This window comes from Tunturiibacter lichenicola (assembly GCF_051013355.1).
In the GTDB taxonomy this organism is placed as follows: Bacteria; Acidobacteriota; Terriglobia; order Terriglobales; family Acidobacteriaceae; genus Edaphobacter; species Edaphobacter lichenicola_F.
The window spans coordinates 1,614,803-1,845,488 of sequence record NZ_CP132944.1; the positions used below are offsets into that span (position 1 = coordinate 1,614,803).

The 230,686-nt window shown below is 55.7% G+C and carries 188 protein-coding genes, 6 tRNA genes, 2 pseudogenes and 2 riboswitches (2 of these 198 cut by a window edge); of the genes and pseudogenes, 113 read left to right on the forward strand and 83 right to left on the reverse strand.

Annotated features, from left to right (window positions below):
• Nucleotides 1–2,574, reverse strand: partial view of a carboxypeptidase regulatory-like domain-containing protein gene (locus tag RBB82_RS06915; RefSeq protein ID WP_433974389.1) — the 5' portion only. 1,044 nt of this gene lie to the left of the window's left edge; the window shows 2,574 of its 3,618 coding nt (coding positions 1–2,574); the start codon lies at nucleotides 2,572–2,574; the stop codon falls past the left edge of the window.
• Nucleotides 2,575–2,807: 233 nt separating this feature from the next.
• On the opposite strand from RBB82_RS06915, the gene RBB82_RS06920 reads away from it, so the two are divergent.
• The 5 genes from RBB82_RS06920 to RBB82_RS06940 all read left to right on the forward strand — a co-directional run bounded on the left by RBB82_RS06920 (nucleotide 2,808) and on the right by RBB82_RS06940 (nucleotide 10,551).
• On the forward strand, nucleotides 2,808–4,049 hold the full coding sequence (locus RBB82_RS06920; RefSeq protein ID WP_433974390.1) for a tetratricopeptide repeat protein: 1,242 nt from the start codon (nucleotides 2,808–2,810) through the stop codon (nucleotides 4,047–4,049).
• A 141-nt stretch (nucleotides 4,050–4,190) separates the two neighbouring features.
• Nucleotides 4,191–5,270: a LacI family DNA-binding transcriptional regulator gene (locus tag RBB82_RS06925; protein ID WP_433974391.1), complete on the forward strand. Its 1,080-nt coding sequence runs from the start codon at nucleotides 4,191–4,193 to the stop codon at nucleotides 5,268–5,270.
• A gap of 204 nt (nucleotides 5,271–5,474) precedes the next feature.
• Nucleotides 5,475–8,177, forward strand: a complete 2,703-nt coding sequence (locus RBB82_RS06930; protein WP_433974392.1) for a glycosyl hydrolase 2 galactose-binding domain-containing protein — start codon at nucleotides 5,475–5,477, stop codon at nucleotides 8,175–8,177.
• Between the two features lie 30 nt (nucleotides 8,178–8,207).
• A complete protein-coding gene (locus tag RBB82_RS06935; RefSeq protein ID WP_433974393.1) occupies nucleotides 8,208–9,545 on the forward strand; it encodes an APC family permease in 1,338 nt (445 codons plus the stop codon).
• A gap of 52 nt (nucleotides 9,546–9,597) precedes the next feature.
• On the forward strand, nucleotides 9,598–10,551 hold the full coding sequence (locus RBB82_RS06940; protein ID WP_433974394.1) for a carbohydrate kinase family protein: 954 nt from the start codon (nucleotides 9,598–9,600) through the stop codon (nucleotides 10,549–10,551).
• Nucleotides 10,552–10,566: 15 nt separating this feature from the next.
• Here the strand turns inward: RBB82_RS06940 and RBB82_RS06945 are convergent, their stop codons facing one another.
• Entirely contained in the window at nucleotides 10,567–11,343 is a 777-nt protein-coding gene (locus tag RBB82_RS06945) for a hypothetical protein (protein ID WP_433974395.1), read from the reverse strand.
• Between the two features lie 167 nt (nucleotides 11,344–11,510).
• Complete coding sequence (locus RBB82_RS06950; RefSeq protein WP_433974396.1) at nucleotides 11,511–11,948, reverse strand: PqqD family protein; 438 nt, start codon at nucleotides 11,946–11,948, stop codon at nucleotides 11,511–11,513.
• Nucleotides 11,949–12,289: 341 nt separating this feature from the next.
• Between RBB82_RS06950 and RBB82_RS06955 the strand changes: the two genes are divergently transcribed.
• Both RBB82_RS06955 and RBB82_RS06960 read left to right on the forward strand, forming a co-directional pair.
• Nucleotides 12,290–13,435, forward strand: coding sequence for a nucleotidyltransferase domain-containing protein (locus RBB82_RS06955; protein WP_433974397.1), 1,146 nt, complete (start codon nucleotides 12,290–12,292; stop codon nucleotides 13,433–13,435).
• Nucleotides 13,436–13,593: 158 nt separating this feature from the next.
• Entirely contained in the window at nucleotides 13,594–13,902 is a 309-nt protein-coding gene (locus RBB82_RS06960; protein WP_433974398.1) for a hypothetical protein, read from the forward strand.
• Here RBB82_RS06960 and RBB82_RS06965 read toward each other — a convergent pair.
• The 3 genes from RBB82_RS06965 to RBB82_RS06975 all read right to left on the reverse strand — a co-directional run bounded on the left by RBB82_RS06965 (nucleotide 13,840) and on the right by RBB82_RS06975 (nucleotide 19,331).
• Nucleotides 13,840–15,252: a DUF2252 domain-containing protein gene (locus RBB82_RS06965; RefSeq protein ID WP_433974399.1), complete on the reverse strand. Its 1,413-nt coding sequence runs from the start codon at nucleotides 15,250–15,252 to the stop codon at nucleotides 13,840–13,842. The genes RBB82_RS06960 and RBB82_RS06965 overlap by 63 nt on opposite strands.
• A gap of 93 nt (nucleotides 15,253–15,345) precedes the next feature.
• The gene (locus RBB82_RS06970; protein WP_433974400.1) at nucleotides 15,346–15,885 is read right to left on the reverse strand and encodes a hypothetical protein; all 540 of its coding nucleotides are present in this window, start codon (nucleotides 15,883–15,885) and stop codon (nucleotides 15,346–15,348) included.
• Nucleotides 15,886–15,968: 83 nt separating this feature from the next.
• Nucleotides 15,969–19,331 (reverse strand): carboxypeptidase regulatory-like domain-containing protein, encoded by a 3,363-nt coding sequence (locus RBB82_RS06975; RefSeq protein WP_433974401.1) that lies wholly within the window; start codon nucleotides 19,329–19,331, stop codon nucleotides 15,969–15,971.
• Nucleotides 19,332–20,038: 707 nt separating this feature from the next.
• Between RBB82_RS06975 and RBB82_RS06980 the strand changes: the two genes are divergently transcribed.
• Nucleotides 20,039–20,422: a hypothetical protein gene (locus RBB82_RS06980; protein WP_433974402.1), complete on the forward strand. Its 384-nt coding sequence runs from the start codon at nucleotides 20,039–20,041 to the stop codon at nucleotides 20,420–20,422.
• A 198-nt stretch (nucleotides 20,423–20,620) separates the two neighbouring features.
• On the opposite strand, the gene RBB82_RS06985 is transcribed toward RBB82_RS06980, so the two are convergent.
• Both RBB82_RS06985 and RBB82_RS06990 read right to left on the reverse strand, forming a co-directional pair.
• A complete protein-coding gene (locus tag RBB82_RS06985; RefSeq protein WP_433974403.1) occupies nucleotides 20,621–22,744 on the reverse strand; it encodes a hypothetical protein in 2,124 nt (707 codons plus the stop codon).
• Nucleotides 22,741–23,238 carry a hypothetical protein gene (locus RBB82_RS06990; RefSeq protein WP_433974404.1) on the reverse strand — a complete coding sequence of 166 codons (498 nt, stop codon included), beginning with the start codon at nucleotides 23,236–23,238 and terminating at the stop codon, nucleotides 22,741–22,743. Before RBB82_RS06990 ends, RBB82_RS06985 begins: the two co-directional genes overlap by 4 nt.
• Before the next feature lie 388 nt (nucleotides 23,239–23,626).
• On the opposite strand from RBB82_RS06990, the gene RBB82_RS06995 reads away from it, so the two are divergent.
• From RBB82_RS06995 to msrB, 4 genes are all read left to right on the forward strand, one after another.
• Nucleotides 23,627–23,866, forward strand: coding sequence for a GAF domain-containing protein (locus tag RBB82_RS06995; protein WP_433974405.1), 240 nt, complete (start codon nucleotides 23,627–23,629; stop codon nucleotides 23,864–23,866).
• A 19-nt stretch (nucleotides 23,867–23,885) separates the two neighbouring features.
• Entirely contained in the window at nucleotides 23,886–24,017 is a 132-nt protein-coding gene (locus tag RBB82_RS07000; protein WP_433974406.1) for a hypothetical protein, read from the forward strand.
• A gap of 176 nt (nucleotides 24,018–24,193) precedes the next feature.
• Nucleotides 24,194–26,044 (forward strand): cytochrome c biogenesis protein DipZ, encoded by a 1,851-nt coding sequence (locus RBB82_RS07005; protein WP_433974407.1) that lies wholly within the window; start codon nucleotides 24,194–24,196, stop codon nucleotides 26,042–26,044.
• 30 nt (nucleotides 26,045–26,074) lie between these two features.
• On the forward strand, nucleotides 26,075–26,695 hold the full coding sequence (gene msrB, locus RBB82_RS07010; protein WP_433974408.1) for a peptide-methionine (R)-S-oxide reductase MsrB: 621 nt from the start codon (nucleotides 26,075–26,077) through the stop codon (nucleotides 26,693–26,695).
• An 87-nt stretch (nucleotides 26,696–26,782) separates the two neighbouring features.
• Here msrB and RBB82_RS07015 read toward each other — a convergent pair whose 3' ends face one another.
• Together RBB82_RS07015 and RBB82_RS07020 are read right to left on the reverse strand one after the other, a co-directional pair.
• Nucleotides 26,783–28,747: a prolyl oligopeptidase family serine peptidase gene (locus RBB82_RS07015; RefSeq protein ID WP_433974409.1), complete on the reverse strand. Its 1,965-nt coding sequence runs from the start codon at nucleotides 28,745–28,747 to the stop codon at nucleotides 26,783–26,785.
• 26 nt (nucleotides 28,748–28,773) lie between these two features.
• On the reverse strand, nucleotides 28,774–32,247 hold the full coding sequence (locus tag RBB82_RS07020; protein WP_433974410.1) for a carboxypeptidase regulatory-like domain-containing protein: 3,474 nt from the start codon (nucleotides 32,245–32,247) through the stop codon (nucleotides 28,774–28,776).
• An 861-nt stretch (nucleotides 32,248–33,108) separates the two neighbouring features.
• Here RBB82_RS07020 and RBB82_RS07025 point away from each other — a divergent pair.
• The 4 genes from RBB82_RS07025 to RBB82_RS07040 all read left to right on the forward strand — a co-directional run bounded on the left by RBB82_RS07025 (nucleotide 33,109) and on the right by RBB82_RS07040 (nucleotide 37,103).
• On the forward strand, nucleotides 33,109–33,429 hold the full coding sequence (locus RBB82_RS07025; protein ID WP_433974411.1) for a rhodanese-like domain-containing protein: 321 nt from the start codon (nucleotides 33,109–33,111) through the stop codon (nucleotides 33,427–33,429).
• Between the two features lie 129 nt (nucleotides 33,430–33,558).
• The gene (locus tag RBB82_RS07030) at nucleotides 33,559–34,479 is read left to right on the forward strand and encodes a family 2A encapsulin nanocompartment shell protein (RefSeq protein WP_433974412.1); all 921 of its coding nucleotides are present in this window, start codon (nucleotides 33,559–33,561) and stop codon (nucleotides 34,477–34,479) included.
• Nucleotides 34,466–36,628: a family 2A encapsulin nanocompartment cargo protein cysteine desulfurase gene (locus RBB82_RS07035; RefSeq protein WP_433974413.1), complete on the forward strand. Its 2,163-nt coding sequence runs from the start codon at nucleotides 34,466–34,468 to the stop codon at nucleotides 36,626–36,628. Before RBB82_RS07030 ends, RBB82_RS07035 begins: the two co-directional genes overlap by 14 nt.
• A gap of 193 nt (nucleotides 36,629–36,821) precedes the next feature.
• Nucleotides 36,822–37,103: a hypothetical protein gene (locus RBB82_RS07040; protein WP_433974414.1), complete on the forward strand. Its 282-nt coding sequence runs from the start codon at nucleotides 36,822–36,824 to the stop codon at nucleotides 37,101–37,103.
• Between the two features lie 11 nt (nucleotides 37,104–37,114).
• Here the strand turns inward: RBB82_RS07040 and RBB82_RS07045 are convergent, their stop codons facing one another.
• The 11 genes and pseudogenes from RBB82_RS07045 to RBB82_RS07095 form a co-directional block, all read right to left on the reverse strand.
• Nucleotides 37,115–37,969 (reverse strand): hypothetical protein, encoded by an 855-nt coding sequence (locus RBB82_RS07045; RefSeq protein WP_433974415.1) that lies wholly within the window; start codon nucleotides 37,967–37,969, stop codon nucleotides 37,115–37,117.
• Between the two features lie 253 nt (nucleotides 37,970–38,222).
• Nucleotides 38,223–38,834: a hypothetical protein gene (locus tag RBB82_RS07050; RefSeq protein WP_433974416.1), complete on the reverse strand. Its 612-nt coding sequence runs from the start codon at nucleotides 38,832–38,834 to the stop codon at nucleotides 38,223–38,225.
• A gap of 309 nt (nucleotides 38,835–39,143) precedes the next feature.
• On the reverse strand, nucleotides 39,144–39,974 hold the full coding sequence (locus RBB82_RS07055; protein ID WP_433974417.1) for a hypothetical protein: 831 nt from the start codon (nucleotides 39,972–39,974) through the stop codon (nucleotides 39,144–39,146).
• 538 nt (nucleotides 39,975–40,512) lie between these two features.
• Nucleotides 40,513–41,331, reverse strand: a complete 819-nt coding sequence (locus tag RBB82_RS07060) for a DEAD/DEAH box helicase (RefSeq protein ID WP_433975345.1) — start codon at nucleotides 41,329–41,331, stop codon at nucleotides 40,513–40,515.
• Between the two features lie 86 nt (nucleotides 41,332–41,417).
• On the reverse strand, nucleotides 41,418–42,377 hold the full coding sequence (locus RBB82_RS07065) for an ATP-dependent nuclease (protein WP_433974418.1): 960 nt from the start codon (nucleotides 42,375–42,377) through the stop codon (nucleotides 41,418–41,420).
• Nucleotides 42,275–42,982, reverse strand: coding sequence for an AAA family ATPase (locus tag RBB82_RS07070; RefSeq protein WP_433974419.1), 708 nt, complete (start codon nucleotides 42,980–42,982; stop codon nucleotides 42,275–42,277). Before RBB82_RS07070 ends, RBB82_RS07065 begins: the two co-directional genes overlap by 103 nt.
• A 73-nt stretch (nucleotides 42,983–43,055) precedes the next feature.
• Nucleotides 43,056–44,209 (reverse strand): annotated as a pseudogene (locus RBB82_RS07075) (PDDEXK nuclease domain-containing protein).
• 99 nt (nucleotides 44,210–44,308) lie between these two features.
• Nucleotides 44,309–45,223 carry a tyrosine-type recombinase/integrase gene (locus tag RBB82_RS07080; RefSeq protein WP_433975346.1) on the reverse strand — a complete coding sequence of 305 codons (915 nt, stop codon included), beginning with the start codon at nucleotides 45,221–45,223 and terminating at the stop codon, nucleotides 44,309–44,311.
• A 42-nt stretch (nucleotides 45,224–45,265) separates the two neighbouring features.
• Nucleotides 45,266–45,465: pseudogene (locus tag RBB82_RS07085) on the reverse strand (Arm DNA-binding domain-containing protein); the annotation flags it as partial.
• Between the two features lie 183 nt (nucleotides 45,466–45,648).
• Nucleotides 45,649–45,740: transfer RNA gene (locus RBB82_RS07090), tRNA-Ser, on the reverse strand.
• The gene (locus RBB82_RS07095; RefSeq protein ID WP_433974420.1) at nucleotides 45,702–46,109 is read right to left on the reverse strand and encodes a hypothetical protein; all 408 of its coding nucleotides are present in this window, start codon (nucleotides 46,107–46,109) and stop codon (nucleotides 45,702–45,704) included. The genes RBB82_RS07090 and RBB82_RS07095 overlap by 39 nt, the downstream gene beginning before the upstream one ends.
• A gap of 413 nt (nucleotides 46,110–46,522) precedes the next feature.
• On the opposite strand from RBB82_RS07095, the gene RBB82_RS07100 reads away from it, so the two are divergent.
• Nucleotides 46,523–47,884 (forward strand): APC family permease, encoded by a 1,362-nt coding sequence (locus RBB82_RS07100; RefSeq protein ID WP_433974421.1) that lies wholly within the window; start codon nucleotides 46,523–46,525, stop codon nucleotides 47,882–47,884.
• 17 nt (nucleotides 47,885–47,901) lie between these two features.
• Here RBB82_RS07100 and RBB82_RS07105 read toward each other — a convergent pair whose 3' ends face one another.
• Nucleotides 47,902–48,459, reverse strand: coding sequence for an inorganic diphosphatase (locus RBB82_RS07105; protein ID WP_433974422.1), 558 nt, complete (start codon nucleotides 48,457–48,459; stop codon nucleotides 47,902–47,904).
• Nucleotides 48,460–48,596: 137 nt separating this feature from the next.
• Here RBB82_RS07105 and purS point away from each other — a divergent pair, with 137 nt between their 5' ends.
• The 19 genes from purS to RBB82_RS07200 all read left to right on the forward strand — a co-directional run bounded on the left by purS (nucleotide 48,597) and on the right by RBB82_RS07200 (nucleotide 68,539).
• Nucleotides 48,597–48,842 carry a phosphoribosylformylglycinamidine synthase subunit PurS gene (purS, locus tag RBB82_RS07110; RefSeq protein ID WP_433974423.1) on the forward strand — a complete coding sequence of 82 codons (246 nt, stop codon included), beginning with the start codon at nucleotides 48,597–48,599 and terminating at the stop codon, nucleotides 48,840–48,842.
• A 133-nt stretch (nucleotides 48,843–48,975) separates the two neighbouring features.
• Nucleotides 48,976–50,085, forward strand: a complete 1,110-nt coding sequence (hemE, locus tag RBB82_RS07115; protein ID WP_433974424.1) for a uroporphyrinogen decarboxylase — start codon at nucleotides 48,976–48,978, stop codon at nucleotides 50,083–50,085.
• Nucleotides 50,082–51,116 (forward strand): ferrochelatase, encoded by a 1,035-nt coding sequence (gene hemH, locus RBB82_RS07120; protein WP_433974425.1) that lies wholly within the window; start codon nucleotides 50,082–50,084, stop codon nucleotides 51,114–51,116. The genes hemE and hemH overlap by 4 nt, the downstream gene beginning before the upstream one ends.
• 75 nt (nucleotides 51,117–51,191) lie before the next feature.
• Nucleotides 51,192–52,577 carry a protoporphyrinogen oxidase gene (hemG, locus tag RBB82_RS07125; protein ID WP_433974426.1) on the forward strand — a complete coding sequence of 462 codons (1,386 nt, stop codon included), beginning with the start codon at nucleotides 51,192–51,194 and terminating at the stop codon, nucleotides 52,575–52,577.
• A gap of 68 nt (nucleotides 52,578–52,645) precedes the next feature.
• Nucleotides 52,646–52,819, forward strand: a riboswitch (cobalamin riboswitch).
• Between the two features lie 129 nt (nucleotides 52,820–52,948).
• Nucleotides 52,949–53,503 carry a bifunctional adenosylcobinamide kinase/adenosylcobinamide-phosphate guanylyltransferase gene (gene cobU, locus RBB82_RS07130; protein WP_433974427.1) on the forward strand — a complete coding sequence of 185 codons (555 nt, stop codon included), beginning with the start codon at nucleotides 52,949–52,951 and terminating at the stop codon, nucleotides 53,501–53,503.
• A complete protein-coding gene (locus RBB82_RS07135) occupies nucleotides 53,500–54,894 on the forward strand; it encodes a cobyrinate a,c-diamide synthase (protein WP_433974428.1) in 1,395 nt (464 codons plus the stop codon). Before cobU ends, RBB82_RS07135 begins: the two co-directional genes overlap by 4 nt.
• Nucleotides 54,891–55,751 carry an ABC transporter substrate-binding protein gene (locus RBB82_RS07140; RefSeq protein WP_433974429.1) on the forward strand — a complete coding sequence of 287 codons (861 nt, stop codon included), beginning with the start codon at nucleotides 54,891–54,893 and terminating at the stop codon, nucleotides 55,749–55,751. The genes RBB82_RS07135 and RBB82_RS07140 overlap by 4 nt, the downstream gene beginning before the upstream one ends.
• Before the next feature lie 20 nt (nucleotides 55,752–55,771).
• Nucleotides 55,772–55,947: riboswitch (cobalamin riboswitch) on the forward strand.
• Nucleotides 55,948–55,956: 9 nt separating this feature from the next.
• Entirely contained in the window at nucleotides 55,957–58,437 is a 2,481-nt protein-coding gene (locus tag RBB82_RS07145; RefSeq protein ID WP_433974430.1) for a TonB-dependent receptor, read from the forward strand.
• Nucleotides 58,438–58,460: 23 nt separating this feature from the next.
• Nucleotides 58,461–59,558, forward strand: a complete 1,098-nt coding sequence (locus RBB82_RS07150; protein ID WP_433974431.1) for a FecCD family ABC transporter permease — start codon at nucleotides 58,461–58,463, stop codon at nucleotides 59,556–59,558.
• Entirely contained in the window at nucleotides 59,555–60,334 is a 780-nt protein-coding gene (locus RBB82_RS07155; RefSeq protein ID WP_433974432.1) for an ABC transporter ATP-binding protein, read from the forward strand. Before RBB82_RS07150 ends, RBB82_RS07155 begins: the two co-directional genes overlap by 4 nt.
• A complete protein-coding gene (cobT, locus tag RBB82_RS07160; RefSeq protein ID WP_433974433.1) occupies nucleotides 60,331–61,410 on the forward strand; it encodes a nicotinate-nucleotide--dimethylbenzimidazole phosphoribosyltransferase in 1,080 nt (359 codons plus the stop codon). Before RBB82_RS07155 ends, cobT begins: the two co-directional genes overlap by 4 nt.
• A gap of 5 nt (nucleotides 61,411–61,415) precedes the next feature.
• A complete protein-coding gene (cobS, locus tag RBB82_RS07165) occupies nucleotides 61,416–62,171 on the forward strand; it encodes an adenosylcobinamide-GDP ribazoletransferase (RefSeq protein WP_433974434.1) in 756 nt (251 codons plus the stop codon).
• Nucleotides 62,168–62,755, forward strand: a complete 588-nt coding sequence (locus tag RBB82_RS07170) for a histidine phosphatase family protein (RefSeq protein WP_433974435.1) — start codon at nucleotides 62,168–62,170, stop codon at nucleotides 62,753–62,755. The genes cobS and RBB82_RS07170 overlap by 4 nt, the downstream gene beginning before the upstream one ends.
• Nucleotides 62,756–62,919: 164 nt before the next feature.
• Nucleotides 62,920–63,624 carry a hypothetical protein gene (locus RBB82_RS07175; RefSeq protein WP_433974436.1) on the forward strand — a complete coding sequence of 235 codons (705 nt, stop codon included), beginning with the start codon at nucleotides 62,920–62,922 and terminating at the stop codon, nucleotides 63,622–63,624.
• Nucleotides 63,621–64,199, forward strand: coding sequence for a cob(I)yrinic acid a,c-diamide adenosyltransferase (locus tag RBB82_RS07180; RefSeq protein WP_433974437.1), 579 nt, complete (start codon nucleotides 63,621–63,623; stop codon nucleotides 64,197–64,199). Before RBB82_RS07175 ends, RBB82_RS07180 begins: the two co-directional genes overlap by 4 nt.
• Nucleotides 64,190–64,879 carry a 5,6-dimethylbenzimidazole synthase gene (bluB, locus tag RBB82_RS07185; protein WP_433974438.1) on the forward strand — a complete coding sequence of 230 codons (690 nt, stop codon included), beginning with the start codon at nucleotides 64,190–64,192 and terminating at the stop codon, nucleotides 64,877–64,879. The genes RBB82_RS07180 and bluB overlap by 10 nt, the downstream gene beginning before the upstream one ends.
• On the forward strand, nucleotides 64,876–66,474 hold the full coding sequence (locus RBB82_RS07190; protein ID WP_433974439.1) for a cobyric acid synthase: 1,599 nt from the start codon (nucleotides 64,876–64,878) through the stop codon (nucleotides 66,472–66,474). Before bluB ends, RBB82_RS07190 begins: the two co-directional genes overlap by 4 nt.
• Entirely contained in the window at nucleotides 66,471–67,424 is a 954-nt protein-coding gene (cbiB, locus tag RBB82_RS07195) for an adenosylcobinamide-phosphate synthase CbiB (RefSeq protein ID WP_433974440.1), read from the forward strand. Before RBB82_RS07190 ends, cbiB begins: the two co-directional genes overlap by 4 nt.
• On the forward strand, nucleotides 67,421–68,539 hold the full coding sequence (locus RBB82_RS07200) for an aminotransferase class I/II-fold pyridoxal phosphate-dependent enzyme (protein WP_433974441.1): 1,119 nt from the start codon (nucleotides 67,421–67,423) through the stop codon (nucleotides 68,537–68,539). Before cbiB ends, RBB82_RS07200 begins: the two co-directional genes overlap by 4 nt.
• On the opposite strand, the gene RBB82_RS07205 is transcribed toward RBB82_RS07200, so the two are convergent.
• Together RBB82_RS07205 and RBB82_RS07210 are read right to left on the reverse strand one after the other, a co-directional pair.
• Nucleotides 68,540–68,616 (reverse strand) — tRNA-Pro (locus RBB82_RS07205).
• A gap of 37 nt (nucleotides 68,617–68,653) precedes the next feature.
• The gene (locus RBB82_RS07210) at nucleotides 68,654–69,196 is read right to left on the reverse strand and encodes a DUF4112 domain-containing protein (protein ID WP_433974442.1); all 543 of its coding nucleotides are present in this window, start codon (nucleotides 69,194–69,196) and stop codon (nucleotides 68,654–68,656) included.
• A gap of 65 nt (nucleotides 69,197–69,261) precedes the next feature.
• Here RBB82_RS07210 and RBB82_RS07215 point away from each other — a divergent pair.
• The 5 genes from RBB82_RS07215 to RBB82_RS07235 all read left to right on the forward strand — a co-directional run bounded on the left by RBB82_RS07215 (nucleotide 69,262) and on the right by RBB82_RS07235 (nucleotide 71,993).
• Nucleotides 69,262–69,336, forward strand: a tRNA-His gene (locus RBB82_RS07215).
• Entirely contained in the window at nucleotides 69,304–70,170 is an 867-nt protein-coding gene (locus RBB82_RS07220; RefSeq protein WP_433974443.1) for a DUF72 domain-containing protein, read from the forward strand. The genes RBB82_RS07215 and RBB82_RS07220 overlap by 33 nt, the downstream gene beginning before the upstream one ends.
• The gene (locus RBB82_RS07225; protein ID WP_433974444.1) at nucleotides 70,167–71,207 is read left to right on the forward strand and encodes a YheT family hydrolase; all 1,041 of its coding nucleotides are present in this window, start codon (nucleotides 70,167–70,169) and stop codon (nucleotides 71,205–71,207) included. Before RBB82_RS07220 ends, RBB82_RS07225 begins: the two co-directional genes overlap by 4 nt.
• Nucleotides 71,208–71,254: 47 nt before the next feature.
• Complete coding sequence (locus RBB82_RS07230) at nucleotides 71,255–71,854, forward strand: hypothetical protein (RefSeq protein WP_433974445.1); 600 nt, start codon at nucleotides 71,255–71,257, stop codon at nucleotides 71,852–71,854.
• Between the two features lie 62 nt (nucleotides 71,855–71,916).
• Nucleotides 71,917–71,993: transfer RNA gene (locus RBB82_RS07235), tRNA-Arg, on the forward strand.
• A 25-nt stretch (nucleotides 71,994–72,018) separates the two neighbouring features.
• On the opposite strand, the gene RBB82_RS07240 is transcribed toward RBB82_RS07235, so the two are convergent.
• From RBB82_RS07240 to RBB82_RS07250, 3 genes are all read right to left on the reverse strand, one after another.
• Nucleotides 72,019–73,257 carry an MFS transporter gene (locus RBB82_RS07240; RefSeq protein WP_433974446.1) on the reverse strand — a complete coding sequence of 413 codons (1,239 nt, stop codon included), beginning with the start codon at nucleotides 73,255–73,257 and terminating at the stop codon, nucleotides 72,019–72,021.
• Nucleotides 73,258–73,322: 65 nt separating this feature from the next.
• Entirely contained in the window at nucleotides 73,323–74,486 is a 1,164-nt protein-coding gene (locus RBB82_RS07245; RefSeq protein ID WP_433974447.1) for an acyl-CoA dehydrogenase, read from the reverse strand.
• 132 nt (nucleotides 74,487–74,618) lie between these two features.
• Nucleotides 74,619–75,527: a tetratricopeptide repeat protein gene (locus RBB82_RS07250; protein WP_433974448.1), complete on the reverse strand. Its 909-nt coding sequence runs from the start codon at nucleotides 75,525–75,527 to the stop codon at nucleotides 74,619–74,621.
• Nucleotides 75,528–75,879: 352 nt separating this feature from the next.
• Between RBB82_RS07250 and RBB82_RS07255 the strand changes: the two genes are divergently transcribed.
• The 4 genes from RBB82_RS07255 to RBB82_RS07270 all read left to right on the forward strand — a co-directional run bounded on the left by RBB82_RS07255 (nucleotide 75,880) and on the right by RBB82_RS07270 (nucleotide 82,455).
• Nucleotides 75,880–77,499 carry a hypothetical protein gene (locus RBB82_RS07255; protein WP_433974449.1) on the forward strand — a complete coding sequence of 540 codons (1,620 nt, stop codon included), beginning with the start codon at nucleotides 75,880–75,882 and terminating at the stop codon, nucleotides 77,497–77,499.
• A gap of 227 nt (nucleotides 77,500–77,726) precedes the next feature.
• Nucleotides 77,727–78,605: a ThuA domain-containing protein gene (locus tag RBB82_RS07260; RefSeq protein WP_433974450.1), complete on the forward strand. Its 879-nt coding sequence runs from the start codon at nucleotides 77,727–77,729 to the stop codon at nucleotides 78,603–78,605.
• A 596-nt stretch (nucleotides 78,606–79,201) separates the two neighbouring features.
• Nucleotides 79,202–81,340 carry a PAS domain-containing sensor histidine kinase gene (locus tag RBB82_RS07265; protein WP_433974451.1) on the forward strand — a complete coding sequence of 713 codons (2,139 nt, stop codon included), beginning with the start codon at nucleotides 79,202–79,204 and terminating at the stop codon, nucleotides 81,338–81,340.
• A gap of 176 nt (nucleotides 81,341–81,516) precedes the next feature.
• Nucleotides 81,517–82,455, forward strand: coding sequence for a Ku protein (locus tag RBB82_RS07270; RefSeq protein WP_433974452.1), 939 nt, complete (start codon nucleotides 81,517–81,519; stop codon nucleotides 82,453–82,455).
• Between the two features lie 624 nt (nucleotides 82,456–83,079).
• Here RBB82_RS07270 and RBB82_RS07275 read toward each other — a convergent pair.
• Both RBB82_RS07275 and RBB82_RS07280 read right to left on the reverse strand, forming a co-directional pair.
• A tRNA-Thr gene (locus tag RBB82_RS07275) sits at nucleotides 83,080–83,155 on the reverse strand.
• Nucleotides 83,156–83,322: 167 nt separating this feature from the next.
• On the reverse strand, nucleotides 83,323–84,492 hold the full coding sequence (locus RBB82_RS07280) for a Gfo/Idh/MocA family protein (protein WP_433974453.1): 1,170 nt from the start codon (nucleotides 84,490–84,492) through the stop codon (nucleotides 83,323–83,325).
• Between the two features lie 225 nt (nucleotides 84,493–84,717).
• Between RBB82_RS07280 and RBB82_RS07285 the strand changes: the two genes are divergently transcribed.
• The gene (locus tag RBB82_RS07285) at nucleotides 84,718–85,440 is read left to right on the forward strand and encodes a hypothetical protein (RefSeq protein WP_433974454.1); all 723 of its coding nucleotides are present in this window, start codon (nucleotides 84,718–84,720) and stop codon (nucleotides 85,438–85,440) included.
• A gap of 137 nt (nucleotides 85,441–85,577) precedes the next feature.
• Here RBB82_RS07285 and RBB82_RS07290 read toward each other — a convergent pair whose 3' ends face one another.
• Nucleotides 85,578–86,180, reverse strand: coding sequence for a hypothetical protein (locus RBB82_RS07290; protein ID WP_433974455.1), 603 nt, complete (start codon nucleotides 86,178–86,180; stop codon nucleotides 85,578–85,580).
• A 139-nt stretch (nucleotides 86,181–86,319) separates the two neighbouring features.
• On the opposite strand from RBB82_RS07290, the gene RBB82_RS07295 reads away from it, so the two are divergent.
• The 5 genes from RBB82_RS07295 to RBB82_RS07315 all read left to right on the forward strand — a co-directional run bounded on the left by RBB82_RS07295 (nucleotide 86,320) and on the right by RBB82_RS07315 (nucleotide 91,251).
• A complete protein-coding gene (locus RBB82_RS07295; RefSeq protein ID WP_433974456.1) occupies nucleotides 86,320–87,258 on the forward strand; it encodes a ComF family protein in 939 nt (312 codons plus the stop codon).
• A 77-nt stretch (nucleotides 87,259–87,335) separates the two neighbouring features.
• Nucleotides 87,336–88,004 (forward strand): HNH endonuclease, encoded by a 669-nt coding sequence (locus RBB82_RS07300; protein WP_433974457.1) that lies wholly within the window; start codon nucleotides 87,336–87,338, stop codon nucleotides 88,002–88,004.
• Nucleotides 88,005–88,461: 457 nt separating this feature from the next.
• Nucleotides 88,462–88,650, forward strand: a complete 189-nt coding sequence (locus RBB82_RS07305; protein WP_433974458.1) for a hypothetical protein — start codon at nucleotides 88,462–88,464, stop codon at nucleotides 88,648–88,650.
• A gap of 215 nt (nucleotides 88,651–88,865) precedes the next feature.
• Nucleotides 88,866–90,905, forward strand: coding sequence for a prolyl oligopeptidase family serine peptidase (locus tag RBB82_RS07310; protein ID WP_433974459.1), 2,040 nt, complete (start codon nucleotides 88,866–88,868; stop codon nucleotides 90,903–90,905).
• A gap of 79 nt (nucleotides 90,906–90,984) precedes the next feature.
• Nucleotides 90,985–91,251: a hypothetical protein gene (locus tag RBB82_RS07315; RefSeq protein WP_433974460.1), complete on the forward strand. Its 267-nt coding sequence runs from the start codon at nucleotides 90,985–90,987 to the stop codon at nucleotides 91,249–91,251.
• A 72-nt stretch (nucleotides 91,252–91,323) separates the two neighbouring features.
• On the opposite strand, the gene RBB82_RS07320 is transcribed toward RBB82_RS07315, so the two are convergent.
• Nucleotides 91,324–92,256, reverse strand: a complete 933-nt coding sequence (locus RBB82_RS07320) for a hypothetical protein (RefSeq protein WP_433974461.1) — start codon at nucleotides 92,254–92,256, stop codon at nucleotides 91,324–91,326.
• On the opposite strand from RBB82_RS07320, the gene RBB82_RS07325 reads away from it, so the two are divergent.
• The 4 genes from RBB82_RS07325 (at nucleotide 92,255) to RBB82_RS07340 (ending at nucleotide 98,317) form a co-directional block, all read left to right on the forward strand.
• A complete protein-coding gene (locus RBB82_RS07325) occupies nucleotides 92,255–93,796 on the forward strand; it encodes a sensor histidine kinase (protein ID WP_433974462.1) in 1,542 nt (513 codons plus the stop codon). The genes RBB82_RS07320 and RBB82_RS07325 overlap by 2 nt on opposite strands.
• A gap of 219 nt (nucleotides 93,797–94,015) precedes the next feature.
• On the forward strand, nucleotides 94,016–97,072 hold the full coding sequence (locus RBB82_RS07330; RefSeq protein ID WP_433974463.1) for a prolyl oligopeptidase family serine peptidase: 3,057 nt from the start codon (nucleotides 94,016–94,018) through the stop codon (nucleotides 97,070–97,072).
• Between the two features lie 48 nt (nucleotides 97,073–97,120).
• Nucleotides 97,121–97,648, forward strand: a complete 528-nt coding sequence (locus RBB82_RS07335) for a GNAT family N-acetyltransferase (protein WP_433974464.1) — start codon at nucleotides 97,121–97,123, stop codon at nucleotides 97,646–97,648.
• A gap of 45 nt (nucleotides 97,649–97,693) precedes the next feature.
• Nucleotides 97,694–98,317, forward strand: a complete 624-nt coding sequence (locus RBB82_RS07340; protein WP_433974465.1) for a regulatory protein RecX — start codon at nucleotides 97,694–97,696, stop codon at nucleotides 98,315–98,317.
• A 102-nt stretch (nucleotides 98,318–98,419) separates the two neighbouring features.
• On the opposite strand, the gene RBB82_RS07345 is transcribed toward RBB82_RS07340, so the two are convergent.
• Both RBB82_RS07345 and RBB82_RS07350 read right to left on the reverse strand, forming a co-directional pair.
• On the reverse strand, nucleotides 98,420–98,803 hold the full coding sequence (locus RBB82_RS07345) for an RNA-binding S4 domain-containing protein (RefSeq protein ID WP_433974466.1): 384 nt from the start codon (nucleotides 98,801–98,803) through the stop codon (nucleotides 98,420–98,422).
• Nucleotides 98,804–98,841: 38 nt separating this feature from the next.
• On the reverse strand, nucleotides 98,842–99,033 hold the full coding sequence (locus RBB82_RS07350) for a hypothetical protein (RefSeq protein WP_433974467.1): 192 nt from the start codon (nucleotides 99,031–99,033) through the stop codon (nucleotides 98,842–98,844).
• Nucleotides 99,034–99,104: 71 nt separating this feature from the next.
• On the opposite strand from RBB82_RS07350, the gene RBB82_RS07355 reads away from it, so the two are divergent.
• Complete coding sequence (locus tag RBB82_RS07355) at nucleotides 99,105–100,016, forward strand: hypothetical protein (RefSeq protein WP_433974468.1); 912 nt, start codon at nucleotides 99,105–99,107, stop codon at nucleotides 100,014–100,016.
• 173 nt (nucleotides 100,017–100,189) lie between these two features.
• On the opposite strand, the gene RBB82_RS07360 is transcribed toward RBB82_RS07355, so the two are convergent.
• Both RBB82_RS07360 and RBB82_RS07365 read right to left on the reverse strand, forming a co-directional pair.
• On the reverse strand, nucleotides 100,190–101,068 hold the full coding sequence (locus RBB82_RS07360) for an NAD(P)H-binding protein (RefSeq protein ID WP_433974469.1): 879 nt from the start codon (nucleotides 101,066–101,068) through the stop codon (nucleotides 100,190–100,192).
• A gap of 16 nt (nucleotides 101,069–101,084) precedes the next feature.
• Nucleotides 101,085–101,924, reverse strand: coding sequence for an energy transducer TonB (locus RBB82_RS07365; protein ID WP_433974470.1), 840 nt, complete (start codon nucleotides 101,922–101,924; stop codon nucleotides 101,085–101,087).
• Between the two features lie 45 nt (nucleotides 101,925–101,969).
• Here RBB82_RS07365 and alaS point away from each other — a divergent pair, with 45 nt between their 5' ends.
• Complete coding sequence (gene alaS, locus RBB82_RS07370) at nucleotides 101,970–104,993, forward strand: alanine--tRNA ligase (RefSeq protein WP_433974471.1); 3,024 nt, start codon at nucleotides 101,970–101,972, stop codon at nucleotides 104,991–104,993.
• Between the two features lie 244 nt (nucleotides 104,994–105,237).
• On the opposite strand, the gene RBB82_RS07375 is transcribed toward alaS, so the two are convergent.
• The gene (locus tag RBB82_RS07375) at nucleotides 105,238–105,405 is read right to left on the reverse strand and encodes a hypothetical protein (RefSeq protein WP_433974472.1); all 168 of its coding nucleotides are present in this window, start codon (nucleotides 105,403–105,405) and stop codon (nucleotides 105,238–105,240) included.
• 209 nt (nucleotides 105,406–105,614) lie between these two features.
• Here RBB82_RS07375 and RBB82_RS07380 point away from each other — a divergent pair, with 209 nt between their 5' ends.
• The 3 genes from RBB82_RS07380 (at nucleotide 105,615) to RBB82_RS07390 (ending at nucleotide 110,548) form a co-directional block, all read left to right on the forward strand.
• On the forward strand, nucleotides 105,615–107,903 hold the full coding sequence (locus RBB82_RS07380) for an N-acetylmuramoyl-L-alanine amidase (RefSeq protein WP_433974473.1): 2,289 nt from the start codon (nucleotides 105,615–105,617) through the stop codon (nucleotides 107,901–107,903).
• A gap of 151 nt (nucleotides 107,904–108,054) precedes the next feature.
• Nucleotides 108,055–109,317: a flagellin lysine-N-methylase gene (gene fliB, locus RBB82_RS07385; RefSeq protein WP_433974474.1), complete on the forward strand. Its 1,263-nt coding sequence runs from the start codon at nucleotides 108,055–108,057 to the stop codon at nucleotides 109,315–109,317.
• Nucleotides 109,318–109,435: 118 nt separating this feature from the next.
• Nucleotides 109,436–110,548 (forward strand): DUF6599 family protein, encoded by a 1,113-nt coding sequence (locus RBB82_RS07390; protein ID WP_433974475.1) that lies wholly within the window; start codon nucleotides 109,436–109,438, stop codon nucleotides 110,546–110,548.
• A gap of 624 nt (nucleotides 110,549–111,172) precedes the next feature.
• Here RBB82_RS07390 and RBB82_RS07395 read toward each other — a convergent pair.
• Nucleotides 111,173–111,664 carry a GNAT family N-acetyltransferase gene (locus RBB82_RS07395; protein ID WP_433974476.1) on the reverse strand — a complete coding sequence of 164 codons (492 nt, stop codon included), beginning with the start codon at nucleotides 111,662–111,664 and terminating at the stop codon, nucleotides 111,173–111,175.
• A gap of 310 nt (nucleotides 111,665–111,974) precedes the next feature.
• On the opposite strand from RBB82_RS07395, the gene RBB82_RS07400 reads away from it, so the two are divergent.
• From RBB82_RS07400 to RBB82_RS07410, 3 genes are all read left to right on the forward strand, one after another.
• Nucleotides 111,975–114,344, forward strand: a complete 2,370-nt coding sequence (locus RBB82_RS07400; protein WP_433974477.1) for an OPT family oligopeptide transporter — start codon at nucleotides 111,975–111,977, stop codon at nucleotides 114,342–114,344.
• A 297-nt stretch (nucleotides 114,345–114,641) separates the two neighbouring features.
• The gene (locus RBB82_RS07405) at nucleotides 114,642–115,142 is read left to right on the forward strand and encodes a hypothetical protein (protein ID WP_433974478.1); all 501 of its coding nucleotides are present in this window, start codon (nucleotides 114,642–114,644) and stop codon (nucleotides 115,140–115,142) included.
• Between the two features lie 26 nt (nucleotides 115,143–115,168).
• On the forward strand, nucleotides 115,169–115,627 hold the full coding sequence (locus RBB82_RS07410) for a DUF6790 family protein (protein WP_433974479.1): 459 nt from the start codon (nucleotides 115,169–115,171) through the stop codon (nucleotides 115,625–115,627).
• Between the two features lie 90 nt (nucleotides 115,628–115,717).
• Here the strand turns inward: RBB82_RS07410 and RBB82_RS07415 are convergent, their stop codons facing one another.
• Genes RBB82_RS07415 through RBB82_RS07425 form a run of 3 tightly spaced genes read right to left on the reverse strand, consistent with a single transcriptional unit; the run spans nucleotide 115,718 to nucleotide 117,656 of the window.
• The gene (locus RBB82_RS07415; protein WP_433974480.1) at nucleotides 115,718–116,434 is read right to left on the reverse strand and encodes a secretin N-terminal domain-containing protein; all 717 of its coding nucleotides are present in this window, start codon (nucleotides 116,432–116,434) and stop codon (nucleotides 115,718–115,720) included.
• A gap of 32 nt (nucleotides 116,435–116,466) precedes the next feature.
• Nucleotides 116,467–117,105, reverse strand: a complete 639-nt coding sequence (locus RBB82_RS07420) for a hypothetical protein (protein ID WP_433974481.1) — start codon at nucleotides 117,103–117,105, stop codon at nucleotides 116,467–116,469.
• On the reverse strand, nucleotides 117,102–117,656 hold the full coding sequence (locus RBB82_RS07425; RefSeq protein WP_433974482.1) for an RNA polymerase sigma factor: 555 nt from the start codon (nucleotides 117,654–117,656) through the stop codon (nucleotides 117,102–117,104). Before RBB82_RS07425 ends, RBB82_RS07420 begins: the two co-directional genes overlap by 4 nt.
• A 162-nt stretch (nucleotides 117,657–117,818) precedes the next feature.
• Between RBB82_RS07425 and RBB82_RS07430 the strand changes: the two genes are divergently transcribed.
• The 3 genes from RBB82_RS07430 (at nucleotide 117,819) to RBB82_RS07440 (ending at nucleotide 119,756) form a co-directional block, all read left to right on the forward strand.
• Nucleotides 117,819–118,304 (forward strand): MarR family winged helix-turn-helix transcriptional regulator, encoded by a 486-nt coding sequence (locus tag RBB82_RS07430; RefSeq protein WP_433974483.1) that lies wholly within the window; start codon nucleotides 117,819–117,821, stop codon nucleotides 118,302–118,304.
• A 35-nt stretch (nucleotides 118,305–118,339) separates the two neighbouring features.
• Nucleotides 118,340–119,044, forward strand: coding sequence for a pirin family protein (locus RBB82_RS07435; protein ID WP_433974484.1), 705 nt, complete (start codon nucleotides 118,340–118,342; stop codon nucleotides 119,042–119,044).
• A gap of 124 nt (nucleotides 119,045–119,168) precedes the next feature.
• Complete coding sequence (locus RBB82_RS07440) at nucleotides 119,169–119,756, forward strand: YceI family protein (RefSeq protein ID WP_433974485.1); 588 nt, start codon at nucleotides 119,169–119,171, stop codon at nucleotides 119,754–119,756.
• Between the two features lie 66 nt (nucleotides 119,757–119,822).
• Here the strand turns inward: RBB82_RS07440 and RBB82_RS07445 are convergent, their stop codons facing one another.
• A complete protein-coding gene (locus RBB82_RS07445; RefSeq protein ID WP_433974486.1) occupies nucleotides 119,823–120,227 on the reverse strand; it encodes a response regulator in 405 nt (134 codons plus the stop codon).
• A 74-nt stretch (nucleotides 120,228–120,301) separates the two neighbouring features.
• Nucleotides 120,302–121,210 carry a LysR family transcriptional regulator gene (locus RBB82_RS07450; protein WP_433974487.1) on the reverse strand — a complete coding sequence of 303 codons (909 nt, stop codon included), beginning with the start codon at nucleotides 121,208–121,210 and terminating at the stop codon, nucleotides 120,302–120,304.
• A gap of 128 nt (nucleotides 121,211–121,338) precedes the next feature.
• On the opposite strand from RBB82_RS07450, the gene RBB82_RS07455 reads away from it, so the two are divergent.
• The 3 genes from RBB82_RS07455 to RBB82_RS07465 are packed head-to-tail and all read left to right on the forward strand — an operon-like array spanning nucleotide 121,339 to nucleotide 127,275.
• Nucleotides 121,339–124,518: an efflux RND transporter permease subunit gene (locus tag RBB82_RS07455; protein WP_433974488.1), complete on the forward strand. Its 3,180-nt coding sequence runs from the start codon at nucleotides 121,339–121,341 to the stop codon at nucleotides 124,516–124,518.
• Nucleotides 124,519–124,546: 28 nt separating this feature from the next.
• Nucleotides 124,547–125,812 carry an efflux RND transporter periplasmic adaptor subunit gene (locus tag RBB82_RS07460; protein ID WP_433974489.1) on the forward strand — a complete coding sequence of 422 codons (1,266 nt, stop codon included), beginning with the start codon at nucleotides 124,547–124,549 and terminating at the stop codon, nucleotides 125,810–125,812.
• Nucleotides 125,809–127,275: an efflux transporter outer membrane subunit gene (locus RBB82_RS07465; RefSeq protein WP_433974490.1), complete on the forward strand. Its 1,467-nt coding sequence runs from the start codon at nucleotides 125,809–125,811 to the stop codon at nucleotides 127,273–127,275. Before RBB82_RS07460 ends, RBB82_RS07465 begins: the two co-directional genes overlap by 4 nt.
• Here RBB82_RS07465 and RBB82_RS07470 read toward each other — a convergent pair whose 3' ends face one another.
• The gene (locus tag RBB82_RS07470; protein ID WP_433974491.1) at nucleotides 127,276–128,727 is read right to left on the reverse strand and encodes an ATP-binding protein; all 1,452 of its coding nucleotides are present in this window, start codon (nucleotides 128,725–128,727) and stop codon (nucleotides 127,276–127,278) included.
• Nucleotides 128,728–128,744: 17 nt separating this feature from the next.
• Between RBB82_RS07470 and RBB82_RS07475 the strand changes: the two genes are divergently transcribed.
• The 3 genes from RBB82_RS07475 (at nucleotide 128,745) to RBB82_RS07485 (ending at nucleotide 132,340) form a co-directional block, all read left to right on the forward strand.
• Nucleotides 128,745–129,899: a histidine kinase gene (locus tag RBB82_RS07475; protein ID WP_433974492.1), complete on the forward strand. Its 1,155-nt coding sequence runs from the start codon at nucleotides 128,745–128,747 to the stop codon at nucleotides 129,897–129,899.
• Nucleotides 129,896–130,615 (forward strand): response regulator transcription factor, encoded by a 720-nt coding sequence (locus tag RBB82_RS07480; RefSeq protein ID WP_433974493.1) that lies wholly within the window; start codon nucleotides 129,896–129,898, stop codon nucleotides 130,613–130,615. Before RBB82_RS07475 ends, RBB82_RS07480 begins: the two co-directional genes overlap by 4 nt.
• An 84-nt stretch (nucleotides 130,616–130,699) precedes the next feature.
• A complete protein-coding gene (locus tag RBB82_RS07485) occupies nucleotides 130,700–132,340 on the forward strand; it encodes a rhamnogalacturonidase (protein WP_433974494.1) in 1,641 nt (546 codons plus the stop codon).
• A gap of 61 nt (nucleotides 132,341–132,401) precedes the next feature.
• Here the strand turns inward: RBB82_RS07485 and RBB82_RS07490 are convergent, their stop codons facing one another.
• Nucleotides 132,402–133,358, reverse strand: coding sequence for a diacylglycerol/lipid kinase family protein (locus RBB82_RS07490; RefSeq protein WP_433974495.1), 957 nt, complete (start codon nucleotides 133,356–133,358; stop codon nucleotides 132,402–132,404).
• 156 nt (nucleotides 133,359–133,514) lie between these two features.
• On the opposite strand from RBB82_RS07490, the gene RBB82_RS07495 reads away from it, so the two are divergent.
• Together RBB82_RS07495 and RBB82_RS07500 are read left to right on the forward strand one after the other, a co-directional pair.
• On the forward strand, nucleotides 133,515–134,210 hold the full coding sequence (locus RBB82_RS07495) for a DUF4339 domain-containing protein (RefSeq protein ID WP_433974496.1): 696 nt from the start codon (nucleotides 133,515–133,517) through the stop codon (nucleotides 134,208–134,210).
• The gene (locus RBB82_RS07500; RefSeq protein WP_433974497.1) at nucleotides 134,207–134,617 is read left to right on the forward strand and encodes a DUF2752 domain-containing protein; all 411 of its coding nucleotides are present in this window, start codon (nucleotides 134,207–134,209) and stop codon (nucleotides 134,615–134,617) included. The genes RBB82_RS07495 and RBB82_RS07500 overlap by 4 nt, the downstream gene beginning before the upstream one ends.
• A 68-nt stretch (nucleotides 134,618–134,685) precedes the next feature.
• Here RBB82_RS07500 and RBB82_RS07505 read toward each other — a convergent pair whose 3' ends face one another.
• On the reverse strand, nucleotides 134,686–135,216 hold the full coding sequence (locus RBB82_RS07505; RefSeq protein ID WP_433974498.1) for a bactofilin family protein: 531 nt from the start codon (nucleotides 135,214–135,216) through the stop codon (nucleotides 134,686–134,688).
• 331 nt (nucleotides 135,217–135,547) lie between these two features.
• On the opposite strand from RBB82_RS07505, the gene RBB82_RS07510 reads away from it, so the two are divergent.
• The 3 genes from RBB82_RS07510 (at nucleotide 135,548) to RBB82_RS07520 (ending at nucleotide 138,562) form a co-directional block, all read left to right on the forward strand.
• Complete coding sequence (locus tag RBB82_RS07510; protein WP_433974499.1) at nucleotides 135,548–136,294, forward strand: hypothetical protein; 747 nt, start codon at nucleotides 135,548–135,550, stop codon at nucleotides 136,292–136,294.
• A gap of 149 nt (nucleotides 136,295–136,443) precedes the next feature.
• Nucleotides 136,444–136,839 carry an ester cyclase gene (locus RBB82_RS07515; protein WP_433974500.1) on the forward strand — a complete coding sequence of 132 codons (396 nt, stop codon included), beginning with the start codon at nucleotides 136,444–136,446 and terminating at the stop codon, nucleotides 136,837–136,839.
• Nucleotides 136,840–136,858: 19 nt separating this feature from the next.
• Nucleotides 136,859–138,562 carry a SulP family inorganic anion transporter gene (locus tag RBB82_RS07520; protein WP_433974501.1) on the forward strand — a complete coding sequence of 568 codons (1,704 nt, stop codon included), beginning with the start codon at nucleotides 136,859–136,861 and terminating at the stop codon, nucleotides 138,560–138,562.
• Here the strand turns inward: RBB82_RS07520 and RBB82_RS07525 are convergent.
• Entirely contained in the window at nucleotides 138,552–139,001 is a 450-nt protein-coding gene (locus RBB82_RS07525; RefSeq protein WP_433974502.1) for a CBS domain-containing protein, read from the reverse strand. The two genes, RBB82_RS07520 and RBB82_RS07525, sit on opposite strands and share 11 nt — an antisense overlap.
• 174 nt (nucleotides 139,002–139,175) lie before the next feature.
• Here RBB82_RS07525 and RBB82_RS07530 point away from each other — a divergent pair, with 174 nt between their 5' ends.
• Nucleotides 139,176–139,868 (forward strand): FmdE family protein, encoded by a 693-nt coding sequence (locus RBB82_RS07530; RefSeq protein WP_433974503.1) that lies wholly within the window; start codon nucleotides 139,176–139,178, stop codon nucleotides 139,866–139,868.
• Between the two features lie 36 nt (nucleotides 139,869–139,904).
• Here RBB82_RS07530 and RBB82_RS07535 read toward each other — a convergent pair whose 3' ends face one another.
• Nucleotides 139,905–140,162 (reverse strand): hypothetical protein, encoded by a 258-nt coding sequence (locus RBB82_RS07535; protein WP_433974504.1) that lies wholly within the window; start codon nucleotides 140,160–140,162, stop codon nucleotides 139,905–139,907.
• A 130-nt stretch (nucleotides 140,163–140,292) separates the two neighbouring features.
• Here RBB82_RS07535 and RBB82_RS07540 point away from each other — a divergent pair, with 130 nt between their 5' ends.
• The 4 genes from RBB82_RS07540 (at nucleotide 140,293) to RBB82_RS07555 (ending at nucleotide 144,018) form a co-directional block, all read left to right on the forward strand.
• A complete protein-coding gene (locus RBB82_RS07540) occupies nucleotides 140,293–141,111 on the forward strand; it encodes a CHAD domain-containing protein (protein ID WP_433974505.1) in 819 nt (272 codons plus the stop codon).
• Between the two features lie 342 nt (nucleotides 141,112–141,453).
• Nucleotides 141,454–142,617, forward strand: a complete 1,164-nt coding sequence (locus RBB82_RS07545; RefSeq protein ID WP_433974506.1) for a YeiH family protein — start codon at nucleotides 141,454–141,456, stop codon at nucleotides 142,615–142,617.
• A gap of 128 nt (nucleotides 142,618–142,745) precedes the next feature.
• Nucleotides 142,746–143,465 (forward strand): Crp/Fnr family transcriptional regulator, encoded by a 720-nt coding sequence (locus RBB82_RS07550; protein WP_433974507.1) that lies wholly within the window; start codon nucleotides 142,746–142,748, stop codon nucleotides 143,463–143,465.
• A 169-nt stretch (nucleotides 143,466–143,634) separates the two neighbouring features.
• Entirely contained in the window at nucleotides 143,635–144,018 is a 384-nt protein-coding gene (locus tag RBB82_RS07555; protein WP_433975348.1) for a response regulator, read from the forward strand.
• 112 nt (nucleotides 144,019–144,130) lie between these two features.
• On the opposite strand, the gene RBB82_RS07560 is transcribed toward RBB82_RS07555, so the two are convergent.
• From RBB82_RS07560 to RBB82_RS07580, 5 genes are all read right to left on the reverse strand, one after another.
• Nucleotides 144,131–144,718, reverse strand: coding sequence for a DinB family protein (locus tag RBB82_RS07560; RefSeq protein ID WP_433974508.1), 588 nt, complete (start codon nucleotides 144,716–144,718; stop codon nucleotides 144,131–144,133).
• A 140-nt stretch (nucleotides 144,719–144,858) separates the two neighbouring features.
• Nucleotides 144,859–145,548, reverse strand: a complete 690-nt coding sequence (locus RBB82_RS07565) for a VOC family protein (RefSeq protein ID WP_433974509.1) — start codon at nucleotides 145,546–145,548, stop codon at nucleotides 144,859–144,861.
• Between the two features lie 256 nt (nucleotides 145,549–145,804).
• On the reverse strand, nucleotides 145,805–146,236 hold the full coding sequence (locus RBB82_RS07570) for a DUF1801 domain-containing protein (protein ID WP_433974510.1): 432 nt from the start codon (nucleotides 146,234–146,236) through the stop codon (nucleotides 145,805–145,807).
• A 182-nt stretch (nucleotides 146,237–146,418) separates the two neighbouring features.
• On the reverse strand, nucleotides 146,419–148,830 hold the full coding sequence (locus RBB82_RS07575) for a TonB-dependent receptor domain-containing protein (RefSeq protein ID WP_433974511.1): 2,412 nt from the start codon (nucleotides 148,828–148,830) through the stop codon (nucleotides 146,419–146,421).
• Between the two features lie 166 nt (nucleotides 148,831–148,996).
• On the reverse strand, nucleotides 148,997–149,599 hold the full coding sequence (locus RBB82_RS07580) for a hypothetical protein (protein WP_433974512.1): 603 nt from the start codon (nucleotides 149,597–149,599) through the stop codon (nucleotides 148,997–148,999).
• Between the two features lie 257 nt (nucleotides 149,600–149,856).
• Between RBB82_RS07580 and RBB82_RS07585 the strand changes: the two genes are divergently transcribed.
• Nucleotides 149,857–151,704, forward strand: coding sequence for a tetratricopeptide repeat protein (locus RBB82_RS07585; RefSeq protein WP_433974513.1), 1,848 nt, complete (start codon nucleotides 149,857–149,859; stop codon nucleotides 151,702–151,704).
• A gap of 199 nt (nucleotides 151,705–151,903) precedes the next feature.
• The gene (locus RBB82_RS07590) at nucleotides 151,904–152,446 is read left to right on the forward strand and encodes a hypothetical protein (protein WP_433974514.1); all 543 of its coding nucleotides are present in this window, start codon (nucleotides 151,904–151,906) and stop codon (nucleotides 152,444–152,446) included.
• 22 nt (nucleotides 152,447–152,468) lie between these two features.
• On the opposite strand, the gene RBB82_RS07595 is transcribed toward RBB82_RS07590, so the two are convergent.
• Nucleotides 152,469–153,020: a hypothetical protein gene (locus RBB82_RS07595; protein ID WP_433974515.1), complete on the reverse strand. Its 552-nt coding sequence runs from the start codon at nucleotides 153,018–153,020 to the stop codon at nucleotides 152,469–152,471.
• A 246-nt stretch (nucleotides 153,021–153,266) separates the two neighbouring features.
• Between RBB82_RS07595 and RBB82_RS07600 the strand changes: the two genes are divergently transcribed.
• Nucleotides 153,267–155,411: a winged helix-turn-helix domain-containing protein gene (locus RBB82_RS07600; protein ID WP_433974516.1), complete on the forward strand. Its 2,145-nt coding sequence runs from the start codon at nucleotides 153,267–153,269 to the stop codon at nucleotides 155,409–155,411.
• Nucleotides 155,412–155,817: 406 nt separating this feature from the next.
• Here RBB82_RS07600 and gatA read toward each other — a convergent pair whose 3' ends face one another.
• From gatA to RBB82_RS07625, 5 genes are all read right to left on the reverse strand, one after another.
• Nucleotides 155,818–157,263, reverse strand: a complete 1,446-nt coding sequence (gene gatA / locus RBB82_RS07605; RefSeq protein WP_433975349.1) for an Asp-tRNA(Asn)/Glu-tRNA(Gln) amidotransferase subunit GatA — start codon at nucleotides 157,261–157,263, stop codon at nucleotides 155,818–155,820.
• Nucleotides 157,264–157,332: 69 nt separating this feature from the next.
• Nucleotides 157,333–157,659: an Asp-tRNA(Asn)/Glu-tRNA(Gln) amidotransferase subunit GatC gene (gatC, locus tag RBB82_RS07610; RefSeq protein WP_433974517.1), complete on the reverse strand. Its 327-nt coding sequence runs from the start codon at nucleotides 157,657–157,659 to the stop codon at nucleotides 157,333–157,335.
• Nucleotides 157,656–157,937 (reverse strand): DciA family protein, encoded by a 282-nt coding sequence (locus tag RBB82_RS07615; protein WP_433974518.1) that lies wholly within the window; start codon nucleotides 157,935–157,937, stop codon nucleotides 157,656–157,658. The genes gatC and RBB82_RS07615 overlap by 4 nt, the downstream gene beginning before the upstream one ends.
• Before the next feature lie 96 nt (nucleotides 157,938–158,033).
• Nucleotides 158,034–159,200 carry a glycosyltransferase gene (locus RBB82_RS07620; protein WP_433974519.1) on the reverse strand — a complete coding sequence of 389 codons (1,167 nt, stop codon included), beginning with the start codon at nucleotides 159,198–159,200 and terminating at the stop codon, nucleotides 158,034–158,036.
• 9 nt (nucleotides 159,201–159,209) lie between these two features.
• Nucleotides 159,210–159,950 carry a sugar transferase gene (locus tag RBB82_RS07625; protein ID WP_433974520.1) on the reverse strand — a complete coding sequence of 247 codons (741 nt, stop codon included), beginning with the start codon at nucleotides 159,948–159,950 and terminating at the stop codon, nucleotides 159,210–159,212.
• A gap of 366 nt (nucleotides 159,951–160,316) precedes the next feature.
• On the opposite strand from RBB82_RS07625, the gene rfbC reads away from it, so the two are divergent.
• Complete coding sequence (gene rfbC, locus RBB82_RS07630) at nucleotides 160,317–160,901, forward strand: dTDP-4-dehydrorhamnose 3,5-epimerase (protein ID WP_433974521.1); 585 nt, start codon at nucleotides 160,317–160,319, stop codon at nucleotides 160,899–160,901.
• Between the two features lie 221 nt (nucleotides 160,902–161,122).
• Here the strand turns inward: rfbC and RBB82_RS07635 are convergent, their stop codons facing one another.
• The 4 genes from RBB82_RS07635 to RBB82_RS07650 are packed head-to-tail and all read right to left on the reverse strand — an operon-like array spanning nucleotide 161,123 to nucleotide 164,893.
• Nucleotides 161,123–161,671, reverse strand: a complete 549-nt coding sequence (locus tag RBB82_RS07635) for a D-glycero-alpha-D-manno-heptose-1,7-bisphosphate 7-phosphatase (protein ID WP_433974522.1) — start codon at nucleotides 161,669–161,671, stop codon at nucleotides 161,123–161,125.
• Complete coding sequence (locus RBB82_RS07640; RefSeq protein ID WP_433974523.1) at nucleotides 161,668–162,786, reverse strand: glycosyltransferase family 4 protein; 1,119 nt, start codon at nucleotides 162,784–162,786, stop codon at nucleotides 161,668–161,670. Before RBB82_RS07640 ends, RBB82_RS07635 begins: the two co-directional genes overlap by 4 nt.
• 54 nt (nucleotides 162,787–162,840) lie before the next feature.
• Nucleotides 162,841–163,773 (reverse strand): glycosyltransferase family 2 protein, encoded by a 933-nt coding sequence (locus RBB82_RS07645; RefSeq protein WP_433974524.1) that lies wholly within the window; start codon nucleotides 163,771–163,773, stop codon nucleotides 162,841–162,843.
• Nucleotides 163,760–164,893, reverse strand: coding sequence for an NAD-dependent epimerase/dehydratase family protein (locus RBB82_RS07650; protein WP_433974525.1), 1,134 nt, complete (start codon nucleotides 164,891–164,893; stop codon nucleotides 163,760–163,762). Before RBB82_RS07650 ends, RBB82_RS07645 begins: the two co-directional genes overlap by 14 nt.
• 171 nt (nucleotides 164,894–165,064) lie before the next feature.
• Between RBB82_RS07650 and RBB82_RS07655 the strand changes: the two genes are divergently transcribed.
• Both RBB82_RS07655 and RBB82_RS07660 read left to right on the forward strand, forming a co-directional pair.
• Nucleotides 165,065–165,739, forward strand: a complete 675-nt coding sequence (locus tag RBB82_RS07655; protein ID WP_433974526.1) for an acyltransferase — start codon at nucleotides 165,065–165,067, stop codon at nucleotides 165,737–165,739.
• A 52-nt stretch (nucleotides 165,740–165,791) separates the two neighbouring features.
• The gene (locus RBB82_RS07660; protein ID WP_433974527.1) at nucleotides 165,792–166,709 is read left to right on the forward strand and encodes a class I SAM-dependent methyltransferase; all 918 of its coding nucleotides are present in this window, start codon (nucleotides 165,792–165,794) and stop codon (nucleotides 166,707–166,709) included.
• Nucleotides 166,710–167,272: 563 nt separating this feature from the next.
• Here RBB82_RS07660 and RBB82_RS07665 read toward each other — a convergent pair.
• From RBB82_RS07665 to RBB82_RS07700, 8 genes are all read right to left on the reverse strand, one after another.
• Nucleotides 167,273–168,781 (reverse strand): polysaccharide biosynthesis C-terminal domain-containing protein, encoded by a 1,509-nt coding sequence (locus RBB82_RS07665; RefSeq protein ID WP_433974528.1) that lies wholly within the window; start codon nucleotides 168,779–168,781, stop codon nucleotides 167,273–167,275.
• Nucleotides 168,782–168,975: 194 nt separating this feature from the next.
• Complete coding sequence (rfbD, locus tag RBB82_RS07670) at nucleotides 168,976–169,911, reverse strand: dTDP-4-dehydrorhamnose reductase (RefSeq protein ID WP_433974529.1); 936 nt, start codon at nucleotides 169,909–169,911, stop codon at nucleotides 168,976–168,978.
• Nucleotides 169,911–170,786 (reverse strand): glucose-1-phosphate thymidylyltransferase RfbA, encoded by an 876-nt coding sequence (gene rfbA, locus RBB82_RS07675; protein WP_433974530.1) that lies wholly within the window; start codon nucleotides 170,784–170,786, stop codon nucleotides 169,911–169,913. The genes rfbD and rfbA overlap by 1 nt, the downstream gene beginning before the upstream one ends.
• On the reverse strand, nucleotides 170,783–171,946 hold the full coding sequence (gene rfbB / locus RBB82_RS07680) for a dTDP-glucose 4,6-dehydratase (protein WP_433974531.1): 1,164 nt from the start codon (nucleotides 171,944–171,946) through the stop codon (nucleotides 170,783–170,785). Before rfbB ends, rfbA begins: the two co-directional genes overlap by 4 nt.
• 66 nt (nucleotides 171,947–172,012) lie before the next feature.
• A complete protein-coding gene (locus tag RBB82_RS07685; protein ID WP_433974532.1) occupies nucleotides 172,013–173,455 on the reverse strand; it encodes a hypothetical protein in 1,443 nt (480 codons plus the stop codon).
• A gap of 48 nt (nucleotides 173,456–173,503) precedes the next feature.
• The gene (locus tag RBB82_RS07690) at nucleotides 173,504–174,841 is read right to left on the reverse strand and encodes an O-antigen ligase family protein (protein ID WP_433974533.1); all 1,338 of its coding nucleotides are present in this window, start codon (nucleotides 174,839–174,841) and stop codon (nucleotides 173,504–173,506) included.
• Between the two features lie 111 nt (nucleotides 174,842–174,952).
• Nucleotides 174,953–176,173 (reverse strand): GNVR domain-containing protein, encoded by a 1,221-nt coding sequence (locus RBB82_RS07695; RefSeq protein ID WP_433974534.1) that lies wholly within the window; start codon nucleotides 176,171–176,173, stop codon nucleotides 174,953–174,955.
• A 17-nt stretch (nucleotides 176,174–176,190) separates the two neighbouring features.
• Complete coding sequence (locus tag RBB82_RS07700; RefSeq protein WP_433974535.1) at nucleotides 176,191–178,686, reverse strand: SLBB domain-containing protein; 2,496 nt, start codon at nucleotides 178,684–178,686, stop codon at nucleotides 176,191–176,193.
• 550 nt (nucleotides 178,687–179,236) lie between these two features.
• On the opposite strand from RBB82_RS07700, the gene RBB82_RS07705 reads away from it, so the two are divergent.
• The 4 genes from RBB82_RS07705 (at nucleotide 179,237) to RBB82_RS07720 (ending at nucleotide 183,868) form a co-directional block, all read left to right on the forward strand.
• A complete protein-coding gene (locus tag RBB82_RS07705; protein WP_433974536.1) occupies nucleotides 179,237–181,171 on the forward strand; it encodes a capsule assembly Wzi family protein in 1,935 nt (644 codons plus the stop codon).
• Nucleotides 181,172–181,890: 719 nt separating this feature from the next.
• Nucleotides 181,891–183,039: a PP2C family protein-serine/threonine phosphatase gene (locus tag RBB82_RS07710; protein ID WP_433974537.1), complete on the forward strand. Its 1,149-nt coding sequence runs from the start codon at nucleotides 181,891–181,893 to the stop codon at nucleotides 183,037–183,039.
• 8 nt (nucleotides 183,040–183,047) lie between these two features.
• Nucleotides 183,048–183,491 carry an ATP-binding protein gene (locus tag RBB82_RS07715; RefSeq protein ID WP_433974538.1) on the forward strand — a complete coding sequence of 148 codons (444 nt, stop codon included), beginning with the start codon at nucleotides 183,048–183,050 and terminating at the stop codon, nucleotides 183,489–183,491.
• A gap of 11 nt (nucleotides 183,492–183,502) precedes the next feature.
• Nucleotides 183,503–183,868 (forward strand): STAS domain-containing protein, encoded by a 366-nt coding sequence (locus RBB82_RS07720; protein ID WP_433974539.1) that lies wholly within the window; start codon nucleotides 183,503–183,505, stop codon nucleotides 183,866–183,868.
• Between the two features lie 20 nt (nucleotides 183,869–183,888).
• Here the strand turns inward: RBB82_RS07720 and RBB82_RS07725 are convergent, their stop codons facing one another.
• Complete coding sequence (locus RBB82_RS07725) at nucleotides 183,889–185,955, reverse strand: SpoIIE family protein phosphatase (RefSeq protein WP_433974540.1); 2,067 nt, start codon at nucleotides 185,953–185,955, stop codon at nucleotides 183,889–183,891.
• An 812-nt stretch (nucleotides 185,956–186,767) separates the two neighbouring features.
• On the opposite strand from RBB82_RS07725, the gene RBB82_RS07730 reads away from it, so the two are divergent.
• Nucleotides 186,768–187,370 carry a hypothetical protein gene (locus tag RBB82_RS07730; protein ID WP_433974541.1) on the forward strand — a complete coding sequence of 201 codons (603 nt, stop codon included), beginning with the start codon at nucleotides 186,768–186,770 and terminating at the stop codon, nucleotides 187,368–187,370.
• A gap of 98 nt (nucleotides 187,371–187,468) precedes the next feature.
• Here the strand turns inward: RBB82_RS07730 and RBB82_RS07735 are convergent, their stop codons facing one another.
• Complete coding sequence (locus tag RBB82_RS07735; RefSeq protein ID WP_433974542.1) at nucleotides 187,469–190,684, reverse strand: carboxypeptidase regulatory-like domain-containing protein; 3,216 nt, start codon at nucleotides 190,682–190,684, stop codon at nucleotides 187,469–187,471.
• Between the two features lie 242 nt (nucleotides 190,685–190,926).
• Nucleotides 190,927–191,337 carry a TOBE domain-containing protein gene (locus RBB82_RS07740; protein ID WP_433974543.1) on the reverse strand — a complete coding sequence of 137 codons (411 nt, stop codon included), beginning with the start codon at nucleotides 191,335–191,337 and terminating at the stop codon, nucleotides 190,927–190,929.
• 110 nt (nucleotides 191,338–191,447) lie between these two features.
• Here RBB82_RS07740 and htpG point away from each other — a divergent pair, with 110 nt between their 5' ends.
• Together htpG and RBB82_RS07750 are read left to right on the forward strand one after the other, a co-directional pair.
• Nucleotides 191,448–193,313, forward strand: coding sequence for a molecular chaperone HtpG (gene htpG / locus RBB82_RS07745; protein WP_433974544.1), 1,866 nt, complete (start codon nucleotides 191,448–191,450; stop codon nucleotides 193,311–193,313).
• Nucleotides 193,314–193,716: 403 nt separating this feature from the next.
• Nucleotides 193,717–193,792 (forward strand) — tRNA-Ile (locus tag RBB82_RS07750).
• An 828-nt stretch (nucleotides 193,793–194,620) separates the two neighbouring features.
• Here RBB82_RS07750 and RBB82_RS07755 read toward each other — a convergent pair.
• Entirely contained in the window at nucleotides 194,621–195,655 is a 1,035-nt protein-coding gene (locus RBB82_RS07755) for an acyltransferase family protein (protein ID WP_433974545.1), read from the reverse strand.
• Nucleotides 195,656–196,725: 1,070 nt separating this feature from the next.
• A complete protein-coding gene (locus RBB82_RS07760; RefSeq protein ID WP_433974546.1) occupies nucleotides 196,726–197,286 on the reverse strand; it encodes a hypothetical protein in 561 nt (186 codons plus the stop codon).
• 119 nt (nucleotides 197,287–197,405) lie between these two features.
• Between RBB82_RS07760 and RBB82_RS07765 the strand changes: the two genes are divergently transcribed.
• On the forward strand, nucleotides 197,406–198,011 hold the full coding sequence (locus RBB82_RS07765) for a hypothetical protein (protein ID WP_433974547.1): 606 nt from the start codon (nucleotides 197,406–197,408) through the stop codon (nucleotides 198,009–198,011).
• Here the strand turns inward: RBB82_RS07765 and RBB82_RS07770 are convergent.
• Complete coding sequence (locus tag RBB82_RS07770; RefSeq protein WP_433974548.1) at nucleotides 197,999–198,841, reverse strand: hypothetical protein; 843 nt, start codon at nucleotides 198,839–198,841, stop codon at nucleotides 197,999–198,001. The two genes, RBB82_RS07765 and RBB82_RS07770, sit on opposite strands and share 13 nt — an antisense overlap.
• A 78-nt stretch (nucleotides 198,842–198,919) precedes the next feature.
• Here RBB82_RS07770 and RBB82_RS07775 point away from each other — a divergent pair, with 78 nt between their 5' ends.
• The 4 genes from RBB82_RS07775 (at nucleotide 198,920) to RBB82_RS07790 (ending at nucleotide 203,208) form a co-directional block, all read left to right on the forward strand.
• Nucleotides 198,920–199,225: a hypothetical protein gene (locus RBB82_RS07775; RefSeq protein WP_433974549.1), complete on the forward strand. Its 306-nt coding sequence runs from the start codon at nucleotides 198,920–198,922 to the stop codon at nucleotides 199,223–199,225.
• A 630-nt stretch (nucleotides 199,226–199,855) separates the two neighbouring features.
• Complete coding sequence (locus RBB82_RS07780) at nucleotides 199,856–200,641, forward strand: succinate dehydrogenase (RefSeq protein WP_433974550.1); 786 nt, start codon at nucleotides 199,856–199,858, stop codon at nucleotides 200,639–200,641.
• On the forward strand, nucleotides 200,642–202,456 hold the full coding sequence (locus RBB82_RS07785; protein WP_433974551.1) for a fumarate reductase/succinate dehydrogenase flavoprotein subunit: 1,815 nt from the start codon (nucleotides 200,642–200,644) through the stop codon (nucleotides 202,454–202,456).
• Between the two features lie 14 nt (nucleotides 202,457–202,470).
• The gene (locus tag RBB82_RS07790) at nucleotides 202,471–203,208 is read left to right on the forward strand and encodes a succinate dehydrogenase/fumarate reductase iron-sulfur subunit (protein ID WP_433974552.1); all 738 of its coding nucleotides are present in this window, start codon (nucleotides 202,471–202,473) and stop codon (nucleotides 203,206–203,208) included.
• A gap of 35 nt (nucleotides 203,209–203,243) precedes the next feature.
• On the opposite strand, the gene RBB82_RS07795 is transcribed toward RBB82_RS07790, so the two are convergent.
• On the reverse strand, nucleotides 203,244–203,759 hold the full coding sequence (locus RBB82_RS07795) for a hypothetical protein (RefSeq protein WP_433974553.1): 516 nt from the start codon (nucleotides 203,757–203,759) through the stop codon (nucleotides 203,244–203,246).
• Between the two features lie 1,065 nt (nucleotides 203,760–204,824).
• Between RBB82_RS07795 and RBB82_RS07800 the strand changes: the two genes are divergently transcribed.
• Both RBB82_RS07800 and RBB82_RS07805 read left to right on the forward strand, forming a co-directional pair.
• A complete protein-coding gene (locus RBB82_RS07800) occupies nucleotides 204,825–208,256 on the forward strand; it encodes a TonB-dependent receptor domain-containing protein (RefSeq protein ID WP_433974554.1) in 3,432 nt (1,143 codons plus the stop codon).
• A 389-nt stretch (nucleotides 208,257–208,645) separates the two neighbouring features.
• Nucleotides 208,646–209,617, forward strand: coding sequence for an MBL fold metallo-hydrolase (locus RBB82_RS07805; RefSeq protein ID WP_433974555.1), 972 nt, complete (start codon nucleotides 208,646–208,648; stop codon nucleotides 209,615–209,617).
• A 146-nt stretch (nucleotides 209,618–209,763) separates the two neighbouring features.
• Here RBB82_RS07805 and RBB82_RS07810 read toward each other — a convergent pair whose 3' ends face one another.
• Nucleotides 209,764–210,711 (reverse strand): aspartyl protease family protein, encoded by a 948-nt coding sequence (locus RBB82_RS07810; RefSeq protein WP_433974556.1) that lies wholly within the window; start codon nucleotides 210,709–210,711, stop codon nucleotides 209,764–209,766.
• A 110-nt stretch (nucleotides 210,712–210,821) separates the two neighbouring features.
• On the opposite strand from RBB82_RS07810, the gene RBB82_RS07815 reads away from it, so the two are divergent.
• The 6 genes from RBB82_RS07815 (at nucleotide 210,822) to RBB82_RS07840 (ending at nucleotide 221,578) form a co-directional block, all read left to right on the forward strand.
• Nucleotides 210,822–213,272: a winged helix-turn-helix domain-containing protein gene (locus RBB82_RS07815; RefSeq protein ID WP_433974557.1), complete on the forward strand. Its 2,451-nt coding sequence runs from the start codon at nucleotides 210,822–210,824 to the stop codon at nucleotides 213,270–213,272.
• A 96-nt stretch (nucleotides 213,273–213,368) separates the two neighbouring features.
• Nucleotides 213,369–214,493, forward strand: a complete 1,125-nt coding sequence (locus RBB82_RS07820) for an aminotransferase class I/II-fold pyridoxal phosphate-dependent enzyme (protein ID WP_433974558.1) — start codon at nucleotides 213,369–213,371, stop codon at nucleotides 214,491–214,493.
• Between the two features lie 124 nt (nucleotides 214,494–214,617).
• Complete coding sequence (gene hflX, locus RBB82_RS07825) at nucleotides 214,618–216,147, forward strand: GTPase HflX (protein WP_433974559.1); 1,530 nt, start codon at nucleotides 214,618–214,620, stop codon at nucleotides 216,145–216,147.
• 355 nt (nucleotides 216,148–216,502) lie between these two features.
• Nucleotides 216,503–217,849, forward strand: coding sequence for an extracellular solute-binding protein (locus RBB82_RS07830; protein WP_433974560.1), 1,347 nt, complete (start codon nucleotides 216,503–216,505; stop codon nucleotides 217,847–217,849).
• A 336-nt stretch (nucleotides 217,850–218,185) separates the two neighbouring features.
• A complete protein-coding gene (locus tag RBB82_RS07835; RefSeq protein ID WP_433974561.1) occupies nucleotides 218,186–219,523 on the forward strand; it encodes an extracellular solute-binding protein in 1,338 nt (445 codons plus the stop codon).
• Nucleotides 219,524–219,601: 78 nt separating this feature from the next.
• Entirely contained in the window at nucleotides 219,602–221,578 is a 1,977-nt protein-coding gene (locus RBB82_RS07840) for an ATP-binding protein (RefSeq protein WP_433974562.1), read from the forward strand.
• A gap of 99 nt (nucleotides 221,579–221,677) precedes the next feature.
• On the opposite strand, the gene RBB82_RS07845 is transcribed toward RBB82_RS07840, so the two are convergent.
• Together RBB82_RS07845 and RBB82_RS07850 are read right to left on the reverse strand one after the other, a co-directional pair.
• Nucleotides 221,678–222,442 (reverse strand): ThuA domain-containing protein, encoded by a 765-nt coding sequence (locus RBB82_RS07845; protein ID WP_433974563.1) that lies wholly within the window; start codon nucleotides 222,440–222,442, stop codon nucleotides 221,678–221,680.
• A 4-nt stretch (nucleotides 222,443–222,446) separates the two neighbouring features.
• Nucleotides 222,447–223,226 carry a ThuA domain-containing protein gene (locus RBB82_RS07850; protein ID WP_433974564.1) on the reverse strand — a complete coding sequence of 260 codons (780 nt, stop codon included), beginning with the start codon at nucleotides 223,224–223,226 and terminating at the stop codon, nucleotides 222,447–222,449.
• A 108-nt stretch (nucleotides 223,227–223,334) separates the two neighbouring features.
• On the opposite strand from RBB82_RS07850, the gene RBB82_RS07855 reads away from it, so the two are divergent.
• The 3 genes from RBB82_RS07855 (at nucleotide 223,335) to RBB82_RS07865 (ending at nucleotide 226,592) form a co-directional block, all read left to right on the forward strand.
• Nucleotides 223,335–224,447, forward strand: coding sequence for a YncE family protein (locus tag RBB82_RS07855; protein ID WP_433974565.1), 1,113 nt, complete (start codon nucleotides 223,335–223,337; stop codon nucleotides 224,445–224,447).
• Between the two features lie 427 nt (nucleotides 224,448–224,874).
• A complete protein-coding gene (gene galU, locus RBB82_RS07860) occupies nucleotides 224,875–225,753 on the forward strand; it encodes a UTP--glucose-1-phosphate uridylyltransferase GalU (RefSeq protein WP_433974566.1) in 879 nt (292 codons plus the stop codon).
• A 359-nt stretch (nucleotides 225,754–226,112) separates the two neighbouring features.
• Nucleotides 226,113–226,592 carry a ferritin-like domain-containing protein gene (locus tag RBB82_RS07865; protein WP_433974567.1) on the forward strand — a complete coding sequence of 160 codons (480 nt, stop codon included), beginning with the start codon at nucleotides 226,113–226,115 and terminating at the stop codon, nucleotides 226,590–226,592.
• A gap of 145 nt (nucleotides 226,593–226,737) precedes the next feature.
• Here RBB82_RS07865 and RBB82_RS07870 read toward each other — a convergent pair whose 3' ends face one another.
• Together RBB82_RS07870 and RBB82_RS07875 are read right to left on the reverse strand one after the other, a co-directional pair.
• The gene (locus tag RBB82_RS07870) at nucleotides 226,738–227,124 is read right to left on the reverse strand and encodes a carboxypeptidase-like regulatory domain-containing protein (protein ID WP_433974568.1); all 387 of its coding nucleotides are present in this window, start codon (nucleotides 227,122–227,124) and stop codon (nucleotides 226,738–226,740) included.
• Nucleotides 227,125–227,162: 38 nt separating this feature from the next.
• Nucleotides 227,163–227,363 (reverse strand): hypothetical protein, encoded by a 201-nt coding sequence (locus RBB82_RS07875; RefSeq protein ID WP_433974569.1) that lies wholly within the window; start codon nucleotides 227,361–227,363, stop codon nucleotides 227,163–227,165.
• 154 nt (nucleotides 227,364–227,517) lie between these two features.
• Between RBB82_RS07875 and RBB82_RS07880 the strand changes: the two genes are divergently transcribed.
• Nucleotides 227,518–229,077: a M20/M25/M40 family metallo-hydrolase gene (locus RBB82_RS07880; RefSeq protein ID WP_433974570.1), complete on the forward strand. Its 1,560-nt coding sequence runs from the start codon at nucleotides 227,518–227,520 to the stop codon at nucleotides 229,075–229,077.
• A gap of 292 nt (nucleotides 229,078–229,369) precedes the next feature.
• A complete protein-coding gene (locus RBB82_RS07885; RefSeq protein ID WP_433974571.1) occupies nucleotides 229,370–230,197 on the forward strand; it encodes a rhomboid family intramembrane serine protease in 828 nt (275 codons plus the stop codon).
• 196 nt (nucleotides 230,198–230,393) lie between these two features.
• Here RBB82_RS07885 and RBB82_RS07890 read toward each other — a convergent pair whose 3' ends face one another.
• Nucleotides 230,394–230,686 carry the end of an MGH1-like glycoside hydrolase domain-containing protein gene (locus RBB82_RS07890; RefSeq protein WP_433974572.1) on the reverse strand. The gene runs 2,500 nt beyond the window's last position, so the window shows 293 of its 2,793 coding nt (coding positions 2,501–2,793); its start codon lies off the right edge, out of view — the gene reads right to left on this strand; the stop codon is at nucleotides 230,394–230,396.

Genomic DNA, 230,686 nt, shown 5'->3' on the forward strand with positions numbered 1-230,686 from the left:
AACGTAGGCCAGCTGCAGCACAGTATGGCTGGGTAACTCTCCCTGAACCGCCAGATTGAACTGTTGCACATACGGCCAAACAGCGTGGGTTGGAATTGCGAACACGCTCAGCGGGAACTGCACCTGTGTTCCACCGGCGTTGTCGTAGCCGGTGAAGTTGTATTTGAAAGGAGTCTGCACAAGCGGAGAAGAGCCCTCCAACGCCTCGGAGTTGCTTTCGTTCCCGTTCGTGTGTTCGAAGAAGATGCCATAGCCGCCGCGTACAGAGAGTTTTCCGTTGCCGAAGACGTCATACGCGAATCCGACTCGAGGAGCTGGATTGAAGAGATGTCCCGACATACAACCCGGAGGTGCACCATTCACGCCGCATGACACCAAGCCGTTGAAGATGTTGCCCGAACCCGGCACAATTGCTCCTACCTGCTGTTGCGTCAATGGGTTCACGCCATCGACATCGATCAGTGGCGCGTTCGAAGCGCTCCAAACTCCTGGTTCAAAGTTTCCCGACTGTTTGCTGATGTCGCGATAGGTCCCGAAGAGGCTTAGTCGGAGACCAAGATTGAGCGTCAGTCTGTCGTTCACGCGCCAGTTGTCCTGGAAGTAAGGTTCAACGATTTTGTATCGGTTGTAGTACTTCGGCTGAGCCGAGGTCTGCGAGAACGAAGCGATCTGCGCCGTCAACAGGTCGGCAAATGCGTTCCCCGTGGTTACCGCCGTTGCAGAAGTATTGAAGTTGAAGGTTCCCTGATTGTTGCCACTTGAGGGTTCGTTCTTTTGAGCTGCAATCATGCTGACGCCGAAGATCATCGTGTGCCGCTTGAGCGTTTTGGTGAGGTCGTCGCGATAGCTGTAGGTTGGGTTCGAGTTTTTCCAGGGGAAGAAGCCTGTGGTTTCGTTGAATCCTCCGCCGTATGCTGCGTTTCCTGTCACTGTGATCGAGGGCAAAACATTGCCGTAGCCATTGTCAAAGAAGCCGTTTCCGCCGAAGCTGCCACGGTCGATGTTTGGTGTGGTGTTAAGGAGGGTGATGTGGTCGGTGGTGTAGTCGGCAACGAACTCGTTGACGAGGGATGGTGAGGCGGCATAGGTGAGGCTGGCGACCATGTCGATGCCGGGGCCGGCGAAGCTATTCTGAACGGTGGGAAATGAGCCGGATTGAAAAGTTGCAGGTGTGCTCGTCGTGGACCATGAGTCGTAGATGAAGCGATAGAAGCCACGAAGTTTTTCGCTGACGACTTGATCGATACGGAAGAGCTCTTCGCGGTTCGTAGTCAGTTGCGATGGAGACGCCTGGAAGAAGGATGATGTGCCGGAGCCGCTGTTTGCCGCGGGTATGAGTACGAGCAGCGCTTGTCCGTTGGGATCGACCGGGACCTGATTGTTCGCAAAGTATGAGCCGGTTGCTGGATTGACGGGGCAATCCGGAAAATCTGCTATGTCGACAGCGCTGCCGGAGGATGGACAGAGATCAGAGAAGTTGCCGGTGCGCTCCGCATCGGAAGGGACTTGCTGATTGAAGAAGGTGCCTGGCACGTTTTCGTGACGCCACTCCTGTGAGTAGAAGAAGAAGGTCTTTTTGACGGCTGGCGTGTAGAGGTGGGGGATGTAGACCGGGCCACCGATGGTGAATCCGTAATCGTGCTTCTTGTAGGTCGGGACTGTCTGGGCAAAGTAGTTCCGCGCGTTGAATACGTCGTTGCGGAGAAACTCGAATACATCGCCATACAGGCGGTCGGTTCCCGACTTGGTTTGAGCCTGCACTGTACCGGAGGCGTTTCGTCCGTATTGGGCTCCATAGTTCGAGGTGAGCACCTGCGTCTCGGCGATTGCATCAACGTTCGGATAAACGTTGAGCGTGGAGTTGCTTCCGTTGTCCATAATGCTCGCGCCGTCGAGCTCCCAGTTGTTGTACTGTGGACGCCCCCCATTCATGCTGTATTCGACACTGCCGGCAACACCGGTTTCACCCTCATCCTGCTCGGTCTGGTTGACGACACCGGGAGAGAGGGTTACGAGTTGGCTGAAGTTGCGACCGTTCAAGACCAGCTGCGTGATCTGCTTGCCGGTGATGGTGAATGAGATCTCAGGCGACTCCGTCTGGACGACGCCCATGTCGCTGCCGCTTACCTTCACTTCACTGGCCGTAGCTCCAATTGTGAGTTGCGCGTCCACTCTTTCGTTGCGCGCTACGCGAACGATGATGCCGGTAGCCGCGAACTTCTGGAACCCCTGGGCGGAGATCTCAAGGTTGTAGGTACCGGCTTCAAGGCCGGGAATTGAATACTCTCCAGCCGTATTGGTAACAGCGCCGATGTGAGTTCCCTGGCCAGTGTTGGTGAGCGTCACAGTGGCGTTCTGAATTGCGGCGCCGCTTGGGTCTGTGACCGCGCCGTTGATCGCGCTCGACTGTTGCGCAACGAGCAGGCTTGGCACAAGTAGCTGCAATGCCACAACCATGATGCGAATAACACTGCGGATTGATGTGCCGGTGGACTTATAAGTCATGACGGGTTGGGCGTGAGAGAAGGCGAACGACTCGGATTTGGGCGAACAGATAGAACGATGGGAACGCATAAGTTAAATGCCTCCGAGACCACGCAGAGATGAATAAACTGGCAGTTCTAGAACAGCATTGCTAAAGAAGTATCCGGGTGGACCTATGACTCATCTATTCGGTGGGCCTAATATTAGAACGTTTGAATACTATGTCAAGAGAAAGTTTTTATTCCTGTAAGAATTCCTGGCTGAGCAGAGCTATCTCGTGATGGGGTTATCTTTACTGGAATAGGTATGGAGAGAAGAAACATTTGACCTCCCTGGATCGATCTCGATGTTTTCTGCTAGCCGGTCTATGGATCGCCGGTGGCTGCCAGGCTTTTGGAGTTCACACGGGAGCGTTCGGTGGCAATGAACCAGAGACCCTCGTTTCGTTGCAGGAACTCGCCGCTAACAAGTCCGACGCTGCGACGCACTTCTCCGAAGGATTACACGAGATGAAGAGCGGGCAACTGAGCCAAGCAGAAGAGAGCTTTCGACGCGTCATAGCGCTCGATCCGAAGTCGGGAGCGGCGCATATCAATCTGGGCGTGACGTATATGCGGGAACGGCGATGGGATGATGCTCTGACTGAGTTGCGGCGGGCGGAGACACTGTCTCCAACTGTACCGGGTATCCAACTCAACATTGGGCTTGCCTACTATCGCAAGAACGATTTCGACGCGGCGATAGAGCCGTTCTCTGAGACATTGAAGTTACAACCGAATTCTCTTCAGGCAAGTTATTTGCTAGGTCTGTGCTACTTTTTCACGAATAAGTACAAGGCAGCCGCAGATACGTTGACTCCCCTATGGGAGCAGGAGTCGACCAACCTGAACTACCTTTATGTTCTGAGCATTGCAGCCAGCAAATCGTCGAATGCACCACTGCAGAAGCAAGCGTTCGACCAAATGATTGCCATCGGCCAAAATTCAGCGGAGTTTCATTTGTATGTAGGGAAGGCGTGGCTTGCGGGACATGATACCGATCACGCGCTTGAACAATTTCAAGCCGCAGCGGCGTTGAAGCCGGAGCTTCCGCTTGTTCATTATTTCCTGGGACGCACCTATCTCGAACGGTACGCCTACGCAGAAGCTGAGGCGGAGCTGAAGAAGGACGCGGCTATTGAGCCGGATTTCGCCTATAACTACGAAGAGCTTGGGCTTCTCTACGCAAAGCTCAATGAGCCAGAGAAGGCGGAGGCGTCTTTCCGCAAAGCCATTGAACATAATCGGGAGCTAGTGAACTCTTACTTCGGGCTTGCAAAGTTGTACAGGGACGCGGCGCACTACCAGGAGGCACTGGATATGCTGGATCATGCGGAGGCTCTTGCGGCGCAGAGCGCGAGCGTGCATTACATGAGGGGGCAGGTTTTGAATCACCTCGGACAGCGTGCGCAGGCGCGTCAGGAGTTCGATACGGCTTCGAAGTTGCTGAAGTCTTTTAACGACCGTCTCCAACAAGATCCATCGGGGGATCAGTCTGCGGACGCTCAGAATGCGGCGCAACAGTAAGGGCATCTGGTGAGCCGAGGTAGTGTCCTGTGATTACGCCACCCAGACTTGCATGTTTAGCTCTCGCGGTTTGGTCGGCGGTAGCAGAGACGGGACGGTATGCTATAACTTCAGCATCTTAACGTAGCGGCCCATTGGTTTATGCGCAGAACCCAAAACGCTGGAAGAATCACGCTGGCCGACGTAGCGCGCGAGTCCGGATTCTCCTCATCGACCGTGTCGATCGTTCTCAATGAAGCACCACTCTCGCGCTATGTTGCGGCGAAGACGAAGTTGCTCATCAAGGAGACCTCGAAGCGGCTCGGCTATCGTCCGGATGCATTTGCGCGTTCTCTACGCCGTCGTAGAAGCCTGACGATTGGCATCATGGTCTTCGACATCTCGGACCCATTCTGCACTCTGATTCTCAAAGGTATTCAGAAGACGCTGGAGCCAACCGGCTACCTGCCGATCATCATGGATGCGTATAACGAGCCTAAGCAGTTCGAACGCTATCTGGAGATGATGCTGGAGCGCAGACTGGAAGGACTGATCATCGTTGCTAATTGGTTATTTGCCGATATCGAGATGTTTGGCGATCTCGAGCGAGAGCGCATTCCGATGGTCATGGTTGGACGTTCGATGTCGATTGGTTCCATGAGTTCGGTGATGGTCGACAATGAGGCCGGCGGTTATGCCGCTCTCGAACACCTCTACAAATTGGGCCATCGCAAGATTGCGTTCGTTCGCGGCCAGGTTAAGCTTGCGGACAGTAGTGAGCGATACAGCGGCATGATGCGATTTGCGCAGGAGGTGGGACTGAAGATCAATCCTTCACTCGTCGTCGATCTGCCAAATGCTTTGGACCCACTCTCAAGCTTTCATCAGGGCTACCGACTTACCAATGAGTTGCTGGCTATGGGGAAGCCATTTTCCGCGATAGCGGCCTTCGATGATTTGACTGCATTCGGAGTCATGCGGGCGTTACGAGAGCGGGGGGTGAGGGTGCCCGATGAGTGTTCCGTCATTGGCTTCGACGATGTCTCTCATGCAGCGCTCTTCAGCCCCGGACTTACGACGGTGCAGCAACCGATGGAAGAGATGGGTCGCATCGCTGCGGAGCGCGTACTGCGCGGAATCGATGCACTCGCTGAAGAAACACATGTACCCGAGAGCGACGGCCATACGCTGTTGGTGCCGACTGTTCTGGTGCGTGAGTCGACGGCCCGGCGACGCCCATAGCCGTGGTCGTTTGGAAGTTTTTGTTGACATTCAAAGCGAAATACTTTTAGCTACTCCTATTCGATATTCAAACGTTTTAATATTTCTCGTTTCCTGTTCATCTTTGGCGACAAAATCGTTCCACTATCAGGCTTCCCTCGCGGCTGAGATGCGGAGAGTTTAATTCCCTGGTACGGAGAGAGATCACTGGAGGTTTGAAAGGCCATGATTCTGCAGAAACGATCTGTACTATCTCTGTCTCCCGGTGGCGTTCTACTCGTGATCTTTCTATCGTTCGCATGGAGCGTGCCTGGACTTGCAGCAACCGATTCGGCATCGACCATCACACCGCTGAAGTCGGGTTGGACAGTTCAGTCCGATTGTAAGATCCGCGGTGATGGGGCGAAGCTTTCTGCTCCTGACGTGCACACTGAGGGATGGTATACCGCGACTGTTCCTGCGACTGTGCTCGCGGTGCAGGTTGCGGCAGGCGAGTTTAAAGATCTGTTCGTTGGTACAAATCTGCGTTCAATTCCAGGAACCTCGTACCCGCAAGGAGATAACTTTTCTAATCTTGAGATGCCCGGCGACAGCCCCTACCGGTGTGGTTGGTGGTATCGCAAGACGTTTCACGTCGCGGCTACGGAGCGGGGAAAAACTTTCTGGATGCGGTTTAGCGGCATCAACTATCGGGCTGACATCTGGCTCAACGGTCAGAAGATCGCAGACTCGACGCAGGTGCAGGGCGCTTATCGTACTTATGAGTTTGACGTCACGAAGGCTTTGAAGCCCGGTCATGAAAATGTGCTGGCTGTCGAAACATTTGCACCGACTCCGACCGACCTGGGTATCAACTGGGTCGATTGGAATCCATGTCCACCAGATAAAGACATGGGCCTGTGGGGACCGGTCACATTGGTAACGAGCGGTCCTGTTGTCGTTCGATCCCCGATGGCAACGAGTCATTTCTCCGATGCTTCGCTGAAGACGGTGGAGCTTACAGTTCGTGCGGAGGTCAGCAATTCAACAGACCATTCGGCTAAGGGACGCCTTGAGGGCACTGTCGCGGGAGTAGCAATCTCACAACCTGTGACACTTGATGCGGGTGAAACTAAAACTGTTACGTTCGCGCCTGCGGATTTCTCTCAGCTGCGGATCAAGAACCCCCATGTGTGGTGGCCTGCCGACGTGGGCGCACACCCACTCGAGACGCTAACACTTCAATTTGTTCTCGATGGCGCGGTCTCTGACGAAACAAGTGTTCGCTTCGGTATACGGGAGGTCACGTCAGAGCTAACGCCGAAAGGATACCGGCTCTTTCATGTCAACCAGCACCCTATTTTGATACGTGGCGCTGGCTGGACACAGGACATGCTTCTACGCCAACAGCCCGAACGACTGGCTGAAGAGTTCCGTATGGTGCATGACATGCACCTGAATACGATTCGCCTCGAAGGCAAGATGGAGACCGACGAGTTCTTTCGCCTTGCGGATGAGCAAGGTGTGATGGTGATGGCAGGATGGTGCTGCTGTGACCATTGGGAGCATTGGGATAAGTGGGCGCCAGATACTCTCAACGTTGCGACAGCTTCATTGGCGTCTCAACTGTTGCGGATCCGCAGTCATCCGAGCCTCATCGCATGGCTGAACGGAAGCGACAACCCGCCGCCGGCGAATGTGGAGACTGCCTATCTGAAGGTGCTCGCGCAGACAGATTGGCCGAACGTGATTCTTTCGTCCGCCACGGGGACGCCAACGACTGTAAGTGGCCCAAGCGGCGTTAAGATGACTGGGCCTTATGATTTTGTCGCGCCGTCCTACTGGCTGGTCGATTCGCGCTACGGAGGAGCTTACGGCTTCAACACCGAGACCAGTCCTGGGCCTGCTGTTCCTTCGCTGCAGAGCCTGAAGAAGATGTTGCCGGCTGACCATCAGTGGCCGCAAGACGCGGTGTGGGGTTATCACGCGGGCGGCGAAGGCTTTCAGAACATCCACGTCTTCAACGATGCCATGACAGCGACCTATGGTGAGGTCAAGACCGCTGAGAGATATAACCAGATTGCGCAGTCGATGGCCTTCGATGGAGAACGCGCTATGTTCGAGGCGTATGGTCGCAATAAGTACACTTCGACGGGCGTAATCCAATGGATGCTTAATAATGCGTGGCCTTCGAGCATCTGGCATCTCTATGACTATTACCTGGATGCCGGTGGTGGCTACTACGGGACGAAGAAGGCATGTGAGTTGCTGCATGTTCAATATTCGTATGACGACCATAGCGTCTATGTGGTCAATAGCCTCTTTACCGGGGCTTCGGGGCTTACCGCAGTAGCCCACGTGTATGACCTCGATTTGAAGGAGCTCTACACTAAGTCAAACTCTGTCGATGCGGGCCCCGACAGCTCGGTCAAGGCTATCGACATTCCGCAAGAAGTCTTCCAGACTGCGTCCAGCACGTACTTTATTCGGCTTGAATTGAAAGATGTCAAGGGTACGACGGTTAGCAGAAACTTCTACTGGGTCCCCGGTAAGCTGACCGAGTTTGACTGGGCGAAGACGAACTATACGCATACACCGGCCAAGACCTCAGAGGATATGACTGCTCTTGGCAACCTGCCTGCAGCGCACATTACAGCGACCGCTCATACTTTTGGAAATCTGATCCACGTACGTTTGACGAATCCATCGACGAAGCTGGCGTTCCAAATTGCTGCGGAACTGAAGGACGAACACGGAGAGAAGCTTCCGCGAATAATATGGACCGATAACTACATTGAATTGATGCCGGGCGAAGAGCGCGAACTGACCGCATCGATACCATCCGACATGATTGCAAGCGTGGGCTCGAAACGAGTTGAGGAGTGGAAAGTGAAGATCGAAGGATGGAATACCGCGGCTGTTACCGCCTCTTCAAATCCAGGCCAGTAAACATCGGAATGAGAAAAGAGCAGAGACATAATGCCAGCTGAATTGCAGGACGGACAATCAGTTACGCTCAAGCGCAGCTTGCGATATCGCGACCTGATTCTATACGGGATCATTCTGATCCAGCCGACTGCGCCGATGCCGGTGTTCGGGGTTATCTACCAGGAGTCGCGCGGGCACGTTCTGATGGCGATTGTATTTGCGCTCGTCGCCATGCTGTTCACCGCGTACAGCTATGGACGAATGTCGCGCGCTTATCCAAAGGGCGGTTCAGCTTTTACCTATGTGAGTGAAGAGCTGCACCCCAGTATCGGATATATGACCGGCTGGTGCATGGCCATGGATTACATCCTGAATCCACTGATTTGTACTATCTGGTGTAGCAGAGCTGCAATGAATTTTGTGCCTGGAATTCCTTACGTGGCGTGGGTACTTCTGTTCGCGGCATTGTTTACCGCACTCAACCTTCGCGGCGTAGAGACGTCGGCCCGTATCAACGCCGCAGTTGCAGCGGGGCTGGGAGTCGTGATCGTACTCTTCGTTGTTGCCGCCTTACGGTACATCCTTCACTTGCACATGGGATCATCCGCGTTCTATTTAGATCCCGTATACAACAGATCAACGTTCTCCGCGCCCGCCGTGTTTCGCGGAACCTCTATCGCTGTACTTACCTATATCGGTTTTGACGGCATATCAACTTTGACTGATGAGGCTCATGATCCAGCGCGGACGGTTCCGCGGGCGATCATTCTTACCTGCTTGATTACAGGTGTACTAGCCTCGATCGAAGTTTATCTCGCGCAGCTTGTCTGGCCGCGCGGGATGGCCTTCCCTGATCTTGATACAGCCTACGTCGCAGTCGCCCAACGTGTCGGGGGAGTTTTCCTGTTCGCTTTGATGAACGGTGCGCTGTTGATCGCAACCATCGGCTCCGGCATGGCATCGCAGTTGGGCGCGGCGCGGCTGCTGTTTGCGATGGGCCAAGACGGCGCCTTGCCGCGAAAGTTCTTCGGCACGCTCAATCCAACCCGACGCATTCCTCAGAACAACGTCCTGCTGATTGGTGGAATCGTGTTGATCGGCGCTCTTGCTCTGAGCTATCAACTCGGCACGGAGCTGTTGAATTATGGCGCACTACTCGCCTTCATGGGGGTCAACGTTGCTTCTGCTGTACTCGCCTGGCGTACGAAGGAAGCAAACCAGTGGGTTCCGATCCTACTGTCGGGATGTGGTTTTGTGGTGTGCTTCTTCTTATGGCTGAACCTGGGTCCAACCGCACGTTGGGCAGGAACCGCATGGGCAATATTAGGAATAGCGCTGTGGTTGCTCCGTAGAAATCTAATGACCGCAGACAAGCAGCTGGCCGGCTGATTATGCCGCTCGATGTTCTGGACGTTCAAATGACAGTATGCAAGGAGGCAAGTTGGCGCAGTTTGATGTAACGCTGGCGGGTGAAATCACGATGGACCTGCTCCTGTACGGCCTTCCTGAAGAGCTTCCGGTGGAACGTGAACTCGTCGCCGATCACATGGCTTTAACGCTAGGCGGCTCTTCCGCTATCACGGCGCATAACCTCGCTGTGCTGGGCAGCCGGACGGGATTTATTCCGCAGCTTGGCGGTGATCCGTTTACTGAAGTTTGCGTCGATACGCTCCGCCGGGCTGGCGTTGATTTGTCGCATGCTGTCGCGCCAAAGACAGACGTTAGTACAGGAGTCACCGTTCTCTTGCAGCATCAGCGGAGCCGGCGTGCGCTCACTTACTCTGGCACCACATCGAGCTTGCGGTATGAGGATCTCGATCTCACTTACCTTGCCTCAGGAAGACATTTTCATCTGTCTTCCTTCTTTCTTCAAAGCGGGCTGCGCAACGATGTACCGAAACTTCTGGCTGCAATGCATCGTGCGGGGCTCACAACGTCACTGGATACGAATGACGATCCTGAGGACTTGTGGGCTGGCCCGCTCGCAGAGACATTCGCGCATCTTGATATATTGATGCCAAACGAACGGGAGGCATGCAGACTCGCGAATGAATCTTCTTTTGAAGATTCCGTCAGGAAACTGGCCGAAAAGATTCCGTTGCTGGTCGTCAAACGAGGTGCGAAGGGCGCTTTGGCCATGCACCATGGAATACGTTACGAAGCGCCTGGATGCACTACGAACGTGGTGGACGTTATTGGCGCAGGGGATAGCTTCAACGCTGGGTTTCTCCATGCCTTCGTTCATCAAAGCAGCGTCGATGGCTGTCTCGCCTTAGGCAACGCGTGCGGCGCCTACTCCACCACATCGAGCGGCGGAGTTCAGGCATTCTCCGATTCTGCACGCATGCAGCGATTTTTCGAAAGGTGCGGAGTAGCCGAAAAGACTTTCTTGTAATGGTGCAGCGATAACCTAGCTGTTGATGAGCCGCATAATGTGGTCGGCAGCGTCGGTAGCTTCGCTTCGGTGTCCGACGTAACAGGTGGCTCCCCTGACCGCGCGTTCAAAGACCTGAACCATGCCTGGCGATTCCGCCATGATATGAGGTGTATTTCGAAGCAAGATTAATAGCGCTTCGCTTTGAGCCGCCGCCTTCACATTCCAGGCTGACTCAGGCAGATACTGCAACGACAAAATCCAGCCTACTGGAGACGGAGCTTCGCCTACAGCCGCGTTGCACTCTGCGGGAAGCATCGGAACCTGCTCAGGGCGACCGTTCCTGACCAGGAGGACTCTCGGATACGGGTGTACGAGACCCTCCGAGTCAATCACTGCATATTCATCGGATAAATAAGTCGCACCTCGTCGCAGAAGTTCGGTCACTAGAGACGATTTTCCCGCATGCGTACTTCCCGGTAGCAGCAAGGCGCGCTCGCGCCATAGGACGGCACCCGCGTGGACCGCTCGTGCCGTCGTCAGGCGAGGAACTACGGCATCGTCTAATGTTCTTATGAGATCCGGCACCAGCTGGATTGCTTCACGAGCCGATGCCACCACAACATCGTCTGCCAGTAGCTGGAGTTGATCTGCAACTTGAATTACACGAATGGAGATATCGGGCTTACCAACGGCATTTGCCACTCTCGGCAACGACGGGAATATATAGCGTTGCAGGACCGCATGTGCTTCAATGCAATCCGTCTCCACTCGAATGCTGCAGTTGAATACGCGAAGGTCGAAATGATACATACTGGCCATGCAGATTTATCGAGCGCAAAAAATGGCGAGCTTGATCTGAAGCCTCGATGGTATACGAGGATCGATGTTTTAGAGCATCATTTTGTCTTGTGACCAGTGGCCACCTTTCACGGACGAAGGGTCCTTGATAGGTGGCCGGTTCTCAGGACACAAGCGTTCTAGAGGAAGGGTAAAATCGGCTTCGGCTTAGGCTTTGGTGGCGTTGGCTTTGGCGCAGCCGACCGCGCAACCATCGCATGCGCCTTCTGATCCGAGACCGTTAAGGCCACGACGAGAGGCAGGGCGACAGCACTGAGTGATGCAAGGAACTGTCGTCGAGTAGCCGAGGATGATCCTGATGTATTCACCAGTCTCTTATCCTGCAGTTGCAGGAGAGCCTCTTCTGCAATCTCATCGGTTATCGCTGGGTCAAGCGAGCGTCGCATGTCGTCCGCCACGTTCGAAAGCGTCGTCGGAGCACTGCATGCGTCCCACGCTGCACCAGCCGTTGCATTAAGGGCAAAAACAGTCTCATTCTTCGGATCGAGAATAACCCTCGAACCATCGGGAAGTCTGTTTTCTACCAAGGCATTAGATTGAAGGCGTTCAATTTGCATTTTTCACCTCTAAATCGTGGATATCTCTTCCACAAGTGACAATTTCGGAAAGACTACACAACGCGGATCGTTTTTCTACAAATCGTTGGTAACTATCAGGTAATCTTTTGATCGGACGCGTCGGCACGTTTATGAGGCTCACAAAAATGGGTTGCAAACCGCAACCAGATATATACTTACCGGGATTTTAGAACCCCGGATGAGATCCAAAAAGGTGCACAGGCTGGAGGGTTTTATTTTTCGATCTCGCAGTCTGGGCAGTGGGCGCCACGATCAAGCACGGAATATCAGCTCGGCCGTTGGAAGTCGCCTAGATTCGTTTTGATGGAGCAACGACTCTCATGACAGCAGATCGCGACTCCTCTGAACTATTGCGCGTTATTGTCCGGCGGCCGACCAAGGCTGTAGCCGAGCAGATCTATCAGTTCGCGGAACAGATTTGCGATTGGGACTCGCTCCTCGGTCTTGCGGACGAGCATCGTGTCCTGCCTATGCTGTACTTGCGACTTCAGGACGTTAATCCGCCAATTCCTCTCGATATGCAAGAACGTCTGCGAGTCGGATACCACCGCAACATGTTCCATAATCTGGCGAATGCGGCGGAGTTGATCCGCGTTCTCGAATCGTTCCAACACGAGATGATTCCAGCCATGCCGTTCAAAGGTATTGTGCTGGGCGCGTCTGCGTACCAGGACCTTACGAGACGTCCTGCGGGCGATATTGATCTGATCATCCACCACAGGCACCTTGGGAAGGCCACTTCTCTCATTAAGGAGAGGGGCTACGAGCTGAAGACGCAGACGCAGGGAGACGGTACACCCTTTGAAGACTGTTACGAATATCATTTCGAGCGGCAGACAGATGGAATGGTGCTTGAAATTCGTTGGAGGCTTGTGCTGACGCAGCCAAGATTCAGGCGCAATCTTGGTATGGATTGGGTATGGCCGTTGCGTCGAACCGTGATGGTGGCTGGCGCCGAAGTTCCCGACATGAGCCCCGAGATAACTCTTCTAACGTTATGCATGCATGGGAGTAAGCATGTGTGGTGCCGGCTTATCTGGATCTGTGACGTTGCGCAGCTGCTGGCTTCATCACCCGGTCTTGATTGGAACGAGGTCGTTCGAGAAGCCGGTAAGACGGGGCTGTGGCGCTCGCTTGCTTTGGGTGTGCTCCTGGCGCATCGATTCGCGGATGCTGAGGTTCCTCAGGCTGTCCTGCGGCGCTTTGAGTCGGACGCTACGGTTCGCAAACTAACGCAATATATCGTGGAGAATTTATTTGATGCGCCGGGAAGTGCGCCTGAAGGCGGGGTGCCTTATTACGTCAAGCTGCTTGGGTTTCGTGATCGCGTAAGGATGGTGATGTCGTTTGATTATCTGCGTCCGAATGAGCATGATCGAGCTGTTCTCCCTCTTCGGGGGCCGCTTTCACCGCTTTATTACTTGATACGGCCTTTTCGTTTGTTTCGTGATCGAACGCCACGGTGAGACGGCTCGTCCTTTCGATTTACTTCTCGTTCCATTCATCCTGAGCGTCGCTACCTCGCCACAAACCACTGTTTTTTTTGCGAGGGTGAGGCCGGTTTTTTTTGGAGGTGGGTTTTCGTGTTTTTGCTGGGGGTTTTGCAGAAAATCGGTGACAAAACGTGGTGTTTTGGTGGTCAATTTGTGGTGGATTGCGTGGTGAATGTGGTGGTTTGGCGGTCACATTTTCGGGGGTGAAAAATGTGACAGGGATTTGGAGTTTATTTTTTGGTGTTCCTATTTCGGGCAAGATTGAAATCAGGTGGTCCGCCTATCCGGGCGAGACCTTCGTCGGGGTGGTTGTTCAAGAGACGCGGGCTGTCGGGATCGTCAGCGTGTCGCGTCTCTTGAACAGTGATTATTTCAATTCAGCCGGCATCGTCTGCTTGGACGACGGCTTTGATTTTGCCGCTTTGGATGGCGCTGAGTAGCGCTGCGTGGTCGCTCACAGTCTGGTCGCCATAACTCTCCGCCCACGTAGCCAAGGCTTCGGAGAGCACCTTGGAACCGCCGCAGTATCCGGAGATGCGAGCCGGGTCTCCTGTTCGAGCGTGAGAGCGCGCAAGGAGGCTGCCGCACGCCATGGCATAGAAGTTGAATGAGGCGCCGGTTAGCCACTCCACTGGAATCGAGGCTTTCAGGTTCTTCATCTGACGGACGTAGAAGTCGCGGCCGTCGATCGAAGTGTAGCCCAGCATCGGGTCGGAAGAGGCTTGAAGTGCCCGTTGACCCACGACGACACGTTTGCCGTTGTGGCGGAACTCTGCCTCCATCGGGGGCAAATAAGGAGCGTGGGCTGCCTGGACCGATTCTTTGACCTGGAGAAACAGCGGGTCATTTTCTCCATTGCCAAAGAGCAGCACGAGGTAAGCCCTGGTTCCCACTGAACCGACGCCGACGATGCGATGCGCCACGTCAACAACGTGATAGCGGTTCAGCATAATGCGCCGCTCGCGCGGCAGAGTGTCCGCATATTTGTTCAATGCCTCGATGACCTTCTTCTTCGTTGCTGCGGGCACCGTTGTCAGGACCGGCGGATCATCTCGAAATGTCCAGAGTCCGTTGGCATCTTTATCACCAATCTTTGACAGCAAGTTGCGATTGTCGGTGCGCATCGCTTTCGCCATGGTCTTTTCGATGACCGCCTTCGACTTGGCATCTGGCTTTACAATCGCATTTTCGCGCCCCGGGTAGGCGTGCAGATACCAGATGTCTAATACACCCATGTCCTGCAATCGGTCGGCGTTTTCGCAATAACCCTCCACACTGCGCTTTACAGCGGCGGCACGCTCTTTTGCGTTCAGGCCGTTCTGACGACCTGCAATGTTTACGCTGGCAACCAGACGCTTCAGATCCCACTCCCACGGACCGACGACCGCCTCGTCAAAGTCGTTCAGATCAAAGACGACTTCGCGCTGCGGGGTGCCGTAGAAACCGAAGTTGCTGAGGTGCGCGTCACCGTCCATGACTACGGGAAAACCGGTGATGGGTGAGGTTGAAAGATCGGAGGCCATGACGCATGCTGACCCGCGTAAAAACGTAAAGGGCGACGCTGCCATTCGGCCCATACGTAGAGGGATCAGGTGCGCTTGCCTGCCCTTGTTGTTTTCGGCAAGCAACTTCAGTGGGTCGGGGCGATTTCTGGCGGGGCGCCATTCGGCGTGGGATTCAAGCGGAACCTTGAGGCGCATCGCTCTCCCCTGTGCGCGCCGTTCTTCCCACGACGTCATCTTATCTCCCAAGTCAAACTTCTGCAGTGCTTCGAGTTTTGCTATGGCCATGTTTCCTCCGTAAATTTCGCAGTGCGCTCTGCTCTCGGCGGTTCACCAGGATTTCGTATCTATTTCACTGCGCTGAGTAATCCATTCAACACCTCAATGAAGGGGATCTCGGCCAGAACGGTCGGCAACATCGGCAAGGCAATCGAAAAGGATCAGCTCCATGAGCACCTGGCCGAGCAGGACCGGATAGTCGCTGAGCAGGGCCTTTATCGCATGGGGGTTGAGAAGCAGAGTTATAAGAACCAACGGAACCCAGCACACTACGATGGAGAGAGTTATCCTTCGTCCAAGATTCCAGCGATTTGCATCGAGAAGAAAAATTGCCTTTTGCGCTCGATAAAAAGGGCCTCCACGGACGAGCGAGATCCTGCGATCGACCGCGACATACTGCGGCGACTCCGCCTGGCTTTTTGGTGGGGCGAGCTTCTCACTGCCAGTAAACATTCCGTCAGGATAGGCATTTGCAAGAGATGTGTAAACGGGGAATAGTACCAGGATTTCGTCCCAAATCACGTATCGCGCGGCGATCACGTCATTTCGGCAGAGGGTTCCGGTCAATTTGAGATGTAACTCACTGACACGATTTGACGCGACAGAGCAGGTGCATTGGCCACGATCAGCCGAGAAGCCCATGAGTTCACTGCCGCAAACTAAGAGGGCCAACACTTGATCTCAAAAGAGATCCAGTGTTGGCCCCATGCACCGCCGTTGAGAGACTAGAAGCTAATCCGAGCTCCTATCTGGATAAGACGCGGAGTCGCAGCCGACGTGATCTTGCCATCGTTCGTCGAGGACAAGGTTGCTGTTGGAGAGTTGAGGCTGACCATGTTGAACGCGTTGGTGGCATCAGCACGGAACTGTAGACCGATTCCACGTTCGAAGCGGAAGTCACGGGAGATCCCTAGATCGATGTCCCGGTAACCTGGCGCCCGGAGGTAGTCGCGCGGCGTGTTGCCGTCGGCTCCGCCTGGACCGATGCCCCCGACGGCACCAGGGCCGTTGGTGACGAAGGCTGCGGTATTGAACCACGCCTGTGCAGCCGCTATGCGGTTCCTATGAGGGTCGAGAAATGGGCTTACGCCAGCGACAAGATTGGGTCGGTCGTTGTTGTAGCTGTCGTCATTCTTGTCTGACCCTGTCGTGATGTTGAAGGGCTGGCCGCTGTTGAGGCTGACGATGGGTGAGATCGACCATCCATTCGTCAGAACCTTGGCGAAGCGGTTCGGTCCGTTGTAGTAATCGAGCTTCCAGATGCCGGAGATGCTGACCATGTTGCGGCGATCCTGGTCGGATGGTCCCCGTTCCTCATTGAGTGCGCTGAAGTTTTGCGCGGTAGCCAGACCGATTGCGCTGGAGTTGGCGCTCCAGAGTGAGTGGCTCCATACGTAGTAGCCGTTGATCATGAGGTTATGCGTGAGGGGCTTGCGCGCTGAAAACTGCAACGAATGATAGTTCGCAGTCTGGCTCGAATCGATGTAGATGACCTGACCCAGGACGCCAGGGTCATAGGGCCGACGGGCGTTGATGCTGGCCTGCGACGTTGAGGCTCCTGGCGCGTAGACCGGGTTGTTTGCGTCGGGTGCGAAGGGAACATGACGCACGAGATTGCCGACATACGCAGTCTGCATGCTGATGCCAAAAGGCAGCTGCTGCTCGACGGCTACGTTGAACTGATAGGAGACGGGCCATACATACTTTGGATTGATCGCTTCTACGCTCGCTGCGGGAAGAAAGCGCGGGCTCGCGGGATTGTAGATGTAGGGGAATGGATCTCCATTCGGAAAGGAGACCGCGTTTCCATAGACATTGCTGAAGGAAGTAATAGAGCTGAACGTCTGACGGACAGCGAAGGGCTGAGCGTTCGCGGGCTGGTTCCATTCGTTGCCGGAGACGCTGCCGTAGAAGATGCCAGCAGCGGCGCGAACCGCCGTCTTTCCGTCGCCGAATGGGTCGAGAGCCATACCCACACGCGGGGAGAAGTGTGTATTTTGCGTGGCCGCGATGCCTCGCGGGATGCCATGATCTCCTGGAAAGAGAACTCCGGTTGGTGCAGTGGGGATCACTGTCGATTTAACACCGGGTACAAATGCTGCTGTCAGATTCGAAGACTCGACGGGAGACTGCTCGAGGTCGTAGCGCAAACCGAGGCTCGCTGTGAGGCGCGGCGTAATTTTGTAGCTGTCCTGAATGAAGCCCGCGTAGTACCAGGTATTCAGCAGTCCATGGTAAGGGGTGTCCTGCTCCATCGTGGAGACCTGGCCGGTGACGAAGTCTGCCAGTGCATTGCCTGTGGTTGTGGGGGCGGAGGTTTGGAAGTTGAAGATTCCAAAGTTGTCCAGGTTGCCGACGATCGCATCTTTTTCGAGCGAGACTTCGCCGCCAATGTTGAGGGTGTGTCTGCCTTTGGTCAAACTGACTACGTCACGAAGAGAGTAGAAGTCGGTTGTGCTAACCGGTCCGGCCAAGGCTCCGCCGGCGTTGAAGTAGCCCGAGACGGCCAACTGCGGAAGGGCTTTGGGGCCTTGAATTGTGAAGCTCGATCCCAGGTCGCCGAGTGAGACCTCCGGAGTGTTCACGCGGCCGCCAGCCACCCGTGTAAAGGTAAACCAGACCTGATTCGCCGTTGTTCCGCTGAAGGTGTGAATGTCGCTGATGTTGGCATTTTGCTGTTTTGCAAAGGATTGATTCACCGAATACACGATCTGCGAGGTGCTGGAGGAGCCGCCAAAAGCGTTCTGAGTGGTATCGAGGTAGAAGTAGCTTACCGACAGGTGGTCTTTGTCGCCCAAGACTTGATCATATTTTCCTAGATACTCGTCCTGATTCGTGGGGCTGCTAAAGACTCCTACATAACCGCCCGGCGAGGCGGCGGTCGGAGCATTGGGCAACGGGACGTACGTCTTCATGAGGTTTGCCGCTGTCACATCCAGCAAGCCGAGTGGAACGCAACCCACAGTGGCGACAGTGCAATTGACGGATGAGTTTGTGCCTTTGACGGGAGTTTTGGTACCAGGCAGGTTCGGGATAACCTTCGACTGGGTAAAGTCACCGATGCGCTCGAGCGATGTAGGCACAATTGCGCCGGTATACTGCGTTCCAACTGTTTGCCGCAGGCCGCCATAGCTGAAGAAGAAGAAGGCCTTGTCCTTTACGATGGGACCACCCACGGTGCCGCCAAAGTTATTTCTATGGAAAGGCGTCTTCGAGGTTCCTACAGGGGTGCCCCACGGTGTGTCGTTCATATTGGTGTTGCGAAAGAATTCGAACACTGAGCCGTGGAAGCGATTGGTTCCAGAGCGCGTGACAGCGGTTACGACGCCACCCGACATACGGCCATACTGGGCTGCAAAGTTGCTGGTTTCTACGCGGAACTCTTCGAGTGCGTCGGGATTTGGCAGGGGATTGCCATAGTTACGCAATCCGGTCATGTTGATGCCGCCGTCCAGGTAAAAGCTCACCATGGGGACGCCTCCGTCGACTCCTCCATTGATGATGACCTGCGTCGAGGGCACACCGATTACGAAGTTTGGAGTGTTTTGGCTGTTGCTCGCGCTGTTGGATTGCACGCCGGGCGTCAGGGACATCTCTGCATATGCGGTTCTGGTCGTCAATGGCAGGTTGTTGATCTCTGCGGGCGAGACGGTTCGACCCAGTTCTGCGGTACTTGTGTTCACCAGCGGCGGTGCTGTGCTGACTTCTACGGTTTGACTCTCGGCACCGACCGTCAGAACGACGTTTAAGGCCTGTGTCTGGTCTACTGTGATGGTGAGATGCTGCTGCACGAACTTTTCGAATCCGGGCGCATTCACGTTAACGCTGTATTCGCCGACCGGAAGATACTGGATGTTGTATGCGCCGTCGCTATCCGTTTTGGCTGCTCGCATAAGGCCGGTTGCGACATTGGTTGCTTTGACGTCGGCGTTTGTTACCAGGGCGCCCTGCTGGTCTTTCACAGTACCGGCGATGGAGCCGGTAATCTGCTGCGCATTTGACGACGAAACACACGCAATCAACACAGCTACTATGAACAGCCACTTCTGCAGCCCGGGGCAGTTTTTCTTAGGGTTCTTGTTCGTCATTGGCTTCTCCAAAATGTTCTTCGTTCAAAGTGCGTACTTTATCAATCTTTAATTAGTGCGGACATCGAATCTATGGCGCGTCGTATGGGGTCGAAAGCTTCAAACAATATCTGCCCTGTCAGGGTGATGCCGATTTCTCCGCGAGCAAACTTCGCGAATTTGCTGGACTTTTTGCTTTTCGCGGCCAACTTTCGCTGATGTGCAGAACGGGTGCAAAGTTAAACTATTGTTGTGAGTTTGGTCAAGCAAATTGTATAGACTAGTGGTGACGAGTTGGAGGCGGTGCACTCGTCTTTTTGAGGGGGACCGATTTGTGGTGTTTTGCTGGGGATTTTGCTGAAGTTGAGTGTTTGAACATGGTGGCTTGATGGTGAAGCTGTGGTGTTTTGCGTGGTGATTGTGGTGCTGTAACGGGTCGCTTTTGACGGTCGAAAAATGCGACAGAGATTTGGTTTTATTTTTTGATAACGTCCCGTTTTGGGAGTGATGACGTGGTTGTTGACATGGTGGTGCGACCAGAGCCCGAAGACAGTTTCTGTTTTGTGAGGCGTTCCTTTTACCCTTCGACTTCTTGTTTGGGCTATCTGTGAGGTTTACTGTTGCAATTTCCTTGATTTAGCTGAGCCACTGTCGTGGCCCTGCAAGGAGGGTGAAAGGCGCGTCCTCACGTTGAGTGACGCAGTGGACCTACCAATAAAGGAGGACTGATGAATAAGGTCGATGTTGTTAATGCGGTTACGTCTGTTCCAGGGGTGCCGGCAGAACCTTATGGGGAGACGGGGTCACCGGCGATCGCGGTTCCAGCCGGGAAGCATCTGGTCGTAGAGACCCTGAGTCTTCAACTCGACGTGACTCCACCGGGCACCAAACTTGAGGCCTTCGTGAACTACACCTGTGGGGGCAGGAACGTCAGTTTGTTTGTGCCACTGACCTATGCCTACACCGAGCCGTCTACCAGCTTCGATTTTTATGTCGCTCTGCAGGCGGTGCGTCTCTATGCTGATCCAGGCACGACTATCTCCGTCTCAGGGGCTAGCCCTGGCGGCTCCACGGGTACGCTCTTCGTGACCGTGTCTGGTTATTTGATCTGATAGTTGAGAGTTCCCATTTCGGATAACTTTTGCGAGCTATCTATAGGAGTGCAGTTCGCGCGGGGCGCGAATGCCCACATCTCAGAATCGAGATATGGGGCACCCGTTTTTTGTGATTCGAGATGGCCGCCCCGCTGAGTGCCCATATCTTCTATCAAGATATGGGCATTCGCTTTGCGCCGGTTGAAGCTGGTTGTATCAGTTCGCTGGTACGCCCTCGATTTGTAACAGACCGAGCTGGTTTCCATCTACTTCGATCGCAAGGACTCTGGAAGCGTCGATGGGATAGTACCCAAACCCGTCGGTCGAGTTACTTGGATCGAGGCCACCCAGCGTGATTACTCCGTTCGAAGAATCGACTGTTGCGTTCAGCGTGACGTTGGAGACAGGAGCACCACCTTGCAAGTTGTAATCGACGAAGCCAGTGAAGGCGTTTGTGGCCGGCGGGGTCGTCGCGGTTAGAGTGATAGGACCGGCTGCGCTCCAGCCTGCGATTGCAGTGGTTGATACTGGCACGAATCCCTGAGCTAACAACACCGAGTTTCCGGGACCAGGGAAATTACCGGTGGTTTGTAGATACGCCATGCCGCTCGAGACTTGAATATTGTCAACGCCTAGCTCAAGCGCGTTGCCGTTTCCGTCAAGATAGAGTTGGAACTGTAGAGTGAGGGGATTGGTGGTGTTGTTTCCGGACGTTGTCACATTTGTCAGTGTGACTCTTCCTGTGGGATCAACTGCGAACGAGCCTCCGGTAATTGTGTTGCCTCCTGCTAGAGTGAGGTCGTTGATAGCCAGATCGCCTGATAGCGGTGTCGTCGCGTTGAAGATGAACCCGCCTGCGAGTGTGAGTGCACCGTTTGCGTCTGCCCCGAAGCTTGAAAACACATACGCTGTGTTGCTGACGCTGTTTGTATTGAACTGTCCTGCGTGGGTTCCCTGCCCAAGAGCCATACCGCCGAGAGTTCCATTGAAGGTATCCCCCGCGGTTTCGACTAGTTGGATCTGATTCGGCCCAATGATGTATCCGCCAAAGACCATCTGAACCAATGTGCATGCGGAGCTTGGATTCAGAGTGATGGTGACGCGACCGAAAGTGTCAGGGACGGTGACTGAACCTCCGCTAAAGGGTTGAGCAAATGATGGATTCCCTGAATCATTGCAGTCGAATACGCTGTTGGTTGATGTGTCCAGCGACGTCCCGTTAAAACTGAGGATGCCTCCAACTCCCAACGGCTGTTGTGGGTTCTGATTATCTGCTCCCAGGACAGCGAAAGCATAGCCCCCGGATGGAGTCGCAACAATGGTTTGCAGATCGACGGAGCCCCCACCTGCGGCAAAGGTGTCCGATTCGCTGATCAAGAGACGCGATGGAGAGACCGCTGATCCGTTGAACGTTTCTACTCCGTTGACGCCAACACTTGTATCGCCGGTATTGAGAGTTATCTGAATATTGCCGTCGGCCGTAATGGCTAGGCTGGAACCTGCGGCCGACAACTGATCATTTTGTCCGAAGATAGGGTCGAGGAAGTCCTGTTCTCCACCCGTTATTAAGCCACCCTTCACGGTAAAAGCACCCGCAAGGAAATACTGACCGTTTGTATCGTCGCCCGATACGTGGAAGACGTAGGTTCCATCACTGAGTATGTTTGTGATCGTGATCGTCGCCGATGCCGACTTGGTCTTATCGGTGACTGAAGTCGCTATTACTGTGACGGTGTTGTTGGTTGGAATAGCTGCTGGGGCGGTGTAAGTGGTAGCGGCATTGCTTGCGGTTGTGGCGGGGTTGAAGCTGCCACAGGCTGAACTTCCGCAGGTGACGGACCACGTCACTCCGGCGTTCGCGCTGTCGTTGGTTACAACTGCGACCAGGCTCAGTGTTGAAGCTACAATGAGCGTCTTCGGCGGTGCAGGAGTGAGAGCGACTTGAATTGGAGCAGGCGGAGCCGCAGTGATTGTGATTGTGGCTGATACCGACTTTGTCTTATCCGTGACAGAAGTAGCGACTACTGTGACCGTGCCGGCCGCGGTTGGAGCCTGATATGTCGTTGGGGAGCCGCTTGGGGTTGATGCGGCACTGAAAGTGCCACATGGTGCGGTTGCGCAAGTGGCGGTCCAGGTTACGCCTGCGTTTGCCGTGTCGTTGCTGACGGTTGCAGTGAGAGTTGCGGTGGCGGACGCGGCGAGAGTTGTCGGAGCTGGAGACGCGAAGGCTACCGAAATTGCAGGCGGAGTTGGTGGGTTGTTTGAGCTACTGCTGCAGGCTGTGAGGAGAGACGCGAGAGACGTGAGGAAGAGAAGAGTGAGTAGCTGACGGATCTTCAATTGACACCTCCAGCCTGCGCGGGGGCTGCATGCCTGGAGTCGCTCTGAGGAATCTGCGACCGGTAGCGAACGAGGAATCCTTTTTCGTTGCGTATGACGATGGTTTGTCCGTTCAGTACTAACTGCCGCGCCATCAGGTATGTCTTGCCTTTAGCTGTCGTCTGCATGACGCCGGTTACGTGGACTTGAGATCCCTCGGAGATTTTGCTTGAGATGTCAGACGACAGATACGGTCCTACGCTGACATCGACGATTTGCATGGAGCCACGCACGAGCAGATGCGTGCCCTGGGGGCTGCCTGCGGATTGCTTCGTGACCACTTGGGTGATCGGGCCATCGAGAGTTATCTCGGAAGAGGCGATCGTGGCTCCCATGGCTTGCGGATGAACAGGGGATGATGTGGGGGCGACGCTGTCAGACGCCTGCGCTCGGCTCAAATGTGCTGAGCCAGCGAAAACCATGGCAGTAAATAGAAGAAAGGCCGGCGGACGCATATATGTTTCTCCTCGTAGTGACCTGGATGTAGCAATTTACGTTCCTGGTGTTGAGAAGTTCTGATGGGCAAACCAGATGGGATATATGGAAGCAAAGACGACAGAATTCAAAGGATTAGGTTCGACGGGGCAAATTATAGCGAAAGTTCACGAGCGTCAATAGGTGGATTCGGTGATTTTGCAAATCTTAATCGGTCGACCTTGTAAAGCAGATAGTTTCGCTAGAATCGATGAGATGGGTGCCGTGTTCGACTATGAAGCATACACCCCTGGTGCATTCAACTATGTCGTCCGCCACTAGACTCAAAGAAGAGATGATCGCGATTCTCGCCGGACTGCGCCGCGTGGCTTCGGGCGCGCCCTCTCTCGAATCGTTGCGCAGAGCATCGTGAGGGAGATTGCAAAGAACCTCTCTTATTACAACTGGACAGGCTTCTATATGCTCTATCCGGTCGATCCCGGGACGTTGGTGCTCGGGCCGTTTGTGGGCGATCCAACTCCTCATGTACGCATTCCGGTGACCGAGGGCATCTGCGGAGCCGCTGTGGCGACGGGGAAGACAGTAATTGTTGATGATGTGAACTCCGATCCACCGCTATCTCTCCTGCTCGATCAAAACGAGGTCTGAGATTGTTGTTCCTATCGATGTGAGGGGGAGAGTCGTTGGAGAGATCGACATCGACAGCCACGATCTTGCTGCGTTTACGGGCGTCGACCGGGTGTTTCTCGAAGAAGTGGTCGGCATTGTAAGCAGCTATATCGAAGCGCACCCGGATTAGCGCTAATGCCCGAAGAGGAGCGCCGTAACTTTAAGTACTCTTTTGTAGTCTCATAGTGAGGGAATCTGTCCGCGTGTTAATGTCACGTCGGATGCAGTTTCCGAATGCGCTTGGCCGTGAGAGCCTATCACTAGCGGAATGAAGATGATGCAGGATTGAAGGAGTAGGTGAGGTTCATGCTTTTGCTGTTTCTGGCGTATTTCGGTGGCGTACTTACCATTTTGAGTCCGTGTATCCTCCCGGTTCTTCCCTTCGTCTTTGCGCGGGCGGATCAGCCGTTTCGTAAGAGCGGATTGCCGTTGCTGGCGGGCATGGTGGTTACGTTCGCGGTTGTTGCGAGCCTGGCGACTGTCGGTGGAGGCTGGGCGGTTCGGGCGAATCAGTTTGGCCGGGGCGCCGCACTCATTCTTTTTGGCATCTTCGGTCTGACGCTGCTCTTTTCTTCGCTGGCAGAGCGGCTTTCGCGTCCACTGGTTCGACTCGGCAGCAAGCTTCAGAGTTCGGACGCAGGGCCGAGCGTAACCAACTCCTTTCTTCTTGGTGTTGGAACAGGATTGTTGTGGGCTCCTTGCGCTGGGCCGATCCTCGGGCTGATCCTGACCGGCGCGGCGCTTGGTGGCGCCAGCGCACATACTGCGCTGCTTCTTCTTGCCTATGCTGCCGGAGCAGCCACTTCCCTTTCGATTGCTCTGTTTGCGGGAGGGCGCGTCTTTGGCGCTTTGAAACGCTCCCTGGGGGCCGAAGAGTGGGTGCGACGTATTCTCGGTGTGGCTGTTCTCGCTGGCGTGGTCGCTGTTGCGTTTGGCCTTGACCGCGGTGTTCTCACGCGTCTGTCGCTTGCGAGTACCTCGAATCTCGAACAGCGGCTGGTCGACCGACTTCATCCGAAGAGCAATCAGGCTCTGGCGTCAAACGACCAGATGATGATGGCTCCGAATGATCAGATGATGGCGGGCAACGATCAAATGATGGCCGGAAAAGACCAGATGATGGCGGGCAATCAGCAGATGAAGTCTGCTGCAGGTGGTAGCGACAAGGCAAGGTCTGCGTTAACACCGCTGCCTGAAATCTCCGGAGCTACAGCGTGGATTAATTCGCAGGCGCTTACACCTGCGTCGCTTCGCGGCAAGGTGGTGCTCGTCGACTTCTGGACGTACTCCTGTATTAACTGTCTGCGCACTTTGCCTTACATCAAGGCCTGGAACGACAAGTACAAGGACAGCGGCCTTGTTATTATCGGTGTCCACACTCCTGAGTTTCCGTTTGAAAAAGACGAATCTAATGTACGTAAAGCCGTTCGCGACCTTGGGATCTCCTACCCGGTTGCGATGGACAACAACTATGCCATCTGGCGCAACTTCAACAACGAGTATTGGCCCGCGGACTACTTTGTTGACGCGACTGGCCACATTCGCTTCCATCACTTTGGCGAGGGGGGCTACGAGGAGGCCGAGCAGTGGATTCGAACTCTTCTTGAAGAGGCGAATCATCGGCCGCTGCCGGGCAGTACGACGAAGATTGCCGCGAGCGGCACGGAGGCTCCGCCGGATTCGGACGATGTGAAATCACCTGAGACTTATATCGGATATGAGCGCGCACAAAACTTCGCCTCTCCTGGCGGGCTCAATCAGGATGATCCGCAACTCTACACAGCGCCGGACCAGCTTGCCCTGAATCAGTGGGCTCTTGCCGGTCAATGGCAAGACGCCGGTCAGATCGCGACGCTGCTCTCTCCGACGGGGGCTATCGTCTATCGCTTTCACGCACGTGATCTGCATCTCGTCTTAGGTCCGGCTAAGGGCTCAGGTTCGACGAAGGGCGGAAGACCAGTTCGCTTCCGCGTTACGATCGATGGCAAAGCTCCGGGTGCAGATCACGGCATGGACGTTGACTCGGATGGTTATGGCACCGTGACGGACGATCGTTTGTACCAACTGATCCGTCAGCACGGCGGAGTTCAGGATCGTACCTTCCGGATCGAGTTTCTTAGTCCGGGAGTGCAGGCTTATTCGTTCACGTTTGGGTAAAGATATTTCGTTGTCAGAAGGGGAACCATCATGGAAAAAAATTCACAAGAACAGTTGGAAGTAAGCGCGGAGCGCACACGCATCAGCCGCCGTACTTTTGTTGTCTCAGCAGCAGGAGTGTGTGGAGCAGCCGCTCTCTGGTCGCTGCATCGGCACTCACCCGGCACAGTGGAAGCGAGTGGCAGTAACGTCTCAGCCGGCCCTGTGACGATTGTCCAGTTCTCGCCGGACGGCAAGAAAATTGGCAAGGTGACTGTTCCTCGCACGATCAAATCGGAAGAGGAGTGGAAGCAGCAGCTGAGTCCTGTCTCGTTTGAGGTGACTCGTCACGCGGGGACGGAGCGCGCTTACACGGGCAACACATGGAACCTTCATGATCGCGGCCTGTATCGCTGTATTTGCTGCGATACAGCGGTCTTCAGTTCGGACACCAAGTTTGAATCCGGCACTGGATGGCCGAGTTTCTGGCAGCCAATCGCGGCTGAAAACATCGTGGAGATACATGACCAGGCCTTCGGTATGGATCGAACGGCAGTTTCATGCCGGGATTGCAATGCGCACCTTGGTCACGTCTTCAACGATGGTCCTCCACCAACTGGATTGCGTTACTGTATGAATTCGGCAGCGATGCGCTTCGTAAAATTTGCCTAGCTTGCTGACTAGCTTCGGATTGCGCAAAAAAACACGCCACGAAGGCGTGTTTTTTTGTGGGTGGGGAGAAAGACGGAAGGACTCAGTTCATTGGCTTGCCGCTTGATTCTTTAAATACTTATCGAGAAACGCAAGCTGCCTCTCGTAGGAATCTTTTCTGTGATCGCGCTGTTGGAATCCGTGCCGTTCGTTTGGGTACGTGAAATATAGATATGTCTTGCCCGCTTTTTTCAGGGCTTCCACGAACTCTGCCGATTCTTGCGGCGGTACTTGAGGGTCCTTCTCGCCGTGGAGAATCAGCAGCGGAGTTTTAATGGACTCTACATCCGGAAGCACGTTGGCTTTTCGATACACCGCAGGCTTCTCCTCGGGTGTGCCACCCATCTTCGTCTCCCATCGAATTTTTGAGTTGCGATTGGTGTACTGCAGGAAGAGCGCTCGATCGACGACGCCAAACATCTCGATACCTGCGGCGAAGGTATCCGGCAACTTGGCTACTGCGTTGGCGACGACAGTTCCTCCATGACTGCCGCCTCCGATGGCAACTCGCTTTGCATCAGCCAGGCCTGCATCAACCAGATACTTAACACTCGCACCGATGTCGTCGATCTCGCCGCCTCCCGAGTCCTCCACATTCGCATTGCGAAACCGCTCGCCGTAGCCTGTGCTGCCACGAAAGTTTGGTTCTAATACGACGTAACCCTGTTGAGCAAGGAAGAGCGACCACGGATTCAGGCTGAGTACAACTTGCCCTTCCGGACCGCCATGAGCCCAGACAACGGTCGGGTAGCGCTTGCCGGGTTCATAACCAGCGGGCTTGTAGAGAATTCCCGCGAGCGCCAGACCGTCCTTACCTTTGAAGTGCGCTACTTCAGGAGTGACGCCGAGGCTCTCGTATTTTGATGGTTGCAACGGCTCGCGTGGACGTGGGTTGCCCTTTCCGCTTGCATCCGCGACATAGGTGACTCCCGCGGTTAGCGAAGTGGCTCTGAAGAAATAGATAGAGCCACTATCGGGTGACCACTGCGGATTCGTTTCGATCCCTGCAAGCGATGTGAGTCGATGCGGCTTGCCTCCAGTAGCAGGAATTAGCCATAGATGACGCTCTTCTGGTAGATCACGATTTGAACTGAAGACGATCCACCGTCCGTCGGGAGAGTAGACCGGGTTCTCGTCCTCACCGGTTTCTTTGGTTAATTGTTTGGGAGTTCCGCCTGTCGCTGGGATCTGCCACAACTTATCCCATGCAGTCGACTGCAAGACCACGGTTAGTGTGGTGCTGTCGGGTGACCATGTGGCGGTGTTGATCGCCCAGGCACCACCTGGATCGTTCTTTGCAGTGTAGAGGTCAATTGCAGCGCCAGTAACGGAGCCCGTCTTCTGATCGAATGGAATAACTTTCAACTTGCCGGAGAAGAATTGGCGTGAGCGTTCTGTGTAAGAGATTCGTGTGCCATCAGGCGACCACAGGGGCTGAGGGTCGAAGCGGTCGGACGAGACAGCATCCCCGCTATCCGCAGCAGTATTGGCGATCACGTCCGATCCAGTGTAGATCTCTGTTGCGGTGAGCAACTTTTCCTGTGTACCGTCCTCACTTACTACATACAGTTCGTTGAAACCTTTTCTACCTGATTCGAAGAGGATCCAACGCCCGTTAGGATTCCAATGTGGATGATGATCGGTTGCGCCGCGCGGATCGCCTGGCCCAACTGGATCATGTGTGAGGCGTTGTGGCTCTCCGCCTTCACTGGCAATAGTCCATACGTCCCCTTCACTGATGTAAGCAATGTGTTTGCCGTCGTGCGACCATTGCAATTCAGACTTCGGCTTCGGTGATGATGTAATCACTTTTGCAGGTCCGCCATTGACGGGAACAAGCGCAATCTGGCCGCTCTCCTCTCGCGCGAAAAATTTGCCGTCAGGAGAAAGCTGTTCGGAACCACCGCGTCTTGCCCCTGCGGATAATAAGTCGTCGATAGTAAGTCGCTCCGACTGCGCGAGAAGCACTCCCGGAACGAGCAGCATGGAAAAAGCAATCGATAGTTTTTTCATTTTTCCCCTCAATGCCGGTTGTGTAACTAGAACAGGAACTTTCCAAAGACGACAAGCACGCGTCCGGAGACAATCGCGCCTTGACCGGTTCCGTAGATACTGGTGGGCGAACTGACCGTAGAAGTGATCAGGCCAAAGCCGCTTCCTCCTACGTTGCTGTTGGGTACGGCGAGATTTGTATGGTTCAGCAGATTGTATGCATCAGCACCAAGATCGAAGTGAGTATGCTCTGTCACGGGTATCGTCTTACTGAGTTGTGTGGCAATGGAGAAGAAACCCGGCCCTCGGAAGCTGTTCGGAGAAGTGTTACCAAAATCACGTTGCCCGTTTGGATTGGAGACTGTGACGACGGATGCGAACTGGCTGGTCTTGAGGCAAGATGACTTGACTGCAGATTTGCCGCAACCCGTACCGATAGCATTCTTGTCTAGTGTGTCGGCGAGGATCAAAGTACTGCTCGGAAAGCTATTTGTCTGGCCACTCGATACCAGGCTTGATTGAATCAGGCTGTCGGTGACGGAAAATGGGCGCCCGCTGTAGCGGTAGAGTTTGCCTCCTACTGTCCATCCTCCAGCAGTTGCGTTGAGGAGTTTTCCTCGCAGCTTAGGCTCGGTGTAGACGAGGTCTGCTTCCAGATTGTGGCGTGTATCGAAGTTTGTCGGGCCGTAGGATCCTGCGCTTTGCGGCGCGCCTCCCTGGCTAAAAAACGGAGGGTCGAATATCGTACCGAACAGCAAAGCGTGACTCCAGGTGTAACCAATCTGACCTTGAAAGTCATGCGCGAATGCGTGACGCTCTGTGACGGTAACGCCTTCGTAGTTCGAGTAGCCAGCATTGGATATTTGGGTGACTGTCGAGAAGCGTGGGTCGGGTGCAGATGTGGGCAGGCCTCCGAATCCATTTGGATAGAGCGCTGCGTTGGACGAGTAAGCGTTAGCTGCTGCATTGGTGAGCGGTTCGTCGTATCCACGGTTGCCGCTGTAGGAGAAGCTGACTAGATCGTGCGCAGACAAGGGCTGCTCTAACTCTGCACTCCATTCGAGAACCTTGATTGTGTGGAAGAGGTTGGGGTTGACATAGAGCGTAGGCGTGGCAAAGGTTGTGCCAGCGGGAACGGCTGCTCGGAGCTCTGGCAAAGTGGAACCCTGTAAAAAGCCTTCCTGAAAAGCCTGGTTGGAGGCCGTAGCTGCTGCTTGAGAGCTGCCGGGAGTACTTGTAAGACCTACGGTGCCACTGCTGACGGTTGGCGAGAATTTATTTGGAGCATTGCCAAAGACGTTCGCAGTGATACTGCCCTGAATCGTATTTGCGAAGAGGCCAATGCCACCACGGATAACTGTTTTTCCATCGCCCAGAGGCGAGTACGCGAGGGCGAATCTCGGTTCTGTCACGATTCCTTCGAAGTCCTTGAAGTCTTTATGAAGCCCTGTCTGCAGTGTTGCGTTGTATGGAACCGAGAGGCCAGCCTGATAACCCGGCGTGAGGAATGCTGTGTTCGCGCGTGAGAAGCAGTTCTCCTTGCACGAAGGATTCCCTTGTAACTCAAAGCGAACCCCGTAGGTGAGGTTCAGGTTTCTGAGTATCTTCCACTCATCCTGCACATAAAAGCCGAGTGAGTTGAGACGAGTATGAACGGTTTGAAGTAGCGGAAATGACTGTGTATAGGCACTTCCTTTACTTGTGCTGTTGACGATGCCAACTGTAAAGTCCGTCAGGTCGCTAAAGTTATATGTGCCCACAACTGATCCGCTTGCGATACTCGAATCGGAGATGCGGTTGTTGCGATCATTCACACCGGCCTGAAGGGTGTGACGCTTGACGCTCCACGATAAGTCGTCGATGATGCCAAGTTGTTGTCCGCGTCTCCCGACCGGAAGAGACGGACCGATTCCTGCAAAGCCTGGTGAACTATTTACAGCGGTGGTGCTTGTAGGACCTCCATTGGTTGTGTTGCTTCCGTTGGCGCCCCCGTCGGCAAAGCCAAATGCGATCGGAAGGTCTGTCTGTGCCAGCTTGAAGTCAGCAGGCCCCGTAATAGCGGAGTACCAATTGCCGTTGAGGATGAAGTTGTTCACTAGATTAGGTGTTATGGCATAGGTGTAATTCAACTGCGGAATAACCCAGGGCTGAACGCTTTGGCGGTTGTAGACAGGACTGATCGGGCTCGTGAAACTGGCCTGTGTTCCAGCATCGCGACTGATGCGAAAGTAGATCTTCTGTTTGTCGTTAATGCTGTAGTCGAGGCGACCTGAGATGAAGTACTCCGTATTGATGCTCGACGCGGTCGTGCCGAAGGCTACTGCGCAGGGTGTGTCTACACCGAATTGTGGGCCGGAGTTGCCGTTGACATATGTTCCGGTGAACGTCTGTCTGCCGCAGCCAAGATGACCGCTGCTGTCTTGTAGAGGAAGGTTCCCGTTCGTCACTGGAACAGCGCGTCCGACGCCTGGGGCCGCGTTATAGAGCTTGAAGAGACTCTGATAGATCGGCAAAGAGGATGCGGGTACGTGGTTAAGAATGTACTGCTGTAGCGTTGGTGATGGTAGTGAGACGACACCACTCGAAGGCAGGGCGTAGCGCAAGCCTTCCGTGTTCACGAAGAAGGCCAATTTATCTTTAAGAATTGGGCCGCCGATCGAGGCAGCATATTGGTTGGCTACGGATCGAGCACGAGGCGTGTTGTTGAGTTTGTTGAAGTAGTCATTGGCATTGAGGAAGTCACCGTTGTAGTTTTCGACCAGATTGCCGTGGAATTGATTTGTTCCGGACTTACTGATGTAGTTCACCTGAGCACCGGCCTCGCGTCCGTACTGTGCGCTGTAGGCATTGATTACAACCGCAGCTTCAGCGACATCGTTCGCTCCGAGCGTGTTATTACTGGCGCCTGATTTGTTGTTCAGGTTATATGGTTCAGTGATGTCAGCTCCATTCATGGTGAAGAGCACAGAGTTGAACGGCAGTCCGTTCACATTGAAGTTTGCATTTCCACCCCCGACATTGAGACGCAACCCTGGCGTGGTAAATGCGATGTTTGTGATGTCGCCGCCATTGACTGGAGTGTTTTCGATATATTGCTGGCTGTAAGAAGTGACCTGGTTTCCATTCTCCGCTTGTACGAGGGTCGAAGCAGTGGTTACATCGACGGACTGCTGAACGGACTGCACCCCAAGCGTGATATTGACGGACTCCTCTTTGCCGACGAGAAGCTGCACATGAATGGGTATCGAGTTCAACCCTCCGCCTTCGACCGTGACGGTGTAGTCGCCAGGTTTCAGGAAGGGGAAGCGATACTCACCCGCACCATCTGTCGTTGTTGTACGGACTACCTCGGTACCGGTTTGTGTAATCCGAACGTTTGCTTGCGGAACGAAGGCTCCCGAGGAGTCGGAGACCGCTCCGACAATCGTGACGCTTGTGAGAGTCTGAGTGACGGCAGTCTTTATAAACAAAGCGGATAGCATTAACAGGATTAGAGCGCTGGTGAATTTGACACGGATCATATAGGTCCTCACTGTCATGCAGATCTTGGGTCATGCAAATCTGGGAGAGATTTCACGCTGCCGTCGAAGTATTTCTTGCGCATACCGAAGTACTTCGCAGGAGTTCGGTGCACAGGTAGTGGCCTTCAGATAAAGGAACAAAGAAAGGAAGATTTAATCCTTATAGCCTTTGAAAAGGCTGTGGCCGCTTACCACGTACAGTTCCGGCATTGCTCCACGATCACGGTTAAACGGTGGATATGCGGCTCGGTAGGATTAAGTCAGTTGGGGCAGGGATGTTATGCGCGACGACAACAACAGCGAGTACCGGCGCATAAGGATGAGCCGGACATCTCAAGCAGTTGTTTTAGCAAAGGGCGTCGCATTGGAAACAAGATATCACATATCCAATATGTGGAGCTGAAATTATTTGAGACGCTTTATTACCAGAAAGCTCATTTTAAAAGGGCAGGCACAACGACTGGCCAACTTCTGGCGACCCATGAACACGTTAGAACTAACTTTCGAAACAGCAGCCCCACAGCCGCATCCGCTTCAGGCCACTCGACTACGATGAGGACTCATCGCGAATTGAGTAGAGACTTTGCGAATAGTGGCGCGTCGAGATCAGGCCCTGGCGAGCCACCGGTAGCTCCCTTCCGCTGGAGATTTGACGTGTGCTAGACTTTATATATGACTTTCGCTGGCCAGATGACCGGATGTTGTACCGCCTGTATGTGCGGTGTTCCCGTGTCTTCTGGCATGAGGCGATTGCAGAGCTAAATCAAGTTTAGTTTCGCAAGGACTTCAATATGACCCACCGCCAGAAGACCACTGGCAGGTGGGTTTTATTTTTTGGGCCGTCAACAAGGAGAAATCATAGTGAGCGTTCCGGAGATTCAAGCTGAAGAACTTAAGCAACGTCTCGATCAGGGCGAAAATTTGTTCCTGCTGGATGTGCGCGATGAGTACGAGTATGAGATATCCAACATCGGAGGGCACCTGATTCCTCTGGCTCAGCTTTCAAAGCGTTTGAACGAATTGAATGCGGGCGAGGAGATCGTTGCTGTCTGCAAGATGGGACCACGCGGGGTGAAGGCTGTCGAATATCTTCAGAAGCATGGCTTCAGCAAAGTTTCAAATCTGCGCGGAGGAATTCACGCCTGGTCGGACAAGGTCGATCGCAAAGTTCGAAAGTATTAGAGGCGTGTTTGGCATGGCGACAGGCCGAGCCTGACTTGCCAGGTCATGATGCATGTGCGATTCCTTTCCTCCTTTGTCTCAGGTAGAATCTCTGGGCAACCCGCAAGAGTTGCATAAAGGAGCCTTCCTGTGGCTGAAACAACGACTCGTGTGTCTCTCGGCGAACAAGCTGCCTACCAATTAGCCAATGTGACGAAAACAGCCCCAATCTATGGGGCAGTTACGCCAAGATGGCTCGTCCGTCTATTGGACTGGAAACCATTGGAGTCTGGTGTTTTCCGCTTGAACCGTGTCGTTGAGGACAAGCCAATCGAAGTGCTTTGCGGGCATGTGGATGAGTCGGAGATCCCTCAGACCTATGCTCAATACCAAGAAGAGCCACGCGAGTACCTCCTCAGCAGCATCAACGCTCTGGTCAACGTTCACACCCGCGTCAGCGACCTCTTCAGCAATCCTTACGATCAGGTTCGTGAACAGTTGCGGGTCACGATTGAAGGCGTGAAGGAGCGGCAGGAAAATGAGCTCCTGAATAATGCTGACTATGGCCTGCTGAACAACGTGCCTGAATCACAGAAGATCTCGACCCGCAGGGGCTCCCCTACGCCGGACGATCTGGATGAGTTGTTGACGAAGGTGTGGAAAGAACCTTCCTTCTTCCTCGCGCATCCGCGCACGATTGCAGCCTTTGGCCGTGAGTGCACACGGCGCGGCGTTCCTCCGCCCACTGTAACTCTCTTCGGAAATCCCTTCCTCACCTGGCGTGGTATTCCTTTGATTCCAACGGACAAGATTCACGTTACTGGTAAGGTGCCCAAGTCGAAGATCCTCCTCATCCGTGTAGGAGAGCGCAAACAAGGCGTGATCGGTCTCTTTCAGCCTGGCCTGACCGGAGAGCAAAGCCCTGGCCTTTCCGTGCGCTTTACCGGGATCGATAACCGCGGGCTTGCCTCTTATCTGATTTCTCTCTATTGCGCGGCTTCCGTTTTGACGGACGATGCGATTGCAGCACTGGAGAACGTCGAAGTCGGAAACTATCATGAGTACAAGTGATCCAGCCCGACTTTTCGTAGAGCCGGATACAAACCCGCGAGCAGCCGCTCCTCCTAACTACTCTGGAACGCCGCTGCCTGCAGGCGTGCTGGACCCACTAACGCTGGCTCGCATGGCGAACGAATTTTTCTCCGCGCTGCCCGACTCACTGGATGTGCCATCAAGCCCGTTGCCTGCGCACGCGGTGCCAACGGATCTTCGTCCGTTAGGCTCAGTCCCTGCAACCGCGCCGGCTGCTCCTCCAGAGATATCGCTTCCATCGGACAAGCACTTCGCCGGTGTTCCCGCTAGCGTCGGGCCAGCCTCATTTTCTCCGGTGACTGCGCCTGCGCAGGTAACGCCTCCTGCCGTGCCAGGAACGATTGGAACCGCGGTTTCCGATGTTGCCGCAGAGATTCCATCGTTCTCCTTCCTACAGGATGCCCGTCCCATCTTCAGCGATCGAAACACTCTACCGGAGGGACCAAATCCCAGGGTGAACCCAATCATGGCGTTCGTCCCGCAGACCGCTTCGGCTAGTGTGCTGCCCAACGATTTCAACTACGATTTGCTCGCACCAGCAAACCCGTCATTGCACCCTCCAGCGAGCGGGCTACCCAGTGCTCCGAGCCTTGGCAAGGCATCGCCGGTCCCCGCGTTTTCGTTTCTCGAAGAGTTGCGTCCTCTGTTCTCGAACCCACCGGTCGTCCCTGGCGCAGTGCCCTCGCCGCCTAAGACCGATCTGCCAGCGAACGCTGCGCTACCCAATCTCGAGCTGCCCCACGAGTTTAACCAATCGCCCGAACTCACCGAGTTGGCAGGATACGGTTCGTTTGGATTCCTCGAAGACAACCGCAATCTGTATTTCGTCGAGCCTACTGCCAACCTCCAGCCGCTCGGCATCGAGCCTGACGTTCCGCACGACCTGAATCTCTCTTCTTACCCTTTCGACGCAGAAGCCATCAAGCGCGACTTCCCCATCCTTCGCGAGCGCGTGAATGGCAGACCGCTGGTGTGGCTCGATAATGCCGCTACGACACAGAAGCCACAGAGCGTCATTGATCGGCTGAAGTATTTTTACGAACACGAAAACTCCAATGTTCATCGTGCTGCACACGAGTTGGCGGCCCGCGCAACGGACGCTTATGAATCCGCACGCGAGAAGGTTCGCCGTTTCGTCAACGCATCTTCAACCCGCGAGATCATCTTTGTGCGCGGAGCGACCGAGGGCATTAACCTTATCGCTCAGAGCTGGGGACGGCGCAATATCCAAAAGGACGACGAGATCGTTATCACCTGGCTCGAACACCACGCGAACATCGTTCCATGGCAGATGCTTTGTTCAGAGAAAGGAGCCAAACTTCGCGTTGCGCCCGTAGATGACAGTGGACAGGTGCTGCTCGACGAGTACGAAAAGCTGCTTGGGCCAAAGACCCGTCTCGTCTCCATTACGCAAGTTTCAAATGCGCTGGGCGTTGTCACGCCAGCAGACAAAATGATTGAAATCGCCCATCGTTATGGCGCAACGGTTCTGCTCGATGGGGCGCAGTCGGTCTCCCACATGCGTGTGGATTTGCAGGCGCTGGACTGCGACTTCTTCGTATTTTCCGGGCACAAGGTCTTCGGCCCAACTGGTATCGGCGTGGTGTACGGCAAACCCGAAGTTCTCGAATACATGCCGCCCTGGCAGGGTGGCGGCAACATGATTCAGGATGTGACCTTTGAAAAAACACTTTACCAAGAACCGCCGCAGCGCTTCGAGGCAGGCACTGGAAACATCGCAGACGCCGTCGGGCTTGGGGCCGCTATCGACTATCTGGACAGGGTAGGAATGCACAGCGTTTCGCGCCACGAGCATGAACTGCTTGTGCACGCTACGAGCGAACTTGTTCGCGTTCCTGGACTGCACATTATTGGAACGGCTAAGGAAAAGGCTGGCGTGCTGTCGTTTGTACTCGATGGCTTCCGCACTGAGGAAGTCGGTGATTACCTCAACAAGAACGGCATTGCTGTCCGCTCAGGTCACCATTGCGCACAACCCATTCTGCGTCGCTTCGGGCTGGAAAGCACGGTTCGTGCTTCATTGGCTCTGTATAACACCCATGAAGACATCGACAAGCTTGTGACAGCGATTTGGAACTTGCGTCTGGGCCGAACGTCGATAGCCTGAAGTGCATTTCTCTCCGGAGGAGTCGGCGGTCGACCTGCCGATTTTCGGGTGAGTTTTTAGGGTTTTTTTGGATGGGTGGGTTTGTGGTGTTTTTACTGGGGGTTTTGGGGAAAACGGGTGTTTTGGTGTGGTGTTTCTGTGGTGAATTCGTGGTGGTATGTGCGGTGATTGTGGTGGTTAGACGGACATATCTTTGGTGGTGAAAGATGTGACACGGATTCTGGATTTATTTTTGGGCGATTCACAACTGAACATACCCGTGGGGCTTGATCCTGTCGTGAGGGCGCATAGCGAAGTCTTTGCCATGCGCCGACTAAGGGATAGGCTTTCACTGACAAGTGCACTCGCCAGAGTGGCAGGCAAATACGATGTGGGCGCTATACGTGGCGTCTACGAAGGTGTTGAACCTAGCAATGCCGACAATGACACACCAAGCGCGACTGCAAAGCAGTTTGCAAAACAATGGATGGGTTAAGCGTCACACCCTCATTGCGGACGTGTGGGTGGAGTCGTGCTCGTTCCACCCGACAACATGCTTTTCACGCTCGCTGCGATGTTCAACTTGGGCGGGTCATAGAGTTCTCCTGCCGCCACCTTCTTCTCTGTATCGGGTCCGGACATCTCGATGCCCTTGACGACCCAGTAAGAGGCGAACGCCCAGATGCCGCAGAACTCAACCCAGTAGATCGCGTTATCCCTGCGAAGGATATGAACGTTAAGGATGTACGCGGCTATGGGGGAGGCGATCATCAAGGCTGCTAGAACTCGGTAGGCACTCATGTAAAGCTTTCTTTGTGTTGAGTTGTTGATGAGTCTCACAGTCGCGTGAGAACAAAATGCGGCAACGGAAGCAATAGCCAAGAAGAATATGATTGCGGCTGTGCCATGCATCCAGTAGAGAGGCGCTAATTTACCAGTCCAGGGCATTGGAAAAAGAGCGATCAGCCACGCCGATACGCCGGCGATGTTAAGGAGTACGTCCTCGCGTCGGCTATAGCCTTTATTGGCAAATAGCATCGCCCCAACTGCAAAGAGAAAGCCAACGAAATAGCTTCTCATCGTTCCTGCTTCTGTGGCAGCCGGCAACGCGCGACAGGACTTTTCGTCGTCGCTATTCTTTTCGATCTTCTTGCACTTTCCGGGGTGCTCTGGGTCTTCACCGCATGGGCATGGCGCGTCCGGGGTGGCCCAATAATAGGCGCTCATGGAGCCACGCAAGCCAAAGCTATTTATCCGTCCGCCAAAGTAGAGGATCACGGGAAACAAAAGACCAAGGATGGCTACGGTGAATCGGAGACGGAAATATGTTCCCTGAATCTGCTCTGTAAGGGGACGTGGCATGCTGTTGACCTCTGGAGTGATAAACAACGCAACCCGACTCTGATGATCTCTGAATAGTAAATGCAGGAACGGCGATCACCGGATATTTTTATCGCTGATCCACTGTCGTCGAATCTCTAACTACTGACTGGGTGCAGCCCTGCTGTTGCCTGGCGAAGGACACCCTTTCTGGCCTAACTCTGGAGTTGCTCTTGGTTGCGATCAGTTGCGCTTTCAAGTCGGATAGTCCGGCCAGAATCGAAGACTGAATCTCCTATTGCGATTGTGAGATTTCAAGATCTGTAAATATCTTAGCTAAGCCAACGTCCGCGGGACTAATGATGTGGCTCTCTGCCCCATGCGGAATTAGGATTACTCTTGGAAACTTACGCATCCAAAAGTCCGTGATTGGGCCAGCTTCCATAATTGGTCGGGGGTTTGTATTAATGGGGTCACCGGCGAACCGGAATTCGATGTTCAACATCGAAAACTGAACTTCGAGTTCGTGCGGAAACTTCGGATCAATGGATTCGCCGGCGCGATGCAATTGACTGAATTCCCAACTTAGTGTTTGCCCAACGATGTCCACTCTGCTGAAAGCCAAAAGGTCACGCCCGAAGCGGAGCGGATTCTCACTAGTAACTACCTCCACGAATACACGCTTGTGGAAGTCCGCCCACAGCTGGATTGACCGTTTCGTTGGCCACTTTGATTCGGGATGTTCGGCCAAATCATCGTGCAAATATTGCGTTTCCGAATCGGGGATCGAATCGTAGCTGATATTAGGCTGCTCAGGAAGAGACTTCCCGTTCGTAAAGTTGAACATAATTCCAGCATGGACTAGAGCATTTTTCGCCACCACCTCCCCATCTCCGTTTCCTGGCATCTGTCCTTTATCCAACCTAACCATGACATCAGTAGGAAATCGAGATGGGTCGCCAATTGACAGCCCGCTCTCAGATCCGATGGTGACGCGCGGTCACAGCGACCTTGAATTGGGTTTTGGGGCGGCTTGGGATTCAGCCGATAAGCGCGCTCCAGTCCCATGTCGTAATCGTGGTGAAAATCGATCGCCATCGGAACGTTGTGAGCCACTGGATATGCTCGTCAGGTTCGAGTTTGTCTAACGCCTTTCGGACGAACTCATCGAGTGCCGCACGAGAATTTTTAATCTCCGCATATTGATACTTACAGATCAAGAGCTCCCGATCACACTGAAAGGCAGTTGGTAGGTTTCCCATAAATGATTGTGGGTTACGCCCAACAGTTGCAACTGATCGAAGCTTACTTCCACTTTGGACACACCTGGTTGGACGATTGCGATGGCAAAACTCACCTGCACAACTTTTGAAATCTCTCTAATCGTGTGAAGGAGTTCCACAGAGCCACGCTCAAACCGAGTCGACCGGCCGCTGCTTATCCTTAAGCTTTCTCGTCGCATAAGGTGAGTCAGTAGGTCGCTCTTTTTTTGCGGAGAAGCTGCCCACCAAATGCTCTTCTGCGCTTGACCGCAAACCTCATAAAGATCGATGATCCGATGCCCTGGAATAGCACCGTGCGAATATTTGCAATTGTAGAACTCCACCTCTACTCTCACCGGGGTCTGCACACCGCCGAGTACCCGTATCGCAACAACGTCGGCTGCCTCACCCGCCCCATCGTCATCAAATATTACTGTGTAGGTTTCATCTTGAGAAAGCGTTCGAATGACTTGGGCCTGCACTGTCGCATAATCACGATGCTCGCCTTGAGATTCGCTGGTGATGTCCACTTCAGTCCAATCCCAAGCGGCGATCTTGGTCGAATCATAGGCCGGCTGCGGAGTACGTAGGGGAACATATTGATTACCTTCCAAGGCAGAGCCATCCACAAACCAGACTACAGGCGGATCATTGTAAAAGAATGTTTCCAGAGATCGCGCTTGAGCGCGTGGCCCATGTTTGATCGTCACAATCTCGTCTCCCCTCCGGAGGAAGCGGTAGTTTGAGTCATTTCCTTCGCCATAGATTTCAAGCTCGAATTCCACCCCTATCGTCCTCAGCGGCGATCTCAAACCTTATAGGAGAAGTGCTGCTCGGCCCTACGGGGTTAATACTGAGGCTACTGATCAGGTGTTCCCTGCCTCTGAGCGTCACTATCCAATTCTTTTCTGGCTCCGCGTAGATTGATTCCGGCCAATCGATGCTTAGCGGCATCTTTTCGGGTCGGGTTTCGACCATCTCGGGTATAAGCGTTCCAGCAAGGACCTGGTCGGGATCAATGGCTTGGTCCAATAGCTTAGTGCCGACGCTTCTGCACCAGGCGACAAACTGGTCTAAGTGGTCTCTCTGATGGGACCAGATTCGCCCCTTTCGTGAAGCTCCCATCGTGCAGAGTGCGCCCTTCTCAAACCCTGCCCCTGCAATGACGGATTTTTGAGCGTTTCCTCGCATGGTCTCGGTCAGCCGCGACTCAACGTCTGAACCCATCCGGCCTGTGTACCTTACATTTCGCCCGATTTGCTCCGACAATCCCACGTTCTGCAATCGCAACCGATTGATACCAGAAAACACCCGGAAAACACGCTACCCAGAAATTAACTTTGCCTTGTCACCTGTCAAAGCCTGCGCGAGTTCCTTAAAGTCCCCACTATTGCTGGAGCTGTTTATAAAGAGCAGCTCCCTTTCAGAGTCCCAGAACACCACGTATAGTTCCCACTGCCAATCAAAGAGGCTCTCGGCATCGGTCCACTGAAGGCCAAGACGGCGCGCGGTCACTATCACCAATGTGTTCTCTTGCTGGTTCAAGGAATGATGGAACCGCTCGCAGCTTTCTGCAGAGGGTATCCCTGCTCTGAATAGGTCAGGTAGCCAGAAGTCACAGCGGGTGGAGTAAACGACAGTGCTAGTCGCAGGCCTTACGGCTTTCAGAGGTATCTCTGCCGGAAAGTCTGTGAAGTTGCTCACGAACTCTTGAAGTGAGCTCTGCTGCCCAATCATCTGCTCGCTGAGATCGGGCAGCAAGACATTCCAATCCGGATCACGAGTGTATAGCTTTTGAAGCTCTTCTTGAACATTCACATCCGCCACGTTAGCGATGAAGGTCGCGTCGCCTAAATCTGCCCGTGATCTTGTAAATCGGCCGGCCAGTTGCAAAGTAACTGCGAGGGATTTGCGGATATCGTGAAAAGCAGCGATTTTCAATTCTGGTAGGTCAAAACCCTCCCCCAGCATATCGACGCAGACAAGGATACGAGATTCTTTCGCTAGGATTTGCTTTCGGGCACGGTCGCGGTCTCGTTGAGACTTGACGCCTGTATGCAGTTGTACCGGCTTAAGATCCGTATGGTGTTTGTAGTATTCGAACACCTCTCTCGCGCGAGCGATGCTGTCGACCCGCGCCATCAAGATATGACCTTTGTCGAGTTCTTCGCGAAGTCTTTGGACAGCCTTGTCTGCAATCCTTCTGTCGGCCAGTCTGAGGTCAAATTCTACGACTGGTTCAAAGCGGATAGGTTTAAAATAACCATCCAGCTGAGCCTTTCGAAGCGGGTACTTGAAGACGAGCTTCCCATCGAGTGGCTTGCCATCTTCTCTAAAAGGTGTCGCGGTAAATTGCACGACCTTATTGCTGCGAGATATTCAAGGGTTCTCAAACTCTCATCGGTGCTGTAGCAGAAACGGATGTTACTGAAGCCCCTATAGTCCGCGAACTTGGCTTCAACCATCGCTATGCTGCTGTCGTTGTCCGTGACGACGCGTGTGTCAATCTCAAGCAGCTTGGAGATGTCCAAAAATCTCTTTGACGCTAAGGCATTGACGGAGATAACTTCGACGCAGGCCTCCAAAGGCATTTTTACGTGTGTCTGATAGAAAGCTTTTTGGATAATCAATTCGTCCGACGGTCCCTCGACGAGAATAGTCTTGTCAGCAAGAATCATTCGCAGCGTGTCATAACCAGGCAATTTTCGAAAATATGCTTCAGTAGAGGCCGGGAGTTGGCTGAGGGTGATCGCCTTTTTCCCGGTAAACATTAGAACGTTCTCGACACCGAGCTTGTTTAGAACGAAGCTGCTATGAGTGGTGATTATGAGCTGCTTTCCTTCAGCGGCATCAGCTAGATGGGCTATTAGATTGTTTAGATTCGAATGGGACAAATGATTCTCTGGCTCCTCGATAAGGAAGAGGATGCAAGCCTGCTCAGCGGCAATCGCCAACTTTATTTTCACCGCATTCTGTTCGCCTTTACCGATCAGCGTCAGAGGAATGTCGTTGAGGTGCGGGAGGACGTTGGTTTCCCATCCTGCCCGCGCTGTCATGTCTAGGCCAATAGAGAGTGTCTTCTCGGTTACTGCGCCCTTCTGTTTCTCCAGTTCAACGTTGATTGATTTAACACTGGCATCATCGAGGAATGTGTCGCGGAGATGCCTGTATGACAGAGCAAGTTCCACTTTCTGCTTCTTTGAGAGAAAGTCCCGAGCAATTTCGAGGACGTATTTGTTTGCTGCGTAGGTGTTCGATATTGAGCTGGGATCGATGAGAGCGGATTCGACGGGAAACTTTCGAGTGTTGACGGCGAGCCTGCAAAATCCTGCCAGTCAATCTTGTAATATTCGACCGGTATGCCGTTCGGTCGTTTAGGGTCGGCGATGTAATCCCGGTATTCTTCACCGAAGGTCTCGTGGTCGAGCTCGATTGAAAGACTGATGCCTGGTTTATCCTCGGAAATGGAATTGTTCAAGCCTTTGTAAATAGCGAACTCAGGGCAATCCTTTAAGTAGATCTCAATGAGAATTTTGGGCGGTTCCGCTTGAACGCCGCTTCTAAGCTTGGTTAGGAAATCATCAACGCAAGTAGCATTGAAAAGATATGGATGAAGTTCAGCGTTAGCCGACCGGCGATTGATCTGACATTTCAAAGCAAGATTAATCGCTTCTAGCAAAGTCGATTTACCTGATTCGTTGTCGCCAACAATTATGTTTAGATGGGGACGGATCGCGAGGTCAAGAAAGTCGAGCGTCCGGTAGTTTTTGACTATTACACGTTCTATACACATAGACGATTCTGTCCTTTAATCTCGGCTAGACAGCTTCAGAACCCAAAGGCAGATTTCGCCCTCATCTGTATGCTCAGAGCAAATCCAAAGTAGAGGTCTTGACTCGATTCGCTAATTCACTGCGCTCTCGATCCAACTCTGACCTCAACTCTTCTTCAGACGGAAGAACGAGTTTGTACTTGCTTGCAAATATCTGTTCGTTCTCATTGAGTACTGAGTAGCGCACAACTGAGGCATCTTTGTCAGCGCAAAGAATGATTCCGACCGTCGGATTGTCGTCCGGCGCTCGTTTGAGGTCGTCCATCATGCGGACGTACATATCCATCTGCCCTATGTCCTGATGGGTCAGCTCGCCCGATTTGAGATCGAACAGGACGAAGCACTTGAGCAGATAGTTGTAAAGACCAGATCAATGTAGAAATCTTTGGATTCCGAACTGATGCGGTACTGTCGCGCAACAAACGCGAACCCTCGCCCAAGTTCCAGCAGGAATGCCTGTAGATTGTCCAACAAGGCTCTTTCGAGATCCGCTTCTAACAACCTGCCAACTCCGGGAAGACCTAGAAACTCGAGCATGACCGGATCTCGAACGAAATCCCGTGGAGTTTGGGAGGGTCCCAGGTTGCCTCTGGCTTCGTTCTCGACGGCGGGTCGGTCTGACGTTGCCAGAAGCCGTTCGTAATAAAGGGTGCTGATTTGGCGCTCAAGCGAACGCGTCGTCCAACCCTGGCCCGCCGCTTCGTTCATATACCATAGCCGAGCGGAATCGCTTCCCACCCGCAGAAGCGTGCGGTAGTGAGTCCAGCTCAATTCATGACGCAATGCGTCACGAATTGGAAAGGCTTGATAAAACAGCCGCATATATCGAAGATTGGAGGCGTCGAAGCCCCTCCCGAACTCCGCGGCCAGCGCCGCAGCCAGGGTTTGCAGCAGCCGAGCCCCATATTCCGCCCGGGTAGAACCTCCCTGTTCAAATTCCACTATATGCCGGCCAATCTCCCAGCAGGTCTGTACCTGAACGGCATCGACAGCCCGTAGTGCCCTCCGACGAGCGTTTTGAATCAGATCGCGAAGATTGTGAAGAAGCTGGGATGCACCTTCGTCGGCCTCAACCGCTTTGCGCAAATCCTTCGTCATCGCACCGTCCCGTAACATGGTATCGCTCGTCAAGATTGAGTTGTGGCCGAACTCCAAATGAGGAGTCGATGTACCAACTACAGTCCACATTGTCGTAGGTAATCCTTCGTCAGCGCGATGGGAAGCGCACGGCTTGTCCACATACCTTCATTGAATTTTTATGCGGTTCGATCCGGGAACGAGAGCATCTTAGCCCCAATCCTGCATCATCTTAGCGCGAGCCCCTAAGTAAAGGGCGTGGTTATAGGCGGCGCTCACCGCATTCCGAGGTGCATGTGCAAGTTGGAGTTCGATGTGCTCATGCGCATACCCCTGCTCGTGCAAGATCGTTGAAGCGATCCCACGAAAGCCGTGTCCGGTCATCTTACCCTTATAGCCCATTCGCTCCAGCCCCTGGAGGATCGTATTATTGCTCATTGTCTTCTTAGTGTCCCGATCGCCCGGGAACAGAAATTCACTGGCCCCGGTCAGTCCGCGAAGCATTCCCAATACCTCCAGCGATTGCCTTGACAGAGGCACAATGTGCGGTGTCCGCATCTTCATCCGCTCCTCAGGGATGTCCCAGCGTGCTGTTTCCATGTCGAACTCCACCCAGCGTGCACCAATCAACTCGCTCGTCCGCACAAACGTCAGCGCTATCAACTTGATCGCTAACCGCGTGACGTGCGTTCCTGGATAGACCTCGATCTGCTTGAGAAGATGGGGAAGTTCTTTCGCGTCGATCCTCGCGTAGTTGACCCTCCGGGCTGCGTTGAGCACGTCGCTAGGGCGGAAATCTCTGGCAGGATTGCGCAATGCATAGCCATGGGCGATAGCGTAACGAAAAATCTGTCCTGTCGTCTCCATTGCGCGCTTCGCGATATCCCGCGCGCCCCTAGCCTCGATGACTCTAACCATCGCGACGACATCGGGGGCCTGGATCTCAGTGATTTGGAGCGCGCCTAAATTGGGCAGGATGTTGGAACTGAGGCGCCTGCGGGTCGAATCAACATGACGTGGGCTCTTCCCGTCCTGCCAGTGTTCTAGCCATTTAACGGCAATACTCCCAAAAGAATGCTCGCTCGCAACTTGTTCTGCAATCTTCGAGGCCTTACGTAGCGCCATTGGATCAAGTCCATTTGCCAGAAGCTTTCTGGCCTCACTATGGCGTTCCCTAGCCAGCGTTAGTGAAACATCCGGATATTTCCCAAACGCCATGAGCTTTTCTTTGGCCTCAAAGACATACGCCAACGCCAGAGCTTGCCTCCAGAGGGTGTAACCGAGAGGTACAGGCCGCCGCTATCGCTCATTCGGTAGGCTTTCTCTTTCGCCTTCGCCTTCTTGATCTCCGTATCTGTCAGTGCCATAACTCGCTCCAGGGCGTACTTTCAGGAAGTACCCCCTCTCGAAAACCACGATACCCCCTTACATACCCCCGCACAACCCTGGCTTCCACAAAGCGCTATCGGACGGTAAAAGAACAAAACCCCAGCATTTTCTGGGGTTTGAAGGGTTTTCTCGGATGTCTCTGGATGTTCTGGAACTAGGAATGGCGGAGAATGGGGGATTCGAACCCCCGATAGAGCTTTCGCCCTATAACGGTTTAGCAAACCGCCGCCTTCAGCCACTCGGCCAACTCTCCGTCCTGTGTTGCGGTGAGCATGAGGGTGTCATGCCCGGCTTTGGCAATTATAGCTTGAGGGTGGGTGCGGAAGACAAGGTTCTGCAAAATCGATGGCGGGTCCTTTCTGGGAAGACGATAAGGCAAAACGCAGATTCCCTTCGGGGATGACAACAAAGAGGCAACGACAACAGGGGATTCCTGTGGGATGACAAGCAAGAAGAACAGCGGCGGCGCATCCTTCGCGGTGGGCGGGATGACGACCGTGGAGGTGGTGTGGGTGTTCAGGATGACGATAAAGAGACAACGACAACAGCAGATCCCTGCGGGATGACAAACAAAAAAACAACCGCAGGTCCCTTCGGGAATGACAACGAGGAGAACAAGCAACGATGCATCCTTCGCCGTGGGGCGGGATGACGACCGTGGAGGTGGTGTGGGTGTTCAGGATGACGATAAAGAGACAACGACAACAGCAGATCCCCTGCGGGATGACAACAAGAAGAACAAGCAACGATAACAACGGATCCCTGCGGGATGACAAACAAAAGACAACCGCAGATCCCCTTCGGGGATGACAACAAGAAGAACAAGCAACAACAACAGCAGATCCATGCGGGATGACAACCAAAAAGCAGCAACAGAGGCGATTCGGAAAATGTGCGGGCTGGAGTAGCTTTGGCTTCGCGGTGGGCTGGGATAACGGTATAAAAGACTGAATGGCGCTGGGACGGCGGGAGTTGGGGCGGTGATGCCGCGTGGGGAAAGATGTCGGTGATACCGCGTGGGAGGAAGGGGCCGGGATGCCGCGTGGGGAGAAGCTGCGGGTGATGCGCAGGGAGAAGATGCGGCTGCTGCCGCTGGTTGCGGCGACTTACTTTATGGTGTCGGGTGGGCCGTATGGGCTGGAAGACATCATTGGCATGGCGGGGTATGGATGGGCGCTGGTGCTGTTTCTGGTGGTGCCTGTGGTGTGGAGCCTGCCGACGAGTTTGATGGTGGGGGAGCTGGCGGCGGCGGTGCCGGAGGAGGGTGGATACTATCGCTGGGTGCGGCGGGCGATGGGGGAGTTCTGGGGGTTTCAGGAGGCATGGCTGAGCCTGGCGGCGAGCGTGTTCGATATGGCGATCTATCCGACGATCTTTGTGCTGTACCTGGGGCGGATTGAACCGGCGTGGACGGCGGGGTATCGCGGGACTGGGTGGGCGCTGGTGGTGGTGCTGGTTTGTGCGGCGTGGAATTTGAGGGGTGCGCGGGCGGTGGGTGAGGGGTCGGTGGGTCTGTTTTGTGTGCTGCTGTCGCCGTTTGTGGTGCTGACGGCGGTGGGGTTGTGGAAGGGGCTGGTTCTGGGTGGCCACGGAGGAGCTTCTTTCTTTGAGACTCCTTTAGCTGGGAGGGACTTTGCTGGAGCGGTGTCGGTGACGCTGTGGAACTACATGGGGTGGGATAACGCTTCGACGGTGGCGCAGGAGGTGGAGGAGCCGCAGAGGAACTATCCGAAGGGGATGTTGGCGGCGACGGGGCTGGTGGCGCTGACGTATGTGCTGCCACTGGCGGCGGTGGGTCTGGTTGGGATTCCGGCGGCGAGGTTTTCGACGGGGGCGTGGGCGGATGCGGCGAGGGAGTTGGTGGGGCCTTGGCTGGAGCTGTGTGTTGTGCTGGGTGGGACGATCAGTGGGGCGGGGATGTTCAACGCGCTGATGATGAGTTATACGAGGGTGCCGTATGCGATGGCGGAGGAGGGATTTCTGCCTGCGGTGATGGAGAGGAGAAATCGGTGGGGGGTTCCGTGGGTGAGTTTGGCGGTGTGTACTGTCGGGTGGGCGCTGGCGTTGAGGTTGTCGTTTGAGCGGCTGATCTCGATTGATCTTGTGTTGTATGGAGGAGCGTTGCTGCTGGAGTTTGTGGCGCTGGTTGTGCTACGGGTGAAGGAGCCGGGGTTGGAGAGGCCGTTCAAGGTGCCGGGTGGGTTGTGGGGTGCGGTGGCGATGGGTGTGGGGCCAGCGGCGTTGATTGGGTTTGCGCTGTGGGCGGCGCGAGGGGAGAAGGTGGCAGGGTTGCCGGCGCTGGAGTTTGCGGGGATCGTGGCGGCGGTGGGGCCGGTGGTTTATCTGGTGGCGAAGGTGATAAAAAGGGCCGCCTCTGGGGCGACCCCTTCTGGTTGATTCGATTCGCAGCGTGACTACTTTTTGGGGACTGGCTTGGGGATGGGGTTGGTCTTGTTGTCGATGAAGCGCTGCTGGGCTTCGAGGACCGTGCTGCGAGCGAATGAGGCGTCACGCCAGCCGCGGACTTCGACGCGTTTGCCTTCGAGATCTTTGTAGATGGAGAAGAAGTGGGTGATCTCCTTGAGCATGTGGGGGTAGATCTCGGAGAAGTTCCAGACGTCTTTGTAGCGGGGGTTGTCCTGGCCGACGCAGAGGACTTTCTCGTCGCCGAGGCCCTGGTCGAGCATCTCGAGGATACCGATGGGGCGGACCTGCATGACGCAACCGGAGAAGCTTGGGGTGTCGACGAGAACGAGGCAGTCGAGGGGGTCGCCGTCGTCGCCGAGGGTGCTGGGAATGAAGCCGTAGTCGCCGGGGTAGTGGACCGGGGAGTAGAGGTTGCGGTCGAGACGGAAGACGTGGAGCTCTTTGTCGTATTCGTACTTGTTGACGCCCTCGTAGGGGATCTCGATGACTGCGTTGATGACCTCGGGGCTGTTTGGCCCTACGGGAAGTTCAAGGTAGTTCGTCATAAAGCTGGTGTCTCTTCTCTTGTCCGATAGAAATTTAGGCGTTGCCGGCGTGTTGTTGCAAACGACCGAGCTTTGCTGGTGGAGGGTCGTGACCTCGATTGAGGGCAAAAGCCGCACCATGTCTATAATCAGACAAGATGAAGGCTCATGTCTATGTCACGCTGAAACGAACGGTGCTGGATGCCCAGGGGCAGACGGTTGCAGATGCATTGCGGCGAATGGAATATCGCGGCGTTGCCGATGTGCGGCAGGGAAAGTATTTTCTGCTGACTCTGGAAGATGGATTGGAACAGAACGCCGTGCAGGCCGAAGTAGAACGGATTGCGCGTGAGGTGCTGACAAACCCTGTGATTGAAGAGTTTACGTTTCGGCTGGAGGCCTGAACGTACGCTTTTTGTGCGGTACTCGGCACATAAGTTTTCTTTTTTCTGAGTGGATTACTGAGTGGCGCCGCTGTCGCGACACCTACGGCTGTCTGCGGGTGCTAGGCTTAAAAGGTTATAGAGGACAAGCCTTTTGAGTGATGCAATCGTGGAAAGTGCGGTAGTGAAGCCTGTCGATGTGGTGGCGGGTGGGAGCCGGTTTGTGCGGGCTTGCCTACGTCGTCCAGTCGACAGAACGCCAGTGTGGTTTTTGCGGCAGGCTGGGCGTTATATGCCGGAGTATATGGCTGTGCGGAAGCACCATTCGCTGCTCGAGATCTGCCGGACGCCGGAGATTGCAGCGGAGGTGACGATTACGGCGGCTGAGCGGCTGGGCGTGGATGCTGCGATTATCTTTGCGGATCTGCTGCTGCCGTTTACGCCGATGGGATTGGACTTCGAGTTTGTGGCGGGCGAGGGGCCGGTGGTGTATACGCCGGTGCGGTCGCTGGAACATGTGCAGGCGTTGAGGACCGATCGCGTGGAGGAGTTGGGCTACGTGGCCCGGGCCATCGAGAAGGTTGCGACGCATTTTGCTGCGCCGCGAGCCGATGGGGACACGCTCGGGATCATCGGGTTTTGTGGCGCGCCGTGGACGCTTGCGGGGTACATGATCGAAGGCGGCAAGCAGGGCGGAGGAGATCGCAACTACATCGAGACGAAGAAGATGATGTACTCGGATGGAGCTGCGTGGTCGCTGCTGATGGAGAAGATTGTAACGGTATTGGTTGCTTATGCGCAGCAGCAGGTGGAGGCGGGCGCGGATGTGATTCAGGTGTTCGATAGCTGGGTGGGAAAGTTGAGCGTTCGGGACTATAGGCAGTACTGTCTTGGGTGGACGACCCAGTTGGTGCAGAGAATTAAGGCGATGGGCGTGCCAGTGATCTACTTTGGGGTGGAGACTGCTTCCCTGCTACCGGCGATGAGCGAGACGGGAGCGGATGTGATCGGGCTCGACTGGCGAACGCCGTTGGAGGTGGGCTGGAAATCGGTCGGTGCGGGGTGTGCCGTGCAAGGGAATCTTGATCCAATTGCGCTGTTTGCACATGAAGATGTGTTGAAGGAGCAGGTAAGTGCGATTCTCGCGGCGGCTGCGGGCCGGCCGGGGCATATCTTCAATCTGGGGCATGGCATTGTGCCGGGGACACCGGTTGATAACGTGATTCGGGTGGTGGAGTGGGTGAAGGAGTTGAGCGCGCGATGAGTGGTGCGGGGAGTTCGGTGAAAGGCAAGAGTGCCGTGCTCCTGCTCGCGCATGGAACGCCGGATGTGCTCGGCGAGATGGCGGAGTATCTGAGCAAGGTGACTGGGGGCCGAGCGCTGCCGGATGAGGTTGTGAAGGAGCTTCAGCATCGTTACGCACTGATCGGGCTGCGGGAGACTCCGGGTGTGGAGGCTCCGCCGCTGACAAAGTGGACGATGACGCAGGCTTATCTGTTGGAGCAGGCGCTGGGGGCGGGCAAGGTGTATGTGGGGATGCGGAACTGGCATCCATATATAGCTGATGTTGTGAACGAGATGCGAAGGGATGGTGTGACGCACATCAAGGCAGTGTGCCTGGCTCCGCAGAATTCGCGAACGAGCGTCGGGCTGTATCGAAAGGCTGTTCTGTCGACTGCGACGGGGATTGAGGTGGAGTTTGTTGCCGGGTGGGCGGAGAGTCCTCTGCTGGCGGAGGCGTTTGCGAAGAAGCTACGACCCGTCTGGGCGGAGGCTTGCGAGGAGACGGGACAACGCGTGCCGGTCCTGTTTACGGCTCACAGCGTTCCGTGTCGGACGATTATGACCGGGGAGGCTTCTGTTGCAGGCGCTAGACCGGGAACGCCGGTGCAGGATTCGCCGGATCCTTATCCGGTCGAGGCCAAACGCACGGCGCAGATGGTGGCGGAGCGAATGGCCGCTGTGGGATTTCAAGAGAAGGACTGGTTCTTCGCGTTCCAGAGCCAGGGCGTTAGCGGCGGTCCCTGGATCGGCCCGACGGTGGAGGATACGCTGAAGGCTATCAAGGCTGAAGGGCATGTTGGCGTGGTGATGCAGCCGGTCGGTTTTCTCTGCGATCACGTTGAGATTCTCTACGACATTGACATTGCGTTTCGCGAGAGTGCGAGGCAGTTGGGGCTTAAGTTGTGGCGTGCTGAGAGTTTGAACGACTCCGAGGTGCTGGTGCAGGCGCTGGTCGATGTCGTGTCTGGACAGTACAAGGCGACCGTCGATGAGGTGATGGTTCCGGCGTAGGTATAGGCTGTCATGAGGGCCGAAGGCAGGGGCTCTGGCCTCTGCTTTTTGTTTGCGAAATTCTTTGGAGAACGGATGAAGCGGGTTGCAATTGTGGGTGGCGGGGTTGCGGGATTGGCGGCGGCGTATGAGCTTGCGCGGCTCGCTCGCGATGGTGCTGAGGTACAGGGTGTTCTGTTCGAAGCTTCGACGCGGCTGGGGGGAATCGTCGAGACAGTGCGTGAGGGTGGTTTTGTCATCGAGTGTGGCCCTGACGCGTGGGTGACCGAGAAGCCATGGGCGCGTGAGTTAGCAGAGGAGCTTGGGCTTGGCGATGAGGTGATGGCTTCGAACGACGCTACGCGAAAGACCTATGTGCTGGTCGATAAAAAGCTGCAGGCTATGCCGGACGGTATGCGAATGATGGTGCCGGCCGATCTAGAGGCGCTGGATGGGTCGGAGTTGTTTAGCGCGGGAGCCAAGCAGGCCTATCGTGATGAAGTTGGACTGGCTGCGGATTTGAAGAATGCTGCTCCTGAAGAGGATGAGAGCGTCGCCGATTTTGTAGGGCGTCACTTTGGTGGCGAGGTTCTGGAGAAGATTGGGGCTCCGCTGCTGAGTGGTATATTCGGCGGCGACGTTGCAAGGCTGAGCGTGCGCGCGGTGATGGCTCCGTTTGTCGCGATGGAGCGTGAGCATGGGAGTTTAATTGCCGCGGTGCAGGCGCGAGCTGCCACTTCGAAGCCGAGCGCGGTGTTTACGACGCTGCGAAGTGGTATGGGGACGCTGGTGGACCGCATGATCGCAGCAGTTACAGAGAGCTGGATTCGGATGGCTGCGGAGGTAAGGTTCGTATCCTATGGCGAGGAGGGCTGGCTGGTGGGGACGGCCCGCGGGGTCGAGCGGTTCGATGCGTTGATGATGGCGGCGCCGGTCGATGTGGCTCGATTATTGCTGAAGCCGGTGGATGCCGAGATCGCGCCGATGTTGGAGATGGACGCGAGTTCGGCGGTGGTGGTGGGATTTGGATTTGCCGATGCTGCGAGGCTGGCTCTGCCTCAGGGATTTGGATTTCTGGTGCCTCCGGGGTCGGACAACCTGTTGATGGCGTGCACGTTCGTCGATCAGAAGTTCGATGACCGGGTGCCACCGGGAGGGCGGCTGGTGAGGGCGTTCTTCGGGGGAAAGGCAGCGGAACGCCTGATGCGTTGCGGAAATGATGAGACGGCTGCGGTAGCGCGGCTTGAGCTGGCGCAGATTCTCGGACCGCTGCCAGAGCCGCAGGTGACCGTCGTGCGACGCTGGCCGCGCAGCTTGCCGCAGTATGAGGTTGGTCATCTGGAGCGAATGAAGGCGCTCGACGAGCGAGTGCAAAAGCTGGAAGGACTGTCGCTGCTCGGCAATGGATATCGTGGCGTGGGCGTGCCGGACCTTGTGCGAGATGCGCGTGCTGCGGCACGGAATAGCGTGCGCCGGGGTTAGTGAGCCGGTGTCAGCTGTGAGCCTTTTGTCGCGGGTTTGTCAAAAATTTGACCCGGGAAGGTGACAGGGATAGTCTTTTCTCATCTGGTGTTGGGAAGACGGTGCAAATCCGTCGCTACCCCGTAACTGTAAGCGCCGAGAGTTTTGACAGGTTGTTCAAAGCCACTGGGTTCGTCCTGGGAAGGTGAGTCAAGCCTCATTGAAGCGCAAGTCAGGAGACCTGCCGGAGGCCTATCAGGCTTGATTCAGCTTCGCTGGGAGAGCTGGAGAGCATTCTCGCTGACTTCGATAGAAAGTCTGCACGAGCGCTGCCTAAATTTATTCCCGCTCGGACTCGGTGATTTTGATGACGCCGAGGCAAGGAGCTAACGATGCAGGAGACGGGCCAGGGTTCCGTGACACTCGTTCTTGGTGGTGTTCGTAGCGGCAAGAGCCGTTATGCGCAGCAGCTTGCCGAGCGATCGGAACGCGTGATGTTTGTGGCAACGGCAAAGATCTCGGACGACGAGATGCAGAAGAAGATCGAACGCCACCGCGAGGAGCGACCTGCCGGGTGGACCACTCTCGAAGAGCCGCTGGAACTGGCTCGCGTGCTGGCGCATCATCAGCCCGACTGCGATGTGATGGTCGTGGACTGCCTGACGATCTTTGCGGCAAATCTTCTGGAAGAAGAGGGGGAAGACGACGATGCGATTGAACGCCGGGTTGAGGCGTTGTGCGAGTCGCTCCGAACTGCTGGGTGCTCGGTCGTGCTTGTGTCGAATGAGGTAGGGAGTGGCGTGGTTCCGGCTTATCCGCTGGGGAGGAGATATCGCGATCTGCTAGGCGAGATTAACCAACGTGTTGCAAGGGTCGCTGATGACGTGGTGTTGATGGTGGCAGGATTGCCCCTGGCGCTCAAGGGACATCTTGAGGTGACATTGTGAGAGGGCTGTTGGTATCGGGCACCGCGAGCGGCGTGGGAAAGACGACGGTCGCACTGGCGATTATGGCTGGGCTGCGGAGACGCGGGCTTGTTGTACAGCCGTTCAAATGCGGACCCGACTTTCTTGACACGGGCCATCACACGCGGATATGCAGTCGGGTGGCTCGGAATGTTGATACATGGATGTTGAGCGGCGAGGCGAACAAGAGCGTCTTGCAGAACGCTGCGCGGGGAGCGGATGCGCTCGTTGCAGAAGGCATGATGGGGCTTTTCGATGGGAAGAGCGGAGAGGCGGAAGCGGGCAGCACGGCAGAGATTGCGAAGTTGCTGAAGCTGCCGGTGGTGCTCGTTGTCGATGCTGCGAAGACTGCACGAAGTATCGCAGCGGTAGTGCTCGGTTTTGAGATGTTCGATCCTGAGTTGAGGATTGCCGGAGTAATTCTGAATCGCGTTGCAAGCGAGTCACACTATGCGATGCTTCGCGCGGCGATTGAGTCGTCGTGTAAGACGAGGATCCTAGGCTGGCTGCCTCGAGAGCCGGCAATCGCAATCCCTGAACGACACCTCGGACTACGAAGCGCTGCGGAGGCTGCGCAGGACAGCGAAGATAGTGCAATCGACGCACTTGCTGCATTGGCAGAAAAGCACTTTGATCTTAATGCGTTGCTTGGTTTGGAATGCGGCATCGAGATAGATGAGGTTCGACCTGCACCGGTCAACAGATTGTCATTTGCCGAGAAGGTGAGAATTGGGGTGCCATGCGATCACGCATTCTCGTTCTATTACGAAGACAATCTCGATCTACTTCGGGAGCAGGGAGCTGAGATCGTTCGCTTCAGTCCGATGCACGATGTTGCGCTGCCGCCGAATCTCGATGGCCTCTACCTTGGAGGTGGGTATCCAGAGTTGTATGCGCAGCAGCTCAGCGGCAATCGGCAGATGATTGAGGACATACGGACGTTTGCCGACTCAGGCAGACCGGTGTACGCGGAATGCGGTGGGACGCTTTATCTCGCTGTAGATTTGAAGACGGCTGATGGCTCGAACTATGCAATGGCCGGTGTGCTACCGCTCACGATGCAGATGACCGAGAAGCTTGTGCAGTTTGGATATGTCACCGTGGAGTTTACTGAGGACTGCCTGCTTGGACATGCCGGGACAATAGTTCGAGGGCATAGTTTCCATTACTCGCGCATTGTTTCGGCCGGTGAAGTTGCGACTAATTACCGAGTGCAATACTCCATGTCCGGCAAAGAGGAATTTGAAGGGTTCCGATACAAGAACGTATTCGCGAGCTACATCCATTTGCACTTTCGGACAGAGGCCACGCTGACAGAGAACTTTGTTGCGGCAATTCGACACGCGCGAACGAACCAGGTGGTGACCGCATGAAGCGATGCTTTTTATTTCTTTCACTGGTCACGCTATTTGCTGTTCCCTGCCTTGCTAGTCGCACACTGACCGATGAGGTGGGGCGGCGCGTGGTGGTGCCAGATCACCCGCATCGCATCATTTGCCTGATGCCAAGCGTTACCGATACCGTTTATGCACTGGGGGCAGGCGACGATGTCGTCGCTATCAGCGATTACACGAAGTACCCCGCAGCCGCACAAAAGAAGCCGAGCGTCGGTGACCTCATTCATCCCTCGATCGAGACTATCGTTTCACTGCATCCGGATCTTGTCATTGGATATCAACCCAGGGGGCCACTGGAGGTGACGGACCAACTCGATCGAATTGGTATTCCGATTTTTCTGGTCAGTCCGCATGGCATTGCGGGCATTATGCACTCGGTCGATACCATTGGGCAGGCGTTGAATCGAATGCCACAGGCGGATGCCCTGACTCACAGCCTGCAGTTGCGAGTTGATGCGGTAAAGGCGCGAACCAACGGGTTACCTGCGCCGAGAGTTTTTATGCCTATCTGGTATGACCCGATCACAACGATTGGGAAAAATGCGTTTATCACCGAGGTCATTGAAGCTGCGGGCGGCCGTTCTGTGACGGACGATATGTCAGCGGAGTGGCCGCAGGTGAGTATGGAGGTCGTACTGCAGCGCGCGCCCGAAGCCCTGGTGATCGTGCGCGGTGGCAAGATGACCTTTCAAGTGTTGGAGAGCCGTCCAGGATGGGGCAGTATGGCGGCGATTCAGCAGCATCGCGTCTATTACATCGATGATCGGATTAATTTTGCCAGCCCTGTAGCGATCGATGCCTTGGAGGACCTCGCAAAACAGTTTCATCCCTGAGCTGAGCCGTTCAGCTTGCAACCATTCACTAACAGCAAGGTGTCGGGAAGCGCGGTGCGAATCCGCCACTACCCCGTAACTGTAAGCGCAGAGAGCCGTGGCACGGACGCGCAACGCCACTGGAGAGTGCTCCAGGAAGGCAGCCGAGGCTCGATGAAGCGCAAGCCAGGAGACCGGCCTTGCTACACCAACCCGAGGGGGAAAGATGCATCGCGTTATCCGCAAGGTATTGAAAGTTCGTTGGATTGTCTGCCTTTTTTTTGTTTCATTGCTGATGCTTTCTACAACGTTTGCCGCGCCAGCAGAGCGAGGTGCTCTACGCGGAACTGTGAAAGATCCGCTTGGGGCCGTGGTCACAGATGCTTCTGTTGAGCTACTGGACGGGGTGTCGGTCGTGAAGACAACGACTACGGACGCAGCTGGAAACTACTCATTCGATGTGCCGACATCCGGACGGTATAGAGTGCGCGCTATCGCGAGCACCTTTGATGTCGCTACAAGCCAGCCGGTATACATTTCGAAATCCGCAAAGGTAGAACTAAACATAACGCTTGCTACTCAAACATTGACGCAAGAGGTTTCTGTAACCGCATCTGCAACTCCTACGCCAATCGCTCAGATTGGCGCCTCTGTTACGGTGCTGACCGCGGACGACTATCGACAGTTCACTGAGGTTCAAGATCCGTTGCGCCTGGTTCCGGGGCTACAAGTAACGCAGACAGGTCAGCAGGGCGGCACGACCGGGCTTTCTATTCGCGGAGGAGCTACCGATGCGAACAAGGTAATGATTGACGGCGTACCAGTGAACGATATCGGGGGTGCAGTCGAGTTTGCCAACTTCGCGACTGTCGGCGTCGACAAGATTGAAGTATTGCGTGAACCCAACAGTGCGTTGTATGGCTCCGACGCGCTGGCTGGCGTCGTCAGCCTGACGACTGCGCGAGGAACAACGCAACTTCCACTGCTGACTTATGCCGGCGATGGAGGGAACTTCAGCACTTATAACCAGCAAGTGACAGGAAGCGGAGTCGTTCGACAGCTCGATTACTACGGTGCGTTTGCGCGTCTGGACAGCCGGAACAATCTGCCAAACGATTCGTTTCACAACGCCACGTACGCTGGCAACTTTGGATGGCAACCCAACGCCACCAATGATCTTCGCTTCACGGTGCGTCATCTTTCGGTGTCCGGGGGACAGCCTAACGCCATTTTGCTCTATGGCATTGCGGACGACGCGGCACAGAAAGCACAGAATACCTACTACAGCGGTGCATGGAACAATCAAGCGACAGACAAATGGCACAATGAGATTCTCTACGGTGGATTGCGTCTGAATTCGCAGTTCGATGACTTTGCACCTACCGGAATTCCTGACCCAGCCGGTACCGGCAACTTTCTCGGTGCCCCTGTAACGATCAACGGAGCGAATGGATATAGCGTTACGGGACAAGCCATTTTCCAATTTGCAGGAACATATCCAAACCAAAGCCTCACCGTTACAAATCGCGACTTTGTCTACGCACAGACGGACTACCGCATCAGCCCGCACATCCTCGCACTCGGCGGATTTAAGTACGAAGCAGAGCGTGGCTCGACGGCGTTCACAAGCGTCCCCCCGAGTAGTAGCTCCGTCAACCGCGGCAACTATAGCTACACACTCCAGATCTCAGGTGATATTCGCAATCGGCTTTACTACAACGTCGGTAGTGGAATCGAAGACAACGGCCTCTTTGGATTGGCAGGGACACCACGTGCATCGCTCGCCTATTATCTAGTGCGCCCATCTGCGACTGGCTGGCTGAGTGGTACGAAGCTGCACGTCAGCTTCGGTAAAGGAATCAAAGAACCGAGCGTCTTCCAACAATCAAGCTCCATCTTCGACATCTTATCCAGCCTTCCAAACGGAGACCAACTTATCGCACAGTTTCATATCGGTCAGATCGGTCCCGAAGAGTCGCGTACTTACGATGGCGGCCTTGAACAGGAGTTATGGAACGGCCGCGCACGACTTGGTCTGACTTACTTTCATAATGAGTTCACCAATGGTATCGAAGATGTTCCTCCAAGCGGACTTATTGAATTGGGAGTGCCTGTAGATCAATTGCCTGCTCTCGATGCCGGTGCGTTCATCAATTCTCAGGCTTTTCGTACGCAAGGTTTGGAGTTCGAGGCAGAGTACAGGATCAACAGCCGCCTGTTTGCGCGTGGCGGTTATACCTATACCGACGCTGTGGTGCAGCGTTCTTTCTCGAGCGATCAGGGCATCGGCGCGTCGATCAATCCTGCGTTTCCCAATATCCCTATTGGTGCGTTCTCACCGCTGGTGGGTGCGCGTCCATTCCGCGTAGCTCCTCAGTCGGGATACTTTGGCCTGAACTATAACGGCTCAAAGTTCTATAGTTCACTGACGGGTACACTGGTTGGACGGCGCGACGACAGCGATTTTCTGCTCGACCCGAATTTTGGACCTGACTTACTGTTGCCAAATCGCAATCTGGATGGTGCCTATCAGAGGCTCGATCTGAGTGGCGGCTATCAAGTCACGTCACGATTGACTGCTTACGCTGATATTCAAAATTTGCTGAGCGAACATTATGCTCAGGCGTTCGGATTTCCGTCCCTGCCTTTTACGTTTCGTTCGGGCATTAAAATTAATTTTGGAGGCGAGTCCTGGGGACTGAAGTAACTCCCGAAACAGGCCGGAATATTGTGTCTTCGACGTCTGTCGCTGAGTCATCTCAGCCTCCGATACCGAAGACGCACTCCCGCGGCGAGCATTCGCCGAAGAGCAGGATTGTCTTTGCTACTTTGATCGGTCTGCTCGTTGCAGGACTGGTGACCGTGATCCTGTTGTCCTTGGCCATCGGAGCTATTCGCGTTTCTCCAGGTGCGATTCTAGGCGCTCTCTTGCGTCATCAAGCGCTGACCACTACGCAGGAGATTATCGTCCTGCAGATCCGGTTGCCACGGGTGCTGGCGTCGGCCATTGTCGGCGCGGCGCTGGCCATCTCAGGGTTAATGTTCCAGGGATTGTTTCGTAATCCGATGGCTGATCCTTACGTCATCGGGTCCTCAGGCGGTGCAGTATTGGGCGCCTGTATCGGCATCTTCTACTTTTCGCAGATATCTTTCTTTGGCTTCAGTGCTACCGCGCTGCTGGCGTTCGCTGGCTCGGTCATCACAATGGCGATCGTCTATTCCCTGGCTCGTGCGAACGGGAAGACGAACGTAGTGACCTTACTGCTTGCTGGATTCGCAGTCAGCACGATGCTGGGGTATTCGAGCTATGCCTTTGAACTGCTTGATAGCAGCAATGGCTCAAATCATCTGGTACTTCTCTCGTGGTTGCATGGAGTCATAGGAATTCCGCGATGGACACAGCTTTCGGTGACGGGCGCGCTTCTACTGTTTGCAATAGTGATCGCGACACCCTTAATGCGCCAGCTAAATACGCTTGCTTTGGGCGACGAATATGCACATCAGCTTGGGCTCAAGGTGGAGTACACACGCGTGGGAATCATTCTGGCAGGCTCTCTGCTGACGGCTGTTGCAGTATCTCTCGGTGGTCTCATCAGCTTCGCTGGGTTGATTGTGCCTCACGTTGCGCGTCTACTACTTGGACCAGACCACGTGCGTCTTCTGCCGGTCACTGCGTTGTCTGGAGCTATTTTTCTGGTTCTAGCCGACACATTGGCCCGCTCGGTCTTTGCTCCGAATGAGGTTCCGGTAGGGATTTTGATGGCTTTTATCGGCGGCCCGTTCTTTCTTTACCTGCTTCGCAAGACGAAACGGAGCTATGCGCTATGAATCCAATTCTGCGATTTCGCGACGTCAGTTTCGGATACGGCGATTTAGATCTGATACAGTCCGCAAGCTTCGATCTGGAACCAGGAAGCTGCACGGCGCTGATCGGACCGAATGGCGCAGGCAAGACGACCATGCTGCGTCTCGCCGGTGGCACGCTGCGGAGCGGTTCGGGGAGCATCTTTCTGAACGATGAGCCACTTCATACGCTTGCGCTTAAGCAAGTGGCGCGCACGGTTGCGCTGGTGCCGCAGCAGCTTGATGTTCCTTTTCAATTCACAGTGCGACAGGTGGTGGAGCAAGGACGAACACCTTATCTTGGGTTTTTGCGCGGACCGATGAGTGGGGATCGCGTGGCGGTGGATCGTGCTCTGGAACTTGCGGACGTGGCGGGCTTGCAGCACCGGGTCTTTAATGAGTTGAGTGGAGGGGAACGTCAACGTGTGAAGATCGCGCTTGGTCTCGCGCAGCAACCGAAGTTGTTGCTTTTGGATGAGCCTACCCAGAATCTCGACATCGGGCGACAGATGGAGTTAATCGATTTGTTTCATTTTCTGCGTTTGGAGGGAATCACTATCTTCGCTTCTATTCACGATCTCCAACTAGTGGAAGGAAACTTCTCGTCAGTTGTATTGCTCAGTCCGCATATTCCTCTAATGAACGGCAAACCTGAGGAGCTGTTGAAGCCGACCCTTTTGGAAAAGGCGTTCGATTGCCCACCTCGTCGTCACCCTTTACTCCTCGAACGAATGCAGCGTTTTGACAGGCGGGCAGGATGAGCGCGTCGAGTCAACTGATTCTCTCGCACGTGGGGTCGGCCATCATGCCGACCAGCGAGCAGTGGCTTGCACGCGCGCGCAAACATCTTGATGTGTTGACAAAGCCGCTGGGTAGCCTCGGCAGGATCGAGGATCTCGCTGCGCAGATGGTGTCAATTCGGCAGGATGACTTCGCCAGCCCTCTGCACAAAGCGGTTTATGTATTTGCAGCGGACCACGGGGTAACGGCCGAAGGTGTTAGTGCGTATCCTAGCGAGGTGACGCGACAGATGGTGCTCAACTTTCTCGGACACGGTGCCGCTATCAACGTATTGACGAAGTTGCATCAGGTTGCGCTCAATGTCATCGATGTCGGCGTTGATGCAGACTTTCAGAGCATTGACGGACTTCTGGACCACAAGATACGCAAAGGGACGCGCAACATGCTGCACGAACCAGCGATGAACGATGAGGAGTTGGCACGGGCTCTCGAGGTAGGGATTATGATGGCGGCAGGTGCGAAGGCGAAGGGACAAAATCTGCTGGCCGTCGGCGAGATGGGTATTGGAAACACCACTGCGGCAAGCGCCATCACTTCAGTTTTGACCCACACGCCTGTTGTACAGGTCTCTGGCAGAGGAGCTGGTTTAGATTCCGCTGCCTATACCCACAAATTGAAGGTAATAGAAGCTGTCGTTCATAAACACTTTGGAGCAGGCACAACTCCTGAGCCACTAGACGTATTACGTTGTGCCGGAGGCCTGGAGATTGCCGCCATGACAGGCTTCATACTGGGCGCAGCCAGGTATGGGATAGCCATAATTGCAGATGGATTTATCTCGACGGCAGCGGCAGCGATTGCGTTTTCAATTGAGCCCCGTGTGCGAGGTTATCTGTTTGCCGGACATCAATCCGAGGAGCCAGGTCATCGCGTGCTCCTCGAATACCTCGGCCTAAAGCCGATTCTTTCTTTGAGCATGCGGCTTGGCGAGGGAACCGGTGCGGTTCTGGCAATGCCCATCATCGAGTCCGCAATGGCTCTTTACAACCAGATGGCGACCTTTGCTTCTGCTGGTGTCAGCGAGGCAACGCCGTGAGTGTAATGCAAAAGGTTCATAGACTAAGTGACGAGGTGGGAGTTGCGTTTCAGTTTTTGACACGCATTCCGACTCTGTCGAAGACGTTCGAAGCCGACTCGCTCTCGCGTGCCGCCAAGTTTTTTCCTCTGGTCGGTCTCGCGGTTGGCTGCGGGGCCGTTTTGTTACAGAAGTTACTGGTATCTCATTTAAGTCGCGCAGTGATTGCGTTGATCGTGCTCGCTTATCTTGTGGTGATCACCGGTTGTCTCCACGAGGATGGACTGACCGACACCGCAGACGGGTTTGGAGGAGGGTGGAGTAAAGATCAGATACTGACCATTTTGAAAGATAGCCGGATTGGAAGCTACGGAGCGGCCGCTCTGGTTCTGTCGTTACTTACACGTTATGTTCTGTTGGCATCGCTACCAGCCGAACGTTTCGCCATGTATGTCATCTCGGCGCATGTACTTTGTCGTTGGAGTTCGCTGCCGCTGAGCTATTTCCTTCCATCGGCGCGTGAACAAGAAGGCCAAGGCGCACGCATCGCGAAACTTACGTCGTTGTCCACGCTCTTATTTGGGTCGCTATTCAGCGTTGTCGTGGTGATCTTTGCCCTGCGGTGGTCCGCTGTAGCCCCACTGTTGGCCACGCTGCTTGTTGTAACGCTTAGCGGATTGTTTTACTGGAGGAAAATTGGCGGCGTGACAGGCGACTGTTTCGGCGCGACGAATCAACTGGCCGAGATCGCCGTGTACTTTTGTGGAGTGTGGATCGCATGAGCGAGATACTTTTTATCCGCCATGCGGAGACAGACATGGCTGGCACATTCTGCGGCCATTCAGATCCAGACCTGAATGAACGCGGCCACACTCAAGTGTCTGAGCTTCTAGACAGATTGCGCCCGGAAGATATAGGTGCGGTTTACACAAGCGACCTTCGTCGTGCGCAGACCACTGCAAGGGCTATCTCAATTTTCTTTGCTACCGACTGTTTGATTCGGCCCGCGTTACGTGAGATCAACTTCGGACGATGGGAGGGTCGTACCTGGAACGACATCGAGCAGCAGGAAAAAGACTATGCTCACCGCTGGATTTCGGAGCATCCCACTCTGCCGGCGCCCGGAGGCGAAGACATCGCCGAGTTTGAAAGACGTGTACTGAATGAAGTGGAGTTCCTGTCAACCCAAGCTATGACACGCAACATCGCCGTCGTCACCCACGCTGGCATATTGCGTACAGTTTTGTGCGCGTTGAACGGATTCTCCGTCGAAGATGCATGGAAGCAGACGAAGCCCTACTGTTCGGTCGCTCGCTATGCTGTTGCAGCTTTGCCTTCGACGCAATTCGCTGAGGTTGTCCTGTGACCGCGTTGAGCGTTGATGTGCATGAGTTGATCGCGTGGGGATGCGATGAGTATCCGCTCCGCAATGCCATGGCAGACTTCAGTCCCAAAGCACTAGCGACCAGAGTCAGGCGGGCTTGTGAAGCGTTAGCTGAGCGAGAGTGCTACGTCCATAAAGGCGCGTTGATGGTAGAACAGACAGAAAGTATTCAACCTCTGCTGAGTCTTGCCTCACAGCGAGACGATCTACAAAAAGAGTATGAGGGACTCGTATGGACCTTGGGAGTGGTTGACCTGCGCCAGCTGCTTGCCTTTCAGCGCAGACTCATCTTCGATTCCACAAGGCAACCATTAGATCCCGTTGGACAGGACGACTGGCCTGGCTTAATCTCGCTCGCAATAGGAAGTAAAAGGAGCACGGGGTATCGTCTTGAGCGCAACAAATGCGGAAGGGATGGTTTGGACATCAGCCTATACTCCGGCAATCCGGATCTCCAGCTTCGGCTGGATGCGGAGCAAAGTGAAGTTGGGCTTTCGCCTCTTTCGCTTTATGGTGGCAGCCCCTTTCTAGAGGTTGCGGAGCTGGGTGGCCGATGGTTTTTGCGGGACGGATACCATCGTGCCTATAACCTTTTGCAAATGGGAGTGCACCACGTTCCGGCTGTCGTGATCTACGCGCGGGACATTGGGGAAGTTGGCGCTACCGAACCATGGTTTTTTTGCGAAAAGCAATTGTTCTCAGATCGGCCGCCTCGCGTTATCGATTTTCTTGATACGGATTTCGTTCTCAGTTACAAAAGAAGGCCCCTGCGCAAGGTCATTCGCGTACGTATTGAAGAGTCGCTCGAAGAGTTTGATGAAACCGAAGATGTACAAGGAGATGAACTATGAGTATCGCAACTAAACGTGGAGATGGCGGACAAACGGGACTGGCCGGGGGCATTCGAATCTCGAAGGCTGATTTGCGGGTGGAAGCATATGGTTCAGTCGATGAACTGAATACGGTGCTGGGCTTCGCTCGCAGCATCTGTACCAATAAAGAGATCTACGACTGGACTGAAACCATCCAACGCACACTGTTTCGAGTGGGATCGGCACTCGCTACTCCACCGGAGAGCAGGAAGACACCGCCTGTCGTCACGGCAGACGACGTTGAGACGCTTACGAAGTTAGTTCATCAGATTGAGGCGACCGAAGGTATTCTTGCCGACTGGTCGTTACCGGGTGCACATACCGAATCAGCCGCATATGAGATGGCGCGTACAGTGTGCCGCCGGACGGAGCGTGCTGCAGTTCGGCTTGCGTCCAGTGGAGTGGAGGTAAGTCCTGAGATCCTCGCGTATCTGAATCGATTGTCCGACTTGATCTGGCTCTTCGGCAGGCTGATCGAAGTAAATGCCGGTATCGATGCGCGGCTGCGCGGCGGAGAGACAGCGGGACCAAAGTGGTCGAGGGCATGGAAGTAATGAAGGCTGCAGGCTTCGGCGAAAGTGAGCGTCGGGCTGTTTATCGCGCCATCCGCGAGAGACGGGACGTGCGCCGCGGATTTTTACCGGAGCCGATCCATGACGAGTTGCTCTACCGGTTGCTCGAAGCAGCACACAACGCACCTTCGGTTGGCCTGATGCAACCATGGCGATTCATTGTTGTTCGAGATATTGCTGTGCGGCGAGCGGTCCACAATATTTTTCTTCAGGCGAATGAGCAGGCAGCAGGAAGTTATACCGGAAGACAGCAACAGAGCTACACCGGTATGAAACTTGAAGGGATATTAGAAGCACCGCAAAATCTTTGTATTGTGTGCGACTCGCAGAACAGTCAGGGTCACCAGCTTGGACGGCGAACGATGCCCGAGACTGCGGTCTACTCCGCAGTCTGTGCGGTACAGAATCTGTGGCTCGCCGCCAGAGCAGAGGGAATTGGTGTCGGTTGGGTGAGTATTTTAGAACCGGACCTGTTGCGCAGTGCGCTAAAAATACCTACGCAAATTATTCCGGTGGCGTATTTGTGTCTGGGATACGTTGATGCGTTCGCAGCAGAACCCGATCTTGAACGCGCCGGTTGGGAGAAGCGATCGGCGCTGAAGAGCGTAGTATCCTTCAATGAATACGACAGCAACTGGGGCGACGGAGTGCCCACACCATGAGGGCGCGGGCACTCATGGTTCTGGGGACAAGCTCGCATGTCGGCAAATCGTTACTGACGGCTGCTCTCTGCCGCATCTTCGCGCAGCATGGGCACCGAGTTGCACCGTTCAAATCGCAAAACATGTCATTGAACTCGGCAGCCACCATCGAAGGCCTTGAGATCGGACGCGCGCAAGCGTTACAGGCTGAAGCCGCTGGAGTCGCTCCGTCAGTTGATATGAACCCCATTCTCATCAAGCCTTCTGGCGGGAATTCTTCACAGGTTGTCGTGCGCGGAAAGATCTGGGGAAGAGTGACGGCCGCAGACTATCATCAGCGGCGCGTAGAGGAGTTGTTGCCCATCGTTCGAGAGAGCTACAACGCACTTGCCGCGGAGTATGACGTGGTTATTTTGGAGGGTGCCGGCTCGCCCGCAGAGATCAACTTGAAGCAGCACGACATTGTGAATATGAGAATGGCTGAGATGGCCGATGCGCAGTGTCTGCTGGTTGGCGACATCGACCGTGGGGGAGTGTTTGCTTCGTTGTTGGGGACACTCGAGCTTCTGGAGCCAAGAGAGCGAGAGTTCGTTCGCGGATTCGCCATCAATAAGTTTCGCGGGGATGCAAGTCTGCTTGAACCGGGAGTACGTATGATCGAAGATCGTATACAAAAGCCGTGTCTCGGCGTCATCCCGTACCTACATTCGCTGGTACTGGAAGAAGAGGATAGTCTGGGCCTCCCGGTGGGGGCGCAGACGCAATGGACATCGGACCTGGACAGATCGCCTCATCGAAGATTGCGGATAGCTGTGATTGCCCTGCCATCATTTTCGAACTTTACTGACTTCGATTCGCTTCGTTCGGAGCCATCTGTTTCTGTTTTGTTTTGTCACACGGCAGAGGCGATTGCACAAGCGGATGTCGTGATCGTGCCAGGCAGTAAACAGACTGTGGATGATCTGTTGTGGATGAGGAGTCAAGGGCTCGACGCTGCTATCAGTGAACATGCCCAAACAAGTCTCGTCGTCGGCATCTGCGGCGGCATGCAGATGCTCGGTGAAACTATCACCGATCCGCTCGGAATGGAGCACGATGGCACAGTTGCCGGTCTGTGCTTACTGCCGATTCAGACCACCATGCAAGCTGACAAGGTGACGCGAAATGTAAAGGGAAGGATGGCGACTGCTACCTTGTTCGGCCAACCCGTTACGGACTGCCAACTCTCTGGCTACGAGATTCATATTGGACTGACGAGCTATCAGTCGGGGGCCACGCACTTCGCAGTTCTCTCCTCCGAGAAGGGCGCCTCTAATACGAATAGAGATGGCTGTGTGAGTATTGACACGCACGTCTTCGGCACCTATCTCCACGGCATCTTCGACGAAGACAGTTTTCGTCATCAGTTTCTCCATGCCGCCCGGCGTTTTCATTGGCTCTCTGCGCCGCGCGAACTTCATTTGTGGAAGCAACTACGCGAAGATTCACTGAATCGGCTTGCGCAGGCGGTAGAAGATGCTTTGGATATGGAGGCGATCTTCGACTGGGTCGGCCTATCCTACAAGAGAAGTGCATTTGGAAGTGATAACCATTTGCCAGAAGGCGCGGCGGGATGAACAATCGACGGGTTCTAGCAGCCGCGTATCTGTTTGACTGGATCGCCGGCGACCCCGAGTGGCTTCCGCACCCCGTGCGACTGATCGGCAAAGGGGTGGAGCAGGGAGAACGGATACTGAGAAGGCCTGGTCAAACGCCCACGGCTGAGTTAGCAGCGGGTGGTTTTTTGACTTTTGGGCTGGTTATCGGAGTTTATTGCGGGACAGCCAAGATGATCGCATGGGCAAACAAAAAGAACCCGGCACTGGCCTTTGCTGTTGAGATCGCGCTTGGATGGACTTGTCTCGCATCGCGTAGTCTTCACGATGAGGCCACTGCTGTCGTCTCCGCGCTGGAGACGGGGGACATTCCGTATGCGCGGCGGCGGCTGGCGAGCATTGTCGGACGTGATACGCAGCATCTGAATTCGCACGAGATCAGTCGCGCTGTTATCGAGACCGTGGCAGAGAGTAGCTCAGATGGCGTGATCGCGCCAATGTTTTATATGTCGGTTGGAGGGGTTCCGCTCGCAATGGCATACAAGGCAATCAACACGCTCGACTCGATGATCGGCCACGCAGATGAGAGATATTTTTACTTTGGAAAGATAGCGGCGCGGTTGGATGATGTTGCTAATTTCATGCCGTCACGACTAACTGCATTGGGGGTTGCGGCGACCGCCTCAGTGTTGGAAGATGCGAGCCCGACGGCCGCACTGAGCACATGGCTGCGTGATGGTATGAAACACAAGAGCCCCAACGCGGGACAGCCTGAGAGCGCGATGGCAGGGGCGTTGCGTGTCCGGCTCGGAGGAATGAACTTCTATGCTGGAGAATCTTCCGCGACTCCTCTGATGGGAGAGGAGTTCCCTCACCCCTCTCTGCAGAAGACGAAGCAGGCTATCAAAATTGCTGCTGGCGTGTCCCTTCTGGGCGTTGCCCTGGCGATGCTGTTTGCGAGGAGACGATGAACGCAACATATAAAGTTCTATTGCCCGCTCACGGCGGCCAACTTCGTCAGATCGCTGCGCGATATGGACTTTCTGCAGAGCAACTTCTGGACTTCAGTGCAAATATCAATCCGATGGGCCCTCCGCCATCTGTGCTGATGGCACTTCACCGGGCTCTTGCAGACCATGCATCTCTGGTTACTTATCCAGATATCGAACTGACAGAGCTGAGATGGCTTCTTGCTAACAAAACACAGGCTGCGCCCGAAAATATCTGCGTCGCAAATGGATTCGTACCGCTGCTCGACGCTGCGCTCCGGTCGCTGACGCTCAAGCGATGTCTCTTACCTATACCGTGTTTCAATGAGTATCGGCGAACGCTTGAGAATGCTAACGTTAACGTCGTTCCACACCTTCTTTTGCAAACGAATAGTTTTCGGTACCAGACGGATTCAATTGTGCAAGCACTGTTGGATCACTCGTGTGACGCGATTCTACTGGCGAATCCCCAAAATCCCTCGGGCGCGCTCCTTGAGGCTGAAGCGATGCATCAGTTGGTCGAGATGGCCGCGCAGCACAACATCACGGTTCTGCTGGACGAAGCCTTCATCGACTATTCTCCAGCACAATCGCTAACACAAACGTCTGGCGAGAGATCAAACCTGGTTGTGTTTCGTTCGGTCACAAAATTTTTTGCCATTCCTGGCCTCAGAGTAGCCTACGCGGTTAGCAATGCCTTGATGGCGGAGAGTTTGAGACACTTTCTCGCGCCGTGGCCAGTTTCGGCTCTCGCCTCAATCGGGGTCTGTGCCGCTTTGAGAGATGATGACGTTTACTCTGATGAATCGCGGACCATCAACCATCGGCGACGAGCGTGGCTGGAGGCAGAACTTGCTCGCTTGAATATCTTCACGTATCCGTCGAGCGCAAATTTTCTTCTGCTGCGATTCCCGGCTGAGGTGGACGTAAGGTCGCTCTGGGAGAGAATGATCGTAGAGGAGCAGATCGTACTTCGCTCCTGCGAAAACTTCGAAGGACTCGCGCCGGAGCATCTGCGGATTGCGGTTCGATCAGAACCGGACAATACCAGATTGATTGACGGCCTGAAGCGGATACTCACGCGATCCAGCCGATAATGGTCGGGGCGGAGGGATTCGAACCCCCGACCCTCTGGTCCCAAACCAGATGCGCTACCAGACTGCGCTACGCCCCGACTTCTTTCAGTTTACCGCATCCACAGGTCTGCGGGTTCACAACGTGTGGAAGAGGCCGTGACTCCCTGTACCAAAAAGCGAGTGGAACAGTCCATCGAAGACCCATGTGAGCAGCAGCATCGGCAGAATGACAAGTGCAGCAAGTACCACGCAGACAACTGCCAGAAAGAGCCAGCTTTGCAGTGTGTGCTTACGCGGTTCGTCTACGCTTCCAACCAAGAGGGCATAGTTGCGCCGATTGGCGCGCCAGGCGATGTCGAACATATCGCCGAGCACTGGAATCGATCCGACCACAACTTCGATCGCCACGTTTGCGACCATCCTTGCCACGGTGACGTAGGAGACGCCCCGCATCCACGCAGCAATGATGATGATGCAGGAGGCGATGCCGCCGATCAGGTCGCCAATGCCTGGAATGAAACCGACGATGCCATCCAGACCGAAGCGGATGGAGGTCCCGGGGATTCGGATAAAGTCGTCCAGGACATGCGAGAGCAGGTCAAGATTCTCGTCGTCAAAGGCTTTTCCGCCTCGTTTGAGACGGGGGGACAGGATTTCGGGTTTCGCGGTAAATGCCATGGGACCGTCCCTGTCTCGCCGCGGGATTGCCCCACAGGCCGCCAGTGCTATAATTCCAGTATACGGCGGCTATAGTTCAGTGGCAGAACGCCGCTCTGTGGCAGCGGATGTCGTGGGTTCGAAACCCACTAGCCGCCCCAAACTCTCTCAATATCTTTACCAGCGGCCCAACTTTGACCCGCGTTCCCAAAACACCGCCTACGCCCGTTCCGGTTGCAGATGCAACATACCCTGCGCGCCTCTATGCCGGAACCTCGGGTTGGGCCTATCCGACCTGGAAGCCGGATTTTTATCCCGCTGGCACACCCGCGAAGCGGTTCCTCGAGTTCTATGCGACGCAGTTGACTTCGGTCGAGGTCAACTATACCTTCCGAGCGCTGCCAACCGCCAAGATACTTGAGAGCTGGTTAGCCGCGACGCCAGCGCATTTTCGGTTCAGTTTCAAGGCACCGCAGCGCATCACGCACTTCAAACGGTTGCGCGATTGCACAGAAGATGTCGCGCAGTTCATCGCGACGCTTGAGCCGGTCCATCAAGCGGGAAAACTTGGCCTGCTGCTCTTCCAGCTTCCGCCCAACTTCAAGGCAGACGCTGAATGCCTCAGCGCTTTCCTCTTTGTCGCCTCGCTCCGAACGTCGAGTGCTCCGCAGATTGCATTCGAATTTCGTCACGAATCCTGGTTTAACGAAGAGATCTACGTGATCCTGCGTCAGCACAATGCAGCGCTATGCATTGCCGAAAGTGATGATCTCCTGACGCCGGAGGTCCACACCGCAGCGGGACACACGTGTTACCGGCTGCGGAGAAGTAACGGTTATTCCGAATTAGAGCTCGAGGCTTTTGCCAACCGCTTTGCCGCAATCGCTCAAGAGCGCGATGTCTACGTCTACTTCAAACACGAGGACGAGCCCACAGGAGCACTTAATGCCACGGCCTTTCTCAGGCGCATTCAAGCTGAATCAGGTAGACCTTGACGCAGACCGCTGAGATCGAGCTCATCGCGAGCCACGCTGCAGAATTTCTGCCACGACGTTTCCTGATAAACGGCCATCTCCAGACGATCATTGGCAACTATCTGCCTCGTGTGAACAGCCTTCCGGCTGCAGAAGCGCATATGGTCGAGGTTTCGCCCGCGACGGAAGATCAGATCTCAAGCCAAGTCCTTTGCCATTGCCATTGGCAAGCCGAGGAGGCACGTGCAAGTCGGCCGAGCGCCATCATCGTGCACGGTTTGGAAGGCTCGTCTGAATCGCAATATGTCGTCGGAAACGCCAATAAACTGTGGCGTGCCGGCTGCAACGTCATCCGCATGAACATGCGTAACTGCGGCGGTACAGAGGCGCTCTCACCGACGCTCTACCATTCGGGACTCTCAACCGATGTGCTCGCGGTGATGAACTTTTTCATCGCGCAACAGAGATTGAAGTCGATGTCGCTGATCGGCTATTCGATGGGCGGAAACCTCGTCCTCAAACTTGCCGGCGAGCTTGGCACAGCCGCCCCAGCGGAACTTCGTTCCGTGATTGGTGTCTCGCCTGCGCTTGATCTCGGCCCATCAGCCGATGCATTACATCGCCCACAGAACCGCTTTTACGAGATGAAGTTTCTTCGCGCTCTGCTGCGCCGCTATCGCCGCAAGGTTATGCTGTTCCCTCGCGTATTCGACCCGAACGTTGCAACAGGAATTCGTTCTCTGCGCGAGTTGGACGACCGGATCACTGCACTCTACTCCGGCTTTACTGGAGCAGACGATTATTACTATCGGGCCGCCGCTGCTCGCGTCATCGATCGAATCGCAATACCAACGCTTCTCCTGCATGCTCTGGACGATCCGTTCGTCCGCATTACAGACGAAAGTTGCCACAAGCTCGAGGCAAATCCAAATATCAGGTTGCTGACGACAAGCCACGGCGGTCACTGCGCTTTCCTCGCCCAGCCCGATGCCGACAGCGGTTACGATGGATATTGGGCCGAGCACACTCTGCTCCGCTTCCTTCTCGCAAACGCCTGATCCCTGCAGGCTGCGGGCCGACCGCGATAACGCTAAGATGGTTCGTAATGCTCTCTGACTGGTCCGCCGAATGTTCCTCAGACGATCCCGTGCTCGTCGTTCCTTGGTCTGATCCATCCGATCCCGGTGGCGACCGCCGCTTCATCGATCTTCGCGAAAATCCTTATGACCTGGACCATCTTCCCGAGGCGATGCACTATCCCACACTGATGCACGCACTGCGTGCGCTGAACGCTGCTCGTTCCTCTGTCTTCACGGCAAAGTGCGATGCGTGGCCGCTCGACTCAGACGAACTCGAGCATCTTCGCGCCGAGTTGGACGTAATCGCCGAGGATGCACCAAACGGATTCGGCAGCTACATCGATCTCTTGTGGCGCGACCGTTCAATCTTTACCTCATACCATCAGCAGGAGCAGATGCTGCATCGTCTCACTCGTCACGCGGCTACTCTGGAGAGTCCATACGCTATGCTCGACTGCGTGATCCGCCCTGCCCTGCTTGACCTGACTGGGCCCCAGGAGGGCTTCGCGGTGAGCCTATATGTCAAGGCGTTAGGCCACGACGCGCAGGCGGCGGAAGAAAACTGGGCTTCGGCGCTGGATGCAGTCGTTGCGCTGTTGCGGAGTAAGGATCTTGCCTTCAGTTAGACCTGATTCACTTTTGAACCACAGAGGCTCCCTTCCCCGATACAATCGATACAGACGTACACGGGCGAGTAGCTCAATTGGATAGAGCATCAGCCTTCTAAGCTGACGGTTGCAGGTTCGAGCCCTGCCTCGCTCACCACCCACCCAGGCGTCTAGCTGTCTGCTCAGGCTTCCATCAATGCATCTTCGGCAGCTGCGCGGTGATGATCCGCGGCATCGTCGCGACTGCCGGTGGCATGGCGCAATCCTGCCAGCGCGATGAAACATAGCGCCAAACCGCAGACTCCGTTCCACTTCCAATGCACCCAGGCAACTGTCGCCAAGGCCGACCCGATTGCCGCACCGGTAAAATATACCGTCATGTAAACGGTGTTAAGGCGGCTTCGGGCGCCTGGCACGAGACCGAAGATCCGGGTCTGATTCGCCACCTGCGTCATCTGTGCGCCCATATCCAGCACGACCACTCCAATCACTAGCCCCGCAAGGTGGAGGGTGGTCGATGTGTGCATCGGCTCTTCCCCCCACAGTAGAAAATAGGAGGCCGCCAGAAGCGCCATTCCTACCGAGATCACCCACCTCGAACCATGTTTGTCGGCCAAACGGCCAGCAAGTGGAGCGACCATTGCGCCAGCTGCGCCAACTATTCCGAATGTTCCGGCGACTCCTGCACCTAACCCGTAGTGGCTATGAAGCAAGAAGGCCAATGTCGTCCAGAAGCAGCTGAAAGATGCAAATACAAGCGCGCCGATGATGGAGGACTCGCGCAGCAGCGGCTGGGTACGGAACAGCGTCCAAAGAGACTTCATCGCATCGCTGTAGTGCAGCTTCTGCTTCGGCGGCAGCCTGGGCATCACCTTCCACATCAAGGGGACAAACGCCGCATTCATCACAGCGGCGACAACGAAAACCCAACGCCAGCCATGGATACCGCTTACCCACCCAGCGAAGGTACGGGCCAAAAGAATGCCGAGCAACAGACCGGTCATGACCGTACCGATGGCGCGCCCACGTTGCTCATGCGAAACAAGATCTGGCGCTATAGGGAGCGCCACGTGAGTGACGGATGCGAAGAGCCCGAGCAATACGCTACCGGCGATCAGCCAGTTCAACCCGGGGGAGACCGCAACCAGCAGCAAGGACACCGCAACCGCGGCGTACATACGCATCATCAAAGCCCGGCGTTCCAGCACGTCGCCCAGAGGAACAAATGCCAGCATACCAACGGCATAACCAACCTGGGTCGCGACCGCGACAAAGCCGGTATGCCCTGGTGTAGATCTGAATGTCCGGCTCATCTCCAGCAAAAGAGGCTGGTTATAGTAGATTGTGGACACGCCCACGGCACACGCTAGTCCGAGAAACGGCAGCGGGGCGCGAGGTGCTGAATTTGTTGAAGTGGTCATACCAAGTCTATCTCTAGTGTAGGCCCTGGCTGCCTCCTTCGACACACTACCGCTCGGCTGTAAGGCTAAATCTTGGCCAACGTCAATTTAGCGATCGTTGCGAGCTGCATAAACGATGTTCCCTCGTAGATCTTGCCGATCTTGGCGTCGCGGTAGAACTTCTCGACCGGGTAGTCCTTTACGAAGCCGGAGCCTCCATAGACCTCCACCGCAAGACTGGCAACGCGCTCGGCGATCTGTGAAGTGAAGTACTTGCACATCGCCGCTTCCTTCAGGAAGTCGAGCTTCGCGTCCTTGAGACGAGCCGCGTTGTAGACCATCAGCCGGGCCGCCTCGATCTCGGTTGCCATCTCCGCCAGTTGAAACTGCATCGCCTGGAACTCCACGAGTGTCTTACCGAACTGCTTTCTCTCCTTTGCCCACTTTGCCGCATGGGCCCACGCCCCTGCAGCAAGTCCCAACATCTGTGAGCCGATGCCGATACGGCCTTCATTCAGCGTTTCGATGGCCACCTTATAACCTTTTCCCGGCTCACCTAACACCTGCGAGGCTGATACGACGCAATCACTGAAGATGAGCTCGCAGGTACTTGACGCGCGAATGCCGAGCTTGTCCTCTTTCTTTCCAAGCGTAAAACCGGGTGCTCCTTTTTCGACTAGAAATGCCGTTATCCCCTTGTATCCCGCAGAAGGATCAAGCGTTGCGAAGACGATAAACAGTCCAGCTTCCTTTGCATTCGTGATCCAAAGTTTCTGGCCGTTCAGCACATAGTCGTCACCGCGCTTAACTGCTCTGGTCTGCAAAGCAAATGCGTCTGACCCCGAAGAAGCCTCACTCAGAGCGTACGATCCGATGGTGTCGGTCGCCAGGCGAGTCAGGTACTTTTTCTTCTGATCTTCATTCCCCCAACGAACCAACGCATTGATGCAAAGCGTGTTTTGAACGTCGACCATGACACCGACCGACGGATCGACTGCCGAGATCTCCTCAACTGCCAGGATCGCGTTGAAGAAGGTTCCGCCAGCCCCGCCATACTCCTCTGGAACCTCAATCCCCATTAGACCGAGTTCGAAGAGCTTGCGAATGAGCCCCGAGTCCATCTGCTGCGACTCGTCCATACCGCGCACCAGCGGCCCAATCTGTTCCGTGGCAAAACGCCGTACCGTATCGCGAAACAACTGCTCATCATCCATCAACTGCGTCAACGCCATCGGGACCTGCTGCGACATCCACTCACCTCAAACGGTATTCGGAAAAGGCGAGTCTAGCATCTTGAAGGCACGACTGAATAGCCGTTCAGTCCGTGGTTTGTTAGAAGAACCCGGCTTGGTTTTGAGTAAGAACGTCATGCAAGAAGAAGCTCAGCCGGCGACCTTCACCAAACGTCCCCGTCGGCTCACGATGGAGAGCTTCTCGGTATTCATGATCTTGCGTGCCTGCTCCTTCGCGTGGTTAGCCCACGGGCCCACAGGGTCGAGCCGCACATACGCAAGCCAATGCCGGAGTGCCCGCCGACGTTGCCCTTGGCGCTCGTACGCCAGCGCCAGATTGTAGTGAGCGTCGGCATACTGAGGAACCAACGCCACAGCCTTCTGGTACGCGCTCGTTGCCTCAGGTAACCGCTGCATCTCATCCAGCACGTTGCCAAGATCAAAGAAAGCCAGCGCGTACTCCGGGTCCGCCAGGGTGGCCTGTCGATAGAGCAGTTCAGCTTCTTCATACTTGCGAAGGTTGTAGTGAATCGTCCCCAGGTTAATCAACGCCGGGGCGTGCGTGGGACGCATGGCGAGAATCTCTCGATAGAGTTCTACGGCCTGGTTGATCGTTGCGGGGATTTCCTCTAACTGGACCGCCCGGAGAAACAGCTCTTGCACCTCTGCTGCCTGCCGCTGAGCGGCATCGCCTGCGCCCACTACCCGCAGCTGCCGCGCGGGCGAGGTCTCAAAGTCAAACGCGAGCTGCTGGGTCAGCGGATCCATCAGCGCACCACCATGCCTGAAGCTCAGATGCGATCCCCGGCGCACAAAACTCGCCTCAACAAGCGGATTGCGCATTCCAGCGACACGCCGCATCGCTTCAACCGACGCCCTGATATTTTTCGCTGAAATACGCGTCGTCGCCTGGAGGTCGCGCAACGTCCTCAATTGACCCAATGCTTCAAAAGAGTAGTGTTCGCTGTAGGAGATAAGTCCGGCCCGCTCCCACGCCGTAAGCTGGCGCGCATGCAGGTGAAGGATTCGAATTACATCTTGACGGCTATATCGGGTCACTTGGGTGTCTCGGTTGGCACCGTCTTACAAGTTCGTCCAGCAGACTCTTACTGGAGTATGCCTTTGAAATCCAACCCGATCAACCCCTATCTCTGCTAAAAGCCTCTCAAAGCAGTGGATAACTTGTACCAAAATGGATTCGTAGCAAGAAAGGGTACTTATGGACAACGCGCCAATGCGCCAATGCGCCACAGGACAGCATGCCAGTTCTTAGAAAAGTAGCAACCTGTACTACAGCGAAAATTAGAGTGATCTTGTTCTTCTTTTCCGACCACCAAGCCTGGTACTGATTAAGCTTGAGACTGCGTCGGAAGCTAGCTAACTTCGGGCCGTCAACTCTGCAGGAGCCACCATGAAAAATATCCTCAGCGCACTTCTGTATCTCTACATGGCGGCAACAGCGTATGGGCAGTCGGTAACTGCGTCGCCGCCTTCGAAGCAAAAGGTCGTCCGAACTACGAGAACTGCCCCGCTGGTTAACGCTTCGCCCAATATCAGGTACGTCGATCCGACCAGCACGACTGACCTTGTCGACCAGGTCAATACTCTCTTCGCAAATTGTTCCCATACTTGCGAAGTACACATCCCTGGTGGCAACTACGGCCCCGGTTTTACCACCCCAGTGGGAACAGACGCCTTGCACCCAACTATTATTCTCAGTAAAAGCACGCAGAGACTCGTTGGCGATGGTCAGAGAATCACCAACATCATCGACACAAACGCTCTGCCTTTCATAGACGCTCATGTGGCACCATTTAACCTCAACCCCGGTATTGTGATCAGCGGATTCTCTATCAATTGCACCAACACAGCTGCCGTATGCATCACGGCTGGAGATGCCACTGGGTTTCGCATCCGGGATATTGAGATGATCGGCCCAGGCGGCCAGACGAACGATGCGTCCTCGGGAACATCCCAGGCTATCGTTCTGGCGAATAAATTGGGATGGTCTGAGCGGTGGAAGATCGACGACATTGTCATCGGCGGCTTTCATACCAACCTTCACTTTGAGAAGCCAGACGGAGGTACAGACTCATTCGGCTACGGTCAGGCCGAACAGATCACCAGCAACATAGGATGTGGTGACCATGGAGTACAGGTTGACTCAGGCGCCAACGTCTATAACATCATCAAGTTTGAGTACCAGTTCAACTATGGTTGTAAAGGTGTCACGACGGGTACGGAGGTCTTCACCATTGGCGGCTTCTTTGCCGGGCAAAACTTCCATGTAACCGGTGAGAACGCCGGCAATAACTATACCTTCGCCCATGTTCTAAAAGGTGGAGTCTTCTTCTTCGATGGCGACTACAACGTCTTCGGTCTCCCAAACACCGGCCTTGTGGTAACCGACGCAACTCAGCCCGCCGATGGCCCAGTTCCCTTCTACATCGGGACACAGGTTGGAACGATCTTTAAAAGTGCTGGTATTCCTCTCCTATCCAACTATGACGGTAGCGGGGAATCTTTCAGGGTCACTCCGGTAGAAGTTCCGACGAACAGTCGCGAACAAGCCGCCCGCATGGGCTATCTCACCTCCACCACCAGTGGCAAGGGCGCCGTTTACGACGCGTTCGAAGGCGGCAGCAGACGCTGCCATTTCGTTCGGAATCAGTTCCAGACTGAGGCAGCTCTTACACCTGTCTGGTGTGTTGATGCTGCTGGCAACACCACACAGACAAGCATCAAGCTAGGTCCCACAACAGTCATCAGTTCGTTCGTGAAGTACAGCGTTGCCGTCACTCCTGCGGCGGTCCCAGCCAGTACTTGTAGAGACCAAGTGTTTACGGCTCCAGGCATGACCTCAAGCGACTCCATCACTCAGTTCACTTCGTCAGTACCATTTGGTGAAGTCTCGGTCACCGGCTATCCCAACCCGGACAAAGCTGGGCAGCTCATTGTGCACTACTGCAATTCGACCACCGCCCCATATACACCGCCGGCTGCCACTTACAACTTCATGGCGATCCGCTGACCCATCAAATTACTTCGATCCCGATTGGGAGACCCCGGTCGCGCGCTATCGATATTCGCAAAGGCGTATCACGTCTTTCTGCAATTGGACATTAACGATAGACTCCTCCCGAGCCCAAACTGTCTAAATCAAGCGAACACATGACACAGACACGGACGAAGCCGCAACGAACTCAAGCCGCTTGCGTAAATACATAACGGTCGCATGTTCCGACAAAGGAGATTCATTTGCGTTCTTTCCAAAAGTCCTTCATTCACGCGGTAGCGATTCTTAGCTTAGCCATTGTCGCTCAGGAAAAGGGCACACTTGGACAAGCCATCGCGAATACCGCTGTGCCTGCGCCTCACGCCAAACAGATTCATCTGAAGCATGTCTTAATCATCGGCCAGACAAAGGGATTTGAGCACGATTCGATCTCCCCTGCGATGGCAGCCATCTACAATCTTGGCAAAGAGAGCGGCCTGTGGGATACCACAATGCGTACAGATACCGAATTGCTCACGAAGAAAGATTTGAAAAATAACGCGAAGAACCTCGATTACTTTGACGTTCTTATCTTTGCCAGCACTACTGGCGAACTAGAGATGGATGCCAGTCAGAAGCAAGACATGCTTTCGTTCATCAAGGAAGACGGAAAGGGATTCGTCGGAATTCATGCGGCACTCGATACAAACTACACGTGGCCAGAGTACGGAGAGATGATTGGGGGATGGTTTGATCAGCATCCCTGGATGACATTCAACGCGCCGATCATCAATGAAGATCCAGACTTCCCCGCAGTCCGGCACCTCCCGAAAGCATTCGTGAAATATGATGAAATCTATCAGCCCAAAAACTGGTCGCGCAGCAACGTTAATGTCCTGTTAAGTCTCGATCCGACAAAACTCGACTATTCGAATAATCCACGTATCCATCGCGAAGATCATGATTTTCCGGTGGCGTGGACCAAGATGTACGGCAAAGGGCGCGTCTTTTACTCAACTCTAGGCCACACGGAAGAGTCATGGGACGATCCTGATATTCGTACGATGTACTTCGAGGCAGTCAAATGGGCTCTTGGCATGACAGAGGGCAGCACGGGTTCGCACACGCGCATTGGCAAATAGCGTGAATTCAACGCTAGTGCTGATTCCGCGAGCGCTGCAGCAAAATTCCTAACAGCTTCCTGCGGCCAAAAGGTATAGTAATTTTTCACAGTGCAAACACTTAGCAGGTTCAGCAGCTTTCTAGGTTTCAAAGCTCTAATTTGCGAATTGCATTCCTTGCGTGCTACGGGAACCCGTACCATTCCCGGATTCAGCGCCTTGTCCAACTGAAGTCACCTGCTCTCAGAGTTGCAGATCCGTCCCGTCCATGGCGTGCAATCGTCGCTTCAGGAGAGATCATGCTGCGAACATCCGATCTTCCTAGAGACGAATTTCGACGGTATTCGTGGCCAACTATAACGGCATGTCTTCTGATAGTTCAGGTGGCGCTTTCGATAGCCCTTGGGCAAAGTCCCCTTCTGGACGCGTACTGTGAAATCAGCTATCTCATACTGCTCATGCTGGCCTGTGGCATCGCCACCGTAAATGCGACTCAAAACACACAGACGGTCCGGCTGTTTTGGTCATTCCTTGCGGCAGCATTTGGCCTATGGGCTCTCGTTCCGTGGGCATGGTTCTATTACTTCGTGCTTCACAGGAGGACTCCAGTCTTCCTTATGGAGACGTTTCCATCATTTCTCCACATCGTGCTGATGGTCGCCGCGGTACTATCTCGCCCTCACTTAAAACTGCCTGAAAGAAGGCCATATCGAACTACGCTGAACTTCCTCATCCTGTTGTTTGTCGGGGTCACTGCGTATGGATACGTGCTGTTTCCGTACGAATACGGGGCGTGGGCCGGAGCAACAATCCGACACTACGAAGCCTTTTACTTCACAGAAAACCTCCTGTTTCTCGCGGTTCTGGGTTTGCTGATCTATCGATCCCGGGGTCTTTGGAAGTCAATGTATTGTCACCTACTCGGAGCCTCCGCCCTGTATGCAATAGGTTCCTTGGCAGCAAACCTCGCGTGGGCATCTGGGAATCTCTACGGTGGTCTGATCGGAACACCTTTCACCATCTCCATCTGCTGGTTCATCTGGATAGGTTTACGTGGCCGGAGACTAGCACCGCAACTGGCGCACACACGTCAGTTGGATTCGATGAACACGAGATACACCTCTGCCTTCGCTATGTTCGCAGTGGTCGGGGTTCCGGTCGTCGGACTGTGGGAGATCTTTCGCACCGACGAAACACCCAGAACACACGAAATGCGCCTGTTTCTAGTAGCTATTACCGTCCTGATCCTTGCCGTCGCAGCTTTTATTCAAGATTATCTTGCGAATCGAGATTTTGCTTCAGATGTAGGCGTCGCCCACGACCGTTTTCGTTTAGCTATGGAATCCGGCAGGACCGTTGGGTGGGAATGGGACATCGCAAGTGGAGAGTGCATTTGGTTCGGCGATCTGCGCGCTATATTCGGAGAGACATACGATACCGATCTCGGAAACATGAAAGACTTTCTGGGTAAGGTCCACGCTAAAGACCGTTCCAGAGTCGAGATGGCAATTGCAGATGCAGAACTGACCCGGCATTTTGACGCTGTCGAGTTTCGCATTGTCAGATCTGATGGAACGGTGCGCTGGGTTGCGGCAAGGGGGAGCTCTTACCACACCGTGACTGGCGGCCCTCAGCGCATATTTGGGATGGCGGCAGATGTCACAGACCATAAGCAGGCACAGGAAGCGATACGCGAGAGCGAAGAGCGCTTTCGCCTGGTCGCCAATACGGCACCAGTACTGATCTGGATGGCCGGCGCCAACAAACTGTACACCTACTTCAACGATTCCTGGCTCGAGTTTACTGGCCGCTCCTTAGAATCGCAGGTTGGAGAGGGATGGACTGAGAGTGTTCATCCAGAAGACCTGCAGCGATGTCTCAACGCCTATACAGAAGCGTTCGACCGCCGAGAGCGTTTCAGAATTGAGCACAGGCTTCGGCGTCACGACGGAGAGTATCGATGGCATACCGACATTGGAGTGCCGAGATTCAATCCCGATCGGACCTTCGCCGGATATATCGGATCCTGCATCGATATCAGCGAGCGCAAGATCGCCGAACAGACTTTAGCCAGCTTGAGCCGCAGGTTGATCGAAGCGCAGGAGCAGGAGCGTACCCGCATCGCAAGAGAGCTTCATGATGACATTAATCAACGGATTGCATTGCTAACCATCGAGCTCGAAGCAGTCAAAATTCATTTCACCAATTTAGTTCCCGAAAGTATGACTCTGCTCCAGAAAATCGTAAAACGCACGCAAGAGATTAACAAAGACATTCATGCGATATCCCACCGTCTGCACTCTTCGCAACTCGAACTGTTAGGCATTGAGACTGCAGCAGCAAGCTTTTGCAGAGAGTTCTCAGATCAACAAAAAGTGGTCGTCGATTTCAGTTGCGACAAACTCCCTGCAGTGACCAAGGATGTTTCTCTTTGCATCTTCCGAATTCTGCAGGAAGCTTTATATAACGCGGTGAAGTATAGTGGCGTGACTCGATTCTCCGTCCAGTTGGAAGCAACATCGGATGAGATCCATCTCATAGTGCGAGACCCCGGTGCCGGCTTCGATCCCAAAGCAGCCATCCATGGTCGAGGGCTTGGCCTCATCAGCATGCGGGAACGTGCAAACTTAGTAAAAGGCACGATCTCGATTACGTCAAAGCTGATGGAAGGCACTGAAATCAGTGTTCGTGTTCCAGTCGGTATTCATAACAATCACCGAGCAAGCAGCCTTGTTGGCCTGCATGTAGAAGAATGAAGCCAAGACGCCCGCTTTGTATTAATCCATCAAATCTTAGTCGTACTTGCTACTCGCAGGCGAAGAATAGGTGAAGAACAGTTTGAGATATCGGTACATTTTGAAAACAAAGTTGATCTGAACCTTTACATGTCAATTATTGTTATCTGGAGATTAAACGGTACTCGAGGTGTTCTATGGCTCGTCCTTATTGGTCTGGTCGCATCCAGATTTCGCTTGTTTCGTTCGGAGTGCAGTTGTACGTCGCAACCGAAGCTAAGAGCCAGATCAGCTTCAACCAGATCAGCCGGACTACCGGGGAACGCGTCCGGCACCAGAAGGTGTTACAGAGCGCTATCGAGAACTCCAGCGACGGAGCTAGCGCCGCCCCTGCTGTACAAAAAGACGAGATCGTCAAAGGCTACGAATTCAGAAAAGGTGAGTACGTCATCGTTGAAAACAGCGAACTGGAAAACCTGCGAGTTCCCTCAAAACACACAGTCGATGTTACTCAGTTTGTAAGTCTGAGCGAGCTCAACCCAGAGTATGTAGAAAAGCCTTACTTCCTTGTACCTGAAACTGACAGCACAGAGGCGTTTGCGGTCGTTCGGAGAGCGCTGCAAAAAACCGGAAAAGCTGCCATCGGCACAATCGCGTTCTCCGGGCGAGAACACGTCTTCGCAATCTCCGCCGCCGGCGATGGAGACCGTGGCGGAATGATGGGTTACACCCTGCGTTACTCAAACGAACTTAAAAACCAGAGCGACTACTTCCGCGACATTAAGCAAGTAGAAATTAACGACGAATCGTTAGAACTAGCTGAGAGTCTGATTGCTAAAAGGTCAGCGAAGCTTGATCTGAGCAAGTTCGAGGACGGCTACGAACTTGCGGTGAAGGAACTCGTCGCCGCCAAGGTAAACCACCTGCCAGTGCCAAAAGATGACGGAGTACAGCCAACACGCGGGAACGTGGTCAACCTGATGGACGCACTACGAAAGAGCATCGGCAGTGCCGAAACTACCACCGTAAGCCGCGCCAATAAAAAGCCTGTTGCAAGCGCAACGCCTGAGCCAAAGAATGGAATCGGCCTAGTTAAACCATCGTCAAAAGCGACCGCCAAGCGAAAGTCAGCTTAGCAGGATTCGATGGGCGCTACACCTAGACTTCTGAGTTGCTCGATCGTGCGAAATTGACGATTAAATTTCCGTGAGCCAGTTTCTGCCCAGTGCATGTTGAACGAACCGACTTTCCGAGTTGGGTTTGCATCTCATCTCGAAACTAGCGCGGGCCAGTCGAGACCTTGTGAAAGGTAGATCTTCGGGTCTGTGTTTGGCGGCTGGTCGTACTTGTGTAGGGTCGAGCCTGCGGTGAATCCTTTCGGCACCACCGTATCGAAGTAGCGATAGCGGTACGTCTCTAACACTTCACCGTCGGCGTCGAAGAAGGGGATCAGGAACCCCTCTCCCTCCAGTCACAATTTCTCACTGCGCGAAGAATGGTTCTATGACAGAGGGGGTTTTGCGGACAATCAGAGAGACCTCGCGCACAGGCGTGGCGCGGCTTCTCGGAGACGGAAAAAAGTTGTCCCGGATGTCCGCGTGCGGATTAGCCATCAGAAGAGCCAAGCGAAGGCAGGGCAAACCATCAGGGTCAGAAGAACATATCGCTCGGTTTGGCGACACGCAGGCGACATGGCCGCACAGGCACGTAAGCGGCGATTTGCTCGCCGCCTGTAAACTATTGATTTTAAATGAATTATGTGGAGCCGATGAGCGGAGTTGAACCGCTGACCTACTGATTACGAATCAGTTGCTCTACCAACTGAGCTACATCGGCCTATCGTTCTATTCTATCGGCTTCGCGGCTATCCGCCAAATTATCTCCACTGAAACCGCTAACTCGACGTCGATACCGGGATTGGGTGCCTCTCGATATCGACGGAATCTTAAGGAGCCTGCTGACCAACGCGGGTGGGGGCGCACGCCAAGCGAAAGAAGAGTAGGCTATGCTCGTAGCGGCCATACAACTTGACCGTCGCGGCGATATGCAAGATTGCCAATGTGTCCGGCGCGCGCGGAGGCGACTCCAGTTTCGACTGGCGCATTTGGTTCCCTGCGGCTCTTGATGCATTCGATGAAGTTCTCCATGTGAGAGATGGTTCCATCGCGGAAGCTGTGTTCTGAGAGAACTGGATTTTGATCACTTTTTACTTGTTCACGGTAGACGTTCATCCCACTGCGGGTCAGTTTCAGTGTTCCCTCCGTACCGCGAAACTCCAGACCTCCGTCATCGATCGATGAACTCATGGCTCCTTCGTACACTACATCGAAACCGGGATAACGGAATGCAGCCTGGATAGTGTCAGGACAGTCCCACTGGTCGAAGATGTATTTGTCTCCGAGCATCTGTGCTTTGATCGGCTGGTCGTGTTTCATGGCCCAGTGAACTACGTCGATCCAATGGGTGAAGAGATCGGTCATGGCTCCGCCGCCGAAGTTCCAGAACCAACGCCAACGGTTGTATTTCTCGGGACTGAAGGGCTGGTCCGGTGCTGACCCAAGCCATACCTTCCAGTCGAGCAGGCTTACGTCTATGGGTTTAGGAATCCAGTTCGTGTTGTAGTTCTGCCACCAGTAGGTTCTGACCTGGGTGACGCGTCCGAGACTGCCTCCCTGGATGAGATCAACCGCGTTACGAAAGTGGCTCCAGCTGCGTTGTTGCATGCCGCACTGAAGAATCTGTTTGCTGGAACGCACTGCGCGGATGAGTGGTGCGCCCTCCTCGAGGGTGTGGGTGACTGGTTTCTCAAGGTAGACGTCTTTGCCCGCGGCTATCGCGTCGGTTGCGATGCGAACGTGCCAGTGATCGGGAGTTGCGATGATGACGGCATCGATATCTTTTTTATCGAGCACCTCATGGTAGTCAACGTGAGTGCTGGCGAGGCCGTTGGATCGTGACTTCACGGCATCACAGTGCGGCGCATACACGTCGCTGACGGCGGCGATCTCGTAGGAGCCAACTGTATCGGCTGCATCGAGCAGACTTCTCATTCGTCCGCCAGCTCCTATCGCGCCTATTCGTAGGGTGTCGTTTGCACCAAACGCCTTTGTTGAGGCGAGAGCGGTTAATCCGCTTCCAATGATGAAGTTGCGACGATTGGGTTTATAAGGCATGGAGCTCCTGTTGGTTTTACCCCGACGATGGTATCAGTGGAGGTAACGATTAGCAGATTCGAGTGTGAGAGTGGCTCTGTCGCCTGTTGGATAAGTGGTCATTGATTAATTGCAGCGTCGTCCTATATTTCACCTATGTTGTTCGCTGGCCAAGAGTCCGTGCGCAGATGGCGTCATGGGGCTTTCTGCCAATCTTTATCGCACGCGCTTGCCTCCGGAGCGTTGATGTTGGCGGCTATTCCCGCGTGTGCGCAGCAGGATCAATCCATGGCTGGGATGAACATGAGCGACATGAGCAGCATGGGAAATATGGGCCCGAGTATGGCGGCGATGGCTGGTCATATGTACGTCACGCCGCTGCGGCCCAAACAGCCTGGGGATGAAGAGAAAGCCAAGGCGGTGGTTGAGCAGGTAAAGACGTCCATCGAGCGCTACAAGGACTATCGCAAGGCTTTGGCCGATGGGTATGTGATCGCGAATCCGAAGGTCGATCAGCCTCAGTCCCACTTCAATAATGCGGCCAACATCAAGGAAGCAGACCAGCATTTCGACCCGACCAAACCGTCTTCGCTGCTCTATCGCAAGACTCCGAACCAGCGCTATAAGTTGGAAGGGGTGATGTTCACGGACAGACCGGATGCTACGGAAGACGAACTGAATGAGCGAATCCCGCTTAGCATCGTGAGATGGCATGAACACACTAACTTCTGCGCAGCTCCAGCGGATAAAGTCCAAGAGTATTTTGGCAAGAGCCCGAAGTTCGGGATGTTTGGCTCAATTCGCACTAAAGAGGCTTGTGAGGCCGCAGGTGGAAAGTTCTTCCCACGCATGTTTAACTGGATGATCCACGTCTTTCCGTATGAGGACAACTTGAAGAATGCGTTCTCCATGAACGACGATATATCTCACAATGCCGCCGATCGGCTGTTGCCGGGCATGGTGCAGTAACCGCGGATCGACGTTTGAAGCGTGGATTTTGATCGCTGGTTCTGAAGGGTCCTCCGTTTGGCTGGAGTTGAGGGTGACGTCTTTATCGAGGTAGTGGGTCCGACGTTGAATCTCTGGTCTGCTTCGATTGCAGAGTGTCAAATGGACTCGCTCGTCCCCGGATCTACTTGCGACTTGTTCGTGACGGTAACACGATGGCGAAGCAGAACGGCCAGCGCGCACGCTATGAGAAAGAGCATCGGTCCGGTGAAGATGAAGCGATCGGTGATCCATTTGTCGTCGAGGAGACCGGAAGCCTGTCCATAGAGAGGGCCGAAGAAACGCTCGACGCGACCCACAGATCGCTGCGTGTCAAAAACACTCGAGTTGCGTGATTGCCAGGTGGTGAAACGAATGAGGAAGGCAAGTGTGACCGGCACCCATGCCCATAGAATGGGCGGTACCGCATCGGGCTCAGGTGGGAGTTGCTTCGCCGCGGATGGAAGTAGCGAGCGGAAGAGGTCGCTGAGAGCCTTGCCGAATTTGCCGAAGGGGATGAGACCGAGGAGAAATCCGGTTGCGGCAAAGATAGGAAGAAAGTAGCTGAGAAGATAGGCGAGGCGGTTGAGATGTGTCCAGTGCATCTTGGTGGCCAGCTGCCAAATGGGTGTCGCGAAGATCCATGAGAAGCGGATCGCCGCGATCGCAACCAGAAAGTAGATAAAGAGACATTTGGCGCACCATGTGACCGCTTTCAGCATTGCCTAGATGTAGCACACGCGCATCTTTTGTGGTGCAGAATTGTTGACGCTTTAACGGCGTAAGGCGCTATACTTCGAGACATGACGCGGTCCGATGGACCTGGAGCGTCAGCGAGTGAGGTGAGTCTTCAGCGAATGCTTGAATGACAATGCGCTCGGAGTTGCTGCCGGGGGGCCACCCGGTGCTCCGCCTGGTGGGGTGGTGGAAGGGCGCGTGATGTCTCGCTGGTGGCAAGGGCCTGGACGGGTGGTTCGGGCTGTTGTAGATGATCTGGTTACAACGATCTATCCGAGCGACTGCAGGGTTTGTGGTGGACCACTGCTGAGAGCCGGTTTCTCTCCTGTCTGTGATGCTTGTGCTGCTGGAGTCGTTCCCCAGTCGATGACGTTGTGCGTGCGCTGCGGCGAGGCGCTGGACATGGAAGGTGTCCGGTTTGCCGGGCAGTTTCCAGTGGAGGGGCTGGTATGTTCGCCGTGTCGGATGGTTCCGCCGGAGTTCGAGCGTGCGGTGGCTTATGCGGTCTATCGGGATGAGCTACGCGAGATGGTCCACCTGCTGAAGTATGAGCGGATGCGGACGGTTGCCAAGCCGCTGGGCAAGCTGCTTGCGCGGGCGATCGAGATGCTGGAGGCTGAGGCTGGCCGGGAGTTGTTGGTTGTTGCGGTGCCGCTGTTTCCGGCTAAGGAGCGCGAGCGCGGGTACAACCAGGCGGTGCTGATGTCGGATGCGGCGCTTGTAGAACTGAAGAAGAGTCGCCGGGAGTGGAAGCTGATTGCCGCGCATGGTGTGATTCGCCGGGTCAAGGACACGAAGAGTCAGTTTGGACTGACGCCGAAGGGACGGAGACGAAATCTCCAAGGAGCCTTCGCGGTGGGAGATCGTGCGGCGCTGGCCGGGCGCGAAGTTTTGTTGGTCGACGATATTTATACGACTGGAGCGACGGCGCGGGCTTGTGCGCGGGTGTTGCGGGCGGCGGGGGCGAGCAAGGTTTGGGTAGCGACGGCTTCGCGAGCTCAGCCGGAGATGGTTGCTGCCTGGGACGCTGGTTCAGAGACTGCTGCCTGGGATGCTGGTTAGCGGAGTTGGCGAATTTGGAGTGGGTTGAGATGCTTGGCGCGGAGTGCTAACAGTAGCTGGAACCGGAGGGCTTTGAGATGCAATCGGGGAAGATGCGGAAGCAAGGGCTAAGTGGAAAGCGACACGCGGGGCATGGGGGCGGGCACTCGGGCCACAGTTCAGGGCGCGTGACTACGGAGCGGGAGGTGCGGGTTGGCGTGTTTCGGCAGCCGGCGATGCAGACTCCTGTGCTGGTGCTTAATGCGTCGTATGAACCGATCAACATCTGTGGCGCGAGGCGCGCTCTGGTGCTGGTGTTGAAGGGCGTGGCGCGCACCGAAGAGGAGCAGGGTGCGGTGCTGCACGCGGCGAGGATGCGCGTGGCGATGCCGAGCGTGATCCGCCTGTTGGAGTATCGGAGAATTCCCCACCAGACTCGCGCGCTGAGCCGCAAGAACATCCTGTTGCGGGACCGGAATTCGTGCCAGTACTGCAGCGTCATCCTGACCGCGGGGGAGCTGACGCTGGATCATGTCATACCGCGGTCGCGTGGCGGGCTGTCGACGTGGGAGAACCTCGTCGCGTGCTGTCACAACTGCAATCGGCGGAAGGGCAACCAGATGCTGCATGAGCTGACGGATATGAAGCTGCAGCGTGAGCCACGACCATTTTCTCTGCATACCTCGCGCCACATCATGCGAATGATCGGCAGCGCGGACGCGGCGTGGCGGAAGTATCTCTACTTTGAGGCGGAGCCAGCGGCTTAGTCTCTTCAGGGCCGGTGCTTATGAATTTCGTGAGGGGTACCCCCTCCCCCTCGGGGTATCTTGGACGTAAAATACTTGCTTTCAACAATTTGCCGGTCATGGGTGGCTGCAAAATATTGAAAGCAAAAGTTTTACGGATAAAATATTGGAAATAAACGGGTTGCAGGTGAAAATCTGTGTTAATGCCATAAGCCCCGGTTTCTTCCGGGGCTTTTTCTCTTGCTCTGGTTAAAGTATATCGGTTTGAGCGCAACTAATACGCCACGGCGATGTTGTTGATTGCTTTGGGGTTGTTGCATTTGGGGGCTTGACAACGTTTTGTGTGGGAATAAACTCTCATTTCTCCCTGCCATTTCTTCGTGGTTATTGTGACCGTCGGGCAGCGGTAAGCAGACGCAAAGACAAATACGGGGTTCTTCGCTTCGCTCAGAATGACACCCGTGGCAGGGAGGCAGCGTTGCACACTTATGACGACCAGGCAGATGGCAGCGCGGCACACTCATCACAACCAGCCGGCTGGCAGCGCGACACACTCATGGTGACTATGGCTTGTGGCTGGCAGCTCAACAACTCGCAACGCACTAGGGACAAGGGTGGCACGCGGCTTGAGTGCGGCTCAGCGATGATCATGGTGGTACATGGCTGAGTGCGGTTGGGTTTAGGCAGGCAGAAAGCGTAAGGCGAAGCTGTCTGTGAATAGTGACGTATGCGACACTGTCGCGTATGTCTTCTTCTTTGCGGTGGTTGAGAGCTGGTTCGTTCGTTGCGGGTGTGTCTTGTGTTTGTGGATTGGCGGGGTTACCGGCGGGGCGGGTGGGTTTTGCCCAGACGACTTCGACTCCTGCGAGTGTGCCTAGCACCGTGCCCAGTATCGATCAGGCGCTGGAGGCGCAGGTGCCTTCGGGGCCAGCGCTCTCTCCGGATGGGCAGCGCGTGGTGTACGAGGTGTCTCGGACTAACTGGAAGGACGATGCGTTCGAGCGGGATCTCTGGATTGCGGATCGTTCAGGGAGTGCGCATCTGCTGACGTCGCAGGTGAAGTCGAGTTCCAGCGCGAAGTGGTCGCCTGATGGACATTGGGTTGCGTTTCTTTCGGATCGTCCGGGGCAGGTTGCCGAGACTAAGGCGGACAGCAAGCAACTTTACGTGATCAACCCCGGGGGCGGCGAGGCACGGCAGGTGACCAAGCTCGATGATGGGATAGATGGATTTGAGTGGGCGCCGGACTCGAAGACGATTGCGTTCACGACGATGGACCCCTTGTCGAAGGCGCAGAAGGACCGAACGGAACGATATGGCGATTACAGTGTCGTGAACGGGGATGAGCGGATGACTCATCTTTGGACTGTGGATGTGACGTCGGCTCCGGTTGCGGCTCCCGCTGTGAAGCCAGCTCCATCTGCAGCTTCGAACGGTGCTACTACGCCGCCGGTTGGTGTGCCCGAGGCGCATCGGCTGACGGAGGGAGACGGGTTCAGCGTGCAGGGCTTTTCGTGGTCGAAGAACGGAGCGAAGATTGCGTTTGCCGCTGCGAAGGATGGCGAGTTGAAGCATGGAGGGACGGCAACGATCTATGTCGTCTCAGTCGCGGACAAGAAGGTGACGAAGCTGGTGACGACGCCGGGGCCGAATGATGATCCGCAGTTTTCTCCCGATGGGAGCGAGGTTGCATTTGTAACTGCGGATGGAGCGCAATATTTTTTCTATGCGAATCAGAAGATCGCGATAGTGCCGGTGACGGGAGGCACGCCACGCGTGGTGACTGGGGCCTTCGATGAGGATGCGCATCTGGTTGCCTGGTCGGATAAGGGAATTTATTTTGGCGCGGTGAAGAGGACCACGTCTCATCTTTATCGTTTGAATGTAGCTACGGGCGCGATTGAGCAGGTGACGCATCCGGATGATCTGATGGGATTCTCTCCATCGTTTTCGAAGGACTTCAGCGAGGTGGCCTATCGCGCGGCGACGCCGAACACGGGTGTGGAGATCTATATTGCTCCGACTGCGGGGAGCGGCGCTGCTGTGCGCGTGACACATCTGACGGACGTGATGAAGCCTTATACGTTGGCGCGGCGTGAGGTGGTGCAGTGGAAGTCGGGCGATGGCACGGTGATTGAGGGAATTCTGGATAAGCCGGCGGACTTTGATGCGAAGAAGAAGTACCCGCTGCTGGTGGTGATTCACGGTGGGCCAACGGGCGTGGATCAACCTTCGGTCAATCCCGATCGCTATTACCCTGTGGAGCAGTTTGTCGCGAAGGGTGCGCTGGTGCTGCGGCCGAACTATCGTGGATCGGCGGGGTATGGGGCGAAGTTTCGAGCGTTGAATGTGCGTAATCTGGGCGTGGGTGATTATGCAGACGTGATTTCGGGCGTTGATTATCTGATTGCGCAAGGCTTTGTCGATAAAGACCGTGTTGGGTCGATGGGATGGAGTGAGGGTGGTTATATCTCGGCGTTCATTACGACTTCGAGCGATCGGTTTAAGGCTGTGTCGGTGGGAGCGGGGATCTCGGACTGGATGACGTACTACGTGAATACGGACATTACTCCGTTTACACCGCAGTATTTGCATTCGACGCCGTGGGACGATCCGGAGATTTATCGGAAGACGTCGCCGATCGCGTATATCTCGACGGCGAAGACACCGACGCTGATTCAGCATGGGGATCGGGATAGGCGGGTGCCTCCGCCGAATGGGTATGAGTTGCGGCAGGCTCTCGAAGATCATGGGGTGCCGGTGAAGATGGTGGTGTATCACGGCTTTGGGCACCCGATCGATAAGCCGAAGCAGCAGCGAGCAGTGATGGAGGAGAACCTGCACTGGTTTGGGCACTACATCTGGGGCGAGCCGTTTGTTGACGGAGTCGGGCCAGGGGCTGCGCCCGATGAGGGCAAGTAGAGAGGTTTGCCGCTGTGTCCTTCAGGTTTAAGACACTGCGAGTTGGGATGTGATAGCTTCAGCGGCAGGAGAAATTTGGATGTCTTATATCGAGAGTTATCAGTGTGACGTGTGTGGAGATAAGAAGGGCGAAGGCGGGGACTGGTGGTTGGCGTGGGTGGACTGCTTCCAGGGAGAGAAGCCGGAGGAGGATCAGCCGCTGATTAAGTTGACGCGGTGGCAGAGCCATCATGCGCACTCGGCTGGGGTGAAGCATCTGTGCGGTGCGCGGTGTGCGGGGACGTTGATGGATCGCTGGATGACGCAGCAGCATGCCGATCCGGATGCGCATTGCGAGACGAAATAACGAAGCGTGCGGATTAACGACGAAGCCCCTCGGAGTTGCGAGAGGCTTCGTGCTTTTTAGATCTGACTGCCCCTAGGGGTTTTGTGGTGGTTTGGCTGGCGGTGGTTGCTGCTTGTTGTCTTCAGGAGCCTTCTTGTCGGTGATGTCTTCGCCGTTGTAGATGATGCGTGCGGTAGCGTGGAACTGCTTGTAGTCGGAGTACTTGACGACGGTGACGAGGTGGACGTCCTGCGACAGAAAGCCGTCGCCGCCGGCGAAGTGCAGATTGCCTTCGGCCTTGGTGTAGGTGGGGAACCAGTATTTACCGTCGATCTGCTCGTAGTAGGTGGTGTAGGGCGGGGATAGATCCTCGTGGCCTTTGCGCTTGTCGTCGGGAACGGATTTGCCGTTGACGAGGACGATCTGGAAGTCCTGCTGGTCGACCCAGACTTTGCCCTGGAAGTAACGCTTGTTTTTTTCGAGGACTTTGGGGGCGGCGCTGAAGACGTAGGTGTCGAGCTCGTCGATGTGCTGACGGCCGAGATAGGTGATGTCGTACTGGGGCAGGTCTTCGGTAGTGAGGACGAAGGGGAGGCGGTGCTCGATGTCCTGGAAGTCGGCGGGGGACATCATGACGCGCTGGAGGGTGTTCTGCGGGGCGAAGACGACGTGCTCTTCGCGTTTGCCGGCCTGGCTGAAGGTGATGTCGGTGACCTGCTGGTACTCACCGTCGACGCGGTTGGTGTCTTCGGCGAGGGTGTCGACTTTGACGGTCTGGCGGAAGGTGTAGTTCTGACGGGCCTGGTTGAAGACGGACTCGCGGGCGGCGAACTTGTCGATGATCTGCTGCGGGGTCATGCCGGTGGGGGGTGCGGGGTCGAGTGGGCCGAAGCCGGCGGGGTCTTGCGCGGCGACGCCGTCTGGAATCGGTACAGCGGCGAAGAGTGGGGTGACAGGGGCCGATAGCAGAAGAGAAAGAGCAAGAAGGCTTGCGGTGGCGGAGGCGCGGATCGGAAGAGGCTTCATGAGAGTGAACTCCGTTGGCGCATGGGCTGGCTTTTCTGCGTTGCCCTGCACGTTACTAAGAATAGACGCGATTTGGGGAGGTTTGGTGATGTGGGTGGGAGTGAAGGAGATTGGCAGGCTGGCGGGGCTGCGCTGGGCCGAGATAGCAGGGGTGGGAGGAGCGGCCGGCGCGGTGTGGATGCTGCGGATACGCTCGCGGGCGAGGGCTGCGGAGTGGCGCCGTGAACAGCGGATGAACGAGGAGCTTCAGGCCTATGCGCGGCTGGATGTGCGGTTGCCGGCCGAGGGCAAGATGTCGGATCTGGCCGCGCGAGTGAGCCTGGTGATGGCGGAGAGAAGCGCGTTTCGGCGGACTGCGATGCTGTCGCGGGACGGGCACGGAAAGTTTTCGGTCGCGGCAAGTGCCGGGATGGAGGACCGGACGGTTCAGTCGCTGAACGCGTGGGCGGAGCGCGTGATTGTGGCGACGGAGCGTGAGAAAGGAATTGGTGTTCGGCGGAATGATGGAAGCCTGGGGACGCGCCTGGGGAACAATAGTTTTACCGTGATGCTTGGTAAGGGAGCAGCGGAGGTTGAGTATCGGCGGGCGATTGTGATTCCGCTGTGGACGACGGGAGGTCGCATGGTGGGGGCGCTGGCGGTAGGCGCGGATGGCCTGCTTGGCGTGCGGCGAACGGCGCTTGAAGAGGCGCTGGCACCGTTGGAGTCTCTCGGCGTCAAGGTGGCTCGGTCGATGGAGAACGCAGCGGTGGCCGAGAAGCTGCTGCGCGCGGAGAAGCTGGCGGGGCTTGGTCTGCTGGCCGGAGGGATGGCGCATGCGCTGAGTAATCCGTTGACTGCGGTGCTGGGTTTTGCGGAGCTGATTGCGGTTTCGACGGCGGAGGCGCGGGTGAAGGAGGATGCGGAGGTCATCGTTCGCGAGGCGCTGCGGATGCGGCAGACGGTGGAGTCGTTGTTGGACTTCTCGCGGCCGGTATTACAGAACGACGCGCTGGTTGACATGACGGAGTTGGTTCGGGAGTTGGCGGCGGCCTGTGCGGAGACGCTCGAAAAGAGAGGGGTTCGGCTGGTTGTTGAGGCTGAGGCCGAGGCGTCGATGGTGCGGGGAAACAGGCATCGGCTGCGGCAGCTGCTGGAGCATCTATTGAACAATGCTGCGCAGGCGCTCGCTGGGGCGGACTGTGTGAAGGATGGGGAGGAGCCGGTAATTCGGGTTTTGGTGAACTCGTCTGGCAGTGCATCGGATGGCATTTTGGGGAGTGAGGAGCGGCACGTTCACTTGATTGTGAGCGATACGGGACCGGGATTTCATGAGCCCGGGCGGATGTTTGATCCGTTTCATGCGATCGAAGCGGCGGATGGTGCGGGGTTGGGGTTGAGTATTTGTTATGGGATTGTTCATGAGATTGGAGGGGAGATTCGGGCGTTCAATCTGCATCCGCATGGCGCGTCCGTGGCGGTGGAGCTTCCTGTAGCTGAAATTGCAGCGGAAAAAAATCCGGAGATGGCGGCCGGGCGAGTTGCAAGTGTAAGTGATTGAGGATAGGTCGATTGAGCTGTAGTTCTTCGTGGTCAAAACGTGGTGGTGTGCGTGGTCGTTGTGGTGTTTTGTGTGGTGCTTGTGTGGTGAATTGCGCGCTCTAAAAAATGCGCCAGCTTTTCCATAAATATTTTTTGCGTTGGCGATGGCCGCGACCCCTGTCTTCTCCTTGATTCCCCCTTTGGCTGCGGTCGCGCGGTTGCGGTTTAGACTGGCGCGATGATGGATCGAGTGTTTTTGGGGCGTCGTGGACGTCATGGGCTTCACGTTCTTTGCGTTGGGGCGATGGCGGCGAGCTTGGCTGGGATGTGCGCCGTCGGACTGGCGCAGGCTGGGGCGAACGCTGCCGCGGGAAGACGTCCGATGACGTTTGCGGATCTGCAACAGATGAAGCGGGTGAGCGATCCGCAGGTTTCTCCGTCCGGCAAGTGGGTGATGTTCTCGGTGACGGAGGTTGATCTCGAGAAGAACTCGAAGGTCAATCACCTTTGGGTTGTTCCGCTGGGTGGGCACAATGCAAAAGCAGATTCATCCACTTCGCTACGGAATGACAACCAAAAAGGCGGGCTGCAAAACGACAATTCAACGGACACGGGGACCTCGGCTTCGTTCAGGGGCACTTCTACTGCTACGCGGAGTGACGGGCACGATGCAGAACGACAGGTGACCTTCTGGAAGGAAGGCGAGTCGGATGGAAGGTTCTCGCCGGATGGGAAGCAGGTTTCGTTTATCGCTGCGGATAGTGCGACCGGACTGTCGCAGATCTTTCTTGCCTCGTGGGATGAGGCGGCGGGGACACTGGGAACACCGAAGCGGCTGACGACTGTGAGTTCGGAGGCGGATGGAGCGGTGTGGTCGCCGAACTCGAAGCGGATTCTGTTTGCGTCGCGGGTGCATCCGGAGTGCAGCGATGAGACGTCATGGGTGGACGAGGATCTTTGCGACAAGAAGAAGGATGACGCTGAGGCGGCGAATCCGGTCAAGGCGCAGGTATTCGAACATCTGCTGTATCGGCACTGGAACAGCTATGTTGGGCCGAAGCGGAATCATGTGCTGGTAGTATCGGCGAATGATGGGAATGCGGTGCGCGATCTGACGCCGCGGCGGGATGTCGGCGATGCGGAGACGCCGCCGTTTACGCTGGGTGGGCCGATCGGATATGCGTGGGCTCCGGGGTCGGAGGAGATTGCTTATGTAACCAATCTTGATCTTGTTCCAGCGGTGAGTACGAACAACGACGTGTTTACGCTTTTGCTGGATGATGCCGGGGAGAGAGCGCGCAAGATATCTACTTCGCCGGGGAGCGATGATGGGCCAGCCTACTCGCCGGACGGGAAGTACATTGCGTTTCGTTCGCAGGCGCGGGCTGCGTATGAGAGTGATCGTTTTCGCTTGACGCTGTTTGATCGGTCGAAGAGGACGACGAAGGAGCTGATGCCCAAGCTGGATACCTGGGTGGATGAGTTTGTGTGGATGGACGACTCCAAACACCTGATCTTTGTGAGTGGTCAGAAGGGAGAGGAGTCGTACGGGACGGTGTCTGCGAATGAGCACGGCGGTAGCTACGAGTTCAGAACGCGATTCGACGAGGCTGGAGAGTTTTCCGACATACATCCATTGCATGACGGGCAGGCTGTAGCGACACGGATGCTGGTGAATCGGCCGTCTGAGGTGGTGCTGCTCCCGCCGCAGGTCTACGACAAGACAGGAAATCCCGTTGGGTTGCAGACTCCGGTTGTACTGTCGCATGTTAACGATTCCCTGCTTGCTTTATTGGATCTGCCCGCGATGGAGTCGTTCTGGTTTACCGGGGCAGCGAATGCAACGGTGCAGGGATTTATTGTTCGACCGCCGAAGTTCGATCGTGCGCGGAAGTATCCGCTGAAGTTTTTGATTCATGGCGGACCGCAGGGTGCATGGGGCGATGCGTGGAGCTATCGGTGGAATCCGGAGCTGATGGCGGCTAGTGGGTATGTGGTGGTGATGGTGAATCCGCGTGGGTCGACTGGGTATGGCCAGGCGTTTATCGATGGAGTGAATGGCGATTGGGGTGGGAAGGCGTATGTCGATCTGATGAAGGGGTTGGACTATGCGGAGGGACAGTATCCGTTCATCGACAAGACGCGAGAGTGTGCGCTGGGCGCGAGCTACGGCGGATTTATGGCGAACTGGATTCTGACGCATACGGACCGGTTTGCTTGCATCGTGACGCATGATGGAATGTTCAATCCGCAGAGTGCGTATGGGACGACGGAGGAGCTTTGGTTTAACGAGTGGGAGTTTAGAAATCCGGGTGAGGCTACTCCGGGGCAGCCGTGGAGATACTTCGATAAACCGGTGGCGGAGGATCCGTTCAGGAAGTGGTCGCCGTTGTTGGCGATAAGGAGTGCGAAGACGCCGACGCTGGTGATTCATTCGCAGAGAGACTATCGGCTGGATGTGTCGGAGGGGTTTCAGCTGTTTACGGCGCTGCAGCGAATGAATGTGCCGAGCAAGATGCTCTATTTTCCGGATGAGGGGCACTGGGTGTTGAAGCCTCAGAACTCGAAGCTTTGGTATGAGGTGGTTGGGGACTGGTGCGATCGTTGGACGAAGACGAATGTGTATGGGACGGGTGCTCCGGCTGCTGCGCCTGTGGTGAATGCAGCGCCGGTTGCGGCTGCGCCTAAGGCAGCGGCGTCGGCGAGGACGGGGCAGTCGAAACCTGCAGAGTTGGATGAGACGCAGCCGCTGCCTGCGGCGGTTGCGCCTGTTGCTCCTCCTGCCAAGGGCGCGAAGGCAAAGGTGGTTGCGCCTTCTGCTCCGGCTCCATCTTCGGTCGTTGCAGCACCTGCGCCTGCGTCCGCTGGAGCGAAGACGCAAAGTGGGGCTGGTGGCGCGGAGTTCACGATTACGCTGAGCGCTCCTGATAATGAGGTGCAGGTGGGGTCGGATGCGAGGGTGATGATTACGCTGAAGAATGTTTCGGATCATCAGATCTTGTTTGGACACAAACCGGGGATGGATAATCCAGAGTTCTCGTATCGAATTGAGGTGCGGAACGCAGCAGGGCATGTGATGGAGGAGACGGAGTATGGCCGTGAGGCAATGCAGCGTCAGCAGTCGGAGAGCAGGACGGTGGACTATGTGCAGCCGAGTGGAACGACCGTGCAGACGGCGCATATTGCGAAGCTGGTGAATTTGAACAGGCCAGGACGGTATACGGTGCAGGTGTCGCGGAAGGTCGGGAGCGCCGTGGTGAAGTCAAATGAGCTGACGCTGAATGTTGTGCCTTAGGGTGCAGTGGATGGTCAGTGCTGGAGGCACCCGCCTTGGATGCAGGCTATGAGCAAGGTTCGCATGGCGACATCTCGGCAGCTCGAAGTTCTTCCCGCTACACGGGAGCAAGAGCCTGTTATGGCGAACCTGCTGGAGCTGTACGCACACGATTTTAGTGAGCTACGAAGACTGAACCTAAGAGAAGATGGCAGGTTTGGCTATGAAGCGCTTCCGCTTTACTGGACCGAAGCGGGACGATATCCGTTTCTTATCAGGGTGGATGGTAGTCTTGCCGGGCTCGTTTTGGTGAAACGAGGCCCGGGGATCTCAAAGGCGGAAGCGGTCTGGGATATGGCCGAGTTTTTTGTTGTCCGTGGATGTAGGAGATGGGGAGTTGGAACACAGGCGGCGCTGGAGGTGTGGAAGCGGTTTCCAGGAGTGTGGGAGGTTCGAGTGATGCAGAAGAATGATGTGGCGCGACTGTTTTGGGCAGAGACGATTTCGTTGTTTACAGGTGAAGAGAGCCACCCGGTTGCTTTCAAACGTGGAGGGGATGCGTGGGTCTTGTTTTCATTTGAGTCACGAGGTAGGTGAGAAGCAGAGTCATAACCTGCGCGACAATGGTGTCGGGGGATTTCGATGGCGTTTGCACGACCGAAGAAGCGGGAGCCAGTGGGTGAGGCTGGTTTGTTTGAGCATGCGGTGGGATTGCTGGCGCGGCGGATGCGGACGGAGCGCGATCTGCGGCGGTTGATGAGGGCTCGCGCAGAGGAGGGTGAGGCCGGGGTGCGCGCGATGGATGCAGTGGTTGTTCGGCTGAAAGAGCTGAATTACTTGAGCGACACGCGGTTCGCAGAAGACTACACGCGGGTGCGGAAGGAGCATGAGAAGTTTGGCAAGAGGCGCGTGCAGCAGGATCTGATGATGAAGGGCGTGGGGAAGGAACTGGTCGCGTCGACGCTTGAGAGTGCGTATGAGGATGTCGATGAGGTGGTGCTCGCTCGGCAGTATATTGCGCGGAAGCGGATGAAGCAGCCGAGTGGGGTGAATGCGCAGAAAGAGACCGTGCGGACGATGAATCGGTTGCTGCGGGCGGGGTTTTCTTCGAATGCGATCTTTAAGGTGTTGCGGGCGTGGGATCTTCCGGAGGAGGCTTTGGTGGGTGTTTCTGAGGGCGGGGACGATTCGGATTCTTATGCCGAGCCGGAGGAGAGGGCTGGGGATTCGGATTCTTATGCGAAGCAGAATGAGGATGATGAGTGAGTGAGAGTGTCCTGCCGGACGGGCCCACTGCGCGTGGGGCGGTCACTTCGTGACTTGTGATTGCTTCGCGCGGTCCTCGCTATGCTCGGAAGAGAGATGTGGTTAGTAGTCTCCTCGGAAGCTGTGGATTAGGCGGCGGTCGCGTTTGCTTGGACGCGTTGATGGTGCGGCGTATGCCATTGGTCCCAGGAGCTTGCGCTCTTCGGCGGCTTTACGGCGCGCTTCTTTGCTCTCTTCTGTTTCGCGGTAGAGGGTTTGTGCGATTGCAGCGGAGCCGCGCTGTTGGCTTAGGGCGAGGACTTCTACGTCGTACTCGCCGCCTTCGTTTTTGATGTGAAGCATGTCGCCGATGCGCACCTCGCGTGACGGTTTCGCGGAGATGTTGTTCGAGGTGATGCGGTTCATGTCGCAGGCTTTGGAGGCCTGCTCGCGGGTTTTGAAGAAGCGAGCTGCCCAGAGCCACTTGTCGATGCGCGTGCCAGTCATAAATCTATTTTCTGCTGATGCGGATCATTTGAAAACGCTTAGATCGCGCGGAGGAGGCGGACGGGAAGCATGAAGAGGGCGCCGATGAGCTCGAAGGTGCCCCCGACAACGATTCCGACGAGGCGGAAGGGCAGGAGGATGAGCCAGATGAGCGGATACAGGAGAAGCGCCGCGAGGGCGAGGGGCCAACAGACGACCATGAGGATCAGAAAGAGCAAAAAGTTGAGCATCGGTGTTTTTCTCTCCTGTGAGATTAACGGTTGGGACGGGGTAAAAGTTCCGTTGGGTGGATGATAGGAGGATGGTTGATCGTGGGTTACAGCGGGTGGTGGGGGTGGACTGGTCGGGCGATAAAGGCCCGGGGCAGAGGAGGAAGATCTGGGCGGGGGTTTGGACGGCTGCGACGGGTCGAGTGACGCTCGAAGGTGGGCGAACGCGGGAGGAGTTGATTGCGTGGCTGATTGAGATGAGCGAGGAGACGCCGCGGATGGTGGTGGGGTTTGATTTTACGTTTAGCTATCCGGCCTGGTTTTTGAAGGAGCTGGGGATTGGGTCGGCTCCGGAGTTTTGGCGATTGGTTGCGGATGGGCAGGGTGAGAAGTGGCTGCATCGGGACTGCTCGGATGTGCGGTTTTGGGGGATACCGGGCTCGCAACGGCATGGGAAGAAGCCGCCAGAGTTTTGTGGCCCGCATGCCTACCGGATGTTGCGGAGGGTGGAGACGGGGTTAAAGGTTAGGGCGGAGATGACTGATCCGCTGCAGATTGCGAAGATTGCGGGGATTGCACCGAAGTCGGTGTTTCAGATTGGCGGGGCGGGAGCGGTGGGGACGGCTTCGCTACGGGGGATGCCGGGGTTGATCGTGTTGCGTGAGGCTGGGTTTCGGATCTGGCCGTATGACGAGCCCGATGTGAAGCGGGCGCCGACAGTGGTGGAGATTTATACGCGGCTGATGACGGGGGCGGTGACGAAGAGCTCGGAGGTGGCGCGGACGGCATATCTGGCGAAGAAGCGGAGGGAGAGTGCGATGTATGCCGGGCTTTCGCGGCTGGTGATGGCGAAGGCGCGGGCTTCAGAGGATGCGTTCGATGCGCTGGTGAGTGCGATGGTGATGGTGGAGCATCGCGGGGAGTTTGCTGGGTTGCGTAAGACGGAGGATGAGGTTTTTCTGATGGAGGGGCATACGTGGGTGCCGGGGCTGGTGGGTGGTTAGTGGTTAGGAAACTCTGGTTGGTGAACGGCGGCTAAGTTGAGATGAAGACGATCCCATTGGAAGGTGCCGGTGTATCTGCATTTTGCGCCGCCTCCTATGCCGGTGCCAGAGGCTTACTGCTTGCAGCGGTCGGGGGAGCGGGGACAGATGTTGTCGATTGCTGGATGGGATGGCTAGCGCAGCACAGCAGGCTTCAATACCTCATCGCACCATTGCCGAAAACTAGTGGGGGTGGTGGACTCCGCGGTTCGGGGTTCCATGTTGTCGAGACCTTCATTCTTGGCCACCATCATCTCCACCATGCCCGTGGCCATCGACTCGGACGCTCCGGACTCGATCAGCCTCGCCCTGAAGGCCTCGAATGGGATCTGCTGAAAGCGAACCGGTCTTCCCAGCACCTCAGAGATGATCTGCGCCATCTCGTTGCACGACAGATCCTCAGGGCCAAGCACTGGCACGTTGCCGGTCCCGCTCCACCAAGAATCGAGCAGCAGTTTTGCCGCGACCGCTGCGATATCGCGCGTCGCGCACGTTGGGGCCTTTCGGTCTCCGGACATCGGCGAGAAGAACATGCCCTGGTTCTTGATGGGATCAACCTGGCGAAGAAAGTTATCCATAAACGAGGGCATCGTCAGTGCGCGAAAGCCCACGCCGGTGCTCGCAATCAGATCATCCATCGCCACCGACGCGGACACGAGCCCGGCAGGCTTAGGCCATCCGCGTCCAAGGGCCGAAACTGAGACAACCCGTTTCACACCATGGCTCTTGAATGCCTCACACGCCGGTCTTACGAATTCCACGTACCGCGTCTCAAAGTTGTGGGTCTGGAAGTCAGGCGGCACCACCCAGAACACGGAATCGGCACCTTCGAATGCTCGGTCGACAACTTCGCTGTCAGCATGCGATCCCTGTATTACCTCCACCCGCTCGCGTGTGCGCGCTGGCAGGCGTGAAGGATCGCGCACAATCACGCGGACAGCCTTGCCGCTGTCGAGAAGCTTTTCGAGGACTTGCTGGCCAATTGCACCTGTAGGCGTGGTAGCGACGATCATGTTGTCTCCTCATCCGTCAGAAGAGCCCGAAACGTTTCGTTTTGTGAGTTGGGGTTTGCGATGCAGGATCCACGATTAGTACTGGGTGATCTTCCACCAAGATGTGTGTCGGGTCCGCTTTAAATATGTGGACATCACTGCTTACGACCTCTGTCGCAGCGGTTAGTTTGTATTCTATTAGGACGGTCATGTGGCATGAGTCCTGATAAGACGGAAGCGATTTGAGCCGCCATGACTGAAGATAATCTTCAGTTGATTGTTTCAGCATCTCTGGACCCACCCATTGATCTATAGCGGTAACCTCTCCTTTGCCATCAAACGCGACGCGAGCACTGACATCGCCTTCGACACGGGCTGCCCTTGCCATCGCCGGATAGGTTATCGATTTCGATTCGGTCATGCCTTCGAGCGGACAGTTGTCATTACTGCAATCGTTGCAACTCGGTTTGATTGGTTGCACTTCTACTAATGTGCGATTAATTCCTAAAACAGTTACGCGCAAGAAATTGTTCACTTCATCGGACTCTGGGGTGATGATTCGATATTCCACGGTTGCGGTGAAGGAGCACGGAGTGTGTTCATTTCCGGTTGCCCAGTGATATCTCCGACCTTCGATGTAGGTGGTCGCAGTACCGACAAGAAACCGTGGCCCGTCAATCAGATTAACTGAAGCCACTGCGTCGGCTGATAACGTGACTTTGAATCGAACTGCTCCTTGTATATGGGCTGCCAGAGCAATGGGTGCATAGGTCGGCAAAGATGAATTGCTAATTCTGACGTCTCTGCAGGGAACATCCTGCGCGTGGAGGCTGACTATTGACACCAGACAGAGAAAAGCAAAGGCGACGAAACGCATTCTGAGGACGCTCCACTGCGCGCTGCGCTGATAAACTCAAGTTCTATGAACTATAGGTCGGGTAGCCAGATTCGGGAAGACTTTTTACGGTTTTTTGAGGGTAAGGTGTCCGAAACGACCGGACAGGGGCACAGGCGGGTGCACTCTTCTTCGCTGGTGCCGGCGAACGATCCTACGCTGCTGTTTACCAATGCGGGGATGAATCAGTTTAAGGATGTCTTTCTCGGCAACGAGAAGCGGGACTATACGCGGGCGGTGAGTTCGCAGAAGTGCGTGCGGGCCGGGGGCAAGCATAACGATCTGGAGAACGTCGGGTTTACGCGGCGGCACCATACGTTCTTCGAGATGCTGGGGAACTTCTCGTTTGGTGACTACTTCAAGAAGGACGCGATTGCTTATGCGTGGGAGTTGCTGACGACGAATCACGATCATTGTTTTGGGATCGATCCGGCGAAGCTTTACGTGACGGTGTTTGAGGGTGATGCGAAGGTTCCGCGGGATGATGAGGCGGAGCAGTTCTGGATTGAGACGGGAGTGCCGAAAGAGCGCATCTTTGGGATGTCGGCCAAGGATAACTTCTGGCAGATGGGGGATACGGGGCCTTGTGGGCCTTGTAGTGAGATCTTCTACGACCTGGGGATTGAGGCGGCTGAGGAGCCAGGGGTGGATAAGCCGTTTCCGCAGGATGAGCAGCGGTATGTCGAGATCTGGAATCTGGTTTTTATGCAGTTTGATAGGAGCAGCGATGGGACGCTGACTCCGCTGCCTAAGCCTTCGATTGATACGGGGATGGGGTTGGAGCGGGTTGCGGCGGTGTTGCAGGGAGTGCTGTCGAACTTTGAGACGGATTTGTTTACGCCGCTGATTAAAGCAGCAGCTAAATTGACCGAACAGCGAACGCGTCCCCAAGCGCACATTTGGCCTACCGGGCCGCACGATGCGTTGCCTCCGATTCGAACAGAAGCCGAAGAGGCGCTAATTCAGAACGAAATCGACAAAGGGTTATTGGAAAACGCATCGCTCCGAATCATCGCGGATCATGCGCGCGCTGCTACATTCCTAATCTCGGATGGAGTGAATCCTGCGAATGATGGCCGGGGGTATGTGCTGCGGAAGATTCTGCGGCGAGGGATTCGGCATGGACGGCTGCTGGGGCAGGAGAAGCCGTTTATGCATGAGATGGTGTTTGCGGTTCGAGATGAGATGCAGGTGGCTTATCCGGAGTTGAAGGAGAGCGCCGAGCGCGTGAGTAAGGTGGTGCTCGCGGAAGAGCAGCAGTTTGCTCGGGTGCTATCCGCCGCAGTTCGTGAAATGGATAAATTTCTCGACGAAGCAAGTGAAATTAACGATGAGAAGCTTCAATCATTTGTAGAGGAGCTTGATCAGAAGACAAAACCAAGCGTCGTCAAGGCGCTTAACGAAGTTTCGGATGAGGGTGTGGTTCTTGATCCGGAAGTGATCCGCGTAGTTTTTCTCCAAACGCTCGGGGATGATTTCGGGTCGGCGCTCTATTTTGCCCTAATGAAGAAACTTGCGGAGACGCGAGTATTTAGAGGTACCGACGCTTTCCACTTATATGAAACATACGGACTTCCCCTAGATTTCATGACGGACGCTGCAAGAGATCGCGGAATCATATTTGACCAATCAGGTTTTGAAGTCGCGATGGCAGAGGAGCAGCAGCGGGCGCGGGCTTCTTGGAAGGGTGGGTCGCAGAAGTCGGCGGCGCCGGTTTATCGGGAGTTGCCGAAGACGGAGTTTGAAGGGTACAGCGCGCTGCGGGTGGATGGGGCGCGGGTGTTGGCGCTGGTGAAGGATGGGATTGGTGTGCCGGAGTTGAAGGGCGGCGAGACCGGTGAGGTGGTGTTGGATGCCACGAGTTTCTATGCGGACTCGGGTGGTCAGGTTGGGGATGTGGGGTGGTTGTACTCGGGGGATCACAACGCAGTGGTGGCTGAGGTGAGTGGCGCGACCAAGCCGGTGCAGGGTGTGTTTGCGCATAAGGTGAGGGCGAACCAGACGATTGCGGTGGGCGATACGGTCGATACCGTGGTGGACGCGACGACTCGGGTGGCGACGACGCGGAATCATACGGGGACGCATCTGCTGCATGCGGCGCTGCGCGAGGTGTTGGGGAAGCATGTGAAGCAGGCGGGGTCGCTGAATGATGCGACGCGGCTGCGGTTTGATTTTTCGCACTTTGCGGGTGTGGCCGAGGAGGAGTTGCAGGAGGTTGAGGATATTGTGAACGGCCAGGTGCTCGGGAATACGAAGGTCGAGACGATGGTGGATGTGCCGATCGATGTTGCGGTGAATGAGCTGGGGGCGATGGCGCTGTTCGGCGAGAAGTACGGCGAGCGCGTGAGGGTGGTGAAGATCGGTGATTTTTCGACGGAGCTTTGCGGCGGGATTCATACGGGGGCTACGGGCGAGATTGGACTGATCAAGATTGTGGGTGAGGGGTCGGTGTCTTCGGGCGTGCGGCGCGTGGAGGCGGTGTCGGGTACGGGCGCGTTGCATGAGTTCCGACGCGACTTTGATGTGGCGAAGGTGGTGGGGTCGTTTGTGGGATCTTCTTCAGATGCGGTTGCGCCTGCGGATGCGTTGCGTGCCCGGATTGCGGCGCAGGAAGAGGAGATGAAGAAGCTGCGGAGGGAGCTGGATCAGGTAAGGATGAAGTCGGCTTCGGCTTCGGTGTCGGATGCGGCTTCGTCGGCGGTTGAGGTGAAGGGCGTGAAGGTGCTGGCGCAGCGAGTGGATGGGATTGAGAAGGCGCAGATGCGGGAGCTGGTGGATCAGCTTCGCGGCAAGCTGGGCTCGGGTGTTGTGGTGCTGGGGGCGGCGGTAGTGGACGGGAAGGGTTCGCTGGGCGTTTCTCTGATTTGCGGCGTGACGAAGGATCTGACTGCAAAGGTGCAGGCGGGGAAGATTGTTGGGTTGCTGGCTGCTCAGGTTGGAGGTAAGGGTGGTGGACGGCCTGATCTGGCGGAGGCGGGTGGGAGTGATGTTGGGTCGCTGGATGCTGCGTTGAAGGGTGCGGCTGAGGTGGTGGCAGGGTTGCTGGCTTAGTTCGGGGATTGGTGGTTGAGATAGGAGAGCGGTTCGCGCGTGGCGCGAATGCTCACATCTCAGAATCGAGATTTGGGGCACCCGGCTGTGGTGAATCTGTCAGAGGCGGTTCGCTTCGCGAATAACCCATCCTTTGCGATGAGACTGCAAAGGATGGGCCACCCGGTTTTGTTCTGGTGAGACTGTAAGGTGGGCCACCCAACTTTATTGTCGGGACTGTCAGGTGATCGCTTGGCTGGTTTGGCTACTTCGGTTCTTCGGATTCGAGGAGCTGGCGGGTCTCTGCGAGGTTGAGGGTGTTTCCGTCTACGATGAGTTCGTAGTCGCCGGCGTTGTCGGGGACTTTGAAGACGCCTTCTACCTTATGGCCGCGCTTGCGGAGAGCTTCGACGAGAAGATCGATATCTACCATGCGGGTTAGTGTACAGGAAGTTTTTTGGCTTGCGATGTGCGCGGATGGCGGATGCGGTACTGGAATATGGATGGCTATTGGGTAACAGATATGCAGATCCACAATGGCTTGTATGTGGGGGTATCGGGGGGTGTACGGGGGTTCTTTTCACACGCGTTGATGGGTGGGGTCTCTTAAACTTAGGCTGTCTGTCGATTTGAAAAAAGACAATGGGCCCAGGAAAGAAAATTCGCAATTGGTGGTGGTGCGGGGGTTGCGCGGTGGTGCTGAGCTGCGCGATGGTGCAGGTGCTGCCTGCAAACGCGACGCGGCGGCGTGTGGAGCTGACTCCGTGGGAGCAGGCGGAGCGAGGGCTGGAGACGCTGGAGGCGATTCCGGAGGGGACGCGCACACGAGCCGATTACGCGAAGGCGATGGATGGGTTTCGGACGGTGTATCACGAGGCGCCGGGGGATGTGCACGCTCCCGATAGCGTGAATGCAGTGGCGGAGTTGCTGACGGAGCAGGGGCGCGGGCTGCATGATGCGAAGAGTTTGAAGGCGGCGGTGGGGCAGTATGAGTTTTTGCGGACGCAGTATCCGGGGAGCTCGCTGAGGGTGGGGGCGCTGCTGGCCGAGGCGCAGATCTATGAGAACGATCTGCATGATGCGGGTGCGGCGCGAGAAAGATATTCGCTGCTGGTGAAGCAGTATCCGAAGAGCGCGCTGGCGGAGGAGGCGAAGGCTGGGCTGGCCTCGCTGGATCAGGGGGCAGGGCGTAGGGAACAGGTTGCGTCGGCTCCGGTTGCGAGTGTTCCGGTTCCGACTGCTCCTGCTTCGATGGAGAGTGGTGCAGGCTCGGTGCCTGGTGCTGGCACTTCGTCGGGTGCGCGGGATGCGAAGGTTGTTGGTTACGGTTTGGGTGACGCGGGAGCTGCCGAGCGGCGTGGGACAGCAGCGCCTGCGGATGCATCGGTCGATGCTGCCTCGGGTGGCGCTGGAATACCGGGTGATCAAAGTGCTGTTCCGATGCACGTGGCCAGGACGTCGGCGAAACGGCATGGACAGATGGCGCAGGTGACGGGGATTCGTCACTGGTCGACGCCGAACTATACGCGGGTGGCGATCGACCTGGGCGACGATGTGACCTATGAGGCGGCGCGAGTGCCGAATCCGGATCGGATCTACTTTGATCTGCATGGGACTCGGCTGGCGCAGGAGTTGGTAGGTAAGAGCTTCACCGTAACCGACGATGGGTTTCTGAAGAAGATTCGAGCGGCACAGTTTTCGAACGATATGACGCGCGTGGTGCTGGATGTTAATGACGTGACGGAGTACTCGGCGTTTTTGCTGCCGAATCCTTATCGCTTGATCATCGATATTCATGGAGGGAGCAAGGCTGAGCCTGCTGCTCCGGTGGTTAACGTTCCGATGCAGAGGGCTGCGGCGGCGGCTCCCACGGTGCCGAATACGACGGCGGTGAAGTCGGCGAGTTCGTTTGATGTTGCGGCGTTGAGTGCGCAGCCGGGGAGGGTTGAGGCGACGACGCAGCCTACCTCGCAGCCGATCTCTGCGGTAGTGGCGGTGGTGAAGGATCCTGGAACGGTTGGTAAGGCGAGCGGTGGTGTGTCGGGGGCGACTGGTTCGACAGGCGGCTCGGCGAGTGTAGCGAGTGCGGGTGTGGATGTTGCGGTACCGGTGCCGACTACGAAGAAGTTGCGGCGTAGTAAGAAGGATATTGATGCGGTTCCGGCAAAGGCGGCTGTACCGATGGCCGACGGCGAGACGTCGATGGTGCGGGCGCTGGGATTGAAGGTCGGGCGCATCGTGATCGATGCGGGACATGGCGGCCATGACTCTGGGACGCTGGGGGTGGACGGCATCGAGGAGAAGGATGTGGTGCTGGATGTGGCGCTGCGGTTGGGTAAGCTGCTGCATGACCGGCTGGGGTCGGAGATTATCTATACGCGGTCGGATGACACGTTCATTCCGCTGGAGACGCGGACGGCGATTGCAAACAAAGCGCAGGCCGATCTGTTTCTGTCGATTCATGCGAACTCGTCGCCCGATGAGAGCGCGCGCGGAGTGGAGACCTATTATCTAAACTTCACGTCGTCGCCGGATGCGCTGGAGACGGCTGCTCGCGAGAACGCTGTTTCGGATCAGTCGATTCATCAGTTGAGCGATCTGGTGAAGAAGATTGCGCTGAAGGATAAGATCGCCGAGTCGCGAGAGTTTGCGGCGGACGTGGAACAGAGTTTGTATGGCGGTCTGCAGAAGGGGAACGCAGGGCTGAAGGATCGCGGGGTGAAGAAGGCTCCGTTTGTGGTACTGATCGGTGCGAATATGCCGTCGATTCTGGCGGAGATCTCATTTGTCACCAATGCGAAGGACGCGAGGCAGTTGCAGCAGCCGGAGTATCGGGAGCGCGTGGCGGAGAGTCTGTACAAAGGTGTCGCAAAGTACGAGAGTGGACTGAGTGGGGCACGTGTGCCGACGGAGCGGGCGAGCGGAAACTAGCTTACGAGATTCTTAACTTCCTCCAATCTGGCGGAACTCAGAGATGGCCTCAGGTTTGCTCTTAGCTGATGCGGAGCTCCCTGCTGCATGAAGGAGAGTTGCAGGCACAGCCCATCGTAGCTTCGCTCTCCCGGGCTCCCTGGAGGAATCAATGACGCCGGAGACGCTGCCCGTTCAACCACGCTATGGGAGCGCCTTTCATTGCATTGGTGGTGGGTGCGAGGACTCGTGTTGTCACGGGATGAGTGTGCTGGTCGACAAGAAGACCTATGAACAGTATCAGGCGTTTCCGGAAGAGAGGCTCGGGTCGCTGGTAACTCAGTATGTCTCTATTAATATGACGGGGGCGTCCGACTCGCTGTATGCGCGAATCTCGCCGAATGCTTCGAACCGTTGTCCGTTTCTTTCGGCAGAAAGCCTTTGCAGCGTACAGAAAGAGTATGGCTCGGATCATCTGTCTGCGACCTGTTCGACCTATCCCCGTGCGCTAAACAATGTGGAGAACGAGCTGGAGGTTTCTCTTTATCTGTCGTGCCCCGAGGCGGCGCGCCAGGTTCTGCTGGAGACAAACTCGACGCAGAAGGCGGGCGATGCATCTCCTGGTCACTTCCGAACAGACCAGTTTTCACGACTCTCGACTACGGGCAGTTCCTCGTTGCATAAGCCGTTCCGTTATTTTTGGGAGGTTCGGGAGCTGGTGGTTGCGGTGATTCAAGATCGTGGCCGGCCGGTGTGGCAGCGACTGTTTCTGCTGGGGATGCTTTGTAAGCGTCTGGATGCAGTCACCAGCGCAGAACAGGATGGATCAGTGCCTGAGATTCTTGCCGGCTATCGCGAGATTGTGGCGACCGGAGCGCTGCGCGACAAGATGGAGAGGATCCCGGCGCAGCCTGCGGTGCAGTTGGATGTGGTGTTGCGGCTGATCGATCAACGGATTCGAGCCGGCTCTTGCGGTGCGCGCTTTCTGGAGTGCTTCGAGATGTTCCTTGAAGGCATCGGATACTCCCCGGAGTCGACTGCCGGGAGCGACGTACAACACTATGTTGAAGCGGAGGCGAGATATTGCAGACCCTTCTTCGAGCGACACCCACATATCCTCGAAAATTATCTGCTGAACTATGTCTACCGGACTCTATTTCCGTTTGGCCGGGAGGCGAGCGCGCACTATACCCCGCAGAGCATATTCAGCGAATACATGTTGATGTTGGCTCAATTTGCGCTGATCAGGGGCTTGCTGATCGGCGTGGCGGGACGTACCCGAGAGGAGTTTGGCGAAGGCCACGTTGTTAAGGTAGTTCAGTCTTTTTCCAAAGCGGTGGAGCACAACCCAAACTACTTGAAGGAGATTAATCAATTCATGGAGGATCGGAGCCTCGGTAATCCCGAAGGAGTAGCGGCATTGTTGAAGCTTTAGGTTGTGAGTTTTGCAGGTGATTGCGTGGATGCCAACGCGGCGCGAGATGCAGATCGTGACTTGCTGGCAGCGGCAGGCTCTAGCTTACGTTATTGCGCTGGTGTAGTCTGACCAACGTATGGGTGTTTCTCTTCGGATGCGGGTGATGGTGCCGGGCCTGCTGGGCCTGTCGCTGGTTGGGGCTTCGGGTGTGCCGCTGCAGGGACAGCAGGTGATGCTGGCAGAGCCTCCGACTCCGCTGCTGCCGGTGGCGCTGAGGAGTGGGCCTGATCACGATGCGGGTGAGGGTGCTCCGTCGTGGAGTGGAGCCGCTCAACAGGTACTGATTGAAGACGGAATCAAGCGGTACGAACGTGGAACTGCGGAGAGCCCTGCGGCTCATGGCACTGCGCCAGGCGGAACCGTGACGGTCTATCAGTTTGTCGATGCGACGGGAGCGGCAGCGGCGTATGACTATCTGCGAAAGAGCGCGCCGTATGTCGTTCGGAGTGGCGTGTCGGTGGTGGTTGCGAATCTGAAGATGCCGCCGGCGTCGGCTGAAGCACTCATGCGGACAGTCGAGACGGGACTGCCGAAGGTGGGCGGCCCGAAGGGACTGCCTCCGCTGCTGCCGACCTATCTGCCGGCGAAGGGTTTAGCGAAGGACTCACAGCACTACGCGTTGGGCCCGGTGAGCTACCAGGCGATGGGTGGCGTGCTGCCGCCGGAGATCGTTGGCTTCGATAAGGCAGCAGAGGTGGTGACGGCGAAGTACGAGGGCAAGGGTACGCTGACGATGTTGCTCTATCCGACGCCTCAGATCGCCGGCGATCACCTGCGACAGATTGAGGCGCAGGTAAATCAGCAAGGCGGTGCAGCCGGCACGGTGATGCTGAGGCGCGAGGGACCGCTTGTGCTGTTGACGACCGGAGCGTGGAATCCCGCCGAGGCGCAAAAGCTGGTTGAAGGGATTCATCTTCGAAGTGAGGTGACGTGGAATAAGCCGGTGCCTCCAGAGTTCCACGCTGAGATTCGCAAGACCGTCAGTCTGCTGACGAGCATTCTGGTCTTCTGTGGAGTAGGGGCGCTGGCGGCGGTCGTTCTCGCGCTGTTTCTTGGCGGGGGACGGGCTGCGATCAGGGTACTTCAGGGTAAGCCCGCGGCGACGGAGCCGGAGTTTCTGCGGATCGACCTGAGCGGCGGCTCGGCGAGGATCAAGCCGGAGATTCCCGGAGCCGAGAGCCGGGGATAGCCAAGTGGGGTTAAAGCTGCACCGGGGATGGTGCAGGGGCTAGGCTAAGCGGCTGATAGGAATGCTGTTTGATATCTGGGTGCACCCTCAAAAGCGAATGTATGGCGAATACAAGACGGGTTGTTGTATGTTTAGTAACCCCCATAACTGCCTATTTAGTAAGGACTTACAAGAAGCGAGTTTAAGCCTTGACACGTCATTTCGCCAAACTTAGTATTTCGCCAGAAAGTTCTGATGGCTTTGCCTCCGTTGGAACTATTCTCCCTAAAGAAGAGGCCACCCTGTTGCCGGGTGGCCTCTTCGCTTTCCGGAGGCTATTTGGAGGTCATTTTTGCGGAGAAAAATGGTTACTAAAGTGGGATTAAGAGACGGGTTGGTTTGATCGGTTACGCGGCTGCTCTTTTGCATCAGACGACAAGGAGTTGGAGACTCAGCGAGCGCGAGAAAGTTTTCCTTCTCGTTCTCTCTGTGCGATGTCGGTAATGAAGACTGGGCCAACTTCTGCGACGATGGTGTTATCGAGGAATAGAGTTACGCTCGCTTCGATGGAGAACGAGTCGGATGGTGTGGCGCCGTAAATCGGTGCCTCTCGTTGGTTTCATGTCGCAGGATCGCGCTTCGTTTCTAGTGAGAGGCGAGCCACAGCTCCATGAATACATCGGCGCGGGCGTAGGGGGACGCGACGACACGGTCGGGCGGGAGTCGCCGGAAGCCAACCACCTCATAGAGCCGTAGCGCGGGGGTAAGTTTGTGGTTGGTCTCCAGATAGAGCCTCGTCGCGCCTGAGGCTTTTGCCTCCTGCACTACCTTTTCGAGTAGCTGACGGCCAACGCCGCTACCCTGAGCAGCGAGCGTGACGGCCATCTTGGCTACTTCGAACTCGCCTGGGTCCATTGCGACCAGCGCGCAGCAACCGACAGCCTCTCCGTCTCGAACAGCGAAGAAGATTCTGCCGCCGTGGTCGAGGATGGTTCCCTGCGGATCGGCGAGGGAGTATTGATCTTTAGGCTCGAGGACAAACTCGCGGATGATCCACTCTTCGTTCAAGCGACGAAAGGCGACTTCGTCACCGGGTTGAAACTCTCGAATTGTTAGATCCAGACTGGCTGCGTTCATTCAACGGACTCCACTGTTCTGCAGTTGTTTCGAGTACACGATCGCTCGACACTGCAGAGCGCTGGTTTCGAAAGATGCTCCTGCTCGGGTCTCTTATTTCCACGCTACGAGGAGTCGTCCAGAATGTCCAACAGCCGAATGGCGAAACTCTCTGTGCGAAGCTCTCTACCCTCGAAAAGACGGTAATGCAGCTGGAGGCTTCAGAACCAACACTAACCTGAGCGCGAGGGCCAGTAGACTCTCACCACACTCCCGCTGATACACTCCCATCCAAGCCACAATAGCTTCAGCAACCGAGAGACCCCAAGACATGGCAACATCAACACCGACCAAGCCCAGCTTCAAATCCTTTGTTCCCGCTACCGAGACTCGCCCCGAACTCACCGCTCGCGCCCTCATCCTTGGGGCTCTCTTCGGCGTCCTGTTCGGAGCTGTTACGGTCTACGTTGGCCTTCGCGCCGGGCTCACCGTCGCTGCATCGATCCCCATCTCGGTCCTCTCCATCTCCATCCTTCGAGCGTTTGGCAAAGCCAGCATCCTCGAAAACAACATCGTTCAAAGCACTGGAAATGCCGGCCAGTCGATTGCCTCAGGGGTCATCTTCACTCTTCCGGCGCTTATCTTTTTGGGATTCGATCTGGAAGCCTCGCGAATCTTTGCCCTGGCGCTCTTCGGCGGCTGGCTCGGCGTTCTCTTCATGATTCCTCTCCGACGACAACTCATCGTCGAAGAGCATGACAACCTCATCTACCCAGAGGGAACCGCTTGTGCCGATGTTCTCATCGCCGGGGAACGCGGTGGCAGCTTTGCATCTCGTGTCTTCCTTGGACTCGGCCTCGGCGGCATTTACACACTCTTCCAGAACGACAATCTCTTCGCACTCTGGCCCAGCCAGCCTGACTATCAGCCCAACCTCGGCGCGCAACATCTCCTCAAAGGTTCCGCCATCCGCGCCGACTGCACCCCCGAATACCTCGGCGTGGGCTACATCATCGGCATACGAGTCGCAGCCATCATGCTCGCAGGCGGAGTCTTCTCGTGGCTCGTGTTGATGCCCGCTATCTACTTCTTCGGATCGCACCTCACTGCGCCGCTCTATCCCGGCACCGTCCTCATCACGCAGATGTCTCCGTCTGATCTCTGGCGCACGTATGTTCGTCCGATGGGAGCAGGTGGAGTTGCCGCTGCTGGACTCATCACCCTTCTTCGTACGCTGCCCACCATCGTCGGTGCGCTCACGCAAGGATTCAAGAAGACCGGCATCGGCAAAACCGCTGCCGCCCAACCCTCTCGCACTGAGCACGATCTTCCTCCCGTTGTCGTCTTCGGTGGTTCCCTGCTTCTTATTCTGCTGATGTTTCTCTTTCTGCAGTTCAAGCCGATCCCCGGAGCGCAGGTCGGTCCACTAGCTAACATCGCCGCTGCTCTTCTCGTTGTCGTCTTCGGCTTCCTCTTCGTCACCGTCAGCGCTCGGATCGTGGGTATCGTCGGCAGCTCGGCCTCACCCGTCTCTGGTATGACCATCGCAACCCTCATGGCCACCGCCGCCATCTTCCTCGTCAAAGGCTGGACCGCGCCGGCGTTCGGCGCTCTCGCCATCACCATCGGCGGAGTCGTCTGCATCGCAGCCTCCAACGCAGGCGATACATCGCAAGACCTCAAGACCGGCTACCTCATCGGCGCAACTCCGTGGAAGCAGCAGATCGCCATCATGATCGGGGTCATCATCTCCATCTTCTCGATTGGCGCCACGCTGAACGCGATGAACAAGGGCCTCGAGACCTTTCAGCGCCTGCCTAAACCGATCGCCTTCTCGTTGGATCACCTTCCCGATGGAGTACAGAACAATGGATACTTCACGGGCAATGACAGAATCACGCTCACCTCGCACAACGCCGACCAGGCCAAGGAGGAGCTCACCAATGCAAAGCACTATCTGCTTCTCAACGCTATTGGTTCAACGACACTCGATGACGGTAAGTACCTCTACAATCCTGCGAATGGCGAGATTGAGGTGCAGTGGATTCAGGGCATCGGCAGCGAAAAGGCCGCGGCGCCACAAGGCCGCCTGATGGCCACGGTCATCAATGGAATCCTTAGCCGCAAACTTCCATGGGCGCTCGTTCTGCTTGGAGTTGCGATCGTGATCGTCGTTGAAATGCTTGGTGTTCGTTCGCTTACGTTCGCTGTTGGCGCGTATCTCAGCATTGCAACTACGCTGGCTATCTTTGTTGGCGGAGTTATGCGCTGGATGGTCGATCAGGCGATGCATCGCCATGCGGCGCAAAAGGCACGCCTCGAACACGATGCTTCTTTGGCTCTGTGGCACTCTGATCGCGAGACCTGGCTGGCGCAACATCCTGACTTCGATCCCACAGACCCCACGCATGCTGACCCTGCGGGGCTTCCTATCCTCAATACCTTTACGGCTCGCGACGCTACGATTGAGTCTGAGATTTCGCCGGGTTCGCTGTATGCTTCGGGGCTGATTGCTGCTGGTGGGATCGTTGGATTGCTTGGGGTTTGCGTGAAACTTTACGAGGCTGCTACGGATCGTTCTATTCCGCGGTTCAGCGATCACAATCCTCTTCATCATGATTTGGTCAGCGTCGTCATGTTTGCGTTGCTGGCGTTTTCGCTTTACTACTTCGCTCGGAAGCCGCTCGACAACGAAGGCTGATTTCACGTTTTTGTAGCGGAAAAAATTTTGCGTGGTGGAGTGTGCTTTTTGCAGGGGTTTTTGACGAATCAGGTATGTTTTTGTGTGGTAAATCGTGGTCAATTTGTGGTGAGTTGCGTGGCTAACGTGGTGTTTTAACCGCCAGTTTTTGGGGCGCTAAAAATACGCCAACTTTTTGATATTTATTTTTCGGCTCGGGGTGCCATGGTTCCTCCTCGCCGATGCAGACGCTGCAAGGGCAGTCGTCCTTTCCCTCTGCTGGTGGTGGCATTCGGCGTAACGGTAGGATAGATTGCAGTGCCAGCAGAAGAGGAGTTGCTGCGGCAGGGAGCGAATCGGATGAGCAATGTCCTTGTTATCTTTCAGGCAGATACGGAGCGCACGGAGCAGTTGGCGCTGGCCGTCGGTGTCGGCGCAGTGGAGTCGGAGGCCAATATTCGGCTGCGGCGGCTCGCAGCGGCTGGTGCGGTTGAGGTGGGGCATAAAGGCTACGGGACTTTGAAGGAGACCGATTTGGTTTGGGCGGACATCTTCGTCGTCGGACTGGAAGATGCGCAGCCCAAACAGGAGTTGGATGGGCTGCTCTCCGCTCTGACAGCGGCCGACAAGAGCACCTTCCCTCAGAAGCAGGCGTGGACGTTTGGCGCCGAGGGAGCTGCTGGGAAGACCGAGGCGCAATCCTATGTCGAAGCGGCGTTCCAGGCTGCAGGCGTGACAGTATTGCCCGCCCTCGTGCCCGACTCAGGGGACGCCACGGAGCGTATGAAAGAGACTGGCCGCCAGCTCGCCCGAAGATGACTCTTTAGCTCACACGGAGAATTTTGATGTACTTCGCGTCTGTGATCCTGCTTCTGGTTGTGCTTCCGGTTGTCTCCATCGCGGTTGAGACCCTTCTGTCTCACCATGCAATGAGTATGGCGCTCGTTGGAAGGTGGTTTGTGTTCTGGGGCGTTGGCGTCCGACTCCTTCTCGCAGGCATCCGGCAGGTCATTCAGCCACGCTTCACCGCCGAGAAGATCTTCGACGTTCGTGATCCGGGCTCCTTTGCGATCGTGCGCGAGGTGGGTTTTTCCAACGTGTCGATGGGATTCCTGGGAGTCTGCACACTGTTTCGAGGCGAATGGCTCGTTCCCGCCGCTGTCGTGAGCGGACTCTACTACGGTCTTGCAGGGGCTGGGCACGTCTTTTCGCAGGAAAAGAACGCAAAGGAGTACATGGCGATGATCTCTGACGGGTTCATCTTCGTCGTGCTCCTCGTCTTTGTCCTCAAAAGCTTAGCTTAAGGACGGCCGCCCGAGTCCCAAGGGATTTGCCAAGGTGATCCAAAGGAGCGCGGCGGATAGCCCTGGCCAGTTGGACCATCCGCCTTGTACTTATGGAAGGACCTCCAGCACTACTTCAACCTCCAGATGACGTGTGCTGCCGGGGATATCCAATGAACCGAGAGTCACCTGTTTGCCGGGGGTCAGGATTGCCGTGCCTTCGATGACCATCTGACGGATGACCGGATCATCTACTCCAGTCGCTTTTTCCTCCGCAATGCTCGATCGTTCCACCTTCGTACGCAGTCTCACGCCGCTAGCCGACTCGTCCAGCGAAGCGTCGATATTCAGACCCAGATCAACGTATGTAACCTCCGTCTTCGACGTGGCGGAAGTGCCAGTCACGATCGGCACCTTGCTCCCGTTTTTGAACACCGTTTTGCCCCCCGAGACCACGGTGACGGCGAAATGCTGGTTCCCAACTCGTTTGCCATCATCTATCTCTGCAATCGTGTAGGTAAGCCGGTATGTCTTTTTCGGCCGATCAAGATCCTTGAGGAGCTTTTGGGCAAGGAGGAGCTGGTCGGGGGGAGCGCTTACAAAGATCGCGTTCTGCAGCGGTACAACATAGATCTTGTCGTTGGGGTCGAGCATGTTGCGCAGCGCATTCACCACGTCACTGACCTCGTGGGACTCGTTGACGTTGGTCAGGTAAAAGGTCTGGACGGAGTTCTGGTTTGCTGCCGCTGGTTGCGTCTGCGCCCGTGTAGCTGGTACCCACAATGCAAGGACGATCGTCATTCCTAAAATTCCGTTCACAAGCTTCATCTTCGATCTCCAGTTTTCAACGCGATTTGATTTCATTTGTTATCTTCCGTGGTTGGTGGTTCAAAAAAACTTTGCACTTCTGCCCTCTCCCTTGCGTCCTGCTGGGCCCACAGTGAAGAGTCAAGCGCCGCTATCTGCGCCGGGTCGCCTTTGTGGGCGATACGAATCAGCAGTTTCTCTTCGTCTGTCAGGGGGGCCTCAGGCGCCGGATGGTTCGCAGCACGCATCTCGCGCAGATGGACAGAATCCCCTTCGCGTACAAAGACCACTCTCCGTGCATTCGCACTCCGCCTCGCGCCTCCCAATCTTTCGAGCGGTCTTCCTGATGCCGACTGAGTCTTTCTCGCGGCTGCTACCTTAACCTCCTGAGCCGATGGATTCGCCGGAGCCATGTGATTCTTCGACGTGGCGCTGTCATGCTGAACCCAATGGAGCCTCACCGCAGTCCAGCAGACCATCAGCGAAACAACGGTCAGGCCGGCCAGGGCAACCGCCCAGGATCGCGTCACGATCGGTCGCGACGGCGTCAGCCGCCTCATCGGCCTATCTTCAAGATGTCCCAATGCGCCGTCCTGCATGGCCTTCAGAATTCGCCGATCCATTCCCTCAGGAGCCTCTGCCTCTCGCAGCCCAGCCAATACGCGCTCAATTGCTTCGTCAGAGTTCTTCATCTTTTGCCTGCTTCCTCCAGCCTTTTCCGCAGGCGCGTACGCGCACGGAAGAGCAGTGCTCGAACGGCAGACTCGCTTCTTCCGAGAACCTCCGCTATCTCTGCCATCCCCATCTCCTCGATTGCAGCGAGAAGCAGAACATGGCGCTCTCCCTTGGGCAATCTCTCCAACTCGCACAGAACAGTCCTCATGCGCTGAGCCTCGTCTAACGCCTTGTCGGCTGGCACATTGCTCGCTACCAGACTCTCGGCAAAGCTGTGGTCTAACTGCTCCGGCCGTATACGCCGCCTGCGGTCGATGGCGAGATTCCATGCAATTCGAATCAGCCATACGCGCATGTCACGAACTGTTACGAGAGAGTGGCGATGCTTGATAACGCGAAGGAAGACATCCTGGACGACGTCCTCGGCCTCTGCTCGGCTCCGGAGGACTGAATGAGCGATGCGGAAGAGGAGCTGGGAATATGTCTCCACAAGAGTTGCTAAATCGACCTCCGACGTCTCTCCTTCCATGGAAGCCAACACCAGGCTGCATCCCTCTATCAACGCCATAAGTCCCTTCTATTGAGACAGACGGCCATCGTCAGGCTTCGCTCGAAAGAATTTGAATGAGTACTTCGGAAGTCGCAATTCCCATCGAATCAATAAGATAATAATTCTTGAATCTTATCTCGATGTCGAGATATCTTATGTCGTAGGAGTTGGGAGGCCGGGATGACAGATCAGAGCAATAACGTTTCGGCACCCCGGCTCTGGTTGGTTCTGGCCCGGGCTTATGGCTCGATTGTGAGTTATATCGAGAGGTCCATCAACGGGCTAGGGCTCGGCTTGAGCGACTTTATGGTGCTGGAGGTTCTGCTGCACAAAGGGCCGCTGACAATCTCTGTAATCGGCCAGAAGGTGTTGCTGGCTAGCGCCTCGATGACGTCGGCGATTGATCGGTTGGAGAAGCGCGGTCTGGTAGTGCGGAGAAGCTGCAGTTCGGATCGGCGGATTCGGTTGGTCGAGCTGACGTGCGAGGGTAAGGGCTTCATCGAGGAGATTTACGCACGGCATGAGAAGGACCTGGAGTTGGTGACGGAAGGACTTTCGGACGAAGAACGCAGGACGATGTATGAGGGTTTGAAGAAGATCGGGCTCGCGGCGAAGGTTGCGGTTCCGACGCAGCAGAAGGATCAGAACACAAGGATTTCGGCCTGAGCGCTCGGCCGGATGCACGAAGGAGAGGAAACACTATGTTGACTGTTCGCAAGAGTAACGAAAGAGGCCACGCTGACCACGGTTGGCTCGATTCACACCACACGTTTTCGTTTGCCAACTACCACGACCCGGCGCACATGGGCTATCGTTCGCTGCGTGTGATCAATGAAGATCGAGTTGCCGAGGGACGTGGGTTTGGTGCACATGCGCATCGCGACATGGAGATTTTGAGCTATGTGCTGAAGGGCAAGCTCGCACATAAAGACAGCATGGGCCACGTGGAGGTGCTGGGACCGAACGAGATTCAGAAGATGTCGGCCGGCACGGGCGTGGTGCATAGCGAGTTCAATGGCTCGGAGACGGAGCCGGTTCACTTTCTGCAGATATGGATTGAGCCGAAGAGCAGAGGAACAACGCCGGGCTACGAGCAGTTGAAGTTTGAAGCAGCAGAGAAGCTGGACAAGTTCAAGCTGCTGGCTTCGCCTGAGAAGGTCGCCGGAGCTGCGACGATCAATCAGGACACGAGCGTATCCGTTGCAGAGCTGACGCCGGGGAAACAGCTTACTTATCCGCTGGGTAAGAAGCGACATGCGTGGCTGCATGTGATTCACGGTGAGGTTACGGTGAACGGAAAGTCTTTGAAGACCGGCGATGCTGTTGCCGCGGACGACGAGGAGTTGCTGGACGTGACCGCACAGGGACCCGCAAACAGCGAGGTGCTGTTGTTCGACCTCGCGTAACCCGATTGCTCAGACTGATCTTGAATTTTTCATAAATTGAAACGGTGACCGATACATATTTTGAATCAGTCCCCACATCGAAGGCGTCTTACTAGAGACCTCTCAACAACAAGGAGAAACACCCATGAATCGTCGTATCTTTACCGCCGCCCTCTCTGCGCTGCTCCTCACTGGAGTTGGCGCGTTCGCCCAAAGCTCGGCTTCAACCTCTACGTGGACGATCGACCCGAACCACTCGCAGGTTAATTTCGCAATCAGTCACATGGGAGTCAGCACGGTGCGCGGCTCGATCAGTGGCGTGAACGGAACCATTGTGTGGGATGAGAAGAATCCCAGCAACTCGAGCGTGCAAAACACAATCAACACGACTACGGTGACCACCAACAACGAGAAGCGTGACGGTCACCTGAAGTCTCCGGACTTCTTCAACGTCGAGAAGTTCCCGACGATGACCTTCAAGTCGACCTCGGTGACGAGCACGAATGGCAAGCTGCAGGTTGTCGGCGACCTGACGTTGACGGGCGTAACCAAGAGCGTGACGCTCGATGTTGATGGCCCGACGCCTCCGCAGAAGGGCCAGGGCGGCAAGCTGGTGACTGGCTTCTCGGCGACCGGAACGCTGAAGCGCAGCGACTTCAACTTTGGTTCGAAGTTCAGCTCCATGCTGGGCGATGATGTTAAGTTCACGATCGACGTCGAAGCCAGCAAATAAACAGTCGGCTCTACCGGCCCTTTCTTTGCGGAACCACGCGAAGGAAGGGCCTTTTTGTTTGGCGCGTCATGACAACTTCTCGCGGCTGAGTTCTTCGTTGCGCTTTTCGATCTCCGCTGCGGCTTCTGGCTTTATGCTGCGGAGCGTCTCAAGCAGTTTGGCCGGATCGAAGGACTCCAGCTGGTAGTCGGCGTGTGGACACTCGGAGAATCCAGGCGCCGAGATCACAATAATGGGAACCTTTGGCTGAAGCTGTTTGATTTTCAGGGCTAGTTCGTCGCACGGAACGTCGTCGAGACCGCCGTCGAGCACGATGCCACTGACGGCAGGAAATCTGGTGAAGACGTCGAGGGCCTCCTGGCCACTGTACGCCGTAATGACGTTGAATTTAGCGGTTTCGATCACCAGCTTGCGGGTCGAGATGCTGCCGGGGAACTCTCGGTCGATGACAAGAAAGCAGGGTCTGATCATGGCAGCATTAGACACTAAAATCTTCGCTGCTGGCATACGAATGCCGTACGATTTATACGCGCAAGAGCGTGCGGCTAATTTCCGTTGGTGCGCTGGATACGATCTTTGTTTTCACGGACCAGCCGCAGGAAGTTCTGCTGGATCGGCCCCTCGTTCTGCGGATTCCAGACGACGGAGAGGCCCATGTAGAGATCTTGCGGAACGAGCGGCGAGATAACGACGCCGGGCGGCTTGAGATAGCGCACGCGGGACGGAACCAACGCGATGCCTTCGCCGGATTCGACGAGCGTTAGTACGCTGGACCAGGCCGCAGAGGTGTTGACAATATTCGGCGAGAAGCCTGCTGAGGAACAAAGCGCGACGATGCCGTCAAACAGCGCGGGCGTCATGTTCCGATCGCAGAGCACAAACCGCTCGCCGGCTAGCGCATCGATTGAGACAGGGCTTCCGGCTAGAGGATGATCACGCGGTAGAACGACGACGACGGGGTCGCGGTAGAGAAGCTCGGCGCGGAGAATGCGGTCGTAGGGAGCCTCCAACGGACGCGCGAATGCGACGTCGATCTTGCCGCTGACGAGCGCTTCGAGCTGCTCGGGCGAGCGCATCTCGTGCAGCGATAATTTGATTTTGGGGTGAAGCTTTCGGTAGTCGCGGATGATGCGTGCGAAGAATCCTCCCGCGCCCCAGAGAAAGAACCCGATAGAGAGCGACCCGACCTCGCCGAGGAGCGAGCGCTGCATCACCTCGCGGGCGTGGTCCGCGGCGATCAGGGTCTTGCGTGCTTCTGCGAGAAAGAGCTGGCCCTGTGGCGTGAGGCGTGTTCGGCTCGACGAGCGGTCAATGAGGGTGCCACCGACTTCGCGTTCGAGGTCTGCAATCTGCTCGCTGATCGCCGACTGCGAGACGTGAAGCTGGCGACCGGCCTCGCTGAACGTGCCGTAGTCGGCGACGGCGCAGAGATAACGCAGGTGTCGTAACTCCATGGCAGGTCTCGGCCTCCAGTTTATCTGTTTTTCCGATGACTGCTGGCGGAAATAACTGTGAAACCTATACAGGACGAGAAATGTCTTACTCTATATAAAGATTTCACCGGATCGGGAGAGCCTCGTCGATGTGGATCGTAAAGATTGCGCTTAGCCGCCCATACACGTTCATCGTGCTGGCGATCCTCATCTTGATTGCAGCGCCTGTCGTGATCATGAGCACCCCGACGGATATCTTTCCAAACATCAACATTCCGGTGGTGTCGGTCGCATGGCAGTATACGGGGCTGAATCCAGAGGAGCTTGAAGGGCGACTGACGACGCCGTACGAGAAGGCGCTTACGGTGCTGGTCGATAACGTTGAACACGTCGAGTCGACTACGGTGGCCGGGCAGGTGGTCGTCAAGATTTACCTGCAGCCAGGTGCCAGCCTCGATACAGCAAACTCTCAGGTGTCCGCGGCCTCCGAGTTTCAACTGCGCCAGCTTCCTCCGGGCATTCTGCCGCCGCAGATCATCAACTTCAGCGCATCGAGCGTGCCAATTCTTCAGCTTGGCCTGTCTGGCGAAGGATTGAGTGAGCAGCAGTTGAACGATCTCGGAGCTAACTTTGTTCGTCCGCAACTCGTGTCGATACCGGGCGCGGTGATTCCGAACATCTATGGTGGCAAGCAGCGGTCGATCATGTTGAATATCGACCCGAAGCTGTTGCAGGCGAAGGGACTGTCGCCGAGCGATGTACTCAACGCATTTGCCGTGCAGAATGTGGTGCAACCGGGCGGTACGGCGAAGATCGGCGAAGACGAGTACGACATTCATATCAACTCATCGCCGGTGACACTTGAGGGCATCAGCAATCTGCCAATCAAGCAGTTGAACGGAACGACGATCTATCTGCGCGATGTAGCCAGCGTGACCGACGGAAGTATTCCGCAGACGAACATCGTTCGACAGGATGGTCATCGCGGCGCGCTGATGGTGATCCTGAAGTCCGGCACTGCGTCTACGCTGAGCGTTGTGAGCGGAATTCGCGCGCTATTGCCGAGGGTGAAGCTAACCCTGCCGCCGGAGCTGAAGATCACACCGATCGGTGACCAGTCCATCTTCGTTCGCGGATCGGTGACTGGCGTGATTCGCGAAGCCGTGATCGCTGCTGTGCTGACGGGGCTGATGATTCTTCTGTTTCTCGGGAGTTGGCGCAGCACCATCATCATCGCAGTATCGATTCCCTTGTCGATCCTGACTTCGATCATCATTCTGGGGCTGCTGGGAGAGACGATCAACATCATGACGCTGGGCGGACTTGCGCTGGCGGTGGGTATCCTGGTGGACGATGCGACGGTGACGATCGAAAATATCGAGCGCTACCTGGAGGAGGGGCGTGGGCTGCACGATGCCATCCTTGAGGGTGCGGCGCAGATCTCGGTGCCTGCCCTGGTGTCGACACTTTGTATCTGCATCGTGTTTCTCCCGATGTTCTTCCTGAGCGGAGTCTCGCGTTACCTCTTCGTTCCGCTGGCCGAGGCCGTGGTGTTCGCCATGCTTGCCTCCTACGTTCTCTCACGCACGCTCGTACCCACGCTGGCGATGTATCTGCTGAAGGCGCACGACCATCATGCGGCTCCCTCCAACAACATCTTTGCCCGCTTCCAGCGTGGATTTGAACGCATCTTCGAGAAGATTCGCCGCAGCTACCAGGATCTGCTCGGACGCCTGGTGGCGTTGCGGATCTTTTTTGTTCCTATCTTTCTATTGATCTGCGTCTGCGCCTTCGCGCTCGTTCCATTCCTTGGACAGAACTTTTTTCCGAGCACCGACAACGGCTCGTTCATCCTGCACGTTCGCGCCAAGAGCGGTACCCGCATCGAAGAGACCGCAAAGCTCTGCGACCTGATCGAACAAGAGATTCGGAAGGCGGTTCCACCTGCAGAGGTGAACAACATTCTGGATAATATCGGCCTGCCGTACAGCACGCTCAACTACCAGCATGCAACATCAGGTCTGATTGGCGCGGGTGACGCCGATATCCTGGTTTCTTTGAACGAAGACCACCAGCCGACGGCGAACTATATCGAGACGCTCCGCCGTAAGCTGCCACATGACTTTCCCGGTGTTACGTTCTACTTCCTGCCGTCAGACATCGTGACTCAGATCCTGAACTTTGGGTTGCCTGCGCCGATCGATATTCAGTTTGAAGGCTCAGACATCGCTGCAAACCGCAAGGTTGCGGACCAGATGCTCAGCGAGTTGCGGCAGGTTCCGGGGCTTGTCGATCTTCGCATTCAGCAGCCCGACGACTACCCGGTGTTGAACGTTGACGTAGACCGAACGAAGGCAGCACAAGGTGGTTATTCGGAACACGACGTCGGCAGCAGTCTGCTTAACATTCTGAGTGGCAGCACCCAGTTGAATCCGCAGTTCTATCTGAATACGAAGAACGGCGTGACCTACAACATCGTGGCGCAGACGCCGCAGTACCAGATCAGCTCTCTCAATTCGCTTGAAAACATTCCGATCTCTGCGCCGACCGCGAAACAGCCGGAGATTCTGACAGATGTTGCGAGAATCTCACGCAGCACCGAGATGCAGGTCGTGACGCACTACAACATCCGCCGCACGCTCGACATCTACGGCAATGTTCAGGGACGCGATCTTGGTTCCGTCGGCAAAGAGATTGACAGGATTGTCGCAAAAAATGAAAAGTCGCTGGTGCGCGGCAGCTTTGTGAGAGTGCGCGGACAGATCGAGACGATGAAGAGCTCTTACTTCGGGCTGCTCGCCGGGCTGGGTTTTGCGATTGTGCTGGTCTACCTGCTGATCGTGGTTAACTTCCAGTCGTGGCTCGATCCGTTCATCATCATCACAGCGCTGCCTGCTGCTCTGGCCGGCATCGTTCTGTTTCTGTTTACGACGCGCACGACGCTGAGTGTTCCTGCGCTGATGGGCGCGATTATGTGCATGGGCGTCGCAACGGCGAACAGCATTCTGGTGGTGTCATTCGCCAAAGAACGTCTGTTGCATCATGGGAGCGCGATCGAAGCAGCGATTGAGGCTGGAGCTACGCGATTCCGGCCAGTCATGATGACTGCACTCGCAATGATCATCGGGATGATCCCGATGGCGCTGGGCGCAGGTGAAGGCGGAGAGCAGAATGCTCCGCTAGGCCGCGCGGTGATCGGTGGCCTTAGCTTCGCAACGATCGCGACGCTCATCTTTGTTCCTGCAGTCTTCGCTCTGCTGCATAGCTCGGACAAAAAAACAACGCCTGTGGACGAGAGCCACGAACAGCATTCGACGGCCGGAGCCTAGGATATTTATGACTATGGAAAGAGGGCGCATGACAAGCGGGACTGAGGTGGAGACAGGGATGAACGAGGACAGGACTACACCATCGGACAATCTCTCAGTTGACTCGCCGGAGCCTCAAGAGCCGCGCCTCACAAAAGGCACCTGGATTGGAGCGGCCGTTGTTGCCTTGATCGTCGCGCTGATCGTCATCTTCGGCATCGCGGCGCGGCGTAAGACCGAAAGCACTTTGGAGAAAGATACAAAGGCCGAGGCAATTCCTTTTGTGAATGTGATCTACCCCGCAGGTTCCAAGTTGTCTTCAGGACTCGCGCTGCCAGGCAACACCCAGGCGTTCGTTGACACGCCTATCTACGCGCGTACGAGCGGCTATCTGAAGAGCTGGCACTTCGATATCGGTGCGCATGTGAAGAAGGGACAGTTGATGGCGGTCATTGAGACGCCGGAGCTGGATGAGCAGCTTCAGGTGGCGCAGGCTGACCTGAAGAGTTCGCAGGCCAATCTCGACCTGGCCAACACAACCTCGGCACGCTATCAGAATCTTTTGACGACGAACTCTGTCTCGAAGCAGGAGACCGATGTTGCAGTGAGCGATGCGGCTGCAAAAAAAGCTGCAGTCGATGCTTCGATGGCATCGGTCCGCAGACTGGAGCAGTTGCAATCATTCGAGAAGGTGTACGCTCCCTTCGACGGAATTGTGACGGCACGTAATATCGACATCGGCGGGCTGATCCAGGCGGGCGAGAACACTACGCCGAAGGAACTGTTCCATCTTGCGTCCATTCAAAAGATCCGCGTCTTCGTTTCGGTTCCGGAGGTTTACTCCACCTCCATCAAGCAGGGCGACAAGGCGACTTTGACACTGGATGAGTACCCGGACAAATCGTTTGAAGGCACGATCGCACGCAACTCGAACGCAATTGATCTGGCAACTCGCACCCTCAACGTTGAAGTGGACGTGGACAATCCAAAAGGCGAACTGCTGCCAGGAGCTTATGTGTTTGTTCACTTCAAAGTCCCGGAGCGCGCAACGGGTCTGACTCTTCCGGCCAATACGCTCCTGTTCCGCGCCCAGGGTTTACAGGTGGGCGTGGTTCGCAACGGCCGTGTGCAGTTGGTTCCAGTGGTGATCGGCAAGGACTCCGGCGCCAATGTTGAGATCTCCTCGGGACTGAAGGCGACTGACGCTGTAATTCTCGATCCCTCCGACTCACTCTCCACCGGGCAAGAGGTGCGGGTGAAGAACCATGTTGACGAGAACGCAAATCAGATGAAGAAGGAAGCGGGGGCACAGTGACGTTACGTCCGTCAGCACTGGCTCCTTTTGCCGCGCTTTTGCTCACCGGGTGCATGGTTGGGCCGAAGTATGTCAAGCCGTCCGTTCCCATGGCTCCCGAGTTTAAGGAAGCAGGTTCGGACACGAACGCCGATGCAAATAAAGAGAACGCCAACTGGCATGTTGCGCAGCCTGCCGACGCCGCACAGCGCGGGGAGTGGTGGACGATCTTCGGCGATGCTGAGCTGAATGTTCTTGAACCACAGGTAGCTGAGAATAATCAGAATCTCAAGGCCGCTGACGCACGATTCCGCGAGGCACGTGCGTTGATCCGCTTCAATCGCGCTTCGTTGTACCCGACAGTCGGAGTCGCTCCGTCTGCCGGAGGAACGCGAGAGTCTAGCAATCAGCCGTACTTCAACGTGAACACTCACAATGGAAACGGCGTTGGTGTGATTGAGCTTCCGGTTGATTTGAACTATGAGATCGACGTCTGGGGTCGCGTTCGACGCACCGTCAGCGCGGCGCGGGAAGAAGCGCAGGCGAGTGCGGGCGATCGACAAACTGTCATGCTCAGTCTTCAGGCCGAGCTTGCCGTGGACTACTTCGAAGCACGCAGCGCCGACGCGCAAGAGAAGCTGCTGAACGACACCGTGAAGGACTTTGAAGAAGCATGGCGAATCACGAATAATCGCTTTGAAGGCGGCGTCTCGCCGAAGTCCGACGTCGATCAGGCAGAGACCCAGCTCGAGGCAGCCAAGGTTCAGGCGCGCGATATCACGCTGCAACGTGCGCTGTTTGAGCACGCAATTGCCATTCTGCTTGGGAAGCCTCCCGCGTCCTTCTCGTTGACGAATACACCGCTCGATGCACGGCCTCCCGCGATTCCACCTGGGCTGCCCTCTGAGCTTCTTGAGCGCCGCCCGGACATCGCTGCAGCAGAACGCCGCGTCGCCGAAGCGAATGACCGGATCGGTATTGCACGGGCCGCCTTCTATCCGACGATCTCTTTGAATGGCACGATAGGCTTCGAAGGTTCATCGTTCGGAAATCTCTTTAACCCCTCCAGCTTTCTGTGGTCCATTGGACCGACGCTGTCGCAGACAGTGTTCGATGCAGGGCGTAGAGCCGCTGTCTCCGAACAGGCCAACGCCAGCTACGACGAAACCGTCGCCAACTACCGGCAGACAACGCTGACCGCGTTTCAACAGGTCGAAGATAATCTGGTGGCGCTGCGTGTTCTCAACCAGGAGGCGACACACCAGCATCAGGCAACGAAGGCGGCGCAGTCGGCAGAGCAGATATTCAACAACAGATATGTCGGTGGACTCGATACCTATCTGCAGGTTGTGACGGCGCAGACGACCGCGCTCACCAATGAACGAAACGATATCGACATCATGCGCCGGCAGATGGACGCGAGCGTACTTCTGATCAAAGCGCTTGGCGGCGGCTGGAACGTCACGAGCCTGCCGAAGCTGTAATCAGCGGCCCGACAGGTTGAGCGGCAGGTAGAAAGAAAATACCGAGCCCTGCGACGGCTGACTGGTGACCTCGATCGATCCGCCATGCGCTTCGACGATGGCCTTCGCGATGGCGAGGCCCATCCCCGTGCCCTGCACTCGGTAGCGCTGCCCTTGTCCACGATAGAACTTGTCGAAGATCATCATCTTTTCCAGGTCGTCGACGCCGGCACCACGGTCGGCGACACTGGTGACAAGCTGTCCCTTGGACACTTCGGCGCTGACGAAGATGGGGCTTCCCTCCGCCGAGTATTTGGCCGCATTCTCCAGCAGATGTTGCAGGACCTTGGCGATGCGTTCAAGATCCATCTGCACCAGCGGCAGAGACTCGGGGAAACGGAGTTCGACAGGGTGAGTTTTGAGCGGACCCTGTACCGCCTCCAAGGCGAGATCGACAGCCTCGCGCATGGACTGCATTCGGAGGTCGAGCTTGATATCGTGCGCGTCCAGCTCCGCCATCTCCATTGCCTGGCCAACGAGCCGGTCCAATCGCGCAGCCTCTTCTTCGATCACCTGCATCATCTCTCCGCTCTGTTCGACGTCGAGTTTCGTGTCACTACGCAACGTAGTAATGGCAGCAGTGATGGAGGTCAGCGGCGTTCGCAGCTCATGCGCCACTGAGTCAAGCAGCGCGTTGCGCAGTCGCTCGCTCTCACGCGAGGCCTGCACTCGCGTCAGCGTTTCGACTGCGCCTGCGCGCTCAATGGCGATGGCAGCGAGTCCGCAGACGGCGTCGAGTGCCTCTGGAGAGGTGCCTTCCCCCGTAATACCGACTGCGCCAATCGGACGCTGGCCCAGCAGGATGGGAATGAGAGTAACTTTGCGCTCTTCATCGTGACGATGGTCCCGCGTGAACGCTGCGTCACGGAGTTCAGCCGCAGTCACGTCCATGTAGTCAGGACTAGAGCGGTAGACGCGGTCCTTTTCGCGCAGGTAGACCGCTGCGCCGGAGAGATTGAACGTGACCGCGATCATCTGCGGCAGTACGTTCAGGAGGTCGATGACGTTGCCAGTCACCAGCATCTGCTGGCTGAACTCGTACAGTCGTTCCGACTCGCGCTGGCGACGGCGTGAGATCGTCGCCTCTCGACGCGCACGCTCCGCGAGCTGGCTCGCTACGATGCCAGTCACAAGAAACGCGAATAAAGCCACCCAGTTGCGGCCGTCCCCCACAGTAAACGTGAGGACCGGCGGGAGAAAAAAGAAGTTGAACGCACCTGCGGACAAGATTGACAGGTAAATAGAGTGGCGCAACCCCCAATTTGCAGCCACCAGAAGGATACCCACCAGCAAGGTCAAGGCGACGGTTGTCTCATTCACATGCAGCCAACGAAAGTAGACAGCTACAATTGCAGCTGCACTCGCTGTGGAGATACTGTAACGAACGATACTGCTTCTAAGCTTTCGCTGCACCTCTTTATCTTATCCTTATGGGCACTCGCGACAACTCGAATCCCGCACTGAAGAGCCCGGACGAATGGCTTGAAAAGGTTGATCCCGAGAAGACGCGGGGCACCTTCAAACTCTTTCTCGGCTATGCGCCCGGCGTCGGCAAGACGTACAACATGCTGAGCGAGGCGATCCGCAGGCACGCACGCGGCGAAGACATCGTGATCGGCATCGTCGAGACGCATGGGCGGCCGCGCACCGCCGAGCTGGCCGATCAGCTCGAGAAGATTCCGCGAAAAACGATCGAGTACAAAGGGGTCACCTTCGAAGAAATGGACCTCGACGGCATTCTTAGCAGACGTCCGCAGATCGTCCTGATCGACGAACTGGCCCACAGCAACATCGAGGGCAGTAAGCACCGCAAACGCTACGAGGATGTGCTCGACGTCCTCGCCGCAAACATCGATGTGCTGGCGACGATGAACGTGCAACACATCGAAAGCGTCGCACCAACCGTGCAGAGCGTCACCGGAGTGCAGATTCGCGAGACGGTTCCCGACTGGTTAGTACAGCGCGCCGACGAGATCGTCATGGCCGACCTGACGCCGGAGGCTTTGCAGACTCGTATGCGGAGGGGCGATATCTACGGCACCGCTCGCGCCGAAAAAGCCCTGGCCAACTTCTTCCGCCGCGGCAACCTGATCGCACTCCGCGAGCTTGCTCTGCAACATGTAACGAAAGCAGTCGACCGCACGCTGACCGCTTACATGGACGCGAAGCGCATTGAGGCTCTGTGGGCGGTTCGCGAGCGCGTCGCAGTCTGCGTCAGCTCCAACAGCTCATCGCAGGTGCTGATTGCCCGCGGCGCAAGAGTAGCCGAGGGTGTTGGTGGCGAGCTCTTCGTGCTGCATGTCGAAGATGACGACGACCTGTGCGAAGAAGATCGAGCCACACTTGCAGCCAACATGCAGTTCGCACGCAACCTCGACGCTCAAGTCTTTACGATCAAGGGCAAGAGCATCGCCCACACCGCTGCCGCGTTCGTTCGCGAAAAGCGCATCACGCACATTGTCTTCGGTCGCACTGCCGTTCACGGCATTCGCAAATACCTGTACTACTGGGCTATCCAGCACTTCCTGAAAGAATCGCCCAATGTCGACGTCCACATCGTCACGCAGCACCCGGAGCGCGAATGAAACAGAACCTGCAAGACCAGCAACAAGCCAAAATCCTCATCGTCGATGACGAACCACAGATCACGCGCGTCCTTCGCACAGCGCTCTCCACTCAGGGTTACACACTGCGCGTCGCCGCGAACGGCGTCGAAGGCATGGAGGCAGTACATGAATGGAAGCCGGATCTCGTTATCACGGACGTCTCCATGCCGGAGATGAATGGGGTCGAGCTGTGCCGCGAGATTCGTGCTGTGTCCGCCATTCCGATCATTGTTCTGTCCGTCCGCAACCAGGACCTGATCAAGATTGAAGCGCTCGATGCGGGCGCCGACGACTATGTGACGAAGCCGTTCAGCATTCAGGAGCTCCAGGCCCGCGTCCGCGCGCAGTTGCGCCGCAGCTCAGTCGCCGAAGCCGAGATTCCACAGATAATCTCGGCCGGAGATTTTCATATCGACATACCGCAGCATCGCGTCGTCGTCCGAGGACAGGAGACGCATCTGACGCCGAAGCAGTTCGACCTTTTGGTCTGTCTGGCGCAGCACCCGGGGCAGGTTCTCACCCATCGTGCTCTGCTCCACGCGGTGTGGGGCACCAACGCCGACCAGCCCGAGTATCTGCGTGTGAACATCGGCCAACTGAGAAAGAAGATCGAGCTCTCCGACGAACCCGCCTACATCATCACCGAACCCTGGATCGGCTACCGATTTCGTCCAACTGGCAACGATGATTATTGACTTGCTGAGATTCTGGGAGAGCGCACCTTTTCCCTATAGAACTACTTCCAATCCATACATCCGTTCTGCTACCATGGCGTCCCAATGGACTCTTTCAACTCTGCTCGCCGCGATCTTCTTCGTCTAGGCGCCATAGGTCTGGCAGCCGCCGCGACCACCATGCCCGCAGCCTTTGCTGCTACTCATCCCTCAGCTTCGACGCCTACGCTCGGCATCTTCGACATCCGCACCTACGGCGCAGTCGGCGATGGCAAGTCCGTCGACACGCCTGCGGTCAACAAAGCGATTGAAGCTGCAGCGGCTGCCGGCGGAGGCACAGTGCTCTTCCCTGCCGGAACCTGGCTCTGCTTCTCGATCCACTTGAAGAGCCACGTTGCGCTCTATCTGGCGCAGGGCGCGACCATCCTGGCTGCCGACTCACCGCTGCCCGGTGCAACCACCGGCTACAACGGCGGAACCTACGACGCCGCAGAGCCCAACACCGCGTGGGACGCCTATCAGGACTACGGCCACAACCACTGGCACAACTCGCTTCTCTGGGGCGAGGATCTCAACGACATCAGCATCACCGGGCCGGGGTTGATCTACGGCAAGGGTCTCAGCTTTGGTGGCAACCGCGCCGCTCGCGGCAACTACCCCCTCTACAAAGCCGAGCAGCCTGGAGTAGGCAACAAGGCAATCGCGCTGAAGAACTGCCGCAACGTCATCTTCCGAGACTTTTCGATTCTCAAGGGCGGCCACTTTGGCCTGCTCCTCACCGGCGTCGACAATCTCACCATCGACAACCTCAAGATCGACACCGATCGCGACGGCATCGACATCGACTGCTGCAGAAATGTCCACGTCTCCAACTGCACCGTGAACTCGCCATGGGACGACGGCATCTGCCCCAAGAGCAGCTACGCTCTCGGCTACAGCAGAGCGACGGAAAACGTAACCATCACCAACTGCTACGTCACCGGCAACTACGAGCTTGGCACGATCCTCGACGGCACCTTCAAAAAATTCGCTCCCGACTTCCGTGTCCCTCGCACCGGCCGCATCAAGTGCGGTACGGAGTCGAATGGCGGCTTCAAAAACATCACCATCTCCAACTGCGTCTTTGAAGGCTGCGACGGGCTCGCGCTCGAGAGCGAAGACGGCGCACTGTGCGAAGACATCGCCATCTCCAACATCACCATGCGCGACATCTTTACCTCGCCGATCTTCATTCGGCTTGGCGCTCGCCTGCGCGGACCGAAGGAGAGCACAAAGGTGGGCACCATGCAGCGCATCCTCATCGACAACCTGGTGAGCTCGAACGCCAACTCCCGGCTCTGCTCCATCATTAGCGGCGTGCCCGACCACGCGATTCAAGACATTAAGCTTTCGAATATCTATCAGCAGCATGTCGGTGGCGCGGCGCAAGACTCGCTCGCAATACGGCCGCCAGAGTTTGAAGAGAAGTACCCCGATCCCGGCATGTTCGGGCCAATGCCCTCGCAGGGGTTCTACCTTCGCCACATCCGCAATCTGGAGATGAGCCACGTCGAGATCCAGTCGATACAGCCGGATCCACGCCCCAGCTTCTTTCTCGAAGGTGTCAACCGCGCAGACTTTATCGCTGTCACTGCACCTACTGCCAATCCCGCGTTTCACCTCAACAAAGTCACCGACCTGCGCATCCTGATAAGCCGCGCCGCGAGGGACATACAGCTCGATACCGCAGACAACAAAGATATTTAGAGCGAGTCGCAGATTCTATCTGCTGCAACTACGCCGTATATCGTCTTAGACATTCAACGGTCTACGACGTAACTGTCTCCGCGGCAACTTCTTTCGGCATGAGCATCCATGCCGCTTGCGGAATCAGCCGTACCGACATCGGCAGATACCCAATCCACTCGCCATCGACTTCGGCATGCACAGGTTGGTCTGAGGTGAGGGGAACGCAGCGGAATTCCGTCACTCGGACTGTCTCCACCCAAGGATTTCGCGCATGCAGACCGACTGTGTTCAGCGCAAACCACGCGGGCAGACCAATCCCTGCTGGAGGCTTTACGAGTACTAACTCAAGCTCCGTATCGAGCAAAGAGCCTCCGCGCGTCAGGCGACTGAAAATGCCACCAAGATCGGCGACACGAGCGCACATGATGCTGACGGCGAGCCGCTGTTCCCACTCATCGGAGCCACGTCGCCGAAACTCCACTTGAAACGCAGGAAACCGGCGCGTCAGGAATAATCTGACGGCATGCGTGTAGTAGATACCACGCCCAAACTTTGATCCACGCCCCGCAAGCGTCCGATACACCAGCGCACCGTCCGGACCCGCGCCTGCCATGACAGTGAAGTAGCGCCTCGCTTCACCATCCTTCGCGATACAGTGCGCCTCCCCAACGGAGATCGCCCGAGGCACAAAGCCCAACTGCTGCCAAAGAGCCTGTGCTGGGTCAAGCGGCAGGCCCAGATTACGCGCAAGCGCATTTGCCGTTCCGAGCGGCACCACACCGAGCGCACAAGCCGTCCCAACAATCCCTTGCAGCGCCTCGTGCGCGGTTCCGTCGCCCCCGCAGGCGAACACGGCATCGCACCCACTTGTAGCTGCATTCGCCGCAATGGTCTGCGCCTCCCCGGCCATTGTGGTCACTTTTGCGGTTGCCTGCACCCCGCGCTGCTCCAGAATCTGTACCAGTTCCGGAATAAGCGCGCGTAGATCTTTTCTCCGTCCAGCGACTGCGTTGACAATGAGGGTCGCTCGATTCACACAGCAAGCCTCTCACACTCGCACGAGATAGCGGTCAATGAGTCAGGTTTGCGGTCATCCAAGCATGGTTCGAGAATCTGATTGTGCCCGACCACCAGTCCGTGATTTCATCGGTGCAACACATCGGCCACAAACCCGATCTCCCAGGAGTTCTGCATGACCTATCAAGTCTCGCGCAACGGCCAGATGTACGGCCCCTACGCCCTCGAAGATCTTAAGCGCTACGTCGCCTCGGGCAACATCCTGCCCACCGATCTTGCCAAGAGCGAAGAGATGCCCGACTGGCTGCCCGTCTCACAAATCCTCGGCATAGCCAGCGCTCCGCAAGCAGCGTATGCAGCCTCAGCAACGTATGCGGCGCCATCGCTCATCCCGCAACAGCCCACGGGCGTTGCGTACCCCGACCCACCAAATCTGAACTGGATCCTCGAGCTGCTGTTGGGATTCTTAACCTGCACGCTCTTCGTTATGGCCTGGAATCTCGTCATCGCGTCATGGGCCAATCGCGTCGAGCCAGCCAGCAAAGCCCTGATGTACTACATCATTGCGACCGTATTAATTGTGCTCAACTTCGGCGGCTCATGGGGTACGATGATCTCGATCGCCCATCACAACCACCCTCATCAGCACTTTCTCAGCAGCTTCATCGGCATCTCCGCGTGGGTCATCCGGCTCATCGCTCGCTTCACGCTGCGCGACACGCTTGAACGGCACTTCAACGGGCCCGAACCACTCGGCTTGCGTCTGGACGCGGTGATGACGTTCTTCTTCGGCGGAATTTACTTCCAGTACAAACTCAACGAGATCAACCAGCTCAAACAGAGTGCTCGCTACCAGAGCGGAGTTCGATGACATCCCCAGCCAGCGGACGTATCGCAACGACGTTGCGTGCGACGCCGCTGGCGATCATCGCAACGGCCGTAGCCGTTCTTCTACGCTTCCCGCCGAATCAGAGCAGCTTCTACCCTCGCTGCCCAATCTACGAGACACTTCACCTTCAATGCCCCGGCTGCGGAGCCACGCGTGCGCTTGCCGCCGTGCTACGCGGACACTTCAGCGAAGCGATGCACTCAAACGCACTCGTGACGCTTCTGCTGCCGATCGCCGTGATCCATGGCACGCTTTGGTATCGCCGTCTTCTGCGCGGCGATACCATTCGCTGGCCGCAGCCGCCGCAGGCAGCGATCTACTGTGTCTTTAGCATAGCGGCAGTCTTTGCCGTCCTTCGCAACCTGCAGCCGTTACAACTCTTTCGATAAAAAAGCAAACGGCCCCGATAGCGTCCAGGGCCGTCATAACTCAGTGAAATCGTGGTGGGCTTTGCGTCTTACGCTTCAACTGCGACAGGCTCAGCAGCTGCTGGTGTAGCAGTGCCGCCCTTCAGATCGGTGCCGCCGGGCTTGCGAATGTCGATGCCGCCCTTGAAGAACGCACCATCTTCGATAGAGATTCGTGCTGCGATCACATCGCCGGTGAGCGAGCCTTCGCTGCGAATATCCACACGATCGCTCGCCTGGCAGTTGCCGCGAACCTTGCCCAGCACGACGATCTCGCGCGCTACGATGTTCGCTGCGACCTGGCCATTGCGGCCCACCGTCACGCGATTGCCCGGCAGATTGATTGCGCCCTCTACCTTGCCATCGATGTACAGAGACTCGGAGCCGGTTACTTCACCTTTAACCACGAGCGACTTGCCGATCGTTGCCTGCTCGCCTGTCGGTACAGCCGCCGCGTTGGTGCTGGAGCCAACGGTCGCGGGACGGGTAGGGCTGGCCTCAAAGTTCGTCGCCGGCGTCGATGGACGTACTGGTTCAGGAGTTGAGGGAGTGTTGCTTCCAGTCTGGTTCGGTTTCCACATTTCGTTTGTGTCCTTTCGTACTGCTTGAAAAAATATTCCCGCCGCGATCTGTCGCACGCGCTACCACGACGGCAGCACGCATTCTTTCCACGATACTACTCTGTAAAGGCCGATGGATTGCTCTGTCTGAATAATGTATTCCACAGCATTCGTACCTCATTCAATACCTCTGAAGTTCTTTCCTCCTCCCACCGAAGTTTCTTCCGCTATTTATCCCTTTAATTCCGCATTAAAGGCGTTTAAGTCCTGTAAAACCGCTATCTCATGAAAAACACAGTGCATCAGGTAGCATGAAAATAATCTGAAATCTGCCCAGCGAGAGTTCAATCCCTTGAGTTCAACTCCCCGTACGACCAGCACAAAAGCTACCTTCGTTCGCATTATCCCCGGCATCCTCGCCCTTATCGCGCTCACAATTTATCCCGCAAATCCGCTCTTCGCCGCGGCTGCGAGGCCTCCCAAGGTTCACACCGTCACCCTTGGCCCATTCCACAAGGTGCCGTACACGCAGCCTGACGCGACTCCCGACACCAAAGCCGACGAGACCAGCAGCCTCAAAATCCGCCCACTCTTCGTCGACGACCGTCAAAAAGAATGGACCACCGGCGAGATTCACGACGTCACCGACCGCACCTTCAACGTGCGCCGAGCCCTCCGGCTCAACGACGCTCTCCCAACCGACGCAGCGCCGCACTGGATCTGGCAGCCCGGCCCTTGGCTCTCCGTTGACCGCGTCACCGGCCACATCACCGCGCTTCATCTCCCCGACTTCGACTCCGACGTCTCCGACGTGGTCTGGTTCCGCGACTACGCCGCCTACTGCGGCATCGCCACTACAGCCAAAGGCGGCCTCTTCGCCATCGTCGCTCAAATCGGTGCGCGGCGCCCTGTCGTCCAGAAGCAGATCGGCAAATGGCCGGAAACAGACCACTTCATCCCAGTCTGCCAACCCGCGCAGTGGCAGCGCCTGCCCATGCGCGTCGCTATCAAGCCCACGGGAGGCGAAGCTACGACGTACGATGTCGTCGGCACAGCCTCAATCGTCGAAGAGGGCGATAACTCATCTGAAGAAAACTGATCCTCGGCTGAACGCCTTATGGACATGGCGGAGGCATCGCAGACGCGTCCTGCCCCTCGAACAAAATCGCAGCGATAAAGGGCTTCCACCTCGAAGTATTGCTGATTTCATTCGTAGTTGCATGCTACCCTCGCTGCCTGGAGGAAACCATGTCCGAGACAAACAAGGCCTTAGCGCGACGCTGGTTTGAAGAGGTCTGGAACCAGAAGAACGTAGCCACCATCGAAGAGCTGTATCATCCGGACGGGCAGTCGAAGGGCCTGCCGGATCCCGACTCCGTCATCCGGGGACCGGAGGCATTCAAGCAGGTTCATCGCAACCTTTTGAGTTCCTTCCCCGATCAGCATATGAGTCTCGAAGAGCTGGTGGCTGAGGGAGACTGGGTCGCCGTTCGGTGGATCGCATCCCTGGGACACTCCCCCGCAGGTAAGGCCCTCAGCATGAACGGATCTTCCTTCGTCCGCTTCCATCAGGGGAAGATCATCGAGGGATGGAATCAGATGGACTTCACCAAGCTGCGATTGCAGATGGAAGATAAGGCTTAGCGCAAAGGAGTTTCTTTAATTGCTGAATCTGTTTCAAGGCATGAGGCCGTTCAAGCGTCACAAGACAAAGCGCGATGCAATCGCAGGCGTCACCTTCGCCGCGATGGACATCCCGCAGGCCCTTGGGTACACGCGCATCGCGGGAATGCCCGTCGTTACAGGCCTCTACTCTCTGCTCCTGCCGCTCCTCGCCTTCGCGACCTTCGGATCGTCGCGACTCTTAGTCGTCGCCGCAGACTCCGCCACTGCCGCTATTCTTCGCAGCGGCCTCTCCGGAATGGCGCCCGCCGCCAGCTCGCGCTACATTGCGCTGGCTGGCCTGGTGGCTCTACTAACCTCCGCTCTCCTGCTATTAGGGAGACTCTGTAAGCTCGGCTTCGTCGCCGACTTCCTCTCCCAAACCGTTCTCGTCGGCTTCCTCACAGGCATCGGATTTCAAGTTGGCATCGCCGTCCTCGGTCAGATGCTTGGTGTTCCGGTCGCCTCACACAAGACCGTATTCCAGCTCGCCGAAGTCGCCCGCGGCCTGCCGAAGCTGCATCTGCCGACACTCGCAGTAACCCTCGCCGTTCTCGCCTTCGTCTTCGCGCTCCAGCGATTTGCCCCCAAAGTACCGGGTCCCATGCTCGCCGTAATATTCGCCACAGCGGCCAGCGCAATCTGGAACTTCGCAGGACACGGAATTGCAATCGTCGGACCGGTCGCAGGCGGATTGCCGCACCTTACCCTTCCTGATGTCGGTTGGAAAGACATCCCCACGGTGTTTTCGACTGCAGCCGCGTGCGCCGTCATGATCCTCACTCAGAGCGCGGCTACCTCGCGCATCTACGCGATGCGCCATCACCACCACCTGGATGAAAATCAGGACCTCGTCGGCCTCTCTGCCGCAAACGCCGCTGCTGCGTTCAGCGGAACCTTCGTCGTCAACGGAAGCCCCACGCAGACCGCGATGGTCGAAGGCGCCGGCAGCCGGAGCCAGGTCGCACAGGTTACCGCCGCAGCCGTTGTCGCGCTCGTGCTGTTGTTTCTGACCAGGCCCCTGCAGTATCTGCCCCAATGCGTACTCGGCGCGCTTGTATTTCTGGTCGCGATCCGCCTCATTAAACTACGCAGTCTCGCCGCCATCCGCACTGAGAGCCCTGCCGAGTTCGCGCTGGCAGTCGCCACAACCATTGTCGTGGTCGTGGCTGGTGTCGAGACCGGCATCGTACTCGCCATGGTGATGTCGCTCCTGCGAATCGTGCACCACAGCTACCATCCCCGCACCGGCGTCATGATTCCGGACGAAGGCGGAATCTGGAAGCTCGTTCCTCCCACCCCCGGCACCGTCACCGAGCCGGGCCTCATCCTCTACCGCTTTGGCGCTGTCCTCTTTTATGCAAACGCCAGCCGATTCTCCGACGAGATCATGGCTCTGGTGGGTCCGGCACCAACCTCAGTCCGCTGGCTTATCGTCGACGCCGAAGCGATGGCAAATGTGGACTACAGCGCCGCGAGGATCGTCGAGGAGCTACACAAAAATCTCGCTGAATCCGGCGTCAAGCTCGGATTTGCCCGCCTCGCCTGGAGCACTCAATCGGACTTCGACCGCCATCACCTAACCGAAATCATCGGCACACAATGGATCTTCAGCCGTCTCCACGACGCACTCGATGCCTACGAAAAGTTGAATCCGTCACGGCCGAGCGTCAGCGATCTTCTGGAATCTCCACCTATGTCGTAACGCCCGAGATGTACGCCTCGAGATGCCGAATCGTCATCTGCTGCTCGTTGATCACCGAGTTCACAAGGTCCCCGATCGAGACGACACCGACCACCGAGCCGTTCTCCACCACCGGAAGATGCCGGATGCGGTGATTTGTGATGATGTGCATGCACTCGCCCACGGTATTTTTCGGCGAAACCGAGATCACCGGGCTGCTCATGATCTCGGACACGTGCGTCTCCTTCGACAACCGGCCCTGCAGAATGACCTTCCTCGCATAGTCGCGTTCGGAGATGATCCCAAGCAGCGATTGCCGCTCCATCACCAGCAGCGCGCCAACCTGCCGCTCCGCCATCATCTCAATCGCCTGGTAGACGGACGCATCCGGCGCAATGGAGGCGACCGGCCCTGTCTTCTGTTTCAACACCATACCTATCGTCGTCGCAAATTCACTCATCGGGCACCTCGGGCCTCGAATACTACCCCCGCCGCGCAACATCGCGCAAACAAAAATACAAGCAACACGCGCCGCGCATCGCACGCCCCAACTATGGATTGGTGACAATGCCGTCCAAAGGGCGCGCACACCAAGGTGCAGCCGTATTTCCCTCGCCAGCAGTATCATCAAGTTATGCAGTCTTTCGACGTTCTCCTCCGCGAAGCCGAAGTCGCCCACGGCCACCTGTGTGCCGGCCAGATCCTCGGCGTTCGCATGGCCATGCTTGGGTGCGAACGCCTCGGCGTCGATGACCCAAAGGGCGTCGACCGCAAGCGCCTCGTCACCTTTATCGAGATCGACCGCTGCGCCACCGATGCCATCGCCGTCGTCACCGGCTGCCGCCTCGGCAAGCGCGCCATCAAATTTCGCGACTGGGGCAAGATGGCCGCAACCTTCGTCGATCTCACCTCGCCTCTCGCGCCACAAGGCGACACTCCCGTCTACAAGGCCCTCCGCATTGCCGCTCTCGAGTCCTCCAAACAGCGCGCCCGCGACCTCTACCCGCACATCGAAAACAAAAACCAGCAGCAGATGCTCGCCTACCGCGAACTCCCCAACGAAGACCTCTTCAGCGAAGAGTGGGTTGCCGTCCCCATCCACCCGCGCGAGATGCCCGGCTACAAGTCCGCCCGCATCACCTGCGCGCAGTGTGGCGAAGGCATCAACTACGACCGCGAAACTCTTCGCAACGGAAAGACTCTCTGCCAGGGCTGCGCCTTCCCCGAAGCCCGCTACTACCAGCCGCTGTCGCAACAGGAACCAGCAGCGACAAACAGCAAGGCCGGCGCGGAAACCTCTCCGCAACCGGCCTGCGAACATTGTTAGAAGCTGCTCAAACTACCACGCCACTGGGGGAGACGATTACCAACCACGACGGTGGTCATAATGGTATCGCTGGTACTCATGCACCCGCACCCACTCCGCATGCCGTCTCTCCTGCTCAAACCGCAGGCGAGCATAGTAGTCTGGCCCATAGCAGCGGTAGTTCGGATAACCAACCTGAACCACGGCAAACTGCTGAGCATTCGCCTTCGCTGGTGCTGCCAACACAAACGCGCCCGCCAGTAAGCCAACCGTTACACCCTTTGCAACCATCGCCTTTACGTTTGTGATCTTCATAACTGCCTCCTACCTACACCAGATGAAACCCACCTTCTCCAACCCGGTTGCGCGCAACTATCCAGCCGCGACGGTGTCGCAAATCCGACTCCCATCCGCCCAAACCCGCATCTAGAGATATAGGTATCTCATGCCACAGCCCGTCGCTACGTTTCTCGCCCACTCCCTCTCGCTCAAGACCGCAATGGCCGAGTGCCTCGCCAATCCCACGCCAAAGTCCGTCCACTGGCTCCGGGCGACAATACGCCGCATCGAAGCCACGCTTGACCTCCTCATCGACACCGCCGACCTGCCCACGCTGCCGAGGCAGTCCAAACAATTCAGACGCTCCCTCCGCAGGATTCGACGCGCTGCCGGCGCAGTCCGCGACCTCGACGTCCACTGCGAGCTACTCGCCACCTACAAAACCATCAGTGACGCAACGGTCCTCGAAAAAGATCTCACCGTCCTGCGAGGACGCAAGCAGAAGAAGCTCCAGCAACACATCCAGGGGGACGCGCGCGACATCCTCGCTATGCTCGACAAGCTTGAACCCATCCTCGCCCCTGCCGCCGAGCTCGACCTCAGCGGCGGTAGCCTCGCCCACGCCGCCCGAGCCTTGCTCGCCCCAGCCCTCCGGGGCCTCGACCCCAGCGACGACGAAGGTCTCCACTCCATCCGCAAAGCCTGCAAGTCCGCCCGCTACATCGCCGAGATCGGTTGCGATGTCTCGAAATCCGCTGCAACCCTCGCCAAGCGTCTCATCGACCTCCAACAGACGATCGGGGCCTGGCACGATCACCTCCTCCTGCTCAACGAGGCCGAAACCGCCCTGCCAACCGACAGCCCACTCACCGAAAAACTCTACGTCAAGACCCGCATCCTTCGCCGCAAGGCCAAATCGAAGGCCGTTCGTCTCCTCGCAAGAAAAGCGTCAACCCCTTCTCGCCGTACATCTGATGTACACTAGTGCCCTACATGACGGTCTCCCGCCAACCCGCGATCGTGCACCTCATGTCCACTTGCTGTTGTTGTTGCTAGTCCCGCCTGCGCCCTATCCCTTTCTTTAGTTCAATTTAAAAAGCCGCAGCTCACATTGATACGTGTCTGTCGCGCTTTCCCTCAAGGAGACTCCTCCATGTCCACCCCGAGCACTCGCATCTCCACCGACACCTGGGCCATCGTCCTCTCACTCGCCCTCGCTGTGATCGTCCGTATCGGCCTGCTCAAAGTCGTCCCCTGGTAAGCCACAGATCCGCGTAATAAGCGCCGACAAGCCGCAGTAGACGCACAGATAAAAGGAGAGCCCCAAATGGCCACGCCCGCCACCTCACTACCCGACCTCCGCACCGAGTATCCCCCTCACGCACCCGGCGGTGGCCCCGCCGAGCGCTCCTCCCTCCTCGGTCTCCTCCCCGGCATCGCGCTCCTTGCCGTCGTCGGCTACGCCGGAAAGTTCGTCGAGCACTTCATCAACACCTACGCCAAGGCTCACCACATCACCTTCCCCAACATCGAGTACGTCCTCTGGGCGATCCTCTTCGGCATCCTCATCGCGAACACCGTCGGCGTTCACCGCATCTTCCGCGCTGGCGTCGCCACCTACGAGTTCTGGCTCAAAGCCGGCATCATCCTCCTCGGCGCGCGCTTCATCCTCGGCGACATCCTCAAACTCGGCGGCATCTCCCTCATCCTCGTCTTCATCGCCTTCGCCTTCTCGTTGACGTTCATGACCTGGCTCGGTCGCACCTTCAACCTCGGCCCCCAGCTCACCACTCTCCTCGCCGTCGGCTCCAGCGTCTGCGGCGTCTCCGCCATCATCGCCACGCAAGGCGCCATCGACGCCGACGAAGAGGACTCCTCCACCGCCATTGCCGCCATCCTCGCCCTCGGCGCCATCGCGCTCTTCACCTTCCCGCTCATCGGCCACGCGCTCCACATGAGCGACCGCGCCTACGGCCTTTGGGCTGGCCTCGCCGTCGACAACACCGCCGAAGCCACCGCCGCCGGTGCCCTCTACTCCGACGCCGCCGGCAAGTTCGCCGTTCTCGCCAAGACCTGCCGCAACGCCCTCATCGGCTTCGTCGTCCTCGGCTATGCCATCCAGTGGGCGCGCAAAGGACTCGCCAGCCGCGCCGCCACCAAGCAGCTCGACAACAAAGCCGCCTTCCTCTGGCAGAAGTTCCCCAAGTTCGTCCTCGGCTTCCTCTTCATCTCGCTGCTCGCGACTCTCGGTTCCTCAACCAACCCGACGATCGCCGCGCTGGGCTTCACCAAACCACAGCTCCTCGCACTGGGAAATCTAAGCCGCTGGGCATTCCTCTTAACCTTCGCCGGAGTAGGCCTCCGCACCAACTTGAAGGACCTCTTCAAGCAAGGTGCTCGTCCCTTCATCGTCGGCGCTCTCGGCGAAGTCGCCATAGCCGCCGTCACTCTGCTGCTAGTCTTGGGAGCCAGCCACTTCTACCACCTGTAACAAGTGTGTAGATTTGGTACCCTGACACGCAAAGAGGCCGCCGCACAAGACGATGCACCGTCGTTTTGTGCGGCAACTTAACGCCTTAAGCGTTGACCGGGTCTTGAGAGACTTGCACGGGCGGTGAGATGAAGGAATCAGCTTCTGGACAAGTAATCGCAACCTGCGACATAACTGCTCGGGTAACCGAACTCGCACCGAGATTTCTCGAAGGATTTGACCGAGGTAATCTCGCAACCATCTTAGGGGAAGCAACACCACGGCGATTTCGTGCGCGCACAGTAATCGCAAGCGAAGGACGTCCTGCGGACAAAGTATTTTTGATGCTCGATGGGCTCGCGCGTACGTTTACGACGACTCAGCAAGGAGAAAAGGTCATACTTCTCTGGATTTCAGCGGGAGATACCGCCGGAGGAAGGGCATTCCTGTCCCAACCTATGGATTATCTGCTAAGCACAGAGACCGTGACCGATAGCGTTGCTTTGGTCTGGAACCGAAATGCCATCCTTCCCCTCGCAAAAAGATATCCGAGGCTGCTTGAAAACGCGTTACTCATAGCGTCGGACTATCTCGCCGCTTACCGCGACATCCACGTTGCGGCGAGCCATGACAGCGCCAGCCAGAGGATTGCACAGGTGTTGAACAAGCTAGCCAGGAGGAAAGGACAAAGAGACTCTGAGTCGACCATACTCGACGTAAGTAATGAGGAGTTGGCCAATGAGGCAAGCGTCACGATATTCACCGTTAGTCGGCTATTGAGTAAGTGGCAGCGGGAGGGCCTTCTTGTGAAGAGTCGTGGAAGGATCGTGGTCCCTTCACCTGAAGCATTGATCCGGAGCGTACGCTGAACCTTGCCCTTCGCCGTACCAGAATTTCGACGCGGGGATTGCGCGAGAGCAACGACAGGAATCAGGTCTAAATGTCTACTAAAAAGTGATCGTTTCAGCATCGCCCGCAGGGCGTTCGAATTGAACGGCGATTCGCGGGAGGCGTGGACATTTGGAACCAACTCGTATTTTGATTGTTGACGGCTCGCAGTACTGGCGACGTGCTGTTCGTTCGATGCTGGCGGATGATACAGATCTGGAAGTCGTTGGCGAAAGCTCCGACGGTCGGGATGCGCTTCACAAAAGTAAGGAGCTGCAACCAGATCTTGTTCTATTGGACATTGAGCTGCCCACAATGAGTGGACTGGAAGCTGCCCGAGCGATCCGAACCATCTCGCCAGACACAAAGATCTTGTTCCTAAGCTCATACCAGCATGTCGACGTGATGCGCGACGCATTGCGGGTCGGAGCCGGGTTCGTCGTGAAAGCAGATGCCGTGCGGGATCTTTTACCTCTTCTAAAGGCAGCGATTCGAAATGAACCGTTTCTTCGATTCAGGTTTTTGCGCGCCTAGCAAAAGATTCTGGGCTTACATGTAGCTCGGTTTTCTTGCGCGATTTCGTTCCCCAAGACAAAATCAAAGCTGAAGTCACACGCGCTCCGAAGAACGATGACCTGGCCAACCTCTATCGCGGATGCGTGAATCCGCACTCCTTCCACAGACTCTCCCAAACCCAGATCCTTTGCGCCGCCTTAGGTGGTATCGGAAATCCAAGCTGATGGGCCAGCAAACTCACCTGGCCGCGATGATGCGCATCATGCGAGATCATGTAGGCCAGCATGGCTGGCCCTGCAGGCCAGGGTTTCGCCCAGCCATCGCGTACAAACGTCGTGACATTGCTCTGCGGCCCGGACTTTGACCCAGCCTGCGGCACCGTGAGCGCATCCGCAAGCATCTCCGAACAGCGGGCACCGCTCTCAAGCAGAGCCGCCCGAGCCTGCTTCTGCGTACAGATCGCGTGGCTCAGCGCAGCCGGCAGCTTCAGATGCGGCGCCGATAACCTAAGCCATTTGCGGCGAATATTATGGACGTGCGAGAAGATGGCGGCGATAGTTCGCCCCTTGCTCCCCGGCAGCTTCGCGCGCCACGCAGCAGGATCGAGATGCTCGAGAACGATCTGATTCATCCGCTCGTTTACGGCGTAGCTCTCCACCAACACCTTGCAAAGGTCAGCGTTAGCGTCAGCCTGCGAACGTCTCTCCAAGCGATTCATGAGATCACCGTGTAGCCGTCAAACATACTATCGAGACATATTGAACGGCACTACTGACAGTTTTCGCAGAACACCACGCAAGCCACCTCTGACCGTCACCGTGGCCGGCTCCCCGTCGATGACGATCGCACCTCAGACGTTTATTTCGGTAAGTCTTTGCCGGACTGTTCGCGCACCATGTAATCGGCGTACCAATCCGGCCAGTTGTCGTCGTACTTCCCGCCTGTGAGCTTCTCGTGCTCGCCGTGGGCCGCCGCCGCACGCCGAAGCGCACTCGCCAGATCGTTCGTCGACGCAAAGCTCGTCTCCGCGGAGTCGATGCGACCGGGCAACCGCGTCGTGATCTCCTGAAACAGCCAGCCGTTGCCGTCCGGATCGCTGAACGAAGCGAACGAGCGGTAGCTGCCATGCGCGGGATCCGGTCCATCGACTCGCATCCGGCCAAACAGGTAGGGCTCATCCGAGCCGGCGTACACGCCCTCGTTATGGAACTCCTCGCTCACCTTGACACCAAGACCGATCAGCTCTTTGCGGGCGGCCGCGAGATCGGAGACGATCAGATACAGGCCCTGAGCAGAGCCGGGCGCGGCTCCCGTGACGTTTCTGCCGAAGATGACCGAGCATCCTGAGCCAGGCGGCGTGAACTGAATCACGCGAAAGTCCTTTCCGCTGTCGAAGTCAGCGTCGAGCCGCCACCCGAGCCGCCCGTAGAACTCCTTCGAGCGATCAACATCCGAAACGGGGATGACAACGATCTCGAGCTTCATGTCGACTCTCGCGCGCGTTGCGCCGTTACTGCGGGCTTCGTCTGGGCTCTCGTTTGGGCTCATAGCCTGCCTCCTGGGGCGTGCGTGGACGAAACCGTGTCACGGCGTTGTTACGCGCCGATCAAGTGGTGCTGAGGCATCCGTACACGCTACGAATGCTATTCAAGATTCGCAATTAAATCAAAACAAAGGGAGCGATTTTATAAGACGAAGGTATCGATCAACACCTTCGTCTGACTCGGCACATTGGAGACGACGCACCTTCTGTTGCGCAAGGCATTCGTACGTGCCGGATTTGTTGGTCACTGACGAGCCGGGCTTACTTCTTCCTGGCTGCCCGTTCGGCGAGCGCTGCGGAGTTGGCGGCTATCGCCGCGCGGATCAATTGCTTCAAGGCTGCTTCGTTGATCTTTTCCCCTTCGCGCAGGTCGATCGCGCGCCGCACGTTGCCGTCGAGACTGGAATTAAAGAGCTGCTTCGGGTCTTTGATCGAAGCTCCGCGAGCGAAGGTGAGCTTCACCACCTGCTTGTGCGACTCCCCCGTACAAACGATGCCGTCATGCGAAAAAACTGGCGTTCCGGGAGACGATGGCTTCTCCCACTTCCACTCCTCCACGATCTCCGGATCTGCATCGTGAATAAGCTGACGGACGTGGGCAAGCATCTCACCTCGCCAATCTCCCAGATCCTCAATCCGCTTCGTGATCTTCGCTGAAGCGGCCCCGTCATTCGGACTACTCGTCGCCTTCATGCTCTCTCCGATCTCCATTTCGCCAGTCGGCCCTATGCGTTGGATGCTGAGGCGGTCTCATACGTTCGCCGCACCCAGCATAGCGCTAGATCGAGCGGGCGAGAAGCTGGCATGTTGCACGCAGGAACATTTCGGTAAGCGGAAGCTATCGAGAATGACCTCGCCTGCAAGGGGTTTGCCCGTCAGCGGTTGCCTCCGAACTGAAACTGAACTTTGCCGAAATAGGAACGTGCATCGCCCACAAATCCGCCGACTCCATTCGCTGCAGTGAAGTAGCGCGCGTCCGTCAGATTACGCACGCCGAATGCACCAGTCCATCCGTGAGCCTTTATATTAGCCACGACATCCGCCGTCGTGTAACTCGGAATCGAATTTGTATTCAGCAGATCGGCAAACATGCTGCTGCGATTCGTGAATCCACCGGAGAGCGAAAAAGCCTCCTGACTCCCGAGCGGCAGATCATAACTTGTCCACAGATTGACGATGCGGTTGGGAACGCCCTGCGGCCGTCGCCCGGTCGCCGCCGGGTTAGAGGGATTATCCGTCAGCGATGCGTGCATACCAGTGGCATTGGCATTCACTCTCCAGTGCCGGTTCAGCGCCAGCTCCACCGTGCCTTCGCCGCCTTGTGTGAGCTGGTCGTTGAAGACGGGAATGTCGCTGACCAGCGAGAAGACGTTATTGCGCATCACGTGGAACGCTGCGGCTGTAATCAACACACGGTTGTTCAGCGCTGCGACCTTGGCGCCAGCCTCGTATTGCATACCATTCTCAGGAGCCTCGACACCATTCTGCGTGGCCTCCGAGCTGAAGTTCACAAGGTTGCTGCGCGCCACACCGAAGAAGGTCGAGAAGCCGGGAAGAACCCGGTAGACCGTACCAACGTTCCAGCTGAAAGGCGTGTCGTTGCGGCTGTAGGTGTTGGGTGGCTCGATCGGCACCCCATTTCCCAGGCTCCTGCCCGGGACAAATATCTGCGGAACGAGCGCGGTCTGCCAGAAGTCCTGCCGGCCGCCGATGCGCAGCTTCCAGCGCGGCGTCAGATCAATCTGGTCGGTCGCATACAAACCCTCGTAGTTTGCGCGCAGCTGATCGAGAAATCCCGAGTGCTTCGCATCGCGCAGAAAGACGAGCCCCGCCCTTGAGGTTTCAGGAACGACCGGAGCGAAGATGTCTACGATATTTTGCAGATCCGCGGTCGAGCGGTTCGACACATCATGCTGGTGCTGCACCTCAACGCCGGTCAGCAGCGTATGGTGAACCGAACCGGTACGGAAGCTCCAGACAGGCTCGCCTTCGTAGTCGAGGTCGTTCAATACATCCTGCTGGTTGCGAAGTTGCCTGCCAGTCAAAGCGGTACCGACGATCGAGCCGCCATCGCCATTTCGCAGAATGGACAGGTTGCGATACATATACGAGAAACGATTGTTGACTGTGACAAACGGCTTGGCCTGCCATACGTCCGAGGCGGTAAACCGACCAAGAGACTGGTCTCCAAAACCGAACGGCGTCGAATATTTTGTCTCGCGCGGCACCACCGCGATGGGTGTGTGGTTGTAGTAGATCAAACCTGCCGGGTCGGGAGTTGCCTGAAGATAGCGGCCATCCCATGCGAGCAGCAGCACGTTGTGGCTGGTCGTAAAACCAAGCACAGGCCGAAGCTCGTAGTCACCCGCCGTGAGTGCGCGGTAACCATCCGTGTGTTGGGTAAGGCTGTCCACCCGGTAGTCCAGCCCGCGAACGCCCGTCGCGCCGGTGAGGTACGCGCTGCCGGAGTACAAGCCAAACGAGCCTGTCTGGAACTGTGCCCCGGCACCAAAGCGAGGCGATGGAGTGTAGTGCACCAGGTTGATCGTGCCTCCCGGAGGCCCGCTGCCGAAGAGCGAAGATCCCGGACCCTCCAATACTTCAACGCGCTCCACGCCATTGAGCGAGTGCGGAATTCCATTGCGCTCATCTCCATCCGAGAATCCGTCGTTGTAGATGCGGGCCTCCAGGCCGCGGATCTGGAAGCGATCGCCGAATCCGAAGCCGTCCGTGCCGCCTTGAATCACGCCGCTGGCATTGCGTACCGTATTTGCCAACTCGAGGTCGCCCTGCGACTCCGACAGCTGGTGGCTGATGACAGCAATGCTCTGTGGAATGTCTTCGAGCATCGTGCCGGTCTTGCCGACCGTGGGTACCTGCTCTAAGGTCTCTCCCTCGCCTTGAACACTGATCGACTGAGACGCCGACGGAAGCGAAAGCTGCACCGGCCAGTCGAGCAAGCCATCCTGTGAGACGTGAATGGCAGAGTTCTCATAAAAGCCAAATCCTGGTGCTTCAATCGCAAGCGTGTACGTGCCGGAAGCAAGCGACGAGAACTGATAGTTGCCCGAAGCGTCGGAAACAGTCATCCGACCGATTCCATGGCCGGACAGAGTGACATGGGCGCCCGCAACGGCGGCCCCGGATGGATCAACGACCAACCCAACGATCGATCCAGTGCCCGAAGCGACCGATCCTCGAACCGCGGCACCCTGCGCCGCAGCCAGAGAGGCAAAAAATGACAGTAAAACAAGCACTAGGCAGCGTTTGAAGCAAACAGTACGCATGGTTCTCCGTGGCCGCAACTTAAATCAGACTGAAGTGGTCCCATTTATCTAAGACCAAATCAGTCTTACTTAAGTCCAAAGAGAAATTGTCAAAGATCTGTCACGGAAGTGTGCATATGTTGTCTCTTTTGAGCTGAATGAAGTGTCCTCCCGTTCAACTTCCTCTTCAGCGCGCTCCGCCGATCGCATCCTGTTTGCGCACGACGCCATGGATAGCCTGGGTCCCGAAATGATTCGTCGCAGGTCCCACGAAGACCATTGTCATATTCGAATAAGTCACCTCGTTCCCTCCGGTAATGCAAACCTGAAGCGTCGTGCTGGGCGGAGTTGTCTCGAAGGTGGCATTGCTTCCATTCCCCGTTATCAGGCTGACCGTGCCGTTCACTTGAAACCCTCCGGTGATGAGCGGTTTGGGATAGGCAGGGCAGCCGATCATGTCCCAGGTGACCTTAACGTTCGTCAACCGGATGTGGTGCGTGTGGGCATTCTGACCGCCCTTGGTCGCATCCAGAACATTGTTCGTCGTTCCGTAGTCGGACATGGTCATGTCCGCAATAAAGTCTGCAGTTCTGCCCCATTCGTGGAGATCAAGTGCCCATTGACCATGCATCTCGTAGGGGCTACCGACGATCAGCGGATTCGCCGGCGAATAGTCGTTGAGCACCCCGGTAAAGTGGAACGGCCCACGCTCCTGGGCCACTGCACCGGTCGCTGAAAGTAGAACCAGTACCGACGACACGCATAACGCACAAAGAGACTTGCTTCTCATAGAAACCTCCGGTTTTGAAGTCGCGTCTCAATTCGCTGGAAGCTTTATCGATCCAAGGAGGTCGACTTCCTTGGAATCGATGGCAAGAGTCCGCACCGCAGAGAACGCGCTTGAACTGCCGACACAGTGGCGCATCAGGTACGGCGTGGTCAAACAGCAACAGGCAGAACAGCAACTTACCGTCAAATGCCGTCTTTCGCCGTGTCATCCAACTGGGATAGAATCCCTGCGACAAGCCGATTTTTTCGGAGAGCGCCATGGGTGAGCCGTCATTTGAAGTACCGCCTGCGGAGCTGCCGCCCGAGAAGGTTCTCGATTCCTGGAAGGAGATCGCGGCCTACCTCAACCGCGACGTCACCACCGTCCAGAGGTGGGAGAAGCGAGAGGGGATGCCGGTCCACCGGCATTTGCACGACAAGCGCGGCTCTGTCTATGCCCTGAGCGAAGAGCTTGACGGCTGGATTCAGAGCCGACGTTCGCGCGTGGACGAGCCCGAAGCGGAGCCCGAGGTGGAACAACTCCCTCCGTCAGCAACGAGCGATGACGACCGATCGTCTGCGCGCAGAAATCGCCTGTGGTTTGCTCTGGCTGGCGTACTTTGCCTCTGCCTTGTGACGGCTGCGTGGCTCGTGTTTCGGCATCGCACCATGACAGAGGTGCCCACCGATAAGCCCGAGGCCAATGGAGCAACGGTAACCAATGACCCTAGGGTAACCAATGACCCCAGGATCAAGTCGCTGGCTGTCCTGCCTCTGCGAAACCTGTCGGGCGATCCTGCTCAGGATTACCTGGCCGACGGTATGACCGAAGCCCTCATCGGCCGCCTCGCGAACATCCGCGATCTGCGGGTAATCTCTCACACCTCCGTAATGCGCTTCAAGAATCCGCAGATCTCCGTACCGGAGATCGCCAGAACACTGGGCGTGGATGCTGTCGTCGAAGGCTCCGTCATCAAGCAAGGAGATCACATTCGTGTCACCGCACAGCTGATTCGCGGAACCACCGACGAACACTTCTGGTCCGAAACCTATGACCGCGAGATGCGGGATGCGCTCACGCTGGAAAGCGAGTTGGCGCAGTCCATCGCAGAGAAAGTCCAGGTAACGGTCACAGGAGATGAACGCCAGCGACTGACTGCCGCGCGTCCTGTCGCGCCTGAAGTCTACGAAAGCTATCTAAGAGGGAGGTTTGTATTAGACCGGGGAAACAGCAGAGCTGAGATTGAGCAAAGCATTGGCAACTTCGAGGACGCGATCAACAAAGACTCGACGTTTGCACCAGCTTACCTTGGCCTGGCACAAGCCTATACCAACCTTGGAACAGTCTTCAGCGGCGTCTCTCCGGCAGACACGCGCCCGAAGGTCATGAGCTTCGCGCGAAAGGCGCTGGCCATCGACCCTGACCTGGTTCAAGCCCATGTAATTCTGGCAAATGTCCTTCAGGAAGAGTGGCACTGGACCGAAGCTGAGACCGAATACAGGCGCGCCCTCCAACTGAACCCGAACGGAGCCCGTGCCCACGCCGGGCTTGCTCTATGGCTGGTCTGCGAAGGACGTACCGAGGAAGCTGTTGAATGGATAAAGCGCGGCCAGGAACTGGATCCGGTCGAAGTCACCGGAGCGAACGTATCGTGGATTCTCTTTCAGGCACATCGCTACGACGAAGCCATTCGCGAATCGCGCAGCACATTGGCCGTAAAGCCGGACGATGCGGTCGCGCTCTCAGGTCTGTGGTTCGCGCTGATTGCGAACAATCAACCCGCAGACGCAATCCCGGTATTGGAAAAAGCAATCTCTCTTTCGAAAGGCAGTCCTGCTGCAACCGGCATACTCATCAGAGCCTATGCCCACGCAGGTCGGCGCGATGACGCACTTCGGCTGCTCGAAGAACTGAAAAGACGCAAAGCCGCAGGCTACGTTCCTGCGGCTGCGTTTGTGAACGGCTATCTGGGCCTTGGTGAAAACGAACAGGCCTTCATTTGGCTTGAGCAGGCATACAAAGAGAAATCAAATATCCTGCAGTTCCTGCTGACCCATCCATACTTCGACCCCATCCGCAACGATCCCCGATTCGCGGACCTGATCCACCGCGCAGGCCTTCAATGAACTCTCTTTGAGTTCACCCTACCCCGCCGAAGGCAGGCCCATACCATGAAAATGGTATTGTCCACTCTCATAGAAAGGCAGTATCAACGTACGAAGGGCAAAGTGCCCAGTTAGATACTGGCGTGCAATTAATCATTCCCGCGCCAAAGCCGAAACAGGATAACAATAGGCAATCAAACCGATGATCGGGGTTACGGATATGCCATCTGATAACTATTTTGTCGAGTTGTATGGCGTCACTGAAGAACAAGCTCTCAACTTCTGGACCTCGCATCTCCACGAAACGATAGGCAATGAGCTGTGGTCTCAGATCCGTGACTCTACGGGCGTTTATCTGGCAAGCGTGCTCGGTCATTTTTGTTTGCAATCCGTAGATCGGCTGGCTATCCTCTCTCCCGATTACACCCCGAACGATCAGGAGTTCCGCCAGTTCGCGGATCTCACCCAGATCGCTGAACTCATGATGCGGCAGCTCACCAGCGCGAAGAATCCTCTTTGGATGGAGTCCGCCGGTGCCCACATTCTTCTCTATGCCGGCTTCTTTCAAAACCAGAATAAAGACCGGCACAACATTGGGTTCTATTCCAACCTGGGCAGAGAGTGCTATCTAATGGCCGCAGTGGGAAAGAGAGAAAAGGTAATGAAGCTGATGGCAAAAGGCTTTGATCAATACCTCTTCCATCTCGCCAACCTCCATCAACATCTGCAGGAAAGCAGATATCTGATCACGACACCGAACTAGATTTCGCAATGATACTGTCCTTCTACGGAGTATTAACCGCTTTCGATAAGTTGCACATCGGAGCAATTCCTCGTCGCAGATTCAATCCATACTTATCTGCGAGGCTCTCCTGGCGTTCCCCGCATATTGCGTGGCCCATCTCATGGGTAACTGCATAGTCGAGGATGCTTCCCGGTGGTAGTCCAAATCTGCGAGCTAACATTGCCTGTCGAGAGTCCGCGGTTTCAAACAGTTCGTCTTTCAACACGGTGACGCGAGCGATGAGTTCGCTGAATGCGGGCGTTTCAGGATCCCCGCCCAACTCCTTCACCACCTGCCTCCAGCGTGCTGAGCCTGCAAGCACAAATGTCCACTGGCCCAGCCTTTCAGTTGGATATCTTTCGAGAACCTTTGCCAGCAACGCGACGCTTGTAAGACATTGTGATGGGTCGTAGTCGGTGGTGCAGGAGAAAGAGATGCCGTGCGAAAGAGACGCGGGACGATTCGGCAGGTCTATCGGCTGAATCTTAATTGAGGTCGTTTGCGCATTGACCAAAGACACCCAGAGAAAGATGACGGCAGTCAAGATCTTCATGGCGGATACCTCATCGGTACCCGCCTACGTTGCTCGCTTCGACCTGCTACCTCAATGCAAGGCAGGTCGTAATGCGTGTCATAAAAAGATCACACAATAACCTTCGCTTTTTTATTGAGATAGCGGTGGAGTGAGGCGTCGAGCCGCATTCGCAGTGTCCACAACTCTTCGCAGTGGATCTCGCTGAGGCGTGACCCTGTCCTCAGGAAAAGCCCAAAATGATAAACTTCGTGCCACAGGTGAGCGATGGCCGACCGTGCAGAGGTTTTCGGCTCAATACGGTTCGCTCCGTTTGAGCTACTGCTCGAACCTGAAGAGCTGCGCAGAAATGGGATACGGGTCAAGGTGTCTGGACAGGCACTTCAGGTCCTTATCGTTCTAGCCTCGGAACCTGGCCGACTCGTCACTCGGGAACATCTTCGCAAGGTACTCTGGCCGGCGACGTCATTCGGAGACTTCGAACACGGTCTGAACGCCGCTGTGAACCGTCTACGAGAGGTTCTTGGCGACTCCGCCGTGAGTCCCAAATACATCGAGACAATCCCGCGGCAAGGTTATCGATTTATCGCTGCGACGAAGGTCGAAGAGGAGCAGGTTACGTCGCTTCCGCCTGCTGCTTTGACTGAACCTGCGAGACCAGCCGCAAAGCTATCTCTTCGAAGGTGGTGGATTCCACTGGCTGTCGCTGCATGTATTCTCATCGGCCTGGCATGCCTTCAGCTTAAAACCAGGCTTGAAGAAGCTTCGCGGCTGTTGAGGATTGAGCGTCTCGCTGTTATTCCGTTTACGTCACTGCCAGGCAATGTGACCTCGCCCGCCTTTTCGCCGGATGGGAGTGAGGTCGCATTCGGGTGGGACGGTGAGACCAATGGCGCGGGATACGATCTCTATGTGAAGGTGATAGGTTCCGAGAGCCCATTGCGTATCACGCGGCACCCGTCCGAAAAACTATCGATAGCCTGGTCGCCCAATGGGAGCGACATCGCGATCAGCCGCGTTTCAAAAGAGGGGGCTTCGGGCATCTTTCTCGTTCCGCCGACAGGTGGACCGGAGCGGAAAATTTATTCTCGAAGCACCACGTACTGGTATGGGAAAGAACTCAGCTGGTCTTCTGACGGCAAGTATCTCGCTTTCACGGACCATCCCGAGACCTCCTACCAAACGATAATTCTTTACCTGCTTTCAATGAGCACATTGAAGGTGACGCCAGTGAAAACGGACTGCAAGTATGCAGTCACGCCTTCCTTTGCCCCAAAAGGCGAACTTCTGGCATGGGTTTGTATGGATCAGTTGGGAAGTGAGTCTTTACGTCTGCTGAATTTGGCCGATGGAAGGACCACAGAGCTACTGAAGGGCCACGAAATGATCTGCGGCATCGCCTGGGCGAGAGGTGGCGACAGCATCCTCTACAGTTCCTCCCTGATTGAAGGCAGCCTTTGGGAGGTCGTTCTCGCTCACCCGGAGCGAGCGCAAAGATTACCGATTGGACATGACGTTTCGGACGTGACCGTCAGTTCATCCGGCCATCGCCTTATCTATTTGCAAAGCTCGACCAACACCAATATCTGGCAGCTTGATCTTCAAGCATCCCCACCGCAAGCGCACGAGCTAATCGTCTCTTCGGCGGAACAGGAATCAGCCAGCATCTCGCCAGACGGCAGAAGAATAACCTTCGAGTCTGATCGCAGCGGAGCCCTGGAAATATGGGTCTGCGATAGTGACGGATCCAACGTCCTCCAACTGACCTCCTTTGGTGATAGGACAACTGGCTCGCCGCGTTGGTCTCCCGACGGAGGTCTGATCGCTTTTGATTCACGATTCGGTGGCGAATCCAATCTGTACACGGTCGATCCGGCGGGAGGAGTTCCAGTCAAACTAGATATCGACGTACCCGACAAATCACAGCCTAGCTGGTCACCAGACGGTAAGTGGATCTACTTCACGCAGGGTGAGGACTTTGGCGAACCCTCCGTCTGGAGGGCGCCGTCGCGCGGTGGTCATGCGGTGCAGGTTGCAAGCGCTCCGGCAGCCGTGCCTTTTGCGTCATCTGAAGATCAATATGTTTACTTCTTTCGAAGTAAGAAGCTCTGGCGCATGATGCCAGATGGCTCTTCGCCTGAAGAGGTAAAAGGTATGGCGGAGCTAAGTTTCCAGGGAACCGAATGGTTTCCCACCAAAGCGGGAATCTACTTTATGTCCCACGAGAACGGTAAGGCGACGATCGAGCTATACGACATCAAAACCCAAAAGATTAGCCCGGTTTTCTCACTGGAGAAGTCTCCTCCGTATTGGGTCGGTGCAATGCCCGTCTCTCCGGATGGGAAGTGGCTACTGTTCCCACAAGTCGATGGGCATTCCAGCAATCTGATGATGGTTGAAAACATGCAGTAGACGCCGGACTATGCTGCGCGTTGCCAACCTACCTCCGACTAGATGACCGACAACCGGTTGTTATCGATTGGTGTTAACAGGGGCAAGTCACTCATCGAGTCCGCTCAGAAAACCTGTCAAGCCCCTAATGAGAGCAACTCCATATATAACAATGAGATACGCGTGGCGTATGAGTTAGTAACAACCCGATATACTGGATACAGAACATAGAAAACCCCGGTCACTTCGCCGGGGTTTTTTACATTGGAAAGGAGAAATTGCCCGTAACCCCTTTGACTAGACATATTTGACCGCAAACCCGTTTAGAATGACATTTTTACGTCGAGCCATTTTTGTAAATAACTGATTGCAAGCGGTTTACCCAGGATAATGGGGGGGGTGGGGTACCTCCAAATCTGCGGATCGCTCAGCCGTGTGATTCGAAACCTGCCTCCACGGCCTTGGCCACTCGGAACATGGTCGCCTCGTCGAAGTGTCTACCCATCACCTGCACTCCGATCGGCAGACCGTCCCTGGTCTCACCACAGGGCACAGAGACGCCGCAGATGCCCGCCAGGCTCGCCGCGACCGAGTAGATGTCCTCGAGGTACATCTGGACAGGATCGTCGGTCTTAGCGCCTAGTTTGAACGCAGGCGTAGGGGTGACCGGAGCGACCAGCACATCGACCTCGGCAAACGCCGCCAGAAAGTCGCGTGTCAACAGCGTCCGAACCTGCTGAGCCTTGCGGTAGTAGGCGTCGTAGTAGCCCGCGCTGAGCGAGTAGGTGCCCAACAGGATGCGTCGCTTTACCTCGGCACCAAACCCGGCGTCCCGGGTCTTGCGGAACATCTCGGACAGCGTCTTCGCCTCCTCCGACCGCAGCCCGAACCGGACGCCGTCGAACCGCGAAAGGTTCGACGAGGCCTCCGCCGTCGCAATCACGTAGTAGGTAGGAATCGCATACTTGGTGTGCGGCAGACTGACCGGCTTCACCACGCATCCAGCCGTCTTCAGACCAGCCAGAACACCATCAATCGCAGCCCGGATCTCCGGATCCAACCCCTCGCCGAAGTACTCCTCCGGCACGCCAATCCGAAGCCCCTCAACGGGCTTCGACAACCCACCAACGTAGTCGTCAACCGGTCGCTCCGAGGAGGTCGCGTCCAGCACATCGTGCCCGGCCAGAACCTGCAGCACGGTCGCCGCATCCTTCACGGTCTTGGTCAAAGGCCCTACGCGGTCCAGCGACGACGCGAACGCGATCAGCCCATACCGGCTCACTCGCCCATACGTCGGAAGCACCCCCACCACGCCGCAGAAAGCCGCAGGCTGACGGATCGAACCGCCCGTATCGGTCCCCAGCGTCGCAACTGCAAAATCAGCCGCCACCGCCGCTGCAGAACCACCGCTCGAACCACCGGGAACCCGGTCCAGAGCGCGAGGATTCAACACCGGACCATACGCCGAGTTCTCATTCGAAGAACCCATCGCAAACTCATCGCAGTTCAGCTTCCCAAGCAGAACCGCCCCAGCCGCCTCCAGCTTCGCCACAGCGGTCGCATCGTAAGGCGGCCGATACCCCTTCAGGATTAGCGACCCCGCCGTAGCCGGAGCCCCCTTCATCACCAGCACATCCTTGATCCCCACCGGCACCCCTGCCAGCACCGGCAAATCCTCACCCCTGGCCGCCATGCCATCGATCTTCGCCGACTGCTCCAGCGCCCGCTCGCGGCTCAACGCCAAAAAACTGTGAATCTCGCCGTCGCGCGCAGCGATCCGCTCGTAGTGCAGCTCTGCCAGCGCCGTCGCAGTAACCTCGCCAGAAGCCAGCGCAGCGCGCGCTCCATCAATCGTCAAACTATCCAATTCCATCGCCTTCACACTCACCATCTCTGCACCAAAACCACTCCAGATTCGCCTGCAACCGCCTGCTTCTCGAGGCTAGCGCTCAATCACCTTCGGGACCTTGAAGAACCGCCCATCAGTCTCAGGCGCCGAAGCCATCACAGCCGCCCGATCCAGCGAAGGCCGCACCAAATCAGGCCGCAACGTTCCACCAACGCTGTCGACATCGCCGCCCAACATCTCGCCAACCTGCGCCATCGCAGGAACTCCAGCAGTATCCAGCTCATTGAGCTGCGCAATATGTCCCAGAATGGCGTTCAGATCCCGTTGCATCCGCGGCTCTTCCTCACCCGTCAGCTCAAGGTTCGCCAACTCGGCAACTCGCCGCACATCCTCGATCGTTACACCAGCCTGTTCACTCATCGCCTATCATTCCTCTTACTCTCAAAGTGTATCTCGGTCACCTTCACTCCTGCGATCCGAGCCATCTCCCGCGCAAGCTGCCCGCGCATGCTCATCAGTTGCCGCAGCCACGCAACATCCACCACCTCAACGCGAACCACACCCTCCACATATCCGACCACGGTCCCATGCTCCGCCATCGCCTTACCGCAGGCCACCGTCCAAGCCGCAGCAAGCCTGTCCTCCTCACTCAGCCCCGCTAAGCTCCGTCCAAGGGCTCCTTTGAGCAGATCCCGCATTCCCTCCATCGCCGAACCTCACAATAACCAGTCGCCACTTAGACCCAAAGTTACAGCCCGCGGTCCCAACTGACCGAGCCAGACGCCCACCAATAACTAGACGAGATCCAGTGCGCTATCCGACGCCATTGCACCCGCAGCTTCGGGCACTTTCTCCAGTACGAACTCACGTAATCTGCGTAGAAACACCGGTGTGGCAAACTCCGCAGCCCTGCTCTGAATTACCGACGGAATAAAGGTGCCGGCGGCATCCACCAGCTCAAACCTCGAGATCCCCTCCATCAGAGATTCCACCGTCTGCTCCGAAAAATAAACTCCTGTAGGGGAAGCTCCATCCCCCTGTACCGTTTCCAGCGACCCACCTGCGCCGTAGGCGATCACCGGGCGACCACAAGCCTGAGCCTCAAGCGGCACCATGCCGAAGTCCTCATCCGCTGCGAACAACAACGCCCTGCAGTTTGCGTACTCCTGCCACAGTGCCTCCGTGCTCATCTCTCCCAGAAATTCAACATCGGCGTTTCCTGCCAGACTCTTCAGAGACTTTTCCTCCGGGCCAGTCCCGGCGATGCGGAGCTTCCGCACCATCCGACCACACGCCTCGATCATCAGCTCTGTTCGTTTGTACCCGACCAGTCTTCCTGCGGAGAGATAATGTTCTCCAGGTGCATCAACCATTCGCGCACGATGTAGATCAATCGGCGGGTGAATGACTCTACTCTCTCGCCTATAGATTCGCTCAATTCTGCGCGCAACGTAATTGGAGTTCGCGATAAAGAAAGTAACCTTCTCAGCCGCCCGCAAATCCCACCGACGCACCCGGCCAGCTGTGGCAGAAAAAACCGCCCGCGTAAGCGCACCCATCTTCGACCGATAAGCTTCAAATCCGTCATAGAGATAGCGCATCGGTGAATGACAATAGCAGATCTGCACCGCACCCTCGCCCAGCCGAACACCCTTGACCGGTCCGCTATCGGAGGTTATCACCAGGTCGAACCCACGTAGATCCAAACATTCCGTCGCAGCAGGATAGAGCGGCATCATGTGCCGGTGGTACCTGCGCGCCATAGGAATCTTCTGAAGAAATGAGGTGTGTATTGGGCGGTCACGCAGCCCATCGGGAACACCGGGACCATCCGTGAGCAACGTGAAGATCTCAGCCTCAGGAAAGAGTGAGGCAATACATTCTGCGACGCGCTCCCCGCCGCCCCGCGTCACAAACCAATGATGAACGATGGCAACCCGCAACTTGCCCTTACCCTTCATGAACCTCTTCTAGTACGCGCCATCCTGATTCACTACCGACGAAAATGTTTTCATCAGAATCACGAAATCTTTGGCCAGTGACCAGTGCTCAACATATTCGCAGTCCAAAGCCACACGCTCATCGTAGGTGAGCCCACTACGTCCTGAGACCTGCCAAAGACCTGTTAGCCCGGGCTTTACTCTGCAGTAGCAGTCAAAGCACTCGCGATATTTCTCTACTTCGGCCGCAACGATCGGCCGTGGTCCCACCAAACTCATTTGCCCCATCAGTACATTCCAGAGCTGCGGCAACTCGTCCAAGCTGTATCTCCGCAGAAAAACTCCCAACCGGGTAATTCTGGGATCTTCCCGCAGTTTATGGGTCTTGTTCCACTCAATGCGGGCTTCGGGATGGCGTGCCAAATAATCTTCCAGCACTTCAGCGGAGTCAACGCACATCGTACGGAACTTCCACATCGAGAAGAAGGCACCTCCCTTGCGAATCCTGCGGTGCGAATAAAAGATCGGGCCCGGAGAGCTGAACATTACAACTGCCGACACGATGCCAAGTATCAACAACATAACCGGCATCGAAACGAGCACCAAAAAAACATCACTGCAACGTTTAATCACTCTGTAACGGAAAAACCCGGATGGGATGCCGTTGGCTCGCTTTGATCTCTCCAGCGAGCGGCCTGACGACTCCGTATACGAATAAGAACCTTCGATAGCCGCTGTCCGCGACTCGGGAGATTGATATTCAGCCTGCATTCGCATCCTGTATCTGTACGACGTATTGGTGAGCGTAGCTCTGCACACAATCTGTCGTACCGGTTACCTACGCATACACTTTTGTCTCGCAGTCCACCGAGCCAACCCTACCTGCGTCGGATGGTGATCTGCGCGTCGATTTGCATCGCCTATATGTGTTGGGCCTGACATCGGCCTCTATTTTGAGAACCGGCTCGCACCGGATCGACACTGGGAAATGTAGCGTCTTCAACTAACTACATCATTCTACTCGTCCACGCATCAGCAGATTCAAAATTCGTACCTCATTCGCCAATTATTCGTCCCGCTGCGGGAAGCCAAACCCACGCACTTTCGAACTCAGCTCTCGATCACTAAACTGTTGAGATGCAAATCGTGAAAACACCTCTCCGCGACGTCAAGCTCATTGAACCCCAACGCTTCGGAGATAGTCGCGGTTGGTTTTCAGAGGTATTCAATCAATCCACCTTTGCCGATGCCGGAATTGCCAACGAATTCGTTCAGGACAACCAATCGTTTTCAGTCAAAGGAGTGCTCCGTGGACTGCACTACCAGCTTGGGCGCCCCCAGGGCAAACTCATTCGCGTTCTAGCAGGCCACATCTGGGACGTCGTAGTCGATCTGCGAAGCGAATCGCCCGACTTCGGCAAGTGGGCCGGTTTCCACCTCAAGACCGAATCGCCCGAGGACGTGATACAGCTCCTCTGGATACCAGAAGGCTTTGCTCATGGCTTCCTCGTCCTCTCGGACGCTGCTCAAGTGCTCTACAAAACTACTGATTTCTATTATCCCGCTGGAGAACGCTCGATCCTTTGGAACGATTCAACCCTGAACATTACCTGGCCGCTGGAAGGCCTCAATGGGATATCGCCGTCAATTAGCGCCAAGGACGCACTTGGAAAACCCTTCGACGAAGCCGAACTTCCGCAGCAGGTTAGCTTTTCAAGATAAGGATCACTTCGGCGAGACTCTTTGCGGCTCGAAAAAGAGTCTCTCCAGAAGAGACCGGACCATACCTTTGCAGATAATCTCAATCGTCGGTCTGCCAGTCTACGGTCTGATTATTATTCGACGTGGCAGCTGTTACTCAGCGGGTTGTAAGCCTCACGACATGCCTCCAACGGAAGTTGCCGATGATTGGCCATTAGTTCATTGGGGTGACCACACTGTCGCTAATCCCGTGCCAGCAGCCACCGCTCCACCTCTTCGAGCGAGTCCACCGCGAGATACTTACCCTTACATTCGGACGATTCGGTGCCACTTATCAAGAATGCCTGCCTCAATCCAGCCGTGTTCGCCGCCATTACGTCCGAGCACCGGTCCCCTACCATGACACTTTCACTCAACTCCACACCAAAGTCCGTGGCCCCTCGTAACAGCATCCCGGTCCCAGGCTTCCTGTCTTCGTGCTCCCGTTTGTACTCCCCCACCCCATGCTCTGGATGAAACGGGCAATAGTACACCGCATCCAACTCCACTCCTTGCGCTCGAAGCTCACCACGCATGAACTCCATGAGTGCGTGAAAATCCGCCTCTGAGTAGTACCCGCGGGCGATCCCGGCCTGGTTGGTCACTACAATCAGCCGATAGCCCAGCCTTACCGCCGTCCTGCAGAGCGACAATATCCCATCGACGAACCGTACCTCTTCGGCACGATGGAGATACCCCACCTCCACGTTGACGACACCGTCGCGATCCAGAAATAGCGCCCTATCAATCATCTTCTACCTTCCAGAAGCAGGTTCATCACCACAGACGATTGTTCGGCACACTCTTGCAATCTGAAACATTTTTCTCTCTCAAACCCTGCGCGTCGCAATGTATCCATTCGTTCCGTAGACATCACCTCGGCCAGCCTCTCGGCCAATTGAGTCTCCGAGCGTGGATCGAAGTACATCGCGGCTCCAGCGGCCACTTCCGGCAACGCTCCTGCCGCCGAGCACAGCACCGGGCACCCCAGCCGCATTGCTTCAAGCAGAGGCAGACCAAATCCCTCATATAACGAAGGGAGTACGGAAGCGCTTGCTCCTGCATACAATTGAATCAGTTCCGCATCCGAAACTTCGCCCGCGAACCGGACACGTTTTCCCATTGTCTCGGCCTGGCGGACTACTGCGTCATCGTTGGTCCCAACCCCGCGTATCCGTCCTGCTAACACCAGTCGATGGGGTATGGAATCCATCACTTTGGCGAATGCTCGTAGCAGCAGACCCAAGTTCTTGTTCGGTTTCACATTCCCCACATAGAGAAGATAGGGTAACCCGTCGGCTTCCACATGTCGGACAGCCGTGTGCGGCCAGTTTGCATCCAGTCCGAGGTGTGTCACCGTCATCTTTTCGGCGGGAACTCGAAGTCGTTGAGTTAACTCCTCAGCCGTGAACTTTGAAACGCAAAGGATCGACGTCGACTGCTTTACACTGCGCTCAATAAGCAGTTTCGCGTAAGCGCGCTTTAGAGTATTGCCTAAAATTTCAGGCATCGCCAGTGGAGCTACATCATGTATCGTGACGACCATCCGTCCGCCGTAGGCCAACGGGGCGTTGTAATGCGGGGCCCACAATAAATCAGTGTCGCGGTATACCCCCCTGAGCGCCATCGTCTGTTCCGCGACACTGTAGATCGTCGCAGTTTCTTCAACAAACTCCACGCGGGAGTCATTCAACCAATCTTCTTCACCAACGATCTCTCGTTGCCCTATCACTCGCACGCGGTCTGCCTTGATTCTCGGTAGCAGCAATGGCATTAAGTTCCGCAAATAACGACCAATGCCCGAGTGTCGATACATCCGCAGATCCACCGTCAAGCGCACAATGTTCCTTGTCTTGCCTTTTATCACTCAGGAAATGCTCCAACACTAGATGATCTCGTAAACAACTATGGGCAGAGAAGCTCACGCCACCATACGTCTTCCCTCCGCCCATGCAGCTCGCTTAATGTCGTAGGCCGCACGTGTGTCTTTTTTCAAAACGAATCGGAGCAGATAGTACCCGGCATATAGCCACTGAAATAGCGCTCCATAGCCACCACGAACATGCTTGGCTATAAAAAATGCCCTGTTTCGCGCACCGTATCTCATCGAAAAAGCAGAATCTGTCCCAGTCAGACTATTTACTTTGTGCCAAAGCTTTGCCTCTGGCAAATACCAGAGGCTCTCGCCCGCTCTCCAGGCTCTTAGCATAAAGTCTGTGTCATCGCTATAAACAAAATATCGTTCGTCCATCAATCCGATACGGCTGAACACCTCGCGATGAACTAAAACGCAGCATGTTGGAGCGTAGGTCACAGCTCGAGCACGGTTGCACTGTCCAACATCACGCTGATTCTCCGCATAATGTAGATTTCGAAATGCAAGCCTAGGCTGGAAATATCCACCCGCACACCAGATCACATCGTGAGGCTCACAAAAATAGATCAGCGGAGTCGTCATATTGCAGCGATATTCAGCCAATCCATCCTGCAACTGTTGAAATAACTCCGCTCCAAAAACCACGTCATTATTCAGCAACAAAACATACTCACACCCGCTGTCCAAAGCAGCGCGAATTCCTTGATTGTTGCCAGCAGCCACGCCCAGGTTTTCCTGGTTTGATATCAGAATGAGTCTTGGATCTCCCCATCTTTCAAGCTGATCAAAAGAGTCGTCGTGGGATGCATTGTCAACTACATATAGCAAAAAGTCCCGATGAGTCTGCTGCTCTAAAGAGTGAATAAATTCGGGTAAAACGGAACTGCTGTTGTAGGTGACCGTGACCACACCAATCCGGCCTGATACATACTCTGGTGGCAGCGTATAGGGGCGGTCGTTTTGGCTAGCGATGCCCATGCAGCAATCCCTTTTCCTTCATCTCCACAAGCGACTGTTCATAAGCGCCAACCTCGGGCTGGCTCTGAGAAGCCCACTCTAAAAACTTTCGCAGTCCCAAGTCAAAACCCCACTTTGGCTCGTAATGTAGCAACGACTGAACCCGACTCAAATCTGCAAAACCGTGGCGGATATCACCATCGCGAAACTCCCCTGTCACTCTAACCTTCGAATGTCCTCCATAAAAGTCGTTGATCCCGTTTGCAACCTCCAGCACGGAAGTCCTGGCACCGGAACCAATATTCACACAATGGCTTCCCTGAAAATTACCGAGCACACAGCATGCGGTTGCGCGCACCACGTCGTCAACATAAACAAAATCGCGACTCTCTAGACCGTCTTCAAATATCTGAAGTTGGCGGCCAGTCCGCGCCAGATTCGAGAAAATAGCGAGAATGCCGGTGTAGGGGTTCGTCAGCGACTGCCCCGGGCCATATACATTTTGATAGCGCAAAGCCATCGACGAAATGCCCAAAGTCTCGCCGAACAGCAGTACAGTTTGCTCCTGCACCTGCTTGGTCAGACCGTAATAGGACGACGGTTGAAGCGGGGCCGACTCTGGAGTCGGCACACTTTCGCAGTGTTCCGAGCAAATCGGACAGACCGGATCAAACAGAGAAGCTTTTTTTTCCGCACTCGTTCGTGACTTGGGATAGACAACACCATGATGCAAACAATGGTATGCACCCTCTCCATAGATAGCCCGAGAAGAGGCCACCACAATTTTTGTCACATTGTGCTTTGGCGTCTTGGCCAGCAAATCGTACAGTAACGCTGTACCCTGCAGATTCGTGCGCGCATAACGTGATACCTCGTACATCGATTGCCCGGTTCCGGTCTCCGCAGCAAGATGCACGATCGCATCCACCCCATCCAGTGCGGAACTCAACGTAGGGGCATCCGCCACATCCCCCACCACTAACCGAACGTGCGCAGCAATATCGACGGCAGGCGTCTGCCGATCTCCATGCACCTGAGACAGGAAATTGTCCAAAATTGTGACGCCGTGCCCTCGATCCAACAAATGCCGAGTCAGATGAGTCCCAATAAAGCCGGCTCCGCCGGTAATAAGAATGCGCATACTCCATAAGTCTAACAAATGGGGCAGCTGCTTCATCACTCTAGCAGTCCGTTCCCACATATGTACTACCAGATTCCAGCGCGTAACGAGGAATTCTCGAGATTGATGCCCATTGTTGGTTGCAAGACCGTTCCAGTCCCATTTCAAACCCTAGATGCTACTATTTTTTAAATGAACTTTGTAAATCCGATGCCACGCGGCCAAAAGCGGACCCTAGTAAGGAGACTTTTATCTTTTGCTCGCGGGCCTATTCCGGAAAAGTTCAACACCCTAAAGCGTGTTTTTTATTATTTCAAGGGCATATTGTATTACCGCCAGGTTTTCGGCAGCTTTGGGATCAATTCAATTCTGTTTAAACCGTTGCTCCTCAGCAACCCACGTTTTATACACATAGGGAAAAACGTCGATATTGGTCAAGGAGTAAGGATGGAGGCTTTGATCACTAGTGGAAAGCGTATTCCAGAGTTCCGCATCGGAGACAACGTCAATATAGAACAAAATGTTCATCTCGTTTGCCATTCGCGTCTTGTTATCGGCAGCGACGTTTCCATCACTGGCCATTGCGCAATAGTGGATGTGACCCACCCCTACGCAAACGTGGACGATCCTATCAAGATCGGGTCGCGGATACTTGATGAAGACTCGTTTGTCGAGATCGGGAACGGATCTTTCTTGGGTTTCGGCACCGTTGTAATGCCAAATGTGCGAATTGGAAAAAACTGCATTATTGGTGCTCATTCGGTTGTCACTAAGAATGTGCCAGATTACTCCGTGATTGCAGGCAATCCCGCAAAGGTACTACGTCGTTACGATCACATCGCCGGAGAATGGCTTGCTCAGCGTTAGGACTGCTCCGTCTCCAATCATGGACAGATGACTAAGGTATGATGGGCAAGAGATGTCGACTCAGCCATGCATTGTTTGCCAATCCACCATTTCCTCCCACCTGTTTAGCACATGGGACCGTCACTACGGGATACCAGGAAAGTTTAATATCGCACGTTGCACGAGTTGCGGCCTGGTTCGTTTGGATCCCATCCCTACAGCAACCGAGCTAGCTGGTTTCTATGACGAAAATTATTACGCCTATGAACCACTCAAAAGTAACAGCAGGCTAAAGAATTTTGTGAAGCAAATCTTCAAGGCCAAAATCAAGACTCACGACCCTTTGTTTTCGCAGCCTGGTGAATTTCTGGATATTGGCTGCGGAAGTGGTGACTACTTGCATGTGATGCGATCGAGAGGTTGGAAAGTACGCGGCGTCGAACCAAGCACTTTCGGAGCTGAGGAAGGACGCCGGGCGGGATTCGATATCTTCAACGGAACCCTGGATCAAGCTAAATTCAATACCAACACGTTTGAATATGTTCGATCCAATCATTCTTTCGAACATATGCCCAATCCGATGGAGGTACTCCATGAAATTCATCGTATTTTAAAGCCGGGCGGGAAAGTTTATATTGGAATACCAAATATCGACAGTATCCCGTACCAGATATTCGGCAAATATTGGTGGTATCTAGGCGCGCCAGTACACACATACAACTACACGATACCTACTATTTTTACTTTATTGGAGAGATCTGGCTTTTCAATTCAGAAGGTCTACTTCAACTCAAATTTTGCTAGTTTACTCGGGAGTTTGCAGATTTATGTCAATCGCAACAATGGCAAAAAGTCTGCTGACGGATGGTTAATCCGAAATTCTATTCTCAGGCTCTTGTGCAATATGGCGATGTGGGCCATCGATTTGATCGGCCGAGGTGATGCTGTTGAAGTGATCGCACAAAAACCGACGAGTGTTGCGCTTTCCTAAAGGACGCTCTCCCTATCACTATCGGACGATACCCGTCGACCCTCTATATTTTTCTTCGCACGTTCTACGATCTCATTGCGAATAATTTTCTCGACAAAAAATTCAGGTAACACTTTTACCCAACGCAATGAAAATTAGGCACAGCCTGCGCGCCATGGCTAACCTGATTCATTCGACTAGCGCCACAATGCTCAACCATCAGGCAGTCCCACGCGTTCTGCCGTTTAAATCTTGACGGGTCGGTTGGTTAAGGCTAACGGAGTTGTTGAGTATGTCTGCTAATCCACTGAGCCTACTCCGGCGGATTGTGAGTCGTTTCTTTAGGCGTCCAAATCGTTCCCTGCTTATTCAATGCTTGTCGGTGCTCCTGCAAGACTTGTCCGACGGTATTCCCACGAACTGAAGCTTGGTTAGATCCGTCACAAGATGAAACTCAGTCGAACTAGCGTGGAACAAACGTGACCATGGCGCGTTTCGAATCAATACTATGAGAAGTCTTCGTTTAATAAAGCGATTGCACTTTGAAGAAGACTTGCGAAGAGCGATCAGTCTAGTAGTAATACTCATGCGACGTGAGAGAGGCTTTGACCCTTGGACTTAGGCGACAGCAGGTTTCCAAAGATGACTGCCAGCGCAAGACTCATCCCAACTGCCAGAGCGAGAGACTTCAAATCCTTTGTTGATGGGCTCTGCGAATGTACAAATACCAGGTACAGTGAGACTGGCATCGCGACTAAGATCGGACGCAGGATACCTTCAAGAAAAAATGGCCATGCCGGTATGGGAACTTCTTTCGCTTTACGCACACTGAAAGGAAATAGACAGACGATTGCGATAAGTGCGCCAATCAAAGTCCCCCAAGCTACTCCGATTGGGCCTAACCATCGGCCTCCCACGATACTGAAGACCAAATTCGCAGAAGCTTCGATAAGCGCAACGGTCATACCGTATCTCTGCTGGCCGGTCGCAATGAGCATTGTGCAGTAGCTGTTCCCGGTAAGTCTTATCGCTTGCGCAACCATCAAAACTTCTAAGATTGGTAAGGCCTGTCTTGCGTATGCGGGACCAACCCAAAGCTTCAGCGCAACAAATCCATAGACAAATACGGGCAAGGTAATCACTAGACTTATGTAGCTGCTCAGTTGAGTGGTGCGAATGACAAGATCGCGAATGCGGCGTAGCTCACCGCGCTCCTGCAGCACTGCCACCGGTGCCATCATAGCGGAAAAAATGGAGTTACTCAGACCAGCGACAAAAGTCACCAACGTGGCGGAGATTGCATAATAGCCAACTGCACCGTAAGCCAAATACCCGACTATCAGTATGTCTAAACCACTGACCAATAACATACTGAATGAATAGACTGTCAGTTCAAGGCAGTTTTGCAGCAGTTCTCGCGCCATTTGTTTGCTTACATACCGTACTCGCAAACGCATCTGCGGCAACATGCGAAGTGCGATGACACATTGGAGCGTTCCACCGAATAAATTGAAAAAACCTAGACAAATTGCCAGCCAAAATAGTGAATGCGTATAGTGCACAGCCACGAGCACAGCAGTAGCACCCAAAATGCGCGATCCGCCAATCGTTAATGCTGTGAACTCGTTTCTATGTAGTCCAACTAGCACCCCAGCAAATACGGACAGTGGAAGCATCAGTGCGGCGCTTAGCGCTAGTACGAGTACACCTAACCTCAGTTCCGCAAGCAATGCTGGAGAAATTCCATGAACGATTCGCGGAAACTGCCACACCATCAACCAACTCAGCACAAGTGCCGCGATTCCAGCAGCTGACAGCATCGCAAACGCTGTGCTCACGAGGCGGTCTCGTTGATCGTAGTTCCCTCGCTCCATTAGTTGCGCAAAATAGCGGGCAACAACCGTCTGGATACCAAAATCCAGATATCCCACATATGCCGCAATTTGCAACATCAGGGCCCAAGCCGCAAAGCGATCATGATCCAACGCACGAGTAAGAAAGTGAGGCAGCGTAAGGGCAACAATCGCTGTCGCTCCTCCGCGAACCACATTCGCCAGCGCGTTCTTAATTAAAGTAAGGCCCAGCCGCTGCAAACTTCTCTCCATACCCGACGTAACAATCGACTTTTGCTCTCGATCAGCATCACATCAGGTCTGACTCCATTTCATCGTGCGTCCCTGAGTCTTGGATGAGTGTATCGTAACTGGACAACGACTAGATGCGGCAATCAAAAGATCACAGGGTTACGGCCGCATGCATGTTCCCCACTCTAAAAATAACATCAGCCTTAGAGACCTAAAGGAGCATCAAAAACCTTCCGTAGCGAATCCTGCCAACCCATCATCTTCCAACCAAATTGCCCTGCCAGCTTGCCACATTGCAATCTGGAGTTGGCTGGTCGTTTGGCCGGAGTGGGGAACTCCTCGGTGGAAATTGGCACGATCTCTGCGTAAGACGCGCCTGGCTCCCGCTCTCGCTGCAGCCGGACGGCCTCCGTCGCGAATCCGTACCAAGTCGTTTCTCCTGCACCGGTTGCATGGTAGATACCGCCTGAATCTGCTAACACATCACCCAGCTTAAGGCCCTCTGCCTCAGCTTCGTATTGCCCGATTATTTCTGCGGTCATCCTAGCCAGGTCCCGGCTCCACGTTGGTGCGCCAAATTGATCAGCCACTACTTTCAACATCTCGCGCTCCCGCGCAAGCTTCAAGATCGTCTTTAAAAAGTTCTTACCCCGGGTCCCGTACACCCAACTCGTGCGGAAGATGATATGTGCGACGCCACTTTCCGACAGCACTTTTTCTCCCGCCAGTTTGCTTGTGCCATACACACTTACAGGGCCCGTCGCGTCCGTCTCAACATAAGGAGCCTCGCCCAAACCATCGAAGACGTAGTCGGTCGAAAAGTGAATTACCCCCGCCCCGATAGCCCGAGCCTCTTCGCCTATGATTTGTACGGCTTCTGCATTGACAGCATATGCCAGCTGAGGCTCGCTCTCAGCTCTGTCCACTGCCGTGTACGCTCCAGAGTTTACAATCCATCGTGGCTGCACCGCCTGAATCATCTTCCGTATGGAAGCAACATTCGCCAGATCCATCGTTGTTCGCGTAGGGGCAACCACCTCACCAAGTGGCATCAAAGTATCCACCAACTCGCCACCTACCTGACCGGAGACTCCCGTCAACAATATTCGTTGGCCCGGCGGCAATTTACCGAATTCCATCAATACACCGTCTCTTCCAATACCCGCAGCAGATACTGACCATAGGTGCTCTTCGCGATATTCGCTGCCAGAGCCCGAAGCTGATCTGCGTCAATATAGCCCAGCCGATACACGATCTCCTCTGGACAAGCGACCTTTAACCCCTGCCTCTTCTCGATCGTATGAATGAACGTCGCGGCCTCCAGCAGCGAGTCGTGGGTCCCAGTATCCAGCCAGGCAATCCCTCGCCCAAGCACCTGCGTTCGGAGTAGTCCACGCTCTAAATACCAACGGTTAACGTCGGTTATTTCAAGCTCGCCGCGCGGCGAAGGTTTCAGCCCCTTAGCTACACCTACCACTTGCTCATCGTAGAAGTAAATCCCGGTCACCGCATAACGCGACTTCGGCTTCAATGGCTTCTCTTCAATCGATATCGCCCGACGCGCAGCATCGAACTCGACGACTCCATAACGCTCTGGATCCAGTACCGGATAAGCAAATACTGTCGCTCCCGGTCCGCGGGCTGCCGCCTCGCGCAGAGTCTTCGCGAAGTCATGCCCATAAAAGATGTTGTCGCCTAACACCAGACAACAGCCCTCGCCCGACAAAAACTCCTCGCCGATCAGAAAGGCCTGTGCCAGGCCATCAGGTGACGGTTGCACCGCGTACTGCAGTGTGATGCCCCATTGCTCACCAGTTCCCAGCATTCGCTCGAAACGCGGTGTATCCTCTGGAGTCGAAATGACAAGAATCTCCCGAACCCCAGCCAGCAGCAAGGAAGAAAGCGGATAATAGATCATCGGCTTATCGTAGATCGGGAGTAGTTGCTTCGAAACCACCTGCGTCACCGGATGTAACCTGGTTCCCGACCCGCCGGCCAGAATAATTCCCTTCATCGAGTCCCCCTACCAGCATCGGCCTTCCGGCGAGCCTCAATGGTAGTCGCATCCCCTCGTTCACGCGTGGAGTAGTTCTGCTCTATCCACTGCTGATATGCCCCGCTCGTCACGTTCTCCACCCAGGCCGCGTTCTCCAGATACCATTCCACGGTCTTCCTCAAACCCGTCTCGAAGCTTTCCTTGGGTCGCCACCCGAGTTCACCCTCCAACTTTCGCGCGTCAATCGCATATCGGCGGTCGTGCCCGGGTCGATCCGTCACATACTTCACCAGTTGAAGATGGGGCCTGAAAGTCGACTTAGGTACCAACTCATCGAGCAGCTCACACACCATCGTCACAACCTCAAGGTTGCTCCTTTGATTTCCCCCGCCAATGTTATAGGTCTCCCCGATCCGTCCCCGTTCCAGCACCGTGCGGAGTGCACTTGTGTGGTCCCCAACATATAACCAGTCCCTCACCTGCATTCCATCTCCGTAGACTGGTAAGGCCTTGCCTTGGAGGGCATTTGCAATCATCAACGGAATCAGCTTTTCTGGAAACTGATACGGCCCATAGTTGTTCGAGCAGTTTGTAACGATTGCCGGCAACCCATAGGTATGGATCCACGCCCGCACCAGATGATCCGACGCAGCTTTTGACGCCGCATAGGGACTATTCGGGGCATAGGGCGTCTCTTCGTGGAAGGCGGGGTCAGCCGGCGACAAAGTTCCATATACTTCATCGGTCGAAACGTGCAAAAACCGAAATCTCTCCCGCTCCTCGCCTGCCAGGGAATCGTGGTACGAACGTGCCGCCTGCAGCAGTGTAAACGTCCCATCGACATTGGTCTTCAGAAACTCCTCAGGCCCCAGGATGGATCGATCAACATGGCTCTCCGCGGCAAAATGAACCACTGCGCGCGGCCGGTGCTTCCGGAATAATTTTGCCACCAGCGTTGAATCGCAGATATCACCGTGGGCAAACGTATATCGGTGGATGTTCTGCACGGAAGCCAGATTCGCCGGATTCCCTGCATACGTCAGCTTATCGAGGTTGACCAATGCGCCACAATCAGCAGCTAGCCAGCCCAGCACAAAGTTGCTACCGATAAATCCCGCGCCACCCGTTACAAGCGTAGATGCCATATTTACATTTTGGCCGGTGATAACGTTGGCCATAATGGAACCCTCATATTTCAAAAATATTGACAGCGTTGTGTCTGAAGAAAAGCTGACTACGCAACCTTACTTTGGGACATCCCTCTGCTTGCAATAAAGATATAGCTCGCTACCACGCACCATCGCGGTAGAGAGCAGCCGCAAGGGAACGACCCGCTTTATATCAGGACAAAGAAACATCCCTTCAGATATCGGAAGAGCGCCTTGAAGAGGGTGGTCGAAACAAAGATAGAGATCTGCATCTTTGGCATCCAAAATGGTCGTCTGCGCTGCGGCTCGGTAAAAATGAGGGTGAGCGAACCATAGTGCATAGTCACCATAGATCCTCAGATCATCATCCCTAATGGCAAGTTGCCGCTCAGCATCTCGAATAAGAGCAGCAACCTGATCAATATCTTGCAATCTATAGCCCAGGTTTCTGTTCATGTAGATAAGAGGAGCGTACTGAAGCACAGCATAAGCGCATGCAAGAATCGTGACAGCTTTCAATTGCCGCTCTACTTTTACTACGCTAAGAGCCATTGCGATAAGAAAAGGGTACAAAAAAATCATATAAGAAGGGTTTCCATGCGGCATAATCAAAGAAAAAATGCTCATCGCAAGAGCGCTAATGCCTAAATAATGCGAACTTATCTCGCTGCGCTTTCGCCAGTAGTAGACTCCAGCGACTAGAAAAATGGTCAGCTCGGGAAGATGGCGATGACGTTGGAAAAAAAATGAGGAAAAAAATCCGCCACTCCAAACGACACTAGAGAGTTCAGAGTGTCGCCAAGTATGTGAGAGATGCAATATCCCCGGATGCAGGCTAAAATATGCAGCTACGGCAAGTAATAGACCACATGCAAGACGCACGATTAAGCCGATGGTTCGCCTATTCATGGAATATAAGAGAACTATAGCTGGAATTAACCCAATAACAGCAGCTGGCTGCACTTCTACTGATAGAGCAGCCACCAAAATACCCAGGACCGGTTTTCGGTAGGCCACCAATAACAACCCAGACGACAGTAACGCAAAGCTAAAATATTCATATCTGAATTTGTTCGCCGCAGAGAGAAATGGCTCTGACAGTCCAGCAATAATGAGAAATGCAGAAACGAACGAGTCGCTATATCCAAGTCGTCGAAGCTGTATCCACCACATCGCCAGCGAAAACACGACAAAACTAGATGCTATAACGGCCGTCGGCCATTGCTGCCATCCGACATGTGATAGCAGCGCGAATTGAACAAGGGCAGCAAGTTTTCCGAAAAAAAATGTACCATCCATTCCTCCCGGGAATCGCACGTTCATAAATTGATCAGTGCAAATATGTTCAACATAACTATTATATGAAAACGAAAGAAACCATGGATTATCAATATCGTATGGACGGTACCTTAGAAACATACCCAAATAAAAAATGAATAGCCCGCTCAAAATAATGAAGGAACGCTTTCGTACTAACAATTTGTATGCAGAACGGAACGCAGCCTCCTTATAAATATCCATTTCTTTGTCTAGTCTCAATCCGATCACCCTTCTCTTTTGCAATACTTAAAAGTACAACGAATTGAGTCATGCCTCTACATCTACTGCTTGACTCCGGTCTCCTACCCTCTCGCAATATCGCAAATTGAATCCGACAACTACGACCATTGTCACGTGAAACCAGAAATATAGGCGGAGAAGGTTTTGCGCCTGAATGAGAACGATGAATTCGAAGATAAGTGCACGAATCAACGCTCTTAGCCATTTGGCGCGCTCGTTTGGCCAGCGGCGAGAAATCAACCTAAGGTTCCCGACAGAATTAGCTCCCATGAACCAAAGAAATGGAAGAATTCCGATCACGCCGCTAGCGGCAAGTACCTCAAGAATTACTGGGAATCCCCTAAACAACTTAATATCCTCCATGGAGGAGACACTATGACCTTGGGTTTCCGCAATTCGCTGTGCTACTCCAGCAAAACCCTGCCCCACCCACGGGTTTTCTTTAAAGACATCCAACGTTTCGGACGCTTCCTCCGTGCGGTCAGTCACGGAATGGGAGGCGGTATTATTCAGGCCTGTGCCCCCCAGAAAAACGTTTGGATTGACGACAGAGGAGATCAAGATTCCCCCCTCAACCGCTACCCCCATTAAGAGCAGAGCGACAATAAGAAGGTAAAGCCTTGGTCGGACGATACTCACATTTCCAGTAGAGAATCTTGAAAGTCGGAGTCTACACGCTCTGAAAATCAAAGGTACACCACGGAGAGCACCCTCGAGGGCCATCATTAGCCAAGCCGTTTTGCTAGTGGATAAAAAGAGGGACGCGCCCATGATGACGGCGATCCATTTCCATATTCGTCTAGCTGTAATCTCCGCCTTCGATGATCTCAAATCGAGAAGCATGATCCAACCCATGATGATGTAGCATGCGAAAAACGACGGTTCGTATGAGAATCCATTGATGCGGGGAAATTTCCCATGCACGATCCACTGCGTAACGAAATAAGACCCGAGATGCAACGATGGGCTAACTAGCTGGAATAAACCAAATAACGAGACAAATATGTATGAAGCCAGATAGGTCTTCATCAGCAGCTCTATGCGGTCGCCATCGCCATATAACTGCAAAACCGCGTAGACACCAAGTATTGTGAAAAATAGATTTGCATTAAACACAATGCCAGTTGCCACTGTATCTGTAGTGAACATGAAAATGACCTGCAGACAACACCAAAGAATGAGGGCTATCCCCCCTGAAGGCCATAGAATTTTCCCAGATTGCGCTACGACTGCTAATCCACCAAATACAATCGCAACCATCAAAATCTGTGCCAGACGAAGCGTACCACCTACTTCAAATACCAAGGCAATATCGAAAGAGGCCGTAAATAGGCAAACTGCGAATATCCAGTGCATCAGCCTCATTTACCTGAACCTCCTGAAACTGATGCTTCTCCACCCAAGTGCCTCCTGCCGCCGCTCGGTATCAATTCGAGTGCTTCAATAGAATCGTCCGCGGCATATAGCCTGACCCTGTTACCCCCGTCGAGCACTTCCACCCGCCAAGGCTTGATACTTCTTTTGATTGTCCGGATTCGACATAATCGTCTGGACGAATGACTCAACTAATGTCCAGGCAACTCCAAGAAGTGCTCCACCCACTAGCCCTAAAAGACAAAAAAGTGTCTTTGGTGGCCACGTTTTTCGTTCAGGAACGGTAGCACGATCGAGCACCTCGATCATCGAAACCGTCTTCGCTTCTTCTTGTTTGGCAAGTTCGTATTGCTTGGCAAGCAAAACAAAGACCGCCTCGTGAAACTTCACTTCCCGCTCTTTCCGGATATATTCCAGTGCTCGCTCTGGTGCCTTCGACGTAGGTATCCCCGTGGACATTCCATTTCCAGAGCCACTTTGCATTGCCTGCAACTGATTCTCAAGCCCCTTAATCTCGGCCTGAAGTCGAAGAACATTTGGGTTCTCTGGCGTAGCACCTTGCAGAAGAGCGCCTAACTGTACTTGGCGCAGCCTCAATTGGGCTCGTGTTTGTTCAATAGCACCAATATTGGCCGCGACCTGAGCTTGCGGTATCAAGATACCGGTGCTCTCTTGAGTTTTTTTCAATTCGACTTCGGCATCAGCGAGGGCATCTTTCTCCTTGACCATCTCGCGTTCAAAATAAAGTCGCTGCTGGCCCGCAGTTGTGATCGCAAGCCCCTCATTCATGCGGTCCAATTCGGCTAGATAACTATTTGCCAGATTAGCAGCCCGTTTTGGGTCTTCATCCTGAACTGTCACTCGAATTAAGCCTTCCTTCGAAGTGACGATCTTAGTACGCGAAGCCAACTCTTTCTGTGCCGCGAGTTGGTATTTAACTTTGTAGACGCCCTTCAAGCCATACTGTGCGATCAGGCGATCCGCTATAGTTTTGCTTTCGAGAATATCCTCGTAAACCTCGGAGGTCCCCCCGCCAAGATCCAACCCTCCCATCGCTAGCTTGAGAGCTATCGAGGCTCCGGATGTACTGGGTTGCGGGACTAAAAGTGCTGCAGTTGCCGAATATCTTGGCTTAATGAAAAGCAGCACAAGAAGAACAACAGACAAACCCGCGACCGCCGTCAACATCGTTCGTCGACCTTTGCGTTTGACGAGCAAAGCCAACAAAAACAAGTCGAGTTCGCCGCGTTTCGAAACGTAGTCCGCCGACCCACCATCCGTTGCGACGTCAGTCGTCGTCCGCCTGGACTCTGTCTCCAACATTGTCTTACCTGCCTCAATTATCTCAATACATTAATGGCAGCTATCCCGAGGCCAAATTGGCCGAAGATCGTCGCGATATCCACAAGATTCCGGAGCAGAGGCCGTTTATCGACCTGTTCAGGAACGACAACAGCATCACCAGGGTTTAGGCGAGTGGAATCAAATCTACCGAGTATGCCGCTCGAATACTGTCGGCTAACAATCGCGCCATCCGCACGTACGATGTAGCTTCGACCATTATCCGCGGTGCGCGTACCGCCCCCCGCCTGGTGCAAATAATCGCCTACCCGCTTCTGGGGGTTGTACAGAAAAGATGTCTGATTGTAAACCGCTCCAAACACATCAACAGTTGAAGGCATCTGGGGAACGATAAAAACGTCGCCATCTTCAAGCGGGAGATCCGGAATATCAGCCACTGTCTTGCTGTCGGCGCCCATATCAAGGACAATCCTGCCCGTAGATTTCAACTGGCGTAGCTTTTGCGCAACGGTTCGAGCATTTTGAAGTGCGGCAACGTCCTGAATGTCATCTTGAGGACTTATCGCATTGTTCGCAGCGTTCGCTTCGGCCAATTTAATCCGACGATCCAGGTCCGCAGCGTAATCATTGAGCCGCTGCTGTTGGATTACCCTTGCGGACTCCCGGGTAAATTGAGATCCATATAGGTAGGCACCTGAAGTCAACCCTCCGGCGCGGCTCACGAGTTGACGAAGCGTCTCCCCTGGGGCGACGCTGTACGTACCAGCACCACTAAACTCACCCTCAAGTCGTACGTACTTCGTTTGCTGAGATTGGGGTACGCGAATGTCGGACTTTGAGAAGATCGTAACAACGTCGCCAGCCTCAAGCTCCAGGTTGTCCGCCGCGCTACCATCCAACACCACTTTTCCAAGATTGAACGGAATGAGCTGGGAACTCAAGTCGTTACGATTGAGCCGCTGAATTACTGCGTAAGCCCAATCAACCTCAGGTGCGCTTAGCACGACCGCGTTCTTTGCCGGAAACCGCTGCGACGTTCCGGTTACCGCGGCACTAACCGAAGACCCCGTTGCGCTATTTGCATCTGAGTCATTTCGCGTGTCTCCTGACCCGAGCGCTCCGCCGCGCGAATTATTTGTGCTGCGACCGTTATTCCCGTTGTCTCCTGAAGGCAACGAGCTTTGAGCGTCCGACTGTGTAGAGTTCAGATCATCGCCGACAGAAGTAGATGGAGGAGTAGAGTTGTCATTTCTACCTAAGGGCTGCTTCGGGGTAATTCCATACACGTTCGCGTCGCTGTCTTGTGCGGCCGCGAGTCTCTGAGAGTAGGTCAAACTTGGAACAACGATGGGACTCACTGGCGAAATACCAGCGCCGTTGTACTGTGCTGTTGGAGCATCGGGAGCATAAAGGCGAACTGCAGGGGTAGAGTCCAGTATCGGAAGTCCAAGCCGATTGCGTTGCAACCAGTAATCTCTCGTCAAGAGCGCATCTTTGTCGGGAATAATGTCACGTACCCGCATGCCCGGAAACCAGGCAAATCGCCTTGGCTCTGCCACGTTTCCCCGCAGAGTCACTGAGTCTTTGAACCGGTCGATGATCGGTGAGACTTCTACAATATCGCCATCGTGAAGCTCAGTCGCCAGTCCCGCAGCGTCGAGTTTTACATCTACCACCGATCTCGAATCGTGCAGCTTAAGACGTTCAATTCGGATCTGTTTGTCCTGGGCCAACGTCGAGAGTCCGCCGGACAAGCGAAGCAGTTCGCTTACCGTGGACTCCTTTTTCAATTCATACAACGCCGGCACATCAACGCTTCCGGCTACCGCTACCATCGGTCCTACTGGCGGAATGTAAATAACATCCCCAGACACCAGTTGGACATCCTTCGATTTGTCGCCCTTCAATAGCAGATCATAAAAATCAAAGGTTACGACCGCTTCCCCGTTGCGCTTTACTTGAATATCGCGCATGCTCCCCATTGGCCCCGGACCGCCGCTGGCAAATAGTGCATTCACAAGTGTGCTGAGAGAACTGACCGTGTAGCTGCCAGGACGCTTCGCTTCGCCCACGATAAATATTTGAATGGACCGCAGCTGCCCGATATTTACATTGATATCGAAGTTGCGAAACGTGCGTCCTACCTGAGCGCGAAGATAATCTGTCAGCTTTGCAAATGGGATACCCGCAACACGAATAGCACCTACTTGTGGAAGATAGACGTTCCCCGAACGATCGACAGTAAAGTGCCCATCCAGCGTTACCTGTCCCCAGAGTCGGACCAACAGTTCATCTCCCGGTCCGATCAAATACTCCGGCGTCACCGGAATACGATCGACGGGAGCAAATGTCGCCGGAACATTACTGAACAAAGTTGATCCGTAGATCGGAAGCACCTTTCCCACAGAAGACGCAACCAGACGCTGATAAGGAGTAAGCGGAACAGGTGGTTCGTAGGCATATGCATTCTGGCCCACGCGGCGGCCATTACGTTCCGTCGATGAATCGGACGGCGTGGTACCTAGGTTCTGCACTCCATTGAGCGTTGAGCCCTCTTGCGGAAGCTGGGGGAGCTGAGGAAGCTGTTGATTCGTTGAATCTGAACCTGAGCTCTGACTTTGAGGACTTTGATTTGCCGTGCTTTGAGTTGGCCCTAGAGAAGCGAAGGGATTATCGTTTGGCTGGGTCGATTGTCCGTATGTCGTTAACGGAGCCGAACAGGTAATGCACGTCAGAACCAATACACGCAGAGCGCGGAACCACTCCTTCGCCGTCATTCTTAACAATTCTCTTGAATGAAGTTTCTTGCAGGTACAGTTCATTTCACCTTTGCAATCAGAGTCACGACCGCTTCGCATTAAGCTCATCTGCTACTAAAACCCTTCCACAACTCACTGGACGTTCGGTTATCTCATTACATTCGATACTCTAAGCATAACGGATATTTTGAAGCATCGTTGTTATCGCTTCCAGCTGTGCTCTTTTCTAGTAGGATCGAGTAAGGGCAGCACGTACATCTTACGCTCAAACTACAATGGATATTCATGTGCCAGTTGACTCGAACCTTAACGTGAACCTCCCCGTATGAGAGCAACCCCGAACTCAAAAGAACTACTGATCTGTATGGCCTTTGGGTTGTCCCTGCTCCCGACAGGGCTTTGTTTGGCTCAGGACGCGACAGAGACTGATTCTGCGAATCATTCAGATGCCACTCTCGAAGTCCCACACCTTCAGCCATCTTCGTCGTTCGTTCTTCAGGCTGATGCGGTTCCCTCGACTCTGATCGAGCCACCACTCCTCAACGGAACCTTTAAAGGAACCCTGATGAATGCTGGAAACTTGGCGTCGACTTACGGCGGTCATCAAGCGTCACAAATCCCCCAGGCATCGGCCCAGTCCGGGTTCCCCTATGGTCCTACCCGGCGGCAGCTGACAGAAATTATTGATCCGGACAAGCTTGGGTCAACCGATGTCCCAATGGACAGCTGGATCTACCCAGCTTTGGAAAGACTCGCCGACATGGGGTATATCACCACGCAGAGCGTCGGGATCCGCCCGTGGGCACGCAAGGAATGCCTACGCCAGCTTCGCGAAGCAGAGAACGAGGTCAATCGCTACAACGGAAACAAGGCTATGGATCAACAGGCAGAGCTGCTTATCTCAGATCTGCATCGGGAACTCGCAGACCCTGTAGACAGCAATTCGGTCGTCCTGGAATCGACCTATAACCGCGACGGCGCCATCATAGGACCAGCGATTACCGACAGCTACCACTTCGGCCAGACCTGGTGGAATGACTTTGGCAGGCCGCTTGGGCGGGGCACAAGCGTGATCGCTGGGCTCTCCGGCCGTGCCACCTATAATCGATACTTCGTCTATGCTCGTGAAGAGTTACAGCACGACCCAGGCACTCTGGCTCGATCGGACGAGCAGGCCCAATTCATCACCACTCTGGATGGATTGCCAAACGACTATCCTGCCTCTCCCGCTACCTCCGCCTACGAGCGTGTCAGGCCGATCGAGTTATATGCAGGTGTAGCCTTTGGCGGCAACGCACTATCCTTCGGAAAACAGGAACTCTACTGGGGTCCGACGGTGATCGGCCCTCTCTCATTCTCAAGCAACGCAGAGCCCACCTACAATCTGCAGTTCGTCGCCACACGTCCACACCCATATCCATTTGCTCCAAACCTCGGAACCTATCGGTTTGACTTCGTCTTCGGCAAACTCTCCGGCCACCAATCACCGAATCGGCCCTACTACAATGGCTCGAAGATTGATTTGACCTTCGGGCCATATCTTGAACTCAGCTTTACTCGCTGGTCCATCTTGTGGGGCGTCGGTCATCCAATGACGTTAGAAAGCCTGAAAAGGAACTTGTTCAGCTTCAACGCTACCGGCGGCCAATTCTATGGTGCGCGCAACGACCCAGGAGACCGGAAGAGCGGCTTCGACTTCCGTCTGCACGTTCCAGGTCTGCGCAAGTACGTCACCATCTATGCGGACTCTTACGCTGATGACGAACCAAGTCCCCTTGACGCCCCTCGACGCGTCGTCTGGAGTCCCGGCATCTACTTCGCCCGGCTCCCTCTCTTGCCCCATATGGATCTCCGAGTTGAGGCCGCCAGCACCAACGAGCTTAGCCACGATGAAGGCTCCCGGGTCTTCTGGAACACTCAGTATCACGACGCAAACCTCAATAAAGGCTTCTTACTGGGCACTGCGGTTGGCCGGGACGGGAGGGCTATCGAAGGCAGAAGCGGATACTGGTTCTCTGCACGCACTCGCGTTGAAGCCGGATATCGGCAAAACAAGCTGAGCGCTATCTTCTATACCGGTGGCGGCACCATCACAGACGGATTCGTCAACGCGTCTTACACGTGGAATCGCAACTGGTCAGCCCAGGTATTTGCCCAGTACGAACGCTTTATCATTCCCACGTTCATGGCTGGAAGCCAGCACAATGAAAGCGGCTGGTTTCAACTTACCTGGACACCGAATCTGAAGCTTACGCACTAAAGAGCTTCTCCCTGACTTGATTGGGGTATAACCAGCTTATTTTGGCGTCTGCCAAATCGCCTGCCTGAGCTTGGGGTCCCTCTTTTCGCTGCTAGGCAAAGATGCAGGCAACTGTAGACCCTTACACCATCTCCAATGGAAGTCGAGATTGGAAAGGTGGCTACATGTCGTCCAACGATCAGAAAACTCAGCAATCTACTTACGAGCATCCACATCCGGACCCGGAACACGCGACCGAACCTTCTGGACCCAAAGGCGATAACCCATCCACGGCCGGTCCTGGTCCGACGAATGTTCAATCCAACACGCCAGAAAACAGCTTGGGCCACATCAACCCATCTGCGCCCGAGGATGCAAATATCACCCCCGGAACCGCTGGAAAAAAATAATCCTCCACTTCAGCGGCTTTCTGGAGTCGCCCGCAGTTCGCCTTTGAACCTCGGTGTTTAAGCCTCGAGGTCGATCCGCTCCTGTGCCCTAAAAGCAGCTCCCGTCGATCGATCGGAGCATCAATGTACGATGGTGGGCAGATTGTTCTGTGCAACAACTGCCAATGATGGTATTTCCTGACAGAATTCACAGACTAAGAGAATCGATCGATACGATGCCTGCTCTGTCGTTGCGCTCGCGGCAATCCAGCGCCACTTTGTGAAGCAGTCGGCGAAGACAGACTACAAATGATTGTTCATGCGGCCAGATAACAAGGAGCAAGCCAGTTTATGGAAATAGAAAGCAGTCTCCATCTACAACAGCAAATTGCACGGTTGCAGGCGTTACTCGAAACCTCGCATAAGATTCACAGCACCATCGAGCTCGATCATGTTCTCCGGTCCGTCCTGCAGATCACCGTACGCGAGTTGGAGATGGCGGGCGCCTTCTTCACCGCCTTTCCCTTCTCTTATGGAGACATTCCCCCAAGATTCCTTCTGCACCCCCCGTCATCCGATCCAAAGCGCGGATGTTCTCGCTTCCCCTTGCTGGATCGCAAGGGCGAAGTCCTCACCGAGATGGTCGTAATCACACGAGACGGCGCTCCTCTCTCTCTCTTCGAACAGGATTTCCTCGAGCACCTCGCCACTCAAGCCGCAGTCGCCATCGAAAACGCCCGCTATCACGAACGCACCTTGGACATGGAGCGCGTAAAGCAGGATCTTGCCTGCGCACGCGATATTCAACGAAGCCTTCTGCCCCAGTCTTTCCCCAACATCGCTGGCTACAGTATCGATGGCCGATCGCAAACCTGCTACGAGGTAGGCGGTGACTACCTAGATATTATCGAGCTGACATCCGGACAGCTCATGATCGTAGTGGCCGATGTCGCCGGAAAAGGCTTGGCCTCCGCACTCGTGGGCAGTTCGTTCCGCTCCGCTCTTCGAGCCATCGCAAACTCCGGGATGTCATTGGTCGAGATCGCAACTCACATGAACGTCCTGCACTACAACGAAGGTGAGGAATCACGGCGTCGCTATGTCACGTCGATTTTCCTTCGTCTCGATCCCACCACCCACACCCTTGAAGTAGTTAACGCTGGACACAACCCCGGCTTTCTCCTCAACGGCAGCGATCTACCTGAGATGATTGAGGCCTCCGGCACTCCCGTGGGCATGTTGCCTTTCTCTACCTACAGAGCAGAAAAATATGTACTGTCCAATAAGGCGAAGCTGCTAATCTACACCGACGGAATGACTGAGGTCTTTCAAGGTAACGAAGAATTTGGTCAGGATCGCCTTCTTGAGGCGTTCCGCACCTCGCGCGCTGTCGACGCGCCAAGTACCCTGAAATCGATCTGGCAGGCACTGGACGCATTTTCCAACCAGGAATCGCAGACCGATGATATGACCGCACTTGTAATTGGCAGGAAGCCGTAGGAGGCGAAGTGGAAGGTAAGAACGTGAATAGCATCGAACTGCGTCTCCCTTCTCGGCTGGGTTTTGAAAAGATCGCAATGAGCACCGCCTCCAGCGTTGCGAAGCTGATGGGTTTTGCTCCCGAACGCATTGAAGACCTCAAGACCGCTATCGCAGAAGCCTGCATCAACGCAATGGAACATGGAAATAAACTGGATGAGTCCTTGATCGTCGTCGTCATCCTCTCGATGGACGAGACCTCGCTGGAGGTGAAGGTGCTCGATATGGGAACGGGTCCCCCAAGTGTCGTCCACACGCCGAACATGGACAAGAAGATGCACGGGGAAGAACCCAGTCGCGGAATGGGGATGTTCCTCATTCAGGCACTGGTCGATGAAGCAGAATGGGTCAGCTCACCTCCCAGCGGAAGCTATGCGCGACTGGTCATCCGTTTGAACAAGACAGAAGATTGAAGGAGATACAAATGTCGGAGTTAGGCACCAAGGTCAAAATGGAACAGGTCAAATGCGCTTCGGGCGACCCCATCACGGTGCTCCGTTTTGCGGGCGATATTACCAGCACTTCCGAACCCGCAGTCCTCGGAACATATGGAGGCCTATCACCCGAGACCTCAAAGCGCATCCTGCTCGACTTTTCCAAAGTCGAATATCTCAACTCCAGCGGCATCGCGCTCATCATCCAGCTACTCTACGCCGCCAGCCAGAAGGGCCAGACCGTCCAGACTTTTGGCCTGACACCACACTTCCAAAAAGTCTTCACCATGGTCGGCATCACAAAATACACCAAGCTGTTTCCCGACGAAGCCACCGCTTGCGCCGGGTTTGAATAACCGCGAACTAGATTCTCCTACTACGTGACCGCAAGAACCGATCTTGAATCGAGAGAGCTCTGAGGCCGCGGATCGCGTTGGATTCGTAAGACAAGGATGTCATCTTCTTGGCCGAAGGCCTCGGCCGCGGCTGCAAGTGCAGCCGCCGAGATCGGCTTCTGAAGCATCTCCTGGATGCGTTCAAACCCGAACAGCTCCTTATGTTGATCCTGCGCCTCCGCGACACCATCGGACATCAACATCAACGTGTCTCCGGGCGCCATCGAGAAATGCGTCACGAAGAAATCCGCGCCTGGTATCACCCCGATCGGAAGTGAACCCTCCATCGGGACCTCAGCACCATTGAGGTAAGGCGGTAGATGACCCGCATTCGCCAATGTTACCTGTCCGTCCTTGGTGATTTTTAGTATCAGGCACGTCGCACTCGCGCGGCCACGACCCCATAGACGGTCGTTCAGGCTGTTCATTAATATCAGTGGATCGGAGTGATATTGCACAGCGGTGCGGACAGCGCCAACGATCAACGCCACAAGCATGCCAGCCTGCAACCCCTTTCCCGTCACGTCACCGACAATAATCAGCACGCTTCCATCGTCAGTCTGCGGAAGAATCTGAAAGAAGTCTCCGCCAACTTCCCGCGCCGGACGATACTCGCTCTCGATCGCGAAGCCAGACACCGTCGGCAACTCTTCTGGGATAAGAACGTGCTGCACCTGTCGTGCCTGCTCGATCTCCGCCTTCCACTGCTCTCGCTTACGTTGCGTATACAAAAAGCGCCGCAGCAACATAACTGTAATCAGAAAGATCGAGAGGATCGTCGCAATCGTGCCGAGCTGGAAGTTGAATCCAAAGACATCGAAGCGGGTGCGTATATGGAACAGATGCAGATTGACTTGATAGAGCGAGAGCGCAACAAGAAGCACTGCGGGCAAAGCAAGCCAACCCTCTGTCCTCTGCTTAACAATGCCTCGAACCGTGATCGCGAAGAGCAGAACAACAAACGCCAGCTGCAGTCCGAGCAGAACAGGCGATAGATAAACTGCTGCATGGACGGGAACCCGCGTACCATACAGCGGCGCACGCAGCATGGCCGTGCAGATCATTGTCAGGGTAACCAAACTCCAAACAATTCGATGGATCCATGCCATCCTGGCGATTCGGAACCAATATGCCCAGAAGATCACCCAAAGCCCAATTCGAATCGGACTGATGATCACACCCTGCAAAACCACTCCCGGCATCAGCGAGATCCAGGTGGCAAAGTTCACGATGAGAACGACGCTGTTCTCCAGAATCGTCACCGCACAAACCAGGCTCAACCAGAGATAGGCAGGCTCCGAGCGATCCATCCACAGAAGACTTACCGCGACCGCCCACGCGAGCATCAGAATAAAGATCTCGAGGAAGCCGCTGCCAATTGCATGGGCAGTATCGTCCCAGTCGAGCTGAATCAGAGTCGATATAACTCCCGCATGACCCAGAACAGGTGGCTCATGCATTCCACCAGCATCCGGACTAAGAAACGGGGTTGCACTGTCCATCCACATCCGCACCGCAATCGTCATCGGGCCGCTGCGAAGATCGCGCGGCAGTCGGAACGACCTCGGCACCGTGCTGTAAGCGGTCACACCCTTCGCGGTAAAGTCGCCGAGCTCTCCGATGAGCTTGCCATTCACGTAAACCTGATACGCGTCGTCTGCGCTGTCCGGCATCTTGATGGCAAGCCTGCCATGCGAGCTCTGCACGTTAATTCTTAGCCGATACCATGCATAGCCGGCGTAGTTCGGATAGCCGCTCCCTGTCCAGCCAGGAATGTAACCACTCGTCCCCAGCTCGACGTTCTCCGATCCAGCCGGCGGAGTTACGTCGATCGTTCCCCAACTTGAATCGTCGTAGTCCTGCTGGGCCCACGCAAGATCGTCACCGGTATGAAACTTCCACGGCCCCGAGAGTTCAACCGTGCCGTCCCCCAGCGTCGCCTCAAGCTGTACTGCGCCTGCGGCGGCCGCCTTAGCATGCTGTCCATGCAATCCAGCTGTCAGGCTGAAGAGCAGCAGCAACACAATCGAAGTTCCTGCATAACGCATAGCTACTCTCAAGATCTGATGATCCATTACCTGGGTTAATCCAGTCCCTAGACTGGTGACTGCCACCACTACATTCGTCTACAAACCGACACAAACTGAGATCCGGAGCAACAGGACTCTCGCCGCCCGCCACGCAAGCTGCGATAAGCCGTGAATCGCACTCAGCGCAGACGAGAAGCCCGTTATAGTGCAGCATCATCGTCATCATACCGCCCGCGACGGCTCATATCTGTCAGCCCAATTCAGAAGATCTTCGACAAAAACCCTTTCCAACCTGCAGGATGCGGCCAAGACCTGATGGAATAAGGCGGAACACGTGGGGATTCTTGTTCCGCAGGCTATCCGACCGATGTTGGAATGTCAACGTCGCCAGCTGGCGCCTACAGCAGCCTACTGGATCATCCCAAAACGTGGCCGCGTTGACCCGCTCCCTCCTTTCGAACACTATGCCTATCCCAGCGTCTGTCGCGGACATCTGGCAAAAGCCGTAGTTCAATTGCATTACCGGGACCATCACGTCGAAACACCTCTATTACCAGTCGCTTGTCTTATCCGGCAAGAACGTCAGAATCAATCAAATCTCTGCAATCGACAGATACAACAATACTTCCATTTGAGGTGCAAACTTTTGCATATCTGCAATACGTAACTGATGGAGTTCACTGGATTTTCAACCTTTTCCTTTGGCACGGGACGTGCATCCACAATGCCCATCGACCGGCTACAACTCTTGTCTGATCTGCAATTCTGAAGTCGCTCCTTGGTCCACCGTGATTCCAAAATGTACGTGCAAATCTCCGGAGGAATACAACATGAAATATCTTCGCGCCATTTTTGTCCTGGCCCTGTTCTGCGGGTTTTCTAGTCTCGCTTTGGCTGATGACATCGACTTCCACATGAGTGTTCTTGACCCGCCGCAGCAGCTCAACTACACCTCCATCGACAACACTGACCCATTCGCGGTCAGCTTCAGTGCTTGTCCCCAGATCATCAAAGCAACCGCATGCTTCACGGGATTTAACGACACGAACACGACGTTCACGAGCTTGAGCCTTGTCTTCGACAACTCGACAAATCCCAAGGACCCCAGCGACTTCATCAATTTCCTCAACGGTCAAACTCCAACGTGCGATACCACCCCTGCGTTGAGTCTGTTCGGCTCCTCGTCTTGCTCCCTGAACGAAGCCGAGACTCAGTACCTTCTCAGCTTTTCAGGCGGCTCAGGAATCGCCCCAGGTCAGTTTTTCTTCATCGCAGAGACTGGCCCGACAGCGGCTGCCTTCGGTACAGGAACCGGAGTCGTCGGTATAACCCCGGAGCCAGATTCGCTTCTTCTCTTCGCTACTGGTGTGATGATGGCAGGATTGTTCTTCTTCCGGCAAGGATGGATGAAGGTCAGCAATCGACGCATCTAATCAGCGCGTCGTGCCTCGAAGATGAGTTACTTAACTAGTCGAATCAGTGATCCGCAGAAAGAGCCCCGGCACACACCGGGGCTCAACTTTTTTTGACCTTACCAGAGCAGCTTCAACGCGAATTGAACCTGCCTGGATGTCGTCGAGGTGCTGGTGATGGCTCCTGCCGTTCCCGAAAGACCTGAAGGTGTGAAGACGATCAGATTGGGAGTATTGAAGTTGGCCCTGTTCAGCAGATTGAAGAGTTCGGCACGAAACTGGACAGTCAAGCGCTCGCTGACAGCCGTGCTCTTGAGCGCGGAAAAATCCCATGTCGCGAGCCCCGGACCGCTCAACGAATCTCTGCCGAGGTTTCCATAGAAACCGCTATTCGCCGGTGGTGCCAAAAACGCTGCGGGATTGAACCACTGCGATGGCTTGCCTGTAATCACACGACCGGTGAAGTTTGGATTCGCAAAAGGTCTGACGGGATTGCGAGTATCTCCGTTGTTCGAAGGGTTGTAGCTGAGCTGCGGTGTAATTGGAAAACCGGACTGCAAGGTGACAATGCTATTCGCTGACCATCCCCCAACGAAGCCGTTGGCCAAACCAGACAGATCGTGAGCAAAGGGTTTACCACGCCCAAAGGGCAACTCATAAATAGCATTAATCGCGGCGACGTTTGTGGCGTTGAACGTCGCCGGGCCCCAATCGGCGTGCAGGTCATGCGGGTTGGACGCCAACGCTGGCGCGTTCGCTGACGTTGTTGCGTTCAGTGAATCGCCATCATTCAGAGCTTTTGAAAAAGTGTACATACCACGCAAGGAAAGGTCGTGGCTGAAGCGGCGGTTCACATCTACCTGGAGTGCGTTGTACCTGCTATCACCCACAGCAAACCAGGTCCAGGTATTTGCTATCGAGGTATTGGCCTTAGGAGCACCGGCAGGGATGTAGAACGATCCTGCTGGAATAGCTGCATTCGCCAAAGCTCCAGGGAAGGTAGACGGATATCGGGCCGGGCAAGGCGAATCCGGGCAGATAGTCGGAACCGGTTGATTGGCATCGATACCGATCAATTCGTGGTAGCCATGCGATCCTATATATCCAATCGTCAGCGACGTATTTTTATCCAACGCCTGTTCAACTCTTAACGAATAAGAGATAAGAGTAGGCATCTTCATATCAGGTTGAACGCCTCCCGGCACAAGAAGCGCCTTTGCCGGCACCGGGCCCTGTGGCGCGATCGGCAACTGCGAAACGGTCAAAGCAGCAATGCTGTAAGTCGGATTAAACGGAGCGTTCTGATCCGTTCGGTATCCCAACGCATCCTGGAGTTCGTTATACATTCCGAATCCCGCCCGGACGACTGTCTTATCGAGATGCGGGCTCCACGCCACACCAACTCTTGGCTCCGGAAGGAACTTCGCATTATTGGTAGTGAAGGTATTGTCCCCAACGCGCGGCTGATTGGAGATCACGCCATTCGAAAATGTATAAGTGGACGCACGCCCATGCGCTTCATTCCATCCGGTCGAGAACTCGCCACGAAATCCGAGACTCAGCGTCAACGTTGGCTTCAGGCGAATAACATCCTGAGCATAGACTGCTCCAAGCAGAGACCGCCAATTCATCTCGGTCGGCGCCGGATCGTATAAGAACGAAGTAGTAACTCCCGTCAGGAATGTCTGAAGACTAGCAAATGTCGCCTGCCCATACTGACTCAGAGCTAACGTCTCGTTCGACTGGAACTGTTGGAACCATGCTCCGACGCTCAATTGATGGACCCCACGCGACAAGGTCACACGGTCTTCATACGTGAATATATTTCGCGCAATTGAAAGATTGCTTCCATTGTTACTTCCCGCCAGGCCAATCTGAGCCTGCGGATTCGACGCCGCACTTCCTCCCACCACAACCGCGCCTACCGGATGTCCAGCGAGAAATCCAGGCACATTCGCCGCCGGTGTACCGGGCGTCGGCTCTCCCGTAAAGAAATAGCCGGCACGAGAGAAACCAACCCGCGCAACATTCAGCAGAGAAGGTGAAAAGACGTGGGTCTCGTCCACACTAACAACCTGCTCACGAAGATTCAGGACGTCGCTGCTATAGGGATCGACCGCAGTAGGCGTGAAATCACTGCCATCGTCGATCGTGTAAGTTCCCGAAAGGGTGTCTTTCAGAGAGAAGACTTGGTCCAGTCGAGCAGTCGCAAAGTTCTCTTCAATAGTCTGCAGTGGAGTGCTGTACACCTGCGCAATTCCGCTGAAGTCCGGATCGGTCGCTGAGGGCGTGGGCCACAGATCGAGCAGTGGCTTCACACTCGCGACGGCCGCTGCACGAGAAGCCAGGTCAGGCACAAACGCCAGCGACGTCTGGTGCAGGTGCTGCCGATATCCTTCATAGTTTGCAAACAAAAACGTCTTATTCTTTCTCAGAGGGCCGCCCGATGCGACTCCAAATTGATTCCGCTGAAAGGGTGGTGCGGAGCCCTGATCGAAATAGTTCGGTGCATCCAGCGCGTTGTTGCGCAGGAACTCGTATGCCGAACCGTGCCACTGGTTGCTGCCCGATTGCGTAACGATAATTACCTGCGCACCCGGCCGTTTTCCGTACTCGGCGCCATAAGAATCGCGCAAAATGTTAAATTCGCGGACTGCCTCAACACCCAACAGCTGCTGGCTCGGCCCTCCTGGCTGAAAGTTATTCTCCGCCGCACCAGTGAACTCAACTCCATTCAGCAAAAAAAAATTTTGCTGAGGACGATTTCCCGACACTGCAAAGTTATTGCCGGTGGTCGAATTTGAAACTCCAATTCCACCCGTCTTTTGCGAGGTGAAGTTAACGATCCCCGGATTGAGCGTCAATAGCAGATCGTAGCTTCGCCCGTTCAGAGGCAACTCCTTCACCTGCTTCTCGCCCACCAACCCGGAGATGTCCTGAGTGCTGGCGTTAACAATAGGTACATCCTCTGTCACAGTCACTTGCTCTTTTACCTGCCCCACCTGCAGAACTAAATCAGCGGTGGCGTCCTGACCCACCACCAAAACAACTCCGGCTCGTATCCGCTCTGCAAAGCCTTGCTTCGCAGCACGGACCTCGTAGTGCCCGACCGGAAGCGCCACCATCTCATACTGCCCCGCCTGACTCGTAATGGCGGTCCGCGACACGCCAGTGTCAAGGTCGTTCGCTGTCACAGCCGCTGCGCCGACAGCAGCCCCGGTAGAGTCGATGACTCTACCCGACAAAGTGGCAGACACCTGCGCTCCGGCGGAGGCAGAGCACACCAACCATAGGCCCATGGCCATTACTGACAAGCGAAAAATTGTTAGCTTCATTGCGGGCCTCATCAAGTTTTGGAATGAAACAGATCGTGAGACTTCTTTCACCTTAAAGTTTTGCGCAATGATTCAATCAGCACGCGATGCAATATCACGCCAGCTGCAACAGTCGGCTTTTGCATTCAAAAAAGGTGCTTAAAGCTGAATCACAGATCTCTTCCCGACCGGAAAGACGAAGACTCATCTAATCAGGGACTTCTTATCGATTCAAACGAATTAAACCGTTATTGTCAACGAGTCTAGTCGGGTAGAACGATCATGACTTCGGTTGATTTAATGAGAGCAACCGCAACCTGGCCACTCTTCAGGCGCAACTCTCTCACAGCATCCGCTGTAATGATGGATGTAATGCGCTGGCCACCAATTGACAACGTGACTTGGGCAAGCAAGCCGTTGACCTTGATGTCGGTAATTCGTCCGGTCAACTGATTTCGCCCGCTCACACGCCGAAACATGCGACGCGTCTTCTCCGGTTTACCCTTAACGGAAGCCCGCGGCAACAGCCGGTCGACTTCGGCCTCGGGGATCCGATGATGGCCACCCGGGGTTTGGACACTCTTCAGTTTTCCGTTGTAGATCCACTGCTTCAGCGATGCATAGCTGACGCCTAGCACTTGGGCCGCTTCACGTGGTGAGTAGAGCTTGGGCATAGATGATACTCTCCAGCGGAGCATAATCGCGTCAAAAGCACGCCGACGCTCTTGGCAATGATATAGCCGAAGTTGCCCATACCACTTCGTCTTTGGCGATAATAGAGGATATGTCGAAACGCGAATTTCAGACCGAAGTCAGTCAGCTGCTCCAACTCATCATCCACTCCCTCTACTCTCACCCAGAGATATTCCTCCGCGAGCTCATCTCCAACTCCTCCGACGCGCTCGATAAGCTTCGCCACTTAACTCTCGTTGACGAATCCTTCAAGTCTCTCCCCTTCGATCCCCGTATCGAGCTTGACCTCAACGAAGAGAGCAAAACCCTCACCATCAGCGACACGGGCATCGGCATGAGCGAGGAAGACCTCGTCTCTCACCTCGGCACCATCGCCCGCTCAGGCACCAAAAACTTTCTCTCGCAGCTCTCCGGCGACGCCCGCAAAGACTCGAATCTCATCGGCCAGTTCGGCGTAGGCTTCTACAGCGCCTTCATGGTTGCCGATAAAGTTGAAGTCGTCTCCCGCAAAGCCGGAGAAGACAAAGCATACCGCTGGACCAGCGATGGCAAGACCGGCTTCGTCATCGAGCCTGCCGAACGCGCTGTCGCCGGCACCACCATCCTCCTGCACTTCAACGAAGAAGGCGCGCAGTACGCCAACAGCTGGCGTCTGAAGGAGATCGTCAAGAAGTACTCCAACCACATCGCCTTCCCCATCTTCCTCACCTACGACAAGAGCGATTGGAACGAGACCGAAAAGAAGTCGATCAAGACCCGCACCACCGAACAGGTCAACGCCGCCAGCGCTCTCTGGCGCCGTTCCAAGAGCGAGCTCACCGACGACGACTACAAAGAGCTATACAAGTCCATCACCGGCGACTGGGAAGATCCTCTCTTCTGGTTCCACACCAAAGCCGAAGGCAGCCTCGAATACACGACGCTCTTCTACATCCCCTCCAAGGCTCCGCTCGACCTCTACCAGGCAGAGTACAAAGTCGGCGTCAAGCTCTACGTCAAACGCGTCTTCATCATGGACGATGCCAAGGAGCTTCTACCCCAGTACCTTCGCTTCGTTCGCGGCATCATCGACAGCGAAGACCTGCCGCTCAACGTCAGTCGCGAGATTCTGCAGCAGAACAAAGTCCTCACCAGCATCCGCACCGCCAGCGTCAAAAAGATCCTCTCTGAGCTGAAGAACGTCGCCACCAGCCAACCTGAGCAGTATCTGAAGTTCATCTCCGAGTACAACCGCCCCCTCAAAGAAGGGTTATACGGCGACTTCGCCAACCGAGAGACTCTCCTCGACCTAGTCCGCTTCAAATCCACCAAGGTCGACGGTGTCACCAGTCTCGCCGATGTCAAATCACGCATGAACGGGGAGCAGAAGAGCATCTACTACATCACAGGCGGCTCTGAATCCCTGCTTCGCACCTCGCCCCTACTCGAGATCTACAAGAAAAAAGACCTTGAAGTACTCATCCTCGATGACGACTTTGACGAAATCGTCTTCTCCGGCATCGAGAAATATGACGACATCGACTTGAAGTCCGTGAACAAGACCTCAACCAGCGAAGACCTCAAGGACGAAGCAGAACCCGACAAGGCCGAATCGCTGAAGCCATTGCTGGACAAGCTCAAAGCAACTTTGGGAGATCGCGTAAAAGATGTCCGCGCCTCCGTACGTCTCGCCGATAGTCCATCCGTCATCGTCTCCGACGAAGAGGAACCATCCATCAAGATGCAGCAGATGATGCGCGCAATGGGTCAAAAAGACATCCCTGCCCTCAAACCCACGCTCGAAATCAATCCCGATCATGAGATCGTCAAAAAACTGCTTGCACGCTCCGACGACGCTGTCACCGACGACGCCGCGTGGCTGCTCTTTGATCAGGCTCTCCTCATGGAAGGCGTACCGCTCCAGGATCCCGCATCCTTTGTGCATCGCCTCAACCGCATCTTGAACCTCTCTATTTAGGGCTTGTCCGGTTTGCTGCTGAGAACAAGTGAACCGCACATCGGTGTATGGAAGGAGCAGGAGGAGCCGCCAATCAGAAATCGAAAGACGGCCCTCCACTACCCGTAATTCTCGATGGATCAGGCTCAACAAGATCGGGGCCAACACTCCTACCTCTCCCAATGATTTTGTGCTCCACTCTCTGCGTCATACAATACGTATAAGACTTGCCGAATCAGGAATGGCGCTTCACCATCATGAGAATCGAGGAAACTGCAGCAACTCATCTCGATAGAAGTGTCGATCCAACACCTGCGACAATAAAAACGAGCAAGTTCAACTCTCGGGAAGGTGCTGGTAACGAAGTTCAGCCAAACGCCAATCACCCGCTATAGCAGGTAGGGTGCTGGTGTAAGTCATAGTCGGGCCTGTAGCTCAACGGTTAGAGCAGGGGACTCATAATCCCTTGGTTGGGGGTTCAAATCCCTCCGGGCCCACCACAGATTTCCAAAAAATTCCCCAATAAATGCTCGCAACCACTGTCATAGCTCGCTGCTTCCTTGGGCCACGACATCTCGCCGTGTCGGAAAAGGAACTGTACTTTAGCCAAAAGGTGCAATTCCAGTACAGTTCGGTACACCGCGTTGTACAAGAGGGCCCGTTAAGACAAACTCCGGCACATGGAAAGCTGTCATTCGCAAGACCGGCTGGCCAACCGCGGCCAAAACGTTTCGCACAAGACGGGATGCTGAGGACTGGTCACGGCGCACGGAAGATGAGATGGTGCGTGGGGCCTATATCAACGGGCGACAGTTGATCGTTTGACGCTGGCGCAAGCTCTGAAGCGATACGTCGAAGAGGTCACACCAACAAAGCGACCATCTTCCCAGGAACCCGAGTACCGTCGAGCAGCGATCCTTAGCAAGCATCTAGGTAAATATTCGCTTGCTGCTTTGTCGCCTGAGATTGTTGCTAAATTTCGCGACCTGCGTCTCTCAGGGGAAGACCGCAAAGATGCTGGGGGCAAACCCATCCCACGTGCGAACAACACCGTGCGCCTCGATCTCGCGCTGCTTGGCCACCTGTTGACTGTAGCCATCAAAGAATGGGGAATAGGGCTTCCATCCAATCCGGTTCTGCTTGATCGGCTTTCAGCATCCAAACCACTATTCTCATTACCTCATCAAGCCGGCGCGCAAGACCTTCGACGCGTTTGATCGTCAAAGAGTGGCCGGAGTTAGCTTGCTCTCTGGTCAAACTAATTCCTATCTACGCACGCTCCAATACTTACTCCCGAGTACAGTTGACGAGGTAGAGGAATTGATCGTCTAACTGAACACTTCATCTTTAGAATCGACCACCGGTTTTCGGCTTGTATCCTGCAAAATGGGCCGCTCAAGAAAGTGCCAAGTGAGGGCCGCATACAGAAGGGACACGGCAAACGCAATCGCCACTCCAACTAATTGGTGACGCAGATGGCGATGCAGAATATAGAGAATCGTGGAGTGAATCAAATAGAAGCTAAAGCTGATTTTTCCGATATAGACGAGTGGACGAAGTTTGAGAAACCCCACGACACGACCGCTCAGCGCCCAGAAGACAATACCGACATAACCGATAAGGCTAAGCTCATAGAGCCAGACGTTTACTAGGACGCTGTTGGCTGCAGGCTGAAACCAGGGGTACCAAGACCACAGGAGCAACGGAATGGCTGCTCCGCCTGTCAACAAGAGACCGTAGCAGCCGTAGTGTTCCACCGCAGTACGGTTACGACGCCACACGAGCGCGATAAGGGCTCCGACTGTCAGCAAATCCATACGAAATGGGGTCGAGCTGTAGATGGGCCAATGCCCCGGATAATATGCAGTTTCTATCCATCTCATCAGAGGAGCGGCCAACACTAGCCCCCCCGACAAACAAGCGAGCGCCCCCTCGTCGAGGAGATATACCACGAAGGGCCACACAAGATAAAACTGCTCTTCGACCGCCAAAGACCAAAGAACGCCGAGAGAGTAGCGGTGATCCAACTCCAGAAATAACTTGGTATTCATTAGGAACAAAAACAGATACCAACGGCGCATCCAACCGATGCCAAACAAAATGGAGGTGACGCCAAGAAAGAGGATATAGGCAGGAAGAATTCTACGCATGCGTCGCTGATAGAACGAAGCTAGATAAGCACTCCAACCTTTGCGCCTACGCTGTTCTATTAGAACGCCAGTGATGAGAAAGCCAGACAGTACAAAAAACAAATCAACCCCCGTCCATAAGAGCTGTGAGCGGAAGGCGTGACTAAAAAAAACCATGAGCACAGCAATGCCGCGAAGACCATCGAGCTGCACAATGCGTTTCGCTTGATTCATATCGCTGTCCTGACCATCAGTGATTTTTTGGATTGGTCCGACACTTTGGAGCGTTATCACTTACTTCAGAATAAACTCAACACCCTATTTGTTGAGGGTGGCGGGACTTTAAACGCAACCCATAAACAATGGGCCGACCTATCGGCTTTCGAGTTGTTTATTTTTTACTTCTTTTCTGACAGTAACTAATTACGCTTATCTGGTGCTCCGGGTCTTGCTCGCCGGCGTCGGCCTTCAACAATTGCGCGACCTTTACAGGCCCGAACTGTAACTGCCGCAGTTATGATCGCATACTGTTTGGGATGGGAATTTGCAATCAGAATGACCCGAGGCTTCGTGATACTTTACAGATCATTCGTGAGCGAGAGACTGACAGATAGGCCACGTTATCAGTTACGTCCACGCAGAGGTAAATGGGTGTGGAGGCCTTCCGGATCGGAGAGATACTGTTTCTCACGAAGAAGCTTGCACACAGCACCTCACCTGCGCAGCAAACGTTTGAGACAGGCCTTCAAGTCCGCAGTTATTGGTATCAGCGCACTTTTCGTTCTTTACCCGCCTTGCCATCGGTCTTTGTCCCTACGCTTGAAGCTGGCATCGCCGTTTGCTGTTGAATGAGATTGATCTGGCTTTGAATCTCATTAATCGTGCGCATGGCAAATGGATATGGCCGGATTTGAAGAAGGGTGCAAATGTGTGGCGAGAGCTGTCTTGGCCGCAATTGGAAGATTAAACAAGCTGGATGCCTAAGCACGAATCCGTCGCTATCGCGTTTTATTTCCCGTTTCTGAGACGCCCCCCCAAAAAAAGTTACTGGCATTTTGAGGTCAAACCGGCATAGGTGACGAAGACCGTTCAAAAGACGCTGCACTGTCCATGCGGCCGGCAGAGCTGGGTCTGTGCGCGAGTTGCTAGAACCTCAAGCGCCAGGACGAGGAATACTTTGGGGGCCTGTCTTTTCCCAGGCGGTGGGCAAAAAGAACTGGATGCCTGCTTGGGCAGACATCCAGCTTTCTAGAAAGTTTTGGGTGTTCGCGAGCGGCTTCTCTCGCGAACACCAAAGGGTTGGGTTACTGGACGGTGAGCGTGAGGTTCGTCGAGCTCTGCGCCTTGGTAATGATATCCATTGCGGTCACGACCACGGTGTAGTTTTGCGCCGCTGGTGTCGTTGTCGTTGGCCGAGTCACACCGCCACCGGAGCAGGCACTGATGCCCAGCACCGCGCCGAGCGACAGTCCGACAGCGAGCAGCACCGCAGGCAGACGCGGCATCTGCCGTAGCCGCTCACGCGCTGCCTTCAGGCCCAGCAGCGGCAACAGCAGGAAGCCCAGTGCTACAGGCGCCAGCGGGTTGCCCGGGGTGGGCTGTTCACTGCGTGCTGCCGTCGTCGTGTTCGCTGTCTGGATGGTCAGCGTCACCGGAGTGACCGCACTGCCCGCCGCAATGGTTGCAGGAGAGAAGGTCGCGGTCGCGCCCGTGGGCAGGCCCGTCACCGAGAACGTGATCGCATCGGGGAAGGTGGTTCCCGTCAGCGCCAGCGTGAGGCTGAAGCTGGCGCCGAACCCGGGGCCACGCTCGCGCTGCTGCCCGAGCTGCCCGTTTACGGTCGCGGTGGCGAGGCTGAAGGGCATGCCCACCGAGAAGCTGATGGTCGCCGTGGCACCGGCATAGTTGCCGCTCGCCTACAGGTGCGGAACCGAACTTAGCCCCGTTCCGCGGCACCTCATACACCGCATTGTTGAACTCATCCGTGACGAACAGATTCCCTGCGCCGTCCACCGCCACGCCTACGGGCTCGCCAAAGCCGCCCACCGTCAGGATGGTCGGGTTGCTTATAGGGATGCTGCCCCCCCACCGCGACGATCTCCGACACCACACTGTGGCTCTCATCCGCGAAGAAGACATTTCCTGCTTTGTCCACAGCCACGCCATTGGGGCTCATAAAGTTGTTGCCGCCCACGTGGTTGACCGTCGAGCTGGGGGATACGACGCCGGGGGCGTTCCCGCCGGTGCCGGCGACGATCTCCGACACCAAACCGGTGTTCCCATCCGCGACGAAGACATCCCCGGCGCCGTCCACCGCCACAGCAACTGGAAAGAAAATCCGCTGCCTACGGTGTTGACCGTCGAGCTGGAGGATACGACGCCAGGGGCGTTGCCGCCGCTGCCGGCGACGATCTCCTTCACCGCACTGTTGTCCCCATCCGCGACGAAGACATTCCCGGCTTTGTCCACCGCCACGCCCTGGGGAGAGCTAACCGTTGACCAAGCCGTCGTTGCCCCCCGAAGGAGGCGGTCTGCGCCCGAAGGGCGGGCGCTACGATTCCAGCCGCGGCCAGAACGTCACACAGGGTAGTCTTGAGAAGGGTTCTGCCCCGGAGGGCAAAACGCAGCGAGCGCCCGAAGGGCCCGGTGAGGCGAAAGGGAAGAAACTCGTTTCATCAACAGCTCCAAATTAGAAACAAAATCAGGACAGCAGCGACGGCAGACATTCGAACTCGGCCGCAATGCGATCTTTGGGGACCCGTGTGCGCACAAACAGAAAGATCGCCGTCGCAATCCCCACCGACAAAACAACCACCGCGATCCCGAAGAAGCTGCGACCCCGAGCAGCGACTCCGGCATGACCTCGAAAACCTCCGTCAGGTTCTCAGCCAGGTCCTCCGTCGTAGCCACCGCAGTCTCTGCCTGGGTCGCTGGAGCGTCGATCGCCCCTTCGTCGCGTTCCGCAGACACCGCATGATGATCCGTGATGATCGGTACAAAGGAACCGCGCGGGATATTGATCCGGATCGGAGCATCGCTACCCTCGCCGGCATAGTGCTCCTTATGACGTTGCCGAAGACGACGGACATTGACACGAACGATCGAATCGTAACGCGGATCGTAGGTCGCATCCCTGCCATAGAATGCCCTGCCGATGTACGACTCCCTCATCAAGTCCGGCTCTCGCTCCGAGGCTTCGATAAGAAACCGCAGTAGCTTTAGAAGCCCTGAGGAGCGCTCAAAGGCCGCACTGGTCGCCAACTGCTCAAGCATTTGCTCAATATTTGTGGCTTGTCCCTCACCCGTGCCGACCGACACCCCTTGCACACCAATCCTTTTCCAAAGGAAAGTCGTCAGTGTAGGGCAGCCTTGTTCCAATCCCGATAACGGCTTTTCATGCCCAGCTAGCTGCGCGCGCATTCGGGTCTTCTGATAAATTTCATCGAATGGCGGCCGACACCCGAGAGAAACCTCGAGGTCCTGGACGATACGGCCGACATGTATCGATATTTTGACTGCACGGAGGCAGGGGAGTTTCTCTACGCTTGCATTGCGCACGCTATCGATAAGGACCTGCCCCAGAAAATCGACTTCTTGCGCCGCAATGATGAGGCGATGCGGCGCATCATGAACATGGTCGAGATGCGGGACATAATAGCGGAAAATCTCGTCAGGTTCGTCCGCCTGAACGAAGGCAACTTAGGTAGCAAGCGGCGCGAAGGTGAATTTGAGAAGTTGACCGACGATGAAGTGACCTCCATCGAGGCCATCGTTCGAGAAGCATTTGAAGGCTTCGTGAGCTAGGCGAATTCACCGTCTGTACAGCGGTTCGGAAACGTAATTTTGGACTCGTCTTTCTCAGCGCAAGGGCCAGCAAGCGAGCGACGACAATCGTAGAGGTTCATAGTAGGAGCATCCATGATCAGCCCGGTGGGCGAGACCGTTCCACATGGAGAAACGGAGTTACCGCACGCCGCATGACATATGAAGCTGCGAGCTAGCTCTTGACGCCAAGTTAGGTTGGTCATCGCAGCCGCATCTTCGATTGACATTGCTTTTCATCAAACAAGAAATCTCAGCCCGTTATCGCCAAGTGCCACTAGGTAAAAGCTCGTCTTGCCAAGGTCAATACCAACCGATCGTGCATGTTGATGATCCTCCTGAATCTGCCTACAAGCCCCCCGTAAGATCAAGCGGCGGACCATCTGAGTAAACCGGACTACGTCTAAGTTAATACCTTCCGGTTCCCCGTCAGTCGGGAGGAATTAGGTAGCTGGAGGGCCGAACCGGGAATCAGTTCCGCATGAGTGTCGCTCCGGACTCCGCCTGACCCACGTAGCAGGTGGCTGACCGTAGAGTTCTTGCTATACAATCCGATGCCATCGGGGCGGGAAGGGCGCAGTCTGCGAATGACCCTCCGCCGTGGAGGGACTTGTGCCAGCTCCCGACATAGTTTGGAAAGACGGCAAGTTTGGCCAAACATCGCGGCGCGACGCCTGGTGGCTTTCTCCGGCGGCAGTCCTATTGGGTTTCGGCGCGTTTCTCGTCTATGCCAACTGGGCGGCGTTCCAGAACAGCCATTACACCTACGGTCCGTATATCTCACCGTTTTATTCACCCGAGCTCTTCGGCAGCTCCCCCCACGCCTTGTTGGGCCCGAAACCGAGATGGTATCCGAACTTTCTGCCCTTTTCTCCGGCGTTGTTCATTCTCTGGATTCCAGGCCTGTTCCGTATGACCTGCTACTACTACCGTGGCGCGTATTACAAATCGTTCTGGGCCGATCCTCCGGCATGTGCGGTGAGTGAGCCACGGAAAAGCTATTTGGGAGAAAGAACCTTTCCGCTCATTATGCAGAATTTTCACCGCTACTTTCTGAGGCTCTCGTACATTGTCTGGGGCTTTCTGATCTATGACGCGTTGAGGTCTTTCTTTTTTCCTGAGGGATTTGGGATCGGGATTGGGAGCCTCGTTTTGGTCGTGAATGTCGTGCTCCTGGCTGGATACATATTCGGGTGTCATGCATTCCGACACCTGATCGGCGGAACATTTGACCAGATCTCGGATCACCTCGTTCGCCACAAGATCTACAACTTCGTGAGCCGACTGAACGCGGGGCATAAGAAGTGGGCCTGGGCGAGCCTTCTATGGGTTGCTTTTTCCGATATTTACATCCGTCTCTGTTCGATGGGCATCTGGCATGACTGGAGAATTCTCTAGATGCCGGAATTCCAGCGGTTCTCCTACGACGTACTCGTGATTGGAGCTGGCGGAGCAGGCCTGCGCGCTGCCATCGAAGCTGGAGCAGCGGGTGCGAAGGTGGGCGTGGTCTGCAAATCGCTACTCGGCAAAGCGCATACTGTAATGGCCGAAGGAGGCATCGCGGCAGCACTGGCCAATGTCGACGATCGCGACAACTGGCGGGTTCATTTCGCCGATACGATGCGTGGCGGTCAGTACCTGAACAACTGGCGCATGGCCGAACTCCACGCTAAAGAAGCTCCGGAATGCGTCCTCGAACTCGAGGCATGGGGCGCGCTCTTCGATCGCACGACGGACGGCAAAATTCTTCAACGAAACTTCGGCGGACACCGATACCCCCGGTTGGCCCACGTCGGCGACCGCACCGGCCTCGAGATGATACGCACACTCCAGGACCACGGCATCCATACTGGAATGGAAGTCCACATGGAGTGCACGGTAATCAGCCTGCTCCTCGATGGAAATCGCATTGCAGGAGCTTGCGGATACGACCGCGAGAAGGGCCGCTTCCAGTTGTGGGAGGCGAAGGCAGTGGTGCTGGCCACCGGCGGTATCGGGCGCGCCTTCAAGGTGACCAGCAACAGTTGGGAATATACGGGCGACGGCCTTGCATTGGCGTATCGCGCCGGAGCCGAACTCCAGGACATGGAATTCGTTCAGTTTCACCCCACCGGCATGGTCTGGCCGATCAGCGTGAGCGGCATTCTCGTAACCGAAGGTGTCCGCGGCGAAGGCGGCGTCTTGCGCAACAGCGAAGGCCGCCGATTCATGTTCGACGACATCCCTGACCTGTATAAGGAGCAGACTGCGGACTCTGAAGAAGAAGGCTGGCGGTATACGCAAGGCGATAAGAATGCGCGCCGTCCGCCGGAGTTGCTCACCAGGGATCATGTTGCGCGGTGCATCAATCGCGAAGTCAAGGCAGGTCGGGGCTCGCCGCACGGCGGTGTCTTCCTCGATATTTCCTGGATCAAGGAGCGCATGCCGAAATCAGAGGAACATATCAAACGCAAGCTCCCCAGCATGTATCACCAATTCAAGCAGCTTGCCGATCTTGACATCACAAAAGAGCCGATGGAAGTCGGTCCAACGACTCACTACATGATGGGCGGAATTCGCGTCGATGGCGATTCGCAGATGTCCAATGTGCCGGGGCTTTTCGCTGCGGGGGAAGCGGCAGCAGGATTGCATGGCGCGAATCGCCTGGGCGGAAATTCCCTTTCTGATCTCGTTGTATTCGGAAGGCGTGCGGGGCGCTTTGCCGCAGAATTCGCCAATGCCAACGGCCCAGTAACGATCGACGAGGAGGAGCTTCAGACCACCGCAACAGCGGCCCTCGCTCCCTTTGACCGTGGCCCTGCCGGTGAGAACCCATACCAAATTCAATACGACCTGCAGGAAACCATGCAGGACCTCGTCGGGATCGTGCGAGTCGAGAGTGAAATGCAACAGGCGCTCGACGCGATCGGGCAATTACGCGCGCGAGCAGAGCGAACAGGCATAGCAGGCAATCGCGAGTACAACAACGGCTGGCACACGGCGATCGATATCGGAAACATGATGATCGTGTCTCAAGCAATTACCCGTGCTGCGCTGCTGCGAAAAGAAAGCCGCGGCGCGCAGTTCCGCGAAGACTTCCCCAACAAGGACTCGGAGTGGGGAAAGTACAACATCGTCATCAGTCGAAGCGCAGACGGTGAGATGCAAGTCGAGAAGCGCGCGCTTACGCCGATGCCGGATGAGTTGAAGAAAGTGATTGAAGAGATGAAATAGCGGGAGACGAAGCGATGGCCACACCAGCGACATTTCGCATCTGGCGCGGAGACTCCGCGGGCGGCGCACTCCAGGATTACACAACACCCGTGGAGGAAGGCATGGTTGTTCTGGACGCGGTGCACCGCATCCAGGCGCAGCAAGCACCCGACCTGGCGGTGAGATGGAACTGCAAGGCCGGAAAGTGTGGATCATGCTCTGCCGAAATCAACGGCATGCCCAGCCTCATGTGCATGACCCGGCTAAGTGCCATCGACCTGAGTGTGCCGGTCATCGTGGAGCCAATGCACGCGTTTCCGCCCATACGCGATCTCGTCACGGATGTTTCGTGGAATTTTCGGGCCAAGAAGACGATCAAGCAATTCAAGCCCCGCCCACCCGACGCGGCCGATGGAACATGGCGCATCCAGCAGGCCGACGTCGAGCGCGTGCAGGAGTTTCGCAAGTGCATCGAGTGTTTTCTCTGTCAGGACGTGTGCCACGTTCTGCGAGAACACCACAAGTACGAAGAATTTATCGGTCCGCGTCTGCTCGTCTATGCTGCCGCACTCGAAATGCATCCGCTTGACACCGAAGATCGGGTCAGCGATTTGAGGCACAAGCATAACATCGGTTACTGCAACATCACGACTTGTTGCCGGCAGGTCTGTCCCGAGTCGATCACAATTACAGAGAACGCGATTATCCCGCTCAAAGAGCGCGTCGTGGACCGTTACTTCGATCCCCTGAAGCGGCTGTTCCGCATCCTCTAACTGAAACTCATCTCTCCCAATACCGGGAAGATTTGCTATCTCGGCCCCGCGTCCTGAACATCAAAGGGAACCAACTCCTGTTCCAATTCTCCCCATTCATAGGCTGGATTTTGAAGTAGCCGCACGCAGCGATTCCAGCGAAGAATGGCATCGTCGTTCCCTGCCGGGCGGATTTTCTCAGCCTCTGCAAAATGGTGTAGAGCATGGTCGAAAAGCGCCACCAGGGAGCGAGGTAGTTGTCCAGCGTTGAGCTGGGCTTTTGCGCGTCGCTCGTGCAGAATCCCAGTGTAGTAGAGGCGCTCGTACGCATCCTTGAGTTGCCGAAAGATCTCTTCGGTTTCCCGGTAACGATCAGACCCACGTCCGGTGAACTGATCTGTAAGGGCGAGACCAAGTAAACGCAATGCGTGCTGATGCTGCGGTTCGATGGTCAAGATATCGCGGCAGATCGACTCTGCCTCTTCCGGTTCGTTGAGCGAGCGATAGAGTTCAGCCTTAGAGATGGCCACAGCAATCCCAGCTGTCGAAATGCGCTTAACCTTATATTCCATGGCTCTTTCCCTCCATGTTCAATTTCCTCAGGCGCACAGTGAATGTTGCGAACCGAACCCTATTGTCCCGTCCGGCAATTCCACCAACGGCCAGATTGGAAGTCAGCTGCGCCTGGATCCAACCGCCGCATTAAACGCAACCACACTGGCACCAACGGAACATGGTAGTCGGCTGCGCTTTGTTTATTGCCAACCGTCCTGAAATCCCTCAACCTCGCGTCTGCGAATGAGCCTACGGCAGTGATCAGAATCCCTGATTGTTCCAATATCCTCTGCGAAGAATTGATTCAGATCGTCCGCCAACTCAAGGACACGGGCCTTCAACGGGGTCATCGCGCCTGCCTTCTTGACCACGACATTATGCTTCTTTCCCTAAGCGTAGTCCAGACTTGATTAGAGCCTCCCCGGCGGGCTTTGCAGCTCCACATCTCGGTGATCAGTCCTGGTCAGCGCCGTTCTCGTCACCTAACTCCCGGTCGTCGGCCATGCGGAAAGCAGCAGGAAGCCGAACTGAAAGATTGAGAACGACTCTCGACAGCAATCGCACTGGTGCTCAAGTAGGGGAGTCTGATGCTCAAAGAGTGGCTAACCCGTCTTAGGTTCCTGATGATTTCCAAGTCACATGATGAGATCAATGAAGAACTGCAGTTTCACCCACTACGAAACAGGAGCCGCAAACTGGGCTCGAGAGACCGTCCCTACTACTTTGTGTTTTCAATGGCTTACAAAGTCAGCTGCACGCGGATTCGCAAACAGCATGTTCAGGAATCTACCAATTTCTATCCTCGTGAAATGAGTTGTTAGGCCGAACCCTTCAAGTAGGCAGCAATCGCTTTTTTTGAGGTCTCCGGGATACGTCGAAAATAATGTTGCAATGTTCGCACAGGACGATTACGTTTATCGCCTTATCTTTCTTTAGATGCGCCTCACTTCTATTAGCCGTTCGGTTTTTGGAATAGATTGAAGCACCGCAGCCTACCGCCACGAAGCTGGCTTCTATTTCGTTCAGTATAAAAAAACCCTTCAAGGCGACCAGCGAATCCTTTGCTTTCCTTTGGAGGTCATATGAAACGACTACGAACACGTCTCCTGCAGGCTGTTCTCTACAGCCTCGCCGTCATCTTCTTCACCATCACATCCCTGCCTTCGCTCAACGCCCAGATCTACCGCGGTGGCATTGGAGGCACCGTCACTGACTCCACCGACGCGGCCGTCGTCGGTGCGGCAGTGTCTGCCGTAGACACAGCTACGAGTCTTACCTACAACACCGTGTCCTCAAGCTCGGGCGAATTCAACTTTTCGAATCTGCCTTTGGGCAGCTACACCGTCACCATCAGTTCTGCGGGTTTCGCGACCGCGAAGTACGACAAGGTACAGGTCGTTGCCGGCCCGAGTTACACAATCTCAGCCAAGCTGTCCCTCTCTTCAACTGGCCAGACGGTGGAGGTGACAGCTGCCGCATTGGCGCTCGATACTGAGACGGATGTGCAGTCTACAGTTCTTCCGGAAACGGTTGTGCAGAATCTGCCCAATAGCGGCCGCGACTTTACGCAAATGCTCGCTCAAACCACAGGATTTGCTGGATTGTCCACCGGCGGCGGCGCGCTCTATGCCAGTGTGAACGGAACCAGATCCAACGCGGTAAACTGGCAGATCGAAGGCACGGACAACAACGATCTTTGGTGGAACATTCCCGCAGTCAACCAGGGCGGAGTCTCTGCGATAGCGGGCGTCATCTTCCCCATCGATGCCATTCAAGACTTCTCCTTTGTCACCACGGGGACGACCGAGCTTGGCCGCAATCCGGGCGGCACAGCAAACCTCACCATCAAATCGGGCACTAACCAGCTTCATGGCTCGGCCTACTACTTCAACCATAACGAGTTCTTTGAGCGGCAGAACCCCTTCTTAACCAGCAAGGCCGCATCGCGGAATCAGAACTACGGCTTCTCAGTTGGCGCCCCCATCCTCAAGAACAAGTTCTTCTTCTTCCTGGGTGGCGAGCATCAGAGCTTTTTGATTGGCGCTGAAAATCACGCCACCGAACCATCGGCTGCGTATCAGACTGCTGCATATGCGCTTCTCGATTATTACGGCGTACCCCATAACACCGTGTCGACAAATTTGCTGTATGGAAACGGCACTCTTCGCGGTCTCTGGCCAGCCGCTGCACTCACCGGACCTGCGAATCCGGAAAACTATCAGTCCTCAGGCAATCTTACCGGGCATAGTTTCAACGGAGTTATCAAGCTGGACTTCACGCTCTCCGACAAGGATCATCTCTCCGCCAGATGGTATGTGGGTCAAGGCACGCAGACCGCGCCCACCTCCTCCGACCTGACGCCGTACTTCGAGAACGCACCCATCCACGTTCAAAACTACTCTTTGATTTACAACCGCATTATTACCACTTCGATGGCCAATCAGGTCGCTGTGGGAGTCAGCTATTTCAACCAGGTGTTTGGTGATGCGGATACAGGCTTTGATCCCATCGGCCTCGGCTTGAACACAGGTGTCACCGATCCGGCTCTGCCGGGCTCTCCTCACTTGGTCATCGGTCCCACCAGCAGCAGTAATGGCCTTTCCGCTGGCAACACCGGATTCGATCCGACCGGTGTCACTGCGCCTTCGGGAAGGAATGACATCACCGGCCACCTTGACGACGATTTAACCTGGACCAAAGGGGCGCATCAGCTCCATTTCGGCGGTGAGATCCGCCAGGCTCAGGTTGACGACTTCTATCAGACAGGACAGCGCGGAACCATCTACTTCGACGGCTCTCAGGGCCCTTGGAACTACGTGACAAACTTTGTCGACGGGGCGCCGCAGACACCGTGTTCTGCTTTAGCTACAAAGAACCTGGGAGTAGCTCCCGGATCTGACCTGAACACGACATCCAATGTCTTTTTCTTGGCAGACTTCCTGGCGGGATGCCTGAATCCAACGTCTTCGAGTATCGTTCAGGGCAATCCCAAGCGACAGGTTTTCGTAAACACGTTTGCCCTCTACGGTCAGGATGCCTGGCAAGTCACCAAACGTTTCAACTTAAACTACGGCTTGCGCTACGACTATGAAGGTCCTGTGCACTCTGATTACCCCAACCTCTCGATCTTCAACCCATCGAGCGCAACCGGTCTTTCAGTCGCAGGGCAGGGCGTGGCAAACATCTATCCCAAGTTCTGGAGCGGTGTAAGCCCGCGATTAGGGTTTGCCTATCAACTGGATAGCACTGGCAATACGATCCTTCACGGTGGCTATGGTTTTTACTACGACTCCATCTATATGAAATCGATTTTGCAGAATAACGGCGCGCAAAACATCGCCGTCTTTGGGCCAGGCCAGAATCCTGCCGGCAGCGACCAGGTCGTGAACGCGCAGGGTCTCAACCAGGTGATTCAACCGGGAGCCGACATCTATCCTGCCTTCAATCCCTCAAGCATCCTTCCCGATGCGGGCCCGGGCAGCATCAGCATCTCCACCTTTGACAAAAACTTCAAGCCCGCCAACGTGCAGATATTTGACCTGAATCTTCAGCACAGCATTACAAACTCCGTCATTGCCCAGATAGGCTACGTTGGCTCAAAGGGAACTCATCTTATGGGCTTGTTCGACATCAACGCCGCCGCTCTGGGTAGCGCCTACAACCCTTGCCCACCCCCCGATGTCCTTCCAGGAGGGTCTTGCAGCGTCGATCCCCAGCAGCTCACCCGCCCCTACAACACGCAGTTTCCAGCATTCGGCGTGATCGACTCTGCCCGAAGCAACCTCGGCTCCATCTATAACTCGCTTCAATCAAGCCTGCGCATCCAGGGATGGCACGGTCTAACCGCACAGTTGGCCTACACCTGGTCGCATTCGCTCGACTATGAAACCGGCGCTCTGCCTTATGTTCCGCAAGACCCCACCAATGAAAAGGCAGAGTATGGAAACTCTGACTTCGACGTTCGCAACACCTTCACCGGCTACTTCGACTACGCAATCCCAGCCTCCCGCGGACCAGAGCGGCTCACTCACGGCTGGGAGTTGAACTCCGGATTCTCCTTCCACGGCGGCACGCCTTACACCGTCACTGCCAGTTCGAATGTCAGCGGCAACGGAGAGTTTGCGGACCGGGCGGTACAGGTGATTGCTAATCCCACAGCCGGCGTCTCCCATGCCATCGTCCAAGGCTCGGTCCAATGGTTCAATCCCGATGCCTTCGTCGATCCCGCCCCCGGAACCTACTCTCCAACCCGCCGCGGACAGAACTACAATCCCGGCTACAAGGCGTTCGACCTCTCTGTCATCAAGACGACAGCGATCACCGAACGAGTACAAGCTCAGTTCAGAGCAAATATCTACAATCTCTTCAACACCACGAATCTGGCTCCAGTAGGTTTCCCATCGACTGGGGAGGTCGGGGCAATCGGCTCAACGCTTGGACCCTATCTCGGCAACCCCACCATCGGGCCCGGCGAACCTCTCAATGCTGAATTCGCCTTGAAGATACTCTTCTAGCTCGAACAACAGAAAAGCCCCGTCCTCCATCGCGGGGGCGGGCCTTTCGTCGTTCCAGTCTCAAGTTACCGGTCACTTCCACTCGCGAATCTCTTTGCTGTCGATTCCATTCTCATGGCCATAGTTCGTGCTCTCGATAATCTTACACCTCAATCGCTCCTTCGTTCGCGAAGCCGTCTTCTACATACTTTGTCGATCCCGCCAAGATTCTCGACCTTGGGTATTGGAGCAATGAAATAGCGGTTCTGCGTGGATGGCAAATCTTTCGTTATGGAATGCTGATGTCTGAATGGGCGGTGCCTCCGCGCGGTAGGGTCCGTGCGTAGGACGACATCCCGTTCGACCGTGTTAGTTTCTGGAGTACGCGAACTCAGGAGGAAACTGGAGCGATGTTGGGGTTTCGGGGTGTGGGAATTCACGTTGTGGCGATTGCCGCTATCGGCTCCGGGATGCTGCAGCAGGCCGTGTTTGCCGGAGCGCAGGGAACGGCGGAGAAGCCAGCGTGGTGCAAGCAGTTGCCGCGGCCGGAGTACGCGAAGCTGAAAGGCGTGCCTATCGCAGACACTTGGTTCGAGGTCTACAAGGTTGCGCCGAATGTGTTTGCCATCTACGAGCCACACCAGTCCGAAGAGACGATCGGATACCTGATCGCGGGAAATACGCGGGCGCTGCTCTTCGATACAGGTATGGGCATCGGCGACCTGAAGGCTCTGACGTTGAAGCTAACCAAGCTTCCGATCGTCGTCTTGAACAGCCACACACACGATGACCACGTGGGGAACAACTGGCAGTTCGATACCGTGTACGGTATGGACACTGAGTTCACGCGGCGTAACGCGAAGGGTTCGAAGGAAGATGCGCAGGCGGAGATCGCGCCAGGCGAGATCTGCGGTTCGTTGCCCGCCGGGTTCGATCGCGCGGCGTACCGGACGCGGCCGTGGAGGATTACGATATGGCTGCATGACGGTGACCGCATCGACCTGGGCGGCAGAACCATCGAGGTGATAGCCACGCCGGGTCACACGCCGGATTCCATCTCCCTGTTCGATCGCGCTAACGGGCTACTGTTCACGGGTGACACGTACTATCCCGGAACGGTATGGTTATACCGACCCGAGACGGATCTCGCGGCCTATGGCAACTCGGTGGGAAGGATCGCTGCATTACAGCCGGAGGTAAAGCTGGTTCTCGGAGCACACAACATGCCTATTGCCCCGCCGAGCGTACTGGAGGATCTTGCGGACGCGTTCGAGAAGGTGCAGGCCGGAAAGGTGCAACCAAAACCAGCGGGTGTGGGCAAGGTGATCTATCAGGTGGGTAATATTTCGTTCCTGATGCGGCCGCCGGCCGATGATCGATAGCGGATACGTTTGTCGACCTGAGGCTATAGACCGAGCGTCGTTGAGTGAGTTGGCGATTTAGCACGATTTGAAGAGGTGAATGCGTTAGCCGGTTCGGCGCAATTTCTCGTAGCTGCTCATAAGCTCGTTTGCCGGAAGTTCACCAATCATCGAGCCAATGGAACGGTGTCGGCAAGTTCCTGCATTTTAGGAGCGTCTCTTTTGGGGTTGACGATGAGGTACGAGTTCGCGTGGCTGACGAAGATCTTTTTAAAGAGATCTGTTGGGAGAAGGCAATCAGTGTCTGCGGCTTCGCGTGTCATGTTTCTACAGGAGAAGAACTCAGTTGTTCGAAGATCGCTGCCTCCGACGATCAGGGGTATCCCCGCTTCGATGCATCCGTCTCCACTGAGCGTTACCAGTCCGGATGGATGGGCTAAAACCTGCAGACGCCAAGCTTCACTTCTTTCAGGAAGTAAAAAAGGAGAGCTAGCTCCGCTATCGACCAGGCAGCGGAGCGACTGCTGACGGTAACGGGGTATATTCAGCTCGACGACGATCCTGTCGAGGGTACGACGTCCATTGCGAACGCCGTAGCGAGAAAAGGGCAGTCGCTCCCCAGAGAGCGAATCCGCAAGCCGCGATGTTCGATCAAGAGCGAGTATTTTCTTATCGTTATCGAGAAGTATGTCAAAGTGTTTGAGAAAGCTTTCACCGAGAACACCCGCAATGTGTTGATGTTTTTGGCTGAACAGCTTGGAGTTAACGGTGTCGACGTACATCTGCGAGACACTGACGTCACCAACGCTTATGCTCTCGATGATGGCCCTCCGCTCGTGAATACTTCCGTCAAGCGCAGTATCCACATCAACTCGATCCTGCAATGGCACTGAAAGCTGGGCAAGAATCCGAGGCTGGATAGCGGTGCGATTGGATCCGGTATCGAGAATAAAGTCGTAGGGGCCTTTGCCGTTGAGTCTGACTTGGACGACGGGGGTACCATCCACCGTCCGAATGGGGACTGAAGTTGTGTCTGCCGTTTGTGCCGCAGCAGAGAAATGAAAGAAAAATATGCCGACTGTAATGAAAGCGGAGCAGAATGTGAGAAAGCGCATGGCGATCCTCCTCGATCGGTGCCCATGAGCCTGGTGGATACGGCGAGGAAAGTCGTTGCGGGTTCTCTTTGGTTTTTGTGAGGTTTTTATTCAGGCAAGTAAAGGTAGGTATGGTCTATCTTTTCGAGCACTTCGAGCTAAGCGAGAAAGACTTCTGCCTTCACGGGAAGGGAGAACGGATCGCACTCGAACCAAAGGCGTTGCGGGTGCTTCTGCTGCTGGTAAGCAAAGCCGGCCATCTGGTCGAAAAAGGTTATCTACTCGAGACGGTCTGGAACGACACGTTCGTTGAAGAAAATACCCTGACGCGCACGATTCTGTTGCTCCGACGTGCCATTGGTGACAATCGGCGCGACAGAATACTCATCGAGACGGTTCCAACAAAGGGATACAGATTCGTCGCTGAGGTTCGCCAGGTCCCTGAAGAAGGTGACCTGGCCCCGGTTCCGGCTGCGACGTTACAACAAGCAGGAGCGATGCGAGAGGTCGTCGCGAAGTCGTTGGAGGTGGAGAGAAGACTGTCCCACCCGGCAGCGGACATTGGTGCCGATTTGCAGCAGCCGCAGAGTGACCTGGAATCTGGCCGCACAATCGTTTCGCCGGTTGAGTTTGCGGCTAAACCCTCCCCACGAAAGAGACGGTGGTGGATCTCGGTCGCAGCGGCGATTCTTGTTCCCGCGTTTGCTGGAGGAGCTGTCTTCCTGCACAAGCGCAAGACGCACGCAATCAAAGAGACCGATACCGTTGTGCTGGCCGACTTCGCCAATTCAACAGGCAATGCGGTCTTCGACGACACACTCAAGCAGGCGCTCATTGTTTCGTTGCGCCAATCACCATTTCTCAATATTCTCTCGGACCAAAAGGTAATCGAAACACTCCGGCTCATGACCCTGCCGCCGAACACGGTGCTTACGCCAAAAATCGCCAGTGAGGTCTGCCAGCGTGCCGGGAGTAAAGCCTACATCGCCGGCTCTGTCGCAAGTATCGGGGACGAATACGTAATCGGGCTAAATGCCGTGAACTGTCAGAGCGGGGACACGCTCGCACTCGAGCAGGCGCACGCGAACGGGAAGGAAAAAGTTCTCGACGCGCTCGATAAAGTAGCCGCGAAACTGCGCAACCAACTCGGCGAATCGCTCACGTCAGTACAGCGATTCGATACGCCCCTCGAGCAGGCCACGACCTCTTCCTTCGATGCCCTGAAAGCCTACAGTTTAGGCAGGAAGATCTGGGACCAAAACGGAAACCTCGACGCGATTCCATTCTTTAAACAAGCTATCGAACTGGACCCTAACTTTGCGGAAGCGCAAGCCAGCCTTGGATCTGCGTACGCGATTCTGGGGGAACGCGCCAAGTCCCTCGAGTACTTCGAAAAAGCTTTTCAGTTGCGCAACCGCGCGACAGAGCCAGAAAAGTACGACATCTCCTCCGCGTATTACGATATCGTCACCGGAGAGATCGAGAAGAGTATCGAAATCTGTCAGTTGTGGACCAAATCTTACCCGAGGGACGCCAACGCTCACTTTATGTCCGGATACAGCTACGGCTTAGTGGGACAAGATGAAAAATCACTGGCAGAAACCGTTGAGAGTGTACGCCTCGATCCTGATAGCAGCGGTGGTTATTTCAATCTCATGCAAGGCTATGCCTACCTGAATCAATTGGATAAGGCGAGAGCTGCGTATCAGGAGGGCATCAAGCGCAAGCCCGAAAGCAGCGACCTGCATGCAAATATGTATGGGGTCGCCTTCCTCGAACGCGATAAGACGGAAATGGAGCTCCAGGCGAATTCGGCCGCGAATGAGCCAGGTGTGGCAGATGTTTTGCTCTCCTTTCAATCTGACACTGAGGCGTTCTTCGGACATCTCAAAAAGGCTCGGGACCTCTCCAAGCGTGCCGTCGAATCCGCCACCCTGAATGACCTTAAAGAGACGGCAGCACAATGGCAGATGAATGAAGCTCTACGGGAGGCGGAGTTCGGCAACCCGGCACACGCCCAGGAGCAGAGCGCTTCTGCACTGATTCTTGCGTCGACACGAGACATACAGATTCTTGCAGCGTTGGCGTTTGCACGAGCCGGCAATTCCACTCGAGCACAGAGGTTGGCAGACGAAGTGCACCAACAGTTTCCATTGGATACCATCGTCGGCAACTATTGGCTGCCAACCGTCCAGGCAGCCATTGAGATCAACCGCAACAACCCCTCCAAGGCCATCGAGTTTCTCAAGGCAGCCGCTCCATACGAGCTGGCCGAGGTATCGAACGCTGAATTTGGGGCCTATTTTTATCCCGTGTACGTTCGCGGGCAAGCGTATCTGCTTCTCCATCAAGGTGCAGACGCGGCGGCGGAGTTTCAGAAATTTCTCGCCCATCCCACCGGGGTCGCAAATAATCCACTCTTTGTACTTGCCCATCTCGGACTAGCCCGCGCATACACATTGCAAGGCGATACCGACAAATCCCGTGCGGCCTATCTGGATTTCTTCACCCTGTGGAAAGACGCAGACCAGGACATTCCGGTCCTGAAACAGGCCAAGGCAGAGTACGCGAAGCTTCAATGATTGCTGGATTCTCATCGGCTCGTAAACTAAAAAATCATCCGCCCCCTGGCTTGCAGAATCTATACCAGGAGTCAACTTCTCTTCTGAGGTGCCTACATGCAACTCAAGCCCTTCTTGCTCGACGCCTGGCTCGACCAGTACGAACACGGCATAGAATTCAATCTCGCTGCGAGCACCGGGCCGACCTGGACCGTAAACGACATCCTCGCTCTCGCCGACGACGAAACGCGCCACCGCTTCCTGAACCACAATCTGGTCTACGGCCGCCCCGCTGGCGCCGACAGCCTGCGTGAGGCGATCGCTGAAATGCAGAGTGTCCCGGTAGAGTCGGTGCAAATCGTCACAGGCGCCTCCGAGGCGCTCGTCGCCTTGATGTGGCTGGCAGCCGAGCCCGGCGCGAACGTCATCATCCCGCAACCTGGATTCACGACTTTCTCGGCGCTACCGGAATCTCTTGGCCTGGAAACCCGCTTTTATCGCCTGCGCCGCGAGAATGGATTCCGCATCGACCCCGACGAGATCAAGCGACTCGTCGACTCGAAGACCAAGCTGATTCTGGTCAACAGCCCGCACAACCCGACGGGCGCGACCATCGGCGACGCTGAAATGGAAGCCCTGCACGACTTCACCGCCGAGCGCGGAATCCAGCTGATCAGTGACGAGGTCTACCATCCCATCTACCACGGAAGGCAAACGAAATCGGCAGCGCGCCTGCCCCACGCCACCGTGATCGCTGATCTCTCAAAGGCATTTTCGATTGCCGGAGTGCGTACGGGATGGATGATCGAGCACGATGCCAAACGCCGCCAGCAATACTGGAACGCGCGCGCCTACTTCTCCATCTGCAACAGCACCACGGGAGAAATTCTTTCGGAGATCGCAATCCGCAAACGTGACGTCGTGCTCGGGAAGACGCAAGAAGCCGCCACCCGCAATCTCAAGCTCCTCGAGCGCTTCATGGCTGACCATCGCGACGTACTCGGCTGGATTCCGCCGCAAGGCGGCATGACCGCCTTCCCGTGGCTGGTCAGCGGAGAGAGCGACCGCCGGTTCTGCCAGGCCGCCACCGAGCATGGGATCCTGCTAGCCCCCGGCGATTGCTTCGATGTGCCCTCGCATTTCCGCCTGGGCTTCGCCGCCGCCGGAGACAATTTCTCCAAGGCGCTCGACCGTTTCGGAGCGTTCGTGAAGAGCTGGTCGGCGAAGATGGTGACAGCGTAATGGGGCTCGCCGAACGAATAATTGCATCGGCGCGCACTTTAGCGACGCTTAAACGAGAAGAAGTGATCTTCGCCAGTATCATTATGAGAGTCGGTCGGAAACCCAACCCTGAATTGAGAAAACTTTGACCAGCAAGAAGGCTTCGCTTGACGGCACCCCGGATCAGGCGCAATCACGCCGGAATCGCGGAAAGACAGTCCGTCGTAGTCTTGTCGAAGCAAGTGAGGCCCAGGACGCGGCACTCCTCGCCCGCGAACTCCGTACCTCGCAAACTCAGCAGGAACTTGCCGTGATTGTCGTGGTCGAGTTCACCGAAGAACTTCGCAAGCGCAAGCAGCTTACCGCAGCCGCTCGGCTTGCCCGCACTGCGGCCGCTGTCGTTGCTGGAGAAGAAGACCTCCCGGACCAAGCAGCCTCTACCCTCGACTTCGATGTCAGACGCGCAGAGTTCGAGGAACTCGCCCGATCAGCCGGTGCGACCATTGCCGCCACCCTCGTCCAACGCCGTCAGAGGCCCGACCCCTCCAGCCTCGTCGGCCAGGGCAAACTCGACGAAATTGTTGACGTCGTCGCCTCCACCAACGCGTCGCTTGTTCTCTTCGACCACGACCTCACCCCCTCACAACTCCGCAACATCGAATCCCGGCTACCCTGCCACGTCATCGACCGTTCGCAGCTCATCCTCGACATCTTCGCCCGCCATGCCAAGACCCGCGAAGGCCAGCTTCAGGTAGAACTCGCGCAGCTCGAATACCAGTTGCCCCGCCTCGCGGGACGCGGTCGCGCCATGTCCCAGCTTGGCGGCGGCATCGGAACCCGCGGCCCGGGCGAGACCCAGCTCGAGACCGATCGCCGCAAAATCAACCTTCGCATTGACCACATCAAGACCCAACTCAACGCCGTGCGCCGCATCCGCCATCAGCAGCGGCAGCGCCGCGAAGCAGTCCCCGTCCCCGTGGTCGCCCTCGTTGGCTACACCAACGCCGGCAAGAGCACCCTCTTCAATGCCCTCACCGACGCCGGTGTGCTCGAATCGGCCCGCATGTTCGCCACTCTCGATCCCAAACTCCGGCAGCTGCAGCTTCCTTCCCGCCGCAAGATCCTGCTCTCCGATACCGTCGGCTTCATCCGCAACCTTCCCCACACACTCGTTACGAGCTTCCGCGCCACCCTCGAAGAGGTTGAGCGAGCCGAAATTCTTCTCCACGTCCAGGACGCCGCCAGTCCTATGCACGAAGAGCAGAAAACTCAGGTCGAAAAAGTCTTGGCCGAGCTCGCACTCTCAACCAAGCCCGTCATCCAGGTCTTGAACAAGGTCGATCTCGTCCCGCCCCACGAACTCGCCCACCTCTCCAGTCATCGCGACGCGATTCCCGTCTCCTCGCTTCAGCACACCGGCCTTGAGCAACTCCTGACTGCCATCGATGCCGCGCTCGTGATCGACCCGGTCGTCGAATCCAGCTTTCGGCTCCCGCAATCCGAAGGCTCCATACTCGCCTCGCTCGAAGGCGGAGCTATCATCGACGAGAAACGCTTCGAAGGAAACCTCGTCTTTCTCCGAGCCCGCGGACCAGCATCCCTTCTTGACCGGTACCGCCGTTTCCGCGATAAACATGATCTTTCCAACCAGCGCTTACGGACCAGGCAAACATAAGTTTCGTCATCGAACGCAGAAACAGAGGTTTCCCCAGCCTGGCGATGGAGCTTTCAGACTGGTAGGGACTGCTACTCGCGTTCTGGGCGGATGCTCGGCAAACCGAACCTTACCCTCCTTGGCGGCAATGTCCGGTTTTCTCGTCAACCGGGAGGAACTAGTAGTTGGAGGGCCGAACTGGATTTTTGAGGCTTCATTTTGGGAAGGAGCATCGAAGCCTTGACTTCAGGGGTGCCCTCGCTGATTCGACGACAGGCATCTGGTGCTAATTTGAAGCTAGGTCGATTCGTGAGCGCGATGTGACCATCCGGCCCTGTCCTGCACTTGCTACCCTTATGATGTCTTGAAGGTGTACATGCTTACCACTCGTCGAGACGTGATTGCCGGGTTGGGTTCGATTCTTCTTGACTGCGGTTTGGGCTGTCACCGTCCCAGGCCGGAACCGGTAACCATTCTGTTCATGGATCCTGAGTCGGTGGACGAACAGCTGCAACGAAAGCATCTATCCGAAACAGCCCTGCGGCAGTTCGAGAGTGAAACGGGGATCAGGGTGAAACACCTTCCCGCACCCGAAACCTCTCAGGGACAATTAAGGCTCATACGGGAACTCCTTGGTGAAAAGGACACACCAGATGTGTTCGGCATAGACGTCGTTTGGTCTGGATTTCTGGATGACGCACTCCTTGATTTGAAGCCCTTTTTCAGTTCGGAAATCTCTGCCGCCGAGCCTGATCTCGTTTCACCCTATACGGTAAAGGGTAGAGTCCTTGCTATTCCCTATCACCCTCACGTCAATGTGCTTTATTACCGAACTGACCTGCTGACAAAGTATGGCTATCTCATCCCACCTCAAACCTGGTCCGAACTAGAGAAGATGGCTTTCCGCATTCAGGAAGGAGAGCGCGCTGCTGGCAACAAGGATTTTTGGGGATTTGTCTGGCCGGGGGCAGCAGATGAAAGTCTGACTTGTTTGGCCTTGGAATGGCAAGCCTCGGAGGGCGGGGGAAGGATTCTCGAAACGAATCGAACAGTCAGCGTCAACAACGAGAATACAGTACGCGCATGGCAACGTGCCGCGCACTGGATCGGCTGGATCTCCCCTCCGAGCGTTACTTCCTACGAAGAATTGGACACCGTCAACTATTTCGAAGAATCGGGCAAAGCGGCATTCCGGCTCGGCTGGACTTCTGACTACTTCATCACTAACCCTTCTGTATCGATGCTTTACGGAAAAATGGGTTTGACCAGCGTTCCCGCAGGGAAGATTGGCGTAGGAACCTTAGGCGGGTTTGGGCTTGGAATTTCAGGAAGGTCGAAGCACCAACGAGAGGCTATCGCATTAGTGAAATTCCTCTTGCGCAATGAGTATGAGCTGGAGGCTGCTAGTGCGCGCGCTCAGTTACCTGCGGGAATTGCATTCTATCGCCTGCCAACACTGCTCAAAGCATACTCGCGATCGATACCGTCAAATCACCCTTTAGGTGACGGCATCGTGAGTCGTCCTTCTATGGTGGCAGGCAGGAAGTATGAGGACGTCTCGCACGCGTATGCGGAGGCAGTGCATTCTGTACTGACAGGAAAGAAAAGCGCTCCCGCATCTGCTGCTCAGTTGGAGACGGAACTCGAACGCATCACACGTTTCCCCAAAGGGCCGCCTGAAGCATTGGGCACGAGCATATCTCGCGTGGATGGCGCCAAATAATGGTGCGGTGTCTCTCTTATCGTTGAGATGTGTGTTGTAGGGACGGACATTCCAGCTAGCGACAGCGTAGCCAGAAGGTGGCGCATCACCGTCGGAAAAAGCAGCGCGAATGGCGTGAATTAGGACAAAGGCTCGGCCAGATGCCGGGCCTTCGCCTGGGTACAAGGAATATGTAATTTATTCAGCTCTCCGCAATTGCTAGTATCACGACTCGGAGCTGTCCGAACACAGGGCATATGCGAGCCGCGAAGACTGATTGCGACGTAAAAAGACCTCGACATCGCCCACGGATCGAGTCGCAATTGACTACTGCTGAGCCTTTTTAGACAGGTGTACATGCTTCCAACACGCCGAGACGTGATCGCAGGGCTATGTTCAACGCTTTTTGAGTGGTTGCCAGGCTGCAATCGCGCTACCCCGAAGCCCGTCACGATTACCTACATGGATCCGGAGTGGTCGCACGACCGGTCGCAACGACGTTTCAACTCTGAAGGACTTCTACGGCAATTCGAGAAAGAAACAGGGATTAAGGTGAAACACCTGCCCGCTCCCGAAACCTCGGAAGGACAGCTGAAGCTCACCCAGGAGCTGCTTGCGGAAAAGGATACGCCAGATGTACTTGGTATCGACGTCATCTGGTCTGGACTTCTGGATGACGCACTCCTTGATTTGAGGCCCTTCTTCAGTTCAGAACTTTCCGCTTCCGATTCTGACTTGGTCAAAAGCTATACGGTGAATAACAGACTTGTTGCTATTCCGTATCGCCCTTATGTTGGTGTGCTTTTGTACCGCACGGACCTGTTAACCAAATATGGGTACCACACCCCACCTCAAACCTGGCCCGAACTGGAGAGGATGGCTTTCCGGATTCAGCAAGGAGAGCGAGCCGCTGGTGAGAAGGATTTTTGGGGGTTTGTATGGCCAGGAGCAGCAGACGAATGCCTCACTTGTTTGGCTTTGGAATGGCAAGTGTCGGAAGGTGGCGGAAGGATTATCGAAGCGAACCGAACGATTAGTGTCAACAATGAGAATGCTATCCGTGCATGGCAACGCGCCGCGCGCTGGATCGGTTGGATATCGCCTCCGGGTATTACTGCGTACGAGGAATGGGATTCCATCAATCATTTCCAAAACTCAGGCAAGGCAGCCTTCGGGCGTGGCTGGACGTCTGACTACTTTCTCACCAACCCTGCGAAGTCAATGATTGATGGGGAGGTGGGTGTGACAAGCGTCCCGTCGGGAGGTCTGGCCGTCGGAACCCTCGGCGGGTTTGGCATAGGAATATCGAAAGGGTCGAAGCACCAACGAGAAGCTATCGCGCTGGTGAGATTCCTGTTGCACCAGGAGTCAGCGCTGGAGGCTGCCAGCACAGGTGCCAAGTTGCCCACTGGGGCTGAAGTCTACCGTCTGCCTACCGTTTTGAAGGCATACTCGCGATCGATATCGGCTAGCCAACCTGTAGGAGAAAGGATTGTGAGTCGTCCTTCTACGGTGGTGGGTAGGAACTATGATGACGTTTCGCATGCTTATGCCCAGGCAGTGCATTCCGTACTGACGCGGAAGAAGAGCGCTCGCGTTGCCGCTGCTGAGCTGGAGGCGGAACTCGAGCGCATCACCGGTTTCGTCAAAGGCCCTGCTGAGCCAACCGAGACCAGGATATCCAACCTGAAATAGCGCAGATCATCGCTGTGGTGCCGTCCTTTTTGTAATTGAGAGATGTTGTAGGGGCAGACGTTATCATTAAGATAAGCAATGGACGAAGCGATAGCAGGGCAATCCACATTACCGTCGGGTAAGCCAGCACGGATGATCTCACTCGTTTCGCGCGTTGGCATCAACACCCGGCTGACGCTCGGCTTTGTCCTGATCATCGTGTTGATGTCGGTGGCCATAGGCATCCTGCTCTGGCAGTCGCGGGTGATGCGCACTCAAGGGAACCGTCTCAAGGAAATGGACCAGCAGTTCATGGAGGTACAGCGCGCCCACGCGTTTCTTCTCTCGTTCCACAACGAATCGCAACAATTAGTCAAAGCTCGGGATCTTGCACGCTTGCTGCAGGAAGCGCCTGTCTTGCGTAACCAGCTGAGTGATAGCCGGAGACAGACCGAAACAGTGTTCCGAGGAATCGACCCAAATAACATCCTCGATCCCACCGTCTTACCCACACTCGAGACGATTCAAGGTTTACTGCCTTCGCAAGTTGATTCGCTTGCTGCCCTCGCATCCGTAGGAGATTGGGAGGCCCTGCGCCAGCGGATCGAACAACCGCTCGAACCCTTTGAGAGCCTGAGTGCTGAACTAGTGGCCACCGCAAGCCGTGATCTACAAAACAAACGTTTAGAAGCGGCTGGCGAAATTGAGAGTGCGCAGGTTCGAACTCTATTCATCTTGCCCGCCATAGGGGGCCTGACAATCATTGTTACGGCTCTCCTGGGATTCAGTATCACGCAGAGCATCACTCGCCCTCTGAGATCCCTGGTCGACGGAACCTCCGGTCTCGCAAAGGGCGAATTTGGTCAGCAGATCTCTGTGCAAGGCCGAGACGAACTCGCTCATCTCTCGCGAGTGTTCAACCAGACATCCATCAACCTTCAGCAGCTCTATGAGAACCTCCGGAGGAGTGAACAAGAGATTCGTGACGTCATCAACGCGGTTCCGGCGCTCATCTGGAGAACATCGCCTGATGGCGAGGTTGATTTCATCAACGACCGTTTACAGCAGTTCGTAGGTATACCTCCTGAAGATATAGGGGGTTGGAACAGATCCGTGATTCACCCCGACGATAGTGCCCGGTTGCTCGCCGAGTGGCGAGCAGCGGTGAAGGACGGACGACAGAGCGAGGACGAGGTCCGTGTGCGGCGGGCGGACGGGAAATATTGCTGGTTTCTGATCCGTAATGTCCCGCTGCGGAACGAGGCAGGAAATATTGTCAAATGGTATGGATCTGGTATCGAAATCGAGGACCGCAAACGCGCGGAGGAAGAGCGCCAGCGGCTGAATCAGCTCGAGGCGGACCTTGCGCAACTGAACCGTATCAGCATGATGGGTGAGCTTGCTGGATCCCTGGCCCACGAGATCAGGCAGCCGATCGCGGCCGCAGCGGCGAATGCCACGGCTTGTGTACGGTGGCTGCACCGCGAGACTCCTGACATCGACAAAGCGACCTGGTCGGCGGCGAGAGTCGCAAGGGACGTCACAACCGCCTCCGACATCATTGAGCGGGTTCGCTCGCTCTACCGGGGAGATTCGGCGAAGCGGGAACCTGTCGACGTAAACAAAATCATTCAGGAAATGATTGCCCTGTTACGGGATGCGGCGAACCGTAACTCGATCTCGATCCTCACAAAACTCGACTCGGGACTGCCGATGATCGCCGCGGACCGCGTACAGCTTCAACAGGTACTGATGAACCTCATGCTCAACGGCATCGAGGCAATGAAAGACACCGAGGGGGAGCTGACCGTAATCTCGCGAAGAACTGAAGATGGTGAAATCCTCATAGCGGTAAGTGATTCAGGCAGCGGTCTTCCGGTCGAAGGGCGTGAGAATCTATTCGCTGCCTTCTTCACCACGAAGCCGCAGGGAACCGGTATGGGACTCTCCATCAGTCGCAGGATTATTGAATCGCACGGTGGCCGCTTGTGGGCGAGTGCCAACACGGTCCGTGGAGCAACATTTCAGTTCACGTTGCCCTGCGAAGTAAACGCATCTTCACCTCCCGCCGGCTGAGGCACGCTCGGCAACAAGGAACGGGCGAAGTCGTGATGGGAGCTGCCTCGGCCTGATGCCACGACGTAGCCATGTGATCGCACTCGCGCCACAAGCCACCTAATTCCACGGCCTGCCCAGCCACAACAGCGAGTTCTCAAAGAGCGTGCGTATCTCCGGAGTGCTCATCACCTTGTCGCCGTGGCCCATGTTCAGATACAACATCCTGTATTTCGTGTTCGTCCATACCAGCGGGCAATCTCCCGAGAGCAGACGATCTTTGAAACCCAGCGGATAGTTCGAAGGATCCAGCGTCACCAACACCTTCACCGCGGGATTCGCCCGCGCGGAGGGCTTCCACACATACCACTCGTTCGCAGGCGCCACAAAGTTGCGTGGTAATCCCTTCACTACCGGATGTGACGGGTCATCAACGTGCAGCGTTGCAGGAAGGGGAGGCCAGTTGTTCGCGAAGAACACCGCCCCGCCCAGGAATTCCACAAACCAGCGCCACGTCGTGCTGCTGTCGTTATAGCCCGCAACGTGGGTTCCCATCCATCCACCCCCATTGCCCATATAGCTCTCGAACGCCGCGCGTTCCTCCGAAGTATCAGGTTGTCCGTTCAGCCACACCACCACTTGCGTCTTCGCCAGAGTCTCCGGGTTCATCTCCTTCCAGTCGGTGGTTGCGCGAAACTCGAAGTGGTCCCGCATCGCAGCCTCGGTAAAGAACTCAATCGCCTGGCGTGCAAAGTCCGAGTGATCCACCTCGCCCTCCGTAGTCCAGAACGCGAGTACGCGAAACGGTGCATTTTGCGCGTGTGCGCTCGACATCACCACAAATGCGATGACAAAAATCGCAGCCGCTCTCAGAAAAAAACGCATTCCCTTATTCCGCCGCCCAGTGAATTGCATTCAGAAACAGCTCTTGGAAGTTCCCGTTGCCCAACAGCTCTCCATGATGGCCGAACTGGAAGTAGACGTTCCGGGCCTTGTAGTGTTCATTACTCCACACGACCGGGTGATCCCCCATCTTTACCTCAGTCGCCGGCTGATAACTTCCTTCGTCCACGTTTGCCAGCACATGCACACTCGGTCGCGGAGACCGGTCGTACGTGTACCACTCGTCGTTCTCGATCACAAAGCTCTTCGGAAGTCCCTTCATCACCGGATGCCGCGGAGCCTCCACATGAACCGTGCCCGTCGCAAACTCCGGAATATAGCTCTTGAACTGGATCCGGCCCATGAAGTCGTAAAAGAACGGCGACATCTCGAACCCGTCAAACTTCCCCAGCAGGGTTGCATGATGAAACCCAACATAGCCCATCGTTCCCTGCTCCATCGCCTTCTTGAACGCTGCCTCTGCCACCGGCGTCCACCGGTACGGCGGATAATTCAACTGCACGAACAGCTTATGCTGCGCCAGATAATCATCCGTGATCGGATCTGTCGTGCGAATATAGTCCACCGCGAACCCTTCCTTCGCTCCCGTCTTCTCCAGGAACGCGAGCGCGGCATCCACAAAGCCTTGGTGCACGCCATTGCCGGCCTCCGCCAGCGCAATCACGCGGTACCGAACCGGTGCCGCGGACTGTGAGCGCGAGGGAACCGTCGAGAAGAACGCCAGCATCAGAAGCGCAGCGAAATGGAAGTTGCGGAGACGCGGCATAGGGTCGGGCGGTTCTGTCTCAATCGATCCGGTTCTAAGTGTAGAAATCCATACTAACCGCGAATCCTGCGGCGCGCTGCCTCGCCCGGCTGCTATCGTGTTGTTGCCATGACATCTTGGCTTCGCCTCTCCTTCTGGGCCTTCACCGCATCCCTCCTGGGAGGCTGCGCGTGTGGAAGTGCCTGCGCTCAGGCGCTCACGTCCGTTCCACCCCTCGGAACTCTCATCTCCGATCGTGGCATCGTGCTCAACGCCGCCGCGCATAAGATCTACGCTGTCGATCAGGCCCACGGAGCCGTGGTCGTCATCAACAGCCGGACCGGTGTAGCCAGAAGCATCGCCACCGGCACGCATCCCGGCGCCATCGCCGTTAACAACGCGACCAATCGTGTCTACGTGGTGAACTCCGGCGCCGGCAATGTAAGTGTTATCGATGGCTCCGTTGATCAAGTCGTCGGCACGATCAAAACGGATCGCCGGCCATACTACATCGCTGTCAACGAAGCCACCAATAAGGCATACGTCTCCAACACCTTCAGCAAGGTGATGACCGTGCTCGACCTGTCCACAGATACTCCCAGCGACTGGCCCATCGGATCCGGAGACGCCGTCGCCGTCGATTCGAAAAACGATCGAGTTTATCTGCTAGGGTACGAAGATCCCAATCTCCGCATCATGAACGGAGCGACCGGCGAGGTCACCCGTGAGCCTGTCGGAAGCATCCATGCCTGGGCTCCGGCCATCGATCAAGGAATCCGCAAGCTATATGTAACCAGAGTTGGTTCTGCCGACGTGCTCGTCGTCGATCTCGAATCGCGCGCACACACGGTCATCAAGGTCGGCAACTATCCCTGTGCGATCGCGGTGAATCCGAAGACCCATATGGCCTACGTGACCAACTACGCCGACAACACCGTTAGCGTCATCGACGGAGTCAGCGGCACAGTCAGAGGCACGATTCCGGTCGGCAGCCATCCGCAATCCGTCGCGGTCGATCCCAACAGGAATCGGGTCTACGTGGGCAACATGCAGGGCAACAACATAAGTGTTATCGACGCCTCACGCATGAAGGTCATTCAGACATTGCCCGCAGGCAGTCACCCTTACGCCGTCGTAACCGACCCCGAGACCGGCGCAGTCTACGCAGGCAACATGCTCGATCCAGAGAACTCGGAAGCCCCTGTCTACACCGCCGTCATCGCCGCGAAAGCGACAAAATAGCCACCCCCCCGCACGATCAACATTAAAGTTTTTCCCGTCATTGGCCGGTACGACGTTGTCCAGCAATGAGGCAAGCTATTGGCTCGGCTAGCCGTCTGAGACGCGAACCGATTCCCACTGCCCATCAGTGAGGAGTAGTCCTTTGCTTGGCTTTCCGATCGGCTCGGCGACACACCTTTTACGCTCTGTTCATCTACACCCTCGACTGCATGATCGATCTCACCATGCAGAGCTCTCATTTGAACCAAAATCTCGGTCAAAAAATCAAACTGGATCGCGAAGGTCCACCAACACGTTGTCCCGGCACAATCCCTCCGGCGAACCCTAGGCTCCTCTACCCAACCAGATCGTGTCATCCAGATATTCTTCTTGTCCTGCTAGCATTCTTGTAATCCTGTCTGCATCTAAGGAATCGATGACACAAAACATGACTCCCCCCAAAATTCGCAAAGCCGTCTTCCCCGCCGCTGGGATGGGCACTCGCTTCCTGCCTGCCACCAAAGCCACCCCCAAAGAGATGCTCTGTCTCGTCGACAAGCCACTCATCCAATACGGCATCGAAGAGGCCGTCGCTGCAGGCTGCACCGAGATCATCATCGTCACCGGCCGCGGCAAGTCCACCATGGAAGATCACTTCGACCGCAGCCCAGACCTCGAGGCCTCTCTCGCCGCCAAAAATAAAACCGCTCTCCTCGAAGTCGCCCGATCCGTCTCCAAACTCGCCAAGATCACCTACACCCGCCAGCCCGAACCCCTCGGCCTCGGTCACGCCGTCCTCATGGCCAAAGAGCTCGTCGGCAACGAACCCTTCGCCGTCCTGCTCCCCGACGACATCGTCGACGCCACGGTCCCCTGCATGAAGCAGATGGTCGAAGCCTTCAACGAAACCCAATCCAGCATCCTCGGCTCCGAGGTCGTCGAAGGCCCCGCCATCCAGAACTACGGCTGCCTCGACTGCACCCCCGACCCCAAAAACCCGCGCCTGCTCGCCGTCAAAAGCATGGTCGAAAAGCCCAAACCAGAAGAAGCGCCCTCACAGAACGCCATCATCGGCCGCTACATCCTCACCCCGCGCATCTTCGACATGCTCGAGCACATCACCCCCGGCGCAGGCGGCGAACTCCAACTCACCGACGGCATCCTGGCCCTCCTCCAGCACGAAAAAGTCTACGGCTTCAGCTACCAGGGCAAGCGACACGACGCCGGCGACAAGCAGGGCTTCCTACGCGCCACCGTCGAGTTCGCCCTCAAGCATCCGCAGCTAGGTCCCGACTTCCGCAGCTGGCTCAAATCCTTCCCGCTGTAATCATCGGACCCTAAAACGCCATCATCTCCACCCTAAGCGGCTCACACCACAGTGAGCCGCCGCCTTTTGCTTGTCATTCCACAGCGGAGGAATCTGCCTTTGCCCTCTTGCTTGTCATTTCGCGGCGGAGGAATCTGCCTTTGCCCTTTTGCTTGTCATTCCGCGGCGGAGGAATCTGCCTTTGCCCTCTTGCTTGTCATTTCGCAGCGGAGGAATCTGCCTTTTGCCCTTTTGCTTGTCATTCCGCAGCGCAGCGAAGGAATCTGCTTTTGCCGTCATCCACCCTTCACAAACTCCTCCTATAGTTTCTGCATCTCAAAACAAAGACAAAAGCTGCAGCATTGGAGAAGACAGAAGACATGCCCACCGCAAAAGCACCCGCATCACCCACCGCCCTCACCCGCGAAAAGCTCATCGACCTCCTCAACGAAGATCTCTCCCGCGAATACCAGGCCATCATCTCCTACGTCAACTACTCGCAGGTCCTCAAAGGCGCGCAGTATATGAACATCGCCGACGAGCTCGCCGTCCACGCCACCGAGGAGCTCGCCCACGCCATCGCCCTCTCAAACCACATCGACTACCTCGGCGGTATGCCCACCGTGATCCCCAAACCCGTCAGAACCTCAGACAAGAACGAAGATATGCTCCGCTTCGACCTCGAAAACGAGAAGATCACCATCGCCAACTACCGCCGCCGCGTCAAGCAGTGCGACGAGCTCAACGAGTTCGCCATCGGCGAGTCCATCCGCGAGATCCTCATGCAGGAGCAGGATCACCTCATCGCGCTGGCCACCGCCCTCGGCATCGACCCGCCCAACCCTGGTATCGCCGACTAACCAGCCCACAAATCGAGGTCCACAATCAACAGGGTGGGTTATTCGCGCAAGCGAACCGCCCTCCTCAATCCAGGCAGCCATCAACAGCAAAAAGCGATGACGCCGGATTCATCAACTCGGCTCCAATCGCTTGGCTACCCACAAACTACTTCTCTAACTTCAAATTGATATAAAACTGATTCTTGCTATCAAAAGAGCTGATCGTCTTCACTGCGCTCTTCTTACCATTGCTCTCGGCCCAGATCTCATAGTCGGTATTCTGCGCCAGCTGACCAAACCGATAGCCACCCTCATCATCGGAGAAAAAACTCTTCACCGACAGGCTGTGATTGTCCTTCAGGTACACAACCGCGCCTTTCACAGCGCCTCCACCTGCATCGACCACCTTACCCTGCACGACGCGTTGCGTTGGCCCGCGCTGTTCTGCACGTGCGGAGATCCCACACAAGGCTGCGGAGCCAATCAGAACTAAACAAGAGGCAAGGATCACCTTACCGGGAAGAGATCGGAGCAAGAGATCAGTGCGCTTCATAGGATTCAGTATACGGCTATCTCCATCCAGAGCCGCCTTTACTCGTCTTCCTCATCGCCAACGTGCGTCGTGTCTTCATCGTCATAACCTGCATCGTCAACCGCCGCCAGCTCCAGCGGATCGACTGAGACAATCTCCAGGTCCATGCCGCACTCGTCGCACTGCACCGTCTCACCCTCTTCTACTTCATCAACATCGACAACAATCGGGTTATCGCATTCCGGACAAACAACAGCCATAATCGCCTCCAGGGTCTTTGGGCCCACTCGCCCGTCTATAGGATTACAGGAACATCCCCGAGGACGCTCTTGCTATTTATTTAGCGGCCATCCCGCTCATCCGTCAAGCATACGATTTATGTAGTGCTTCGGTTTCCACATAAGGAGATATTTCGTGACCGCCGCACCAATCCGCACGCTTCGCTCATCACTTCCCGTCCGCATCTTCGCCGCATCCGTCCTCACCGCAGGCCTCCTTCATGCGCAGCAGCCTCTCCCCACCGGCGGACCCATCACCCCCGCTCCGGCAGATCCCGCCATCGCCGCCGCCCTCCAGCAGGTCTCCCCCACCACCATCCAGGCCACCATCGCCAAACTCGTCTCCTTCAACAACCGCAGCACCCTCTCCAGCATGGACACCGACCTGCCCCCCGGCACCGGCGTCTCCGCCGCAGCCGACTGGATCGAGTCCGAGTTCAAACGCATCTCCTCTGCCTGCAACAACTGCCTCGAAGTAAAACGTGACGACTTCATCGAGCCCGCCGGCACCGCTCCCAACTCCCGCATCGCCAAACCGACGAAGATCACCAACGTCTATGCCATCCTTCGCGGCACAGACCCCGCCCAGGCCGCCCGCATGGTCCTCGTCACCGGCCACTACGACTCCCGCAACACGCTGAACTCAAACACCCACGACGCAGCCCCCGGCGCCAACGACGACGCCAGCGGGGTCGCCGTCTCCCTCGAATCCGCCCGCGTCCTCAGCAAACTCAAACTCCCCAGCACCATCGTCTTCGTCGCAGTCGCCGGAGAAGAACAGGGCCTCAACGGCAGCACCCACCTCGCAAAACTCGCTAAATCAGAGAACTGGCAGCTCGAAGCCGTCCTCAACAACGACATCGTCGGCGGCGACACCACACCCGGCAACACCACCGCACCAAATATTCAGGACAAGACCGCCGTCCGGGTCTTCTCTGAAGGCGTTCCCGCCAACGCCACTCCCGACCAGATCCGTGCCATCCAGGGTCTCGGCGCCGAAGGCGACTCCCCCTCTCGCGAGCTCGCACGCGCCATCGTCGACGTCGACTCCACCTACTTCCGCACCTCCTCGCAGCGCCTCGGCGGTGTCATTGCACCCGGTCGCCCCCACAACATGGCCATGCGCATGATCCCCGCCTTCCACCCCATCCTCATCTTCCGTCGCGATCGCTTCCTCCGCGGCGGCGACCACACCTCCTTCAACCAGGAGGGCTTCGCCGCAGTCCGCTTCACCGAGTGGGCCGAGAACTTCGACCACCAGCACCAGAACGTCCGCGTCGAAAACGGCATCCAGTACGGTGACCTCCTTCAATACGTCGACTTCAACTACGTCGCCAACGTCACCCGCCTCAACGCCGCAACCCTCGCCACCCTCGCCTCCGCACCCGGCGAGCCGCAAAGCGTCCGCATCCTCACAACCGCCCTCGACAACAACTCCGAGCTAACCTGGGAGGCCCCAACCGGCGCTCCCGCCAACACCACCTACGAGGTCGTCTGGCGCGCAGCCGACCAGCCCGTCTGGACCGACTTCGCCTCTGCCGGCTCCGCCCACAGCCTCAAACTCGCCGTCTCCAAGGACAACGTAGTCTTCGGCGTCCGCTCCGTAGACCCCGCAGGCCACCGCAGCATCGCCGTCCTGCCTACACCCGAACGAGCCCAACGCCCCTCACAGCCAAAACTATCAACACCCCAGTAAAGTGTCGTCAAACAATTCCGGGTGGTCAAACAGTCCCGGGTCGTCAAACAGCGCGGGTGGTCAAACAATTCCGAGTCGTCAAACAATTCCGGGTGGCCCATCCTTTGCAGCCTCACCGCAAAGGGTGGGTTATTCGCGCTACGCGCGAACCGTCCTCCATTCCGTCACCAGCCACGTCTAACACTACAAACCACGTCCCCACAGACCCCACGATTACGCTCCCCAGCCACCCGATTTTCCCTTGCTGTCATCTCCACACACCATCGCCTGTGGTCAAATAAGAGAGTAACCAATGCCCCGCTCCGGTCCCATCTCGCTTAGCCTGCCAGCCTTCGCAGGAACCACCCGCAAGCTCATCCTCCTGAACGTCGGAGCCTTCTTCGGCCTGCTCCTCCTGCGCTGGCTCTCCCCGCAGCTCGAAGCAGTCCTCTTCAGCCATCTCCTGCTCGAGCCCTTGGCCGTCGCACACGGCGAAGTCTGGCAACTCCTCACCTACTCCTTCGTCGAACAGGGCATCATCGGCATCCTCTTCGGCATGCTCACCCTCTGGTTTACCGGCTCGCTCCTCGAACCCTCCTTCGGCGGCCGCTGGCTGGGCGAGCTCTACCTCACCTCCGTCATCGGCGGTGCGCTCCTTGCCTCCGCCATCTCCTTCACCCACGTCCTCGGTCTGCGTCCCGACGTAGTCGCCACCGGAGCCTGGGCCGGAATCTTCGGTCTGCTCGTCGCCATCGCCATGATCTTCGGCGACCAGGAGTTTCTCCTCTGGTTTGTCCTTCGCATCAAGGCCAAGTACATGGTCGCGATCTACATCCTCATCGCCGTCGCCATGCTGCTCAAGCAGGCCGACAGCTTCGGCGCCCTCCTTCAGCTCTCCGGCGCCCTCTTCGGCGCCCTCTACGTCAAGTTCGCCCCCCGCCGCGGCCTAGCCTTCGGATTCAGCGAGCGCTACTTCGGCGTCCGCAACAACTACTACCGCTGGAAGCGCCGCCGCGCCGCCCGCAAGTTCGAGGTCTACATGCGCAAGCAGAACCGCGAGGTCCACTTCGACAAAGACGGCCGCTACGTCGACCCCGACGAACTCCGCAAGAACCCCAACGACAAGCGCTGGATGAACTAGCCAAGCGCTGGATGAACTAGAGCAATGCCGCCGCAGTTGGTGTAGAGCCGCCGTCGCTTGTTGGTGTAGAGCCGCTTCGCTTTTTGTTGTCATTCCCGAAGGGAATCTGCGTTCGCAGTCTCCACACCACAAGCAAAATCGCCGTAAGCCGCCGCTATCTCCCAAGAAAATCCAGCCTACTTCAAGAAAATCCAGCCTACTTCGTCACCGCAGCGGCATTCGCCGCCACGATATCTGAAGTTTCCCTGCTCTGGCTCTGTCCAATCCTGATCGCGATTCGTTCCACATCGTGCTCCTGAAGGTTCTTCGCCTCGAACGCACCATTACCCTGAATGACCCGAGCGATGCATCCCGTCCATCCCGTCTGATGACTGGCCCCAACACCCGCCCCGGTATCGCCATGGAAGTACTCGTAGAAGAGAACGTTGTCCCGCCAATGCGGATCCGTCTGAAACTTCTCCGCACTCCCAAACGCCGGCCGCCTTCCCG

Coding starts and splice junctions, on each gene's coding strand:
- RBB82_RS06925 (WP_433974391.1), top strand. CDS start 4,191: ATGCGCAGAACCCAAAACGCTGGAAGAATCACGCTGGCCGACGTAGCG.
- RBB82_RS06930 (WP_433974392.1), top strand. CDS start 5,475: ATGATTCTGCAGAAACGATCTGTACTATCTCTGTCTCCCGGTGGCGTT.
- RBB82_RS06935 (WP_433974393.1), top strand. CDS start 8,208: ATGCCAGCTGAATTGCAGGACGGACAATCAGTTACGCTCAAGCGCAGC.
- RBB82_RS06945 (WP_433974395.1), bottom strand. CDS start 11,343: ATGTATCATTTCGACCTTCGCGTATTCAACTGCAGCATTCGAGTGGAG.
- RBB82_RS06950 (WP_433974396.1), bottom strand. CDS start 11,948: ATGCAAATTGAACGCCTTCAATCTAATGCCTTGGTAGAAAACAGACTT.
- RBB82_RS06955 (WP_433974397.1), top strand. CDS start 12,290: ATGACAGCAGATCGCGACTCCTCTGAACTATTGCGCGTTATTGTCCGG.
- RBB82_RS06965 (WP_433974399.1), bottom strand. CDS start 15,252: ATGGCCATAGCAAAACTCGAAGCACTGCAGAAGTTTGACTTGGGAGAT.
- RBB82_RS06970 (WP_433974400.1), bottom strand. CDS start 15,885: ATGGGCTTCTCGGCTGATCGTGGCCAATGCACCTGCTCTGTCGCGTCA.
- RBB82_RS06975 (WP_433974401.1), bottom strand. CDS start 19,331: ATGACGAACAAGAACCCTAAGAAAAACTGCCCCGGGCTGCAGAAGTGG.
- RBB82_RS06980 (WP_433974402.1), top strand. CDS start 20,039: ATGAATAAGGTCGATGTTGTTAATGCGGTTACGTCTGTTCCAGGGGTG.
- RBB82_RS06990 (WP_433974404.1), bottom strand. CDS start 23,238: ATGCGTCCGCCGGCCTTTCTTCTATTTACTGCCATGGTTTTCGCTGGC.
- RBB82_RS07005 (WP_433974407.1), top strand. CDS start 24,194: ATGCTTTTGCTGTTTCTGGCGTATTTCGGTGGCGTACTTACCATTTTG.
- msrB (WP_433974408.1), top strand. CDS start 26,075: ATGGAAAAAAATTCACAAGAACAGTTGGAAGTAAGCGCGGAGCGCACA.
- RBB82_RS07015 (WP_433974409.1), bottom strand. CDS start 28,747: ATGAAAAAACTATCGATTGCTTTTTCCATGCTGCTCGTTCCGGGAGTG.
- RBB82_RS07020 (WP_433974410.1), bottom strand. CDS start 32,247: ATGATCCGTGTCAAATTCACCAGCGCTCTAATCCTGTTAATGCTATCC.
- RBB82_RS07035 (WP_433974413.1), top strand. CDS start 34,466: ATGAGTACAAGTGATCCAGCCCGACTTTTCGTAGAGCCGGATACAAAC.
- RBB82_RS07045 (WP_433974415.1), bottom strand. CDS start 37,969: ATGCCACGTCCCCTTACAGAGCAGATTCAGGGAACATATTTCCGTCTC.
- RBB82_RS07050 (WP_433974416.1), bottom strand. CDS start 38,834: ATGCCAGGAAACGGAGATGGGGAGGTGGTGGCGAAAAATGCTCTAGTC.
- RBB82_RS07060 (WP_433975345.1), bottom strand. CDS start 41,331: ATGGCGCGGGTCGACAGCATCGCTCGCGCGAGAGAGGTGTTCGAATAC.
- RBB82_RS07070 (WP_433974419.1), bottom strand. CDS start 42,982: ATGTGTATAGAACGTGTAATAGTCAAAAACTACCGGACGCTCGACTTT.
- RBB82_RS07080 (WP_433975346.1), bottom strand. CDS start 45,223: ATGGCGCTACGTAAGGCCTCGAAGATTGCAGAACAAGTTGCGAGCGAG.
- RBB82_RS07100 (WP_433974421.1), top strand. CDS start 46,523: ATGCCGCGTGGGGAGAAGCTGCGGGTGATGCGCAGGGAGAAGATGCGG.
- RBB82_RS07105 (WP_433974422.1), bottom strand. CDS start 48,459: ATGACGAACTACCTTGAACTTCCCGTAGGGCCAAACAGCCCCGAGGTC.
- purS (WP_433974423.1), top strand. CDS start 48,597: ATGAAGGCTCATGTCTATGTCACGCTGAAACGAACGGTGCTGGATGCC.
- hemH (WP_433974425.1), top strand. CDS start 50,082: ATGAGTGGTGCGGGGAGTTCGGTGAAAGGCAAGAGTGCCGTGCTCCTG.
- hemG (WP_433974426.1), top strand. CDS start 51,192: ATGAAGCGGGTTGCAATTGTGGGTGGCGGGGTTGCGGGATTGGCGGCG.
- cobU (WP_433974427.1), top strand. CDS start 52,949: ATGCAGGAGACGGGCCAGGGTTCCGTGACACTCGTTCTTGGTGGTGTT.
- RBB82_RS07140 (WP_433974429.1), top strand. CDS start 54,891: ATGAAGCGATGCTTTTTATTTCTTTCACTGGTCACGCTATTTGCTGTT.
- RBB82_RS07145 (WP_433974430.1), top strand. CDS start 55,957: ATGCATCGCGTTATCCGCAAGGTATTGAAAGTTCGTTGGATTGTCTGC.
- RBB82_RS07155 (WP_433974432.1), top strand. CDS start 59,555: ATGAATCCAATTCTGCGATTTCGCGACGTCAGTTTCGGATACGGCGAT.
- cobT (WP_433974433.1), top strand. CDS start 60,331: ATGAGCGCGTCGAGTCAACTGATTCTCTCGCACGTGGGGTCGGCCATC.
- cobS (WP_433974434.1), top strand. CDS start 61,416: ATGCAAAAGGTTCATAGACTAAGTGACGAGGTGGGAGTTGCGTTTCAG.
- RBB82_RS07170 (WP_433974435.1), top strand. CDS start 62,168: ATGAGCGAGATACTTTTTATCCGCCATGCGGAGACAGACATGGCTGGC.
- RBB82_RS07175 (WP_433974436.1), top strand. CDS start 62,920: ATGGTAGAACAGACAGAAAGTATTCAACCTCTGCTGAGTCTTGCCTCA.
- RBB82_RS07180 (WP_433974437.1), top strand. CDS start 63,621: ATGAGTATCGCAACTAAACGTGGAGATGGCGGACAAACGGGACTGGCC.
- bluB (WP_433974438.1), top strand. CDS start 64,190: ATGGAAGTAATGAAGGCTGCAGGCTTCGGCGAAAGTGAGCGTCGGGCT.
- RBB82_RS07190 (WP_433974439.1), top strand. CDS start 64,876: ATGAGGGCGCGGGCACTCATGGTTCTGGGGACAAGCTCGCATGTCGGC.
- cbiB (WP_433974440.1), top strand. CDS start 66,471: ATGAACAATCGACGGGTTCTAGCAGCCGCGTATCTGTTTGACTGGATC.
- RBB82_RS07200 (WP_433974441.1), top strand. CDS start 67,421: ATGAACGCAACATATAAAGTTCTATTGCCCGCTCACGGCGGCCAACTT.
- RBB82_RS07210 (WP_433974442.1), bottom strand. CDS start 69,196: ATGGCATTTACCGCGAAACCCGAAATCCTGTCCCCCCGTCTCAAACGA.
- RBB82_RS07220 (WP_433974443.1), top strand. CDS start 69,304: ATGTCGTGGGTTCGAAACCCACTAGCCGCCCCAAACTCTCTCAATATC.
- RBB82_RS07230 (WP_433974445.1), top strand. CDS start 71,255: ATGCTCTCTGACTGGTCCGCCGAATGTTCCTCAGACGATCCCGTGCTC.
- RBB82_RS07240 (WP_433974446.1), bottom strand. CDS start 73,257: ATGACCACTTCAACAAATTCAGCACCTCGCGCCCCGCTGCCGTTTCTC.
- RBB82_RS07245 (WP_433974447.1), bottom strand. CDS start 74,486: ATGTCGCAGCAGGTCCCGATGGCGTTGACGCAGTTGATGGATGATGAG.
- RBB82_RS07255 (WP_433974449.1), top strand. CDS start 75,880: ATGAAAAATATCCTCAGCGCACTTCTGTATCTCTACATGGCGGCAACA.
- RBB82_RS07265 (WP_433974451.1), top strand. CDS start 79,202: ATGGAGACGTTTCCATCATTTCTCCACATCGTGCTGATGGTCGCCGCG.
- RBB82_RS07270 (WP_433974452.1), top strand. CDS start 81,517: ATGGCTCGTCCTTATTGGTCTGGTCGCATCCAGATTTCGCTTGTTTCG.
- RBB82_RS07280 (WP_433974453.1), bottom strand. CDS start 84,492: ATGCCTTATAAACCCAATCGTCGCAACTTCATCATTGGAAGCGGATTA.
- RBB82_RS07285 (WP_433974454.1), top strand. CDS start 84,718: ATGTTGGCGGCTATTCCCGCGTGTGCGCAGCAGGATCAATCCATGGCT.
- RBB82_RS07290 (WP_433974455.1), bottom strand. CDS start 86,180: ATGCTGAAAGCGGTCACATGGTGCGCCAAATGTCTCTTTATCTACTTT.
- RBB82_RS07300 (WP_433974457.1), top strand. CDS start 87,336: ATGCAATCGGGGAAGATGCGGAAGCAAGGGCTAAGTGGAAAGCGACAC.
- RBB82_RS07315 (WP_433974460.1), top strand. CDS start 90,985: ATGTCTTATATCGAGAGTTATCAGTGTGACGTGTGTGGAGATAAGAAG.
- RBB82_RS07325 (WP_433974462.1), top strand. CDS start 92,255: ATGAGAGTGAACTCCGTTGGCGCATGGGCTGGCTTTTCTGCGTTGCCC.
- RBB82_RS07320 (WP_433974461.1), bottom strand. CDS start 92,256: ATGAAGCCTCTTCCGATCCGCGCCTCCGCCACCGCAAGCCTTCTTGCT.
- RBB82_RS07330 (WP_433974463.1), top strand. CDS start 94,016: ATGATGGATCGAGTGTTTTTGGGGCGTCGTGGACGTCATGGGCTTCAC.
- RBB82_RS07335 (WP_433974464.1), top strand. CDS start 97,121: ATGAGCAAGGTTCGCATGGCGACATCTCGGCAGCTCGAAGTTCTTCCC.
- RBB82_RS07340 (WP_433974465.1), top strand. CDS start 97,694: ATGGCGTTTGCACGACCGAAGAAGCGGGAGCCAGTGGGTGAGGCTGGT.
- RBB82_RS07345 (WP_433974466.1), bottom strand. CDS start 98,803: ATGACTGGCACGCGCATCGACAAGTGGCTCTGGGCAGCTCGCTTCTTC.
- RBB82_RS07350 (WP_433974467.1), bottom strand. CDS start 99,033: ATGCTCAACTTTTTGCTCTTTCTGATCCTCATGGTCGTCTGTTGGCCC.
- RBB82_RS07355 (WP_433974468.1), top strand. CDS start 99,105: ATGGTTGATCGTGGGTTACAGCGGGTGGTGGGGGTGGACTGGTCGGGC.
- RBB82_RS07360 (WP_433974469.1), bottom strand. CDS start 101,068: ATGATCGTCGCTACCACGCCTACAGGTGCAATTGGCCAGCAAGTCCTC.
- RBB82_RS07365 (WP_433974470.1), bottom strand. CDS start 101,924: ATGCGTTTCGTCGCCTTTGCTTTTCTCTGTCTGGTGTCAATAGTCAGC.
- alaS (WP_433974471.1), top strand. CDS start 101,970: ATGAACTATAGGTCGGGTAGCCAGATTCGGGAAGACTTTTTACGGTTT.
- RBB82_RS07375 (WP_433974472.1), bottom strand. CDS start 105,405: ATGGTAGATATCGATCTTCTCGTCGAAGCTCTCCGCAAGCGCGGCCAT.
- RBB82_RS07380 (WP_433974473.1), top strand. CDS start 105,615: ATGGGCCCAGGAAAGAAAATTCGCAATTGGTGGTGGTGCGGGGGTTGC.
- fliB (WP_433974474.1), top strand. CDS start 108,055: ATGACGCCGGAGACGCTGCCCGTTCAACCACGCTATGGGAGCGCCTTT.
- RBB82_RS07390 (WP_433974475.1), top strand. CDS start 109,436: ATGGGTGTTTCTCTTCGGATGCGGGTGATGGTGCCGGGCCTGCTGGGC.
- RBB82_RS07395 (WP_433974476.1), bottom strand. CDS start 111,664: ATGAACGCAGCCAGTCTGGATCTAACAATTCGAGAGTTTCAACCCGGT.
- RBB82_RS07400 (WP_433974477.1), top strand. CDS start 111,975: ATGGCAACATCAACACCGACCAAGCCCAGCTTCAAATCCTTTGTTCCC.
- RBB82_RS07410 (WP_433974479.1), top strand. CDS start 115,169: ATGTACTTCGCGTCTGTGATCCTGCTTCTGGTTGTGCTTCCGGTTGTC.
- RBB82_RS07415 (WP_433974480.1), bottom strand. CDS start 116,434: ATGAAGCTTGTGAACGGAATTTTAGGAATGACGATCGTCCTTGCATTG.
- RBB82_RS07420 (WP_433974481.1), bottom strand. CDS start 117,105: ATGAAGAACTCTGACGAAGCAATTGAGCGCGTATTGGCTGGGCTGCGA.
- RBB82_RS07425 (WP_433974482.1), bottom strand. CDS start 117,656: ATGGCGTTGATAGAGGGATGCAGCCTGGTGTTGGCTTCCATGGAAGGA.
- RBB82_RS07430 (WP_433974483.1), top strand. CDS start 117,819: ATGACAGATCAGAGCAATAACGTTTCGGCACCCCGGCTCTGGTTGGTT.
- RBB82_RS07435 (WP_433974484.1), top strand. CDS start 118,340: ATGTTGACTGTTCGCAAGAGTAACGAAAGAGGCCACGCTGACCACGGT.
- RBB82_RS07440 (WP_433974485.1), top strand. CDS start 119,169: ATGAATCGTCGTATCTTTACCGCCGCCCTCTCTGCGCTGCTCCTCACT.
- RBB82_RS07445 (WP_433974486.1), bottom strand. CDS start 120,227: ATGATCAGACCCTGCTTTCTTGTCATCGACCGAGAGTTCCCCGGCAGC.
- RBB82_RS07450 (WP_433974487.1), bottom strand. CDS start 121,210: ATGGAGTTACGACACCTGCGTTATCTCTGCGCCGTCGCCGACTACGGC.
- RBB82_RS07455 (WP_433974488.1), top strand. CDS start 121,339: ATGTGGATCGTAAAGATTGCGCTTAGCCGCCCATACACGTTCATCGTG.
- RBB82_RS07460 (WP_433974489.1), top strand. CDS start 124,547: ATGACAAGCGGGACTGAGGTGGAGACAGGGATGAACGAGGACAGGACT.
- RBB82_RS07475 (WP_433974492.1), top strand. CDS start 128,745: ATGGGCACTCGCGACAACTCGAATCCCGCACTGAAGAGCCCGGACGAA.
- RBB82_RS07480 (WP_433974493.1), top strand. CDS start 129,896: ATGAAACAGAACCTGCAAGACCAGCAACAAGCCAAAATCCTCATCGTC.
- RBB82_RS07485 (WP_433974494.1), top strand. CDS start 130,700: ATGGACTCTTTCAACTCTGCTCGCCGCGATCTTCTTCGTCTAGGCGCC.
- RBB82_RS07495 (WP_433974496.1), top strand. CDS start 133,515: ATGACCTATCAAGTCTCGCGCAACGGCCAGATGTACGGCCCCTACGCC.
- RBB82_RS07500 (WP_433974497.1), top strand. CDS start 134,207: ATGACATCCCCAGCCAGCGGACGTATCGCAACGACGTTGCGTGCGACG.
- RBB82_RS07505 (WP_433974498.1), bottom strand. CDS start 135,216: ATGTGGAAACCGAACCAGACTGGAAGCAACACTCCCTCAACTCCTGAA.
- RBB82_RS07515 (WP_433974500.1), top strand. CDS start 136,444: ATGTCCGAGACAAACAAGGCCTTAGCGCGACGCTGGTTTGAAGAGGTC.
- RBB82_RS07525 (WP_433974502.1), bottom strand. CDS start 139,001: ATGAGTGAATTTGCGACGACGATAGGTATGGTGTTGAAACAGAAGACA.
- RBB82_RS07530 (WP_433974503.1), top strand. CDS start 139,176: ATGCAGTCTTTCGACGTTCTCCTCCGCGAAGCCGAAGTCGCCCACGGC.
- RBB82_RS07535 (WP_433974504.1), bottom strand. CDS start 140,162: ATGAAGATCACAAACGTAAAGGCGATGGTTGCAAAGGGTGTAACGGTT.
- RBB82_RS07540 (WP_433974505.1), top strand. CDS start 140,293: ATGCCACAGCCCGTCGCTACGTTTCTCGCCCACTCCCTCTCGCTCAAG.
- RBB82_RS07545 (WP_433974506.1), top strand. CDS start 141,454: ATGGCCACGCCCGCCACCTCACTACCCGACCTCCGCACCGAGTATCCC.
- RBB82_RS07550 (WP_433974507.1), top strand. CDS start 142,746: ATGAAGGAATCAGCTTCTGGACAAGTAATCGCAACCTGCGACATAACT.
- RBB82_RS07560 (WP_433974508.1), bottom strand. CDS start 144,718: ATGAATCGCTTGGAGAGACGTTCGCAGGCTGACGCTAACGCTGACCTT.
- RBB82_RS07565 (WP_433974509.1), bottom strand. CDS start 145,548: ATGAGCCCAAACGAGAGCCCAGACGAAGCCCGCAGTAACGGCGCAACG.
- RBB82_RS07570 (WP_433974510.1), bottom strand. CDS start 146,236: ATGAAGGCGACGAGTAGTCCGAATGACGGGGCCGCTTCAGCGAAGATC.
- RBB82_RS07575 (WP_433974511.1), bottom strand. CDS start 148,830: ATGCGTACTGTTTGCTTCAAACGCTGCCTAGTGCTTGTTTTACTGTCA.
- RBB82_RS07580 (WP_433974512.1), bottom strand. CDS start 149,599: ATGAGAAGCAAGTCTCTTTGTGCGTTATGCGTGTCGTCGGTACTGGTT.
- RBB82_RS07585 (WP_433974513.1), top strand. CDS start 149,857: ATGGGTGAGCCGTCATTTGAAGTACCGCCTGCGGAGCTGCCGCCCGAG.
- RBB82_RS07590 (WP_433974514.1), top strand. CDS start 151,904: ATGCCATCTGATAACTATTTTGTCGAGTTGTATGGCGTCACTGAAGAA.
- RBB82_RS07595 (WP_433974515.1), bottom strand. CDS start 153,020: ATGAAGATCTTGACTGCCGTCATCTTTCTCTGGGTGTCTTTGGTCAAT.
- RBB82_RS07600 (WP_433974516.1), top strand. CDS start 153,267: ATGGCCGACCGTGCAGAGGTTTTCGGCTCAATACGGTTCGCTCCGTTT.
- gatA (WP_433975349.1), bottom strand. CDS start 157,263: ATGGAATTGGATAGTTTGACGATTGATGGAGCGCGCGCTGCGCTGGCT.
- gatC (WP_433974517.1), bottom strand. CDS start 157,659: ATGAGTGAACAGGCTGGTGTAACGATCGAGGATGTGCGGCGAGTTGCC.
- RBB82_RS07615 (WP_433974518.1), bottom strand. CDS start 157,937: ATGCGGGATCTGCTCAAAGGAGCCCTTGGACGGAGCTTAGCGGGGCTG.
- RBB82_RS07620 (WP_433974519.1), bottom strand. CDS start 159,200: ATGAAGGGTAAGGGCAAGTTGCGGGTTGCCATCGTTCATCATTGGTTT.
- RBB82_RS07625 (WP_433974520.1), bottom strand. CDS start 159,950: ATGCAGGCTGAATATCAATCTCCCGAGTCGCGGACAGCGGCTATCGAA.
- rfbC (WP_433974521.1), top strand. CDS start 160,317: ATGCAAATCGTGAAAACACCTCTCCGCGACGTCAAGCTCATTGAACCC.
- RBB82_RS07635 (WP_433974522.1), bottom strand. CDS start 161,671: ATGATTGATAGGGCGCTATTTCTGGATCGCGACGGTGTCGTCAACGTG.
- RBB82_RS07645 (WP_433974524.1), bottom strand. CDS start 163,773: ATGGGCATCGCTAGCCAAAACGACCGCCCCTATACGCTGCCACCAGAG.
- RBB82_RS07650 (WP_433974525.1), bottom strand. CDS start 164,893: ATGCGCATTCTTATTACCGGCGGAGCCGGCTTTATTGGGACTCATCTG.
- RBB82_RS07655 (WP_433974526.1), top strand. CDS start 165,065: ATGAACTTTGTAAATCCGATGCCACGCGGCCAAAAGCGGACCCTAGTA.
- RBB82_RS07660 (WP_433974527.1), top strand. CDS start 165,792: ATGTCGACTCAGCCATGCATTGTTTGCCAATCCACCATTTCCTCCCAC.
- rfbD (WP_433974529.1), bottom strand. CDS start 169,911: ATGGAATTCGGTAAATTGCCGCCGGGCCAACGAATATTGTTGACGGGA.
- rfbA (WP_433974530.1), bottom strand. CDS start 170,786: ATGAAGGGAATTATTCTGGCCGGCGGGTCGGGAACCAGGTTACATCCG.
- rfbB (WP_433974531.1), bottom strand. CDS start 171,946: ATGGCCAACGTTATCACCGGCCAAAATGTAAATATGGCATCTACGCTT.
- RBB82_RS07690 (WP_433974533.1), bottom strand. CDS start 174,841: ATGAGGCTGATGCACTGGATATTCGCAGTTTGCCTATTTACGGCCTCT.
- RBB82_RS07695 (WP_433974534.1), bottom strand. CDS start 176,173: ATGTTGGAGACAGAGTCCAGGCGGACGACGACTGACGTCGCAACGGAT.
- RBB82_RS07705 (WP_433974536.1), top strand. CDS start 179,237: ATGAGAGCAACCCCGAACTCAAAAGAACTACTGATCTGTATGGCCTTT.
- RBB82_RS07710 (WP_433974537.1), top strand. CDS start 181,891: ATGGAAATAGAAAGCAGTCTCCATCTACAACAGCAAATTGCACGGTTG.
- RBB82_RS07720 (WP_433974539.1), top strand. CDS start 183,503: ATGTCGGAGTTAGGCACCAAGGTCAAAATGGAACAGGTCAAATGCGCT.
- RBB82_RS07725 (WP_433974540.1), bottom strand. CDS start 185,955: ATGCGTTATGCAGGAACTTCGATTGTGTTGCTGCTGCTCTTCAGCCTG.
- RBB82_RS07730 (WP_433974541.1), top strand. CDS start 186,768: ATGAAATATCTTCGCGCCATTTTTGTCCTGGCCCTGTTCTGCGGGTTT.
- RBB82_RS07735 (WP_433974542.1), bottom strand. CDS start 190,684: ATGAAGCTAACAATTTTTCGCTTGTCAGTAATGGCCATGGGCCTATGG.
- RBB82_RS07740 (WP_433974543.1), bottom strand. CDS start 191,337: ATGCCCAAGCTCTACTCACCACGTGAAGCGGCCCAAGTGCTAGGCGTC.
- htpG (WP_433974544.1), top strand. CDS start 191,448: ATGTCGAAACGCGAATTTCAGACCGAAGTCAGTCAGCTGCTCCAACTC.
- RBB82_RS07755 (WP_433974545.1), bottom strand. CDS start 195,655: ATGAATCAAGCGAAACGCATTGTGCAGCTCGATGGTCTTCGCGGCATT.
- RBB82_RS07760 (WP_433974546.1), bottom strand. CDS start 197,286: ATGCCCTTCAGCCTCGCCACCGCGACCGTAAACGGGCAGCTCGGGCAG.
- RBB82_RS07770 (WP_433974548.1), bottom strand. CDS start 198,841: ATGCGCGCGCAGCTAGCTGGGCATGAAAAGCCGTTATCGGGATTGGAA.
- RBB82_RS07775 (WP_433974549.1), top strand. CDS start 198,920: ATGTATCGATATTTTGACTGCACGGAGGCAGGGGAGTTTCTCTACGCT.
- RBB82_RS07785 (WP_433974551.1), top strand. CDS start 200,642: ATGCCGGAATTCCAGCGGTTCTCCTACGACGTACTCGTGATTGGAGCT.
- RBB82_RS07790 (WP_433974552.1), top strand. CDS start 202,471: ATGGCCACACCAGCGACATTTCGCATCTGGCGCGGAGACTCCGCGGGC.
- RBB82_RS07795 (WP_433974553.1), bottom strand. CDS start 203,759: ATGGAATATAAGGTTAAGCGCATTTCGACAGCTGGGATTGCTGTGGCC.
- RBB82_RS07800 (WP_433974554.1), top strand. CDS start 204,825: ATGAAACGACTACGAACACGTCTCCTGCAGGCTGTTCTCTACAGCCTC.
- RBB82_RS07805 (WP_433974555.1), top strand. CDS start 208,646: ATGTTGGGGTTTCGGGGTGTGGGAATTCACGTTGTGGCGATTGCCGCT.
- RBB82_RS07810 (WP_433974556.1), bottom strand. CDS start 210,711: ATGCGCTTTCTCACATTCTGCTCCGCTTTCATTACAGTCGGCATATTT.
- RBB82_RS07815 (WP_433974557.1), top strand. CDS start 210,822: ATGGTCTATCTTTTCGAGCACTTCGAGCTAAGCGAGAAAGACTTCTGC.
- RBB82_RS07820 (WP_433974558.1), top strand. CDS start 213,369: ATGCAACTCAAGCCCTTCTTGCTCGACGCCTGGCTCGACCAGTACGAA.
- RBB82_RS07830 (WP_433974560.1), top strand. CDS start 216,503: ATGCTTACCACTCGTCGAGACGTGATTGCCGGGTTGGGTTCGATTCTT.
- RBB82_RS07835 (WP_433974561.1), top strand. CDS start 218,186: ATGCTTCCAACACGCCGAGACGTGATCGCAGGGCTATGTTCAACGCTT.
- RBB82_RS07840 (WP_433974562.1), top strand. CDS start 219,602: ATGGACGAAGCGATAGCAGGGCAATCCACATTACCGTCGGGTAAGCCA.
- RBB82_RS07845 (WP_433974563.1), bottom strand. CDS start 222,442: ATGCGTTTTTTTCTGAGAGCGGCTGCGATTTTTGTCATCGCATTTGTG.
- RBB82_RS07850 (WP_433974564.1), bottom strand. CDS start 223,226: ATGCCGCGTCTCCGCAACTTCCATTTCGCTGCGCTTCTGATGCTGGCG.
- RBB82_RS07855 (WP_433974565.1), top strand. CDS start 223,335: ATGACATCTTGGCTTCGCCTCTCCTTCTGGGCCTTCACCGCATCCCTC.
- galU (WP_433974566.1), top strand. CDS start 224,875: ATGACTCCCCCCAAAATTCGCAAAGCCGTCTTCCCCGCCGCTGGGATG.
- RBB82_RS07865 (WP_433974567.1), top strand. CDS start 226,113: ATGCCCACCGCAAAAGCACCCGCATCACCCACCGCCCTCACCCGCGAA.
- RBB82_RS07870 (WP_433974568.1), bottom strand. CDS start 227,124: ATGAAGCGCACTGATCTCTTGCTCCGATCTCTTCCCGGTAAGGTGATC.
- RBB82_RS07875 (WP_433974569.1), bottom strand. CDS start 227,363: ATGGCTGTTGTTTGTCCGGAATGCGATAACCCGATTGTTGTCGATGTT.
- RBB82_RS07885 (WP_433974571.1), top strand. CDS start 229,370: ATGCCCCGCTCCGGTCCCATCTCGCTTAGCCTGCCAGCCTTCGCAGGA.